Here is a 230,686-nt window from a genome sequence, read left to right as displayed (position 1 = left end):
TTATCACGAATCGAGCGGTTCCAGCCTTCACCAATCACCTTATTATCCAGCACCAATATTGCGCCCACCGGAACTTCACCCTCTGCTTGCGCACGTAGCGCTAATCCCAATGCTCGCTGCATCCAGTATTCATCACTGTATTCCGCTGGCGATGCACATTCAGAAGACAAATTATTATCAGTAGACACATTAACCTCTCTGGCACTTTTGCGGCGTGCATTATACACAGCAATCGGCTGCTGCTATACCCATTAAGTTCACTATAAAGTAGCTCAATGCATCATGTTCGGTTAATGTTCCGACAAGGTAATAGCCACTCCTGATATAAATAACTAGTAACTCGATATGGAAGCCAAAAACATGAAGCTCAACAAGAAGAGTGCGACAATTGTGCGCAAAACCCTTGATGGATGGGCCAAAGAAGGTGTTATTCCTGCAGAAGAGCATCAACGCTTGTTGGAAAATATTGATGTTCAACCTTTTGACTGGCGCAGGTTGGCAGGTTACGCCTTTCTTGCCGCACTGGCATCACTGGTCATCGCCATTGGCAGCCTAATGGCTGATACTTTCCTGCTCGCCTGGATTAGCCAATTTTTCCGTTTTGATCCCCCTGTTAGAGTCGTCGTTACGGGTATATTAGCAGCGACCTTTTACGGCTGGGGTTTTTACCGACGCCGACAAGATGCCAGCAAAGTCTATAGCAATGAGGCCGTGTTATTCCTCGGTGTCATTTTTACCGCCGCCGCTATCGGCCAACTTGGCGAATGGCTGGATAACGGCAGTGGCCGCATCTCGGTATTATTGTTGCTTGGCACGGTGATTTACGGGGTAGTCGGCTGGTTTGGCCGCTCACCACTGGTGTGGCTGTTTGCTCTGCTGTCACTGGGGAACGCATTTGGCGCAGAAACCGGTTATCTGTCCGGTTGGGGTGCATACTGGTTGGGAATGAGCTACCCCGTTCGCTTTATCGCCTTTGGCTTACTGCTTTGCGCCAGTGCATTGATACTACAACCGCAACTGGCTGCACGTCGGCTGGATCGGGTTTCGCAGGCGATGGGGCTGCTTTATCTGTTTATTGCCCTGTGGCTACTGTCTATTTTTGGGAATTACGGCGATATCGACCATTGGTATCAAGTGCGCCAAATTGAGCTAATGCACTGGAGCCTTTTGTTTGCACTTGCTGCGGCGGCAGCCATCTGGCTAGGGCTAAAACGCGATGATGCCATGCTACGCGGTTTTGGCCTGACATTTTTGGCCATCAACCTGTATACCCGTTTCTTTGAATTCTTTTGGGATGCCATGCCGAAAACAATTTTCTTCCTGTTACTTGGTATCAGTTTGTGGCTACTGGGGCAGCACGCTGAGCGGATCTGGCGGCTTGGTCACCACGAAAATGATGTGACTCACTAGTGAAATGCGGCGAATAACCTCAGTGGGCTTTGACACCCACGATGGCTTAATCCAACTGCTGTAATTCGCCGGTTTTACTGACTCGCCAGCGGTGTTCACAAAAATATAGCAGCGGATTATCTTGCTTACTGTCGCTGTAACCGCTGTGGAGTTTCAGCGGTACCCCTAAGCGCTGCTCTAATTGCACCACTTTCTCTGGCCCTAAGCAGCGCAGTGGCAACACCCAGCCGCCATTACGTCGCGCCATGCGGCTTCCCACCAGACGTAAATGATGAATAAAGTCTGAATCGTGATAAACCTGCTCGACCAGACGCTGTGGTGAGCCGGTAATAAGCCACACCTGGGCATCAGTACTCTCCAGATATTGACGTAAGCGCATCATCACCACCGGGAATTCAGTAACTTTTTGGCGAAACTCATTTACAAAACGCAATTCCAAATCCCTCAGATGTGCTTCGCTTCGACCAAAAGTGATCGCCCACAACAGCAAACTCATTGGCCAGCGTGCACAACGCCCACCCACCAACAAACCCAAGCCAATAACGGGCAATAGTGGGATAACCAATAATAGATTCAGTGGCAAATGGCGCAGCAGAAAACGCAAAAAACTGCCAAACATATCTTGCTGATGTAAAGTGCCATCTAAATCAAAGAAGACAACACGTTTGGCACTTGCCGATGGTGCCTCGGCAGTTGCGCTTGCTGGCTCTGCATTTGAAACCTTGATCATTGAAATCCCATAAATTTAATCAATTAAAATCTGCTACTACGTTTCAATACAATATCATTGTATTGGCATCTGAAGGCCAGTGATAACTAACCTTACAATGCAGCCCGCAAATAACCATGATGCTGTCGTAAGTCCGAACAAGCTTGCTCGGCGCTGACCCCTTTTAAGATCATCAATATCGCTGGCTTGACCTCAAACTCAGTTTGCGACAAGGCTTTTTCAGCCTCAGCACGGCTGGCTCCGGTGGCTTCAATCACAATGCGGCATGCACGATCGACTAATTTCACATTAGTGGCTTTCACATCCACCATCAGGTTTTGATAGACTTTACCTAACTTCACCATCGCACCGGTTGATAGCATATTCAGGACTAATTTTTGCGCCGTACCCGACTTCATCCGAGTAGAACCAGTAAGCGCTTCTGGCCCCACTACCGGCGAAATCGCGACCAGTGCTTCTCGCGCGATAGGAGAGTCAGGATTACAGGAAATAGCCGCAGTGGGGCATCCGAGTTGGCGGGCAAAACGCAGTGCACCAATAACATAGGGGGTACGGCCGGAAGCGGCTAGCCCTACCACCATATCTGTTGCGGTCAACTGTAAATCTCGCAAGTCCCGCTCCCCGAGTGATGCATCATCTTCAGCACCTTCCACCGCTTTGAGTAATGCACCGGGGCCACCGGCAATTAATCCGATCACCCTACCATGAGGCACACCGAAGGTCGGCGGGCATTCCGAGGCATCTAAAACACCAAGCCGCCCACTGGTACCTGCACCAAGATAAATCAGTCGGCCTCCGTCCCGTAAGGCTTTAGCCGCTAAATCTACCGCCTGTGCAATGTTGGGAATCACCAAACGAATCGCCTCGGGTACTTTCCTATCTTCATCATTAATACGGGTCAACATCTCCAATGTGGAGAGCGTATCCAGATCCATCGTGTCTGGATTGCGACTTTCAGAAATCAAAGCACCCAAGTTCATGATTTTTCCTCATTAGATTTTCTATTCATGATGATTTCGTTGTAACTGAAAATGTATAAAAGTGACTGTTTTCTTGTCCCATTCACCGGACTCTCACAAAAAAAGGGTGCTATGCTCCCTCACTTGGCCCTTTGATTTTATTATTTATGGGTATTATTAACCAACCTGGCAGAATAACCTCCCATATTCAGGAACTGATTTATGAGTAGTCTTCTTCGCATTCGTCAGCTCTATCCAATGCTGGCACAAAATGATCGTAAGATAGCTGATTTCTTGCTGACTAATCCTGAGCAGGCACGTCAGCTTAGTTCTCAAAAACTGGCACAGCAAACCGGCGTTAGCCAATCTGCAGTAGTGAAGTTCGCACAAAAATTAGGCTATAAAGGCTTCCCGGCACTTAAACAAGCCTTGAGTGAGATTGTGGCTGCTCCCGAGCAAGCCGTCACTCTTCATAACCAAATTGTAAGTACTGACAGTTTAAAAACAGTGGGCGAAAAGTTATTGGCGGAAAAGGCTGCCGCACTGCGAGCGACGTTGGATATCAATAGCGAGCAGCGTCTAACTGAAGCATTAGACATGTTGCGCTCAGCGCGTCGCGTTATTCTTACGGGCTTGGGTGCCTCTGGTTTAGTAGCAAAAGACCTTGCTTATAAGCTATTGAAGATAGGTGTTATGGCGGTATCCGAAACAGATATGCACGCACAATTAGCGGCAGTGCAGGCCTTGGATACACGAGATCTACTGTTGGCTATTTCCTTCAGCGGTGAGCGACGTGAGATTAATTTGGCGGCTGAAGAAGCACAACGATGTGGTGCGAAAGTATTAGCGCTGACCAGTTTTACCCCGAATAGCTTGCAGCAACGGGCTGATCATTGTTTGTATACTATCTCAGAAGAACCAGCCATACGCAGCGCAGCCATTTCATCGAGCACTGCGCAGTACGCGCTGACTGATCTGCTATTTATGGCAATGATCCAGCAAGACCTTGAAAGTGCGCAGGATCACATCAAGCACAGTGCTGCGCTAGTGAAAAAACTGGTCTAAGGATGCCAGAGGGGTATAATCCTCCGCTGTTAAGAATACCCGACCTAAGGTAAGAGGAACCATGGCCCTGTTAATCACTCGTAAATGTATTAATTGCGACATGTGCGAGCCGGAATGCCCTAACGAGGCAATTTCTATGGGTGCAGAAATCTATCAAATTGACCCCATGCGCTGCACAGAGTGCGTTGGTCATTACGAAACCCCAACCTGCCAGTTGGTCTGCCCTATTGATAATACGATTTCTATCGATCCCGCTTGGGTGGAAACTAATGAACAGCTGTGGGACAAATTTGTCCAATTGCATCACGCCGATCGTCTCTGATTTTTATGGCTGAATTATCAGTGCCTCCATTGAAGCACTGATAATAAAATCAACTCAAATCCGCTCTAAACAAACAGGCTAATCAGCAATACCATTGCCAAGCCCACCACTGAGTTAGTCAACTCAAGCAAGCCCCAGGTCTTCAGTGTGTCTTTAATGGACAAGTCGAAATACCCTTTAAACAACCAGAATGAAGCATCATTAATATGGGTAAAGGTATTGGAGCCTGCCGCCGTTGCCAGTACCAACAGTGCCGGATCGACCGAGGTAATGGTATGTGTCACTGGGTCCATGACTGCTGCACCAATAATACCCGCTGCTGTCATTGCAGACACCACGCCTTGCCCAGTTGACAGGCGAATAAGTACAGTAATTAGCCAAGCCATGATATAGGGTGATACACCGCCAGCCGACATCAACATGCCGATGGTATCGCCAATGCCAGTATCAATGATGACCTGTTTGAGCGCACCACCCGCACCAATGATCAAGATGACCATCGCAATGCCTTTGACCGCCCCCTCAAATGAGTGCATGACCCATTCCATCTTATGACCGCGCCCGGTACCAAACAGAACAAAGGCAACCAGCATGGCGATAAACATGGCAATAGGCGATGAACCGAGGAAGTTCAGGATGGTGTACGACGTCGTTCCTTTCACCAGCCAAATGTTGGCAACAGTGGTAAAAATCATAATAAAAGCAGGGATTAATGGCACCAAGATTGAAGTGCTGAACGACGGCAAGTTGTTCTCATCCAGCGGATTCTCTGCTTTCAGGAAAGTTGGCACTGGTCGTTCCAGGTTGCCAAGGAATTTGGGTAAAATCAGCCCGGCGCAAATCACTGAAGGGATGGCAACCAGAACGCCATAGATATAAACCATCCCCATATCAGCGCCATACGCGCTAACCAGTGCAACTGGCCCGGGCTGTGGTGGGAAAAGGGAGTGGGCAGTAGTCGCAGCTGCAACTGCCGGGATCGCCAGCTTAAGGAATGGGATCTTAGCTTCAACGGCAATAGCAATGATTAATGGTGCCAAAATGATAAAGGCAACTTCATAGAACATCGCCAGACCAAAGATAAGGCCGATGATAATGACAGCAAATTCAACATACTTAAGCCCAAACCGTCGCAATAGCGTCTGAGCTATCTGATGTGCAGCTCCAGAGTCGACCATGAGCTTGCCGATCACCGCACCAAACACGACGATTATCGCCAGTTCACCGAGTGTCCCGCCAAACCCCGCTTTAATAGTATGCAGAAGTTTCAGCAAGTCCATCCCGGCGAGAGTACCCACCAGCAGAGCCGCCAACAGCAATGCAATCATTGAGTTAATCTGATAGCGTATATTCAGCACTAGCATTAAGCCAATACCCAATACCACCCATAGGATATTAATCCATTCCATCTTTTACTTTCCCCAGTGGTTAAACATCAAATTTTTCTAATATCACTGTTGTTATATTGGTCAGGCCAATTTACTGATTTTGTGTGACGATAAAATCGCTTTAATACTGAACGTTTTTGTCAAAAACACGTACTTATGCGTACTTATTGTTCATCATACTCAGCAATTTGGTATTACAAGTACCACCAACTGGCCGACCAAATGAAGCATTGGTTAACCAACTTGTCGAGCAGATCGCAAAATTAAGATTTATTCTGGGGAATTTTCATACACTGGTGGGGTATAAAGTGCGCATATTTCAGATGGAAAATGAAGGGGATATGAGAGTCAGAACCTACAAGCAACTAGAATGGGGAAGAAGGAGCGCATTTTCATGCCCCCCTTAAGATCGGTTAGCCATGGCCTGGCAACCATAGGAAGTTTTTAGCTTTCAATAATCACCGTAGCACAGGCATAACGGCGCTCATCTGCCAGAGTCACATGTAACGATTTGACACCGAGTTCTGTCGCCAACTCTGCCGCTCGTTGATGTAAACGTAGCGTTGGTTTGCCTAATGCATCGTTGACCACTTCAAACTGGTTAAATGCCAAACCATTACGGATACCGGTTCCAAATGCTTTAGCCGCCGCCTCTTTAACGGCGAAGCGCTTGGCTAAAAAACGGATTGGCTGTTGGTGCTGCTGATAATGTTGCCATTCCGCAGGACTAAGGATGCGCCGAGCCAGCTTTTCACCACTGCGTTCTACCACCGCCTCTATCCGTGAAATCTCAACAATATCAGTGCCTAGCCCAATAATAGCCATTAACGACGCGCTTCCCGCATCAAGACTTTCATATCGGTCACAGCAGCAGCAAGGCCTGACATAACCGCCTGACCAATTATTGCATGACCAATATTTAGCTCATGCATTTCCGGCAAGGCGGCTATGGGTTGGACATTGTGATAGGTCAGGCCATGACCTGCGTTAACTTTTAATCCTTTGCTGGCAGCATAGGTTGCCGCTTTAGCGATCCGTACGAGTTCAGCCTGTCGTGCTAAATCTGAAGTAGCATCAGCATAAGCGCCAGTGTGGATTTCAATGTAAGGAGCCCCGACCGCAACAGCAGCATCAATTTGGCGCATATCCGCATCGATAAACAGTGAAACCAGAATACCGGCCTCAGATAGGCGGCTCACGGCGACGGTCATTTTATCAATTTGACCTGCAACATCCAGCCCGCCTTCGGTAGTCACTTCCTGACGTTTTTCTGGCACTAAACAGCAAAAATGAGGGTTTATCTCACAAGCAATACCCACCATTTCATCGGTGACGGCCATTTCCAGATTCATGCGGGTTTGGATCGTCTCACGCAGGATACGCACATCACGATCAGTAATATGGCGGCGATCTTCACGTAGATGGACAGTGATGCCGTCGGCACCCGCTTGCTCAGCGATAAAAGCGGCCTGCACAGGATCGGGGTAAATGGTCCCACGTGCATTTCGTAATGTCGCAATGTGATCAATATTAACGCCCAGCAACAAATCAGCCATGACAGCCCTCCAAATATGGATGCATCTTGAATAGATTAATGAGCATGCAAAAATGCTTGCCAATAAACGTGTAAGTGCCTGGCAGTTTACACCGAGTAGGCGGCCAGCGGATAGGCTACAGCAAGGGAAAATTGATGATGAACAGTGTAAACAAGTAAGCTGTTGGTACTAGGGTAAGGGTTCAGATGGCGGTTTAATCACAAATTGACGGAACAGTTCGCGACTTTTGAGTGGTTTCCCCCCCAGATAGGGCTTCAGAGCAATGCGAGTAAAACGCTTTGCGGCACGCAACGTATCTGCATCGGGAAATTCGCGATTAGCCAGAGCCAATAATTGGCGGCCGGTAAAACTGTAGTGATCAACAACCAAACTGGCAATAAACCCTTTTTCTTCACGATAGCGGTAGGTCATGGTGTCGGACACCGGTTGACCACTGCCAGCGCAATGGAGGAAGTCAACGCCATAGCCAAGGTGGGCCAGTATCGCCAACTCAAACTGGCGTAAAGCATATTCAGGTGAGCCATCGCTGCCCGCGAGTGATTGTAGGCAATGCAGATAGTCGAAGAATAATGCAGAGTAATTGGTTTGATGTTCGAGTACGCGCGAGAGCAGCTCGTTAACATATAGGCCGCTGTACAACATTGATCCGGTCAATGGGAGGGCTAATGAAACCGGCTCGGCACTACGTAAGGTTTTGACTTCACCACGCCCTGACCAACGAACCAGTAAGGGTGTAAAAGGCTGCAAGCAGCCCTTTAGATTGGAACGGCGACCCCGCGCACCTTTTGCCAACACCCGCATGCGGCCCTCCCCTTCAGTGAATAAATCCAGCATTAAACTGGTTTCACTGTAAGGACGCCCATGCAGGACAAATGCGCGTTGCCAACCTTCCATCGGCGTGTCTTATTTCAGATCGTCGGTATAGCCTAAGCTGCGCAATGCACGTTCGTCATCTGCCCAGCCGGATTTCACTTTCACCCACAGCTCAAGATGCACTTTCGCTTCGAACATTTGTTCCATGTCCTGACGGGCTTCAATACCGATGGTTTTAATTTTTGAACCTTTATTACCGATGACCATTTTCTTCTGGCCTTCGCGTTCCACCAAAATCAATCCATGGATGTTATAACCACCGCGTTCATTTGGTACAAACTGTTCAATTTCCACCGTCACAGAGTACGGCAATTCCTCACCCAGGAAGCGCATCAGCTTCTCACGAATAATCTCTGACGCCATAAAGCGCTGAGAACGGTCCGTGATGTAATCTTCTGGGAAATGATGATCGGCTTCCGGCATATGCTTGCGCACGATGCTGGCGATGGTGTCCACATTCATCCCTTTTTCCGCAGAGATAGGAACAACATCCAAGAAATTCATCTGCTGGCTTAAGAACTGGATATGTGGCAACAGCTTAGTTTTATCTGTTACGTTATCGACTTTGTTGATGGCTAATAAGACCGGGCATTGCAAACTGCGCAGCTTATTAACTACCATTTCATCGTCAGCAGTCCAGTTCGTCCCTTCAACCACAAAAATGACTAATTCTACATCACCGATAGAGCTGCTTGCCGCGCGATTCATTAAGCGGTTAATCGCACGTTTTTCTTCAATATGCAGCCCTGGGGTATCAACATAAATGGCCTGATAAGGCCCTTCAGTGTGGATCCCCATAATACGGTGACGTGTGGTTTGCGGTTTACGTGAAGTGATGGAGATTTTCTGCCCCAGCAATTCATTCAGCAAAGTAGATTTGCCCACATTCGGGCGACCTACAATCGCAATAAAACCACAATACGTTTTTTCTACTTCGCTCATTCAAGCTCCAACTGTTTCAGCGCTTGTTCCGCTGCCGCCTGCTCAGCTTTACGGCGACTTGAGCCTGCACCTATTACCGGTTCATTCAAGCCACTCACCTGGCAGTGGATAGTAAATTCCTGATCATGTGCTTCACCACGAACCTGCACAACCAGATAAGAAGGTAATGGCAGATGACGACCCTGTAAATATTCTTGCAGGCGCGTTTTTGGATCTTTCTGCTTATCACCAGGGCTGATTTCTTCTAATCGACTGTGATACCAGGCGAGAATCAGCCGTTCAATCGTATGAATATCGCTGTCTAAGAATATACCGCCGATTAACGCTTCGACTGTATCTGCCAAAATTGATTCACGGCGGAAACCACCACTTTTCAATTCACCCGGCCCAAGGCGTAAACATTCACCGAGGTCAAACTCACGGGCCATTTCGGCTAGCGTATTACCTCTAACCAAGGTTGCTCGCATCCGACTCATATCCCCTTCATCAACACGAGGGAAACGGCGGTACAACTCATTGGCAATAACGAAACTTAATATAGAGTCACCCAGGAACTCCAAACGCTCGTTATGTTTGCTACTGGCGCTACGATGAGTCAGTGCTTGCAGCAAGAGCTCCTGCTGTTGAAAAGTGTAGCCCAGCTTCCGCTGTAGCCTATTTATTACGATGGGGTTCATGAGTTACCAATAGATCAAGAATGCGTCAAAAACTACAGCAGACGGAACAGGTCTGATCGGCCAATAATACCAACACAAAACTGTTTCGTTTGCAGTGGCCCCCATAAAAGAGCCAACTTTTATCGCTCGAAAGGTTATTCTACAACGAGTGGAAATATAATGCTGCGTTTAAATACCCTGTGGGCTTGAAGTGACAGCGGTATTCAGTGCCGCTGTCACTCCGATGACTCAAGGTAGAGTCAGTATTAATGTATTCCACCAATACGACTTAAACGCACACCCGTTGGCCACTCACCTTCTTGCTTTTCAAAACTCATCCAAATAGCAGTGGCTTTGCCGACCAGATTACGTTCTGGTACAAACCCCCAGTAACGGCTATCTGCGCTATTATCCCGGTTATCACCCATCATAAAGTAATGACCTTCTGGAACAACCCATACCCCTAATGGCTGATTAGGTTGTTGATAATAAGCACCAAGCTGCTCCTGGCGACCAGGAACGGTCAAAATCTGGTGCGCAACCGGGCCAAGAGTTTCGGTACGCTCTCTCAAACGCACACCACCATCAGGTACAGCCTGATTTAGCGGAATTTGGAAGAAACCGGCAGAATCCTCACCATTACCGCTATAACGGAATGTTTGCACAAAATCGCTAGGCTCAGATGCACTGTAAGTAATCGGCAATGCGCTATCACAAGAAGCGCCGGTATTACATGCTGGTTGAACCGTCACTTCTTTACTGATTGGATTATAACTTACGCGATCACCCGGTAAACCTACCACTCGCTTGATATAGTCCAAACGAGGATCTAACGGATATTTAAACACGGCAATATCACCGCGTTTTGGATGCCCGGTAGGAATCAGCGTGGTTTGAGTAATCGGATCTTTAATACCGTAAGCAAATTTCTCTACCAGAATGAAATCACCAATCAATAAGGTGGGCATCATCGAACCAGAAGGAATCTGGAAGGGTTCGTAAATAAACGAACGCACGATAAATACCAGAGCTAACACCGGGAAGACTGAAGCACAAGTCTCTATCCAGCCTGGTTGTTTTGCAGCAGGAGCGAGAGTCTTGTTATCAACAGCGCTCCCAGTTTGCGCCTTGATAGCCGCAGTTTGCGCATTAACAGCCGCAATTTTTGCCTGGCGGGCCGGCCCCCATTTAAATCGCTCGAAGCACCAGATAATCCCTGTCACTAGCGTTGCTATTGCTAAAATCAAGGCAAACATGTTAGCCATTAAAACTCCTTATTTACTGTCTTTTCCGACGTGCAGAATAGCCAGGAAAGCCTCTTGCGGTAATTCAACGTTACCGACCTGCTTCATACGTTTTTTACCGTCTTTCTGTTTCTGCAGAAGTTTCTTCTTACGGCTAACGTCGCCGCCATAGCACTTCGCCAGTACGTTTTTACGTAGCTGTTTAACAGTCGAACGAGCAATGATGTGATTACCGATCGCGGCCTGAATCGCAATGTCAAATTGCTGACGTGGGATCAGTTCTTTCATTTTCTCAACCAGATCACGGCCACGATACTGTGCGTTATCACGGTGAGTGATGAGCGCTAAAGCATCAACACGTTCATTGTTGATTAATACATCAACACGCACCATGTCAGAAGTCTGGAAACGTTTAAAATTGTAATCCAATGATGCATAACCACGAGAAGTAGATTTCAAGCGATCGAAGAAGTCGAGTACCACTTCAGCCATTGGAATTTCATAGGTCAGTGCCACTTGGTTACCGTGGTAAACCATGTTGGTCTGCATACCGCGTTTTTCAATACACAATGTAATGACGTTACCCAAGTATTCCTGTGGCAACAGCATATGACATTCGGCAATAGGTTCGCGCAGTTCTTCAATATTATTCAGAGCAGGCAGCTTGGAAGGGCTATCAACGTAGACCGTTTCCTGAGCAGTAGTAATCACTTCGTACACCACCGTTGGTGCCGTCGTGATAAGTTCCAGATCGTACTCGCGCTCCAAACGCTCCTGGATAATTTCCATATGCAGCAAGCCTAGGAAGCCGCAGCGGAAACCAAAGCCCAATGCCGTTGAACTTTCTGGCTCATAGAACAAAGAGGCGTCATTTAGGCTCAACTTGCCCAATGCATCGCGGAAAGCTTCATAGTCATCAGAGCTAATCGGGAACAGGCCAGCATAAACCTGTGGTTTGACTTTCTTAAAACCAGGTAATGATTTTTCAGCCGGGTTACGAGCCAATGTCAACGTATCGCCGACTGGCGCGCCAAGAATATCTTTGATCGCGCAAACCAACCAGCCTACTTCGCCGCAATTCAGCACGTCACGGTCAACACGTTTTGGCGTAAAGATACCCAAACGGTCGGCGTTGTAGCTCTGGCCTGTACTCATGACCTTGACTTTATCGCCTTTGCGCAACGAACCATTCTTGATACGGATTAATGACACTACGCCCAGATAGTTATCAAACCAGGAGTCGATAATTAGCGCCTGTAATGGGCCGTCCGGATCGCCCTGAGGTGGCGGAATATCACGCACCAAACGTTCAAGAATATCAGGAACACCTACGCCAGTTTTTGCCGAGCAACGAACAGCATCAGTTGCATCAATACCGACAATGTCTTCAATTTCTTCGGCTACACGTTCAGGATCAGCAGCAGGTAAATCGATTTTATTCAGAACTGGAACCACTTCCAGATTCATTTCCATCGCGGTATAGCAGTTCGCCAGCGTCTGAGCTTCAACGCCCTGCCCTGCATCAACGACCAATAAAGCCCCTTCACAAGCCGCCAAAGAGCGGGAAACTTCATAAGAGAAGTCAACGTGGCCAGGGGTATCGATAAAGTTGAGTTGATATGTTTGACCATCTTTCGCGTGATAATCAAGTGTCACACTTTGTGCCTTGATGGTAATACCGCGCTCACGCTCCAGATCCATGGAATCCAGTACTTGAGCCGCCATTTCACGCTCAGATAAACCACCACAAATCTGGATAATGCGATCCGACAGCGTCGACTTACCGTGGTCAATATGGGCAATAATAGAAAAGTTTCTTATGTGTTTCATTTATATGAATTTTTCTCTAGTCGTTGTCTTTAATTAATTATTGGTGGACACAGCGATGGACTCAAACCCAAAACTACCCACATAAATATGCACGCATCTTACACTGTAAGTCAGCCTCGTGAAAGGCATCACACTTAGCTTGTTACCTGATTTATGCTGTTAAAAGACGCCCGCACCTTTCTGTTGGCCGCTATAGTCAAGATGCAATCCTGATTCAACAACTCACTACATTTCTATTTCTTCAGTATGGATATTTATTAAATCACTTTAGGAAAATGCTCATTTACCCTATAGATAGATAATCTAGAGTATTAATGTGACTATGTAGTAACCAAGTGAAATATTGTCTTGGCGGCGGGAAGATAAATACTATGATTGACGAAGGAAAAATACTTAGCCGCCATGAGTTAAAAACTAAAAACTCAAAACTAACTATTGGTATAATAATATTTCCATTAGGATTAAGCCTCGTACTAATTAGTTTATCATTTACAACTTCTATTTTTTCAACTCACTCTATTCTTTCAATTTTATGCGTTGCTATTGCCGGTATATCACTGAGTTTGCTGCTTTACTCACGCCAGTATGATCATCCGATATTTACCTATTTCCTTTATGAAAAAGGCGTACGCGTTTTTAATCATCGCAGTGGAAGTGTTTATTTCATATCATTTAATAAGATACAATATATTTATAAATATCACGCAGGAATAAATCCTAATGGAGAAGTTAACGCCATGGCATTCCGTACCTCAAAAAATCAGCCTTGGAATATTATCATTAATAATATCGCCAACGCATATCCTCTCATAAATACTATAATCCATCAGCAGGTTATGAATCTCGGATTAACAAGCTTAAATGGATTATCACTAGGTAAGACAATTGTATTTGATATCGTACGGGGAAATGATACTTGGTTAAAGTTACTAATATTTAATTTCATTAAGATAAGAAAAACACAAATAGATACCATCCCACTTTCACTGAGCGCGCACTCATTAGTGACAACAAAAGTGACTATTAATATTGAAGATATACAGCGTATAGAAACCTTGCGTGAAGCACACCATGACAAAATACGATTATTTGATGCAAAAGGTAACACACTGTTTTCAATAGACTATTCATCTCTTATAAGTGCTGATCTTTTTATTGCCCTGCTGGAACACATGATACAGAACCGAATACCAGCCTATTACGGCTAATAAAAATGAATAATTACTCTTGCTGGATACGCATAGCTGCTGGCGGTAAACCAATCTGTAAAACCATGGGTTGATAATCGCTTTGCCCCTCAATCTTACTCGCTATCATCTTAGCCAATAAAAATCCAAAACCTGCCCCCAAAATAGCACCCAGTGCGGTAAAAGCATCGGTAATAAATAAGGCTTGAAACAAAGCACCACCAGCAATTAATCCGACTAATGGGGTTAAATAAACCAAAGCAGCAGAGCGCAATAAGCCCCCCTCACTGATCCCCACTTCGACCTTTTGTCCAGGTTCAAGTGGTTGGGAAATTGTTATTCTTAATTGGTGTTGCGACTCTGGCCCCAACTCATTTAAGAGATGGCTACCACACCCAGTACGAGCATTACAGCTTCCACAACCAGAATGTGGTTCACAACGTAAGAGTGCCACCCCATTTTGCCATGAGACAACTGTTGCCCATTCCTTCATCATTTTGCAGACTCCAAAACGATACTATCGGCAATACGCTTAGCAGTTGAAGGGGGTAACTCGCCGACTACGGTAAGCTCTACATTATTACGTGCTTCTGTATGAACCGTGCGACGACCTTGGCGCAGTGATTGTTCGGAAGGCGCATCTTTACCAGCTGGATTCACATTCACTGAAAAGCTAAACAAGCCATCAGAATAGAGTCGAGATTCAGTTGGTGTATCCATATTAGGCAATGTGCGGCGACTACGCGAAACCTCAGTAACTCCCTCAGGCAACCAACGCGGAGTCCAAGCGAAATCCACCTTATTCTTTGCTGGCAAAGCAAGCAGCGGCGGCAACGGTAGCTTTAAGACTCCTCGCAGAATCTCCTGAATCGGCTCGCCGATAGCAAAAGAAATCACCCGAAATTGCTCAAGTGTTTCACCATCACGATCTAACAGGTCTACCCGCATCGGTAGTTTTGTTGTTTCATCCATCCAAATAATATAGCTATATCGCGTACTATCACGGGCAACTACGCGGATAACCTGGCATGGCCTATCGGCAATACGGGCGCGGCCTAGTGCTATATAATTATAATATTTTGATAGTTTATCAAAATCAGGGAATACAACAGAAGGTAAAGCATCAACAATATGCTCACCGCTCAACGTGAAAGAGTCAAACCCTGGCTCGAAATAACTAATCTCGTCACCACGCTGTATGATCTCAGTACGCGGGCCATCCATGCGCAGTAATTGCGCTAGCGTTTTTTTATCTAATATGGCATGGCGATAGCGAAGAGAATCGATCCCTTGCTTGTTAACGTTTATATACGATAACTCATAATTGAGCGATTGACTGGCAGCGCTCATGTCCTGCAACATTGCTATCGGCGCTGTTTCCGCCGCAGCAATTGTTGGCATGAACAGGCTGCCCGCCATTAAACAGGCGGAAAACCAAAGTTGCTTCATTACTGCTGCTGCGTTCCTAAGGACTGAGTTCCAGGGACCTGAATAGCGGCTTGTGTAGATGCTGAAGGCGCCTGCGACACATCAGTTTGTGGCAAACGACGTTGCAATTCAAAATCTTGCAATTGCGTCATCATATTAACGCGGCGACGTTGCTCTTGAACTTGATGCTGCTGAGTTGTTCCAAAAGAACCATCAGCAGGCACACCAAAGCTGACAGGTGATGCTTTACCCATCATCGGTAATGTATTAAAAGCCGGAGCTTCTGGCTGTAAGTTGCCGGATGATGTAGGTTGGTTATACTGCTGAACGCCTACAATAACAGCAAGTGAAACACACGCAGCAACCCCTACTTGAGTAATCTGACTAGCCCATGGGCGAACTTTTTGCCAGAAAGGCATTTTCTGCCAGACATGAGGTTGCGGCTGAGATTCAGGCACAGCAATAGGAACAAAACGAGCAGGCTCATTTTTGAGCGCCTCTGCGACACGGCTGGCGATATCCAGATGCAAGACTTCACCAACGTCCCCCCGCAGGGTATCACGGATTAAATGATAGCTCTGCCAGCTTTGCTGTAGCACTTTATCTTTAGATAAAGAACCTATCAGCTCACTATCAAGAGTTTCTCCGTCCATCAGAGCGGAAAGCTTTTCTTTCTGCATGCCAAATACCCTTTGTTTGTCCGCTTATCGCTGAATCAGCGGCTGAACTTTGTTATCGATAGCCTCTCTGGCACGGAAGATACGGGAACGAACAGTACCGACCGGACAGTCCATAATTACAGCTATCTCTTCATAGCTTAGACCATCTAACTCCCTGAGCGTAATCGCCATCCGGAGATCTTCAGGAAGTGACTCTATGGTTTTAAAAACTATCTGCCTCAATTCTTCTGACAACATTAAGTTCTCAGGGTTCGATATTTCTTTTAATGCACCTGCATTTTCGTAATTTTCAGCATCATTTGCATCCACATCACTGGATGGTGGACGCCGCCCCTGAGCGACTAAATAGTTTTTCGCCGTATTAACAGCAATACGGTACAACCAAGTATAAAAGGCACTGTCGCCACGAAACGATTCCAGGGCGCGATAGGCCTTAATAAAAGATTCTTGAACTACATCAGGGACATCACCCTGAGGCACGTATCGGGATACGAGGCTCGCAACCTTATGCTGGTATCGAATTACCAGTAAATTGAACGATTGCTGATCACCTTTCTGGACCCGTTCAACCAGCATCTGATCCGTTAACTGCTCGCTCATCCGAGGTGAACTCTCCCGAAATCTATCCCCACGCTAAAAGTAGTACTGCCAGCCATATCTTTATTTTCCTGAGCAAGCACACGCTTGGAGTTTATAAAATTTGCAAAGTTCCATGTTGCCAGATTATTTGTCTGAATATTCTTTAGACATCTTATAGCCATAGCTTTTGCTCTGGCAGATAGGCTAACATGAATTTCACTCTTCTTCTGCACACATCATACGATATGCAATCATCATCTGAACACGTTAGCGATGTATTGATCATCGGAAGTGGCGCTGCCGGTTTGTCATTGGCATTGCGTCTCGCGCCACATTGTAAAGTCACCGTTCTGAGCAAAGGGCCACTTAATGAAGGTGCCACTTTTTATGCTCAAGGAGGTATTGCTGCCGTTTTTGATGAAACTGACAGTATCAGTTCACATGTCGATGACACCCTGATTGCCGGGGCCGGGCTTTGCGACAAAGAAGCCGTCGAGTTTATCGCCAGCAACGCCCGCTCTTGTGTGCAATGGCTTATTGATCAAGGTGTTCTTTTTGATACCGAAACCAATTCCAGCGGCGAAGAACGTTACCACCTTACCCGAGAAGGTGGCCATAGCCATCGCCGTATACTACATACCGCGGATGCAACAGGTAAAGAAGTAGAAACTACCCTGGTGGGCAAAGCAAGGGCTCATCCGAACATTTTAGTGAAAGAGCGCTGCAATGCAGTAGATCTTATCACGTCCAATAAAATTGGTCTGCCGGGGACAAAACGTGTCGTTGGCGCTTATATCTGGAACCGCGAATTAGAGAAAGTTGAGACTTTTCGTGCCAAATCTATCGTATTAGCGACAGGCGGTGCCGCAAAAGTTTATCAATACACCACCAACCCGGATATTTCCTCCGGTGATGGTATTGCCATGGCATGGCGTGCCGGTTGTCGAGTTGCTAATCTGGAATTTAACCAGTTCCATCCTACTTGTCTGTTCCATCCGCAAGCTCGCAACTTTTTACTGACCGAAGCCTTACGTGGCGAAGGCGCCTACCTTAAACGCCCAGATGGCAGCCGTTTCATGCTCGATTTTGATGCCCGAGGCGAACTCGCACCACGAGATATCGTCGCGCGCGCCATCGACCACGAAATGAAACGCCTTGGCGCGGATTGTATGTACCTCGATATCAGCCATAAACCGACAGATTTCGTGATGCAGCACTTCCCGATGATCTACGAAAAACTGCTGTCATTGGGTATCGACCTGACTAAAGAAGTCATTCCAATTGTTCCAGCCGCACATTATACCTGCGGCGGCGTGATGGTTGATCAGCACGGGCGCACAGATCTGGACGGGCTCTATGCGATTGGCGAAGTCAGCTATACCGGTTTACATGGCGCTAACCGTATGGCATCTAACTCGTTGCTTGAATGCTTGGTCTATGGCTGGTCTGCGGCCGAAGATATTCTTTTGCGTTTACCGACGGCCAAGCTGGCTCCGCATTTGCCAGACTGGGACGAAAGCCGTGTTGATAACTCCGATGAACGCGTTGTCATCCAACATAACTGGCACGAATTGCGCTTATTTATGTGGGATTACGTCGGCATTGTACGTACGACCAAACGCTTAGAGCGGGCCTTACGCCGTATAACAACATTACAGCAGGAAATTGATGAATATTATGCCAATTTCCGTATCTCGAATAATCTGCTGGAATTGCGTAATCTGGTACAAGTTGCAGAGCTAATAGTGCGTTGTGCTATGGAGCGCAAAGAGAGCCGCGGATTGCACTACACCCTTGACTATCCAGAACAACTTGAGAATCCAAAACCGACTATTCTCCATCCATAATACCATTCAGGGCGCACACATTTTTGTGAGTACCATATTTTGTAAGCACAAAGTATCGCGCCCTACTCCCTCTTTTCCTGCGCGTTAACAACCCGCTAGTAGTTTAAGTAAAAATCGCTGATTAAAGCGCAGAACTCAGGCGAATAAACCCCTTCCGATTGACGTAAATCCAGTTGCTGGAATTCAGTCTCGCCAGCTTGGCGTGATAGCGTTAGCAACATGCGATGTAATGGCTTACTGGGACGATCTCTGATATCAATCTGGCAGCGAATAAACCAATTTTGTTGCACGGCAAGACGGGAAAGTTCTTCCCCCAAATCGTGGGGTAAAACCACACAAAAGACACCGTCCACTGTGATAAGCTTCTCCGCACAATTCAGCAAAGCATTGTGGGTTAAAGAGCCGGTGTAACGTGCAGTATCCCGAGCTTCATCGCGACATGCGACCGCCGGAGCAAAATAAGGTGGGTTACTGACAATCAGGTCATACTGATGAAGATGGTTTTCAGCAAACTGATGTACATCTTGCTGATAAATATGAACGCGATCCGCCCACGGAGATTGTGCTGCGTTACTGCTTGCTTGTTGCGCCGCCTCAGGCTCCAGCTCTACACCATCAATCATGGCCTCGGATGTCGAACGTTGGGCAATCATCAAAGCAATAAGCCCACTGCCGCAGCCAATATCCAGTACTTTGCGCGCTTTTTCTACCGGTGCCCAAGCACCCAGTAGGACACCATCTGTGCCCACTTTCATCGCGCAGCGATCATGTGCCACAAAGAATTGTTTAAAAGTGAAACCACCACCGCGTAACATCGTTTTTTTTTTCAATTGCTCGCCCACATTAGTCACCAGAATCTATAACCGGCGTAGCATAAGACAATATGATTGAAGGGAAAAGACATCATTACCGCTTAAACAGGTGAAGAATTCGGCTAACCCGTCTATAATCGGCGCCCCAAGTAGAGGAAGACCATGACTGTAACCAATTTTTCCGAACTCGATCTCGATGAACGCCTGATTGACGCATTGCGCGACAAAGGCTATGAGCGCCCGACTGCCATTCAAGCCGCGGCTATTCCACCAGCTATGGATGGGCGCGATGTATTGGGTTCGGCACCAACAGGTACCGGCAAAACTGCCGCCTTTTTGCTGCCCGCCTTGCAGCATTTGCTGGATTTCCCACGCAAAAAATCTGGCCCGCCACGGATTTTGATCCTGACGCCAACTCGTGAGTTAGCCATGCAAGTGGCAGATCAAGCCCGTGAGCTTGCCAAGCATACCCAACTGGATATCGCGACCATAACTGGTGGTGTCGCTTATATGAACCACGCGGAAGTCTTTAGTGAGAATCAGGATATTGTAGTGGCGACAACCGGCCGCTTGCTGCAATACATCAAAGAAGAAAACTTTGACTGTCGGGCGGTAGAAACCCTGATTCTGGACGAAGCTGACCGTATGCTTGATATGGGTTTCGCACAGGATATTGAAACTATCTCGGCAGAAACCCGCTGGCGTAAACAGACCTTACTTTTCTCAGCCACGCTAGAAGGTGAAGCTATCCGTGAGTTTGCGGAACGTATCCTGACTGAGCCGGTAGAGCTGGAAGCTGACCCATCACGCCGGGAACGTAAAAAAATTCAGCAATGGTATTATCGCGCAGACAATATTGAGCACAAAACTGCCTTGCTCGTGCACTTGCTGAAGCTACCAGAAGTACAGAAATCCATTATTTTTGTGCGTACTCGTGAAAAGGTACATCAACTGGTCAGTTGGCTACGCGAAGCTGGAATTAATGCCTGGTTCCTTGAGGGCGAAATGGTTCAGGCCAAACGTACCGAAGCTGTGATTCGTTTGAGCGATGGCCGGGTTAACGTTCTGGTTGCAACGGATGTGGCTTCGCGCGGTCTGGATATCGACGATATTAGCCACGTGTTTAACTTTGATTTGCCGCTGACTGCTGACGTCTACCTTCACCGTATTGGTCGTACTGGCCGTGCAGGCCGTAAAGGGGTTGCTATTTCCCTGGTTGAAGCGCATGACCATTTATTGCTGGGCAGAATAGGCCGTTATCTGAAAGAGCCATTGAAGCCACGAGTGATTGATGAGCTGCGACCAACCAGTAAAGCACCAAGCGAGAAAAGCACGGGTAAACCCTCTAAAAAGGTTTTAGCTAAGCGTAAAGAGCTAAAAGAAGCCAGTAAAGAGAAAGCGAAGGTTAAGGTTCGCCATCGCGATGCGAAGAATGTGGGTAAGCGCCGTAAGCCAAAGGACAAGCCCGATACCAAGAGTGCGAGTTAATTCTGCACCCAGACAAAAAAGCCGCTTATAAATAGCGGCTTTTTATTTGTTATCAAACGGATTCAAACTACAGATCCTGATTTTACAGCGAAGTGCTTCTTGTCAGCATTTCAGCCTAAAATAAGCGGTTCGAACACTATTGCTGGTAAACCTCTGCAAGTTTTTTACCCCGAAGCCAAATATCTAATTGCTGATATTTTTGTTGCATTTCAGCACTTTGGATATTCAGTGGCGTCATCGCTAAATACTGCCGGAATGTCGCACCCTGCTTATTACGGGCTTCGGGATCTGCACCAGCTTTGAGCAAACGCAATGCTAAATCCGGTGCATTGCTTTTACCTGCTAAATGTAACGGCGTATCGCCCATACGATCGGCAATATTTGGATCAACACCAGCGACCAACAACAGGATCACCTGGATCTCGCGTCCCGCCATGATAGCAGCAGCTAAAGGCGTTGCGAGTGTCACACTATTCCTGGCATCAGGCCGAATATTGTTTTTAAGCAGAATTTGCATGTAATGCGCATCTTGCACACTGGCAGCAGTGTGCCAGGCAGTATCGCCCTGCATTCCGGACTGAAAAGGATCTGCATTTTCTTGCAACAATGCCGCCAAACTTTCAGGTTGTTGATTGAGGATAGCCCACTGCATAAGTGTCACGGCCTGCTCACCTTGCTGTTGCAGCAATGATTTAGTCGCCAACTGATGGATCTGCTTCACATTGCCATGAACAATCGCATCTGCAATTGGCATGACCAGCGGATCGGTAAACGCGATATTAATCTCTGTCATTGCCTGCCCCTCAAAACTGATTAATGACATCAAAACACCGTAGATAGCGTAACGCAAATGGCATTTCACTCTCATTGTCAGTGTTGATTCAGGCATACTGCCGCTCCCAAGGTTGTTGTTCATTCATGGAACTGAGCACTTTATCAATACCATGTGCCGCAAGGCTACGTTCGAGATGTCTGTGTGGCAGCCAGTCATTTATCCCCGTCAGTTTATCACTATTAGCCAATATGATCTTATGACCAATAGCATCAGGAATAAGTGAGGTTGACTCCTGAGTATCCGTCAATAGGTCATGTTGCTCACTATAACGTCGTATGCCACCACTCTCCGCCGACTGCCGCGTCTGAGCTGGATTCATGCCCAAACGATTTAATGTGTGGTCAGAAACACCGGCGGCATTAAATGTTACAGCAAAAGTTCCACTGGCTAATGCAGCCGTGGCTGCCAGCCCACCACCTAATGAATGACCGGTAATGACCAGTGCATCACCAAATGCCATTTTGGCAGTTTTCCCTAGAGCAACAGCCTGATTATATTGAACATCCTCATAACCTGTTGCTTGTCGGATATTACTTAACCAATCCTGAAAATCATTGGTACCCGAGAAAGAGAGGACATACTGTTGGTGATTGCTGTAGATCCCAGCCTGAAACCCTGAAGCTGTATTAGATAGGCTCGCCGGATCGATGCCCGCCGAAAGTAACGCGGCATCACTCAACCGTGTAAATCCGCCAACGCTTCCCGTTGCGGGTGCGTAAACATCTTTCGCCAGTAATGCTAATGAATAGTCCGCTTGCTGTGATCCTTGTCCACTTGATATCGGTACATTGTCGCTGGCAGCTAAAACACGTTCATTACGTGATATTCCAAGGCTGGCCACCATGCTGTAATAAATATCATTACCTGCCTGAGAGGAGATTAGGGGAGAAGGTTCTCTTTGAAGCTGGTTCGAAGATCCGTCAGGAGTAGAGTTCTCTTTCTTGACCTGCTCTATGGTTTGCACTTGGCTCGTCAACCCCACTAATGGAACAGGTCGGGCCAAACTAACAGATATACTCATGCCAACTCCTTGTCGATAGATAATTCCATTATTGAGTCAACCTCAATATTGAAATTATCTATCGACACATCGGATGAGTTCTTAAATATAAATGGTAAGTTTTATTAATATAAATTGAATATTGTGATCTCGGTCTAACTTCTCAATGAACCAATCACAGGAACAAAAAAAGGGAGCCACAGAGGCTCCCTTCAGAATTTGAGACTTAATTATTATGACAAGAATTACAGGCTTTCAGTGAAAGTACGAGTAATCACATCACGTTGCTGTTCTGGTGTCAGTGAGTTGAAACGTACGGCGTAGCCGGATACACGAATCGTCAACTGAGGATATTTTTCTGGATGTTTAACTGCATCTTCCAGTGTTTCGCGGCGCAGAACGTTTACGTTCAAATGCTGACCACCTTCAACACGCACCGTTGGTTGTACTTCCAACGGAACTTCACGATATTCGATCTGGCCTAACTCACTTGCCGGAACGATTTGATCTTCTGCGTAGCCAGCTTTCGCACAAACACAGCGTAGTTCAGCTTTTTCAGCATCCAGCAGCCAGAAAGAGTTCAGCAAGGCTTCATTGTTAGCTTTAGTAATTTGAATACCAGTAATCATTTGGTGCCTCCGTAATACGGCTATAAATTCCAAGGGGGAGAAACTATCTTGGTTATTTGGTAAAACCATTGTTGTCTTATTGTTCTGTATACCAGTCAGACCGCTGCAATTCTTTGACTTAAATCAACCTTTCGGCCACCACGGCAATCACGCCACTGGCAAATTTATGTTTTATATCAATTTTATCAATCTGGGTCAGAGCAATTATTTTTGTAAATTTTCAACATTTTTTTACATGGAATGGTCAAATAAACACCATCACGTCACAGACTTGGGTTTAGCGGTTTCACTCACAGGTTTGAACCGGTAAGCTAGAGCACATCAATATCTTACAGAAATCCAGGAGAGTGTTTATGCCTGCCTCCCTTACCTGGCACGATGTGATCGGCCAGGAAAAAGAACAACCTTACTTTAAAGATACGCTGGCCTATGTGGCAGCAGAGCGCAATGCTGGCAAAACCATTTATCCGGCACAACACGATGTGTTTAATGCTTTTCGCTTGACCGAATTGGATCAGGTCAAAGTGGTTATTTTGGGTCAAGACCCTTACCACGGCCCTAATCAGGCGCATGGATTATCATTCTCTGTCTTGCCAGGAGTCCCAGCCCCCCCCTCTTTGGTCAATATCTACAAAGAGCTGGCTACTGATATTCCCGGCTTCCAACGCCCCAATCATGGTTTTTTACAAAGCTGGGCCGAGCAAGGTGTATTGCTACTCAATACTGTACTGACTGTCGAAGCAGGTAACGCGCACTCACATGCTAACCTTGGCTGGGAAACCTTTACCGATAAAGTCATTGCAGCATTGAATGAACATCGTGATGGTGTGATTTTTATGCTGTGGGGAGCACATGCTCAGAAAAAGGGCCGTATCATTGATACCCAGCGCCACTTTATTTTAAAAGCTCCACATCCATCACCACTCTCCGCACATCGCGGTTTTCTTGGTTGTAAGCACTTCTCACAAGCGAACCAACTCTTGCAGCAGCATGGTCAGCAACCGATTGACTGGCAACCTAAATTGTCAGCGGCTGAATAAAACGTCATTTACTGAATAAAACAAACAAAAAAGGCACCCGCAAAGGTGCCTTTCCACATCAGGACACCTTAAGCTTTCGCTTTAGATACCGCGACCATCGCCGGACGTAACAAACGGCCATTCAGCGTATAGCCTTTTTGCATCACCATCATGACGTGATTTGGCTCGTGATCCGCAGATTCAAGCATCGTCATTGCCTGATGAACTTCAGGGTTAAACGGTACGTTAGTCTCGCTGACAACTTGAATACCGTATTTACCGACTGCATCAAGCAATGATTTCAGAGTCAGTTCGACGCCTTCTATCATTGCTGTCAATTCAGCATTGGTTTTATCGGCGGTATCCAGCGCACGCTCCAAATTGTCAATCACAGGTAATAACTCGGATGAGAATTTTTCCAACGCAAATTTATGCGCTTTTTCAACATCCAGTTCGGTGCGACGACGGATATTCTCAACTTCAGCCTTGGCGCGTAGCAAGCTTTCGCGCTCACGCTGTACAGCTGCAGCCAACTGCGCTTCAAGCTCGGCAACACGCGGATCTACACCTTCACCCGTCTCTTGTGTCGCTTCCACTTGCTGCTCTGCTGCATTTTCCATTTCTTCCGAGACTTGCTCGTTTGGTGTTTTCTGTTCTTTACTACTCATGGATATCTCCGCGTTTTAGCATTAATCTCGCTACTTGGCTTATTATGGGGATCAAAACCGGGGATTCAAGGGAACCGGTCATATTGTGGGGTAAAAGACACCCCATTGAGGAAAATCACGGCAATGAATAATAAAAGATTCAATTGTATTGGTATTGTCGGTCACCCACGGCACCCGGCCGCACTTGCCACCCATGAAATGCTCTACCACTGGTTAAACGCCAGAGGCTATGACGTTATGGTGGAACAACAGATTGCAAATGATCTCAATTTAACCGGTGCCGTTACCGGTAGTTTGGCTGATATCGGCCAGCAAGCCGATTTGGCCGTCGTGGTTGGCGGTGATGGCAATATGCTGGGCGCTGCTCGGGTATTGGCCCGCTATGATATCAAAGTGATCGGTGTCAACCGAGGCAATCTGGGCTTTTTGACCGATTTAGACCCCGATAATGCTCAACAACAGCTTTCCGATGTACTGGAAGGCGAATATCTCAGCGAACAACGTTTCTTGCTGGAAGCACAAGTCACTCGAACAAATCAGCAAAGCCGCATCAGTACAGCAATCAATGAAGTGGTGTTGCACCCGGGTAAAGTAGCCCACATGATCGAATTCGAAGTGTATATTGATGATCGCTTCGCCTTCTCCCAGCGCTCTGATGGTTTAATTATCGCCACACCTACGGGTTCTACCGCTTATTCACTCTCTGCGGGTGGCCCTATATTGACACCAACACTGGATGCCATCGTTTTGGTTCCCATGTTCCCGCACACTCTGACTGCTCGCCCGCTGGTTATTAATAGTAGCAGTACCATCCGCCTTAAGTTTTCCCAAATCACCAGTGACCTGGAAATTAGTTGTGACAGCCAGATAGCACTACCGATTCAGGAGGGTGAAGAGGTTTTAATTCGGCGAAGTGATTTTCATCTCAATCTCATTCATCCTAAGGACTACAGTTATTTCAATACGTTAAGTACAAAACTGGGCTGGTCAAAAAAATTATTCTAAAAAGTGCATCAGGGACTTTACTGTATATAAAACCAGTCTATACTGTATTCAAATACAGATATGTGTTTATGTACAGGAGATTTACCATGCTGGCCCAATTAACCATCAGTAACTTTGCTATTGTGCGTGAGCTAGAAATTGATTTTCAACCTGGAATGACGGCAATCACTGGTGAGACGGGGGCGGGTAAATCCATCGCCATAGATGCATTGGGGTTATGTCTTGGCAGCCGTTCAGACGCGAGTATGGTGCGTTTGGGAGCAACCCGCGCTGATATTTGTGCTCGCTTCTCGCTAGCAGACACCCCATCAGCCCGACAATGGTTGGAAGACAATCATCTGGATGATAGCAACGAGTGTTTGCTGCGGCGTGCTATTGGCTCTGATGGCCGCTCAAGAGGGTTTATTAATGGAACAGCCGTGCCATTGTCCCAATTACGGGAACTGGGGCAGCATCTAATTCAAATCCACGGCCAACATGCCCATCAACTATTGCTAAGGCCTGATCATCAAAAGCAATTGCTGGATGCTTACGCAAACCAATCTGTCCTGCTCACTGAAATGAAAGCAGCCTATCAAATCTGGCACCAAAGCTGCCGTGCTCTGGCACGGCATCAGCAACAATCGCTGGAGCGTAATGCTCGTCATGAGCTATTGCAATATCAGTTAAAAGAGCTGAACTCATTTGCCCCACAAGCCGGGGAATATGAACAAATTGATATCGAATATAAACGTCTGGCAAACAGTGGTCAGTTGTTATCACTTAGCCAGCAAACCCTACAGTTACTGTCTGATGATGAGCAGAATAATATTCTCAGCCAACTCTACTCAGCCAAGCATCAGCTCACTGAGTTGGCAGGAATGGATGAGCAATTTAATAATTTGCTGAATATGCTGGAAGAGGCCTCGATCCAAATCAGTGAAGCTAGTGATGAATTGCGTCACTATGCCGAACAATTTGATATGGATCCGAATCGTCTGTATGAACTGGAACAACGGTTATCTCGTCAATTAAATCTGGCTCGTAAACACCATGTTACGCCGGAAGAGTTACCACAATTTCATCAACAACTACTGGATGAGCAAGAACAGCTCTCACAACAAGAAAATGATCACGAGCAGCTCAGCCATGCAGTAAATACTCACTATCAGCATGCATTAGCTATCGCCAAGCTGTTACATGAAGAACGCCAACATTATGCTAACGAATTAGCAGCGCTAATCACAGAAAGCATGTGCGAACTGTCCATGCCACATGGCAAATTCACTATTGAAACGCTGTTTGAACCTGAGCACCTGAGTGCTGAAGGGGCTACCCAAGTCGAATTCTGTGTTACCACAAACCCCGGTCAACCACTACAGCCACTGGCTAAAGTTGCCTCAGGGGGTGAGCTTTCTCGTATCGCATTAGCAATTCAGGTCATTACAGCGCGTAAAATGGACACGCCCGCACTTATCTTTGATGAAGTCGATGTGGGTATCAGTGGACCAACAGCAGCCATAGTGGGTCGCCTGTTACGCCAGTTGGGTGAATCAACTCAAGTTATGTGTGTCACTCACTTGCCGCAAGTCGCAGGTTGTGGTCATCAACATTTCTTTGTGAGTAAACAAACTGATGGCACTGAAACTGAAACTCATATGCATCGATTAGATAAAAAAGCCCGTTTACAAGAGTTGGCGCGCCTTCTGGGCGGTAGTGAAGTGACGAAAAACACCTTGGCAAATGCAAAAGAATTGCTCGCAGCATAGAAAAGATTAACTTTTTTCCTTTCCAGAGGTCCCTGTAAAGGTTTCCAACTGCTGCAAGGTCTATTATCATCGTCATCCTACGCCCTAAAGGAATGTGATTACTATGCGCTGTAAAATGCTGACTGCCGCCGCTGTGATGCTTGCAATACTTACTGCGGGTTGTTCAACGCTGGAGAAGGTGGTCTATCGGCCTGATATTAATCAGGGTAACTATTTATCACCTAATGACGCGTCCAAAATTCATAAGGGTATGACACAGCAACAAGTGGCATATACCTTAGGCACCCCAATGCTACAGGATCCGTTCGGCACTAAAACCTGGTTCTACGTATTCCGCCAGCAACCTGGTCACGAGAAAGTCACACAGCAAACATTAACGTTAACCTTCGATAGCAGTGGTGTACTGACTGATATCAAAAATGATCCAACGTTATCAGGAAATTAATTTAACCGAAGATTGCAGAACACATTGAGGAAGGGAATGCTGATTAGGGTTTAGGCTCAGAATCTACTAATGCTGATGCAGCCACATGACGGTACTCATTTTTCTTCAACGCGATCCAGGGCTACCACAAAAATAAGGCGCAAACTGTGCCTTATTTTTTTGCTTGTTCAGCGCGCTGCCGGCGTAGCTCTTTAGGGTCTGCAATTAATGGGCGATATATCTCAACTCGATCCCCATCATTAAGCTTATCGCCAAGCTTCGCCGGGCGACTATAAACCCCCACTTTATTCTTTGTCAGATCAATATCAGAGCGTAATTCAAGCAGACCGGAAGCTTTAATTGCTTCTTCAACTGTGCTTCCAGCCTCAAGGGAAAGAGTACGCAAATATTGGCGTTCAGGTAAGGCATAAACTACCTCAACGCGAATATCAGACACTGTAAACCTCTTTCGCTCGCTGGGTGAAAGCCTGCACCATATTACCGGCTAATTCTTTGAATATTTTACCAAAAGCCAACTCAATCAACTTGTTAGTAAATTCAAAATCAAGGTGCAATTCAACCTTGCAGGCATCTGCACTTAGTGGAGTAAAATGCCATCCCCCCATTAATTTACGAAACGGCCCATCAACAAGTTGCATATCAATACTCTGGTTATCAGTGAGTGTATTGCGTGTCGTGAAGGTTTTGCTTATTCCGGCCTTGGCAACATCGACTGCTGCTGTCATTTCATTTTCAGTAGTATCAAGTACCCGACTTCCAATACAACCCGGTAAAAACTCTGGATAAGAACGAACATCATTAACCAGTTGATACATCTGTTCTACGCTAAATGGCACCAACGCAGAGCGGCTAATTTGTGGCATAACATTTCCTGTGAGACATAAAACGCACTGATAATACCATTTATCCACCGCTAGACAAAAAATCTACTAGTCATTCCTGGCAACAAATGAGACAAAATGCACAGGCATCGTGCGGGAAAGGATTTCATTCGCCTCCGCATACAGTATAATGATCAATACTATGACAAAGAAAAAAGCATACAAACCCGGTTCCGCAACCATTGCGCAAAACAAACGTGCCCGACATGAATACTTCATTGAAGAAGAATTCGAGGCAGGTCTTTCATTGCAAGGTTGGGAAGTAAAATCTCTGCGTGCTGGCAAAGCCAACATTAGTGATAGCTACGTAACCTTCAGAAACGGTGAGGCATTCTTGTTTGGTGCCACCATTACGCCGTTAAACGTGGCATCGACACATGTTGTCTGCGAGCCAATGCGTACCCGTAAACTGCTACTCAACAAACGCGAACTGGATTCGTTGATTGGTAAAGTAAATCGCGACGGATTTACTGTAGTTGCCCTTTCTGTATATTGGAAAAATGCTTGGGTTAAAGTTAAAATCGGTGTCGCCAAAGGTAAAAAAGACCACGATAAACGCGATGACATTAAAGATCGTGAGTGGAAGTTAGACAAAGCGCGCATCATGAAGCACGCAAATCGTTAAGTAACTGGCTTAGCAGGACATAGTTCTGTTATACTAGCGAAGTTCTTTGGGGCTGATTCTGGATTCGACGGGATTCGCGAAACCCAAGGTGCATGCCGAGGTGCGGAGGCCTCGTAAAAAACCGCAAAAAAAATAATTGCAAACGACTCGCAATACGAATCTGCTGCTTTAGCAGCTTAATCAGCCTAAGAAACTGAAGATTCCCTCTCTCCCTAGCCTCCGCTCTTAGGACGGGGATCAAGAGAGGTCAAACCTAAAAGAGATCGCGTGGACACCTTGCCTGGGGTGAAAGCGTTAAACCCAATCAGGATAGTTTGTTAGTGGCGTGTCCGTCCGCAGCTAACCGGCGAATGTAATGACTGGACTAAGCATGTAGTGCCGACGGCGTAGTAATTTCGGACGGGGGTTCAAATCCCCCCAGCTCCACCACTTTTAGTTTTACCGAAGTATAGTAAAGTCTACTAAGCCCTCATGGAACCAGCCTTGCGGGCTTTTTTACGTCTATAGTAGTCTACCGAGAATTGCTAGAAACCACTACTTATGGCACCCTCCTTGGGACCCAACACAAAGGGTCCAAAACTTGAGGGTCCCAAAATGGCAAAACTCGCAAAAAAACTCACGGATACTGAAATCAAAAGCACTAAACCTTCAGACAAAGAAATCAACTTGTTTGACGGTGATGGCTTAATGCTAAGAATCGCCCCCCTCTCAAGGGGTGGAAAGAAAAATTGGTATTTCAGGTATGCGGTGCCAGTAACTAAAAAGCGAACAAAGGTAAGCCTCGGAACCTACCCCCACCTCACGTTAGCAAGAGCAAGAGTTTTGCGGGATGAATACCTATCCTTACTTGCCAATGGCATCGATCCACAAGTCCATAACAACGATAAAGCTAATGCATTAAAGAATGCTACTGAGCACACGCTACAAGCCGTTGCTCGAAAATGGTTAGATGAGAAGGTAAAGACATCTGGTATATCCAAAGACCATGCAGTAGACATCTGGCGTAGTCTTGAACGAAATATCTTCCCCGGATTAGGCAATGTTCCTATCAAAGAGATCCGGCCTAAGTTATTGAAGCAGCATCTTGACCCAATTGAACAACGCGGTGTATTGGAAACCCTGCGCCGAATCATTTCCCGCCTGAATGAAATCTTCCGCTGGGCAGCGACAGAAGAACTTATTGAGTTTAATCCTGCTGATAACCTCGGTCAGCGTTTTAGTAAACCTAAAAAGCAAAATATGCCCGCCCTTCCCCCCAGCGAACTACCAAGATTTATGGCTGCACTGGCGAATGCTTCCATACGGCTGGAAACACGTATGCTGATTGAATGGCAATTGCTTACTTGGGTTCGCCCCGGAGAGGCTGTTCGTGCGCGTTGGGCTGACATCGATACAGAGAACAAAATCTGGAACATACCCCCCGAATTTATGAAGATGAAACGTCCTCATAAGGTGCCGCTCAGCAAAGAAGCTCTTCGTATACTCGAAAATATGCAGCCTATCAGCAGCCATCGAGAGTGGGTATTTCCCAGCATAAAAACCCCACTGACCCATATGCATGAGCAAACAGCCAATGCAGCGTTGATCCGTATGGGGTTAGGTGGTGAATTGGTTGCTCATGGGATGCGGTCGATAGCAAGGACTGCTGCAGAAGAAAGCGGTAAATTTAGGACTGAAGTGCTTGAGTCAGCTTTAGCTCATACCAAAAGCACTGAGATTATAGCTGCTTACAATCGTGCTGAATATCTTGCAGAAAGAAAGGATTTAATGCAATGGTGGGGGGATTTCGTTCAAGCGCAGAAACATAAGGCTATTGCAGCATGAAAGTAGATTAGTTGCGGCAACATCATGGTGCTGTATTTTTATACATCACATAATTTTGTAATAGGAAGTGTTTACTGCTTTTTTCTAACCCGTTGTTATGGTTCAAGCTTCAAGCAATGATTTTAGGTCCATCACTATGTTATTGCTTGAAAATGGTATTATATGACAAGAGAAACTTATATGAAGAGCAAGATTGAGGGGCCTGATGAACGCTGGAGAGATTGGAACTGAAGCCGGACGTATTTTTGAATACAACTTACCAAGCCATTGGATTTTCCGAAGTCAAGAAGATCAAAATGATTTTGGTATTGACGGAGAAATTGAACTCAAAGATGGTAGTGGCAAAGCCCTTGGGAAAGAGAGCGTTTTCAAAGTTCAGATTAAGGGTGAAGAGAACTCAAATTTTATTCATGATAATAGCTTATTATCATTCACACTGAAAACAGAGCGTTTGAGATATTACTTTGAATTTAAAGTTCCTGTTATTTTAGTTGTAGTAGAAATCACATCTGAGAAAATATTTTGGCTACCCATAACAAACAATGAAACATTGAGAGAAAAGGCATCAAAATCTAATCAAAATGAAACAGTTCAAGTTCATATCCCAATTGAGAATACACTGGTCAGAAAAGTCATTGCATCAGCAAATAAAATATTAGATGCTGCCATAGATTGTTGGGATTACTTGAACATTAAGGGACTTAAAGATTCTGTTGTCAGATATCCAATCATTAGCCCTTCATCACTCGATAAGAAAATTGAAGATATAGGAGAAGCATTATATAAAGCATATCATCAGCAGCTGGATAATCTTTTAGCCGAAAGAAAATATGATGCTGTTTTTGAGCGTTCTACCCAAATAAGAAATTCACCAATAGTTCCGGCAAAAGATAGATTTATCGCAGTATTATATTACTTGCAAGCATTCGAAATTTCTCCTTACACTAATATCAAGAGAGAAGTTTACAGAGAAAATTTTTTTATTTGCCAGAATTTGATACTATTAGCCAGAGAGCAAAAAAGTCGGATTCACAGATTAATTGCTTTAGGAAAATCAAGGAAAGCAAAATTTAAGGCTCAGCTGGAGCAGCTTCATGCTAGTCATCATTCAGTCAATCACTTCGAAGAAAAATCTTTAGAGCGTTATATTTTCAATGATCAAACTCAAATAATGTATAGAGATTGCTGTATTTCCCTACAAAAGATCATTGAGTTATGTAATCGTATGACAAGAGATGAACAGTATCACAATCTCTCAGATTTTTTTGTTGATATCTATGCATCAATTTTAATATTCAAAGGAATCCATGAAGCAAGAGGTTCTAAGGAATCCATTGATTTTCTAGATGATTGGTATGAAAGAATGTCATTATTAGTAATGACATATTGTGTATTATCAAAAGATATTGAAAAAATTGAAAAATTATACTTCCTTACTGCCACTTTACTAAAACAAAACCCTAAAGCAACCCAACCCCATCGGAAGATGATTCTTTCAACTTTTCCTGATTTTGAGGAAGCCCTAACAGAAATAGAGAATCATGTTATCAGTCTTGACAGTCAAAAAGATTTTTATGATCTTACAACTGAAGAGCAAAAAGAATACTTCTTAAGTATGGCCAAAAATCTAGGAATGGATCCTGATGACCCACAAGGAGAACATCATGAATTCCTTAAAATTGGATTTGCTAATTATGACCCCACAAATATAATGAAAAATTGTGAGCATTTATTTGTTCATTATCGCCCCGGAGGAATATTTGCCCAATCATTAAGAATGCATTCTCTAGGTGGTATGCATCTTTTGATCTGCTTAAAACACAGACATGCACAAGGAACCGGAAATTTATTAAGTCAATTATATGATAGTACTGGCAGCTATGATTTCGGTAATAGCTTCAAACAATCAAATTGTGATAAATGCACGGATTGTAAACCCAGAGAGGATAGCTGGTCATGGAGTCTCAAATGGTATTCAAAAGAAGTCGAACGTCATAAAACTCTTCTTAAGAAGTATAGATTTTAATTACCTAAGGTTGTTTAGAGTTCAGATTAAGTGGTCGTCTAATATAGACCACTTAAAATACATTCATCTCTTTAATACTAATGGAAAGCTAATGACGTGTAATAATACTATAAATAAAAGAATTACGCCACGGCCTCCACGATCACAGTTAGTCCATACCACACATAGGCTAATACAATATATGATTGTATATCATAACGAAGACTCAACAGATGAAGAAAAACAAGTAGCCATTAGTAAAATGAAGATAATAATTAACAAATCTTATCATTTTTCTGCATTTTGTCGTTGGATGGTGAGGATTTAGATAAATTATTATCTAATTTTATGAACTAAATATCCAATAGCACATAATCCCCCTGCATAGCAGGTGGCTTTGACACTCCCCCTAAATAGATGCTAAATATGCTATAACTCAGTGTCCCACGCCGCTGTCCGTCAAGGAAAATGGCTTAATGCAGACAATTTAAATGGGCTTTGACCCTGACTATATCGACTAACTACACGCCGTTGCCGACCATGATGCAGAATAAACCATATGACATTTTTCCCAGTTTACACACGATTCGCAGGAAGGTATCGTGACTCCAGCCCAGCCGGTTTGTAAGGTGCAATAATTGCCATAGTTAGAACCTCCCGGTTGCGTCCAGTAGCGTGCTATAGGGATTTTATTAGCTGAACATACAGGATTACTACCGTAAATAACTTCGACCTTTCCACCTGAACCCCAAACACCGGATTGGCAAGACAGCATATCCCCTGCACTTGATCGCCCAATCAGCCCATTAGGTGAACAGGCTACGCCAGATACAGCAATCCCATTTATCTGAACATATTCATCTGATGTGATACGCCCCGTCGACTGGATATAACTGGAATAAACACGCTTACTGTTAATATCCGCAGTCGTATTGATATTGCCAGTAGCGTTAATCACATTATTAACCTGAACAATACCGCCATAGGTTGAAGCACCACCGACCGATAAGGTAGACCTTACTTCTACAGGGCCAGCTAAAGTCGAATTCCCTACAACGGTTAAGGCACCGCCAACATTGGTTGATCCTGTCGATTTTAATATCTCAGCCATCACAGTGCCTGCAGCAGTAATATCTTTGGCGTTATTAATATTTTTGCCGCCCATATTCAGATCTCCCGTCATTGGCAATGTGCCATCACGGCGCAGATAAACCGAATACATTGATGAGTCATAGCCTACACGATAGGCCAATAAACCTTCTGTAGTGATATTGCTGTAGTCAGATGATTTTTCATTCCATTGACCACCATAACCAGAAGCTACAGTGGGTGAACGGGTCATTCCGCTGTCTATTCCTGCCGATTGCATCGCTTTACCAAGGAGGTCATAGCGAACTTTCCCGCCTTCATTCCATATTGCCGTTGTCATCACAAGGCCATTGATCACATAGTTAGGAGCTATACCTGAACGTTTCAATAAAACTTTATATGAAGATTTATTGGCATTTATCCCGGTATAACTAACAGGCAATAGTCCTTCATTAATTAATGTCTGATAAGTGATTTCACAGCCATTGAATGAACAAACTCTTGGCCCCGGATCATTGGATTGACTGGTGCTGCTTATCAGGGTTGAAAGCTTGTCATATCGAATGTTGATATAACGGTTAACCGCTTCACCGATTTGCTTTATCTGCGCTCCCACCGCATTAGCTATAACAACTTCTTGTTCGCTTTTCATATCTTGAAATTTAATAAAAGCCATTGCAGTGCCAACCCCTAAAACCAATACTAACTCTAATAAGGAAAATCCTTTTTTATGCTGTTTAATCATTTTCTTGTCCTTTTTTATTTTCACGTAATCATTAATTAGCAAAAATAAAAAAGAGGTCAAGATGAACAAAGGATATTTTTAACATAGCGGAATAAAGAAATAGACTACCGCGCCCTTCTGGGACTTGCTCAACAGTTCACCGGCTTAAAAACAAGTTTTAAACCGGTTCACCGTTCGGACGTGAAATAAAATTATATCAGGATTTAGATTTATTAATGATAGTATCAAGATAAATTTGACCTCGTTCACGATAGTTTTCAATATCATTCTCATGAAGAGAATAAATATCCAGCAGGATACCAAACACTAATTTCTTATCTACTTGACTAATATCACACCCTAAAACTTTAGCAACTTCTGCGCCTAAAATTATTTTCTGTCGTGTATTTAATTTTTTATCGTCTTTTTTCTTTTTAGATTCCAAAAAGTAAAGCCGTTCTTGTGCTGTTGCGATTTGTTGTTTAATTGTCTTTTCTGTCATAAATCCCCCTTAGTATTTATTTTTATTTCTGTAAAGGATATTCACACTTTCATGATCAGAACTCAGTTGTTTCTTTATTGATTTTATCTTCAATCGAAACTTACTTTTCTCTTGTCTCTCTTTTGCTTTTTCCCTTATATATATTATTGTTTTTTCTGCTTCTAAATAGGCTTTTTCAAAATCAGTGAATATCCCGTCATCAAGCAGCCTTTTGGCTTCCAAATCGATAGCCTCATCGTTTTTTTTAAACATATATGCCCCTTGTATTTTACTCCTTTTTATTCATTAGCATATTTGCAATAAAAATCAATGCCATGAGTGCTATTTATTTCACTATCCATAAGCTCAATAGTCCAATATTAATTCCCCACATTATTGCATTAACGCCAAGTAAAACTAATGCCACATCGTTAAGTTCACCGAACCTCATATTATTTCCTTTTTATATCTTCTCTTTATTACCTACATCATATTTATTTAAATAACAAATTATTGATAACACTAACTGCCATTAATCCGCCATGAAACGTATTTATGCAACACGATTGTAGATAATAGTTATTTCCAAAGCCTCTTACTCACCACGTTACTTAATTTTCCCCATTCCTGATTTTATTTTCATAGTCTAATAGATAACTCGTCTTGTTCTTCGGACATTCATTGCAAGCCATCTAATAACATTAACGGATAACATCTTCCTTTAATCTATATTGCGCCGCTTAATTCGGCGTTTTGTTTTCTCTTTATTTACAATCTTTCATATTAGTTGTATTAATTAATAAGGAGAGCTTTTACATTGTTATCAAAACAATGCCCACTTATACACTCACTTCGTGAGCGTGTGGGCCCTACCGGGGGTTGCCTGCCGCAAGCTAAAAGCAAAACCAAGGTCAAGACATAGAGTTTTTCTTGCAAAAAACTAACAGCAGCATGGTTATATTTGAGGTTAATTAGTATATGGCGATATTTCATCTGGAGTTTAAAATTGTGAAACGTTCTGAGGGCATGTCTTCCTGTAGGAAGGCTGCCTACCATGCGCGTTGCAAAATAACAGATGATCGCACAGGCAACACATATGATTTCAGCCACAGATCAGATTTATTCTATCATCAGATATTAGCGCCTGCTTCCGCACCCGCCCATATTATTGAAAACTCTACCGCCCTATGGAATGAAGTAGAAAAGGTTGAGCGTCAGAAAGATGGTCAAACAGCCCGTTATTTTGATGTTGCTATTCCCTGTGAGCTTAACAATGAAGATAAAATAAAATTGGTTGTTGAATACTGCCAGAAAATTTTCGTTGATAAGGGCATGATTGCAGATATCGCCTTTCACGATCTCGATGGCACTAATCCTCATGCACATGTGATGTTGACATTAAAATCGATCACCGCCGATGGCTTCGGTAAAAAAGAAAGAAGCTGGAACGACAAGAAAAACGTGATCCTTTGGCGTGAATCGTGGTCTGTGATTGCCAATCGCTATCTGGCTGCCGTTGGCAGTAGTGAGCGTATCGACCACCGTTCTATTGATGCTCAACACAGTGAAGCACTCGAAAACGCCACTATTACATTGGATGTTGAAGAAAAAGCGCTATGGATTGCCAAGGCAACAGCAACCAGCCGTCCAGCTATGCAACGTGTTCATCGTGCCAAGTGGAACAGTAAGCACGTTCAGGAGAATCGTGCTACTGAACAGGCTGTTCGTGATGAGATGCAACAAGAAGCTCAGGCCACTTACAACACCTTCAAAGATTTAGATCTGCAGATCGTTGTTGACCTCAGAAGTTTCACGGTATCTGAACTACCTGAACCAGTAGAAATTATCCTGACTGAAACAGGTTCACAATCCGCTTCATCTACAGGGCAAAAACCTGTTCTGGTTGCTCCTACGCCACATACACGCACTAAACTGAAAACCTCATCCTCTTCAACACCCGGAGCAATTAAACGCGCTCCAGTTAAGACTAAGAGGAAACAGGTTCAACCACAGAAGGCAAGTATCTTTAAGCGCTTTACCTTACTAATAGCTGAATTCTTCAAAGAAAAATTTATCTGGGCCAAGAAGAAACCTGCACCTGTTTCCGTGGATACTGAGCATGATAAGCGTATTGCTGAAAACTATGTCTTTGACGAGGTTAAGGGTATCTATGTTTCACGCTCTGAGCATGAAAAACGACTAAGGTTGAACAGTGACACTTATAGACCAACCAAGGATGAGATAAGACGCTTCCCAAGCCGTCCAAAAGAGGAACAGCACAAGACCGATAACGATCTGGACTATACCCCTGCTCCACCACCTGTATCAGGAAGAAGCAGGAATCATCCATCATTGAAACCACAGAAAAGTTGATGAAGAATATAAATAGGATATCATCTTGGTAATCATTTCATATCAGTTAATAATGATTTTTATATATAAATGAACCGCCATTACAAAACGGTTCATTTGAAATCATTATATTGATTACTTTCTTTTATTTTTTAACTTGTTATTAATTCTATTTTTTGCTTCCCTCTTAGTAAGTTTCTTTCTGTTTTTTTTCACCTTTTTACTTTTAATGTTGATATTAGAATCTACCGTACTGTTTTCAGCCCCCGGATAATTTACCACCTCCGACAATTCAACTCCATTATAACTCGCCGCTGCATCCATGTTAAATTTTAATTTGTCATACTCAGTGAGAAGTACTTCCGGATGACAAAATCTAGCCATTATAGGTAAATTTAATGTATTCTCCTGATAAACATGCTGATAATTATTTTCATCCAGATTAAACTGGATTATTTTATCATGAAATATACCATGATTTTTTATTTTATTTTTAGCTAACGGATTATGAAAAATATAAACACCATCATAGATTGATTCAGGATGTTCTGGTGATACATTATGAATTAGATATTTTCCTTCATGATTATATCTAATATTCATGACAAATGCGGGATCATGACCATCTGACTTGCTTAAAGCAGATAACTTACCTAATGTTGTTGTCGGAGAAAATATGATTGCCGAAATATCAGAAAAACGCTCATTTTTAAATATCCCTAACGGGATCTCAACTTCCTCACCATTGCTTTTCCTTTTTACAACTGAATCCTTGATAGAATATTTGTCTTTTTCTGGAGAAAAATACAAGCCATATAGTAAAGCAAACATCGAAAAAATAGATTCTTTACCATAATTGATTTGATTATATGAAGATAATGCTATAATAAAAGGTACATCTTTTTCTATCCAATCACATTCTACATATTCATTTAGGTATTTCTTTAATTTTGTATCTATAGCACTAGAGTTCCTCACAATCGATTCATTTATAAACTTTGAAAACTCCTCATCACTATCAAAACGTTTTAAATTATTAAACACATCATTTATAGTTCTTTTATCCTCCTTATCACCATCATCTTTTATATTCGAGACAACAGCCTCAATGTACATTTTTTCCGGTGATTCCACAATAAAATCAGGTCTAGAATATTTTTCTTTAACCTTAAATCCTTGTTCTTTTAATAAAGCATGGATAAATATCTCCCAAAATGATGAATGAAATGTTGTTTGAAACTCAATCTGGAATTTTTTATCTCTGTCATAAAAGCCATCTGCTAATGATTCAAATTTTTGTCTAGCCTTGTAATAGTAAACTTCATCTTTCAGCATCAAAAATTTTTTATGCTGCGGCTTATTATTATTAATATTAAACACATCCATATTACAACCTCATCACATTTATTGAATACAAATAACACATTACTAAAGAATCATATAATACCTTAACGGAATATAGAAAACGAATAGTATTCAAGCACTTGCATTCATTTAATATAAAACCTATTTTTTCGGACTTAATCATAGAATTCATCTGCACACTAATCGTATTATCTACATGATTAAAATATATTAATAACGAATAACATACAAAAATAATTAATAAAGATTCCTATTAGAAATAGGTTCCATAGATAACGGATGCATAGCAGCCTGTATAGACGTGAATCCCCTTCTGACATTTCAGACAGAAGGGGAATCGGATAATTTTGTTTTTTACAATAACTTTTTAGTTAGCTTTCCAGCCATCATTGGTCTTAACCAGAACAATCTTAGTTTCAACAGGTTCATCCATACCCCTCACACCAGAAAAGGCACTTTTATCAACCCAACTTGGAACACCTGCCAGTTTCCATGTAAAAGTCACTTGCGTCATTTTAACGCCATTACCTTCACTTGGTTCAGTCCAGCTTTTGATCTCAGCAACAGCACGATGCCCAACACAGGCCCCCTTCTCACGGTTCCAAAAATCAACCTCTTGGCCTTTATCAGTGACCTCTAAAACAGTCACGCTGCCAAAGCCATTAGGTTGCTGTGAAACAGTCAGTAATCCCTGTTCAGCCAGACCATTTAAGATCTCATCACTGGCATTGTATCCAGAAGAACGATACCCGTTGTTAACCTTCACCGGGAAACCTTTATTAAAAGCAAAGTCATTGTCCTTCAGTGAGTAACAAAGTTCTGATGTTGAGAGCCTTGCATTGATCGCTTTTTCAAAATCGCCCTTTTCACCGCAACCGGATAACAGCACAGTAAGCCCAGCAGCAACTAATAATTTACGCATCGTTTTATCCCTTTTAATGATTGATGGTGCCATTGCTCAATACAACCAGACGAACTGGCATATCCGCGTTGTTGACGGTAGTGAATCCCCGGACTTCGAAATTGCTTACCGTTCCGGTGACGCTGACTTTCTGGCCTTTCTTATAGGTAAGAACAGCATCATCAAGGCCAGAGTAGTAATTGATCCACACCATACCGCCGCAATAGCTGGTATCTGATGTTTTGAAGAGCAGGTAATAGTTGGCATGAGCCGCTTTTGGCATACCATTGAGCATATCGCTGGCACTCCTGCCTTTAGTGACTTCAAGAACAGTGGCATTAGCAATTGAGATCCGTTTACCCGTCCAGTTCTTTTCTGCTGCCATTGCATTTTCTTCATAGTCCTTACAGACAGGACCAAGGCCAGCAACTGAGGATGCCGGGCCGGTATCTTGTTTTGCTGTGGAAAGACCTAATGCGTTATCTACTGTTCCGTTCAATGAGGATAACGAGGTATTAATCGCCCCATTGACCTTATTCACGCCTTCATTAAGTTGCTGGCACCCTGATAAAGCTATAACCGTCAGTGCCAGCGATAGCGCAATGCTTTTATTCATACACACCCTCGAAAGAAGTCAGTTTGAGAGGATAAAGGCCGTTCCGGCACCAATAAGATGGCTCTAACGAGGCATTGACTGATACGAAGGAACAAACCAACTTTTTAACCAATTGATAGGATTAAATTATTTTTGTTTTTCGTCATATCGTTTGTAACGATCAAAATCAAACTTATGATAGTTATTACCTATCGCACATTAACTATCGATCGTTTATATCAATTAAAAACCCGATCAATAAGAGCAAATCAATCGACAAAAACTATCAATATTGATTTATAGATCGTTTTAATCGATCATTTTGTTGCTATATCGAGAGTGGATGAGTAAAGTGAGATGAAACTCAGAGAGCGATTTAATGGCTGTTTGAGTAAAACAGATGAAAAAATTCATCTGACAATATGTAGTTATTCATACAATATCAGGGAAAGTTTTAACAACTTAAAGATCATGATTTATATAGTGACTTAATAACAAGAAAGGCCAGCATTAGACTGGCCTTATTAAGCCAAGAGATGTTTCAATTATTTTCTCCTCAAATCTGAGTTTTATCTAAGCATTTAATATATTTCATCAAAATAAAATATTACAAAAGCACTGCAAACCAAATGCATTGAATGATTTATATTCATTGATATTTTTATCTTTAAATTTAACACCAAGTTTTATAAAAAAGTTTCCTGATATCATTGTTCTCTTAGTTTTAGTAAAAACTTATTGAGATCTTTTTTGAAAACATTTTTATCTTATGAGCTAAAGCTTATGGTGCTGTCGCACGGCTACGCCCCACGATGATATCAAAATTGTTTTCTTCACTCGGTGAAGTAGTTTGCATCTATTTCAATGCTAAATATGAAGGTAAGTGAAACAACAGTGAAGAAACAGTATCATTATCAATGATAATATTACTCTTAATCTCATATACCATATATGATAAAAATATCAATTAATAGCAGCGCTTTGTGATTGTTATTCACAATCACTCTGCTGTGAGGAGCTTGCCTCCGATAATGATGGATTTATCCATAAAAAATCGCGGCGTAGCCGCTAATACAATGACACGGAAAAACAAATTAACAGAACGTCATTAGGTGCCATTTTATTCGGCACTCGATAAATAAAAAGAAAAGCCCGTCATCTGTTATAAAAATCTAGGGCGAACGCCCAATCCTCTTAGTTCTTATATTTCTTATACTTCTTAAGGGAAAATAACTCATTTAGTAACAATGAGTTAGAAGTCTATTTTCTTCATTATTGTAGATCTTTCTTCACGATTGTAGATTTTTCTTCGTGATTGATGGTGATTACTTCATTATTGATGGTATTTACTTCATTACTCCTATAAAAAATGAAGATAAAACTTCAAACTATATTTGACATTTATATTAAAAATATTATATAGATTAAAACATAATAATAAAAAGGAGTATTTATGGCTGGAAAAACATTTAACCAAAACCCATTTATTTTCGAAGATGATATTGAAATAGAAACCAGAGGCCGAAAAAGAACTGTGGCGCGTGGAGAGAAGTTTCAAACACCCGAAGGTGATAAATATGAAAAAGTCATCCACTCGATACAAGAAGTGGATAAAGCTAAGTTCGTAAAAATATTCATATCACGAGTCCGGGTTTTATTTGATCTAACCCTTACCGGCAACAAGCTTTTTTATATTTTTATGTTCGTGATGTCTGACGTCATTGGTAAAGATGAAGTCTATATGAACTTTGAAAAAGCAAAAGACATTGCAGCTCAATGTGACTTTAATTTATCTAACCCTGTTTACTATAGGGGCATCAAAGAACTTATTGATAAAAAGATCATCGCACCAAGTAAATCAAAATATATCTATTACATTAACCCTGCAGTTCTTTTTAATGGTGATAGAGCCAAGTTTATTGAAGAGATTAGAGTCAAGGAAGAAAAAAAGCTAAAGTAATATATACTACAGCACTAAGAGAAACCGTAGATTATCTATCCCGGCCTCGTGAGAGGCCAGATATCAATCATAATGGTTAGACTAACCCTTCACTTATTTTTTCTTTCAAGATAACACCGAGCTTCTCTATGACTTGGTCTAAATCTACCTCATCAAGGTTTTCATTATATCCATAGGTCTCAACCATATTTTCAAAGTTATTGAATATATACATAACGATATTGTTCATCAGAAGTTTCAATAAAATATCGTTGCTTAATGAATCAGTTCTATTACCATTGTAATAGCTGCTGATTTCATCAATACTTTCCTGACATGCTATTAAGGATACTGCATAGAAGAAAAATGAATCTTTATTTCTAAAATCTTTGACAGTTAATCTATTTTTCATTTAACACCTCATTATATTTAGTGCAAATTGATGACGCAGTTCTATCAGCCCCTTTCGGGGCTAAATAAGCATTACTGGTATTTTTATTAACTTACGATATACGTTAATATAGAATTATTATTCCTATTGAAAATCAGTACTCGTTTATTTCTAATGCCTCTGTGTGAGTTTCAAACAGTGCTCTTTTCACTGCTTGGAAATCAACATCTGCTAGTTTTTCATCTGCGCCATAACGTCTGACATAGTGATTAAAGTTTTTCTCTATGAGACTCATTATTTCTGAAAAGAATACATCCATAAATGGAATATTCATTGCTCGATCACAAAATACACTATAACTTTCTTCTGTATCACTGACCGCCTCTACATAAATCCTCATTGATAACACATAAAAAAACTCTGTTGCTGTATTTTCAAAAGTTTTAATCTTCATATTTATCACCTTATTTTAGTTAAAAGAATTCCATACAGTTTTCATCTGTATTTTTTATAACGATATTTTTATTTTACGATATTGAAATATCAGGCCGATTTATTTCGGGATAAATCAATCATCTGATCAATCCATTCATCTATTTCACTCTCGACAAATGCTATTGCACGCTCACCAAGCTTTATAGGTTCAGGGAAACGATCTTGACTAATAAGTTTATAGATCCAAGCTTTGCAAAGACCCGTTCTTTTCAGCACTTCAGGTAAACGGATAAATCTTTTTCTTTCTGTCATACATTTCTCCATTGTTGTTTTGATGGAGGTAGTATCTTCAGATCGCTTATGACGATCAACTCTCAAAAAGCACGAATTGATCAAGATGTGAGGGATTTTTAGGCAGATTAGAGATGGGAGTAACGAAAGCCAGTTGCCGTGGGCTTTGAAGCATTTTTGCAAAAAGTGCTATTTTTTACTCTATTTGAAGTTATTTGATATTTTGTTATTTATCATGCGGTTAATTTCTTTGAGTTTAAATTCTGAACTATCATCTGTTATTCATCTTGCTTCAGGCTAAAAAATGTTTGGGTAGGTGTAAGATTTACCACTGAGCGTTAAATATGCTATTTCTGACCCTAATAGATTTTGATGCTTGTCGTGAGTTCAACTCCTCAGCATTAGCGTTATCGATGATTTTAACGCTGAAAGACGACACAACTTTGCTCATGTTGTTTCTTTGGTCCCTTCATTGAACCCTCAATTAAATATAAAAACAAAATAATTATAAAAATCAATTTATTATACGCTTGATTACAGGGACCCCAGCCAACTTTTGATAGGACAGTGACCGGACAGTATCATATAAACCAGTGACTTATGATAAATGACCGGACGAAGCACTGACCTAGTTTAGACCAAAAAGGATACGCAAAAGATACGCGACTCCTTTGAAGATTAAAAAACCTCTGCTAACCCAGAGGTTTTTTTTCGCCTGTTGAGCGCCGTCATGGGGTGTCGGGGGTCGGAGGTTCAAATCCTCTCATGCCGACCAAATATCCCAAAGAAAACCAATCCGTTAGGGTTGGTTTTTTTGTTTGCAAGATCTGACTGGTGTGGCTGTGGTGTGAAACTGGTGTGAAACAATCGCTGGCTCACCAAGCAAGGACGGGATGGATAGTCACTGCCGCCAGTGATTCGGGATTGGTAGATATTCATGATCGGCGTCCCGTTGTTTTGCCTCCAAGTGCTGCTCGTGAATGGATGAACCCGGCTACTTCGCCAGAAAGAGCAAAAGAGATTGCGTTGGAAGCGTTGACGCCCGCTGAAGAGTTCGACTGGCATCCAGTGACAAAAAAAGTTGGCAATATTCGCAATAATGCTCCTGAGCTTATCAAGCCGTTGGATGCGGTATCTATTAATATTCATCAACAATAATAAAATCTAATTTGCCACTGATCAGTGGCTTGCAAAGGATTTTGTAACCATCGCTATCGAAATGATCGGCAACCTGACTTAACGAGTCGATATCATTTAAAGACTCAACCGTCCCAAGATAAAACCAATTATGAATAACATGGTATTGGGTTAATTGTGGACTAGCTTCTTTTATTGCAATACGCCCAGGATACTGCCAGCAACAGAGTTGCAGCAAAGACAACGCCTCAAACAAGCGTTGGTTATGCTCTTCTGTTGTTTCTCTTCCACAGCACGCACCTGCACACTTACGCAAACTGAAGCGAAAACAAGCCCTGTTTTTTTGCTGTTTCTCAATACCAGTCAATCCATAACAAAGCTGATGTTCATCTGCTATAGAACGCAGCCTTTCAAGTGCTGTTTTTTTGTTACTGAATAATCCATAAAGATTTGGTGTCGATGAAAAGTTGATATCCTTCGCATAAACAACCTCAACATTACCGTTGATAAATCGCAGAGAACAGAGTTGTTTAGACCGCCTTAGTCGTTTATTGAATAGCGGTTGAAGCTTTTTAATCATCTGAGCTTCGAGCAGTAAAGCCCCTAATTCCCCTGCAGTTTCAATACAACTAATCCTGGTCGTTTGCCGCAATAATTTAGCCTCATCTTTCGCTCGAAAGTGCGACATAACGCGCGAACGAATATTGATACTTTTACCGATATAGAGCGGCATTGTGTCACTCAATCCATGAAATACATAAACACCGGACTCTTTGGGCAATGTTTCAAGATGTTCCAATAAATGCTCTGGATACTGATAAATATCAGGTTCTAAATAAATGTCTCGTTCTCTCATCGTCAGCACGCTTTTACTTTCAATAGCTCATTAAAACGGGTCGTATATGCAGGGGATAACATCTCTCGCTTCATCTGCCAAGATTTCTCAATACCTTGCCCCGCAAACCACACTTTTCCCTTGCCTGATTTATTGATATCGTCCAAAACAGCCATCAGAGCTGCACTGTTGGCCTTTGGCTGGTTATCATCAAACAACCCTAATTGAGCCACACCCTGGCTGTAGAAATCCCCCAGCATAACCCCCCCCTTTTTGATAACGATAGCCATCCTTCCATATCGCATCAAGGCATCCCAATGCAGCAGCGATAATATCCCGTGAGTCCTGAGTGGGGATATGAAGCTTAGTGCTCACTATATTGCCATAGTAAGGCTCATTGAGCGCAAAAGGGCTGGTTTTGATAAAGGCTGATATATGCCTGCAATATTGATGCTCGCCGCGTAGTTTCTCAGCCGCACGCACGGCATAGCCGCAGATAGCTTCGTGCATATCCTGATAATTGGTGATCCGCTCACCAAAGGAGCGGCTACACGCAATCTGCTGCTTAGTCGGGGCGAACTCTTCCAACTCCAGGCATTGCTCGCCATTCAGTTCTCTGACCGTTCGCTCTAATAGCACATTGAAATTTTTACGCACAAACTGTGAATGAGTATCAGCCAGCTGTAATGCCGTGGTGATGCCCAGTTGATTCAGCTTTTTACCAATGCGGCGACCAATACCCCAGATGTCCTGTACAGGGGTTATTGCGAGTAGTTTACGTTGTCTAACAGGATCGGATAAATCCAACACACCACCCGTCTTACTCCACTGTTTGGCTGCATGATTTGTCAGCTTAGCCAGGTTTTTTGTTTGGGCTATCCCTACACCTACAGTGAGGCCAGTCCACTGCAATACCTGTAGTGGTCAAGCAAAACTGGCCACGGCTTTAGAGTTTTTCCAGAACAATCGCTCTGATTCATTTGGCGTCAAACCACCATTATATTGATGAGGTCTGAGCTGGCTGTAATATCCCGTTATGTCATTCGTTATCGCTGTCCTGACTTCGCTAAAATTAGCGTATCCATTATCCGGTACCCACTCCGTTTTCAGACTTCTAAAAAAACGTTCCATCGGGCTGTTATCCCAGTAATTCCCTCTGCGACACAGGTTTTGCTTTATCTGATATCGCCACAATAACTGTCTGAAATTCCTGCTGGTATAGTGGCTGCCTTGATCCGAGTGATACAGCAAATTAGCGGGCTTTCCTCGCGCTTCCCAAGCCATGGACAGCGCTTTACCTGTCAGTGCAGAGTCCGGGAAAAATGACATCGCCCAGCCAACTGGTTTACGGGAAAACAAATCAAGCACAACGGCTAAATAAGCCCAGCGTTTACCCGCCCAGATATAAGTCACATCACCGCACCAGACCTGATTAGGCTCTGTTACTGCAAACTGGCGTTCCAGATAATTGGGGATCTCTACGTGTTCCTTAGACGCCTTTTTATATCGATGACCAGGCTGCTGACAGCTGATGAGATTAAGTTCTTTCATTAGCTTTGTTGCCCGCCAGCGGCTCAGTTTTACGCCTTTGGTAGTGACCATCGCGGCAATATTACGTGCACCTGCGGAGCCATGACTTTCGCGATAGCTTTCACGAACAAGACTGAGTAATGCCACGCGTGCGGCATCAGGCTTCTTTGGCTGCCGCCAGTATTTATAGCTGCTGCGATGAACCCCAAACACGTTGCACACAACGGCAACAGGAAACCGCGTCCTGAGTTTCTCAACTAACGAGAACTGTTCAGGGAGTCTGGCATCAAGAGCGCGGTAGCCTTTTTTAATATATCTCTTTCCATTTCAACGCGTTGAAGTCTTTTCTTCAGTTCGCGTATTTCAATCTGCTCAGGTGTCATGGGTGGCGCTACGGGTGATTTCCCTCCTCGTTCTTCTTTCAACTGCCGAACCCACTTATCCATCGTGGATTTACCGACATTCATTGCCGTGGCAGCGGCGGCAACGGTGTAATGCTGATCGAGTACAAGCTGGGCAGCTTCGAGGCGAAACTCGGGGCTAAAATTGCGTTTGTTACGTCCGATCATAATGTCACCTGTTTTGACTATGAGGCGATGATATCACCTCTATTCAGGTGGCCAAATTAACTATGTCACTACACGTGACTCCGGCCCAGCCAGTTTGTAAGGTGCAATAATTGCCATAGTTAGAACCTCCCGGTAGCGTCCAATATCGTGCTACAGGGATTTTATTCGCTGAACATACAGAATTACTTCCATAAATAACTTCGATCTTTCCACCTGAACCCCAAACACCGGATTGACAAGACAGCATAACCGCTTCACCGACTTGCTTTATCTGCGCCCCTACCGTATTAGCGATAGCAACTTCTCGCTCATTTTTCATATCCTGAAATTTAATAAAAGCCATTGCAGTACCAACGCCTAAAACCAATACCAACTCTAATAAGGAAAATCTTTTTTTATATTGCTTAATCATTAATTAACAAAAATAAAAAAGAGATTAATGCCCTGACATATAAAAATTTTACATTAGCTTTAAATAAAACTTTAAATATTCAACTACTGATAGTTAGCATTTACTTATTATAAGTAGCCGTAGATATATCAAAAAAAACAACACAATAAAGATGTTATGAATAACGAATCATGATACTATACATTTATTTTATAAGTGATAATGATGGGCTTTTATTTATGTTTACAAAAAGAGAAAATTTAGAAGATAAAAAATTAGATCTTGAACATTTATCAAAAAAATTTCAATATGAAATAAAGTACCTATCCCAATACCTTTCGTTCACACAAGAGTTAGCTGATAGGAAGGGAGAAGAATTAATGGACGAGATGTACTCGGATACAGAATCAAATCCAGAGAATGAAAGTATAATCCAACAGATTTTTGAAAATGAAAGAAAATCTCTATTAAGTTATTATCACCACTCAGCTATTGTTCTTATCTACTCAGTTTTAGAAAGTATCTTGTCAGATATATGCTATGAGGTAAAATCTATTACATTGGCAAAATTTTCCCATAATGATCTATCTAGTGGAAATTTAATAAAAAAGTCAAAAGATTATCTTGAATATACTTCAGGTTTAAATTTTTCTTTAATTGAAGGCGAGTGGGGTAAAATTGGCCAATTCCAAAAGTTAAGAAATATGATAGTACATCAAAATTCAAGTTTTACAGGAAGTGTTGAATCAATAGACAACCAAAAAAAAACCATTAAAAATAACTTTCCTAAAATAGAAATATCCCTTGACGATAAGTTTTACATTCTCAGTAATGAATTAGTGATTGAGTTTATTAATTTAATTAATGCATTTATATTGAAGATATTTTCCCATATTAAATCTATTACATATCAGACAGAAGCTGACATAATAAAAACATTATCACCCACCGATGATATCCCATTCTAGAAGTTCATACCACAGCATTATTCTGGGTACAGTTCACCGGCTTAAAAACAAGTTTTAAACCGGTTCACCGTTCGGACGTGAAATAAAAAATATCAGAATTTGGATTTATTTATGATCGTGTCAAGATAGATCTGATCTTGCTCACGATAGTTTTCAATATCATTCTCATGAAAAGAGTAGATATCAAGCAGGATACCAAAAACTAATGTTTTATCTACTTGACTAATATCACATCCACGCACAAATCTACACGTATATGAAAATGTTTTGCCCCATTCACGACTTACCACCTCAATAGGCATCCCTGCCCTCTCATCTGATAATTATGGGGCCCTATAAAAATTAATAGTACCTTATCTACTGTTGCCATCAATGTTTCTGTTGTATTGTGTGGTTTTCTAGTGCTTGATGTATTGACCAGGTAACTAATTCGTGTAAGTAGCTCGAGGAAGGGATATGAAAGAATATGTAATTCCTGCAATCTTAGTCTTGGCTACTGTTATAGCTATTTCCGCAATAGCCGCGATCACAATAGCCTTGCTGGGCGATGGCATAAAAATTGGCGATATGACTTACTATCTGAGTTAGTAGACTGTATTTTTTGCGAAAACTAACCTACTGGCGGATATATGGAGATAAACAGCACCATAGTTGTTATCGTCCTCATACTTTTTGCTTTTGTGGCTGGATATATAGTGTCTGAGATGTTTGCAAGGTAATCCTCTGCTAGCCCATAGCTTAAGGAAGAGTAATGAAAGAGTATTTAATATCTTATGGCTAAGTGCAGCTTAGAAAATGAACAAGCCCCAAAATGGGGCTTGTTCATTTTCTAACTTTTCACGATATAAAACTTACAACGGATAACGCAATATTGCGTTTAGATCCCCCCCATAGGGTAGGTCTGCACTTCGCACTGCCAACACCTTACCACCTGTTCCCAAAGCTCGTTTCGCTATCTCATCAACGACACTGTGATTCCTCTCATCAACATCGAATGAAATTTTTCCTTCATCATCAATAGTGCCACTTACGTTACTATCAATATTGATCAGTAGTAGATCAATGGCACCAAAAGTGGCTGCACGCGCTGCATCAGATAAATCCTGTGTAACGCGCCGCTCACTTGCACGCATTTCAAAACGTTTTTTCAGATCACTCAATTGTGCTTGATAATAACGCTCCAATAGAGGACGTACTTGAGTAACTAATTCAGATATACCAAGGTGTTCTGCATTGCAGGAAAGAGTTTCATCGGTAAGATTAGGTAACGAGTTAGTCGAGCGATATATTGAGGCTAACGGTTCAGTGCTGACCAAAAAAAGTGGGTAATTATGGTTAGCAAATACTGGTCGCAATACGTGATCTATTTGACGTGTATATTGTGCCAATCGAACCTTATGATGAACCGCACCATGGTGATGATCATTTAATGCTGCATCTCCCATAGCATCACGTTTATGAGATGGCATGTTGGGAACTGCTACTTCTACCGCTGGCACATCGGCAAAGAACTCAATTAGGCGGGCCTGATTTTCAGACAGCGCTAATATATAAGCTGAATGAGGGAATGTGAGTGCTCGTAGTAAAGGTTTAAGATAGAAACGATCGCTGATTTCGAGCCGATTAGACAATTCATTCGCTAAACGATAAGTAAAAATATTGTTTGGCGTTGCCAGGATAGCTAAACTACGTGCGTGCAAATTCCAAAAGTCAGGGTCTTCTAATACTGAATAAAGTTCTTCTTCCAACAGTGCAAGGCGGCGTTTGTCTAAACCTTTATCAGCAGCCTGCAATAACGCCTCTTTAATAAAGTTACCTAACTGAATTTTACTGGCATCTAACTTTTGACGTTGTGGTGATGTTTCAAGGTAAATAGAAATGCAAACATCAGAACGGATATCAGATAAACGGGAGAATTCTTCACAGCCTGGAATATCAACGTGTAGCATAGACTACCTCGCAAATGTACAGTGAATTATGCAATATGATTTTATTCAACTCACATAACGGGAATAGCAATCTTGTATTAGCACAGAGATACTACCCACACCGTTAATGTGGTGTTTTTAGTATAGTTATTTTCCTTTTACACATAGAGAAATAAGTCCTACATTCCATTGTTAATTAGATAATTAAAGAATACTCCTCGACATAATAAACTAAGCGAAACGTATTAAGAAAAATGAAAAACTGACTAGGATAGTTTGGTGACTCAAAACTCTGTCTGTTCTTCGAATTTTAGTTGAAAATTAATTATCAAAATCGCACGAAATTTATATCTTTATCCCCATAAAGATAACGGCTATCGTTGTTGCAGCTCGTGAATGGATGGAGCAGGATACCTCACCAGAAAGAGCAAAAGAGATTGCTTTGGAAGCGTTGACGACAGCAGAGGAATTTAGCTGGCATCCAGTGATAAAAAGTTGGCAAGATTGGTCCTGAACTTATCAAGCGGTTAGATGCGGTATCTGTTGATTTTCATCGATAATAATAAATCTAATTATCCACCGTTCACTAGCTTGCAAAGGATTTTATAACCATCGCTCTCGAAATGGTGGGCAACCTGGCTCAACGCGTCGTTGTCATTTAAAAACTCAACCGTCAATAGAAAATTTTCAAGGGCAGTTAATCAATAAGGACAATAGCGCATGCAAATTCCCACGCTTCAAACAGAACATCTGCTACTGAAACCATTAGTTGCCGAAGATGCTCTGCAGATTCAGCAGCTCTATCCACGTTGGGAAATTGTTCGTTATATGGTTTCATCGGTACCTTGGCCTTATCCCGATAATGGCGCTGAAAATTACGTTAATAACGTTGCGCTGCCTGATATGGCGAAAGGAATTGCCTGGTTCTGGACTATCAGAAATCGAGAGGCGCCTGACGCACTCATGGGCTTAATCTGTCTGTACGACGTTGAAGATAACAACCGCGGATTTTGGATGGCGCCGGAATATCAGGGGCAAGGCTTTATGCGCGAGGCGAGTATTGCGGCTACGAATTACTGGTTTAATACATTGAATAAGCTAGTGTTGCGTGCGCCTAAAGCAGCCATTAATTACCGTTCTCAGCGTATCTCAGCCAGTAGCGGCATGCGGCTTATCAGGACTGAAAAGAAAGAGTATGTCAGTGGTCTGCTAGATTCAGAGCTGTGGGAAATTACTCGTGACGAGTGGAATGCCAGTCAGATCAGCTGATATTAGTCATGGAAGGTCCGCTCCTCGCAGTGAGTTCAACGGGCGGTGTGAACACTGCATGAGTCGATAGTACGCTTCTCAGCAGGGAAAAAACTTCCCTGTGGAGAGTCATCCTGATGGCTTGGCAGAAGCACATAAAAGTTTATCAAAGTTAGCTGAGGAGCTTTCGGAAAAGTGCGATTAGTGACTGTCCATTGTCGCCAAGTGGCATGAAAAACTCCTTATCTGTTTTTTCTACGACCAGAACTGCCCGTTTAGCAAGAATCTTGCCTGTTTCTGACACCACAATAACTTTGGAACGGGTATCTTCTGGATGTGGGGATCGTTGAATATATCCTGATTTTTCGAGTGCTCGAACTACCTGAGAAATCGTCATTGTATCGCTGCCCGTTAGCTGTGACAGTCGCGCTTGCGTCAGTGACTCTTTTTCCTGGAACCAACTGGCGACTGCCAGAACAACGAATTGCGTATGAGTCAGCCCCAAGGGTTGCAGGGCATTTCGTTGCTCACGTTGCCAGCTATTAGACACTCTCCACAATAAAAATCCCGGGCTGTCGTCCGGCCCTTCAAAATGGCTTGGAAGAGATTTGTGGCTTTTAAATGGCATATATATTAACCCTTTTATTAGGCAAGATATTTTGCCAATCCAGCCATAACGTCCGGAAAGTCCGAGCTAATGCCCTCTCCGAGAGCCTGGGCATCCGGCCCCTGTGTGCTGATTGCGTAGATAAGCTTACACTGACCTGTACCTAATGCTTCAATGCGGTGCTCCACTCTGACCAGGGTCTCACAAATCAGGGTCTCATCAATAAAATGTTTTTCTTCAGATACATCGATGAGCCGACTACGGATAATGTCCCCATCAGGTAACTCCATCGAAAACCATGTTCCCCCGAGAAACGGCCCCTCCAGCTTTATCGATTTAACTCCAGGATTCCATTGTTTCCACGTGGATGTGTCGATAAACGCCTGCCATATATTTTTAGACGTGCTCCGGACGTCAAGTTCATAGGACTTATTCCAATGGTTCTCTTTGCTCATAATTATCTCCAGTCACAAATACATGTGCACTTATAATATTCACACTTACAATATCATGAGCATTATCGTTGTCAAATAGAAGTAAACATCTGGGATATGTTGACCGCGACTCGATGTTCAAAACACCGTGAAACAGTAATGACTTTATCACTTCCGCTTCTCGCTTATGGCCGACACAGTCATAACTTAGCGCTGGCTTTGTGCCAAAAGAGGACGTTGCTGAATTTATAAAATATATATAACGGATGGTCTGGAAGGTGATTTTAAAAAGAGAAAATGTATAAATCTTGAATACAATATTTGAAGAAAATTTCGTTATATCTCATAAACCCAATTCTTTTCAACACATTGATACTATTGACTATAACTAATAGTCCTAAGACTTTATAAATGCAATGACTTTAATGAAACAGGACGAAAAATTCATTTTTTAAGCCCGATTTTTGGCTTTAGACAAGCGGTCAGAATGACGTTCACTAGCTACACTTCTGATTAAGTATCCAGCGTGAAATAGCATTGAGTGCTCCAGGTGAATAAGCATATTCCCCGAACAACAGAAACGCGCCCTGCTTCCAAAGAGGAAACTCAGAGGGGAGTTGATAGTCAAACCACTTGCTACGCAGCAGCCCGTGAGTAGCACTTGGTATCAACCTTAGACAATGGGGGGTATTAGCGGGTAATGTTCTTGCCCATACAGCTAGTGTTTCATTAGGATCCGCATTTCGATCATTTTCTCCCATAATTATTAACACAGGTGTATGCATCTCTGAGATATCTTTTGTCGAATCTGCAAGAGAGTTCCTACGTTCGAAGTCCTGTCGCGTACAGCGAGATAAGCATGGGCGCGAAGCCGTTTCTTCCGTGAATTGCCTGTCAAAAATCGCTGCTTCAAGTTTTTTAGCATTCTGAATATCAACAGCAGTACGCCCCTCAAGTTTAAGCCGTTGCCCCGTGTAATATACCCCCTGATTTCTCCAGTTTATTGCAGCACCGATCAATACAACAAACTCGGGTGTCGCCAGTTGGCTTACATGTGGAACTACCCAGCCAGCCTGCGAAAAACCAAGATATCCTGAACGGCTTTTTTCCAGTTCAGGTACTTGTTTTAGTTTTTGTAACGCCAGAGCTGCCTCTTCTGCACGATCGGTCATTGTCTGTTCCAGCCAGTTACCTGAACTTGCTCCCACGCCGGGTTTATCCCATGAAAATACGGCTATTCCTCGTGCAACAAGGAACTTAACCATCGGGATATATCCATCCTCTGACCAGCGATTCTGAGCACCATCACCATGAATTATAAGTACAACCGGCGGATTCAATGTGTCAGAAGGAAGAATCAACGTACCTTGCAAAATATCATTATTGTGTTGAAAGACGATATTTCGCTGTTTCCCATAGCCTGAAAGGTCAAAATCAAATAAACGAATGAAGAAAATAATAGTCAAAATTATTGCGAATATAAAAAAAGAGATAATATTTTTCATCAGTAAATCACCAACCTAAATAGACTCAAAAGCACCCTTGCTTTTATTAGTCATTCCCTTATTAGTAGGATCGCACTCTAAGCTAATAGGAACTCAAACTATCAAATTTATTGAAAATAGCCATGAATCCTCCATGCCACAAGTTAAGCACCGCTTCTCGCTCATAGTTATCAGGGCCCACCCTGTGGGCTGGTTAGTAATACAAGCGGAAATTTTTATAAGTTTCAGTATGTAAAATGCTAGGACATTCTTCTGATCGGAGATGCAGAAACTTTGTCCATCTTATAGAATTTCAACAACCTCAAACTCTTCTGCGGTCAGCTCCATATCAACAGAAAAATAACCTTCACGAGTAAAAAATCGCTGATGTTCTTTCTGCCAGTACTCAAGGCTCAAATCACCTTCACCTTCCTTTCGGGCAAACTCGTCGGTAACATCACAAAAACGCACCAGTCGCATTGAAACCAATCTGATAACGCATACTGGTACATTCTGGCCATCAAGGATGATGTTATAACTCCCAATTCTGGGTGGGTATTCTTCTTGCTGATAAGATGCAAAAGAGCCGCATGAGGCTGTTTTAATTCCTTTTTTAATAAGGCCTGCAAGTTCGTTGGCCAGTTCTGGGCTATCACCAATTTGCCAAGCATTCGCGCTGGGATACTTCACCTTTAATTCATCAACTGCACACATTAAAAACCCTTCTTAATCATATATAAAAAGAAATCTCATACATGTTTTGAGCATGAATTGCCCGAACATTTACATTGATGCTTTCATATTACTATCTTAGTCAGCTTTTCGCTCATAGCTGACACAGTTATAACTTATGTGCCAAAAGCTGACATTTATCGAAGTAGTGAGTAATAATGCAGTGAGGCCATCAATGAGTTATCAATATTAATCCTGTTAAAGCTTCTAAGGTATATTCTTCGCAGACCGGGGCGATTAAATGAAGTGGATCTCAGCCTAGAGACCGCAGCCTCAGTTTGAGACTGTTTTAGCAGAGCGTACAAAGTGATGTTAGTTTAAATAGACTTAGACCCTGACAATAAAAAAGGAGAGAACGTGCGGGCAGGAATGAAAGAAAAAATTATCAGAACTTGTGAGGCAAAAATCGTGGCAAAGGGCAGTAATGTAGGTCTTTCGTTCTATGCTTTTTTTGCCAATAAAAATGATGACCCAGAGCTTCTGATGGAGGTGGCGCATTGGTGGATCATGGAGATGAGATTGGATCATTTTGAAAAGGCTGAAAAGATAAAATCTCTCGTTTTAGCCATGTAAGAAACTAGTCAAACGTTCACAGCCGAAGGGCACTTTGTACCCGCCGCTAACAAACCAGCATTAGCGTTGATGGGGCCATCAGCGCCACATATTTTATCCGGTTACAGCAATGCGCTGAACGACTAAAATTATATTTTGTACCCTGTTTTTGCTTTCGCTTTCATTTCCTGAATCTCAAACTGTTATCTACTACAGAATTGTGGGTATTTTGTCTCTATCACCCTATCGCTTCTAGCCGCTTTGGCACATTCAAGAGTGGAATTAATAAGTACAGTATGGAGTGATCAGATATAAAAATTTTACCGAATTATGATTCTTGCTATTCATCATGTAATCTTCTGACCGGCCTTACTATCGCATGCATATCGCTTTCTTGTTCAATGCCAATATGGGCAAAAAATGTGTCGGGGTTAGCACTGATCTGACAATGATTAGAGCCTTAACTGTTTATTTCATCACCTAGCGCCCAGTAAATATTTACTCAAGCATGAATAATAAGAGACTTTATGAATAACACTCATAACCCTCCTAACCCCGCAGAATCGAATAACGAATTGCGAGTGTGGCAGGTTTTAAAATCACCAAAACTTATGACCCGCGAATGTCTCGCCGGTGTTGTGACAGCGTTAGCACTGGTACCGGAAGTTATCTCATTTTCAGTCATTGCAGGGGTCGATCCTAAAGTGAGTTTGATCGCCTCCATCGTCCTTTGTTTCACGCTTTCCATCCTTGGAGGCCGCCCAGCAATGGTATCCGCTGCGGCGGGTTCGGTTGCTTTGGTGATAGGCCCGATGGTTCACGCACACGGCGTCGAATACATATTACCAGCGGTAATTTTGGCTGGGATAGTTCAAATCTTTTTCGGCCTAACAGGCCTGTCGCGCATGATGCGCTATATCCCTCGTTCGGTCATGATAGGTTTCGTTAATGCGCTCGGTATTCTGATATTTTTTGCTCAGGTACCGCACATATGGGGCCAGTCAAGTCTGGTATGGGTTATGTTTGTCATTACCCTTATCATTGTTTTACTGCTCCCGCGTATATTCAAAAGCGTACCCTCACCACTAATAGCCATCATCGTTGTTACTGTGGTAGCTATTCTGATGGGCTATAGATTGCCCAATGTGGGCGACGAAGGAGCAATGAGTGCCGATTTGCCCGGCTTCACTCAATTACTTGTTCCACTCAACTGGCAAACCTTCCAAATAGTATGGCCCACCGCGTTAAGTGTCGCTTTCGTCGGTCTGATGGAGTCTTTGTTAACAGCGAAGTTGGTCGATGACATTACCGATACACAATCCAGTAAACGCCGGGAATCCTGGGGACTGGGTGTTGGCAACATTCTCGCAGGTTTCTATGGGGGTATCGCGGGTTGTGCAATGATTGGTCAAACTATCGTCAATGTGGAATTAGGTAAAGCACGTAGCCGAGTATCCACCGTGGCGGCTGCCGTGGTGTTACTGGTATTGGTTACTGGTCTAAGCAAATTGCTGGCACAAATCCCAATGGTCGTACTAGCAGGTATAATGATGGTTGTCGCGGTGAAAACCGTTAACTGGCACAGCCTGCAACCGGCCACACTTAAACGAATGCCGTGGTCTGAAACACTGGTGATGGTGTTAACCGTTCTGGTTACAGTTTGGACCAGCAATCTTGCGTTGGGCGTACTGGCAGGTGTTATTGTCGCCATGATCCTATTTGCTCGCCGCATCGCGCATGTGATTTATGCAGAACGAATTCTGAGTGACGATGGTAAAAGTGTACGTTATACCGTGCGCGGCCCCTTATTTTTTGCCAGCAGTAATGACTTGTTCGAGCACTTCGACTATGCGAACGATCCTAAGCGAATCGTCATCGACCTTACACATGCGCAGATTTGGGATGCCTCCACGGTAGCCGCGCTGGATGGCATCGAATATCGCTATCAAAGATATGGTGCAGAAGTCATTATTGAAGGATTAGATACACGCAGCAGTGATTTTCATAACCGCCTCAGCGGAAATTTGAGGTAACGATATTGACCACAGCAGCCCAGCTTGATGGTGGGCTGCATTTAACTACAGACAATAGTTCTCAACAATCCAAATACGACCCTAATCTATAGCCAAGCTGTTCAATAGATTGCTTTAATACTGGCGACGTTAATACTTCCAACTCAGTAAGTCGTGGATAGCAGTAACCGCTGGTCATCAGAATTTTGTCGACAAAGGCCGGGTGACACATCACCTCAATGGTATTAATTCCATGTTGATCCGCTGTTGCTAGCAACTGCAAAAATGACTGTTCTGTCAGGTTCTCGCCATAAAATCCGGCATCAAACCATTCGGTGCTACGGGGATTATTCAGTACCAGACCCTGCTGTTGCGCCTCATACCGATCGATACGCAATGGTAGTGATTTTTCGTGGGCAAAAGCTTCAATCAACGGATAAATCTGAGGCAACATATGAACATGATGATGGCTATCAATATGAGTTGGTGGGCGGCCAAACACAGCGACGAATTTGTTAAATTGCGCAGTCAATTCTTGGGCAATTTCATCCAAATCTAACTCACCCGCTTCGGCCCGCGCCCATAGCCATTTACCCAGTTCACCCTTGGCATCCATCAATGAAGGCATGGTAGTTAAGGGCCGACCGTAAGTCAGAACAAAATGCATACCGACTGGTAATGCAAGGTTTTGCTTGCTCAGTTCCGCCGCATGATAAATATCTGCACAATTCATCATTGCAGTGGTTGATGAAACAATACCATGCCGAAATGCGTCAATAATCCCGTAATTTTGGCCTTTGCATAGACCAAAATCATCAGCATTAACAATTAGTAACTTTTCCATTGAGGGTGCCTTATCGGTCTATTCCGGGAGACAATATCAAACCGGAAACTAATCGGATAATCCGTCTCTGACGCAGTTAAATTTCTTGCGGTAATTTCCCGGCGTAAAAGAGGTCAATTTCTTGAAATTTTTGATAAATAAAGTGGTATCACTGTATCCCGCTTCGAAAGCAATATCGGAAACAAAGTAATTGGTCATTTCGAGCTGAGTTTTGGCAAAATTGATTCTGATTTCATTAATAATCTGCATTGGCGTTTTCTGATAATAACGCCGAGTAGCACGAGTCAGGTATTCTTGAGTTTTTCCCGAAAGCGCAATCATGTTTACCAATGCTTTCTCACCAAACATCGATTTATCATGCATTTTGTCGATACTGTTTTTTAACCACTGCGGTATGTCATCGTTAGTTTCAGTCTCTTTATAATGGCTGATACGGTTAGTCACATAGAATGTCAGCAGTTCGATCAATTCAGTCAGCTCATCTTCCCTAAAATGTGGCGCAGAAATAGCTGATTCAATATAAGAAAGAAAATCACCTTTCAGGCGATAAGCCTGCGAAGCCACAATAGGCCGGGAGAGTAAATGGGAATAGTGCTCTTCAAAGAAAGACTTTCTGATCCCAACATTTAATATTCGCGTGGCACCAAAATCATAGAAACTTTGATGATGAGAACCCATGGGGATAAAAACAAAATCGCCACGTTCTAAAAAAACGCGCTTACCATTAATTTCCTGATAACACATGCCGGTTAATATCAGGGTATATTCATAATAATCATGTTGGTGTAAGCCTGTCGCGCTCTCCGTTTTGTTATAAATAAACAGATGGAATTCTTTTCCGTTAAAAAAGTCTTTTTCACGTACTAATCTGACTTCCATCTTATTTACCTTCACTCTCTTATTTTAAACACGAACAGCCGACTGTATCGATTAACCTATTTTCTGATGTAATTCAATGAGTTCAGAAATTAACTCTCGGGCTAACATCGCATTCATCAAGTGATCCTGGGCATGCACTAATACCAGCGTAACTCGGGTTTTCCCCTCACCTTGATCGGCTTCAATAAGCTGAGTTTGTACCAGATGCGCTTCATTCAATGCCTTGCGCGATTGTGCCATCAGCTCTTCTGCTTGGGTAAAATCACCTGTTTTGGCATGTTTCAATGCTTTATAGGCTAAACTCCGGGCTTGCCCTGCGTTGATAATCAACCCCATGACCACATCTTCCAGTTCATCAGTAGGTTGCACATCATCAACGATTTTATCTAAATCAAACATACTGTTGCTACTCCGTAAATTAAAGCCGTTAATTAAAGCCGTTTTGCCTTGCAACATCCGCAAACCAATAACCACTTTTCTTTATGACTCTCGATTGATCTGCGATATTCAATCGCACTAATCCATAACGATTTTTATAAGCATTAAGCCAAGACCAGCAATCAATAAAAGTCCACAGATGATAGCCTTTACAATTACAGCCCTCTTGCAAGGCTCTATGTAACCATTTTAGATGCTCGCGAATAAACTCAATGCGATATTCATCCTCAACTCGGCCAGATGGGGGGATAAATTGCTCTTCGCCCTCAACACCCATGCCATTCTCAGAGATATAGCAGGGAATATTGCCATAATTCTGTTTCAGGTCTGTCAGAATGTCATACAGCCCTTTTTCATAAATTTCCCAGCCACGATGCGGATTAACTTTCCGTCCCGGCATCTCATAAAAGCTGAACAAATCTTCTGGCGTTTTCACCTGCCCCTGAGGGGTTGGAATATCTTTCGCCTTGACCCTTCTTGGCTGGTAATAATTAACGCCTAATAAATCAACCACGCCATTAGCGATAAGTTGGCAATCGCCGGGTTCGATAATGGGTAGCAAGTCATGCTCACGCAATAATACAATCAGCTCGTCAGGGTAAGTGCCTTTAGTGACAGGATCGAGAAAGCTACGATTAAGTAGCAGATCGGCGCGATTTGCGGCTACATTATCGGGAATGCTATCAGAGCGAGGATACGTTGGAGTGAGGTTCAAAATGATGCCAATATCACCTCCCTGGTTAAGTTCCCGATAATTTTTAACGGCTCTAGCGTGAGCTAAGACACTATGGTAGGCCACAGTTACTGCACGGTTAAAATTTACCACACAAGGATAATGTAAGTCGTTCAGATAGCCAGCTTCGACCGGTACAACTGGCTCGTTAAAGGTAAACCAGTGTTTTACTCGGTCACCAAACAAGGTAAAGCAGATTTTGGCATAGCGAGCATAAGCATCAACCACCGCGCGGCTTTCCCAGCCTCCTTGCTCTTGCATGCACAATGGCATATCAAAATGGTAAAGGTTGATAAACGGCGTAATGCCATTTGCCAGTAAGGTGTCAATAACCGCGTTATAAAAGGTGACGGCTTTAGGATTAAGCTCGCCGTCACCGGTTGGGATCAGTCTCGACCATGAAATCGATGTCCTGAAAGTGTTATGACCTAATGCTTTTAACAGCAAAATATCCTGCTGATAATTATCGTAAAAGGTGGAGGTGTTTTCCGGGCCAACTTGGCCATGAAAACGTTCTGGTGCAATGTCATACCAATAGTCAAAGATATTCTGGCTTTTACCATCCCGCAATGACGCCCCTTCAGATTGGGTTGCAGAAGTGGCACTACCCCACCAAAAATTCTCGGGAAATTGATATTTCATTCCAGCCTCCAACCTCATACGTTAAATGGGTTTCATCATTAGAATTTCAAGCTATCAGCTATTTCTTCTTCGCTTTGAACTTCACTGTCTATCGCGTTTTGTGCTTTATTCGCAATAATCACAAAGGGTAGATAAATCATTGTGGCAATACCAAGGTTGAACAAACTTAATAGCATCGCCGCAATACTGCCGTTGGTGTTAAAGAAAGCCCCCAATCCGACAGGCATGGTCCAGGGTGCAATATTGGTGATTGGCGGAATAAACCCGGTGTAATACGCAATAGAAGTGATGATGGCTAATACCGGTTGAACCAGGATAAACGGAATAAAGAACAGCGGGTTCATAATAACCGGTAAACCAAACAGAATCGGTTCGTTAATCTGGAAAATACTGGCTGGAGCGCCCAGTTTTGCCACCTGACGATAATCTTCACGGCGAGAACCAATAAAGATAGCAATAACCAGCCCCAGTGTTGCCCCGGTTCCGCCGAGGAAGATATAGGAATCAACAAAAGGTTTGGCCCACATATGGAATTCTTTGCCAGCAGCCAAGGCCGCAGCAACAGAGCCATATTGGGTATATGTCGCCACGTTTTCCAATGCAAATGGCATCATAATGCCACTTTCCAATGCAGATAATGCCATCGCACCGTGTATCCCGAAGAACCACAACAGTGAAGAGCACATCACATACACCCAACCTACAACACTGCCCATCTTAGACAGCGGAGCTGAAATGGTGTCCATAATGATCTGGTGGAAGTTGGTGCCATGTAATCCAAGGGCATAAGCAATCACCCCCATGATGGATAGAATGATAAAACCAGGTATCAATGCAGAGAAAGAACGGGAGACTGAAGTTGGGACACTGTCTGGCAGGCGGATAACCCAGTTACGGCGCACGATGAAGGCGAAGACCTCTGCCACTACCAAGCCAATAATAATACCGGATATAATATTTGCGCCACCTAGCCAGTTAGCACCTACTGCATAGGCATCGCCAACACTGTATGGGGTCACGGTCATAAAGGCAGCAATCGCCAGCAGTGCTGAAGCCAGCGGATCGACTCTTTTCTCTTCAGCCAGAGCCATACTGATAAAGAATGGCGTCATTAACGACATGATACCGAGAGTACCGTTGTAAACGTTGCCGCCTATCGCTTTAAAACCATTGAGCGTGGTGATGGTATCGGCGTCCAGCCGGACACCCATCGAGAAAAAGAATGACCCTTCACCAAAACTCAAGAAAACATTATTGATAAGTACAAACATAGCACCCGTCAGGGTCAGCGGCATCAGCCGAATAAACCCATTCTTGATGGCATTAATATGTTGCTGTTTGCCAATTTTAATGGCGAAGGGCAATATGGCCCTTTCCAGAGAATTAATAAATGCGCTCACAGTGCTCCCCTTATTGTTTTGCTTTTTTTATTGCGGCAACAGCAGCTTTTAATACCCCTAAACCATCGACTTTGCCGTACAGGATAGAATCAATCACTTCGACGGGTTTGTTCGGGAACATTTTTGTGACTTCTGGCAACATATAAGCAATCTGTGGCCCTAAGAGGATCACATCGGCTTCAATCCCATGCTGCGCAGCCAGCGCTTCCGGGTAAGCATTAATAATCACTGGCACTTCATACTTCTCTGCTTGTACTTTCATTTTGGAAACCAGTAATGAGGTAGACATACCGGCAGAACAAAAGAGATAAATTTTTTTCTTTTCCATACCCAACACCTTTTGATGTTCAAAAGACACAAGTTATTTATATGCCAGTGCAATGGTGAATTCCCTTTACCTGTACTTTATCGTGCCCCTTGCCCAGCCCCATTGTTTCTGGTTGTCGGCAGTATACGGAGTTGACAGCCAATCCAGTAATTCAAACATAGCAATAATCGTCTTAGATTGACTTCTCACATTGATAGCCTTCACATTTCTCAGTTATTACAATGTGATGGTTATCGCAAAATGATTATTTTTTTGCTCGGCGAATTAAGTTTAATTCATTTTTATTTCATATAGTTAGTTATTATTAGCTGATTTAGGAACAGCGAGACACGACGATAAAATCGAGTGAAATCGATAAAAGAATAAATTAGGAAATCTTATTGGTTTGATAATCGTTTCATCCAAACTTTCTTACTTTTTCAGTGGGTTCAGCGCAACAGCTTTATTCGTGAAGCGAAGAGCATAGCCGCCATTCCCCTCCCTATACGAACAATATACAGTCCATGAGGGCAAAAATAGCCGATTCCAACTTAATACTCTAAAGTTAACAGGTGCTTGCCTATTTATGGAGTGACGAATGACGTTATTAGAAAATAAAATACCATCCTCTCGGCTGCATTTTCAGCGATTAAAATTACTCTTGCTGAGTATATTTTTCTCCGTATCTGCTATCGCCACTCCAACTCCCACAGTGACGGTAACTGAGCTACAGGATGGGTTGGAACACCCTTGGTCACTAGCATTTCTGCCGCATAATGGGGTGATTTTGATCACCGAACGTTCAGGGCAACTTCGGTTATGGCAACAAGGAAAACCACTGTCAGCCCCCTTAAAAGGCGTGCCTGCGGTGTATGCTAAGGGGCAAGGTGGCTTATTGGAAGTCGCCTTATCACCTAAATTTGCCCAAGACAGGCGCATCTACCTCAGTTTTGCTGAAGAGGGAAAGGATGGAAAAGCCGGTACTGCGGTGGGCTATGGTCGCCTTAATCCGCAAGGTACAGCTGTAGAAAACTTCACGGTATTCTTCCGTCAACAACCTAAATTATCAACCGGTAACCATTTTGGTGGCAAACTAGCTTTTGATAAGAAAGGAGACCTTTTTATCACTTTAGGTGAGAATAATCAGCGCCTGACCGCTCAGGATCTGAGCTTGCACCAGGGTAAAATTGTGCGTCTAACCCCAGATGGTAAGGTACCGAAAGATAATCCCTTCGCCAATCAGTCACCGGCAAGACCCGAAGTTTGGTCTTATGGCCACCGTAATCCACAAGGGTTGGCGCTTAATCCTTGGAGTGGCGTGATGTGGTCCAATGAACATGGGCCAAAAGGCGGCGATGAAATAAACATCCTAATAGCGGGAAAAAACTACGGTTGGCCACTGGCAACACATGGGATGAACTATTCGGGTTTGCCGATCCCTGAAGCGAAAGGTACTCATGTAGATGGGACTGAACAGCCCGCCTATTACTGGGAAAAATCTCCAGGTATCAGTGGGATGGCATTTTATAATGCCGATCGATTCCCTGCCTGGCAGCACTCGCTGTTTATCGGCGCATTAGCGCAAAAAGAGTTAATTCGTTTACAACTGGATGGCGATAAAGTTATTGGGGAGGAGCGCCTGTTGGGTGATCGCGGCGAAAGAATCCGCGATGTGCGCATCGGGCCTGACGGCTATATTTATCTGTTGACAGACGAGAGCGACGGTAAGCTACTCAAAGTCGGTCTTGTCGCAAACAAATAACCCACCAATAGTGAAAAATCTCCCAGGTAAAAGTGTGTCACTCAGAACCCGACGCATTGCCACGATCCGCCAGATAGTTCGGTAATCGTTGATGAAGCTATACTTCAGTCGGGCTCTCTTGCAAAGTATCGCGCTGCTTTTTTCAGTATGTCCCGCCGTTCCTCCGTGCGTTTAAGCTGTGTTTTTAGTTTTAAGATCTCAGTTCTGGCCTCGATCAGGTCGCTTACCTGTCGTTCACTGTTATCCGGCTTGATACTTCGCAGCCATTTATAAATGGCTATGCGCAGAAACGCCAGGACGCCGGAAACTTCAGCAACAGCGTAGCCACGCTCAGTGATCTGACGGGCGGCCTATTCCTTAAATTCAGGTGAGAAATCGTGGTGTGCCCATAGACTCCTCTTATGCTCAAAATATAGGGCAGAATTGTCTGCCGGCACAGAGGCATTCCAGGCCGCCTGATAAACCGCCCAACTTTATGGGAGCAGTTCAAAGATGTGGCTTAAAACCACCAATTATTCTCACTAATTTTTTAGTTGTTCCTTAAATTTTCTTTAACAAAATACTTTCCACTGTCAAATTTGATATGCCATTCCAATATGTTCTAAATTCCATTAAGTTTTTCTTCTTATTATGTATTTGAAAATTAAATTTTAGCTCCTTTTTTTTATCATTAGTCCCATATATTGGCGTTAACATAATTTGTGTTCCTGATATAATATCGAGGATATCAAACGAGCCAATTGGTACTGAAGTCATTCCAGAGCTCTGATATATTATTACAAGCTCATAATCCCCTTTATTTAGAGGAACATAAGGACCATAATTAATAAAACCAGGGCTATCTATATTTTGCGTTGCGAAACGAGTTGAATCTGATATTTTCCCAGTTTGAGACGGTAAGTCATTGGCCAAAAAAATGATTTCATTAGGATGCGATTTTTTGGATAAACCTGACAATAATATAAGGGCAAAAAAGAAAACAGTTAAAATAGATGCATAATTGTAAACATTTTTGCGCATAAACCCTATAAATAAAAAAGCACAAGTCAGAATAAACCAGGCATAGTTAGGCACACATCCAAATGCCCATTCCGAATTATATAGCATGGGTAGCCAAGAATGAATCGGATAATAGAATATTGAATAGGAATCAAACCATGCCCCACTGCCCTTATTGTACAGAACAGCACCATTAATTGCATAATGGTAAAAAAAGTATAGCTGCAATAATAGGCTTCCAGATATAATCAGATAAAATATTTTCTCTCTACTTCCCCCTAATTTAAGTAATCCATAAATTGTAGGAATAATAAATACTACTGCAGCAGTCCATCCAAAACGCCCTGAAAAACTATAACCCCCGTACCAATTTGGATGAAGGGCGTTAGGTACTATTAAAGATAAGAAAACCAGCCCCCAAACTAATGTAAATGTGCGGTTAGACTTGTACATCCAGCCAATAGCAAGAATACCGATAAAATTAACGGGGTTCTGAAATAAAAAACCTTGGTTTTGATCAAGGTAAAGACCAACCAGAACCATTAGGCTCGTTTTACTTATTTGAAGTGCGCCCGATTGGTACGGCCCTGAAATTTGCCCGAAAGCATAATAATTATAAAATGCCAATACTATGAACGATACAGCAGAAATTACAAATATACTGATAATTCTGTGAGCGTCTTTTGATTCTAAATATATTTTAGCTGAAATCACTAAAATAAGTAGTATGCTAGTTGCAGCAAATTTTATCTGGAGCCATGGTAAAAATACAATGACGCCAGATAATAAAAGCTCTTGAATTTTTGTACGTTTTTTATGTGCAGTGAAGAACCAATAAAGACCAACAAGTGCTATCAAACCAGCTAATATATCTGGATATATCTGATTCGACGCAGGAATGAAAGGAAGAGATATTGTAGTCGCAGTTATTGTCCAGAATATTTTACTTTCACTTTTTGAAAGTAAAATAGAAAACTTCCATCCAAAATATATGACCAAGGCACTGCAAAATATCATAAATATTTTGGCACCAATAATCCCTCCAAGCATAAATGGAATCGAGATCAATAATGGAAGCCCTATATTATGGACATTAAACAATCCATGTGGACCAGCGATGGCATGGGTATTAGTTGGCGATGGTTCTGCATCATTCGGTGCTAGACCAGGTTTAAATATTGCCCTTGTTTCAAACTCTTCCTTATACGGTTTGGTTTGCTCTAGTGAGGCATGTTTTATTATGCCACTAGCCATCACTAAATAATGAGGCTCATCCCCCGTAATTCCATTTATTTCTTTTTTATCCCAAACTGTAAGCGTCACTAAAGAAAATACACTGAAAATTAATAAAATTAAAGCAATGGAATATTTTTGCACTTTTAGATATCCATCTTGTTAAAGATAAAGGAGGGTAAATGCCGAATTATCATCATAATTAATCGCCATTTCCCAGGTGTATAGATAACCGTTTTCCCCGCCTTAATACCGTCAACAATCTGCTTCGCTACACTTTCTACTGCCGCAAGTTTAGCGCCTTGAACTGCCAGATGGGCTGTCATAGGTGTATCGGTTGGTCCAGGGTTCACTAACACAATATTCACTGCCGTGCCAGCAAAACGGTGTTGTAATCCTTGTGCATAACGCGCAACCAGACCTTTTGCCGCACCGTAGACATAATTTGATTTACGGCCCCGTTCGCCAGCAACTGAGCCGATTAAGGCTAATGTGCCATGATTGGCTTTGGCCATATATTTGGCAAAGGCCTCGGCATAGAGCACAGGAGAAACACCGTTAATTTCAATAGCGTCTCGGCAAGTTTGTAAATCATTCTGGCATTCGGTTTGCTCCGGCAATGAGCCATGCGCAATTAGAATAATATCTATCTCACCTTGCGAAACAATGCCATCGACTATCGCTTGGATAGCTGCAGGATCCAAGAATTCTGCCTGTACAATTCGGATGTCAGATTGTGGGCTACGAATCTTGAGATCAGTGGCTACCCGCTCAATGCGTTGCTCATCACGGCCAAGCAGTGTCAGATCCGCTGGCTGGCTCTGTATCCATAATCTAGCACAATGTTCGGCGATAGCCGAAGTAGCACCAACAATGATGATTCTTTTCTTATTATTCACTTTAGCTTCCCATCAAACGGCGTGAAAGTTCGGAGCTGATGCCCGGATCACGGAATTTCTGAAACTCTGCCAATAGCGGGTAACCCGCTTCAAAAAGGTCTCTAGGCATGCGCGCATCTTTAGCCAAATATATTCGTCCACCAGCCTCACGCACAATCGCATCCAAGCGCTCAAAAAGCTTATGAGTACGTGCCCCGTGATTAGGAAAATCTAACGCCAGGGTTACACCGGGCTGGGGAAAGCTCAGCATACCAACCGACTGGCGATGACCAAATGTTTTAAGTATAGCAAGAAAAGAACCATCACCCGAACGAGCTATTTCTTTCAACATAGCCTGAACTGCATCTTTACCTACCTCACGAGGGACTACACTTTGGTACTGGTAAAACCCCTTAGGCCCATACATCCGATTCCATTCGAGTAGATTATCCAAAGGGTAGAAGAATGGTTCGTAATGAACAATAGCTCGCCCAGCCTGCCACTTTTTGAGCGTGTAATAAGCTGTATTGAAAGAACGTAATGACAATTGATTGACCAAAGAAACTGGCGGCACAATAGGCATGGTCAATTTACGACCTTTCGGCTCTGGCCGGTGTCCTATATCTGCTGGATTACCGCGCATAAATAACCCTCGCCCACCTCCACCTGAAATACAGTCAATCCAAGATACCGTATGTTCCCACTGAGTTTCAGAGTCATCAGAAAGACGGAAAAACTCATCCAGATTAGCAAAAGGGGCAGTCTCGGTATCCAGCCATGGGCCTTGGACACGACGTAATTGGATCTCAGCTTGAATAATCACACCGGTCAACCCTATACCACCAACAGTTGCTGCAAACCATTCGGGAAAGTTCTGAGGGCCGCAACAAATAATTTCGCCATCGGTACGTGCCAGCGTAATGCTCTGGACATGATCCCCAAAGGATCCTTGTACATGATGGCTCTTGCCATGAACATCGTTGGCAATAGCCCCTCCAACAGTTACCATCTGGGTACCTGGAGTTACCGGAAGAATCCAGCCACGAGGAATGGTCAAACGTTGAATATCACGGAGTAATACACCCGCTTCACAGATAAGACGACCGCTAACTTCATCAAATGCTATCAAATGGTCCAAACCCGTTGTCATCCAAAGCACCCCCTCTGGATTCAAACAAACATCTCCGTAGCTGCGCCCCATTCCATAAGCCAACCCTGGATAAGGCCCGCTCATGATTTGGTTACTGACTTTATTTGGATCATTCAGGCTGATAATATTATGCGGGTGGGCGTTGAGACGCCCCCAAGAGGATACTGGTCTCATACGATCTCCATACGGAATACGTAGCGTTTATCGAGTTGATATTTGGTTAAATACCCGATGGCCAAGCCGATGATGCCGCCCACATAGCGCATCTCCTTGGCGTCGAAAAAGTAGTAGAAAGAGAATTCAAATCCCCAAAAAAGCAATGTAGTAACCAAACCCATAACAGTATAGAGCGCGAAAGTTTGAGTGTCATGAGCGACACTGCGAGCATTAAACCGGAAAATATAGCGCTTATCGAGAATATACTTGATAATAAGACCAACCCCAGTACCAATAATAACTGACGCTAATATACTAAATTTTCCACTATATATGCGGACAATAAGATCCTGCACACCAATGTTTACTGCCGTTGCTATTAATGCGAAGATGGCATAATTAAAGGCAAGTTTCCTAGAAGAAAACATTTTGATAATTTTACCTGAGGCTAAAAATAGTAAATGGATGATACCATGAAGGTACGCTCACCTCTAGTTCAGATACTTGGACTAATCAAGCTGATGAGACCCAAACAATGGATAAAAAATGGCTTCGTGTTGGCCCCACTGATATTCTCAGGGGATTTTCTTGATGTACATGCGATAAATCAGGCCTTATTGGCCCTGCTGCTATTTTGTGTGGCTTCTTCAGCAACATACATTCTCAATGATATACGCGATATAGAGAGTGACCGACTCCACCCAAAAAAATCCAAGTCTCGCCCATTGGCTGCGGGGATCGTTTCGATTCCAGCCGCATTGCTCCTACTGGGATGCCTTTATGTGGTATTAGTGTGGGGATGGTTTGTGGTGCCGAAAGTAGTCATGGTGATTGCAGTATATTTGTTACTCAATCTGGCTTACACCTTTGTGCTCAAACACCAGCCTGTTGTGGATATATTCACTATCGCTCTCGGCTTTGTTTTACGAGTGTATGCTGGTGCCATGGCACTTGATGTCCCCGTATCTTCTTGGATGTTCATCACTACCTTGTGCCTGGCACTGTATCTTGCCGCCGTAAAACGACGCCAAGAATTGAGTCAGAGTGGTACAGAAGGTAGAAAAGTGCTTGAAAAATATTCGGTCTCATTGGTAGATCGCTATGCCGAAATGTCTGCTACTGGCGCTTTACTATTTTACAGTATGTTTGTGATGTCGGCCAAACCGGAACTGGTTATTACCGTTCCTATGGTTCTCTTTGGCCTATTCCGCTATTGGTTTGTCGTCGAAGAATTGGATGGAGGCGAATCACCAACAGATGCGCTCTTTGCAGACTGGCAGTTATTACTTACGGTGCTGTTGTGGATTGCCGTATGTGGTTGGGCATTGTGGCCAGTACAGGGATAATTATGGACATATCTTACGCACTTACCCCTTTTATTACCTGGCTTATTGCCGGAATCATGAAATTTATAATCAATAGCATCAAGGCTAAGCAACTGGCTTTTGGCTTGATCGGTTATGGTGGGCTCCCCAGTAATCATAGTGCCATTGTTACCAGCATGGCAGCCCTTATTGCTTTCAAAGAGGGGATTCATCATCCCGCTTTTGGTGTAGCAATTACACTAGCTTTCATTGTAATACTGGATGCCAACAGCCTACGCCGTCAAATAGGAAAGCATGCAGTTTTAATTAATAAGTTAATGGTCGATACTTTAGATAACCAGCAACTTCGTGAACGTATGGGTCATACACGTGTTGAAATCGTTGCAGGTATCATAGTAGGAATCGCAGTAGCGGCGGCTATCAATGTGGTTCTTTCTTGATGGAACACAGGATCCCTCATAAACCTATACTAGCCCAACCTAACAGAAGTCAAGTTGTAATCAAGGTGATCTCACTTATCATCGTGGTAGGGATAGTACTTTATGGCGGAATTACAATACTGATTAACAGAGAAGCTTTCGCCGACGCGATTTTAGCGTTTGATAATATCTTATGGACGCAAGTTATAATGCTGTCCTTATCAAGTTATTTGTTACGATTCATCCGCTGGCATAGTTTTATCGTTGCATTAGGATATAACGTTCCCGGTATCCGTAATTTAGAAATCTACCTTGCTGCATTCGCTTTCACTCTGACACCGGGTAAAATTGGTGAAACTGTACGTTCGGTTTATCTTTACCGCTATGGCGTCAGTTATCCACATAGTATCGGTGCCTTTATTTCAGAACGGTTTCTTGATCTGATCGCTGTTGGTGTATTAGCTTCGTTGATAATTTTTATATTTCCTCAGTATCAATTTTGGTTGCTGGGCATAATCGCCTTATTTATAGCAATAGTATTCCTTTTACGCTCTAGATTATTGTCATTAATAATTAACCAATTAGTGAAAGGTTCTCTAAAAATATACGTCATCCAAAGCATATCCGCTGTTACCTTTTTATTATCAAAATATCGACTTGTGGGATGCGTAACTTTGAGCCTTATGGCTTGGACTATGCAGGGAATTTCTCTTTACCTGATTGTTAATGCACTCAACTATGACTTACCAATTGTCAATATCATCGCTATTTATTGCCTAAGTATTTTGGCTGGAGCAGCCTCTTCTATTCCCGGTGGCTTGGGGGCAACAGAAGTGGCAATGACATTACTTCTATCGGCGGTCGGCGTTGGTCAATCTGATGCAATTATTGCCTCAGTCATCAGTCGAGGGCTGACGTTATGGTTCGCAGTTGGTATAGGCGCGGTCGCGATGGCCAAAACAGTTCTGACTCAACCACAGTATTTGACGCGGAAATAGAAAAGTCAGTTCTAATGACAAAACTGACTTTCCTTTTGCAATAAACTTGCCATCAAATGACGGTGCACTTAGCGCGTCGAAGATGCCTGCCATAAATTGAGCTGCTCATCGGCAACATGCTGATCAATAGTACGTAATTCCTCTGCACTAAAGTTCAGGTTATTGAGAGCAGCACAGTTTCCCTCTAATTGTTCTGGCCGGCTGGCACCAATTAAAACCGATGTGAAGCGTCTATCTTTCAACAACCAGCTTAATGCCGTTTGCGCCAAAGACTGCCCACGTAGTTCAGCTAATTCGTTCAACAATTTGATGCTGCGCAGATTTGCTTCTGACAACATAGTTTCTTTGAGCGAACCGCCGCTTCTTTTTTCATACGGGAATCATCAGGAATACCATTGAGATATTTCGCGGTCAGCAACCCTTGTGCCTGAGGTGAAAAAGCAGAGGAATTTTCCATTGCTGCAATAATTCCACCACCTTTATTGTTCGCTCAGAAGAATAGGATGAAATTCCAACATATAATGTTTAACCACTTCGCTAAAGCTGATGCTGTTTCTTCCATTGGCGTATTTTCATCAATACGGTGCGAATAGAATATATCCACATAATCCAGTCCCATACGTTTTAGACTTTGATCCAGGCTGGCCAGCAGATATTTCCGCGAACTGCCAGTACCGTAGGGACCGGGCCACATGTTATAACCGGCTTTAGTCGAGATTATCAGTTCATCACGATAAGGCTTAAAATCATCTTGTAGCAACTTACCGAAGTTTTGTTCTGCCGAACCTGGCGATGGAGCATAATTATTGGCTAAATCGAAATGGGTTGTTCCTAGGTCAAAGGCTTTACGCAATAAAGTTCTCTGCGATTTTAATCTATTGTTAAAACTGCAATTATGCCAAAGTCCAAGTGACAATACGGGAAGCTGCAAGCCGCTTTTCCCACAAAAGCGATATTACATTTGGTTGTATCGAGAAGGATCTGCGTCGTAAGGCATGATGGCTCCATCTCCATTTATTGTATTTTTGAAACAGTATTCCTATTTTATTGCCATCCTCCACAACTGCAAGTAAACCCCTCTGATTGTAAAAATTCTTACTCTACATTTCTGATATCCGAATGATCTCATAACTTATTTGTACTACAATTATTACCACTCTAGGGAATAACTATGGAGGGTTTTGTATGACTGCAATCGATGTAATGTGGGTTGGCCTAGGTGGAGGGATCGGCTCACTATTACGATGGTGGATAGGGCTCGGAATCGGCAAAATATATAAAGGTAATTTTCCCCTCGGTACTTTTATAATTAATATTTCGGGGGCATTTGTAATCGGTTATCTAAGTATTCTTTTTAGTGTCGACTGGCGCGATCGCTATGGCGATCTCATCAATGCCGCCGTATTAACCGGTATTTTAGGCGGTTATACCACCTTCAGTAGCATGCAATTAGATGCGGCAAAACTATCTACAACCCGGGGCAGAGCCATTGCTGCTGGATATCTGATTATTTCTGTATTAGTTGGTTTAGCTGCAGCCGCATTGGGTGCATGGCTGGCTTATTAATCAGAGGGACAATTTATTAACCGGATAATGTTATTAATCGGAGAGCGTTGTTAATCGGAGATAATTGTTATGCCGAATCTTATTATTTTAGTTTTTGTTGGTGGTGCTTTTGGTGCCATGTGTCGCGAATTTATTATGTTATCAGTTCCACGACTGACAGATGGCTTCCCGATGGATATCTTTGTAGCCAATATCATCGCTGCATTTTTATTAGGGTTAGCCACCTCATTCTTTAAAAACGGTAAAATTAACCAATATGTCCACCTGATGGTGGGTACCGGTATTATGGGCGGTCTTTCAACATTTTCTAGTTTCGTATTTGGTGCCGTCGAAATGATGAAAACCCCCAGTGAGGTTTTAGTCTCAATTTGCTACCTGGTCATCAGCCTGATTGTTGGTTTTATCGCTGTTGAATTGGGTTTAATGGTGGGGCCAAAAGAAAAACCTAAAGATCAACAAACTGCCACGCAATAAGAAAAGGCAGGGATAGCTCAAGGTATAAAAAACACCCTCATAATGAGGGTGTTTTTTATGTGTACCTGCCGATAATTCAATATATTTAATCTAATTTTTGGCAATTGCCAAAGAACATCTCGGTAATAAGAGAGTTATTAATCGTATCGCCATTTAAGGTTCTAACCAGCAGTTCGCTACCTAACAATGGCAATGAGAACACCATATCAGGGTTAACTCGTTTAACTTTTTGCATATTTTGCGTTTCATTAACTAGAGCTAATGTTTTCGTACTCTCACCGGCAATCTCTTTTGCTGCCAGAATGGTAAAGGTGTTGTCGGCATCATTGTTGCATAATGCGATAATATATTTTGCCCTGGCAGCACCGGCTAACTTCAGTGTTTCGACAGAAGAGGGATCGCCCTCAATAATATCTGCATGTCGAGGAAAACCGTGTTGGCTGCCCACTGCGCAAACCACAGTAACATCATCACCCCGGTCATGCAGACCGTTATAAACATTTAGCGCCAAAGAACTGGAACCGACAATAATAAAATGATTTTTACGTTCCACGTGAGAGATCCTACCTTTAACAATGCGTTTAATATTATTACTGACTATCGGGCCGGCAATAGAAGCAATCGAAGTCGCAAAGACTGTAATACCAGCAATAATCACCGTAAGAGTGAACATTCTCGCCACAGTGGTATGCGGAATAATATCCCCGAAGCCCACTGTCGACATACAAACAATCGCGAAATAGAACGCTGTAGGTAAATCGGTTACTACAGGTGCGAACTCATCACCCATGTAAAGTGTACCCAACATACTGTAGACAATTAACGAAGAAACACTTGCTATCGCAAAGAATGTTGCACTCCCAAGACTGTAATGATCAAACTCGCGCCAATAAAATAGCAGCGCAACAAGGACAATAAGTGAATAAGTGGTCAGTTTATTCTGATCTTTCAGAATAAAGAGATTGATAACAACCAGAGCGAACAACAGTAGCACGGTCAGAAACCACGCAGTACGCGTCTTCATTGAAATTGCAAATGCCATCAATATCAATAGCAGACCGATGATAAACTTTGGAATTTCAAATAATTCAAGGAAACTTAATGCCTCCTTCCAGGTGCTGAAATTGTTTACCGCATCGGTTGAATGAGAAAACGCTCGGAAAAGCACCGGACTTAACACCAGCCCCCCATTAATAGCAACTAAAATAGCCAATAAAAGGGGTATTGATACCTTGGTTTTAATTTCCTGTAATATTTTCATCAAGAGAGTGGCTAAATTGTTATAGGTAACTCACAGTATAGATAAAAAACAATAAAAATCATGGTTAAATATGATTATTTTTGACTAAAATCAACTGATAATTCGGTTATCACTATAAAGACATATCACATGAAGAATTTTACATTTTGTAAAGCTATTCATACTCAATAATTAGTAAAACAATGGGTATATAGTTGGCAAGAATGCCATTATTGGTTAATAATATACAGGTTCTCTGGCATATAGGAAATTCCAGCGTTCGTAGCCTTGAGTGATATCTATCACTCTTAAATTAATTATCTTAAATATTTCATTATATTTAACAGATAAATAAGGAAATAAGCATGTTCTATAAATCACTTCGTAATATTGCATTGACTGGCTTATTACTTTCCGCTGCCGCAACAAGCTTTGCAGCAACCACTAGCACAACGGCGACTACCCCAAGTGATATGACCTGCAAAGAGTTCCTGGATCTGAATCCTAAATCATTTACTCCAGTTGTTTATTGGGTATTAAATGATGACACTCAATATAAGAAAGGTGATTATGTTGATTTGCATGAGACTGACACTATCGTGACACCGAAAGTTGTCGAAGTCTGCAAAAAAGCACCTGAAAGCAAACTATCTGAAATTAAAAAGGATATTTTAGGTTTTGCTAAAAAACATATGTAATCTGTAAAGCAGATAAAAAAGGCGCTTATTAAGCGCCTTTTTTATTTATTTCATTTATAATTAACGAGTTATACTTAACTTATCATATCCACGAACATAATAGTTAACCGCAGAAACTACCCAGCACAGTATAAACATACCAATAATCCAGTAACCTATCTCACCTAAGTTTTCACTGATATTATTTATTGGCGTCCAAACACCACCTGTCAAACCGAGCTTATCTGCAATTAATCCCAACGCCTCAATCCCACCGATAAAGAATGCAATAATAACTGAAGCTGCTGTGATGGTAATGTTGTAATACAATTTTCGTATTGGTTTAGAAAAAGCCCAACCATAAGCGCCAATCATGACAAAATTATCAAGCGAGTCGATAAGGGCCATCCCAGATGCAAATAAAATGGGGAAAACCATAATTGACCATAAATTCATACCATGGGTGGCACTGGCAGCAGAGATTCCTAAAACCCCAACTTCGGTTGCAGTATCAAAACCCAAACCGAATAAAAAACCAACGGGGTACATATGCCAACTTTTATTCACCATGTTAAATACACGTTTGAATATTCTGGCAAGAAGTCCACCGTTATTGGTCACTAATAGGTCAAGCTCTTCATCTTTATAGACATGTCCTGCTTTGACCTGTTTAAACTTTTTATACACTGAAATCAGAATGGTTAAATTAAGAAAACCAAACAGTAATAAAAACAGTGATGAAACCATCGTACCAATCAAACCACCGGTTTCATGAAACCATGCCATATTATCTTTAAACGCCATCGCGGTAGCGGCGATAGCCAGTGAAGCTAATATGACAATAGTTGAATGACCGAGGGAGAAGAATGTTCCCACCGCAATCGGCGTCTTCCCCTGTTGCATCAATTTACGAGTGACATTATCAATGGCTGCAATATGGTCAGCATCAACAGCATGACGCAAACCAAAGCTGTAAGCCAGAAATGCCATCCCCATCAACACCGCATTACCATTAAATTCAGTGAAAGCCCAAAGCCACGCCAGGCCATTAACTATCAATAAACCAATTAATAAGTAAATGGCATGACGTTTAGTTTGCTGATTGCCAAATGCACTACGTTTCTCTATCCCAGTCGACATATTCATACTCCAGAATAAATGACTATTGTCTATGCGCTGGCATTACATCTTTATTAGGAACCAGGAATAACCACGAAGCGAGAACAAATGGCATCGTCAACGTTGGAATACCGATAGGGGACAATAAGATATTCAGAGCGCCCTGTACTATAACCGTAAAAATAACGCCGATGATGGTATAAGCCAATACACGCCAACTGGGTTTATTAAAGGTCGAACCTAAAGCTATTGCAGTCAATACCGCACTAAATGCATAAAGCCCGGCATCAATACTGCTCGGGTTTGCGCCAAGAAATATAGCGGTAAATATCGCCAGTAACGATCCCCCCACTGCAAATATTGCCGCCCAAAGCGATTCTACCGCCAGCCCGATAATAAAAAGAATACCGCCAATCAAACTACTAAATAAGAATACTTGCGAAACACCACTGAACATATTAACAAAAATATTGCTACCAGCTGCAGCTGCACTGGCATCTAATACCAGAGGATGAGGAAGCGCAGGTGCCGGTAATCCACTACTCTGCAGACCAGTAAAGGCGTAGCTCGCCAGTAATATCATCCAGGTAGTGAGTACAAAAGGTGCGGTTAATGCCGCAACTTTCCAGGTTTTCAAAATATCGGCGATACAAGCCATAACAATAACCGACACGATGCTACCTAAAATAATGCACGCCCAGACTGTCGGTGTGGCAACCAAAAATGTCGGTAATGCCGTCCCCACTAAACACCCGTTATAACCGTATAATCCCGCGCGCCATGATTTACGATCGCGCATCGTTAATCCAGTGAGTGTTGCCACTACCGTTCCCAGCACACATCCATATGCCACTGCCGGATTACCTTCACCGTAGGCTCCGACAAATATTGCGATAAAAAAGAATAGCCCAGTCAGAGGGTTATTCTGAAACATCACTTGAGCACAGCCGCGTAGCGTTGTATCGATAAATTCAATGAAAACATTCGAAGCACTGAGTTGTGCCCAACCGGATTGATTGCCCGTTTTAGCATCCATTATTTTATCCTTGTAACTTAAAACTGCAGCTCTATTAACTGCATTCATTTTTCGTTGCAGCGATATTTTGCTGCAACGCCGATGACTTTTAGCAAAACCTTAGCGCCACAAGAATTGTTCCGGCAATGTAATACCGAGAATTTCCTCACGTGCTATTTTCCAAAACTGCCGGACTTCAGCCTTAACACCGGCGCTATCAATACCGAGGGCTTTAAATACCAATCCGCAATCATTTGGCAAACGCGTCGCGCCACTGGCAATACCGCCTTTAATATCAAAATGAGCCGGTACCCGCGCCAGAATGCGGTCATGATGCTCTTTGGGGGTTAATAAGATCACATTGCCAAACGCATCAAATGATTGCATCACCCCAATAGCATCAAGACTTTCTGACTTTGGTTCCAATATATATTTCTCAACAAATAGCTCTTTACCTGCTGGCAGTTCTTTACCCAAAAAAACGTGCGCTGCTACTCGAGAGGAATAAACATCAAAACCAAAGCGCTCATCTGCATGGTGATATTTACGCCCAGACATCAGAACTTCCGAATAAATCGCCGTCGCTGTCGGATGAATATTAATGGTGGTATCAGTAATAAAACGCGAGTTACGATGTGGAATAAGTGGGTCTGGCATAAATTCAAGATACCCCCCCTCTTCCACCGTAAAATTCTGTATTTGCGACGCGTAGTTGGCATTCATCATATGAACTTTGGTCGCCGACTGTGTAGTGACATGGGCGCAAGCCCCCGCCTCCACAATCACGTCAGTGGCTAGACGGTCACCTTGTAAAATGCATCCTGAAGTCGAGATCATGGTGACACAAGGCAGTTCGGGCATTTCTTCATCCCAGTACAGTGCTTTTTGCACCATTGAGGGCACCCGCCTTTCCATTTCGGCCAAAATACTGCGATGTTCACGTTTGGCAAATCTCAGTTTGAGATAGCCGCTTTTCCCTACCGCCCCGCTACGCATTTGCGCCGGTTCATCTTGGTACTCCGCGAGTTCCGGTGCGTTAATACCTAATGCGTGAGCGCGAACCCGTGAAGGAGTTTCCACGATATTCTGGCTCTGCGATGTCATGCATGTTCTCCTTGTGGCTGCACATGGGTAAACAAGAAGTCGCGCATAATCATATCCACCAACTCTTCAATGCCCTGCCCAGTTTTACAGTTGGTCAGAATATAAGGGCGCTCGCCACGAACCACTTTGGTGTCACTTTCCATCACATCCAGGCTGGCACCGACATAAGGGGCGAGGTCAATTTTGTTGATGACAAGAATGTCCGCCTGAACCAAACCTGGACCATTTTTACGCGGGATTTTTTCCCCTTCCGCCACATCGATGACATAGATATAGAAGTCGGCTAAAGCCGGGCTAAAGGTCAGTGTCAGGTTGTCGCCACCGCTTTCAATCATGATGAGGTCGCTGTCAGGGAAGCGCTCTTCCATCTCTTCCACCGCAGCAATATTCATACTTGGGTCTTCGCGCACCGCAGTATGTGGGCAAGCACCGGTTTCGACCCCGAGGATCTTCTCTTCATCCAGAATGCCTTTCAGGGTACGTTTCACCTGTTTGGCATCCTCGGTAGTGACGATGTCATTGGTAATGATCAGAGGCTTAATACCCCGTTTGATCAGAATAGGGGTGATCACTTCGATAATGGCGGTTTTACCTGAACCCACCGGGCCACCAATACCAATGCGGGTGATCTTTTTGCGTTTATCGGTTGAATGGCTATTCACGGGGTAATCCTCTTAGTTTTATCTGATATTGGCCAAGTAGTTGGCCAATAAGCTGTCCTCGGCGAGTCCACTCACCCAGCACTCAGAAGTCATTTTATCAATCAGTTAAATAGTCGATCAGTTGCTAAACAGACGAACATGCGCTTTCACATGCACCGCCGCCAGAACATCAACAATAGGGACATAAGAAGACATCTGTTCAATATCGCCAATTTCGGCAATATCACAGAATTTCTCAATGTCGTGATTCAATTCAAACAAGATATGCTGTGTGTCAAAATGGGTTACGCGCATCAAACGCATAGCCGCACTTAATATCGTCACCGCCACACCATATTGGTGCATCACCACCACTTCCCGCTGCCCAATGCCCTGCGCTGCCATGACCACCGCCTGAGTGACCGGATAAGTCCCAGCGGTATTGCCATTTTTTATCTGCTCCAGCCACCAGCTTATCAGCGGATGTTCCACCACATGGATTGACATCTCCGCCAGTTTTTTCCCCATACGGGTTGCCATCAGGCGACTTTCTTCATTGAGTTTGCGATTATTTACGGCCCAGTCAGCTCGGATAATGCCGTCACGATCGTCGGCCATAACTGCACGATGGGCAGCAACTACACCCATGCCATCACAACTGGCCGCCTGCTTGAGTGCCGTCAATACAAAGCCTTTTAATGTTGGTACGTCTCGTACGACGCCAGTTTGAATGGCGGACTCCACGCCATTGGAAAACGTGAAGGCCCCGACCGGCAGTACGGAATCACCAAATTGCATGATACGAATGAGATCTGATGCATTCATTGCGGTGCCTCCCTGCCAGAATCAGTGTTTATGGTCGTGATCGTGATCGCCGTGGCTATGACTGTGGTCATGGTCGTGGCTATGTGCATGCCCATCGCCGTGGGAATGAATCGCGTGAACATGTAAGCCGGAGCCATGGGGTTCATCCAAAGGGCTGGCAACATGAACATGAGTATCGGTATCTTCAGCCCCGCCGAACAGCAGACGCGCTTCGGAATTACTCAGTAACGGCAGAATTTCCGCCCCTTTAACAAAACGGAAAGGTAAATGCTGGAACCCGTGGGTTCTCATCACCGAATCCATCATGGTGGTGGCCACTGTCAGAGGCACATAAACCTCGTTATTTTTTGTAACCGCTTTCCAGTGCTGGTTACCCAGTGCATGCCCCAGTTCAAAGCAGGTTTTAATCAATTCATCTGGTGAACGACTTTTCAGTTCACTCAGATCGATAACCATCACATCACGTAAATTGATTTGTACTACTACCGCGACATTGGTTTCTTCATCCCACGCCAGCACATCCCCATCAGCCAGAACGACGTGTCGGTCGAGCGAAATACCCAGATCCAACCCCTGCGTGCTGAGTTTACGGCAACGGCTTTTTTGCGCTTCACGTTGATCCAAAACCAAGAGATCAAAAGTGGCGTTTTTGAGTTTCTCTTGCCAAACCGAATCTTTTTTCACATTGCCAAGAATGTGCTCTATCAAAATCATATATTGACTCCTTACCTGTATTTTTGGCAAAAGCCAGTTGCCCACAGTAATGAAATCCGTTTCTGTGCCACACATCCCGGCTATTGTTTTTCGCCCCATCCAACAGCCAGATGACACTTACCATGAGCAAACTGAATGCTTAATAAACTGGATTTGAGTCCAGATTTATCTATTAATCAGCCAAAGCCTTGTTAACCAAAGCTCTTGTTAACCAAAGAAATAACGTTGGTTCATCGACGCTGTATCAATAGGCTCACAGGTGGCATGTACGCCATCCACTTTCACCGCAAAGGTTTCAGGGTCTACTTCAATGTTTGGTGTTTGGTCATTACGCACCAGGTCACGTTTAGAGATGGTTCGACAGTTTTTAACCGCCATAACCTGACGCTCTAATCCGGCTTTCTCTTTCACACCATCATCCAGTGCGGCCTGAGAAACAAAGGTAACGCAAGTGTCTTGCATGGTTTTACCCATAGCGCCAAACATTGGGCGATAGAACACTGGTTGTGGCGTTGGTAATGATGCGTTCGGATCCCCCATTGCCGCCCAGTTGATCATGCCGCCTTTGATAACCATCTTAGGTTTCGCACCAAAGAAACGTGGATCCCACAGCACCAAATCGGCCATTTTACCCACTTCAACTGAACCGATGACATGGCTGACACCTTGTGCAATCGCTGGGTTAATGGTGATTTTTGCCACATAGCGCAGTACACGGAAGTTATCATTACCCGGCGCATCTTCTGGCAATTTGCCACGTGATGCTTTCATTGCGTTAGCCGTTTGCATCACTCGTAGCCAGTTTTCCCCAACACGCCCCATGGCTTGTGAGTCACTGGAGAACATGGAGATAACCCCCATATCGTGCAGAACGTTTTCTGCCGCGATAGTTTCCGGACGCACACGACTTTCGGCAAAGGAGACGTCAGCAGGCACATTCGGGTTGAGGTTGTGACACACCATGATCATGTCGAACAGTTCGGCTTGACTGTTAACCCCGTATGGCAGGGTTGGGTTAGTCGAACTTGGCAGTACGTTAGGCTGGCTGGCAACACGGATGATATCCGGTGCATGGCCCCCACCTGCACCCTCGGTATGGAAGGTATGGATGGTGCGGCCTTCGAAGGCATCAATGGTGTCTTCTACATAACCACATTCGTTTAAACTGTCGGTATGTACGGAAACCTGAATATCCATTTCATCTGCCATCCGTAATGAATGGCGCAGGGCGTTTGCTGTTGCGCCCCAGTCTTCGTGAACTTTATAGCCGACAACACCGGCAATCGCCTGTTCCAACAGTGGGCCACGGCCAAAAGAGTTACCTTTACCCAGAATACCCACGTTGACTGGCAGGCCTTCAACTGAGCGCAGCATCTGGCGAATATTCCAAGGGCCAGGTGTTACAGTCGTCCCATTAGTACCGTCGGTTGGGCCAATCCCTCCACCAAAGAAAGTTGCCACGCCATTAGAGAGCGCATGGTAAGCCTGTTGTGGGGAGATTAAATGAATGTGGCTATCAATACCGGCGGCGGTCAGAATCAAATGCTCACCGGAAATAGCATCGGTGCTTACACCAACGACCATGCCGGGAGTCACGCCATCCATCACCCCTGGGTTACCACTTTTGCCGATACCGGCAATTTTACCATCGCGAATACCGACGTCGGCTTTGATAACCCCTAAACGGGCATCAACAATGGTGACGTTGGTTATGACTAAATCCAGAACACCGTTATCGCGTGTCAGATGGTTATTCGCGCCCATTCCGTCACGTAATGACTTACCGCCACCGTAAACTGACTCTTCACCATATCCACGCAGGTCTTTTTCGATTTCGATAAATAGATTGGTATCACCCAAGCGGATTTTATCGCCGGTCGTTGGGCCAAATAGACCCGCGTATTCTTGCCGAGAAATTTGAGGCATCTGTCGCTCCTTTCTTTTTCCGGTACGCGTAACTTTCATCTTTCAAGTTGCGGATGAGTTAGCTGCTCTCGCTCACCCGGATCACTTACTTGGGTAAGCTCATCGGGACTATCACGTTTGCCGCCTTCCTGAAACTTGAAATCTATGGGTTATAGCTAATTACACGTATGCGAATTTCGATGATTTGTTATTTACATAAGGCGTTATTTAGATGATTTAAAACCACGCTCAGCCGCTCGACGGATAGCTTCTTGCTTATCCGGACGTTCACTATTAGGAACCACACCTTCACCGGTCCAACCATCTACCAGGTTATTAAAGCCATACAGTGTTTGCTTGCCACCAAAAGGAATAAGCGGAACTTCGGTTTCATCTCCGGGTTCAAAACGGATTGCGGTTGTTGAAGAGATATTCAGCCTTTTTCCGTATGCCGCTGCACGATCAAATTCCAGTGCGCGGTTAGCTTCAAAGAAGTGGAAATGTGAACCCACTTGAATTGGCCGGTCACCGGTATTACGAACTTTCACTTTGGTAACGGGCTTATTTTCGTTAAAGGTGATCGGTGTATCGGCTAAAATGCAACCACCCAATGGAGTATTTTGTTCTGCATTATCTTTAGTGCTTTTCTTTGCGCTCATGCTTTGATCCTCTGCAAAATTCAATTCAGGTTTTTACTCGCATGTTGCCGTCACTTATTTAATAGGGTCGTGTACTGTGACCAAACGGCTACCGTCAGTAAAAATTGCTTCGACCTGAACATTCGGAATCAGATCTGCTACCCCGTCCATCACATCATCTTTGGTAAGAACTTTACTGGCTTCTTTCATCACATCTTCTACAGATTTGCCATCTCTGGCCCCTTCCATTGCAGTGACGGTGATAATAGAAACAGCTTCCGGATAATTGAGTTTCAAGCCACGCGCTTTGCGCTTGAACGCCACATCTGACAGCGTGTAGATCATAAGCTTTTCAACTTCTCTTGGGGTGAGCTGCATAAGCCCTCCTGTATCTGGTTAAGAAAGTGAAAGTGAGAAAAATAGCCTACAAAAAAAGACGAGCAAACCCCGGTTATACCAGGGGTATATATTCCTGCTTAAGGGATTTTCCCGTCAGAGTTATTTGTATATCCATTTTTCGGGGTGGGTATTTTTTACCGTATTTAGTTATCTCAAGCAATAGTGAAAGTGTATTTGTTAATATTTTCTTACTAAAATAGAAAATAGCTGATGAATTTATCCACAGTGATAAATATATGGGCGAATTAATTAACCATTTGCATTCCATAGCTAATCTCATAGCTACTAATCCCCTGTATTTAATACTCTGCTCCAGGATATTTCCTCTTAGCAGAGAAACTTATAAATTGCCATAAAAAAATCATCTATAATCAGTATAGACCAAAATCTGAGAATTTCATCATTAATTAAAAATTTAGTAAAAATGACAATACACGAAACAGGAATGAGCAAATTTAACACATAAAAAACAATGACTTAAAAACAAATAGCTAAACTTTCACTTGTCAAAAATAGCGCCTTCGGCAGGCGTTATACTGATTTTTACATCAAGAGCAATAGGGTAAAAAAACAGCAGTTATTTTAGAAAAATGCAGTTTTATACAATGGCGATGAAAACACAACAGATCTCCATTTCGGATTAAATATAATTCCATTACAAACAAATATTGGCAATATACTATCTGAAACAGATTGATGAACCTGTCCAATATATAAACTATTATCCCCATCACCTCCCAAAAACCTATTTATAACAACTTAATAATAAAATGATCTGAGTCAATTTATTTATAAATTTCCATTTAATAAAATGGCTAATTTAATGTCCCACGCTTACATTAAATTACATTATTGTTCTATTTTTAATATCTCATTTATTTAAGATTAATTATTACTATGTCTAACCTGTCTTTATCATGGCTAAATCGAAATGAGATTTAACTACCGCTCTTGGATAACGCGGCTTTTCAATTTCTCTTTCAGGTATCCATATACGTGAGCACACCTTCTGCAATAAAGCTTTATTGTGACTGAAAACAATTAAGCCCAATGGCCGGCGCTCTGACTCTTCCAATAATACTTGCCAAATTTGAGCCTGAATATGAGCATCCAGTTGTGCAGTGACTTCGTCGGCAATTAAATAGCGCGTCCGTGGGTCCAGAGCGCGCAGCAAGGCAATTCGCGCGAGTTCCCCGCCAGATAATTCATCAGGCCGGCGTTTTAGCCAAACCGGGTTTACAGCCATTCGTTCAAGCCATTGTGCATCGGGTCGCCAGGCATCATGTAAACTCTCGCCGGTTGTCCGATAAGGATTGAAACTTTGTTCAGGGTGTTGTGGCACTAATTGAACTGGGCAATAACCTTTTTTAGCCAGTGGTACGCCATCGATTAAAATTTTCCCGGAGGTGGCCGACTGCCATTGTGCTAATACCCGCCCCAGAGTCGTTTTGCCAAAACCACTCGGCGCTGAAATACCCAATCGCTCTGCCTGAGTCAACGCAAATGAGACCGAATCCCACAGCCGTTTCCCGCCCTGCTCGATAGTCAGATTATCGACACTAAACATATTCCGCCACCTCCGTGGGCGACATTCGTTGACTGACAAATTGCTGTTCAGGTAAAGCCGCCCAAAGTGATTGCAACCATGGGCTGCCACCATTATTTTTTAGCTCATCGGCGCTTAATGTTTCATGCAATTCGCCTTTATGTAATACCGCAATTTTATCGGCAAACCGTGCCGCCAAGGCTAAGTCATGAGTAACCCATAAAATACCGCGTCCTTGCTGACAAAAAGCGCGTAAATGGGTCAGTAACTGGCAAGCATGCTCATCATCGAGCCATGAAGTCACTTCATCCGCCAAAATATAACGAGCATTCGTTAGGGTTGCACAACTGGTCAGCACACGTTTTGCCATGCCGCCAGAGAGTTGCCGAGGGAAGTCATGGACCAACCCCGGTGCAAGATTGTAGCTTTGCAGTTGCAGCGCGACATCTTCCAGCCGGAGTTTTACCCCGCTGAGTTGAGCTGCTCGGGTCATCTGAGACCCCACTTTTATCAGAGGATTCAGGGCGCTAACTCCTTGCGGGACATAACATAAGGTTTTCCCGCGCCGTTCAATTTTATCTTGGGTGCCCAGAACTTCGCCATCCAGAATAATCTCACCACGGCAACGCATGTTTTCCGGCAACAAGCCCAATACACTTTGCAGCAACAGGCTCTTCCCTTCGCCACTCCCCCCGACCAAGGCGACCAATTCCCCTGGGTTTACTTCCAGAGAAATATTATTCAGCAAAGGATGCCAACTTTTACGACCTAGCCAGCGATAATGGGCAACATCAATGGCAAACCTTGAAAATCTCAGCATCAGGCTATCCTCACCCATAGTTGTTGCAGTGCTCGGGCAAACTGGTCAAATATCAGCACCAACCCGACCAAAATCAGGCCAGGGAAGAAGGCCAGCCACCATGCTCCACTGCTCAGATAACGAAGGGCATCAGCCAATAAAATCCCCAATGACGGCTCATGAGGAGACAATCCAAAACCTAAAAAGCTCAGTGCCGCACTGTGTAACACCGCATGAGGGAACATCAGCAGCGTACCTACGATCCATTGTGGTAGTAATAACGGTAGCAGATGATGACGCCAACGGTAAAAATTACTGTTACCTAAGCGATGTGAGAGCATCACATAATCAGTTTCACGAATACGTAAGATCTCGGCGCGCAAAATCAAAGCAAGTTTTGGCCAGTGAGTTAATGCCACTGCCAAAATAACGCCGTGCTTCCCTCCCCCCAATGTGAAGCAGATCAGTACTAATAAGAGTAAATGCGGTAAAGCCAGCATACTGTCAATCAATCCACGGATCAGATAATCCAGTGTTTTATTTATTGAACATAAGCTGGCGGTGAGCATCGCCAACAGGCCACTGGCAAAGGCAGCAATCAAACCAATTTGCAAGCTGGTAGTCATTCCCTGAAAACAGCGCAGCCACAGGTCACGCCCTAAACTGTCCGTGCCAAACCAATAAGCCGGTGACGGTGGCTGGCGGCGGGCCATTAAATCCATCGGAATTTCAATGGGGTATATTGCCCACCCGTAAACAACCAATGTGGCTAATAGCGCGATGGAAACAAAAAGCCGGAATAAAGCTCGGTTTGGGTTATAAGTCATAATTGCCGCGCAGCCCCTCTATTCAAGCGGTGTAACAGGGCATTAGCGATACTGTTACCACAAAAGACCAAGATGGCGCAAAACATCACAATCCCCATCAATAACGGGATATCACCGTGTAACCCGGCATCAATGGTCGCCTGTCCCAACCCTGGGTAAGCAAAGACTTTTTCCGCTAATAAAGATCCACCCAATAATTCTCCCACCGATGCAAATTGCAGACACAACGCGGGGGTAATAGCATGGCGCAAAATATGGAAGTTGACCAATGACCACCCTTTATCCCCCTGCGCTTGGGCATAACGAATAAACTCACTGTTCATCACTTCAGCCACTCTGGCACGGGTATGCAGCGCAATATTACCGACACCCAGTAATCCTAGCGCTAGCATTGGCAAAATCAGATGATGCAGCTTATCACCCCAGCTGGCTGCTTCTGCATTACTCCCTGGAGTCCACGCACAGCAAATCGGCGCCCAGTTCAGTTTCACTGCAAATAATGACAACAGTAATAGACCAATCCAGAAAGTCGGCAATGAGGCTAGTAAGTAGGATAGGCTTGAGATAACACGATCCGGCCAGCGGTTAAGGTAGCGCCCCGCCGTTAGCCCTAGTAATAATCCGACAATGCCGGAGAATAGCCATGCCGAAAAAAGCAAGGCGAACGAGGTAGCAAAACGCTCTCCGATAACGTGTGAAACCGGCGCGTTATATAACATCGAATAACCGAAATCCCCTTGTAATACTTGGGTAAACCAATGCAGGAATCGCTGCCACAATGGTAGATCCAGCCCCCAACGCGCGGCAATCAGTGGATACTGCTCCGGTGGCACATGTAGCAGATCACTGCCGATATAGGCGCGTATTGGGTCAACCGGAGAGAAACTCAGTAGCGTAAAGGTACCGACTGCCGTGACCAGCAGCAGGCAAGCTAAACGCAGGGTAAATAATGAAAAACCCTTCATTACTGACAAGTCCATTTCCAGCTATCGAGGCTATTAAGCAGTGACCATGAACCGTGAATTTCCGGCGCACCTTTACCTAAATCGACACAATTATTGGCCAGATATGTGTGCTGGATATTCAGTAACCAGGCCCATGCTGCATCGCCACGAATACCGGCACCTGTTGTTCCATCCCAATCCACTTGTTGCCAAAATGGCACTGCTTGTTCCCAGGTTTTGGCATCCAGCGCTTGTTGCAGATGTTTATCCACCACCGGGTTCTGATAGTAGCCTGGATTATAATATTCAATACCCGCCGCTTTGCTGCTGTAGTGGTGATACAACTCCATCGGGTCAAGGCTACCCCAACCAAACAGAGTAGGATTGGCGTGCATATTACGCTCTACCGTTTCCCAACTGCCGGATTTTAAATCGACCTCAATGCCGATAGGTCTAAGCATGGAACGTACTGCCTGCGCTAAGTCGCGGCGAGTGGTATCGCCACTGGCATACCAAAGTGTGATTTTAGCCGGAACACCGTTTTTCTCTCTAACACCCGCACTGTTCAGCTTCCAGCCAGCCTGTTCCAATATCTGGTTGGCTTTTTTAATATCACCATCTTTGATGGTTGAGTCTGGATTATTCCATGGCAACCCCTGCACCCCAGTGTAAGCAGGGATAGCGTGGCCTTCCATGATTTGGTCTGCCAGCAATTGGCGATTAATGGCATAGTTAATCGCTCGGCGAATCGCGACATCGGCGGTGACATCATTACCAATTGGGTAACCCTGTGCATCCTTTTTACCCGCAGGCGTGGTCGGGAACACAATACCCCGGTTTTCCACACTCGGTCTGACCCATAACTTCATGTTATTAATTGGACCAACCGCCATTGATGGGGGAATACGAACGACCCCTAACTGCCCACTTTGGGCCGCGGCAAAAGCGCTATCCTCATCGAGGAATACAAAAATGAGCTTGTCGAAATCATTTTTGTTACCCGCATAATAAGGGTTTGCTTCGACAATCATTTGTTGACCCGGCTGGAAGCTCACTAAGCGGTACGGGCCAGCACCAATAGGTTTTTGCGCATAGGTTTTAGCATCGTATTTATCGGCTGAAACAATCCCAAGTGAGCCCAATACGTTCACAAAGGTGCTTTGTGGCGCTTTCAATTGAATGCGAACATTAAGAGGATCAATTACTTCTGCACTGACGAAGTTACCCATATCAACCTTGCCGCCACTAGCCGCCGCATTGTTGTAGGTAAAAGCCACATCTTTAGCGGTCAGAGGTGAGCCGTCGGAGAATTTGAGGTCTGGTTTGAGTGTCAGAGTCCAGGTTTTGCCGTCATCACTGGTTTTATAATCGCTTAGTAAAAAACCATTCCAGCTAAGATCTTCATTTTGTTTGAGTAACGGGCTGTGCAGCAGCAGATAACTGCCATGACTCCAACCGAGCATGGGATCAAAACCTTCGGTTGGTTCGTCACCAATAGCCAGTTGTAGTGTGTGATTTGGCGTTGCAGCACTGACTGGAACAGAAAAAGCACTTAATAGAGCGGCTGTCAGCAAGGTATTTCGGAGCCATAGACGTTTAGACATGAATCATCCTTTGATAAATTAGCTAGCGAATATAAGGTATTACCTGTTGGACAAAGATTCAACAAGTAATTAAGCGTAGCACTAAACATTAATATGGGTAATACGCACCTTATTCAGCATTAATGACTGATTTTCAACCCAATTATTAGATATTTAAAGCATTTATGTAACAAATTTCAGGTTTAAATGAGGAAAATCAAAAAAAACCAAGGTAGATATAAAATGCCTTATCAATAAAATTGATCTACGTCTATAAAAGCCACAAAAGATAGAGAGATTAAAATGATAGAAATAATCATTAAGGGAGCGGATTAACAACAGAATCACCTATTATTTAGAGATGAGTAATAGGTTTTACCTATTAATTAGACTACTTACTAGTTAAGGGAACTTACTCAAACTGATAAATGATATATTAATCCCTTAAGATATTATCATTTATTTAAAATAATCAGAAAGAATTGCTAATAATAAGGTAAGCCCCAATAGAGGATCAACCTCCGCTGATTGAAACTTACCATAACAGGCGGGAGAAGGGAGTGATTAGATAGACATTACTGAGTATAGAGATGTCTTTAATAACCAATCTGAAATTGACTGTTTTTTATTCACCACCCAACATTGAACGTAAAATAGCGCCTGCATCATCAGGGGGAAGTTTCAATATTTGGCTGTACATATCAATAGACATATCGCAGATCTTTTCACGATCGACATCAGGGCTGGCAGGGTTTGAGAACATCTGCAAATCATCTCCATACTGCTGCTGCATTTGCGTCACAATAACATTAAGCTTGTTCTCATAATCTTGATTTTTCGGTTTTATAACCCCACCAGAGGAGGCTCTAAACAGGCGGTTAATCGAGTCCAAATCCCGTAATTGCAGCTCTTTAGGTAGAGCTTTTGTAGCATTAACTTCCCCACTCACTTGTGGAAATAATGCCTTGAAACAAAGATGTTCGCTGCGATTATTGGCCTGATAATAACGCAATTCCTCCAAGATAATATTCATATAATCGATAACGTCTTTATCGGGCGCATGCCGGATTCGTTGTACGATTAAGCCTGAAACAGTCTGCTTCATTTCATCAATCAGTTGTTGTTCAGAATGTCCTTCTTTCTTTGATTTGAGGAAATCATCAATCAACTGAGTATAAAGGGCTGGCTCTTGCTGTTTCAGTGTTTGGAAGACAGGATATCCCTCAAATGAACGCTCTATCTGCACTCGATCATTGCCTTGGAGTCCATTCAGATTAATGTAATGGTAATAAATAACATTCCCAACAATCATGGGGATAATAACCCATAAAATAGCGCCTAGTTTGCCCAATTTATTTCTGTTACGTAACCCTGTAGTGATAATACCTAAAACCGCAGCAACACCAGCAGATATCAAGACCTCCGTCCAATTCACAACCCACTCCTTTATGTTATAAATATTAAAATAGAGAAACTATTTAATCGTGACTTATATTAAAAATCTTAATCAACTTTCAATCCGCCAGAATCAAGGCCTTTGACTGAAGTTCACTAGGGAGTTTGGTACGTCATTTCGTAAAAATAATCACTAAAAGGCAGTTCATAAATAGCACGAGTACTGTCCATTAGCGGAGGAAGAATCCTTGATTCACAGTGTGTGGAGTCTTCGGTTGGATACTCGCGCTGACAATAACCCCGAGTACTATCAATAAAACCCATTTTAGGGGTTCGTTTGAGCACCAAAACTTTGCCCTCGCGAACAGCCGCCTGCGGTTGAATGAAGAAAAAACTGAGCTGCGATACGAACGCGGTGACACAAATGGCGACCACGACCACCCACAGATAAACAGAGCGCATATAGAATTCCTGCAATGAATAAAACTGCTATACCCTAAATAATTCGAGTTGCAGGAAGGCGGCCATTGAGTCAATCCCCAGAAGCCTACACAAGTATGTGTCTGGGGTTAACGAAGGAAGCCAACGCACATGCAGCTTGAAGTATAATTGGTATATTACTCTACCAGCTAACGCGTTATAAATGCCAAGAATAATAGCGGTAATAATCCGAGGGATATAAAGCTAGACTCAAATAGAACAACCACACCGAATCACATCTGCATTTTTATTCGTGGAACCCACCAAAGGTAGCCCCTCATCTCGCCACCCTGTCACCCCTCCTATCATCTCTTTAACCGCGTAGCCAAGCTGGCTTAGATTGACTGCTGCACGATGAACACCATTACAGTGCGGCCCGGCGCAGTAAATAACAAATAGCGTGTCCATTGGATAATGAGAATACAAAGTAGCCGTCATTAATCGATGGGGAATATTGATAGCTCCTGGCACATGTGCCGACTCAAATGCAGCCTCACTACGCACATCCACCAAAACAAAGTCCACTGAACCTTGTTCCTGGCTAGAGTAAACATCCGAACAATCCGTTTCAAATGCCAAACGCTGAGAAAAGTGCTGCAAGGCCCGCTCTGGAGATGCGGGTGGAATCTGACTAACAAAACTGCTCATATGATTTCTCCATTAAATAATCCGAAACATCACTTTATGAAATGGTGCTAGCCGATTACAGTGGCAGAAATGACAATAAACCACTGAGATGCGCCAATGAATCATTCAGCCACCGATAGTGTGAGACAAGAGCCAGGTCTGGTTGCCACCTTAGCTTATGATGGTCTGTGCTTGTTTGAGTTTGGTATTGCGCAGGAAATATTCGGTCTGGCTCGCCCAGAATTTGATTTCCCTTGGTATCAGCATCAAGTGGTTGCCGTGGATGAACACATTTCTACGGCTAATGGTGGCCTACACATTCACGTGGATGCCGGAATGGCCTTACTGGAACAGGCTAAAACTATTGTTATTCCCGGCTGGCGCAGTCCAGACACCCTACCCTCGGCCGCGCTTATTGATGCATTGCTGCAAGCCATTGCACGCGGCACACGTATTATTTCTATCTGCTCCGGTGTTTTTGTGCTGGCAGCGGCTGGTTTATTGCGCGGCAAAAGCGCCACCACTCATTGGCGCTATACCGACTATTTGGCCCAACGCTATCCCGAGATTCATGTTGATGCGAATGTGCTGTATGTCGATGAGGGGCAAATTATCACCTCGGCAGGTAGCAGCGCCGGAATAGACGCCTGCTTGCACTTGATAACCCGTGATTTTGGTGCTCAAGTCGCCAATCAGGTGGCACGACGATTAGTCATGGCCCCACAACGCATTGGTGGGCAGCAGCAGTTTATTCCTACACCGGTTGCTAAAGCATCTCACCGGAATATGGCAAAACTGATGGATCGAGTGCGTGGGCAGTTAGGCCAAAATTGGACCATCAACCAGATGGCTGCAGAATTGGCGCTCAGTGAAAGAACCTTTTTGCGACATTTTTGCGCGGCAACCGGCCAAACACCTAAAACATGGCTTCAACATGAGAGAATGCATAAAGCGAAGGCGCTACTGGAAAAAGATCAAGTTAATATTGCTGGAATTGCTGAGTATTGTGGATTTCAGACGATTGAAGGTTTTAGAAATGCATTTCGCCAAATAGTGGGGGTTACACCTGCGGTATATCGGCAGCAGTTTAAATATAATTAGCTGAAAAAAATTTGGTAAATGGAGCATGATATCTGACAGCATAAAACACAAAACCCCGCCGTAGCGAGGTTTTGAGGTTGTTGGTCATTTTATTAAAGACAATTTAATAAAAATAATATTATTGGCGATTTGATTGTGTGCTCCGGCTAATGCCATCATCGCTATCGCAATTATTTCAACCCATAATTTAACCAACAATAAATCAAGCCTAAACCAGATTTATTTACAGCGAAACGCTAATTATCGCAGTGTATATTACAGTGCAACTACGTTTACAGCTGAAGGGCCTTTCTGGCCTTGTTCGATGCTGAACTCAACGTTCTGGCCTTCATCAAGAGTTTTGTAATCATTACCCTGGATTGCAGAGAAATGTACGAATACATCTTTGCTGCCGTCTGCAGGAGAAATAAAACCAAAACCTTTACCAGCATCAAACCATTTAACTAAACCAGTCATTTTATTAGACATAGGATATTTCCTTCATTATTTTGTGCCAATAGATGGCAATTGAGGTCTGCTTATCAAGAGTTACTTATGGGGGCACTAAAGAAGGAAATTCGTCGGAGAAGTGATGTCTAAAAATATCGCTTTAACTAGGAACTGCTTTACTTAAATGGCTTACATAAATAGGTCTGTGCTACAAACCGATGAAGCTATTAACGCATGCTGAGATATTTTTAGCAAGGTTTATTTATTTCGTACATTAATGAATGATGAAACCGAATTATGATAAAACTAACATTGATATGGCTTACATTGGTAATAAATGACACATTCTATCGGATGAGGTTATGCTCAGATTTCGCTATACTGCCACTGAAAATCGGAAGCCGTCATAAAAGGAAAAGCAATGATAATGCGTGAGATTGAAGTAAAGTTTCTTAATGCAATGAGCGAATTGCAGTCAACTTTTGAGAAGCAACATCAGACATGGCAAGCAAGTTATAACGCGCTGCAACATGAGCTGGAACAGTCAAAAGCGCGAGAAACTGCATTGCGGGCTAAAAATGATATGCTGCTGAGAAAGCTCAACACAGCCAATACATTGCCTGAGCAACACTCGTTGGTCAGACAGATCAAAATGCTGGGCGCACACCTTGATGCATTGGCGAAAGATGCCGCTGCGTTTAATCATCATCTGAATAATCAGCAGAAAAACAGCGATAATTTTAGTGGCGATAATCAGTAAACACTTCGTTGATTTATCGATAGCAGCGACTGAGCAGCCTGATAATTTTACGTGGTCAATTTCACCTTTTATGGCGCAAAGAAACACTACATGACGTGGATAATTATTGCTGTTTTGATCGTGGTTTTCATTGTGGGTTATCGTGTACTGACGTCAGATACCCGCAAAGCCGTGGATACACTGGCTAATTTACTGAAGATAAAACCGATTTATATTGAATCCATGCTGCAAGAGATGGGGCAGCGTCAAACACAAATGTTTATTCGCTCCACCAGCAATGGCTATGCTGAAGATGTCAGAAAGGCAGCTTATCTAGTTTTTATCTACCAAACCTTTATCAAAGATCCTTCCGATGAAAATGTGATGCAATGGCGAAATACGCTCATTCGTTCGCACATCTCCCCCATGCTAACCGCTGAACATACTGAAGCGGCTTTGTTCTATTTTGCTGAACTGGATCTGGATGCTTTTGAATTAGCGCAATTTCGCCGCAATTATAATCTGCAATTTAATCAGGAAACTGACGCCGTATTGCATTAATAATGGCATTACGGCGCGACGAAATGAATAGCGACAAAGGTGGGCAAACTTTACGGAAACATACTGTTCAGGTAGCGCAATAGCATTTCTCTTGAGCTAAATCCGTGAGCAATACCGTAGCGATCTTCTGTTTCTCCCGCGAGATAAAGCGGAAACTCCAAATACTTGTCACTGATGCGAAGTGTTGCCGTCGGGGTGGCAAACAACAAACTTTTATCTTTTTGCGCAGGGTGGATAACTAATGCAGTCCTGCCCATCCGAGCTTCCCGGTTGACGTAAATGTAATGCTCCGCTTTTCGATAACCGTAAGCCTGATCAACGGTATAATCCCGCTCAAAACCAGCATTCTCCAAGACTCTAGCCACTTCATCTGGCCGTAAATACATTTATTTCCCCTCTTTTGACTACTATTGAGCGACCTTAACGTAATAAATAAGGGAAACCACGTATTTATTGGCTCAGAGCGGCTATTTCGGAATAGTCTATACGCCATCAAAGCGAACGGCATTGTCCCGACGCTGTTGTTGCTGTAATAACCGCAAGGTGAGCAATACCCCGAAGGCCACTATCAAGGCGGCCCCCAGATAAATTGCCGGTATGCCAAATTGGCCAATAGCTACCCCCGCTAATGGGCCAGTAATCCCCAGCCCCAAATCAAGAAATGCGGAATAGGTGCCAAGTGCGGTACCCTGATTCTGAGGTTCCACTTGTTTAACAGCCTCAACGCCCAAGGCAGGAAAGACCAGCGAAAAACCGGCACCGGCCAGAAATGCACCGACTTGAACCATCCAGGGTACCCCCGCCCCCCAAATCAGCAACAAACCGACGATTTCTATCAAAAAAGAAACCGCCGTCACTTTCAAACCACCGTGGCTGCTAATACTGTTGCTGAATAGCAAGCGGATGCCGACAAATGCAACGCTAAACAAAGTCAGGGAAAATGCGGCGCCATCCCACCCTTTGTCGGCATAGAAAAGTGTAATAAAGGTGGCAATCACCCCGAACCCCACGGTACCAAAACCCAGCCCCAAACCGTAAAGCCAGATCTTCCCCAGCACCGCTCGAAAGGCAATACGCTTGCCCGTTACCACCGAAACAGCTGCTTTACGGCTGGCTAATACTAGCGCCAACAGCACGACCAGACAGATAAACCAGGCGATACCCGCTAATCCCCAATGCAGATTAAGATAAACACCAAGTGGCGCTCCTATCGCCATCGCGCCATAAGTTGCCACACCATTCCAGGAAATAACCCGCGCCGTATGGATAGATCCCACAACTCCCATGCCCCATAAGGTCGATCCGGTACTGGCAAAACTTTCGCCTACTCCCAGAAAAAAACGGCCAATCACTAACATTAACACACTGATTAGTGGCAGGTTATCCGACCAAAAAGCCAGACCGCAGAATATCCCGCTAATACCACAGCAACTCAAACCGAATAACACGACTTTTTTTGGCCCTAATAAATCAGCATATCGCCCGGCATGTGGGCGACTAATCAAAGTGGCAAAATATTGGGCGCTGATAACCAAACCAGCCAACAGTGAACTGTAACCCAAATGGTTATGTACAAAACTGGGTAATACCGCCAGCGGCAGACCAATAGTCAGGTAACAAACGAAAGTAAAAATAACAATCGAGAGGATACGTTTATTGATTTGGCGAGTGCTAAGTGGCGCACTATTCACCACCGCAGGGGCTGAATCAGCAGACATAAACTGGGCTCAAACAAAAAAGAACGTGTCCTCACAATACGCCGATCAGCTTTCAGGCTGAATCAAATATGTATAATAAAATATTATTTACTTATTATTTCGCGCCTGCTGATGCTCACGCCATAGTGACGGAGTCACTCCCTTGACCCGCATAAATTCGCGATTGAAGTTAGATTTAGTTTGAAACCCTGCCTCCAACATTATATCTATCACCGGCTGCTCGGTTATCGCCAATAACTGTGCAGCCTGTTCAATCCGCAATTGATTAACATATTGTGAGACATTTTGCCCAGTTTGCTGATTAATCGCCTGTGACACTTTTCGCGCAGGTACGCCAACCTTACGTGCCAATTTAGATAAGTTGAGTTGGCTGTCCAGATACAGATTATTGTGTTTTAAGACTGATAGGATAGTCGAGAATAATTCATCCAGCGGTTCGCTCTCCGGCTTACCATTTACTAATACCTCGGTGATAGGATCCGCACGATGAGCGCTGGTGAACAACGTGTAACACATTACCAATGTAATCAATAAATTACTGATACTGACTATCACCCCTGCTTGATTTCCGGCAAAAAAGGCATAGTCCACACTGATAATGATGTCGCCCACCCCAGATCCCATGAGCAAAAGAGCCATCAGCAACCATAAACGATAGCTAAGCCAACTTTTTTCTAACGAAACCTGTTGTAAGCGATCTTCACCGGGGCGCAAGTAAAACAGTACTGCCGCGCCATATAGCAAATAGCTAATAATCACGACAGCATCAAGCCACTGTGGTGCCAACCATACGCAAAACACGGTGCCAATAGGTGCCAGACAATGTTTCCACCATTGCCCCATCCCCACATTCCCTTTGGCAGTGCTTAATAAAGCTAAATAGGTCAGTGGGGGAATAGTCATGGCAACTATCGGTTGTAAGCCATTAAACAGAGTCAGATGATAACCATACCGCAACCCAATCAGAGCACTTTGTAATGCACAAACTAACAATAGCAGCAGCAGAAAAACGCCCTGCCGATGGGCTCTAATCAAATAAAAAAACAGACCAAAACATAATAGAGACAGTAGAAAAGAGACCGGGATCAGCGGCATACCATTGCCTTAACAAATAGATATCGTGAATAGCTGTTTTGCAGTGTAGATAGACAGGTGATTGAAAACAAGCAGGATCAGGGACTGGATCATGATCGAGGTCGCAACAGAATCCATGACTCGCTACCGTCATGGAAAACTCAATCGATCAGGATGTTACATCATGAAAACTACGCTTTTGTCTCTCTGCTTTCTGCTGTTTTTTCCACTGACGAGTTACAGCTGGCAGACAGCAGTAACCCATATTTCATTCCATGACCTCCAACGCAATCGCCAACTTGATAGCATCATTTACTACCCGACAACTGTTCAAGGGGAAACTCAATTGCTAAGTGATACTGCCGTTTTTCAGAGCATCTCTGTTTTACCCGACGCCCCCCTTGCTGAGGGTAAATTCCCATTGGTGGTACTTAGTCACGGCAGTGGCGGCAACAATACCAGCCTGGCGTGGTTGGCGGATAAACTGGTGCAACAAGGTATGGTGGTGGTCGCCGCCAATCATCCGGGCAGTACTACCGGAGATTCAATCCCCGCGCAATCAGCTCAATTATGGTTACAAACTGAAGATATCACTTTCATCATCACTGCATTACTGTCAGACCCGCGCTGGAAGCTAGCCTTGGATGAGCAAGCCGTCGGGGTGATAGGCCATTCAAAAGGAGGCTACAGTGCTATCGCGGCATTAGGAGCTACACTTTCCCGCCCACATTTTATTGCAAGCTGCCAGCAACAACCTGACCAGCCTCATTGTCAGTTTTATACCCGTGCAGGCGTGAAGTTAGATCAGTTATCTGCTGATAAATTTGAAGGAAATTATACAGATAAACGCCTGCGTTTTGCGATTGCGCTAGATCCGGGGATGGTTCCTTTTTATCAAAAAAGCAGCCTGCTTCACTTGAGCGCTCCACTGCTACTGATCAACGCTGACTATTTTATTTCACCGAATGAATCCCTGAATTTGGGCGGTGCAACATGGGTAAAACAACTGAATCAGCCAGGTATTACCGCTGTGATGTTAACCAATAGTGGGCATTTTGATTTTCTACCGCTATGTAAACCGGCGGCGGCGGCTATTTTGGCAGAAGAAGGAGAAGCCTTTATTTGTGCAACCCCGGCAGTTGAAAGAGAGAAATTACATCAGCAGACAATTCAGCAAATAATAACTTATCTTCAGAAACTGCATATTTTGCATTGAGATTAGATAACAGAATCAGTGAGAAACAGCGCACAGGCGAGTAATACACCACTCAGAGTCATCACACTGAAAATCAGTTCGAACAGATAGCGATTGATCATGATGGTTAGCCTATAAAAAAAGACACCCGGTATTAACCGGGTGTCTGGAATTGGCTAGACTGTGCGGGGTGATGTCGCCCGCATTCCGGCGTTATTATGCTGCTGGAGCAGTAGCTGATTTTTTAGCAGTTTTGTGGTGTTTTTTAGCTGCTTGTGCTTTTTGAACTGGGGCTTTTTTTACTGCTTTTTTAGCAGCCTGTGCTTTTTGCACTGGAGCTTTTTTCACTGCTTTTTTAGCGGCCTGCGCTTTTTGAGCTGGGGCTTTTTTCACAGCTTTTTTGGCAGCTTGTGCTTTTTGCTCGGTAGTTTGTTTAGTCGCTTTGTGTTTTTTATGATGAGTTGCTTTAGCTGGTGCAGCTTTTTCTACGGCTGGAGCAGCAGTAGTGCTGGTTGCAGCGGGTGCTGCTGTAGCGGCCGCAGTTGTTTCGGCAGCGAAAGCAACAGAAGACAGACCCATGGTTGCAGCAACGATCAGCGCTAATACTTTTTTCATTTTAAAATCCTCAGAGTTTGTTTCGCTAAGCCCCCGGTGGGGCCGTTGGAAGAATCATAGAGGAATGGATTTTTTCTTTCCGTGAGTGATTGGTTTCACTGAGTAACCAAATGTACAAAGCATGTTCTGGCTATTTATACTTTAAATAATTCAAGTTGCATGAAGGCGGCAAGCGAATAAGCCCCGATGAGTTGATGCCAGTCAATGATTCAGGTGCGAGAGAGCAGCCAACAGACATGCAACTTGAAGTATGACGAGTATATTACCTATTCAGATTACTCCTGAAGTTGATTAACACTTGCTGTGATGGTCTACGCTTAATGTTCATCAAGAAAAACGGAGAGTCAAATGTTCAAGAAATCAGAAAAAGTAGAAAGAGATCTCGATCAGGACGTGACCCTTCTGGCGGATACTCTCGACGATGTCTTGCGCTCATCGGGCGACAAAACAAAAGAAGAGCTGGCCAAGGTGCGACACAATGCTGAAGGTGTATTACGTGATGCTCGAGCGCGTTTTAGCGGCTCAACCAGCTTAAAACAGCATGCTCGAGATGTTGCCGGTAATGCCGATAATTATGTGCATGATAAACCTTGGCAAGGTGTTGGTATTGGGGCTGCCATAGGCCTGGTACTGGGTGTACTGCTGGCACGCCGCTGATATCTGTTCGCAGGCCGATAAACTGACAGCCCCTCATTGCTGTGTCTACTGTAGTTTTTGCTGTTTGCTTATCGGTGGCCCGGGTGATATTCACTGCGGGCCATGTTTTTATAACGCCAATCGATTTATCAACCTCAATAATTTTCATTTCTCGCTCCCGCTAAAATCACCTTTGTCAGCTTTGCCACCTGTTTATCGACCTCAGCTTCAGAAACAAAATTGGTAAACCCCATCAGCAGCGCATTATCCACTCTGCTATTTTTTTCTAACGCCCAATTTGATACCGCTTCAATCGCCAGCCCCTGGCGCTGTGCTCGCGCCGCAACAATACTGTCAGAAAAATGCTTATCCAGCCGCGCCAATAATTGAATACCCCCCGCCTGTTGTTCAACCTCTACAACTCCCGCCAGTTGGCGCATAAGGCTGGCAGCCAATATTTCACGGCGCTCAGCATATAAATGGCGCATACGTTTAAGGTGGCGATAAAAGTGCCCCTGACTAATAAATTCAGCCACACTGGCCTGTATCAGTGGCGGGCTGGCACAGCTACGCAGTTGACAGCGGTGGTTAAAAACAGCCACTTGCTCAGGCGGTACCACCAGATAAGCCAGTCGCAGTGCCGGAAACATCACTTTACTAAACGTCCCGGCATACAGCACTCGCCCGTGGCTATCCAGACTTTTTAACGGGGGAAGCGGCCGCCCCTGATAGCGAAACTCGCTATCGTAATCATCTTCAATAATCCATGACTGCTGTTGCTCAGCCCACTCCAGCAGCGCAATGCGTCGCGCTAAGCTGAGTGCCACCCCCAACGGGCTTTGATGCGCTGGCGTGATAATAGCAAAGCGGGCATTGGGACAATCATTAATAGCAGCCGTCACATCCATACCATCGCTGTCCACATTGACGGGGTACGAAATAAGCCCGGCCTCGCGGATCAGTTGCTGAGTGGCAGGATATCCTGGGTTCTCCAGCCAACCGCTATCTCCCGGCGTCAATAACGTATTAATCACCAGATCCAGTACAGACTGATAACCCGAGCAAATAAATACCTGCTCAGGTTGGCAACTGAAACCACGAGATAACTGCAAATAATAGGCAATTGCCTCACGTAACGCCGGTAATCCGGCTACAGGAGGGTGCCCGAGTGAGGTGATGGTCAGACTATGCACCTGCTTGGTGATAAGTCGCCCCCATTGCGCGCGTGGGAAAGCATCCAGCGCGGGTAGCCCCAGCTGGAAGGGGCGAGCCATCATACGATCAGCCGAGAGAGAATGATTAATCACTACGGGTTGTTCGTCTTGTTCTACCATTTTCAATGGGGAGAGAGGAGCATCGAGTAATTGAGCGGAAACATAAGTCCCCCCCTGCCCGCGGCTTTGCAAGAAACCTTCAGCAATCAGTTGGGCATAGGCATTTTCCACCGTTCCCCGCGCCACCCCCACTTCGCTGGCCAGTACCCTCACCGAAGGTAAGCGCGTATCCGGTAACAAAGTACCCTGCACAATGGCATCTTTAATACGCTGATAAATCTGGCGATATACCGGTTCGTTATGTTGGCGATCCAGCTTAAGCAGATGTGAAAACAACTTCATCATGGCCCACTAAAATAAGTCATTTATGGCCCTATAGTATAGGTCATGGTGTTGTTAGAGTAGCGGCTTATTGAAGGGCCAACATCACACAGGTACATATCATGGTTGAACAACGTCTGTATTTTTCCGAACTCTCACCGACTACCTACAAAGCGCTGGTGAGCGCCTCTATGTCTCTCGATAAAAGCTCGTTGCCAAAAACGCTGATAGAATTGATTTTTATGCGGGTATCACAGATCAACGGCTGTGCATTTTGCCTGGATATGCACGGCAAATTCTTGCGCGATCATGGTTTCGATAACGCAAAAATGGATGTCATCGCGGGCTGGAAACTCAGCAATCTTTTTAGTGAAGACGAGCGTGCCGCCTTAGATTGGGCAGAAGCAGTGACTCATATCACCATCAGCGGCACTCCTGATAGCACCTTTAATGCATTGAAAATGCATTTTACTGATGCTCAGATTTCTGATTTAACTTTCGCTATCAGCATCATGAATGCATTTAACCGATTAGCGGTCAGTCTGCGTCAGTAAGCACTTCCCCCATCGCCACCCAGCAATAAAATATTTTATCTCCCTTTATTCCCTTGGAATTTGTCGCCAGCCCTGTGCTGGCGGCTTTACCTCTCAATTGTGTATGACCCAGAGCAAAAAACTACATATAGTGTGGTTGAATTAATAAAACACTAGATATAGTATTAAATCTATCACTCGCGAGAATGAAATCGGGGTTGATAATCAGGGGCAGGTCATCGAGACACACCAACAATCTGCTAAGACTGCCTTTTATCAAACATACGCTAAATAGTTCGAGATGCAGGAAGGCGGCAAGTGAATGAGTCCCGATGAGCTTACATGAGTCAGTGATTCGGGTGATTGAACGTAGCCAACATACATGCAGCTTGAAGTATGACGGGTATAAGATGAGAATGCGAATCATGAGCATTATTATTTACAGTAAACCTGATTGTGTCCAGTGCAATGCAACCTATCGCGCTTTCGATAAACAAGGGATCGCTTATCAGGTTGTTGATTTAACTGAAGACTCACAGGCTTTAAATCACATTAAATCTCTTGGTTATCAGCAGGTTCCAGTCATTATTTCTGGTGATGACCATTGGTCTGGCTTCCGCCCAGACAAAATAAGTGCATTGGTTCAGTCGGTCAGTGCCTGATGAGGGCAAAAAAATGAATCCGTTGGTGTATTTCTCTAGTTCTTCGGAGAACACCCACCGCTTTGTCGGAAAGCTGGAGCTACCGGCAATACGTATTCCCATTGCGGGGGCGCGGGAAAAGCTACGAATGGAGCAGCCCTATATTTTGTTAGTACCCAGTTATGGTGGAGGCAGCCCGGTCGGCGCTGTGCCTATTCAGGTGATTAGGTTTCTCAATGATCCCCATAACCGTTCATTGATTCGCGGTGTGATTGCTGCGGGTAACACTAATTTTGGCGACGCCTATTGCCTGGCGGGGAAAATTATTTCCCAAAAATGTCAGGTTCCTTATCTGTATCGCTTTGAACTACTGGGTACAGCAGAAGATGTGGCAAACGTGCGCAAGGGAGTAACTGAATTTTGGCTACGACAGAACTGAGAATCACCGATTCATCCAGCAGTGAACTTGACTATCACTCACTGAATGCGATGTTGAACCTCTATGATGCCGATGGGCGTATCCAGTTTGATAAAGACCGCCTGGCTGCAAGGCAATATTTCTTGCAACACGTGAATCAAAACACGGTGTTCTTCCATAATTTACAGGAAAAACTCGATTATCTGGTGGAAGAAGGATACTACGAGAAAGAAGTGCTGGAAAAGTATGACTTCAGCTTTATCAAGAGCTTATTCCAGCAAGCTTATAGCAAAAAGTTTCGCTTCCCGACCTTCCTTGGCGCGTTTAAGTACTACACCGGCTATACCCTGAAAACCTTTGATGGTAAACGCTATCTGGAGCGCTATGAAGACCGTGTTTGTATGGTTGCTCTGACATTAGCTGCAGGCAATCAGCAAGTTGCGCGAGATTTAGTCGAAGAGATCATTACTGGCCGCTTCCAACCCGCCACGCCAACCTTCCTCAATTGCGGCAAGAAACAGCGCGGTGAGTTAGTCTCCTGCTTCCTGCTGCGCATTGAAGACAATATGGAGTCCATTGGTCGTTCCATTAACTCGGCACTGCAATTATCTAAACGTGGCGGCGGTGTCGCTTTCCTGCTGACTAATATCCGCGAAGTCGGTGCGCCGATTAAACGCATTGAAAATCAGTCATCTGGCGTCATCCCTATCATGAAAATGTTGGAAGATGCTTTTTCCTATGCTAATCAACTGGGCGCACGCCAAGGGGCCGGGGCGGTCTATCTCCATGCTCACCATCCGGATATTTTGCGTTTTCTCGACACAAAACGCGAAAATGCCGATGAAAAAATACGGATTAAAACTCTGTCACTGGGTGTGGTTATCCCCGATATTACTTTTGAGTTGGCAAAGAATAATGAAGAAATGTACCTGTTTTCGCCTTATGACGTAGAACAGGTTTACGGCGTTCCTCTGTCTGAAATCAGTGTCAGTGAAAAATACCGCGAGATGGTCGATGATAAGCGCATCCGTAAAAGCAAAATTAAAGCGCGCGAGTTTTTCCAGATACTGGCAGAGATCCAATTTGAGTCCGGTTATCCCTATATGATGTTTGAGGATACTGTGAACCGGGCCAACCCGATCAAAGGCCGGATTAATATGAGTAACCTGTGCTCGGAAATTTTGCAGGTTAATTCACCAACAGAATACAACGACGACCTTAGCTATCGCCATATCGGGAAGGATATCTCCTGTAACCTTGGCTCACTGAATATAGCCCACACCATGGATTCACCAGACTTTGGTAAATCGATAGAAACCGCCATTCGCGGGCTGACGGCAGTCTCTGATATGAGCAATATCCGCTCAGTGCCATCAATTGAAAAAGGTAATCACGAGTCTCATGCTATTGGCCTCGGGCAGATGAATCTGCACGGCTATCTGGCACGCGAACGTATTTTCTATGGATCAGAAGAAGCACTGGATTTCACCAATATCTATTTCTACACCGTGGCATATCACGCTATCCGCGCCTCCAACCAGTTGGCGATAGAACGCGGTAGTCATTTTAAAGGTTTTGACCAATCGAGTTATGCTTCTGGTCACTATTTCACCAAATATATTGAGGAAAGCTGGCAACCTAAAACAGCTAAAGTGAGTGCGCTATTTGCCCAAGCAGGTATTTCCGTTCCGGATCAACAAGATTGGGCAGCACTGCGCCAGTCCGTGATGGAGCACGGGATTTATAATCAGAACTTACAGGCGGTGCCCCCGACTGGATCTATTTCATATATCAATCACTCGACCTCCAGCATCCACCCGATTGTCTCTCCAATCGAGATCCGCAAAGAAGGCAAGATTGGCCGGGTATATTATCCAGCGCCTTACATGACCAACGATAATCTTGAATATTATCAGGATGCTTATCAAATCGGGCCGGAGAAAATCATCGATACCTATGCCGAAGCGACCCAGCATGTCGATCAGGGGCTATCACTGACCTTGTTTTTCCGCGATACCGCCACTACCCGCGATATCAATAAAGCGCAGATATATGCTTGGAAGAAAGGGATTAAAACTATTTATTACATTCGACTACGTCAGATGGCGCTTGAAGGGACGGAAGTTGAAGGCTGTGTTTCCTGCTCGCTGTAATTATTTAGGGTATGAGCTGTGCTGAATTAATCAGATCGGATCGAGGAATTAATCACATGAGTACAACAAAAACGATAAAACACGTTAGTGCCATCAATTGGAATAAAATTGAAGACGATAAAGACCTGGAAGTATGGAACCGCCTGACGGCTAACTTTTGGTTACCGGAAAAAGTCCCGCTATCAAATGATATTCCTTCTTGGGCCAAACTAACGGCTGATGAGCAGCAACTGACTATTCGGGTTTTTACCGGGCTGACATTGCTCGATACTATTCAAAATACGCTGGGTGCACCGGCGCTGATTAAAGACGCCATTACCCCCCATGAGGAAGCGGTATTTTCCAATATCAGCTTTATGGAAGCCGTGCACGCACGCTCTTATAGCTCCATATTCTCTACCCTGTGTATGACATCGGATGTGGACGAGGCTTATCGCTGGAGTGAGGAGAATGGCCCGCTGCAAAAGAAAGCCGATATTATCCTTCAGCATTATAATAATGACGACCCACTGAAGAAGAAAATTGCCAGTGTATTTTTGGAATCATTTCTATTCTATTCCGGATTCTATTTACCTATGTATTGGTCAAGCCGCGCCAGATTAACTAATACCGCAGATCTTATTCGGCTGATTATTCGCGACGAGGCAGTTCATGGCTATTATATCGGCTATAAATTCCAGAAAGGATTGGAGAAAGTAGATAATAATCGACGTCAGGAAATAAAGAATTTCGCTTTCGATTTGTTGCAGGACTTATATGACAATGAAGTGCACTATACAGAGAGCCTATATGATGGAGTTGGCTGGACAGAAGATGTGAAAAAGTTTCTCCATTACAATGCAAATAAAGCATTAATGAATTTGGGTTATGAAGCCCTATTCCCTGCCAGTCAGGCTAATGTCAACCCAGCCATTTTGGCTGCATTATCGCCCAACGCTGATGAAAATCACGATTTCTTCTCTGGATCAGGTTCGTCATATGTGATCGGTAAAGCGGTCAATACTGAGGACGAAGACTGGGATTTCTAAACCTCCCGACTCAAAAAAACTCCCCTTTTCGCTAATATAACAAAGGGGAGCCATCCCTTTCTGGCGACCCGAACAAGATGGCCGGATTGCCCCAGCCAAATCTAAAAATTCATCTTAACCCCCATTTGGCTACAGGCCAGAGTATCAGGGGGATTCAGCGTTTTCATTGCAGGAAATGCATTCTCAACAATATAGAAAATATATTGTCTATATATGTGCAATATTCACACTATTAACACTCAAATTAGCCATTAGATTCATTATCAATATTAGCCAATTTATCTAAAGTAAAAAACCACAGTATTAACGCAAGTAAATTAACAAGTTAAAAAGCTATATATTGGAACGAGGACTATTACAGAAATGATTATAGGAACATTGAGGGTTGTCTCAGATTCTCATTGTGTTAGGGTATATGGCGCTCTATTTTTTCATCAGGATAATATTGATCGAATAAACATAATTCAAAATTGACAAAGGAATACACCAGCTGCATGGCAATTAAACTCGAAGTAAAGAACTTATATAAAATATTTGGTGAGCATCCAGAACGGGCTTTTAAACTGCTTCAATCAGGTAAGAATAAAGAGCAGATATTTGCCAAAACTGGTTTGTCCGTTGGCGTTAAAGATGCCAATCTGGCCATTGAAGAAGGCGAGATATTCGTCATCATGGGGTTATCCGGTTCCGGTAAATCCACCCTGGTACGCCTTCTCAATCGTCTGATAGAACCCACTCGTGGTGAAGTGCTTATCGACGGCGAAGATATTGCCAAAATATCTGATAGTGCCCTGCGCACCGTACGCCGAAATAAGATAAGCATGGTCTTCCAATCCTTTGCATTAATGCCTCATCTGAATGTGCTCGATAACACGGCATTTGGCATGGAGTTAGCTGGCGTGCCGCAAGCGGAACGTCATGAAAAAGCCTTGGAAGCATTACGTCAGGTGAGTTTAGAAAGCTACGCTCATTCTTATCCCGACGAGCTGTCAGGTGGTATGCGTCAGCGCGTAGGTTTAGCCCGCGCTATGGCCAATAACCCCGATATCCTATTAATGGATGAAGCCTTTTCAGCACTCGACCCATTAATTCGTACGGAAATGCAGGATGAATTGGTCAAACTACAGGCCAAGCATCAACGCACTATCGTCTTTATCTCTCATGATCTGGATGAAGCCATGCGTATCGGCGATCGCATTGCCATTATGCAAGGCGGCGAAGTGGTACAAGTCGGTACACCGGATGAGATACTTAATAATCCGGCAAATGACTATGTGCGCACCTTCTTCCGTGGTGTCGACATCAGCCACGTATTTAGTGCCAAGGATATCGCACGTCGTCGCCCGGTATCCTTGATCCGCAAAACACCGGGTTTCGGCCCTCGTTCAGCGTTAAAACTGCTTCAGGATGAAGACCGCGATTACGGCTATGTGCTGGAGCGCGGGCAGAAGTTTATTGGCGTGGTATCGATAGATTCACTGAAAAAAGCATTGGCAGAGAACCAATCACTGGATAGTGCCTTATTGGCTGATCCAGCACCGGTTCCGGCGGATATGCCCCTCAGTGAACTGATTTCACTGGTTGCACAAGCTCCGTGCGCGGTTCCTGTAGTCGGTGAAGACAACAACTATATCGGTATTATTTCCAAAGCCATGCTGTTGCAGGCCTTAGATAAGGAGACGCCAAATGAGTGATCAAATCCAAAACAGCATGACCATAGACAGCAACCCATGGGCGACTGATGCCGCAACGTCAGCAGCACCGGTCGCGACCGACTCTGCGACTCAGACCTTGTCAGCCGCTGCTGACCCTTGGGGAGCGAGTATGGCCCAGGGTAGCCATGCCGCAGGCAGCGCGAGCCATGAGGTTGCTTCTCAGGCCGTACAGAGCCAAGCCGCACAAAGTACCGATTGGCTAAATAGCGCTCCGGCAGCAGCGCCTGAGCATTTTAGTCTGATGGACCCGTTCCATAACACTTGGGTGCCACTGGATTCGTGGGTTACCCAAGGTATTGATTGGGTGGTGCTACATTTCCGCCCGCTGTTCCAAGGCATTCGTGTGCCGGTTGATTTCATTCTCAGTGGCTTTCAACACTTATTGCTGGGCATGCCAGCACCGGTGGCGATTCTGGTTTTCGCATTAATCGCCTGGCAGTTCTCTACCTTGGGGATGGGGGTGGCAACCTTGGTTTCCCTGATTGCCATCGGCGCGATTGGTGCATGGTCGCAAGCTATGGTGACACTGGCACTGGTTCTGACTTCGCTGTTCTTCTGTATCCTTATCGGGCTACCGCTCGGGATATGGTTGGCGCGCAGTAATAACGCTGCACGAATTATTCGGCCTTTACTCGATGCGATGCAAACCACGCCAGCCTTCGTCTATCTGGTACCCATTGTCATGCTGTTTGGTATTGGTAATGTCCCGGGTGTCGTGGTGACCATTATCTTTGCCCTGCCGCCCATTGTTCGCCTGACTATTCTGGGTATTAAGCAAGTACCAGAAGACCTCATCGAGGCAGCGGAATCCTTCGGCGCGAATCCACGCCAGATGCTCTTTAAGGTGCAATTACCACTGGCGATGCCAACTATCATGGCCGGTGTTAATCAGACCTTAATGCTCGCATTGTCGATGGTTGTTATTGCTTCAATGATTGCCGTCGGTGGGTTGGGCCAGATGGTGCTGCGCGGTATTGGTCGCCTTGATATGGGGCTAGCCGCTGTCGGTGGTGTTGGTATCGTGATTCTGGCGATTATCCTTGACCGCCTGACCCAATCATTGGGCCGTGACCGTCGTAGCAAAGGCGTTGGCCGTTGGTATGCCACTGGTCCTATTGGGCTCATCACCAAACCATTTAGAAACACTAAATAACGTCAACTTATTACGCTCAATATCATCCCCAAAGTCATTGGCACTGCGGCAAGGCAGCAAGCGAGTAAATCCCGATGAGCTTACATCAGTAAGTGATTCGGGTGCGTGAACGCCGCTAACACAGCGGCAGTGTCAAGGACGAAGGGGATAAGGGGAAAATTATGCGAACGACTCGAATCTTGGCCCTGGCCCTCACCACACTGATAAGCACTCAGTTATCCGCCGCAGAATTGCCAGGCAAAGGTATCACTGTCCAACCGCTGCAAAGCACCATTTCGGAAGAAACCTTCCAGACCTCGCTGGTCAATAAAGCGCTAGAGAAGCTCGGTTACGACGTCCAGCCAACCAAAGAAGTTGACTATAATGTCGCTTACTCTTCTATTGCCGCAGGTGATGCGACTTACCTGGCCGTAAACTGGGAGCCGCTACATAATGATCAATACGCAGCCGCAGGTGGCGATGCCAAATTCTACCGTCAGGGTAACTTCATTGAAGGGCTGGCACAGGGCTATTTGATCGATAAAAAAACTGCTGATAAATATCATATTACGAATATTGAGCAGCTAAAAGATCCAAAAATTGCAAAATTGTTTGATGCCAATAACGACGGTAAAGCGGATCTCACCGGCTGTAATCCAGGCTGGGGTTGTGAAGCTCCGATTAACCACCAGATCCAAGCCTATGGCCTCAGCGATACGGTAACCCACAATCAGGGTAACTATGCCGCCATGATTGCCGATACCATCACGCGCTACAAAGAAGGCAAGCCAATACTGTATTACACCTGGACGCCATATTGGGTCAGTGACGTGCTGGTTCCCGGCCGCGATGTGGTGTGGTTACAAGTGCCATTCTCTTCCCTGCCGGATAAAACTATCGACACGCAGCTTTCTAACGGTGCTAACTACGGCTTCCCACCGAGTGTGATGCATATCGTTGCCAACAAAAAATGGGCTGAAGCTAACCCTGCTGCCGCCAAGCTGTTCTCCATCATGAAATTATCAATTAATGATGTGAATGCTCAGAATATGCGGATGCATGCCGGTGAATCATCAGATGCCGATATCGAACGTCATGTGAATGGTTGGATCCAAGCTCATCAGGCAACCTTTGATGGCTGGGTGAAAACAGCCTCTGAAGCGGGTAATACGAAAGCTACGCAGTAAATTCTAAATGGGTTTATTGATGGGGGAGTTCTATTATTTTGCCCCCTGCGGCTTCAAGTGCCAAGGGTATACCCAAAGTAATTGGAGTTGCAGGTAGGCAGCAAGCGAATGCATCCCAATGAACTTACTCAAGTAAGTGATTTGGGTAAGTGAGCGTAGCTAACACCCCTGCGGCTTCAAATACAAAGGGTATAGATACAACGAAGCCCTGAGTTAGCAATAACTCAGGGCTTCTGAATGTTGGCGGTGCGGACGGGACTCGAACCCGCGACCCCCGGCGTGACAGGCCGGTATTCTAACCGACTGAACTACCGCACCACGCTGCTGTTCCGGTTAAGAACGAGTGGGATATTACGTATGCAATACAATCTCGTCAACACTTTTCCCCGTAAAACAAGCCGTTTGCACAGTTTTTCATCTGGATGTCACTTTATTCAGCGTTTGTACTATTTCTCTGCGTTTATGCTGTCGTCCGTCTCTAGTGGCATACGCCATAGGCAGCTACCGCCCTTTTTCATCACCAAATCCAGACGTGACTCATGAGCGGCTAACTCATCTTCAGCGGCATAAATTATTTTCAGCCCCGATGCTGGCCGGATAATACGCTGAATATCGTCTGAGGAATTATTCTGCGACTGATCACCTTCCATTGAGAAAGAAAGTGACGTCTGCCCGCCTGTCATCGCCAGATAAACTTCTGACAGGATTTCGGCATCGAGTAACGCGCCGTGCAATGTTCGCTTGGTATTATCTATCTGATAGCGATCGCACAGGGCATCAAGGTTATTTCGCTTGCCAGGGAACAAGCGGCGCGCCAGTAACAGGCTATCCGTGATGGTACAGAAGGTTTCGGTTTTCGGAATGTCCTGCTGCAACATTCGAAATTCGTAATCCATAAAGCCGATATCAAACGCCGCGTTATGGATGACTAGCTCAGCGCCGCGGATAAACTCGATAAACTCCGGTGCAATATCCGCAAATGTGGGCTTATCAGCTAAAAACTCGTCGCTGATACCATGAACCCCGTAAGCCTCCGGATCGACCAAACGGTCAGGTTTGATATAAACATGGAAATTTCTGCCGGTCAGACGACGGTTGATCACTTCAACTGCGCCGATTTCAATAATCTTATGGCCTTCATAATGAACGCCCAGCTTATTCATACCGGTAGTTTCAGTATCCAGAACAATCTGTCTGGTCGGTGTAACTTGCATATTGCCAGTGCTCATAGCGCTCGTTTATGTCAGACTTAACTTTTAATCAGATAGGAAGAGTCTACCAGAGATGACTAAACAGGTAGAAATTTTCACCGACGGATCTTGCCTTGGCAATCCAGGCCCCGGTGGTTACGGCGCAATTTTGCGTTACAAACAGCATGAAAAAACCTTTAGCGCTGGCTATTTCCTGACAACAAACAATCGCATGGAACTAATGGCTGCTATCGTGGCACTGGAAGCGTTGACCTCACCTTGCGAAGTCACTCTTAGCACTGACAGCCAATATGTGCGCCAGGGGATTACTCAGTGGATTCATAACTGGAAAAAGCGCGACTGGAAAACCACCGACCGCAAACCGGTGCGTAATGTCGATTTATGGCAACGACTGGATCTGGCTATTCAGACGCATAAAATACAATGGGAATGGGTAAAAGGCCATGCAGGACATCCGGAAAATGAGCGTTGTGATGAACTGGCCCGTGAAGGCGCAAACTCACCGACGTTAGAAGATACCGGTTATAACCCCAATTAACCTTTCAACCATAATGTGACTGCACCATCAAGGTTGATCACGATAGCTTTTCGTTGCCCCAACAGCTCGGCTGAACCACGGTTTACGGGCGCCGAACTTCATCGGATTAAACGTTAACGGAATAGTGCGTTTGCGGGCAACAATCAAGCTGACACACCCCAACGCCGGCAGATGGGTGCTAATAAAGCGCCCACCTTCTCTATGCCACGGCAAGACATGAAAGCGCGACAAATATAAAACTTCATAATTTAATAAACTTAGCCAATCCAATAAACGCATCTGAGTAAACATGCGGCTAACATGGGGTTGCCGCTGGCGCAATAACGGCACCAACTTCCCTGCCCCTAAAAGGCTCATTGGATTAAAATTGCTAATAACCAACCAGCCGTCATCAATCAGTACCCGATCCACCTCGCGTAAAATGCGGTGCGGATCAGCAGCATAGGCTAAAGTATGGGACAGTAAGCAAGCATCCACCGATTTTTCAGCAAAAGGTAACTGATATGGGCTGGCAAGCACCTGCATATTTTTGCCCTGCTCCCCCACATTTACCTGATGGGAGATAGCGCATTTATCGCTGGCGATTTCGGCACTCAAATGGCCTATCTTCAGTAAGTGGAAACCAAAGAATTTCGGCCACCAGGGCTGCAACTGCAGTTCAATTGCCGCACGATAATACTCTCCCCAAGGTAACTCAGCCCAAGATGCGGGCGCATCGATCTTTTGGCGTGTTTGTGCTGGTTTCATGTTTTAACGTCTTCTTTCAAACTGTTGCCAATAAAAGAGGTATCTAATGAATCTTATCAGCATTCCAGCATTTCAAGACAATTACATTTGGCTATTGGCGGACACACAAAAGCACTGTGTCATTGTTGACCCCGGTGAGTCAGCCCCCGTGCTGGCCGCACTGAGTCAAGGCCAGTACCTTCCTCAGGCCATATTATTAACCCATCATCATAACGATCACGTTGGGGGTGTCGCTGATTTGCGCCGCCATTTCCCCGAAATTCCAGTCTATGGGCCACAAGAAACTGCAAATAAAGGCGCGACAATTATTGTCAATGGGGGAGATAACCTGAGCATTGGCGGCAGAAACTACCAGGTTATTGCCGTTCCCGGTCACACCCTTGGACATATCGCATACTACAGCAAACCTTATCTTTTCTGTGGTGATACGCTGTTTTCCGCCGGCTGCGGTAGGCTATTTGAGGCCACTCCGGCGCAAATGTACGCGTCGATTCAACAGCTCGCACAACTCCCTGACGAAACCTTAATTTGCAGCGCGCATGAATATACTCTCGCAAATCTTAAGTTTGCCCGTTTTATTCTGCCCTCAGATCAAGACATTGCTACATATCAGCAGAAAATCATGCAATTACGAGCAAAAAACCAACCTAGCTTACCCGTAAAATTGCAAACTGAGCGGAAAATTAATGTTTTCTTACGTTGCAATGACATTGATTTACAAAGAAAAATAGGTGTAATGTCTCCACCAGACTCACTTGTCTCAGTTTTTTTCGAATTACGTGCACAGAAAGACCGCTTCTGAGCTTTTAGTTGTGTTTTTTATCGAAGCAAAGTATGATTGGTCGTCTTTTAAGCAACTACATTGACACACACATGAAGACCAAAGCGATATTTCTCGCCTCAGTCTTGCTTGTCGGGTGCCAGACGTCCAAGGTGGGCGTTCAGGCTCCTGTACAACATGCACAGAGTTTGTCTTCGGCAGGTCAAGAGAGTGAAGCAGGAGAGTACACAAATAGCGCCCGAGTGGGCAGCGCGCGATGGCTAGATAGTGATAGTGGCCTCGCGCAGCAAGATTTGTGGAACTTCATTAGCGACGAGCTGAAGATGAAGGTTCCGGAAAATTCTCGGATCCGTGAACAGAAGCAAAAATACTTAAAAAATAAGAGCTATCTCCACGATGTAACATTACGGGCAGAGCCGTACATGTACCTGATAGTCGAGCAGATTAAGAAACGTAAGATGCCGATGGAATTGGTACTGCTACCCATAGTGGAGAGCGCTTTTGATCCACACGCGACATCATCCGCCAACGCCGCAGGGCTGTGGCAGATAGTGCCAAGTACCGGTCGAAATTATGGCTTGAAACAAAACCAATGGTATGACGGCCGCAGAGATGTGGTGGCTTCTACCAAAGCAGCGCTTGATATGATGGAGCGCCTGAACAAGATGTTTGACGGTGACTGGTTGTTAACAGTCGCGGCTTATAACAGCGGTGAAGGCAGAGTCATGCAAGCGGTGAAAGCAAATAAGGCAAAGGGTAAACCGACGAACTTTTGGGCGTTGTCGCTTCCTCGTGAAACGTCAATTTATGTCCCAAAAATGCTGGCCTTGGGGGATTTAATCAAGAACAGCAAAAAGTACGGTATAAACTTGCCTGATACTGACAAAGACCGTGCACTAGCGCGAGTTGATGTTGGTCAGCAGATAGAGCTAACTCAGGCGGCTGAGATGGCGGGGATGTCACTAACAAAGTTGAAATCCTTTAACTCTGGGTATAAGCGCAATGTAACGGCACCCACTGGACACGGTCCTCGTTATATTATGTTGCCGAAAGCCCATGCTGAGCAGCTTAAAGATTCATTGGCAGATACTGATATTGCCGCCGTTCAACCAACCAAGTTGGCACTGAACAGCACAAAATCAGCATCAAGTTCGCAGTATAAAGTTCGCCCGGGCGATACCTTATCTACGATTGCCAAGCGGTTGAATATCAAGACCAGCGATTTGCAGAGTTGGAACAACTTAAGTACCAAGAGTACCTTAAAAGTTGGGCAAACCCTGCAACTGGCAAGCAATACAACCAGTAGCAACAGCATCACCTATCAGGTTCGTAAAGGTGATTCATTTGCCAGTATTGCCAAGCGTCACGGTGTAAACACCGACGATGTGATGCGATGGAATTCGGTAGTCAGCAAAGCTAATAAATTGCTGCCAGGTTTGAAATTGACGCTGTTCGTTAACGGCAAATCAACCCCGGACGCATAAAGTCAGAATCGCTATTAACGCTGTTAAAAAGCACCCTTCGGGGTGCTTTTTTTATGGCTGGAACTCAACCAAAAGTGGATTGTGATCCGAGGCTCGTGTCACTAATACTGAAGCATCTGCCAGAGTAAGACCGCAATAAAATACAAAATCGAGAGGTCTGCCAAAAGCACGGCTGCGATTATCGGTACTAAACTCAACTTCTTTCAGACCCAAACCTTGGGCAAAACGCTGTAAAGCATTAACCCGCTGTCGACTCCAAGCATTGAAGTCTCCTGCTAAAATAACCGGGCCACGGTGCATCGCAATTTGTTCACCAATCGGCTCTAACTGTTTACTATAAACATCAACACCCAAACTAAAATTCACTGCGTGAATGTTCACAACCATCAACAAGCGGCCATCATGAATAGGATATACAGTAATTAAGGCAGACTTAGACAAACGCAGCAGTGGCTCCCGTTCTCTCAGTGGACAACAGTAGACTGGGTGAGTAGCCGCTAATGTCATCACCCCTGAGGGGTGTTGAGGCAATGCAAACGCAGGAACCTGATCAGCCGCCTGATAATGAGACGTAGCAAACCTCACCAACTCGGGTGTTGTTTGTGCTTCTTGCAGTAGCATCAGTTGAGCATCGCGCCCGAACTCTTTAAGCACAGATAACCATTGCGACCGCTGCTGCTTAAAGATATTCCACACCATTACACGCAGAAATTCAGTTGTCGGCAATGGTGCGCCTGGCGGTAACCCTTGCCCCAATTGTTTAGCTGAGCCAGGGAAAATCTGTTCAACCGGTTGACCTGCAACATACCGCATTGCATATGTTCGTTTCGGCACTTTAATGGCCTATTCCTTATTCGAAATCACTCTGGTTTATAAGATAACCGCAGCGTGTAGTTCACTGATTATACGCTCAGATGTTTCGGTCAGTAATGTCTTTTGCCCATGTTATCTTTTTGATATTGGGATACTCAGGGATAGATTCAATCTATGTTGTTCATAATTCACTAATAAGGTCTCTATGAACAAAAAAACCGAGGATAATGATAAAGTGCCCGTATCAGTAAAAATAGCCAGATCATAAAAACACCGTACTTCTTTTGTTAAAACAAGCGTCCCTGATGGCCCGGACGTTTTACTTTTCTACCTGCCCTCACCTTGGAAAATCGAGGTATGAGCCCACAATCTATATGCGAGCTGAAAATGAAAAGCTGAAAGTAGAGTTAGCTGATAGCCACCTGATTTGAGTGTTTTTTATCTAGCTTACCGCTTAACCTCATCAAGAGTAATGCAGCAACAACGATTATCCCACCAAATCCATGCGAGTCACGGCCTGCCCCCAAGAATTGATCCTAACGCAATTCCTATGCTAAATGCTGCACGATTCAAACCAGAGGCGACATCAACAGTATGTGGTGTAGATTCCTCTGCCTCTTGCATCACATAAACCTATAAACTTGGGACATGACCAAAGGCAAAAGCCCTTATAATCAGTAATATGATCAGCGCCGCCTGTACCTTGAAGGTAATGGTATTACCTGCCTGTCAGATTTTATGATCCAGCTAGATCTGTAATGTGGGGATTGGGTACCGAGACTACGAGAACAGACTTTGCCACTCGCAATGCCGATTAATGCTGTGTATTACAGTGACCCGGTAGCCAGCAATCGGCTGAGCTGTTTCATTGATTTTATCCATCAATGTCTAATATCGACGAATCCGACAAAATAGAAACCACCTCAGACGAAGTAGCTTCGTCAGTACTTAATCTAAAGTTAATCCCACTTTGGTGCTAAACCATCAGGGCTTACCAGCCGTTCGCCACGATCTAACGTAGCGATCAGCGCCATATCTTCTGCGCTCAGCTGTATATCCCGAGCCAACAGATTGCTGGCTAAATTAGCCACTTTGGTTGATGAAGGAATAACACTGTAACCCAATTGCATCGCCCAGCTTAAAATGACTTGTGCAGGTGTCGCACCGTGCTGCTCAGCAATTTTCTTAATAACCGGCTCTTCTAATGCCTTGCTATAAGCCAGCGTCATATAAGAAGTGATTGCAATACCATTTTGCTGAGCAAACTCAACAACCTTGCGGTTTTGCAGCAATGGAGATAACTCAATTTGGTTAGTCGCTATAGCTTGAGCGCTGACCGCAGCTATAGCCTGCTTCATTAAATCAATAGTGAAGTTAGAGATACCAATCTGACGGGTTAATCCCAACTCTTTGGCTTTCATCAACTCAGCCATAAATTCAGCAACAGGCACTTCATCATTTGGCGATGGCCAGTGAATTAATGTCAGATCCACATAATCGGTTTTCAGCTTCTGCAAACTCTCTTGCAGGCTGGGAATTAATTTCCCTTGTGCTAAGTTTGCAATCCAGATCTTAGTGGTGATGAATAGTTCGTCACGTTTAACACCGCTTTCTGCGATAGCCTGACCAACTGCGGCCTCATTTTCATATATCTGTGCTGTATCGATTGCCCGATAGCCCAATGTTAATGCCTGGCTCACCGAATCAATAACAACTTGATCTTGTAGGCGAAAAGTTCCTAAACCGAATGCAGGTACGCTCATTGTAATTCCTCATTTTGAAGGGAGTTGATTTGTATCGAGGTTAATATGCTGTCGGGCAAAAAAACCATTGGTGTAAAAAGCTGGCAGCCACCGGGAAGCAAGTAACTCCGCTTCCCGGTAAAAATCTGAAGTGATTATGCCAAGAGTTTTATTGCCAAAAAATGCCACATTCAACACAATACTTTTGATAAAAAATCAACAATAAGGAAATTAATGATGACTATGGCCAGCGACGGATCACCAAAGACGTATTGATGCCACCAAAGGCAAAGTTATTGGTCTGGAAGAATTCAGTATCAATATAGCGCCCCTCCCCCATCAGATAATCCAGATCACCGCAGGCAGGATCTGGATCTGTTAGGTTAATGGTAGGTGCGAAGCGCCCAGCCCTCATCATTTCCAGACTCATCCAGGCTTCAAGAGCCCCGCAAGCTCCCAAGGTATGACCGAAATAACTTTTCAGAGATGAAATTGGCGTCCGATTACCAAAAACAGTAGCCGTAGCCTGACTTTCTGCAATATCCCCACGCTCTGTCGCTGTACCATGAGCACTGATATATCCGATATCAGCCGCCGCCAATCCCGCACTTAGCAAGGCTTTTTCAATGCAAATTTGCATGGTCTCTTTTTGCGGCTGAGTAATATGACTGGCATCGCAGTTAGTGTAAAAACCCATGATTTCACCATAAATTGTGGCACCACGTGCTTGCGCATGCTCCAATTCTTCCAGGATCAGCGTGCCGGCGCCTTCACCTATAACTAAACCATCGCGCTGACGATCAAAAGGTCTTGGTGATAACTTTGGCGAATCATTTAGCTGGCTGGTCGCAAACAATGTATCAAATACTGCCGCTTCAGAAGGGCACAGTTCCTCAGCCCCGCCCGCTACCATCACCTTTTGGTAACCATGACGAATAGCCTCATAGGCATACCCGATTGCCTGACTACCGGAAGTACAAGCACTTGAGGTAGGGATAACTCGCCCACGCAAGCCAAAAAACAACCCGGTATTGACCGCCGCGGTATGTGGCATCATTTGTACATAGGTCGTACCGGTAATATTATTGGTATGCTTTTCAGTCAGCATGGTGGCAAATTCACTGACCGGCTTGGTGCTGCCCGTTGAAGATCCATAGGCAATTCCCGTATTACCATTGGTTAGCACATCTTCCCCGATCAGCCCCGCTTGCTCCAACGCCAGCTCAGTCGCACGAGTCGCCAACAGCGATACCCGCCCCATTGAGCGAATCCTCTTGCGGGTGTAGTGCTCGGGTATTATGAAATCATTAATCGGCGCGCCTAAATGCGTATTCAGCCCCTGATACTCTTCCCACTGCGGCATATACTGCACCGCGTTTTCGCCCGCATAAATACGTGCCGAGATATCAGCCCAACTGTTACCAAAGGCGGTAACGCCACTCATGCCAGTAATCACAACTCGATTGGTGGCAACCATTCTGCTGCTCATACCATTCCTCCATTGATTGAAATCACCTGACGAGTAACGTACCCAGCAATATCTGACATCAGATAGCTGGCTAATCCAGCCACTTCTTCAGCCTCTCCCATCCGTTTAAGGGGGATCATGCGCATCGCTTCTTCCAGAGCTATTGGCTCCATATTGATCATTCCGGTATCAATCAATCCAGGGGCAATACAATTCACGGTAATTTTGCGTTTCGCCAACTCTAGAGCCAGAGCTTTGCAAGCTCCGATAACTCCAGCTTTAGCCGCACTGTAATTCACCTGGCCGCGATTCCCCACCACCCCCGAAACGGAGGAAAGCGCAATAATTCGCCCGCCTTTACGCAAACCGATCATGGGCATCACACAGGGATGTAAGACGTTGTAGAAACTGTCCAGATTGGTATGAATAACACCATCCCAATCCTCTTCCGTTAGTGCAGGGAAAGCGCCATCGCGGGTAATACCGGCATTGTTTACTACGCCGTAGTAGCCACCATAAGTCGCGATATCCTGCTCCAGAACATCTTTGCACTGTTGCCTGGCACTAATATCAAAACAAATTAAGCGCCCTTCACCACCAGCATCAATAACCTGCCCCAAAGTCGCCTCAGCGCCAGCAACATCTCGGTGATAATGCACAACAACTAAAAAACCATCTGCTGCCAGACGAAGAGCGATAGCTCGCCCTATCCCTTTACTGGCCCCAGTGACTAAAACAGAACGCTTCATGCACTATTCCCCAATGTAAGTTTTTTTATTTCTTCGGCATCAGGCTGATAAGTATTTAACCTACCGCAAGCGACCTGCTTTCCTGCAATGCTGATACTGCACTCAAAACTGCCAATTTTTTCATCTTGTAAGATTAAATGAATACAGACCTGAAGCTCACTGCCAGCCGGGAATACGGCAAGCTCACAACTGATGGCCCGCCCCCCCAACAACATTCCGATAGTCGGTGGCACTGCTTGTTGCAAACCGTGCCAGCCACGCCAGACACCAATAGTTTGTGCCATTAATTCGATAGCAAACCAGTTGGGTAGACAACCATAAGCATCAAGGAAGGGGCCGAGAACGCTATCTTTAGAGACAGTAACTCGACACTCTGCATTGCTCTCCCCTACAGCATGAACTTCATCTAACATCACCATAGGTGATTGGTGTGGTAAGTAGTACTCAGCAGAATGCATCATCTGCCAGCCCCTAATATCAAACACGCGTTGTTACCACCAAAAGCGAATGAGTTAGACAAAATAACCGGTGTCTTGAGCATTGCTGGCCCAGTGACCAAATTAATCTCGGCCAAAGTTATATCTCGAGATCCTTGAGAAAAATCTTGTCTTGGTAGCGGTAAGGAATGACTTAGCATCAGCCAACTTAGTGCGGCCTCAGTTGCCCCTGCGGCACCTAAAGTATGTCCGGTAAGATGCTTAGTTGAACTACAGAGGGTCTGATGACCAAATACCCGATTTACGACCAGTGCTTCAACCTGATCATTTAAACGAGTCGCCGTACCATGCAGATTAATATACCCCACATCAGTGGGCTGCAATCCGGCCTGACTTAATGCCATTTTGATGGCCTGTTCCGCACCGCGTCCTTCGGGATGAGGAGCAGACATATGCCAGGCATCCGAGGACTCTCCCACCCCTAATAGGGCTACAGGGGAAGGTTCGCGTGATAATAAAATTAATGCTGCCGCCTCACCAACGTTGATCCCTTTACGTTCTGCTGCAAAAGGAATACAGCGATCAGCCGACAATGATTCAAGACTGTGAAAACCGTTGATGGGCATACGGCACAAGCTATCTGCACCGCCAACTATCGCTGCATCAACCATCCCGGATTCTATCAAGCGCTTGCCACTAATAATTGCCCTCACGCTCGAAGAACAAGCCGTGGATACGGTATAACTCGGGCCGGTTAAACCTAGATAGCGAGTGAGGAAGATGCTGGGATCACCTAACTCTTGCTGTTGGTAATGATATCCCGCAGGAAACTCACCTGAGCCGGATTGATATTCCCTGACCGCCCGTTCCCCTTCGAAAATACCGGAAGTGCTGGTTCCCATAATCACGGCAACTCGTGATGCACCATAGCGGGCGATACATGCGGTAATTTCAGGTTGAATTTGCAACAAGGCAGCCATCAATAGTCGGTTGTTACGGCTATTGTGTAGCGCGAGTTGTTCCGGTAATAGAGGTAACTCAGAATCAACCGCGCCCAACCAAATAGGTGAATCATCCAAGAGCCAACCCGACCGGGGAGCCATTCCAGGGGCCAGTCCGGCACAGAGGTTATCCTTCACTTCAGATAACGAAGCCCCCAGGGCATTGACCATCCCAACGGCGGAAAAATAGACCATCGTCGCTAGCCCTCCACATTTTGGATAGTAATACGATAGTGAAACACAAACTGCTCGATAGCTATTGGCTTACGGATACCGCCTGACATTTGGTAGCTAATCTCTGTCACTACCTGCCCCTTATCATCGTATAACCTGCGTTTATCTCCCTCATCCACCAGCCGCCAATTTGTCGGTAATAACGCAAGCCATGATGCAACAGGCCAATAGCTCAACATAATATCGGCAAGAACCTGATTAGCAGGGGGTAATCCAACAATTTTTATTGTTTGTTCTAAATGAATCCCCTGCTTGTCATAGGCTACTTTAAACAAGCGGATACCCAGAGGAGATAGCCCAACCAAGGTTAAGCGCTGCCCATCAGCGTGGAGGAGAACTAATAATGACTGCTGTTTTCCCTGTGCTGTTGCAGTCAATAGCTGCTGCTGATCAATGGGCTCAACTATGATCGGTTGTGGTAAATCTACCCTCACTCCCGGTTTAAGCCAGGCTTTAGGCTGTGTTTGGTCCGGTGAGCTTACACACCCCACAATCAACAACGCTAAAACGACTAATATCCCACTCCGTTTATCGATCACGGATGCTCTCCTTTTGGCTTGGGTAGCGCTAAAGGCGCTAATAAAAAGGCGGTAAATACACCACTGCTCAGCACAATGCCAAAGCTGCTGATGGCTTGGGTATGACTGAATACCAACATGCCAAAGGTCAATTGAGTCGTGAATACGGCCATAAAGATGGCAAACATTGATGTGCTTGGCGTTCCACGGGGGTTGGTGAAGAACAAGGTGTAATTGATGCCAATCCCCAGCACCAATATCAATGCCAATAGAGAGAAGAGATTCAATGAATGTCCAGTGAGAGAAAGCACGGCCAGCCCCATTCCCAATGACAGTATCGTGGGAGTGACACAATACAAGCCTCGACTGAGGCCGAATCGCCAACAATAGACCACAGCGATAACAACCACCGCAATCAATAACAGCCATGATAAATAAGCACGATAAAGAGAGAATAGCGCGTTGAATTCCGTTTTCCTGTCAACCCAGGTTATCCCCTGTACTGATTTGGCCAACTGCTGTAACGCGACAGGATTAGTGACACCACTTACAGGGAGCAGCATCGCTGTTCGCCCATCAGGTAATGAGAGCCAAAGCAATCGCCACCCTTCACTCACCACAGAGTCAAGCCATTGAGGTGGAGTGACCCACATTGTCGAGCTACCCTCTGTAGGCAATTCAGGCAAAGAAACACTCATACCAGCCTGTTGTAGTTTTTCGATAATTGTTGGGGTTGCTTGCTTAAGTAGTGCTAGATTTTGTTGTTGTCTAAGTAGTGAAGGTAATGGCAATACTCGATAACTTTCAATCCATCCTGCTTTTTTAGCCTGTGATAGATAAGGAGAGAATTGTTCTAAGCGTTGTAATGCTTGTTCAGGATTATCACCATAAACAACAAACCATTTTTGGTCACTGTGTTGCCCCGTAAGTGCAGCAATACGCTGTTCCTGCTGTTGGAACTCAGGCGGCATTGCCTGCAATTCACTGATATCATCATTCACTTGCAATGTAGCTAACCCAATGATAATAAAAATAATAATCAAAATAGGAAAGCCCAGTCGCAATACTCGATTACATTGCCAACTCTTTAACCACAGATGAATCAGTTTTAAGCTCGGTACCGGACGAACCGGTAAACGCTTAGCTAATATCGGATACCAGCACATCACTGTGATACAAGCAGCAGTCAGTCCTGCGGAAGCAAAAACAGCCAACTGCTGTAATCCGGGGAAAGGTGCGATGAGCAAAATCAGATAAGCTATCACGGTAGTCAATAGTGCCATTGACAGTGCCGGGAACAGTTTCCTCAAACTCGCAAGCGGTGTCGTCTGGCCGCCATGCGCCATACGGTCAGTCAAATAGTAAAGGGTATAATCCGCTGAAATACCGATGATACTGGCACTCAATACCAGAGTCATAACATGGACTTCACCAAAAATAAGTAGCGTGGCAACCGTCCCTGCTAATGCCCCGATGGTTACAGAGAGAAGGCATAAACCCAGTGGCAATAATGATTTGAACATGAGAAGGATCAGCAGGAATACTCCAGCGACAGATATCAAACCAATGGTCGAAATATCACTTTCAGCCTGCTGACTGGCGTAATTACTGTAAAAAATAGTGCCTCGTTCCAACACTTCAGTGCCAGGCCAACGTTGGTGAAGTTGTTGCTTTAATTCAGCCAATGAATCCACAGTGCTGCGCGCACTAGTCATATCATAAGATGAAGCGCGTAATTCTCCGTGAATCAAATACCATTGGCGGCCATGACTGTCTTTAGCCACCAACCAACCCTTATTTAGGCTTAATGTGCCGCTATTTTGTTGTTGTGCAAGTTGTGAGCCGCGTATCAGCAGCAAGGGGTCATTCTTTAATTCTTTACCGCTCACCCCGGCAAATGCCGAATAAGTTTGCCCAAGTATCCATTGTGCTTGAGCATCGCCGCCGTGGCTTAAACGCAGGCGTGTCGCATCATCCAGCAATACATTACGATGCTGAAAGAAAAAAACACCCCATTCCTGTTGCCGCTGAGCAGTCATTTCACCACTGACTTGCTGTAGCGCTGGCATTTTTTGTAACTGCTTTAACCACCAGTTCACCGGCGCTAATGTGTCATTCTCCGGGCTGACCAACCATACTAATTGGCGATCAAGGCGTTGGTTAAACCCCGCAGTCAGCTCAGCGGGAACACCTGCCAGCTCTTGTTTCGGCAACAACGCCAGAACACTGCTATTCATCTGACTACGGGGGATTAACCAGAGCAATGTTGCCAGCAATAGCAGGCAGATAAGTAACCAGCCGATAGCCAGTTTTCGATGGCAATCAGTGCGCAAAAAGCTGCTGTTCGGCATGGCTCAGTGTCTTAGGCTCAGTTAATTGGTTGAAAAAACGGATATGAGTTCCATCTCCCTGCATATCTTCTATATCAATCGTTTCCAGAAAATATTGACCATGCAAAGTGATGGATTTAAATAACTTATCCAATGGTGTCGTTTTCGGAGTCAGTACCAATACCCAACGGTCTTGGCCACTATCGGTAAAGGTTAACGTAAAATTTTGCTCCAGAACTGATGTATCAGCATGGAACAATGCAGTTAATAAATGATTAAACTGGAACATTTGAGGATTACTGTCCGCAGTAATCACTTGTGAAGGCTGGCCATCCATGGTTTGTACCATCCGCTTGTCATCTAACAACAGCGTCAGAACAAAAGGTTTCTGCTGTGACCACCAAAGCCCTTTCTCACGAGAAATAAGTAGGCTACCGCTTGATTTTAAAGGTTTATCCATACCACTTATGCTACGTTGCTGTTCAAAATCGGCACGCAGTACCGGTTGCTCCCCAAATCGCTGTTGCAGTGATGTCAGTGTCACTGCATGGGTAGTGACACTGAGGCAAAGTAGTATGGTTGCCAGAATAGATTTCATAGAGTGATACCCATTTTCTCTAACAGCACCGCTGGCGAAACAAAATTCATTTCTTTTGTCGACGCCTTAACAGCAACCTGAATGGTATATCCCGTTGTCATGCGCTTGCCGCTGGCGGCATCATAAATCTGGTATCCAATACGTAAGCGATTTTCATATTCTTCGATGGAAGCACAAATATGAATGCGCTGCTCAAATTCCAGCGGAGCAATGTATTTCACTCGCGTGTCAACTATCGGCCATACATAGCCTGAGGCCTGCATCTCCCGATAGCCATAGTCGATTTGATTCAGTAATGCCTCTCGGGCAATTTCAAAATAACGGAAATAATTGCCGTGCCAAACTACCCCCATAGGATCGATATCATGGAAAGGGATGTTATGGACTATCCGGGTAGCAAAACGCGGGTCATCGGGTAAATTCATTTCACAAATTTCCTTGGTTTGGCTTCCCATCATTTAGATGCCAGAAGTCATAAAAATTAAACCAATCAAGTGGGGCTAATAGAGAGTAATACTCCAAACGGGCGGCGTAGCTATCTACGGCGTTTTGCAAAGCAGATTGCCGGGTCGCTCGCGGTAATATCAGCGGATCAGCGAAAGGCTCAAAATAAACATGTAATCTTGCCGAACGCTCCGTGCCAATAACACCCGACGCCACCATCGATTTCGCTTGTCTAGACAGTTTTAAACCAAACATTAGAAACACAGGGCAACGCAGTGCAGCAGCCAAAGCAAAAGGCCCAACAGGAAAAGGAGCGGGGTACCCTAAAAACGAGCTCCAAATGACTCTTGGTTGGTTGTCTCGCTGATAAGGACTAACAGAGGTACGGTCCCCGACAATAGCCACCCATTCCCCTTCATCCAGCTTTTGACGCAATAAAATGGCTGTATCTGGCCCAATAGATGTAACCTGAATCAGGTTAATCAGAGCATGTGGATTAATTTCCTTCATAACCTGATTAAAACGAGCCGCATGGTGAGTGAAAACTAATGCATTGACCTTTACACCAATAGATAACTCAGCCAAAGCACGACAAGACTCTATATCCCCTAAATGGGATGCCAAAATGAGTGATCCTTGACGAGTAGCTATTTGTGCCTCACAGCGCTCACGCCCTACCAAGACCACATCTTTGCCAATCACTAAATCCCCTTGCCAACTAGCCAATTTATCAAGCATGGATTCACCAAATCGCATGAAATGCCGAAAGCTATTTAAGGATGTCGGTAAGGGATGATTTTGCTGTTTGGCGTAACTCAGTAGCCGCTGTAAGTACAGAATTGAAGCTTTGCGTTGACGATGCCCAGTGAGCCAAAAATAACTGATAACGGGGTATAGCATCAGATTGAAAGCAGTACGACCCAGAATCTTGTAACTGCGTAGCATCAACCGCATGCCCCATAAGCCACTACGCTCTTTAGTTTGAGACCAATGGCTTTCGGGCTTTTGCAGATAACGCTTAAGTAATATAGGTATGCGTGGCAACATGCCAAAGAATAAGCGAGTGTGCATCCAGGAAATACGCAGATTGTCATGTAACGCATCAAAATGCGAAATACCATTTTCAGGATACGTAACCTTTGTTGGTAAGAAACGGCTTTCTGTACCCTGCCAATATAATTTGACCATCACTTCGGTATCAAAATCCATCCGTACACCCAATGAATTTTGGGCAGCTACAGCCAATGTTTCAGCGACAGGATAGACACGAAAACCGCACATGCTGTCTTTTAGCGACAGAGATAATGTCTCAATCCATACCCAGAAGTGAGTGATATAGCGGCCATAAAGTCGCGCTTTCGGTACCGATTTATCGTAAATCGGTCGACCTGAAATGAGGCAATGAGGATATTTTTCCGCTTCAGCTAACATGATCGGAATATCCGACAAATGATGCTGTCCGTCAGCATCGACTTGTAAGCCATGGCTATAGCCATATTTTTGTGCCACGGCCAATCCATTCAGTACCGCATTCCCTTTCCCCCTATTTTCAGGGTGTGTTACCAGCACAACCCAAGGATATTCCGCCGCCAAGCGCACTAGTTCGTTTGCAGTATCAGTATCACTACCATCATCAATTATCAGGCAAGGGAGTTGATATATAGCCAACTGCGATAATACTCCCGCCATGGTTCCACCATGATTGAAACAGGGTATCACCAGGCACGGTGTAAACGGGGTTACTGACATAGGGAGATCTTTCCGCTGCTTGCAGTTATTTCCCCATGGACGAGGTATTTGAATATCAACTTATGTTCCGTTCGCGCCCAATTAAGCACTAAGATCACTTGATCCTCTGGCATCAGTGGGCGCTGAAATTTTACGACATCAATACTCTTCACCGCAGGTAACTCACCTAGTAACTGATTTGCGTAGTGCATAACCCAATTAATTTGGGCCACACCAGGCAGTATCGGACAATCGGGAAAATGGCCACTAAACCACTGTAATTTAGCAGGCAATAAAAGACTGATATTTGCGCAGTGATTACCTGTTATTGTTTGAGTGATAACAATAGGGAACATCATAAAAACAGCTCCTGTAGCAGCGCATAATCGCGCTTTCCTTGCAAATTAACAGGCATAATATCAATCACACGCAAACGACGTGGCAGAGAGACAGGTTCAAGCCAATTCCGTAAACTACGTCGCAAGTTTTGAGTAAAAGAACCCACTGTTGCAGTTGAAAGCTGCTCCTTGCCATAGTCTGTCAACACTACAACAGCAGCAATACTCACTCTTTCGTTTTGGGTTAAAACCAATACCGTTGCTTCTGCAATATCAGGAAGTGATATTAGACGCTGTTCTATTTCCGTCAGCGAAACACGCTTCTCTTCTATTTTTACGATTCGATCTTTACGCCCTGCCAGGTAAAAACTCTGCCGATTATCTGATAGCTCAATAATATCGCTCATCGGCATACCCGTTGATTCATGTATCAAGGCAGAGTAAACAGTAAAAGTATTATCACTATTAATCGCTAGTGTTACCCCTGAGAAAAACTGCCAGGGTTGCCGTTGCTCTAACTGTTGGCGATAAGCAATCAGACCTGTTTCCGTCGCGCCATAAATCTCTGTCGGCAACATACCCAAGGTTTTCAGAGTAGCTTGGGCGTCATCGAAATTGAGCGGCCCGCCAGCAGAAAAGATCTGCTGACACTGTATCGGGGGTAATTTCGTATCTATGCGCTTTAAAAACGCGGGGCTACTAATGAATATTGGTGAGAATAATTCAGGTAGTTGCTGCAGTTGTTCATGGTAACCAATCAACTCGGCCTGAAAGGGTATGCCTAACGAGAGTGGTAAAAAGAGTCGAAACGTCAGTCCGTACAAATGTTGATGAGAAACCGAAGCAATAATTAATGGGTTGCCCTTTTTATCAAAATACTGCCCCCATTTTGCAGCCAACCAATGGCTTTCAGTATCCAGACTAGCAATAGATTTGACCACGGCCTTAGGTGCACCAGTAGAACCTGAGGTGAAAAGAATTAAAGACGGATCGGAAGGCCAATCAGGAAGTGGATGGCAAATAGTATTAACTGGGGCATGGTCTATCACCATTACAGTCGGGCAATTAAGATTCAGCGATTGGTCAGTCAACATGCCATCAAACTGATGCGATTGTTCCTTAAGCACTGCCTCGCGCGCGTGACCGAAAATAATTGGTGTTTTTTTACAATAGAGCGTGGCAAGTAATGCAACAGTAAACCAATAGCTATTTTCAAAACACAACGCCCAACGGCTTGTAGAGAAAATAACCATTCTCTCCACAAGATAAGTAACATCACACCTTAGTTGGCGTAAAGTTACCTTCTTCGCGCCGCATAGAGCGATAATCAGGGCATCATCTCGAGAATGATCCAACCAATTAGCCATAGGCAGATTTACTGCTGTTGAACCCTTTTCCTGATTATCCATTCCATACCCATCAACGAACCAATAAATAAATAGCTCAAGCCACCGTTATATAAGGCCCATAAATGCATATCCCCGTACAAACAAGTTGCCAAAGCAATCGTGCCATTTACTGCAAAAAACACGCACCATATCTGAGTCACTTTTCGGGTATAAACCACACCCTCTGGTGACAATTCAGGCTCAGTCAATCTTGCCAATCTTTCAATTATGGGAGGAGGGCGAAATAAAGAGCAGGTAAAGAGCATCAGTAAAAAGATATTTACTACTACAGGATAAAACAGCAACCACTGGGCTTTTCCTAAGCCCCAACTTGCCAAAGATAGGGCAATACCAGCAAGTGCAAACACTTTACCTAACCAGAGTTGTTGTTTAATTTTGCTGCGTACAACAAAGAAGCGCAATATAAACATCAAGAGCAGTATCGGGGCTAATACATGTAATCCCCAGCGCTCCAAGCCAAACCAGACCGCCAGTGGGTAGGCTATAAATGCGATAACCGTAAAGACTTTGAGCAAAACAGTCAGGTGACCAATAAATAAATTACTCTGATTATCTGTCACCTGATTTCACCACTTATGGTTTGGTATTCAATAAATTATCGACTGCATCAACAATATCTTGAACAGTTCGAACTGATTTGAACATTTCCGGTATTATTTTTTTACCGGTAGCTTTCTGTAAATGCACAACCAGATCAACTGCGTCAATACTGTCTAACTCTAACTCTTCATATAACTTTGATTCTGGCTTAATATCAGACTCATTAATATCAAAAAGCTTCACCAAGAGCGATGTAACCTGCTGATAGATTTCTTTTTTTTCCATTATTACAATATCCTGTCAGTTACGCTGTTCAGAAATAAATTTCGCAAGCGTTTCTACCGAATAAAAGTGCTGGCGCATATCGTCGCTCTCCGCAGAGAGCACGACGCTATATTTATTTTTGAGTGCTAATCCAAGTTCTAGAGCATCAATCGAATCTAAACCTAAACCATCACCAAATAATGCAGCCTGTGAATCAATATCATCCACCGACATCCCTTCCAGATTTAGCGCATCAATAATTAGTAATTTGATCTCACTACTTAATAATTCCATTAACTCTTTCTCTTAGATTCAGGCATTAAGGCACAGGTTAGATGCTTAGTCAGTCGCCTTGCAGCAAGCGCTAGCGATAAATCACTATCATGGATAAATTCATTACTATTGATTTTATTTTGAACAATAATATTAAATTGAGGCTTTACCGGCGGGATATTATACCATTTAAGTTCTTTAGTCAGCATCGGAGGATTACAATCAATATAAACAATTCGGATATCACACCCGCTATGCAATGCAATATTCGCGGCTCCTCGTTGTAAACTCAGTTCGCAGCCAGCAGTTGTTCTTGTCCCTTCAGGGAATATAAGGATACTTCCGCCCCTGGCTAAGCGAGCTTTACAGTGTATTAATAACCTATCGGACTCAGCATTAACCAAATAACCCGCAGACTTGATAACACCGGCAACAAATATATTATTTAACAATGCTTCCTTGACAATACAATCACACCTTGGCATATGTGCGGCCAGCAACACATAATCTAATAAGCTTGGATGGTTAGCAACAATCAAACAACCTGAGTCCTCAGAGAACAGCTTATTATTTTCTATTTGATAATCGAAAACACCGAGAAATCTGGCTATACGTAGAAATAGCTGAAAACTATAACGAATACTTTGCTGAGTGATCTGACTTCTGGTTGCTTCTGAGCGAATAATCAAGCGTAAAGAGGAAAACCATAAAAGGGATAATAACAATCCTCCTAAGCCAAAAAGCATGAAACAAAAAGCTGTTGCAACAACTCGCCATGAACGATTTAGCAAAGACGAATGCTGGGGCGCAGTTTGAACTACAAAAGAACTATCCATCACTGGCTCCATTGCCAATTATTTTGCTGACCCGGTATTACGAAAGAAGACTTTTCATTCAACCAATTACGCAAGAAATTAAGCCCCTGCGGTAATTCAGAATTAGTACTATCGATGCTAGAAATACCCTCACACTGCAAATCATTACCAGTAGTTAACAATAATGCTAATGCATAGGGTAACCCTATCGGAGACGTCTGAGAATGATAAAAGTCAGGCATAATTCCATCGAAATCGACTAATAGCACCCGTTCAGCGCCACAAGCGAGCATTCCTATGGCTTCGAGGATACCTTGTTGAAAACTATCTATTCCTGCTGCAAGTGACGTTACAGGCAATGTATCGCTTGCAGTGATAGTTAACCATCCAGATGCGGTATTATGAACTGACATGGCAAAATCGGTTGGAGAAATGCTCCGCTGCTGATGGAGGCATTGTAGTATCTTGTAAGTACGCTCCAATTCTCCATGGCGGCTGGTAAATATTGCCATATCGGCAGTTTCTGCCTCTAACAATGAAAGCCCTGCTTCAACTGCTAGTCGGCTACCTATACTCATCCTTCTGGCAGACATCATAGGTATATGCAATGACTTAGGTAAGTCCCCTTGCCAGGCAGCATGACTTGAACAATCCTTCGCCCAAGTAAACCACTGCTCACGAACTCCCATACCTGGAGCTAAAGCACACCAATTCAGTATATTCAGCGAATGAGCCACGATCTCCAGACTTCCCAAGTAGCAAGCAGTAAAGCGAGACAATTTATTCTATTTCCAAGTAAAAAGCATTTAAAAATTTGATTATTCTCTTTTTATTAGTAATTAGTTATATTCATATCTTGAATGAAAGAAAAAAAATCAAAATAAAATATTTTGTTTATCGGCATATTTTTAATAATCTTTAGAACAATTCTAACTTTATTCGTATTTCTGTGAAGAAAATCAATAAATATAAATAACAACATCTATATTACATTTATGTAAAATAAAATCAATATAAGAATATTTGTGTATTTGAATGAGTCAGAGTATTTTACCTTGGCTATACAGCATGCTGCGTTACTCCTCTAATGGACTAACATGAAAATTATTAATTAATTGGATCATCATGAAATTATTAAAGACGCTTTTAATCGGGCTTATATCTCTAGCATTTATCACTGGATGCTCTAGTACCACGCCAATACAAAACGTGAGCCAAACAGTAATTGGTAATCATACGACTGCCGAAGTACAAAAAGCAATTATAGCCGGAGGGATAAAACGAGGCTGGATAATGACACCTGCCTCTGACGGTGTGATTAACGGAAAACTAATAAATCGCGACCATACGGTTGAAATCCAGATCAATTACAGTGCTAATAATTATCAAGTCAAATACATTGGCAGTACTAATATGGATGCAAAAAACGGGAAGATACATTCAAAATACAATCGCTGGATAGCTAATTTGAACAAAGACATTCAGATTCAGCTCAGTCAGCCATCGTTATAACATCATAAATAACAATAAGTTATTATAAAAACTCACCATTCAAAAATAATCATACTGGGTGGTGAGCTATTACTTGGATTACGAGGACGTAAGCTTGCGCTACGGATATGACAAGGATCAAATCAGTGCTTTGGCGGCAATAACTGAAGCTCAAAAAATAGCTTTTGCTCCGATGCTATTTCAAGCTGCACTTAACCTGAGGGAATCAGGAATTCTAGCCGCATTAGATAACTTAGGTAAGAACGGAATAACCTTGGATGAGATTGAAGGTCATTGTTCGCTAAGTAGATACGCCATCAATATCTTATTGGATATGGGGCTGAGTGGTCACATTCTCTACCAGCAGGGAAAAAGATTTTATCTGGGTAAGATTGGCCATTACTTGTTACATGATCAAATGACCCGCGTAAATATGGATTTCACTCGAGACGTTTGTTACCAAGGATTATTCAGTTTAAAAGAATCCCTGGAAACAGGCAAACCAGCGGGATTATCTGTGTTTGGTGAATGGCCGACAATTTATCCAGCACTGAATGAATTGCCCAGCGCAGCCCGCGAGAGTTGGTTCGCCTTTGATCACTTCTATTCAGATAATGCCTTTCAACTTGCTCTAAAGACAATTTTTGATCTTGAACCTAAACATATATATGACATTGGTGCTAATACCGGTAAGTGGGCTCTACAATGTGCAGCCCATGATCCTAATGTAAAAATAACGCTATTGGATTTGCCTCAACAGATAGCTTTAGCCAATGAGAATGTCAAAAGTAAAGGTTATAGCGATCGTATTAGTTCGTATCCGGTAGATCTGTTACTGGCAGATGAATTACCAGGGGAAGCAGATGTTTGGTGGATGAGCCAATTTCTAGACTGTTTCAGCGAAGAAAGAATTATACATATTCTAAAACTTATTCACTACGCAATGAAACCAGGTAGCTATGTATGCATTATGGAGATATTTTGGGATAGACAGCAATTCGAAGCCGGTGCATTTAGCTTAAATGCATCATCTCTTTATTTTACATGTATGGCTAACGGTAATAGCCGTTTTTATCACTCAGATACATTCTATCAGTGCTTATCTGCTGCAGGGTTCTATGTCGAGAAAGATATTGATGGTCTTGGCATTGGTCATACGTTATTAGTCTGCCGCAAAGAATCAGCTTAGTACGAAGCCCTCAGACTGAGGGCTTATACACTTCCCCACTACTATGCCCTGCTTTATTCATGCTTAGCCACCAAGGTTTTTCATTCGCTGCACTCTGTTACATTATGACCATAATTAACTAAGAGATATCCGCGTACGAGTATTAGCGCATGGCTCGATTAAGAGAGAGGTCATCGGGGGAGAGATTTAGCAGACTAAAATAGATAGAAGTTAAAATGCAAAAAAACCCCTGAATCATTGATTCAGGGGTTTTGCAATAAGTGGCGGAACGGACGGGGCTCGAACCCGCGACCCCCTGCGTGACAGGCAGGTATTCTAACCAACTGAACTACCGCTCCACCGATTCTTTTACGTGTATCTTCCTGATACCTATCCTTTACAGGACCAGCGCTCCTCGCTGTGCAAAACCGCTCATGGCGATTTTGTCAGTTACCAGATGTCATTCTGATAACTCGTGTTTGATGCCTGGCAGTGTCCTACTCTCGCATGGGGAGACCCCACACTACCATCGGCGCTACGGCGTTTCACTTCTGAGTTCGGCATGGGTTCAGGTGGTCCCACCGCGCTATGGCCGCCAGGCAAATTCTGTTTTAATTAACCCGCTACACAGTTTCCCGCACAGCCAGCCAATCCAATCTCGGAACTTCGCTGAAAATCAATCTCACTCTCTCAAATCCAAAACACCTTCGGTGTTGTAAGGTTAAGCCTCACGGATCATTAGTACTGGTTAGCTCAATGCATCGCTGCACTTACACACCCAGCCTATCAACGTCATAGTCTTTAACGTTCCTTCAGGGGGCTTAAAGCCCCAGGGAAGACTCATCTCGAGGCAAGTTTCCCGCTTAGATGCTTTCAGCGGTTATCTCTTCCGAATTTAGCTACCGGGCAATGCCATTGGCATGACAACCCGAACACCAGTGATTCGTCCACTCCGGTCCTCTCGTACTAGGAGCAGCCCCTCTCAATCTTCCAACGCCCACGGCAGATAGGGACCGAACTGTCTCACGACGTTCTAAACCCAGCTCGCGTACCACTTTAAATGGCGAACAGCCATACCCTTGGGACCTACTTCAGCCCCAGGATGTGATGAGCCGACATCGAGGTGCCAAACACCGCCGTCGATATGAACTCTTGGGCGGTATCAGCCTGTTATCCCCGGAGTACCTTTTATCCGTTGAGCGATGGCCCTTCCATTCAGAACCACCGGATCACTAAGACCTACTTTCGTACCTGCTCGAGCCGTCACTCTCGCAGTCAAGCTAGCTTATGCCTTTGCACTAACCTCACGATGTCCGACCGTGATTAGCTAACCTTCGTGCTCCTCCGTTACTCTTTGGGAGGAGACCGCCCCAGTCAAACTACCCACCAGACACTGTCCTCACCCCGGATTACGGGGCCGAGTTAGAACATCAAACATTAAAGGGTGGTATTTCAAGGTTGGCTCCATGCAGACTGGCGTCCACACTTCGTTGCCTCCCACCTATCCTACACATCAAGGCTCAATGTTCAGTGTCAAGCTATAGTAAAGGTTCACGGGGTCTTTCCGTCTTGCCGCGGGTACACTGCATCTTCACAGCGAGTTCAATTTCACTGAGTCTCGGGTGGAGACAGCCTGGCCATCATTACGCCATTCGTGCAGGTCGGAACTTACCCGACAAGGAATTTCGCTACCTTAGGACCGTTATAGTTACGGCCGCCGTTTACTGGGGCTTCGATCAAGAGCTTCGCCTTGCGGCTGACCCCATCAATTAACCTTCCAGCACCGGGCAGGCGTCACACCGTATACGTCCACTTTCGTGTTTGCACAGTGCTGTGTTTTTATTAAACAGTTGCAGCCAGCTGGTATCTGCGACTGGCTTCGGCGCCGAGAGCAAGTCTCTTTACCTAATGCCAGCGTGCCTTCTCCCGAAGTTACGGCACCATTTTGCCTAGTTCCTTCACCCGAGTTCTCTCAAGCGCCTGAGTATTCTCTACCTGACCACCTGTGTCGGTTTGGGGTACGATTTAATGTTACCTGATGCTTAGAGGCTTTTCCTGGAAGCTTGGCATCAACTACTTCACCACCGTAGTGGCTCGTCATCACACCTCAGCGTTGATAAGCAACCGGATTTACCAAGTCGCTCCGCCTACATGCTTAAACCGGGACAACCGTCGCCCGGCTAGCCTAGCCTTCTCCGTCCCCCCTTCGCAGTAACACCAAGTACAGGAATATTAACCTGTTTCCCATCGACTACGCTTTTCAGCCTCGCCTTAGGGGTCGACTCACCCTGCCCCGATTAACGTTGGACAGGAACCCTTGGTCTTCCGGCGTGCGGGTTTTTCACCCGCATTATCGTTACTTATGTCAGCATTCGCACTTCTGATACCTCCAGCAACCCTCACAGGTCACCTTCAACGGCTTACAGAACGCTCCCCTACCCAACAACGCCTAAGCGTCGCTGCCGCAGCTTCGGTGCATGGTTTAGCCCCGTTACATCTTCCGCGCAGGCCGACTCGACCAGTGAGCTATTACGCTTTCTTTAAATGATGGCTGCTTCTAAGCCAACATCCTGGCTGTCTATGCCTTCCCACATCGTTTCCCACTTAACCATGACTTTGGGACCTTAGCTGGCGGTCTGGGTTGTTTCCCTCTTCACGACGGACGTTAGCACCCGCCGTGTGTCTCCCGTGATAACATTCTTCGGTATTCGGAGTTTGCATCGGTTTGGTAAGCCGGGGTGGCCCCCTAGCCGAAACAGTGCTCTACCCCCGAAGATGAGTTCACGAGGCGCTACCTAAATAGCTTTCGGGGAGAACCAGCTATCTCCCGGTTTGATTGGCCTTTCACCCCCAGCCACAAGTCATCCGCTAATTTTTCAACATTAGTCGGTTCGGTCCTCCAGTTAGTGTTACCCAACCTTCAACCTGCCCATGGCTAGATCACCGGGTTTCGGGTCTATACCTTGCAACTAGACGCCCAGTTAAGACTCGGTTTCCCTACGGCTCCCCTATTCGGTTAACCTTGCTACAAAATATAAGTCGCTGACCCATTATACAAAAGGTACGCAGTCACACCACGAAGGTGCTCCCACTGCTTGTACGTACACGGTTTCAGGTTCTATTTCACTCCCCTCGCCGGGGTTCTTTTCGCCTTTCCCTCACGGTACTGGTTCACTATCGGTCAGTCAGGAGTATTTAGCCTTGGAGGATGGTCCCCCCATATTCAGACAGGATGTCACGTGTCCCGCCCTACTCATCGAACTCACACCATATGCATTTTTGTGTACGGGACTATCACCCTGTACCGTGCGACTTTCCAGACGCTTCCACTAACACATACGCTGATTCAGGTTCTGTGCTCCTCCCCGTTCGCTCGCCGCTACTGGGGGAATCTCGGTTGATTTCTTTTCCTCGGGGTACTTAGATGTTTCAGTTCCCCCGGTTCGCCTTGCATGGCTATGTATTCACCATGCAATAGTGCAACGAATTGCACTGGGTTTCCCCATTCGGGTATCGTCGGTTGTAACGGTTCATATCACCTTACCGACGCTTATCGCAGATTAGCACGCCCTTCATCGCCTCTGACTGCCTAGGCATCCACCGTGTACGCTTAGTCGCTTAACCTCACAACCCGAAGGTGTCTTTACAGACAACTTGCGTTGTAATTATTTGAGAGACTCTAATACAGGTTAATCCTTATCTCAGTACCTCTACGGAGAGATAAGTTTCAGCTGTATTGTTTCAATTTTCAGCTTGTTCCAGATTGTTAAAGAGCAATATCTTAAACACGACTTGTTAAAGTCATCTTTAAGATATTCAGTTGATAATGTCTTTCACACATTATCGGATTGGCGTCCCCAAGGGGATTCGAACCCCTGTTACAGCCGTGAAAGGGCAGTGTCCTAGGCCTCTAGACGATGGGGACACGGAGTTCCGATTAAACCGAAATCTAACCGTTTCGTGTCAGCATGAGTCGAAACTCACAACATCAACAGGTGCTCTTGCTCGTTTACATTCATCAGACAATCTGTGTGGACACTGCGCAATGCGTATCGTTAGGTAAGGAGGTGATCCAACCGCAGGTTCCCCTACGGTTACCTTGTTACGACTTCACCCCAGTCATGAATCACAAAGTGGTAAGCGCCCTCCCGAAGGTTAAGCTACCTACTTCTTTTGCAACCCACTCCCATGGTGTGACGGGCGGTGTGTACAAGGCCCGGGAACGTATTCACCGTAGCATTCTGATCTACGATTACTAGCGATTCCGACTTCATGGAGTCGAGTTGCAGACTCCAATCCGGACTACGACAGACTTTATGTGGTCCGCTTGCTCTCGCGAGTTCGCTTCACTTTGTATCTGCCATTGTAGCACGTGTGTAGCCCTACTCGTAAGGGCCATGATGACTTGACGTCATCCCCACCTTCCTCCGGTTTATCACCGGCAGTCTCCTTTGAGTTCCCACCATGACGTGCTGGCAACAAAGGATAAGGGTTGCGCTCGTTGCGGGACTTAACCCAACATTTCACAACACGAGCTGACGACAGCCATGCAGCACCTGTCTCACGGTTCCCGAAGGCACTAAAGCATCTCTGCTAAATTCCGTGGATGTCAAGAGTAGGTAAGGTTCTTCGCGTTGCATCGAATTAAACCACATGCTCCACCGCTTGTGCGGGCCCCCGTCAATTCATTTGAGTTTTAACCTTGCGGCCGTACTCCCCAGGCGGTCGACTTAACGCGTTAGCTCCGGAAGCCACGCCTCAAGGGCACAACCTCCAAGTCGACATCGTTTACAGCGTGGACTACCAGGGTATCTAATCCTGTTTGCTCCCCACGCTTTCGCACCTGAGCGTCAGTCTTTGTCCAGGGGGCCGCCTTCGCCACCGGTATTCCTCCAGATCTCTACGCATTTCACCGCTACACCTGGAATTCTACCCCCCTCTACAAGACTCTAGCTTGCCAGTTTCAAATGCAGTTCCCACGTTAAGCGCGGGGATTTCACATCTGACTTAACAAACCGCCTGCGTGCGCTTTACGCCCAGTAATTCCGATTAACGCTTGCACCCTCCGTATTACCGCGGCTGCTGGCACGGAGTTAGCCGGTGCTTCTTCTGCGAGTAACGTCAATCACAAAGGTTATTAACCTTTATGCCTTCCTCCTCGCTGAAAGTGCTTTACAACCCGAAGGCCTTCTTCACACACGCGGCATGGCTGCATCAGGCTTGCGCCCATTGTGCAATATTCCCCACTGCTGCCTCCCGTAGGAGTCTGGACCGTGTCTCAGTTCCAGTGTGGCTGGTCATCCTCTCAGACCAGCTAGGGATCGTCGCCTAGGTGAGCCATTACCCCACCTACTAGCTAATCCCATCTGGGCACATCCGATGGCGTGAGGCCCGAAGGTCCCCCACTTTGGTCCGTAGACGTTATGCGGTATTAGCTACCGTTTCCAGTAGTTACCCCCCTCCATCAGGCAGTTTCCCAGACATTACTCACCCGTCCGCCGCTCGCCGGCAAAGTAGTAAACTACTTCCCGCTGCCGCTCGACTTGCATGTGTTAGGCCTGCCGCCAGCGTTCAATCTGAGCCATGATCAAACTCTTCAATTTAAGATTTGTTTGATTTGCTATGAGTTAACATAGCGATGCTCAAAGATTACTTTCTGCAAATATGCATTCGAACCGAAGTTCAAATGTGTACTGCTTTGGTCACTCTTCAAGACTTTGATATTTCTTCTGCCTGCCGAAACAGGCTTCGATATCGTCTTGCGAGTGCCCACACAGATTGTCTGATAAATTGTTAAAGAGCGTTCGTTACCCGTTTGCCTTGCGGCGAATCTTACGGTAACGCGGGAGGCAGATAATACGCTTTCCCGCTACAGAGTCAACAACTTAATTAGTTAATTCCCTCTGTTCTTCCCGGCCACTCTGTGAAGTTGCTCACAGCACCGTGTCGATGGATGCGCATTATAGGGAGCCGCTTCAGAATGGCAAGGTTTTATCTTAAAGTTTTTTCTGACTGATGATTATTTGAACGTTACGACTACTTATGATGCATTTTTATGGCTTTCGGCAGGTCAGCCAGACTATTTAGTACCAAATCCGCGGCTGCCTCACCTTCCGCTGTCACAGGTTTGCCAGTGCGAACCAATACTTTAGTACCGATATTTGCGGCTGATGCTGCCTGCATATCTTCAATTTTGTCGCCAACCATATAAGAAGCAGCCATATCGATATTCAATTCACTTTGTGCTTGCAGTAACATGCCTGGCAATGGTTTACGGCATTCACATGTTTCACGGAAGTCCGCTACACTGCCATCAGGGTGATGCGGGCAGAAATAGATACCATCCAAATCAACACCGCGATCAGCCAGCGACCAATCCATCCACTCGGTGAGGCTCAGGAATTGCTCTTCAGTAAAGATACCGCGTGCAATACCCGATTGGTTGGTGACCAAAACCAGAGCAAAGCCCATTTCTTTCAATTCACGGCAAGCATCAATAACACCGTCTATAAACTGAAAATTATCAATTTCGTGGACATAACCGTGGTCGACATTAATTGTACCATCACGATCTAAAAATATTGCGGGGACGGGCTGAGTCACTTATATGCTCCTGAGGGCTGTTAACACCACTAGTATCGCATGTTTTATTGCCGATTGAGAATGGAAGAGAATCAGTGTTGCCAGTTGACTTAGCCATCTAGACGCCTTAACATCCAACCCATACTTTGGTTTTGCCAAAGCTGACTTTTTATCTAGCCACGGAAATAACGATAAAATAAGAATAATATGATTAAACTTTCTCACATCAGCAAAGAGTTTCAGCAGGGTTCGCGCACGATTACCGCGCTTTCAGACGTGAGTCTACACGTCCCCGCTGGGCAAATTTATGGCGTCATTGGTGCCTCAGGTGCCGGTAAAAGTACATTGATTCGATGCGCCAATATGTTAGAACGCCCTACCAGTGGACAAGTTCTGGTAGATGGACAAGATCTCACGACCTTATCTGAAGGGCAGTTGACTCGCGCACGCCGCCAGATTGGCATGATTTTCCAGCACTTTAATCTACTCTCTTCCCGCACGGTGTATGGCAATATCGCACTGCCGCTTGAGCTGGACAGCACACCACGCGCAGATATAAAGAAGAGAGTCACCGAGTTGTTAGATTTAGTCGGGCTTGCCGATAAGCAAGATGCGTATCCAGCGAATTTGTCCGGTGGGCAGAAACAACGCGTCGCAATCGCCCGTGCTTTGGCGAGTAATCCTAAGGTTCTGCTATGTGATGAAGCCACCAGCGCATTAGACCCAGCGACCACCCGCTCAATTCTGGAACTGCTTAAAGATATTAATCGTCGTTTGGGTCTGACCATTCTACTTATCACCCATGAGATGGACGTGGTGAAACGTATATGTGATCAGGTTGCGGTTATCAGCGAAGGTAAATTGATTGAAAAAGACAGCGTCAGCGAAGTGTTCTCTCATCCGAAAACCCCGCTAGCTCAGCAATTCATTCAATCAACGCTGCATTTAGATATTCCAGAGGATTACGCACTGCGTATGACTCAAGAACCCACCAAAGACCAAGTGCCACTGCTGAAACTGGAATTTACCGGTCAGTCGGTTGATGCCCCGTTAATATCACAGGCTGTACGTCGCTTTAATATTGATATCGGTATCCTTAGCTCGCAAATGGACTATGCCGGTGGCGTTAAATTTGGTGTCATGCTGGCAGAGTTGCATGGCGACAATCAGGATGGCCTCGCTGCCATCAAGTTCTTGCAAGATCATCATGTAAAAGTAGAGGTTCTGGGTTATGTCTGAGGCAATGATGTGGTTAATGGGCCGAGGCGTCTGGGAAACTCTAATGATGACGTTTGTCTCTGGCTTCTTTGGTTTTGTTTTGGGGCTACCGGTTGGTGTTCTGTTATATGTCACCCGCCCAGGGCAAATTATTGCGAACAATAAAATTTATCGCATCCTATCTGGGGTTGTGAACATCTTCCGTTCCATACCTTTCATTATCTTATTGGTATGGATGATCCCATTCACTCGGATGATCGTCGGTACCTCCATTGGTTTACAAGCGGCAATCGTTCCATTAACGGTCGGTGCAGCTCCGTTTATTGCCCGCATGGTGGAAAATGCCTTGCTGGAAATACCATCAGGTTTGGTTGAAGCAGCCCGCGCAATGGGTGCTACGCCAATGCAAATCATCAAGAAAGTGTTGTTGCCTGAAGCCCTGCCAGGCTTGGTGAATGCAGCAACTATTACCCTAATTACCCTGGTGGGCTATTCCGCTATGGGGGGTGCAGTAGGTGCCGGTGGCCTAGGCCAAATCGGCTATCAGTATGGCTACATTGGCTATAACGCCACAGTGATGAATACGGTATTAGTATTGTTAGTTATTTTGGTTTACCTGATTCAAATCAGTGGTGATCGGATCGTAAAAGCGGTTACTCACAAATAGTTATTAATACATAAATTACCCAGCGACGGCCTCACACAGCGGCGCATACTTATAGAGGAAAGGATATGTCTTTAAAATTCAAAACTATCGCGGCAGTCAGTGCATTGATTGGTACTCTGGCCTTGGTAGGTTGCGGCCCAGCAGAAAAAGATCCAAACCACATTAAAGTCGGCGTGATTGTGGGTGCTGAACAGCAAGTTGCTGAAGTTGCACAGAAAGTTGCAAAAGACAAGTACGGTCTGGATGTTGAATTAGTCACTTTCAACGACTATGTATTGCCAAATGAAGCTCTGAGTAAAGGTGATATTGATCTGAATGCTTTCCAGCATAAACCTTATTTGGATCAGCAAATTAAAGATCGTGGCTACAAACTGGTTTCTGTTGGTAACTCATTCGTTTACCCAATTGCTGGTTACTCTAAGAAAATCAAATCATTAGAAGAACTGCAACCTGGCTCTCAGGTAGCACTGCCAAATGATCCGACTAACTTGGGCCGTTCTCTGTTACTGCTGGAAAAAGTCGGTCTGATTAAACTGAAAGACGGTGTTGGTCTGCTGCCAACCGTACTGGATGTTGTTGAGAATCCTAAAAACCTGAAATTGGTCGAGCTGGAAGCCCCTCAGTTACCACGTTCTTTGGATGACCAACAAATCGCTCTGGCGGTTATCAACACCACTTATGCTAGCCAAATCGGCCTGACACCTGCCAAAGATGGTCTGTTTGTCGAAGACAAAGAGTCACCTTACGTTAACCTGATCGTTGCTCGCGAAGATAATAAAGATGCGGAAAACGTGAAGAAATTCGTTCAGGCTTATCAGTCTGATGAAGTTAATGATGCAGCAAACAAAGCATTCAACGGTGGCGCAGTTAAAGGCTGGTAATGACCAGTGGGCCATTTTGCTGAATATTAGGTTTCCTAAACTCAGTGTTTGCTAAATATATTGCAAGACGGGCAACAGCCCGTCTTGTTATTTGCATAATAGATTGCTTCAATAGCGCCTCTTAAATAAAAAGGCTGAGGAATTTCTATGCGTGCGTTACCTCTGTGTCTGTTAGCCCTCTCGCTAACTGGATGTTCCATGCTTCAATCAAAGCCATCCACCACAGAAAATCCGGTTAAGCAACCGCCTCCGGTTATCAAACCCAGCCCTACGGCAGCCCCGCGCCCGGCACCGGTCAAACTTTATAAAAGTGCAGAAGAATTGGTTGGTAAACCTTTCCGTGACTTAGGCGAAGTGTCCGGTGAGTCGTGCCAATCCACCGTTCAGGATTCCCCACCAAGTATTGCAACCGCTCGTAAGAGAATGCAGACTCGTGCATCGTATATGAAAGCCAATGCGGTCTTGCTGCATCAATGTGAAATACTTAGCGGTGTCCCCGGCTGTTATCAGCAAGCCGTGTGTCAGGGTTCTGCACTGAATGTTTCATCAAAATGAGTGTGTTTTCATTTAATCAGATTGGCGTTATCCGTTCGCCCTATAAAGAAAAGTTTGCCGTACCGCGGCAGCCTGGTCTGATTGAAGATGGTGGGGGTGAGTTACAGCTTTTAGCGCCCTATAATCAAGCAGAAGCGGTTCGAGGCTTATCTGATTTTAGCCATTTATGGGTGATGTTCGTTTTTCATCAAACAATGAATGGGGGTTGGCGGCCTACAGTTCGTCCACCGCGCTTAGGTGGTAATGCCCGAATGGGGGTATTTGCCACCCGCTCTACCTTTCGTCCCAACCCGATTGGCATGTCCCTTATTGAACTGAAAGAGGTGCGATGCCAAGGAGGTGAGGTAACTTTGGTGTTAGGCAGTCTGGATTTGGTTGATGGTACGCCCGTAATTGATATCAAACCCTATTTGCCTTTCGCGGAGAGCCACCCACATGCCCGAGCAGGTTTTGCACAAGCAGCACCTGACGCAGACATGCAAGTTTGCTTTTCCAGCATCGCTGAACAACAGTTAGTACAGCAACAACAGCGTTACCCGCACTTACGGCGTTTTATTACCCAAGTCTTAGCACAAGATCCGCGCCCTGCCTACCGCAAAGGCGATAGTGAAAGCCGTGAATATGCTGTTTTACTACTGGAATTTAATGTGCGCTGGCGGGTTATTGGAGACCAAACGGAAGTGTTATCAATCGACCCATGCTAAATTTCACCCTGCTGTCTTTTGACAACCGGTACTCGCTGGTAAACTAAACCACTTTTTACTTTTTGGCTGCCTCTATTTGTCGCAGCGCTAATGGAATCAAAACATCATGCGTACTAGCCAATATTTGCTCTCCACTTTGAAGGAGACACCTGCTGATGCTGAAGTGATCAGTCACCAGCTGATGCTCCGCGCCGGGATGATACGTAAACTGGCCTCAGGTCTTTATACCTGGTTGCCGACCGGGGTTCGGGTATTGAAGAAAGTCGAAAACATCGTGCGTGAAGAAATGAATAACGCCGGTGCAATCGAAGTCTCAATGCCTGTAGTGCAACCGGCTGATTTATGGCAAGAAAGTGGCCGTTGGGAACAATATGGCCCTGAGCTGTTACGCTTTGTTGATCGTGGCGAACGCCCTTTTGTGCTTGGCCCAACTCATGAAGAAGTCATTACAGACCTGATTCGCGGTGAGATTAACTCTTACAAACAGTTGCCGTTGAATTTCTTCCAAATCCAAACCAAATTCCGTGATGAGGTGCGCCCACGTTTTGGCGTGATGCGTGCTCGTGAATTCCTGATGAAAGATGCTTACTCTTTCCACACTACTCAGGAATCATTGCAGGAAACTTATGATGCGATGTATGCCGCATACAGTAAGATCTTCGAGCGTATGGATCTAAACTTCCGTGCTGTGCTGGCAGATACCGGCTCGATTGGCGGCAGTGCATCTCACGAATTCCAGGTGCTAGCGGACAGTGGTGAAGACGATATCGTGTTCTCAACCGAGTCAGACTATGCCGCTAACATTGAGTTTGCTGAAGCGCTGATACCATCTGCACCTCGGACTGCCGCCACAGAAGAGCTGCGTATCATTGATACTCCGAATGCAAAAACCATCGCTGAATTAGTTGAGCAGTTCAACCTGCCGATTGAGAAAACAGTGAAAACCTTAATGGTTCATGCTCACGAAGAGAGTGGACATAAGTTGGTTGCTTTGCTGGTTCGTGGTGATCATGAATTGAATGAAATCAAAGCCGAGAAATTGCCACAAGTGGCCAAGCCACTCACTTTCGCCACCGAAGAAGAGATTCGTGCAATTATCGGTGCAGGCCCTGGCTCATTAGGCCCGATTAATCTGCCGCTACCCGTTGTAGTTGATCGCAGTGTGGCGGTGATGAGTGATTTCGGTGCCGGTGCCAATATCGATGGCAAACATTACTTTGGCATTAACTGGGAGCGCGACTTGCCGCTGCCACAGGTTGCTGATTTGCGTAATGTGGTTGAAGGCGATATCAGCCCAGACGGCAAAGGCACTCTGCAAATTAAACGCGGCATTGAAGTCGGTCATATCTTCCAGTTAGGCACTAAATACTCGGAAGCGATGAAAGCCACGGTTCAGGGTGAAGATGGCCGCAATCAAGTGATGACCATGGGTTGTTATGGTATTGGGGTGTCCCGTGTGGTTGCTGCAGCAATTGAGCAGAATCATGATGAGCGCGGTATTATTTGGCCAGATGCGATTGCCCCATTCCAGGTCGCTATTTTACCAATGAATATGCACAAATCTTTCCGCGTCCAGGCGCTGGCAGAAGAGTTGTATGCCACACTGCGTTCACACGGTATTGACGTTATTCTCGACGATCGTAAAGAGCGTCCTGGTGTTATGTTTGCTGATATGGAATTGATTGGCGTGCCACACAATATCGTGATTGGGGATCGCAACCTCGACAGCGAAGAAGTGGAATACAAAAATCGCCGTGCCGGTGAAAAGCAAATGATTAAGACCAGCGAAATTATTGATTTCTTGCTGAGCCAAATTAAACGCTAATTGATTGCGTATAAAAAAAACCGCTGGATAGTGAATAACTACCAGCGGTTTTTTATTATCTCACCAAAACCCGTTATCGATTCTCACAGCTCTTATTAGCATTAAACTGGATATCATCTGCTGGGATCAGCATTTTATCGGACTGCCCTTCCTCCATTGACGGTCGAATATCAAAATAACCCTTGAGAGTCAGGAAGACCGGCTCACCGACATTTTTGCGAGCTTTTAGATATCCCTTCTCCAACGCGATATTATTTTCCACTGGGAAAGTTTTGCCCGTGACACAATCAGTGAATACCGCAGCATCAGCGAAATATTTATACATACCGCTTAGTGGCATTGGGGTTTTAGGTAAAGACTGGTCGGTCGGTACTAACTGATAATTCAAATTAGATTCAATCGATAAACCTTGTTGATCAAGCATCACCAAATTTTTACCGACAGGCCGGAAATAACGTTTCTCTCCCTGGCCGGTGGTTAACACTAATTTATCTGCCGTCCGTGCCCACTTACCATATTCGGCGAAAGCCTGATCGCCTTCTCTACTCCCCCGATAAATCTCTTTCAAGACAAATGTTCCATCGCTGTCGAGGAATAACGAGGTATCCAAACCACTACAATCAGCACAGGGTAAACCCCCTTGATAACTTTGCTGCATCGGTTGTAAAGCCGGTTCAACTGGCTGATACCGATTATTACAACCTAATAGTGACAGTGCGCCTACTGCCAAAAATAGCGTTATTGTTAATTTACTCACAGTCATTCTCCCATACTGTGTCCGATATAAAAGGATGAAGCCGCCTTATTCGCCATAGGGGCTGATATCAGCATCAATCCTGATGTATTTTGCCGCGCAGTGCTTTTGTCGCCCCTTTGCGGACTTTACTTTCAACCCGCCTAATTTTTGAACCTTTAGTGGGTTTCGTCGCTCGGCGTGTTTTTTCTACCACCATCGACTGGCGGATTAATGCCACCAGCCGCGCTAATGCAGCCTCGCGATTCATATCCTGGCTACGGTATTCCTGTGCTTTGATAATGATGACCCCTTCGGCAGTCATCAAATGGCTGTTGAGCGATAATAATCTTTCTTTATAGTACACTGGCAGGCTTGAAGCCTTAATGTCAAAGCGCAAATGAATGGCTGTAGAAGTTTTATTAACGTGCTGCCCCCCCGCCCCCTGAGCGCGGATCGCCGTCAATTCAATCTCGCTGTCGGGTAAGCTGACATTGTTAGATAGAATCAACACGCTTATTGCCCATCGCCTTGCCATTCATCAAAACTAATTTCCAGATTATTCTGATCATCAGATAACCAAATAGTTCCCTCTTGCAACGTGGCCTGCAATGACATATTGCGATTAGACAGCGCCGCCAATTTTGCCATTTGTTCATCATCCAGGAAGCGTACCCGAAGATTACGGTGCCCAGATAACTTTTCCTTAACTTGTGGCCACCATACTTTAGCGGCCCTTTCACTGTAGGCATAGAGCACAACTTGCTGTGACTGGTTACAAGCTTTACGCAACCGTTTTTCCTCGGGTAACCCCAATTCGACCCACAGTTCGATACCATTGTGATCATTGTGACGCCAAATTTCTGGCTCATCATCAGCGCTCAAACCTTTGGTAAACTGCAAACGTTCATCAGCATGACAAATCCACGCCAATAAACGCAGCATCATACGCTGGTCAGTTTCGGATGGGTGTTGAGCGATGGTCAGGTTAACATCTTGAAAGAAATTCCGGTTCATATCGGCGATGTTAACTGCGGCTTTATAGATGGTTGCTTTTAGTGCCATGAGTGACCTCTTAATTAACTGGCTGATAGTGTACTTGATTAGGTCTGTTTGCAGCCAGCCCGGTATAAAGAGAGTTATTAGTGGTATCAATACTAAAAAGAAAGCTTCATTCTGACTCTAATATCTCTACTACTCCTGTGCTATAGTCCTTATAAGTTCAGAGTTTATCTTCGTAGGTTGACAGCGCGACGTTTCCGCAGAGAATCTACTGGGTTAAACTTTTCCGGGAGGATTACTGTGCAGCAATACTGTGAATTAGTGCGCCGTTTTTATGCACAAATTGCTAGTGGTGACCAGGGCTACGTGTCAGATGCACTGGGTTGTGTATTGAAAGCATTGGACGAAGTTGCGGCTAATGACGCACTCCCGTCCTCCGTTAGGGAACAGGCGGCCTTTGCCGCCGCTAACTTATTGGTGAGCGATTATGTCGATGAGTGAAGAGTATCAACCCATCAATTGTGATGACTACGATAATCTAGAACTCGCCTGCCAACATCACCTGATACTGACGTTGAAGTTGAGAGGCGGTGAGATCGTAGAAGGAAAAGCTAGCGATCTGCTGCTGAGAAAAAAGGTCGAATACCTGATTGTCGAGCAGGAAGGAACAATGCGTGAATTACGTCTTGACCACATAGCCAGCTTCAGCCATCCCGAAATCGGGACTGTAGTAGTAAGTGCATCATAGTTTCTACACATTTACAGACGGGCCGCTGAAAAGTGGCCCGTTTTGCTTTTAAGGCTGGCCAATCTGCTTTAAGGCTTTAAACTCGCATAATAGGCTGCCAGATCAGAGATATCATCATCGGTTAAAGGTGTAACATAAGCTTGCATCACTCCAGCTTGTCCTCCAGTCCGCTCTCCTTTTTTATACGCTTTTAATGATTGCTCTAAATACATAGCATTTTGCCCAGCCAAATTAGGATACATAGGGACTGAAACCTTGCCCTGAGCACCGTGACAAGCCACACAGCTGGCTGACTTTGCACGACCCGCTTCTATATCACTTTTTGCCAGTGCCGAAAAACTACATAAACTGAAGATCACTACGCTAACAACTAGTTTCATCATTGCTCCTCAAAATAAATGCTCTTACTTATTCTTATTATTCAATTCCGGTTTGGCCCAATGAAGGTGCCAGCACGGTTCATTTTCTTTAGCCTGCCCAGCTTGAGTGACAAAGACACCCGCCGCCGCAATCAACTGCTCACCAAAATACAGTAACGGAATACGTTCTCGCTGCCATGGCGGGATACCTAACTCTTGCCATAGTTTCTTGCTTTGGCGTGAATGCTGCCGCCCGACAATTTTAATATTGCCTTGCAAGCCAAAGCGTATGCTTATTTCATCGCCAATGGCTGGGGCTTTAAGGGCTTGCCCGCCCTCAGTTGTAAAGCTCAATGTCCCAAGGCCCACAGGCAGAATCAAAGGGGCTGGCACAACTGGCACCGAGCTAGAGCCAGCCTGAACTTTAGCCCAAGGTAGATGCGGTATTCGTATTTCTGTCACTGGCGATAACAGGTACAAATATTGCCGAAAACGGCGAACCCGGTGTGCCCCGAGAGTTAATTGAGGCTCTGCATCTTGTCTGGCCATAGCCACTTCCAACCACAAACGTTGCAGTTGGCTCTGCGATGGCATTGCGGCTCCCCATTGTGCTAACCAACGGCGTAATATCGCTGCGCGTTTAGCCTCTGAAGCCACTAATAACCCCTCGACAGACAGCGCTCCCTCTGCATTTTGTAGCTTTTGTAGACTATCCGCCAACAACTCATCCAATAGTTGCTCCTGCCCAGCACACAAACCGGCACTGCGTGCCGTGGCTTGAGCAAAGTGCGGCCAACGCTGAGTCAGCAAAGGTAAGACTCTTAATCGTAGGAAATTGCGATCAAAACGATCATCCTGATTACTATCATCTTCAATCCACTGCAATCGCTGCACTTGAGCATAGTTCTCAAGTGTCTCACGGGAAAATGCCAATAATGGCCGCCATAATTGACTATGCGCAAAAGGCATTTTAGCCGCCATGGCGGATAGGCCAGCCGGGCCACTGCCGCGTTTGAGTGCCAGTAAGAAAGTTTCACATTGGTCATCTAAATGCTGGGCGGTAACTAACACTTCATTCGCGGCTAAATGTGAGGTAAATGCTTGATAACGTGCCGTTCTCGCCGCAGCCTCAATACCAGCATGACGTGCATCAATAGTGACTCGCACCACTTCGAGCGGGATTCTCCATTGCTCACATTTCTGCTGGCAATGTTTTACCCAACTGTCTGCCAATGGGTTCAAACCGTGGTGAATATGAATAGCGCGAATCATCAAGTCAGGGATAAGTTGATCACGCAGGCAAACCAATAAATGCAGCAGTACACTGGAGTCCAAACCACCACTGAACCCGACCAGCACATGGCGCTGCTCGCCTAAGTGTGCGAACAGTGGGTTAAGCAAAACATTTGATGTAGCAGGAGTGGCGTTCATCTTATTCCGCTGTCAGTGCATAGAGCTCCAGAGGTAAACCATCTGGGTCACTAAAGAAAGTAAAACGTGCTTGTGTGTAGGGATCAATGCGGATTGCTTCGCAAATTACACCTGCGACTTCAAGTTCCCGCACTGCCAGTACAATATCATCGACCTGAAAGGCCAAATGCCGTAAGCCACATGCTTCCGGGCGACTGGGCCTTGCGGCAGGGGACGGAAAGGAAAAAAGCTCAATCGTATACTGCCCGTTTAGTGCCAGATCAGCTTTCCAGGAATCCCGCGTTTCGCGATACACTTCACTCATGAGACTAAAACCTAAAACCTCACAATAGAATCTTTTACTCGCCTGATAATCTGAGCCAATTATCGCAATATGATGAATCTGACGTATTGCCAGCATATATCACTCCAACTTAGTCTTTTGTATCGAGTATATTGACCCAGTAACGCCCCTCATCATCGCGCTTGGCACCATGTATATCCGTTTCAAACCCAGGATAACGAGCACCAATAGCACAAAGCATCAGAAGGAAATCCAATACTGCGCGGCTCTCTTCGGTAATCATTTCACCCGGCATAACTAATGGAACCCCAGGTGGATAAGGTAAGATCATGTTGGCGACCACTTTGCCAATCAAATCAGCCATATCACAAGCAACTATATTACCGCGTATCTGCTGTTGGAACATGCTATAAGGCGTGAGTTTCATCTCTGGCAATACATCAAATGACTTGCGCATCAGGCGAGGTAAATCATGTTGGCGGATCATGTTATGAATACCTGCAGCTAGATCCTGAATACGCATATGACGATAAAAATCAGGATCTTCCGCAAACAGATCTGGCAGCATATTTTTAATCCGCAAATTAAGATCAAAAGCGCGCTTAAAATCGGTCAGGCCGCGCAATAAACTCATCGCCTTAGTTTTATCAATGCCGATACTAAATAAGAATAGCAAATTATAGGGGCCGGTTTTTTCTACCACGATCCCACGTTCATCCAGAAACTTTGCTACCAATGCGGCGGGGATTCCTTCCTCTTCAAGTGCTCCTTCGTGACTCATTCCCGGCGTCAGAATGGTCACTTTGATCGGATCAAGATACATATGATCAGCATCTGCAGAGCTAAAACCATGCCACGCTTGTCCCGGTTGGAGTGGCCAGCAGGCTATTTCGTCAATATCTTCCGGCTGCCAAACATCAAAGAACCAGTTATCACTTTCTGAGCGTAAGCGGCGCACTTCCTTGCGAAAATGCATAGCCCGTTCGATGGAGCGCAAAATCATGCGTCGGCCAGGATTGCCACGCATCATTGCCGCCGCTGTCTCCATTGAGGCGACAATTCCGTAATTAGGGGAGGTCGTGGTGTGCATCATGTAAGCTTCATTAAAGGTACTCTCATTGTAATCACCTTTAATATGAATCATTGATGCCTGAGAGAATGCGGCCAGTAATTTATGGGTTGATTGCGTTTCATAAAATACTTTTCCCGCCATCCGCTCACCACTCATACCACTTTTACCCTCATAAATTTCATGAAAGTTGGTATAAGGAACCCAAGCCGAATCAAAGTGAATGGAAGGAACATCCAATGTCTGCTTAATATAATCCGTATTATAGAGCAAGCCGTCGTAGGTCGAGTTGGTTATTACTGCATGTACCGGCCAGCTGGCATTCTTAGTCTGCGCAACTTTTGCCTCAATGGAGGTTTTAGTAAATTCACGCTGTGGGATCCCTCCTAAAATGCCATAAGCATTACGTGCAGGGCATAAATAGAGAGGAATAATATCTCTCATCATTAATAGATGTGTCAGAGATTTATGGCAATTTCGGTCAATCAGTACCGTACTGCCTGCAGGTGATGAGTACATACCAATGATTTTATTCGCCGTCGATGTGCCATTAGTTACCATATAACTCTGTTCGGCATTAAATGTGCGGGCAATATATTCCTCGGCCTCCAAATGTGGCCCGGTATGATCTAATAGTGATCCCAATTCAGTAACAGAGATTGAAATATCCGCTTTAAGGGTATTCGCACCAAAGAAATCATAGAATAAACTCCCCACGGGACTTTTTTGAAAAGCAGTTCCCGCCATGTGTCCAGGTGTACAAAAAGTATACTTACCCTCTTTGACATAATTAAACAGTGCTTTGGTTAAAGGTGGGGTAATACTATCCATATACTCTGTCGTATATTGTTCAATATGTTGAGCAATATCTTCAGCAGCATTCAGAGTATATTCAAAGAAATAAAGTGCCATACGCATTTCATTCAAACTGACGTCAAGTGACGATGTAGTATTGATAAATGCATAAAGTGGGAGATATTCGTTTAGATCATTAATCTCAGTGCAAAGCTCATTACTGTGTTGGTCCCAATCAAAAATCACACCAATAATGCGTGCATTATGCTCAATAAGCTTGAGCAAATCACCACGACTCTTAGGATAGATGAGCTGAAAACCTCTGGCGAGCAGGGCATCGTTCAACTCTCGAATAGGCTCATCTTTATAATAAACTCCCATCGGCCCCATGATTGCGATGATATTCATTGGTGAATCCTCAAATTGTTCACTAATCATCTATAACAACATGAAAATTCAACACAGGATATCTTTTAGCCGAAAATTATGAGGTTAAACATTATTTTGAGATAAATACTCAGTCTGCATCTACGATGTTTAAACAATATTATTTATCTGTTTATAAATGATCAGTTACAAACTGAGCGGATATAACATGGCAGGGTGGCTTGCCAGCGTGAGCTGGGGGCTAATAAATAAAAAATCCGGTACATAATATATGCACCGGATTTCAATATCTAACTTAAATGACCTGCAATGTGGACGCAGTTACTCAGCAATAACCATAGTTCATCAGACGCTGGTAACGACGATTTAATAATTCTTCGTCATTCAGCACATCCAGATCGCTGAGATCAGCCAGAAGCTGTGCTTTCAGTGAAGCGGCAATCGCCAGATAATCACGATGCGCACCGCCCAAAGGCTCAGGAATGACGGAGTCGATCATTTTTAGTTCTTTCAAACGATGAGCAGTAATACCCATGGCTTCTGCGGCTAGAGGCGCTTTATCAGCACTTTTCCACAAAATAGAGGCACAGCCTTCTGGTGAGATAACGGAATAAGTGCTGTATTGCAGCATATTCACTTTATCGCCGACCCCGATTGCCAAAGCACCGCCCGAGCCGCCTTCGCCAATAACAGTACAAATGATAGGTACATTCAGGCGAGACATCTCACGCAAGTTACGCGCAATGGCCTCAGATTGACCACGTTCTTCAGCACCAACACCAGGATAAGCCCCGGGGGTATCAATGAAAGTAATGATTGGCAGCTTAAAGCGCTCAGCCATTTCCATCAGACGCAATGCCTTACGATAACCTTCGGGAGCTGGCATACCAAAGTTACGGCGAATCTTCTCTTTGGTTTCACGACCTTTTTGATGACCAATGATCATCACCGGGCGACCATCCAGGCGAGCGATACCACCGACGATAGCTTTATCGTCAGCATAGGCGCGATCACCTGCCAGCTCTTCGAAATCAGTAAAGATATTAGCGATATAATCCAGGGTGTAAGGGCGACGAGGATGACGTGCCAATTGGGCAATCTGCCATGCACCGAGATCCGAGAATATCTTCCGCGTCAGCTCGACACTTTTCTCACGTAGACGCTGAACCTCTTCGTCCAGATTAATATCTAATTTTTCGTCTTGACGGCTGACTGCGGTCAGCGAGTCAATTTTCGCTTCCAGCTCTGCAATCGGCTGTTCAAAATCAAGAAAATTCAGACTCATAGCATTCCTATTTTAGTCAAATTCCAGTTCCACCTGCTCATTACCTACCAGCGTTCGCAAATCTATCAATAAGCGATCGGTGGGCGTCACGCGCCATGTAGCTCCAAACCGCAGCCTGGCGCGTGCATCTTCCCGTTGGTAATAAAGATGCACTGGGATCGTCCCCGCTCGATGGGGTTCCAACGACTGACGGAGACGGTTCAAAAGCTGGTCATCAATTTGCCTGTCGGTCAGCGATATAGCAAGCCCACGGGCATATTTTTCACGAGCTTCACTGATGTCCATTAACTCACGGGCGGTCATTTTAAGTCCACCACTAAAGTCATCAAAGCTGACCTGTCCGGTGGCTATCAGGATACGGTCTTTTTCCAACAAATGCTGATATTTTTCCAACGCATCGGTGAATAACATGACCTCAAGACGCCCGGAACGGTCATCCAAAGTACAAATGCCAATACGATTTCCGCGTTTTGTCACCATAACTCTGGCTGCGATAACCAGCCCCGCAGCCATGGTCATTTTGCCCCGATCCGTCGGATGCATATCTTTCAAACGCAGCCCGCCGGCATAACGTTCTATTTCCTTCAGATACTGGGTGATCGGGTGGCCGGTCAGGTATAGCCCCAGCGTTTCCCGCTCACCGTCTAAAACAATTTGCTCTTGCCACGGCGGCACATTAGCATAAGATTGCTCAACCTGCTCTGGCGCATCTGCCAATACACCAAACATATCAACCTGACCAATAGCTTCTGCCTTGGCATGTTGGTCTGCTGCCTTTAATGCCTCACCCAGCGAGCTCATTAATGCTGCCCGGTGTGGCCCCAAACGGTCAAAGGCACCAGACATAATAAGCTTTTCTAAAATTCGGCGATTGAGTTTTTTAGTGTCAACTCTGGCACATAAATCAAATAACTCTTTGAAATAGCCACCCTCTTTACGGGCTTCCAACATGGCCTCAATAGGCCCCTCGCCCACACCTTTGATTGCGCCGATGCCATAAACAATTTCGCCCTCATCATTTACATGGAAATGATACAGGCCGCTGTTGATATCCGGAGGCAAAATTTTCAGCCCCATCCGCCAGCACTCATCAACCAGACCAACCACTTTATCAGTGTTATCCATATCGGCTGTCATTACCGCAGCCATAAACTCAGCCGGATAATGAGCTTTCAGCCATAGCGTTTGATAAGAAACCAATGCATAAGCTGCGGAGTGTGACTTGTTAAACCCATAGCCGGCAAATTTCTCTACCAGGTCAAAGATTTTAATTGCCAGCTCGCCATCAACGCCTTGGCTTTTGGCTCCATCTTCAAATACAGAACGCTGTTTTGCCATCTCTGCCGGGTTTTTCTTACCCATCGCGCGCCGCAACATATCTGCGCCGCCGAGTGAGTAACCAGACAGAACCTGCGCAATCTGCATAACCTGTTCTTGGTACAAAATGATGCCGTAGGTTGGCTCAAGCACTGGTTTTAGGGATTCATGCTGCCATTCAATGTCAGGATAGGATATTGCTTCGCGGCCGTGTTTACGGTCAATAAAGTTATCAACCATCCCTGATTGCAACGGGCCGGGACGGAATAACGCCACCAGTGCGATCATATCTTCGAAGCAGTCAGGTTTTAGACGCTTGATAAGATCCTTCATTCCCCTGGATTCGAGCTGGAATACCGCTGTCGTTTCAGAACGTTGCAGCATATCGAAGCTTTTTTTGTCATCCAGCGGAATAGACGCAATATCAATCGGCTCTAATCCGGTTTTCGCGCGGCGGGCGTTGATCATCTCCAACGCCCAGTTAATGATAGTGAGCGTTCGCACACCAAGGAAGTCGAACTTCACCAATCCGGCATATTCCACATCATTCTTATCGAACTGTGTAACCGGGTTGTTCCCTTCCGCATCACAGTATAGCGGGGCGAAATCGGTAATTTTTGTTGGTGCGATAACCACTCCACCGGCATGCTTACCGGCGTTACGCGTTACCCCTTCCAATTTTCGCGCCATATCAATCAGCGCTCTAACTTCTTCATCCGCCTCATAGATTTCAGGCAGTTGTGGCTCAGCAGCGAAAGCTTTCTCCAGCGTCATGCCCGGATCAGGCGGGACCAATTTGGAGATACGATCAACAAAACCATAAGGATGGCCCAGTACACGGCCCACATCGCGGATCACCGCTTTTGCTGCCATAGTACCAAAGGTAATTATCTGAGAAACAGCATCACGGCCATACATATCCGCAACGTGCTCAATCACCAGGTCACGTTTCTCCATGCAGAAGTCGACGTCGAAGTCAGGCATTGATACACGTTCGGGGTTTAAGAAACGTTCGAACAGTAGGTCAAATTCCAGTGGATCAAGGTCGGTAATCTTCAACGCGTAAGCAACCAGGGAACCAGCACCAGAACCACGCCCCGGCCCTACCGGCACTCCGTTATCTTTCGACCACTGGATAAATTCCATTACTATCAAGAAGTAACCGGGAAAGCCCATCTGGTTAATAACTTTTAGTTCGATTTCCAGACGTTCATCATATGCAGGACGCTTTTGTGCCCTAACTTCAGGATCAGGGAACAAAAACTCCAGTCGTTCTTCTAAACCTTGTTTAGACTTTTCAACCAGGAAGTCTTCTGTGCTCATATCACCCGTTGGGAACTGGGGTAAAAAATATTCCCCAAGCCGGATCGTCACATTACAACGTTTAGCGATTTCAACACTGTTAATCAGCGCCTCAGGAATATCCGCGAACAGCTCACACATCTGCTCTTCGTCGCGCATAAACTGCTGCGGGCTATAGTTTTTAGGTCGCTTAGGATCAACCAGAGTAAAGCCGTCGTGGATAGCCACGCGGATCTCGTGGGCATCAAAATCTGATTCATCGATAAAACGTACATCATTGGTCGCCACCACGGGCAAACCACGTTCGGTTGCTAACGCCACTGCGGCATGAAGGTAGTTTTCTTCATCCGGGCGGCCAGTACGGATTAATTCCAGATAGTAACTGTCAGGGAAATGCTCTTGATAAAACTCAAGGCACTGATCAACCTGAGCATGATTACCCCGCAGGATAAACTTACCCACATCCCCCATCCGACCACCTGACAGCAGAATCAGACCTTCTTTATGCTTAATCAGCCAGTCACGGTCAATAATAGGGCCAGCGGCGCCATAGCCGCGTTGATAAGCTTCAGATATCAGTAAAGTAAGATTTTGATAACCTTCATTATTGCGTGCCAGCACAGTCAAGTGAGCTAATTCATCACCTAAGATTTCACTTTGCACATAGAAGTCTGCGCCGATGATAGGTTTGACTCCGGCACTATGCGCGCTACCGTAGAATTTTACCAAGCCGCACAGGTTGGTAAAATCGGTAATGGCCAGAGCGGGCATGCCTAATGCAGCAGCTCTCTTCACCAAGGGTCCAATCTTGGCTAATCCATCGATCATGGAGTAATCGCTGTGAACACGCAGGTGGACAAAACGAGGTTCGGCCATATCCAGACACCAGAAATTAGTGGATTGAATCACATCCCAAGCAACTCATTGCCAAGGAATTATACCCATACGTTATGGATGTTGTTTTGTGGTTTACCCTAAACCCAGCACGCGTTTAACCGGCCCAAAACTGCGCCGATGGTGCTCTGTTGCCCCAAAAGTTGTCAACTTTTCTAAATGGACAGCGGTTGGATAGCCTTTATGCTGCGCGAAACCATATTCAGGGAATTGGAGATCCAACTCAGTCATTTCACGATCGCGCGTCACTTTAGCCAGAATTGAAGCGGCACTTATCTCAGCCACTCGACTATCACCTTTCACAACAGCCAATGATGGCATAGCCAGTTTTGGGCAGCGGTTACCGTCAATCAAGACATAATCGGGCGCAATATGCAGCCCTGCGACTGCTCTTTGCATTGCCAGCATAGTGGCGTGCAAAATATTAAGCTGGTCAATCTCTTCAGGCTCAGCGCGCCCAAGGCTCCATGATAAAGCTTTGTCTGTGATTTCATCGTAAAGTGACAATCGGCGCTTCTCACTCAGTTTTTTCGAGTCAGCTAGCCCCACTATTGGCCGTTTAGGATCGAGAATGACCGCAGCAGTGACAACTGCTCCCACTAGAGGGCCGCGACCAACTTCATCCACCCCCGCAATCAGATTTGCCTGCGGGTAAATAAAGATATCAGTCATCGCCCTGCTAGCTCCAATACAGCCTGTGCTGCCTGTTCATCTGCACCACAGCGGATGCTCTGATGTAATATCAGGAAACGCTCTTTCAAGGCCTCTACTGCCGAGCCACCTTGTAGTAAAGGTAGCAGCGCATCAGCTAACTTTTGCGGCTGGCACTCTTGCTGCAACAGCTCAGTCACCAGCTCTTCACCAGCCAACAGATTAGGCAACGAGACATAAGGTGTCTTGACCAGTCGCTCAGCCAACCAGAATGTGAAAGGCTTCATGCGATAACCGACAACCATAGGGCACTTGGCTAACATACATTCCAGTGCAGCAGTACCGGAAGCCAGCAAGGTCGCATCAGCAGCAATCATTGCCAGACGAGCATTACCATCAAGTAAGTGCACTGCTAGGTCAGGTGCCGTTTCGGCTTTAATTCGCTCAAACTGCTCACGCCGCTTGCTGTTCACCAGAGGAACCAACACTTCCAGATTAGGCAATTGTTGCTGCAAAATGGCAGCAGTGCGCAGAAAATCACCACTGAGCATTTCTACTTCAGAATGGCGACTACCCGGCAATAAGGCCAAACAAGGTGTATTTGCTGCAATACCAAGCTCTGCTTTTGCCGCGTTCTTATTAGGAGTTAGCGGCATGGCATCAGCCATGGTATGGCCGATGAAACGGCAGGGAACATTGAAACGATCGTAAAACGCTTTTTCAAAAGGAAGGAAGGCGAGCATCATATCGGTGGCTTTGCCAATTTTGAAAACACGTTTTTGCCGCCAGGCCCATACAGATGGGCTGACATAATGAACGGTGCGTATGCCACGCTGTTTCAAGCGCCCTTCAAGGGTAATATTGAAATCAGGGGCGTCAATACCGACAAAAACATCCGGCGAGAGCTCACTAAAACGCTGAGTTAGCTCTTTTCGGATTTTTAGTAGTCGTGGCAGACGTTCTAATACTTCAACTACGCCCATCACTGCCAATTCTTCCATCTCAAACCAAGCTTCGCATCCTTCAGCTTGCATCAGTGGCCCAGCCACACCAACAAAGCGGGCATCAGGAACCTGAGCTTTCAATGCACGAATCAATCCAGCACCTAAGATATCGCCAGATGTTTCTCCGGCGACTAAACCTATAGTTAAAGGACGCCCGCTGCTTGACGGTCGATCAACAGATAATGGGGTATTTTGCATAAGTCAGCGAATAATGCCGCGAGTCGAACGAGCAAAGAAATCAATGAATGCTTGAACTGACGGATGTTGCTCTGCCAATTCGGCAATTTCGGGCTTCACTTCATCCAACGTCCGGCCACTGCGATACAATAATTTGTAGGCATTGCGGATAGCATGGAGTGATTCTTTGTCGAAACCACGGCGCTTCAGCCCTTCGATATTGATACCGAATGGTGTCGCATGGTTGCCTTGAGCGATGACAAAAGGAGGCACGTCTTGAGCAACACCAGAACAACCGCCCACCATCACATGCGCACCAATCACGCAGAATTGATGGATAGCAGTCATTCCGCCAATAATGGCAAAATCGTCGATTTCTACATGACCACCCAATGTTGCATTATTCGCAAGAATGCAGCGATTGCCAATGATGCAGTCATGGGCTATATGGGCATTGATCATCAGTAAATTATCGCTGCCTACTTTCGTTAATCCACCGCCTTGCACGGTGCCACGGTGGATAGAAACACTTTCGCGGATACGGTTACGGTCACCAATCTCAACACGAGTAGGCTCGCCTGCATACTTCAGATCCTGATTTGCTTCGCCAATAGAAGCAAATTGGTAAATCTGATTATCACAGCCGATTTTTGTTATTCCATTAACGACGACATGGGATTTCAGTTCCGTGCCAGCGCCGATTTCCACCTGGGATCCGACAAAGCAGAAGGGGCCGATATGAACACCAGCACCAATAACTGCACCTTCTTCGACGATAGAACTTGGATGGATAACGGCGGTTTTGTCAATCACGTATCAGGACTCCTTAACGTCAGGCTTGGCAACTTCAGACCTTGTAGCTTCAGACTTTGTAACTACAGGTGTTGCTGGTTTGCTGCGAGCACACATCATGGTTGCCGTACAAACAATTTCACCATCAACTTTCGCAACACCAGTAAAGCGGGTCAGACCACGGCGTTCTTTAACAAACTCAACTTCCATGATCATTTGATCGCCAGGGACTACTGGACGTTTAAAGCGGGCTTCATCGATACCAGCAAAATAATAAAGCTCACCGGGTTCAAGCTTACCGCGGCTCTTAAACGCCAAAATCCCGGTAGCCTGAGCCATTGCTTCTAATATCAGCACACCAGGGAAGATTGGCTTACCTGGGAAATGGCCTTGGAAAAATGGCTCGTTGAAAGAGACGTTCTTCACCGCACGCAGAAATTTTCCTTCCTCAAAATCAAGGACGCGATCTACCAGCAAAAACGGAAAACGGTGCGGCAGTAGATCCAAAATCTCTTCAATGTGCAGAGTATGAGTGTCAGTAGTCAAAATACTCTTCCTGTCTAAAAAACTGATGCTATCAACAACACGGCCTGCACTGCCCCAAAAGGGAGGCATTAGGCAGGCCGCAAATTAGGAACTCTTTACTCCCTTCGGATTTGAAATTGCAACGGTGTCAGCTGCGTTTATTCACCTGAATCACTTACCTATGTAAGTTCATCAGGACTCATTCGCTGGCTTCCTATTTGCAACTCCAATCTCTTTGGGTATCTACTTTTGACATCAATGCCAATAAGTTTGATTATTTGCTCAGAGCTTCGGGCTTAAGTGATTATTATTTATCGATTTTTCGCTCAATAGCTTTTAAGCGTTTATTAATCCCATCAATATTCATCACTAGAGCTGCTGTTTTGCGCCACACTTTATTGGGTTGTAGCGGAATACCGGAGGAGTATAACCCAGGTTCAGTGATTGGACGCATCACCATTCCCATTCCGGTGATTGTGACTTTGTCACAGATCTCCATATGACCATTGATCACACTGGCGCCGCCAATCATACAGTAGCGCCCAATTTTGAGGCTACCTGCCATGATAACACCACCTGCAACTGCGGTATTGTCGCCAATCACAACGTTATGTGCAATCTGACATTGGTTATCAATGATGACGCCATTGCCAATAATCGTATTATCCAGTGCCCCACGGTCAATCGTTGTACAAGCACCAATCTCAACCCGGTCGCCAATATGTACAGAACCGAGCTGTGGTATTTTTACCCAATTGCCACGATCATTTGCATAGCCAAAACCATCTGCACCAATGACCGCACCGGATTGAATCAGACAGCTTTGCCCGATTACCACTTCATGATAAACGGAAACATTGGCCCACAAACGGCTACCCGCACCAATGTGAGTATTCTTACCAATAAAACAGCCCGCACCGATAACCACGTTATCACCCAGCACGGCACCGGACTCTATCACTGCATTCGCACCGATAGAAACATTCACACCCAGCGTTGCCTGTGGAGAAATCACCGCACTTGGGGCGATCTCTTGCGCGGGTTGAGGTGTGGTATCCATTACCTGAGCCATGCGTGCATAGGTTAAATAAGGGTTTTTAACCACCAGGGCCGCAGATTTACAGAACGGTAAGTCAGCCTCAGTCAACACCACAGCACCAGCATTGCAAGTTGCGAGTTGTTCCTGATAACGGCTATTTGACAAAAACGTGATTTGCGATGGCTCGGCAGAATGCATAGAAGCGATGCCGGTGATGACGATATCGCCATCACCGTGCACCTGTGCATCCAACTGCTGGGCTAAATCAGCCAGTCGAATTGAAGGCATGTTTTATTTAACCTGTTTCAGCACGTCAGCAGTGATATCTTTAGAAGGATCTGCATATGCAACAGCATTTGCATCAATCACCACGTCATAACCGCCTTTGCTAGCAACAGATTTAACAGCATCCTGAATACGGCTCAGGATTTTATTACGCTCTTCCATCTGACGACGGCGATTATCTTGCTCGAAAGCCTGGGCTTTAGTAGAGAAAGTTTCACGCTGTTTCATTACGTCGTTTTCCAGTTTAGTACGATCACTGGCTTTCATGGTGGAACCATCACGTTGCAATTTCTGCATTTTAGTCTGCAGATCGCGCTCCATTCCTTGCAGTTCGGTTGCACGGCCTTTGAATTCATTTTCCAGCTGTTTAGCTACGGTTTCACGCGCAGGTAATTGTTGGAAAATGCTGGAAACGTTGACAATAGCAATTTTGTCTGCGGCTTGAACGCTGGCAGAAGCTGCCAATGCTAAACCAAGACCTGCGGCACACAACCACTTTTTCACTATAAACTCCTTACCATTACCTGTTTGTGTCAGAGACACCTTGAAGTGCACTTAATACTGAATTATACCAAAGAGCGCGCCAGCCTGAGCCGACGCAACTTTAGGTTATTCCAACTACCAGTGCTGTCTTTAAAATTCAGTCGTACTTCGCCAATCAATTACCACGTTTTACCAATGTTAAACTGGAATTGTTCTGACTTGTCGCCTTCGTAATCTTTAACCGGTTTAGCATATGAGAACACTAAAGGCCCCAATGGCGACATCCATTGTAGTGCCACACCAGCCGAGACACGAATATTACTGGCTTTACTGTAATCAGGAATACCCGCTGCTCGTGTTTGAGCAGTATTTTCCCAATTGGTATCCCATACGGTACCTGAATCAATGAAGACTGAGGTGCGTACAGAGTTCGAATATTTCTCACTAATGAACGGTGTTGGTGTAATCAGCTCTAAACTGGCCACCGCCATCGCGTTCCCCCCTACCGCATCGGTAGAGTTATTAACTGTAGTTCCATTATTGGCATAATACGCCGCTTTTGGACCAATGTTATTAGAGCGGAAACCACGGACAGAGCTGGCACCACCGGCATAGAAGTTCTCGTAGAATGGCATTTCTTTCGAGCCGATACCGCCACCGTAACCCAAGCGACCACGGCCCAACAGCACCCATGAACGATCTTCATCTAATGGCTGGTATGCCGATGTATCGAATGTGACTTTGTAGAACTCATTATCTGAGCCAGGTACAGTCACTTTCGTATTCACCGAGGATTTAACACCCGAAGTTGGGAAGAAGCCACGGTCAAGGTTGTTGTATGTCCAACCCAGATTCAGCGTAAAGTCATCAGTAGTAAAGCCCGCACGCCCAGTATAGTCAGGACGTTGACCTACTGACTCTAGATAGCGCCACATCGCAACTTGCGGTTCCATATCAGACAGATCATTGTGAACATAACCTAAACCAACACGCAATGAGTTATTCTCATTGATTGGGAAGCCTAAGGTACCGTCAACACCATAACTGCTATTGGTATAACCGGATAAATCTGCGTTATCTGCTTTAAAGTCATTATAGAAGATACGCCCGCCCAAACTGACACCATCAACGGTGAAGTATGGATCGGTTAAGGTAAACTCAGCATAGGTCTGGTAGTCGTTTTTCGTGCCGTTAATACCGACAGTATTACCCGTACCCAACCAGTTATCTTGCTGCACGCCAACCTGGAAGCTCACACCACTCTCAGTACCGTAACCGATACCAAAGTTCAGGCTACCAGTGTTTCGCTCTTTAACTTTATAAGTAACATCGACCTGATCAGCCGTTCCCGGGACTCGTTGAGTTTCAACATCAACAGTCTCGAAATAGCCTAAACGGTTCAGACGTTCTTTACCGGCTTCAACTTGGTCATTACCCAGCCATGCGCCTTCCATTTGACGCATTTCGCGGCGCAACACGGAGTCTTTACTGGTGTCATTACCTTCGAAACGGACATTACGGACATAGAAACGGTTACCCGCATCTACATTGATATGCAGTTTGACGGTTTTATCAGCATCGTTAATTTCAGGCTGAGATACGACACGCGGATAGGCATACCCATAGCGGCCTAACATCTTCTTGATGTCTTCTTCCATGCGCGTAACTTTACTGCCGTTAAACAGTTCACCGGGCTCAATCTTGGTCAGTTTATCCGCTTCAGATTGATGGCCCGCAAGATTACCACTCACAACCACGCTGTTAAGCTTGTATTGGTCGCCTTCAGTAATATTGATAGTGATGTAGATGCCTTTTTTATCTGGTGTCAAACTCACTTGGGTTGAATCAATGTTAAATCGGGCATAACCACGATCCAGATAGAAACTGCGTAAGGTTTCAAGATCACCAGCCAGTTTCTGCTTCTGATATTTACGATCACCCACCACGTTCCACCACGGCACTTCATCACGTAATTGGAAACGTGAGATAAGTTCATCCGTTGTGAAACTATGGTTACCTACAATGTTGATCTGCTGAATTTTCGCAGATACACCTTCGGTAAAGACTAGTTTTAGATCGACACGATTACGTGGTAATGGCGTAACGACAGCCTTCACTGAAGCACTGTATTTACCCACACTGTAGTAGAAGTCTTCGAGTCCTTTTTCAATGTTAGATATAGTGGTACGGTCCAAGGCTTCACCAACCCGGACGCCAGAGGCTTCCAGGTTCTGCTTAAGCATGTCATCTTTCACCGCTTTATTACCGGAGAAAGTGATGCTGGCAATCGTTGGGCGTTCTTTGACTTGAACAATCAGCGTATCACCATCGCGCAGGACGCGGACGTCCTCGAAGTTGCCTGTAGCAAACAACGCGCGAATAGTTTGACCGATGTCATCATCACTGACGGTATCGCCTACGCGAACCGGCATATTAAGTAACGCCGCACCGACGGCGACCCGTTGCAGGCCTTCGAAATGAATATCTTTCACTACGAACCCGTCTGCACCGTATACGGTGGCGCTGCCAAACAGCAGCGACGCTATGAGCAACTTTTTCATCGCCATCGTTGTTATGCGTTCTTCCTAACCTATCCCCTGTCGTTAAAGACGGGAGAAATCATTGAAAAGTGCAAGTCCCATTAATAACACCAGCAAAATCGAGCCGATGCGATAACTGAAGTCTTGTACTCGCTCAGAAACCGGCCCACCCTTCAGCTTTTCTATCGCCAGGAAGAGCAGATGTCCACCATCTAATACCGGTAACGGGAACAAATTGATAATCCCTAAGTTGACACTGATCAGCGCCAAAAACATCAGGTAATACACCAATCCGTACTCAGCTGAAACCCCAGCACCTTGCGCAATAGATATCGGGCCACTCAAGTTATTCAGCTTAACATCACCAGTAATCAGTTTACCCAACATGTTTACCGTCAACCGCATCAACTGCCAGGTTTTATCCCCAGCTTGGTAGAGTGCAGTAAACGGGCCATATTGGCGAATTGTTTTATATTCATCCGGAAGCGGTATAACTTTCGGCACTACACCCGCAAAACCTTCACTGCGGTTTTCTCCAACCGATTTTGTATCTGGTATCAAGGTTAAAGACAAGGGGGTACCGCCCCTTTCAATATCTAACACCAGCGCTTTACCGGGGTTATCTCGAACTTGTAAAACAAATGTTTGCCAACGATCCAGCAACTGCCCATTAACTTTAACTACCCTATCCCCTGCTTGTAAACCCGCCTTTTCTGCCGCTGACCCTGACTGGACTTCTGCCAAGACGGATTCAATCTGCGGGCCACGTGGGATAATGCCTAATGCAACCACAGGATCTTGTTTATCAGGCTCAAATTGCCACTGACGCAAATCGAGTGTCTTTTGCACCACATTGGCAGAGCCAAATGGAGCAACACCAACTTGCGTTTGCTTGTCACCAATTTTGCTGACTAAAGCCAAACGAACAGAATCCCAATCAGGCGTTTCGATACCGTCGACAGACTTAAGTTCCATTCCCGGAGAAATATTGGCTTGCGCAGCAATGGATTGTGGCGAAATATCACCCACAACCGGACGCACGCTTGGGACGCCAATGATAAACACCAGCCAGTAAGCAATAATAGCAAAAATGAAGTTGGCAATAGGGCCCGCACTGACGATTGCAGCACGTTGTAAGACTGTTTTATTGTTAAAAGATTGATGGCGAAACTCTGGTGCAACCGCCTCTACGCGTTCATCCAACATTTTAACATAGCCGCCCAACGGGATAAGGGCGATAACATACTCGGTTCCCTGACGATCGGTCCGACGCCATAGCGCTTTACCAAAACCAATCGAAAAGCGTTCAACACGAACACCACAGCGCCGTGCCACCCAAAAGTGGCCGAACTCATGCACTGTAATTAAGATTCCCAGTGCGATAATAAACGCGGCAAGGCTCCAGAGTATGCTCATCATATTCCCTAAACTCCCCGTCAGTGACGGATTAAAACACTAACAGCATTAAGCAGGCAAATACCGGCACAGCTGCGGTCAGGCTATCGATACGATCCAGTATCCCACCATGACCAGGAATCAAATGACCACTGTCCTTGATTCCCGCTTCACGTTTAAACATACTTTCGGTCAAATCGCCGAGTACCGAGGCCAATGCAGCGACCACGGAACAGATTAACAGTTTTTCGGGGATGATATCCAATGGAGCATATCGACCAAACAACCATGATATCAGAGCTGATGTCAGTAAACCGCCAATTAATCCTTCCCACGTTTTACCCGGTGAGACTTTAGGCGCTAATTTATGTTTACCGAATAATTTACCGAACATGTAAGCGCCAGAATCGGCGCCCCACACCAAGAGCATCACATACAGCAGCCACCAGGCGCCGATATTGTGATCCTGTTCATAACCATACTGGCGCAGTGCCACCATACCCCAGAAGAACGGGACGATGGTCAGAATGCCGAAAATCACACGTAACAGACGTGAGCCGCGCCAGACTGCCGCAGAACGTGGATAGGTTAGTACCAACAGTAATGCCGCAATCCACCACCCCATAGAGAGCCAGAGAGGGACACTCACCTGTGGAAGATGAGCTGAATGCTGGTACACGGGTAGGCTAAGCAGCATTGATATCAGTAAAAAACCACAAAGTATGGCCAACCAAATACGCTGAGAACGACTGGCAAACCCGGCTAATTGCCCCCACTCCCATGCTGCAAGCATGCAGACGACGAGAGTGACAATAGCAAAACCAACCGGCGGAAGCAGGAATAGTGCACCAATGACAACCGGAATCAAAATCAAAGCAGTTATGAGACGATACTTCAGCAAAAGTTCCCCCTAGGATGCAGTGGCATCGATAGGTGTAGTTCCCCCGAAGCGACGCTCGCGTTGTGCAAATGCATTCAGCGCACCTTCAAAGACATGTTCATCAAAATCAGGCCAGAGTACATCAGTAAAGTAAAGCTCAGCATAGGCGATTTGCCATAACAAAAAATTACTGATGCGATGTTCACCACCGGTTCTGATCACTAAATCTACCTCAGATTGTTCATGTAGGCAGATATATGAGTTTAGCGACTCTTCACAGATATCTTTAGGTTGCAATTCTCCTCGCTGTACCTGCTCAGCTAAGTGGCGCACGCCCTCAATAATATCCCAACGACCACCATAATTGGCAGCAATGTTAAGTTTCAGACCGTCATTATTTGCCGTTAACTCTTCTGAGCGACGGATCCGTTGCTGCAAACGTTCACTAAATCGACTGATATCACCAATGACCGATAAACGAACATTATGTTTATGCAGACTTTTTACTTCGCTGTCCAGCGCACGAACAAAAAGTTCCATCAGTGCGGTGACTTCTTGTGCAGGGCGATTCCAGTTTTCACTGCTAAAAGCATAAAGCGTGAGCGCATCTAACTGATGAGTGGCAGCAAAACTGACAGCCCGACGAACTGATTTCACTCCCGCTTTATGACCGAAGACCCTTAATTTACCCTGTTTTTTAGCCCAACGCCCATTACCATCCATGATGATAGCAACATGGCGTGGAGTCAGGGGTGACAAGTTAGCCCTATCTTCATTTACAGACGACATAATGCGAACTCATTTCCTCAATAAATCAATTGTTCGTCCCGAACATTAGGCAGCAAGCGCACAAAAAAAGCCGTGTACCAAGTCACGGCTTCTTAAGTGACAGCCAAAATAGACGGTTTAAATACCTATTGGGCCACTAATCAACAGTCTATCTGTCCATTGACGATGCAGACTATATCATCTCAGCCTTGCCCTAACAAATTCCCACATCAGCCTACAAGGCTTTTAATTGTTCAATTTTGCTATTGCTTGGACGGCTGTATCACGGGCTTTACGATCAATCGCCAATACCTCATCTACACTGGCTGGCTCTGATAATGTTAACTGCTCGACTACAATACGATTAATGACTGCAATGTCGGTGAAACGAATTCTCGAATCTAAAAATGCCATGACGGAAATTTCATTAGCGGCATTCAGTGCTGTTGTTGCGGCCTGACCTGCATTAGAGGCATCGATAGCCAGCTTCAAGCAGGGATAACGTTGATAATCCGGCTCAGCAAAAGTCAGCTCGCGTATCTTACAGAAATCCAGCGGGGCAACGCCTGAATTTACTCGCATGGGGTACGCCATCGCATGCGCAATAGGTGTCCGCATATCTGGGGTACCCATCTGTGCCAATACGCTGCCATCATGGTAGCGCACCATCGAATGAATGACAGATTGAGGATGTAAAATAACCTCTACCTGTTCTGCGCTAGCATTAAATAACCAGCGTGCCTCAATATACTCTAGCCCTTTGTTCATCATTGTCGCAGAGTCGACCGAAATCTTACGCCCCATAGACCAGTTTGGATGTGCACAAGCCTGGTCTGGAGTGACATCTGCAAATTGCGCTAATGGCGTTTCACGCAGTGGGCCACCAGAGCCTGTTAAAATAATGCGGGAAACACCATTATCACTCAGTGAAGAATAGCCTAATTGAGACTGAATCTTTTCAGGTAAACTCTGAAAAATAGCATTATGTTCGCTATCGATGGGTAGCAATTGTGCACGACTGTGCTTCACTTCATCCATAAAAAGCTTGCCGCAGGTAATCAGCGACTCTTTGTTAGCCAGTAATACTTGTTTACCTGCACGGATAGCTGCCAGCGTGGAAGGCAACCCTGCGACGCCGACAATAGCAGCCATCACCTGATCGACATCGCCTATCGCCGCCAGTTCACACGCTGCTTTCTCGCCGGAATAAACCTCAGTTCGTGAACCCTTTTCAGCCAATAAAAGGCGTAACGCTTTAGCCGAGGTCTCATCGGACATAGCTGCATAGCGGGGGGCAAATTCGAGACATTGTTGCGCCATCTGGTGGACATTGCGACCAGCAACCAATGCGGTGATTTTGAATAATTCGGGATTAGTACGCACAACACCCAGAGTGCTGTTGCCGATGGAGCCTGTAGAACCAAGAATAGTCAGTTGCTTCATGAGAGTACTCTGAATAACTGTGTTTATACCCGCCATACTTCAAGCTGCATGTGAGTTGGCTGTTTTCGTTCACGCCAGTCACTTACCTATGTAAGATCTTGGGGGATTAATGAGCCTCTGTGAGGCTCACACGATAGGCTAGCATGAATGCCGTTCAAATCGGTTAACACCGATTTGTCGCTCAATTACCGCCTTCCTGCAACTCGAATTATTTAGGGTACTATGATAGGCGCGGCATCAATCTAATAAAATATTGAACCTGCTAAAACAAAGCGCCGCCTAAGCGACGCTATGTTGTTGTCGGCAAAGATTAGAAATCCATCAACTCGGTTTCTTTGGCCGCCAATGCTGCATCAACTTTCTTGATGAAAGCATCGGTCAGCTTTTGTATATCATCTTGAGAGCGACGATCTTCATCTTCACTGATCTCTTTGTCTTTCAACAAAGCTTTCACTTTTTCGTTTGCATCGCGACGCACGTTACGGATAGAGACACGGCCTTGCTCTGCTTCTGCGCGAACAACTTTAATCAAGTCCTTACGACGCTCTTCAGTCAATGCTGGCAGTGGAACACGAATAACAGTACCCGCAGAAGAAGGATTCAGACCTAAATCAGAGGTCATGATCGCTTTCTCAACAGCGGCGCTCAGGCTGCGGTCAAAGACGGTCAACGCCAGAGTACGGGAGTCTTCAACAACGATGTTAGCCAACTGGCGCAATGGCGTAGCGGTGCCATAATACTCAACCTGAATGCCATCAAGAATGCTTGGAGAAGCGCGACCAGTACGAATCTTACTAATATGGTTCTGGAAGACTTCTAAGCATTTCTCCATGCGTACTTCGGTATCTTTTCTAATTTCGTTAATCACGTTGTGAACCCTTGAAAACTGGTTACTTGTCAGGCCATAACTTAAGTATAGCCGGTGAATATACAAACCAACAGTTGCTGGCTAGAGGGGCGAGCGTTCAATCCAGATGCCCCTGATAGTACGGGAAGTCACTTATTTAGTCACAGCTGCCGCTTCTTTGGTGATCAGCGTCCCTTCATTCTCACCCATTACCACGCGACGTAAAGCGCCAGGTTTATTCATGTTAAAAACACGAATGGGTAAGTTGTGGTCACGGGCCAAAGTAAACGCTGCCAGGTCCATAACTTTCAACTCACGTTCTAAAACGTCCTGATAGGTTAACTGTTCGTACAGTGTTGCGTCAGGATTTTTCACTGGATCTGCGGAGTAAACCCCATCGACTTTTGTTGCTTTCAACACAACATCAGCTTCAATTTCGATACCACGCAAACAAGCCGCTGAATCTGTTGTGAAGAATGGGTTACCCGTACCCGCAGCAAAAATAACCACACGGTTGTGACGTAGCAGGCTGATTGCTTCGGCCCAGCTGTAATTATCACACACACCATTAAGTGGAATAGCAGACATCAGGCGGGCGTTCACATAGGCACGGTGCAGTGCATCTCGCATTGCCAGGCCGTTCATTACGGTAGCCAGCATTCCCATGTGGTCGCCCACTACACGGTTCATCCCAGCTTGTGCCAGACCGGCACCGCGGAATAAGTTACCACCACCAATCACCACACCGACCTGAATGCCCAATTCGACTAGCTCTTTCACTTCTTGAGCCATGCGATCCAAAACGCTTGCGTCGATACCAAAACCTTCTGCACCTTGCAGGGCTTCGCCACTAAGCTTAAGCAGGATACGCTGATATACGGGTTTTGCATTGGTTGCCATGGTGTTCTGTCCTAAGCAGCAGTAATAATATTGGAGACTTGATCGCCAGGGTTCAAAGCAATTTGGGGCGTTGAAAACTGATCTGACCAAGTTTATACCCTAGATAATTCGAGTTGCTGGGAGACGATAACTGAGCCAGTTCTCAGTCGCTTACATCAGTAAGTGACCAAGGTGAACGACAGCAGTCAACGCACCTGTAGCTTGAAGTATAACGGGTATCGAATGGATAAAATGGAACCGCCTGATGGCGGCCCCATTTTTAGCATTAAGACTGTTTGCTCATTGCTGCAACTTCAGCAGCAAAGTCAGTCTCAACTTTCTCAATGCCTTCGCCCACTTCGAAGCGGATGAAGTTTACAACGTCAGCGTTGTGCTCTTTCAACAGATCGCCAACCGTTTTGCTTGGGTCCATAACGAAGTTCTGACCAGTCAGAGAAACTTCACCGGTGAACTTACGCATACGGCCTTCAACCATCTTCTCAGCAATTTCACGTGGCTTGCCGGATTCGATAGCGATGTCCAACTGGATTTGGTGCTCGCGAGCAACAACTTCAGCAGGTACATCTTCTGGCTTAACGTATTCAGGCTTGCTTGCAGCGATGTGCATAGCAATGTGCTTAACCAGCTCTTCATCAGCGCCAGTTGCCGCAACCATAACACCGATACGTGCGCCGTGCAGATAAGTACCCAGAACATCGCCTTCCAGAGCAGCAACACGACGAATGTTGATGTTCTCACCGATTTTAGCAACCAGGTTAGCGCGTTGTTCTTCAAACTTAGCTTTCAGAACGTCGATATCAGTGATTTTGTCAGCCAGAGCTGCATTGATAACTTCTTCGCCGAATGCTTTGAAGCCAGCATCTTTAGCAACGAAGTCAGTTTCGCAGTTCAGCTCCAGAATCACACCGAATTTACCGTCGGCTGATACTTTAGCCAGGATGATACCTTCAGCAGCGATACGGCCTGCTTTCTTGGCAGCTTTAGCCTGACCAGACTTACGCATATTGTCGATGGCAAGCTCGATGTCGCCGTTAGCTTCAACCAGCGCCTTTTTACATTCCATCATGCCTGCGGCAGTACGCTCACGCAGTTCTTTTACCAAAGCAGCGGTAATAGCAACCATTTCAATTTCCTCGGTTCTCTTGTGAAAACAAGATCTCACATTAGATACGCAAAGGGGGCCTATAAAAGGCCCCCTAACCAACATATTTCAATACCTGGTTAATAAGGGCTCACAACGAGCCTGACTTATTATTCAGCTTCTACGAAGCTTTCTTCCGCTTGAACGGCCAGATCTTGAGAACGACCTTCCTTGACGGCATCAGCAACAGCATTCAGGTACAGTTTAACTGCACGGATTGCGTCATCGTTACCTGGGATGATGAAGTCAACGCCATCGGGATCGGAGTTAGTATCAACGATAGAGAATACCGGGATACCCAGGTTGTTAGCTTCTTTGATAGCGATGTGTTCGTGATCAGCATCAACAACGAACAGTGCGTCTGGTAAGCCGCCCATGTCTTTGATACCGCCCAGGCTGTTTTCCAGCTTGTTCAGTTCACGAGTACGCATCAGCGCTTCTTTTTTGGTCAGCTTATCAAAGGTGCCGTCTTGAGACTGGATTTCCAAATCTTTCAAACGTTTGATGGACTGACGAACAGTTTTCCAGTTAGTCAGCATCCCGCCCAACCAGCGATGGTTCACGAAGAACTGGTCGCAGTTGTTGGCAGCTTCTTTTACCGCTTCGCTTGCTGCACGTTTAGTACCAACGAACAAGATCTTACCTTTACGGGAAGAGATCTTTTTCAATTCAGCCAGAGCTTCATTGAACAATGGTACGGTCTTTTCCAGGTTGATGATGTGAACTTTGTTACGTGCGCCGAAGATGAAAGGCTTCATTTTCGGGTTCCAGTAACGGGTCTGGTGACCGAAGTGAACACCGGCCTGGAGCATGTCGCGCATGGAAACAGTTGCCATGATTAAAACCTCTATAGTATCAGTTGGGGTTATGCCTCCACGTGTCCCATAACGCCGACCCCATAAGCGATTGATGATAATCAAAAACTTTAGGGCACCCCGGCGTATGTGTCGACACGTGTGTGTTATTTACACAATGAGTGCGATTGGTATTACTCGACTAAACAACGCCTTCTAGCCAGAACATGTCCAGGAAGAGAGTGCGGTTCGCCGGCGCGCTTTATACCATAAACAGCCACAACACACCAACTTTTGTTGTATTTAATGTTGTCACTGCAAACGAAAGTTTGGCAGCAAATTGCTGGGCTGGTACCATTAGCAACAGATTTTTTATTAATCGATATTCACCTGCTTATTCATATCTATATTTACTAACGGCGGCTGGTCATTCATAGCCCCTACGGACACTTTTGCATGGCAATCTCAATCAAAACACCTGAAGATATTCAAAAAATGCGCGTTGCTGGCCGCTTGGCTGCTGAAGTGCTGGAAATCATTGAGCCTCACGTAAAACCAGGCGTCACTACCGGTGAGCTTGATCGTATTTGTCACGACCATATCACCAACCACCAGCAAGCCATTTCAGCTTGTCTCGGTTATCACGGCTTTCCAAAATCAGTTTGTATTTCAGTGAATGAAGTCATTTGCCACGGTATTCCAAGTGACGAAAAAGTTCTGAAAGATGGCGATATCGTCAATATCGACGTTACCGTGATTAAAGATGGTTTTCATGGCGACACATCAAAAATGTTTATTGTCGGTAAGCCGACCATTCTTGGTGAACGCTTGTGCCGTGTGACACAAGAGAGCCTCTATCTGGCTATCAAAATGGTTAAGCCGGGTATCCGTCTGCGCACTTTGGGTAAAGAGATCCAGAAGTTTGTAGAAGCAGAAAACTTCTCAGTAGTACGTGAATATTGTGGTCACGGCATTGGTGAGGGTTTCCATGAGGAGCCACAGGTTCTGCACTATGATGCTGATGACGGTGGTGTCGTGCTGCAAACGGGTATGGCTTTTACCATTGAACCAATGGTCAATGCTGGCGATTACCGGATTCGTACCATGAAAGACGGTTGGACAGTAAAAACTAAAGATCGCAGCTTGTCGGCACAGTATGAGCATACTATTGTGGTAACTGATAACGGCTGCGAAATAATGACGTTGCGCAAGGATGACACCATCCCCAACATCATAACGCACGAGTAATAATGATAAGCCGGCAGCAGCCGGCTTTTTTATGGGCTGCGTCTTTTACCAGGTAAACATATGTCTGACAATCACACCGAGCACTCTGTACCACCCGCGGTAACGAAGGTCATTCCTGAGCAGCCCGCATCACCGACTACCTATCTTGATAGCCAGCTTAATTGTCCAGAACTCAAGCATCGGCTAGAGGATTTCCAGTCCTGGTTGGCTGATGCATTTAATGGCGGAATCAGCGCGGAGACATTAATTGCTGCACGCAGTGATTACATTGATCGCCTGTTAAGCCGACTGTGGACATTCTATGGCTTCGATGACGTGCCAGAAACCGCGCTGGTCGCCGTCGGTGGCTACGGCCGTGGCGAGCTGCACCCGCTATCAGATATTGATGTGCTGATTCTGTCCAAACAGCGCCTCAATGACGAGCATGCACAGCGCGTCGGCCAGTTGATCACCTTACTCTGGGATCTGAAACTGGAAGTCGGCCACAGTGTGCGCACTCTGGAAGAGTGTTTGCTGGAAGGCTTGGCTGACCTCACCGTTGCTACCAATATGATTGAATCGCGCCTCATTTGTGGCGACGTTGCTCTATTCCTACAGATGCAAAAACATATTTTCAGCGACAACTTCTGGCCCTCGCCAAAATTTTTTCATGCCAAAGTGGTGGAGCAACAAGAGCGGCATAAACGTTATCACGGCACCAGTTATAATCTGGAGCCGGATATTAAAAGCAGCCCCGGTGGATTGAGGGATATTCATACTCTTCAGTGGGTTGCCCGTCGCCATTTTGGTGCGACATCGTTGAGTGAGATGGTTGATTTTGGTTTTCTCACTAAAGCTGAGCGCAACGAACTGATTGAAAGCCAAAGTTTTTTGTGGCGAATCCGCTTTGCCTTGCATTTGGTACTAACCCGCTACGATAACCGCCTGCTGTTTGACCGCCAACTGAGTGTTGCCCAACTTTTGCAATATCAAGGTGAAGGGAATGAGCCGGTCGAACGCATGATGAAAGATTTTTATCGTATGACTCGTCGGGTCAGTGAGCTGAACAACATGCTGTTGCAGCTATTTGATGAAGCCATATTAGCGCTAGATGCCAATGAGAAACCACGGCCGCTGGATGATGAATTTCAGTTACGTGGCGATTTAATCGATTTGCGTGATGAAAATCTCTTTGTTGAGAAACCTGAAGCCATTATGCGTATGTTTTATCTTATGGTGCGCAATCAGGAAATTAAAGGTATTTACTCCACCACGGTACGCCGTTTACGCCATGCCCGTCGTCACCTGAAGCAGCCATTATGTAATATCCCTGAAGCACGCAAACTGTTTATGGCTATTTTACGCCATCCGGGTGCGGTTTCCCGAGCGCTATTACCTATGCATCGCCACAGCGTGCTGTGGGCTTATATGCCGCAGTGGGGCAGTATTGTCGGGCAGATGCAGTTTGACCTGTTTCATGCTTATACCGTTGATGAACACACAATTCGAGTGTTACTTAAACTCGAAAGTTTCGCGGATGAAACCACCCGCCCACGCCACCCTCTTTGTGTCGAGCTTTATCCGCGCTTACCTCAGCCTGAACTATTGCTGCTCGCGGCGCTGTTCCATGATATTGCCAAAGGGCGTGGGGGTGACCATTCAATATTGGGCGCGCACGATGTACTGGAATTTGCCGAACAGCATGGGCTGAACTCACGCGAGGCCCAGCTCGTTGCCTGGCTAGTCCGTTGCCATTTATTGATGTCAGTCACCGCTCAACGTCGTGATATTCAAGATCCAGCGGTGATACAGCAATTTTCGGCAGAAGTACAAAGTGAAACTCGCTTGCGCTATTTAGTCAGCCTGACAGTAGCTGATATTTGTGCCACCAATGAAAACCTGTGGAATAGCTGGAAACAAAGCCTGTTGCGCGAACTTTATTTCGCCACAGAGAAACAGCTGCGTCGCGGTATGCAAAACAGCCCAGACTTACGCGAACGCGTCCGTCATCATCGGCTTCAGGCGTTGGCACTGCTGCGCATGGATAATATTGATGAAGAAGCGCTGCACCATATCTGGAGCCGCTGTCGAGCGGATTATTTCCTGCGCCATTCACCCAATCAATTGGCCTGGCATGCTCGCCATTTACTGGAACATGACTCAACCAAACCATTGGTACTGGTAAGCCGCCAGGCTACTCGTGGTGGGACCGAAATCTTTATCTGGTGCCCTGATCGCCCGTCATTGTTTGCCGCTGTGGTGGGTGAGTTGGATCGCCGCAACCTGAGTGTCCATGACGCACAGATTTTTACCAACCGAGATGGCATGGCGATGGATACCTTCATTGTATTGGAACCTGATGGCAGCCCATTAGCGCAAGATAGGCACCCTATTATCATCCATGCCATGCAGCAAGCGATGACTCGACAAAACTATCAACACCCACGGGTGAGACGTTTATCGCCCAAATTACGCCATTTCAGTGTCCCGACTGAAACCAATTTCTTACCAACACATAACGAACGCCGGACTTATCTGGAGCTTATTGCTCTAGACCAGCCGGGCTTACTGGCACGCGTCGGTGACATTTTCGCTGATTTAGGGTTATCACTGCATAGTGCGCGTATCACCACAATCGGCGAGCGTGTTGAGGATTTATTTGTGTTAGCTGATAAGGATCGCCGTGCTTTAAGCATTGAAACGCGTCGAGAATTAGCACAACGGTTGACAGATACCCTCAATCCAAACGATAAACTGTGATACAAATAACTTTTTAGTCATTAATTTTCTTACAATCGACCACCCAAGATCATTGACGTTATTGCTCACATTGCAATGGCTTCAAGCAAAGGGTAAAAACATCAGGAAAGAGAACAGGATGCAGCAACTACAGAACGTTATTGAAACCGCTTTCGAACGCCGTGCAGATATCACTCCCGCAAATGTTGATACCGTCACGCGCGAAGCGATTAACCATGTAATTGATTTACTGGATACCGGTGCCCTGCGGGTTGCAGAAAAGATTGACGGTCAGTGGGTTACCCATCAGTGGCTGAAAAAAGCCGTGCTGCTATCTTTCCGCATCAATGACAATCAAGTCATGGAAGGTGCAGAAACGCGTTACTACGATAAAGTCCCAATGAAGTTTGCTGGCTACGATGAAGCCCGTTTTCAACGTGAAGGTTTCCGTGTCGTACCACCGGCAACCGTGCGTAAGGGTGCATTCATTGCGCGCAATACTGTACTAATGCCTTCCTACGTTAATATCGGCGCCTTTGTTGATGAAGGCACCATGGTCGACACATGGGCAACTGTGGGTTCTTGCGCACAAATCGGTAAGAATGTTCACTTGTCTGGCGGTGTTGGCATTGGTGGCGTGTTGGAGCCACTGCAAGCTAACCCGACCATTATCGAAGACAACTGCTTTGTCGGCGCACGTTCAGAGGTGGTCGAAGGGGTTATCGTTGAAGAAGGCTCGGTTATTTCCATGGGCGTATTTATCGGTCAAAGCACCCGTATTTATGATCGTGAAACGGGCGAAATTCATTATGGTCGCGTTCCGGCAGGCTCTGTCGTCGTTTCAGGTAATCTGCCATCAAAAGACGGTAGCTACAGCCTGTACTGTGCGGTTATCGTGAAGAAAGTGGATGCGAAAACCCGTGGAAAAGTCGGTATCAATGAGTTATTACGCACCATCGACTAAGATTGAAGATAGCGGGCTAATCCCCCGCTATTTTTTTGCCTTGTGAGTTAATCACATTTTTTGGCGAAAATTACCGTCATAATCATAAACTGTGGAATATATACCTATAAGGATGGCGCTATGTATGACAATCTGAAAAGCTTAGGAATCACACAACCAGAAGATGTCGATCGCTATAGCCTGCGTCAGGAGGCCAATAACGACATTCTGAAAATTTACTTCCGCAAAGATAAAGGTGAATTTTTTGCTAAGAGTGTGAAGTTCAAATACCCACGCCAACGCAAAACTGTGGTTGCTGATAATGCAGGCCATGGCTATAAAGAAATCAATGAAATCAACCCAAATCTACGCTATGTCATTGATGAACTTGATCAACTGTGCAAACGCGATCAAGTTGAAGTTGATTTGAAACGTAAGATTCTGGATGACTTGCGTCATTTAGAAAGTGTAGTGACCAATAAGATTGCTGAAATTGAAGCTGACCTGGAAAAACTGACCAACGGCCGCTAAGCAGGTTGTATCACTAAAGTCATTGGTGTTGCAGGTGAATAAACATCGCTCTCACCTGCAACTTCATGAGTAAAGGATTAATACCCTAAATAAGTAGACGGCCCCACTGCTCCACCCACGAAGCCGAAACCACCTCTGGCTCAGGATGTTCAATGGCATCAATCTCTAGCCTTTCGCCAATTCTCGTCGCACCCTGCTCTTGTAATAATTCATCAAATGCGCGCCCGGCTCCACAAAAATTATCATAACTGCTGTCACCTAACGCAATGATGCCATAGCGCAATTCAGGTTGGAATCCAACCTGATCACGCACGGCAATGAAGAGCGAAGCAATGCTGTCTGGGAAATCACCCTGCCCGGTTGTCGATGTCACCACCAGAGCATAATGTTGACGATAATACTGCCAGGCCTCTAAAGTGCCCTCATCAAACACTTTGACCTCATGCCCTTGTTCTTTCAGTATACTCTCGGCCTCTTCTGCAACTAAGAGTGAGTTACCGTACACAGTGCCGACAAAAATTCCGACCTGAGCCATAAAAAGTTGTCCTTTTAACGAGAAAAATTACGCACTATCCTGACTCGCCGTTGCTGCAAACTCAACCCTTTCAAGATGAGGGACAATACCCAGCCAACCAAAATGTGACATCAGTTGTTGCCAGGATTCATCCCAACGCGCCGTCAAACTGAGCGGTTCTCCGGTCACGGGATGATTCAGATGTAAATGGCTGGCATGAAGCATGAGCCGCGAGCAATCAAAATGCTCTGCGATCCCACGATTCTGACGCAGATCGCCGTGGGCACTGTCACCAATGATTGGATGGCGAATATGCGCCATATGCCGACGAAGTTGATGTTTGCGGCCCGTTTCTGGTTTTAGCTCCATTAAACTAAAGCGCGAAGTATCATAGCGCCCGATGGCAATGGGCACTTCCACTTGAGCCAAAGCCTGATAATGGGTAACTGAAGGCTGTGGTGCTTTATCGGGGCGAGCAAATTTATCCGCAATCTTGTCTAGTTCTTCAGTCATCTCATAATCAATAGTGCCATCTTCTAGCACATATCCACGAACGACCGCATGATAGGTTTTCTGAATCTGATGTTGTTCAAATTGCAACGAAAGGGTACGAGCTACATCGCTAGACAGCGCCATCAGCAGTACACCCGATGTCGGACGGTCCAGACGATGAACGGTATAAACATGCTGACCAATTTGATCACGTACCGTTTGCATGACAAATACGGTTTCATTGCTATCCAGCCAACTACGGTGAACTAACCAGCCAGCAGGTTTATTTACCGCAACTATATGTTCGTCTTGATAGAGTATTTCCAGCATTAGTGATTTTCTTTATTCAGCAGGTCATCGAGACGCTGTAATTCTACCAGCAGCAAAGTGCAATCCGGGCTATCCTCGCCAGTCAGCGCTTCTTCAAAATAAGGTGTAATAGCAAAACGCGTGGGAAGTGGCCCTTTCGATTCCAACAATGCATACATCCGAGGGATAAGTACCCATTGTAACCACTGCTCAGCATCCATAGTATCAATGCTAAAAGGCTCATTACTTTCAAAAGCCTCTGCTTGTGGCGGAACTGTTTGCCAAAGATCAATTGCCCGCATGGCAAGCTCGATATTTTGTAGGCTCTGGCGCACCTGATTTTCTGTATTCATGATTATGCTCTCAACCAAAAAATAACCATTCACCGGGCTGGTTCAACGGCGGCCAAGCATACCATTGAAGAACAAGATGCCCAAACTCACACCCTAGACGACTGGAGTAGATTGAGCAAAATATGGATAAAAAAAGGGGTACTGTTTTACCAGTACCCCTCTATTCGTTTCATAGCAATCCAGCTAAAAGTGATGCTCCCTGCTCAATCCTTGAAAACTTTTCCGTGTGGTTATCCTAACCAGCAATCCGTCGCGTTGTCCTACACCATCACAGTGCCAATCCTGAAGTTATCCTAACCCGCCAATCATCCTGAACTGGCTCTCAATCTCCATCCTGGAGGTGTCCTTTGTTTCTTCCTGAAACATCCCTTCACTCATCCTAAGCAGTCCCTGAGTCCTTCATCCTGAAGTGGCACCATCCTGATACCGTCCTTTCCGCCAGATCCTATCGGGCGAGTAAAGGATCGCTTAATCGACAAAGAGAGGCAAGATACTGTAAGAAGAATTAGGAGGATGCTTTTATATATAAAAAAATGAATGTTTATAACAAAGTGATTTTATTGAAGATAAATCTAATACAATAATTTCACATAAAAAGAATAGAAGTGATCTCTCACAGCCCGTGTGAGACATCTCTCACACGGGCTGTGCTGGAATGGGCAATAATTTTATCTTTATTCAGGAAATACAGGACGTAATGCATCCAGAAAATGAGCAAGAGTCGATGCTAGTAATGTTCGTTTGCCGCGACCAAACTCCTCTAACACCACATTGCCACTCACATTACACAGAGAGGCCATGGTCATTTCCGATTCCGTTGTTGCTAAAAACAGCGTTGGCGAGAGTTTCAGTCTTTTCTGTGTCACCAAATGACCAATGAGATTTTCCTGCAAACGAATGAAATCGTCTTCGCTCCAGACCTGAAGCAAGGTGAAACGGTGATCACCTAAATCAGCTTTCATATCCCCGGCATATTGCTGGGTATAAAACTCATGGATATCTGGATGAAGCTGAATCTCCAATGCCCGTTCAACATTGGCAAGATTAGCTTCACCAACAAAAGGCTGCGGCAACCAGAACACCTGATTATCTTTAGTTTCTATATTACAGGGAGAAGGAACCCCATAGAGCTCCTCACTGGCAGGTGGCCGCCCGGTTTGCTGTTGCCATAAGTCAATATAGCGCTGAGTAAAGCTCTTGAGTGCCGTTGAAACGTTCTGATCCATTCTTATTCTCTGTATCGCGGCGGCTTGCACTGCACCAAGGTAAAGACGTTACCCTACTTAGAAATGCAGTTAAACGCGGCATTAATTGATAAACTACAGCTATTGTACCTTTCTCTCATCATGGGAACAGCATGTCTTCATATCAAGACCACAAGGCTCTGGCGGAACTGACGCTGGGCAAACCCACCGCATATTGCGATCACTATGACGTGACCTTATTGCAAGCCGTGCCACGCAGTATGAACCGCGAACCTCTCGGTTTATATCCAGATAGTCTACCCTTTCATGGCGCTGATATCTGGACGTTATATGAGCTATCCTGGCTAAACAGTAAGGGCTTACCACAAGTTGCTGTAGGTGAAATTAGCCTAAATGCTGATAGCGTTAATCTCATTGAGTCAAAAAGCTTTAAACTTTATCTCAACAGTTTCAACCAAACAGCGTTTACTGACTGGGAAAGTGTACGCACTACTTTGCAACAGGATTTATGCGCCTGTGCCCAAGGAGAAGTGAGTGTCACCCTATACCGTCTGTATGAAATGACACATCAACCGATAGCCAACTTCTCGGGAGAATGTCTGGATGAGCAAGATATCTGTATCGACAGTTATGAATTCAGTGCCGATTATCTACAAGGTGCAGCAGGAAAAAACCGCGTAACAGAGAGCCTGGTCAGCCACTTGCTAAAATCCAACTGTCTGATAACCCACCAGCCAGATTGGGGTTCTGTCCAAATAAGCTACAGTGGCCCACAGATTAACCGAGAAGCCTTGCTGCGCTATCTGGTCTCTTTCCGCCATCATAATGAGTTTCATGAACAATGCGTCGAACGCATTTTTAATGACATTATGCGTTTCTGTCAGCCTGAGAGACTATCCGTTTATGCGCGCTATACCCGTCGCGGAGGACTGGATATCAATCCATGGCGTTCCAATACTGATTTTGTGCCATTGACCAGCCGCCTGGCGCGACAATAAATGCGTACACCTGCGCAACTTTATCAACAACAGCACGTTAGTATTGGCAAAACGTGAGCGACGACGTTAAGGTGAATTATAGGTTCCTCATGCTATTTTCAGTATGAAAATCAGTAATAGATACTTAGTGGTCTCTCTGATATTCCACGGAAAACAGAAAGCAGCGCTCTGATACATAGGCATTACCACCCTTAGGGGTGTAAAGGAGTAACTTTGATTACACATGTCAGCCCACTCGGCTCAATGGATCTGTTATCACAGTTCGAAGTGGATATGCTCAAACGTACAGCCAGTAGTGATCTGTACCGTTTATTCCGTAATTGCTCATTGGCTGTTCTTAACTCAGGTAGTCTGACGGATAACAGCAAAGAGCTTTTATCTCGCTATGAAACCTTTGATATTAATGTGCTGCGCCGCGAACGCGGTGTAAAACTCGAACTGGTTAACCCACCAGAGCATGCTTTTGTTGATGGTAAAATTATTCGCTCTTTGCAGGCAAACTTGTTTGCGGTCTTACGTGACATTCTGTTTGTTAATGGTCAAATCGTAAACGCCGAGCGTTTCCAACACCTGAACATGGAAAGCTCTAACCATTTGACCAATTTGGTTTTTTCAATTTTGCGTAATGCCCGCGCCCTACATCTTGATGAAGATCCGAATATGATTGTGTGCTGGGGCGGCCATTCAATCAATGAAACCGAATATTTGTATGCCCGTAAAGTCGGCAGCCAGTTGGGGTTGCGTGAATTGAATATCTGCACCGGCTGTGGGCCTGGAGCCATGGAAGCACCGATGAAAGGTGCCGCGGTGGGTCATGCCCAACAACGTTACAAACAAGGCCGCTTTATTGGTATGACCGAACCATCAATTATTGCTGCAGAGCCACCAAACCCGTTAGTCAATGAACTGATTATCATGCCAGACATTGAAAAACGGCTAGAAGCCTTTGTGCGTATTGCTCATGGCATCATTATTTTCCCTGGTGGCGTGGGAACCGCAGAAGAGTTGCTCTATTTGTTAGGTATTCTGATGAATCCGAATAATAAGGAGCAGGTTTTACCCCTGATCCTGACAGGGCCAAAAGAGAGTGCAGATTACTTCAGAGTTGTGGATGAATTCATAATGAACACTCTGGGCGATGAAGCACGCAAATACTACCAGATAATTATTGATGACCCGGATGAAGTCGCTCGTCAGATGAAAAAAGCGATGCCATTGGTGAAAGAAAATCGCCGTAATACCGGTGACGCTTATAGTTTCAACTGGTCTATGCGTATCGAGCAGGATTTGCAACATCCCTTTGAGCCGACTCATGAGAACATGGCCAACCTGGACTTGTCCCACAATCAACCCCCAGAGAAGCTGGCTGCTGCATTGCGTCGCGCTTTCTCCGGCATTGTTGCGGGTAACGTCAAAGAAGTAGGTATCCATGCCATTGAAGCTCACGGGCCATTCAAGTTGCATGGTGATCCTCAACTAATGAAACATATGGACCAGCTGTTACAAGGTTTTATTATCCAGCAACGGATGAAGTTACCCGGCAGTGCTTATACACCTTGCTATGAAATCTGTAGTTAAAGAATAAATAACTCTCAGTGATAGCGCTGGTACGGGCTTCCGACTGGCGCTACCTGAAGGTTGTTTGAGCACCGTCAGCCTCGCTCGTTATAGCAAAGCAGGGCCAATAAAATAGCCCTTATGGGATAGGTTTTAAGACCGTTCATGCAAATCCACCTTCTTATTGTTGATGCCCTTAATCTGATTCGTCGCATTCATGCAGTACAAGGTTCACCTTGTATTAATGCTTGTCAGCATGCGTTACAACAGCTTATTTCACATAGCCAGCCAACCCATGCAGTCGCCGTTTTTGATGAAGATGACCGCTCGGACAGCTGGCGTCATCAATCTCTGCCTGATTACAAAGCGGGCCGCTCGCCAATGCCAGAGAATCTGCAACAAGAAATGCCGCTGATCCGTGAAGCATTTCACTCATTAGGGGTTAATTGCTGGAGTTCGCCGGGCAATGAAGCTGATGACCTTGCTGCCACATTGGCAATAAAAATTGGTGGGGCCGGGCATCAGGTCACGATTGTGTCAACCGACAAAGGCTATTGCCAACTGTTGACACCTAATGTTCAGATTCGCGATTACTTCCAAAAACGCTGGTTGGATATGCCATTCGTCAAGCAGGAGTTTGGCGTTTTACCACACCAATTGCCTGACTACTGGGGGCTCGCGGGGATCAGTAGCAGTAAAATTCCGGGAGTCGCCGGTATTGGAGCAAAAACTGCCGCGCTGTTATTGCAACAAGCCAGTAGCCTGGAGGGACTCTATCAGGAGCTAGACTCGGTGCCAGAGAAATGGCGTAAAAAGTTGCAACAGCATCAGGAAATGGCCTTTATTTGCAAACAAATAGCGACACTGAAAACTGATTTGCCATTAAGTGGCAACTTGCAGCAACTACGTTTAAATCGATGATATCAATATAAAATACTAAGGGGCCAACCGGCCCCTTACGTGTATACCCGTCATACTTCAAGCTGCGTGTGCGTTAGCTACGCTCAATAAGTCGAATCACTTACGACAGTAAGCTCATCGGAGTTCTCTCCCTTGTGGCCTTCCTACAACTCGAATTATTTAGGGTATATATCAATCACCAAATTTTAAAAACGCTCATCACGACGGCCCGGCACACCAGACCAAATACGCCGCACATGCACCGTAACTTCTTCGCGATCATGGTAGAGCTGCTTAGCCTGAATATGGGCATTAATGCCATTTTCTTTTAGCTGTTCATCAATCATTTCCAGGTTTTCCGAAACAACTTCAAAACGCTTTTTCATCGGTAACTTCAGGTTAAAAATCGCCTCACGACACCAACCATTGACCAGCCATTTAATAATAAGTTGGGTGACTTTAGCCGGTTTTTCCACCATATCGCACACTAACCAGTAAATATTGCTACGTGTAGGCTCATATTTAAAACCGTCTACGCGATGGTGTGTCACCTGCCCGGTATCCATCAAGCTTTGTGCCATCAAGCCATTATCAATGGCCTGAACCATCATGCTGCGTTGCACTAACTGATAAGTCCAACCACCGGGGCAAGCTCCTAAATCGACAGCATGCATACCACTGGCTAAACGCTCTTCCCATTCGTCTGCGGGGATAAACACATGAAAAGCTTCTTCGAGTTTAAGGGTTGAACGGCTTGGTGCATCAGATGGGAACTTAAGGCGCGGGATCCCCATATAGAACGGAGAGTTATTGTTGCTATAAGAATAACCAACATAACAACAACCCGATGCAATAAAGAATACATGCACCACTGGCCGATGAGGATTCTCACGAGCAGAAAGAATTTTTTGCTCACGCATAGCATTACGCAACGGCACCGTCAACTTACGGCAAAACTTAAGTAATTCTTTGCTTTCATTGGTATCAGCAACTTCAACCCGCAGTTCACCGGCTTTCTCGACAACACCGGTTAACATACCAACAATTGGCGATACGCGATCTTCTGGCGGTAGATCTTTCAGTAGCTCACCCACAACCATCATTTGGCGGGCGAAAATCAATTCGCGGAATGGCACTTCACGAATCAAACGATCCGCATCTTCCAACTGATAACATTCAAACAGCACATAACCGCTATTTTCTTTTACCCGAGCGAAACCAAAGATTTCGAGCTGTGCTGCTTTGGCGGTAATTTCCGCCGCACACTCTTTCTCAAAACCTGAGCGGCAATATAAAGCAATTTTATTATTCATGGCGTTCTGCCCTTCTTCTTAGACGCAGCGCGCCAATCAACATCAAAATCCATCCCGCCAGAAGACATACTCCACCCACTGGCGTGATATATACCCACAATTTCAGGTGCGATAGAGCCAGGCAGTATAAACTGCCACTAAAGAGTAATATTCCGAGTGCTAATAAGGCACCACTCCAGTAAAACCAGATACTTATCTGCCGTTGCATGGCAACAGCGAGTGCCAGGATAGCCAGCGTATGGAATCCCTGATACTCCAGCCCGGTATGAATCCAAGCCATTTCATTCGCACCCAAAGAGGCGCTCAATACATGCGCGCCAAAGGCACCGAAAGCAACATAAAAAAAACCGCTCAGGGCAGCAAATATCAGCATTAAACGACCATTCATCGCCATTAACCTTAAATTAATATCGCCTAATAATTAAAATTAGTTCTCGTAGCGAAAGCGCAGCTTTTCCTGCTCGCTAGCCGCTCTTGCCAGTATCCACTGACGAAAGGCGGCTATTTTACCCAGTTCTGCCTGACTGTCATGACAAACCAGATAAAAAGCATTTTTACTCACTAGCACATCACTAAATGGGCACACCAATCGACCCGCTTCAATCTCAGATTGCGCCATAACGTTATTCACCAACGCAATACCTTGACCATGAACAGCAGCCTGAACCACCATCGCACTGTGGCTGAATATTGGGCCTTGCTGCACATTAATCTGCGGTACACCCAATTGACGGGTATACGCCATCCAATCTCGGCGGGAAGTATCATGCAATAGAGTGTGATTAGCCAGATCTGCCGGTACTTTTAATCCATTCTCGCCCATTAGTAAGCTGGGAGCACAAACTGGAAGCAAGAATTCGGCATACAGGCGCTCAGTACGCAAACCGGTCCAATTTCCCCGACCATAAAATATTGCCACATCAACATCATCAGCGAGCTTGTCCTCTTCTCGGTCTACCGCCTGAATTCTGACATCAATGCCCGGATAAGCCGCATTAAACCCAGAAAGGCGAGGAACCAACCATTGGATAGCAAAACTGGGGGGAAGACTGACGGTCAGAGCACCTTTAGCACTACGTGCCTGCAATTTGCGAGTGGCTTCATTGATGGAGGTAAAAATCTCTTTGATATCGAGGTAATAACTCTGCCCTTCTTCCGTCAGCAGCAAAGAACGGTTACGCCGACGGAACAGTTTTAGTCCGAGAAAGTCCTCCAGTGACTTTATCTGGTGGCTAACAGCAGCTTGCGTGACAAATAATTCATCAGCCGCTTTAGTAAAACTCAGGTGACGTGCGGCCGCATCAAAGACCCGCAGGGCGTTCAGGGGTGGTAATCGTTTTGACATGAATTGGATACTTTTTTATAACGGCTCATCTTCAGATGAAACCCTTTGTTTACTTATTAGTTTTTGTAATCCGAGACATTATAAATTGTCCGTTGAGGATGCGCCAGCAAATACCTATAGTGGCGGTACTTCCCAAGCCGGAACGAAAAGTAGGTTTAGTATCCAGGTACTGAATTGCTTTTGGCTTTGTGGTTGTGATGTTGTGTTTGCAAATGGTCTGGTGTGCCAGACATAGTAGCTAAGCTACTGTTTTTTTTCACTTCCTGTACATTTACCCTGTCTGTCCATAGTGATTTTATGCAGCACCGCTATTTTCGCGGTGCTTTTTTTTGGCCTTATTTTCAGAGCCTGCTTATTTTTTTTCAAAAACTAAATGTAAGCGCCACTTTGATTTGCACAAAGTTATGCTTAAATTTAAGTTGTTGTAGCGGGTATCTAAACCAGATCAGGCTTCTTTTTGGGAACAACTTCGCAGTTTAACTACTTGCCCTCAGCCATTTCTTTTACTTCTGAACGATTAATTTGCTGTTCGGTGCCATTGGCATCGGTATAGCTTATCATCCCAGTGTCATCATCTACTTTAGGTTTACCATCAGCAACGATAGTGCGACCATCATTAGTATGCATGACGTAGTTGCTTGAACACGCTGCTAAGGTAAAAGTGAGCATAAGTGCAGAGATTACGGCAGCTGTCTTTTTCATGGGTGACTCCTTGCAGATTAAAATGCTAAAAAAATCGTTTCTATTACCAGACAAATGGTTATGTCCGTTACTATTTAGCATAACCCGCTTGAGACATATTGCCAGCCACCAAAGCCATTAGTGTGCTAATTGTGGCTAAAATGAGACAGTTCCGAAGTGAACCAAAGGATGTGAACAACAGAATGAAGTCTTTTAATCCAACGGATTTTCGCCAGGAATTTCCGGCAATTAACGATGAAATAATCTATCTGGACAGCGCAGCGACGGCCCTGAAACCGCGCGCCATGATTGAAGCGACACAGTTATTTTATCAGCAAGACGCCGCAACAGTACATCGTAGTCAACATCAATCTGCGCTGTCATTGACTGCTCGTTTTGAAGAAACCCGCCAGCAGGTAGCTGACTTTATTAATGCGCCAGACGCAGAAGATATCATTTGGACGCGCGGTACCACTGAAGCCATTAATCTGGTAGCGCAAAGTTATGCTCGCCCTCGCCTACGAGCTGGGGATGAAATTATTGTTAGCGAAGCAGAACACCATGCCAACTTAATACCCTGGCTAATGGTTGCCGAACAAACGGGTGCCCGAATCATTAAGTTGCCGATCGATCTGGATCATCTGCCCAACCTATCGTTATTGCTGCAGTTATTTAGCAATAAAACCCGCATATTAGCGCTAGGTCAGATGTCTAATGTGACTGGCGGTAGTCCACCATTAGCAGAAGCCATTGAACTCGCCCATCAACATGGCTGCATCGTTATGGTCGATGGAGCGCAAGGCATTGTTCATAGTCCAGCAGATGTCCAAGCGCTTGATATTGATTTTTATGCTTTTTCCGCCCACAAGTTGTATGGGCCAACCGGTATTGGCGTACTGTATGGCAAATCTGAACTGCTAAAAGAAATGCCCGCCTGGCAAGGTGGCGGTAAAATGCTAACCCATGCCTCATTCGGCGGTTTTACTCCCCACGAAGTGCCCTATCGCTTTGAAGCTGGGACTCCTAATATTGCTGGCGTGATGGGTTTATCGGCCGTGCTCAGTTGGCTCGAACACATAGACCTGGACGAAGCCGAAACTTATAGCCAAAACCTGGCGACATTAGCGGAGAATAAACTTGCTCAATTGCCCGGTTTTCGTAGCTTCCGTTGCCAGCAATCAAGCTTGTTAGCATTCACTTTTGATGGTGTTCATCACAGCGATTTAGTGACGTTATTGGCAGAACAAGGGATCGCGCTACGCGCTGGACAACATTGTGCTCAACCATTAATGGCAGCATTGGGGATAAGCGGTAGCCTGCGCGCTTCATTTGCGCCTTATAATACAGAAAACGACGTGGAAACTTTGTGTACGGCGATCGCTAAGGCCCTGGAATTATTACAAGATTAATCGCTAATAAGAGAAAAAATGATGATTGCCCCACACCCATTTGGTCACGATATCACTGCTGCTAATCTACTTGAGACATTCAGTGCTCATAAACAGTGGGAAGACCGCTACCGCCAGTTAATCCTGCTGGCCAAAGAACTTCCGCCCTTGCCCGAAGCATTAAAACAAAATGAACTGGAGCTAACGGGGTGTGAAAACCGAGTGTGGCTGGGTCATGAGCGCTTACCAGATGGTCGTTTACATTTCTACGGTGATAGTGAAGGCCGCATTGTTCGTGGGTTGCTGGCCGTTATTCTGACCGCCGTGGAAGGCAGAACCCCGCAGCAGGTACTGACAGAAGATCCCTTGGCATTGTTTGACCAATTGGGCTTACGGCAGCAATTAAGTACCTCGCGCGCCAGCGGTTTACACGCGCTGGCGCAGGGTGTGCGGGAGATTGCGGCTAAATATGTGCAATGATGGTTACTATCCTTGACGGGCGGCTTTCGCCATCATTTTCTTCAATGCATGGGATACCGCAACAAAGCCAAACGTGGCGGTGACCATCGTGGCCGAGCCAAAACCGGAGGTACAATCCATCTTTTTCGGCCCTTCAGCAGTGCTGCGCGATGCACACACAGAACCATCACTTTGCGGGTAAACTAATGGCTCACTGGAGAACACACAGTCGATTCCCAATTTGCCTTTGCTGTTTTTCACTACGTTAAAATCACTTTTTAGCCTTTCACGTAACTTCGCCGCTAACGGATCCTGAATGGTTTTCGCCAGATCCACCACCTCAATGCGAGTCGGATCAATTTGCCCTCCGGCACCACCGGTGGTCACTACCGGGATTTTATATCGACGACAATAAGACAGCAGTGCTGCTTTGGGGCGAACACTATCAATAGCATCAATAACATAGCTAAAGTTTTTATCTAAAAGCTCGGCAACATTATCCGCAGTAATAAAATCATCAATACAAGTCACTTGGCATTCAGGATTGATAGCTAAAATACGTTCTGCCATCACTTCTGTCTTAGCCTGCCCGACATTGCTGCGTAAAGCATGGATCTGACGATTAGTATTTGTGACGCAAACATCATCCATATCAATCAAGGTAATCGCACCAATACCTGTACGCGCCAGTGCTTCTGCCGCCCATGAACCCACGCCACCGATACCGATAACACAAATATGCGCCTGCGAAAAAAGTGTCAGCGCTTGCTGCCCATAAAGGCGTGCAATACCACCAAATCGCTGTTGATAAGCTTCGGAATAGGCAGTGTTCATAGACTTGTTACCTTCATAACTTATTACCTTTATAGCCTGTAGAAATAATACGAATACAAAAGCGGCCAATTGGCCGCCTGAGAAAAAGTAGAATCAATCACATCAGCTGCAACCTACTGGCCTTGATTCCTGACTAATAGTGAAGAACCATCGCCTGATTGAGCTGTTGCTTTGCCACTTTGATAAGCGGTAAACAGCGGCCCATTACTTTGCGCATTTTTTAACACCCAAACGCGGCCATAATGGTTGTAGAAGCCAGCAGCTTGCCCTGCTTCGTGGCCAATCCCCTGATAAATATCAAAATGTTGGCCTTTAATTGCGCCACCGACATCCAGTGCCACCATCAAGCGCATCTGATATTGGCCGGTGAATTTACCCTGATTATCCAATAAAGGAACTTCGGCCAGCAGTGTTGTGCCCGGTGGAATCAGTGAACGATCAGAAGCAACTGAGGCTTTGGCTATCAATGGTACAGCACTGGCTCCCTTCACCGGCGCATACATTTCCGGTTTGAAGAAAACAAAGGATGGGTTCTGCTCTAATAACTCTCTGACCTCAGCTTCACTGTGAGTTTCAGCCCAATGACGGATAGCTTGCATCGACATATCCGCTTTGGCCACTTCCCCACGGTCAATCAGCACTTTGCCAATGCTGCGATAAGCATGACCATTTTTCCCCGCATAGCCGAAGAAAGTCAGTGGTCGCCCATCACCATAATCAACATATCCACTTCCCTGTACCTCCATCATGAAGTTATCTACCAGCGAATTGGTGTAGGCGATAACTAAATTTTTACTATCCAATGCGCCTGCATATATAGCGGCACGATCAGGTAGACGCCCTTTTCGTTTAGCAGGCATGCGATAAAGTGGATGGCGGAATTCGCCTTGTGGGGTATAGCGAGCCTGAAGCACCGGCGTGTAGTAACCGGTAAATTGTACATTACCGAAATTATCCACGCCCTCCATCTGATAAGCATTCAAACCAAACAGGCTTAACTTACTGGTATCTGCTCCGGCTAACATCCAATTTTCCACCGCATTGAATGTATTGCTGTTGCGGTTATACAGACCCGGTGAAGATTGGTTAATCACTTTCACCTGATCAGAGAAATCTTTGGCGTTGACTGGCTTACCTGTTGCGTGTGGTTCATTCACTAACTCCAGTGGATGCTCCAAACGCCCATCTTTATATTGCTGCCCACGATCGGTTGGCCGAGATTGGCAACCGGCCAGAACGGCAATCATTACTCCACTCAGTAGGTATTTGCCCCAACGACTTGTCATTTCGCGCCTTCTCTTCTCTTACTTATTTTATCTACTGGATTTTATCTATCGGCGAACGATAACAAACGCCTATAGATAAAGGAATCAGCATGCAGAAAAAAATCCCCTGACGCTGCTGTGGGGAAAAAGGAAACAGATAGTTGATAAATTAATCGAAAAACCATTTTTACCATAATTAAGTGGCAAAACTACTTGCAACAGATCTCATCCAGAGTATAGTGCGCTCAATCGGACGCGGGGTGGAGCAGCCTGGTAGCTCGTCGGGCTCATAACCCGAAGGTCGTCGGTTCAAATCCGGCCCCCGCAACCAACCGATACTGGCTACCAGCAGTATCAAATGTTGTCCGATAGTCTTGAAAGCTAAGACGAATTAGGTAAAATAGCAGTTCAGCAGTAAAAATGTAATGACGGACGCGGGGTGGAGCAGCCTGGTAGCTCGTCGGGCTCATAACCCGAAGGTCGTCGGTTCAAATCCGGCCCCCGCAACCAATTACATGATTAAGTCATAAAGCAGTAAGATAGATATTGTATTAAGACGGACGCGGGGTGGAGCAGCCTGGTAGCTCGTCGGGCTCATAACCCGAAGGTCGTCGGTTCAAATCCGGCCCCCGCAACCAATTCTTAATCATTTCATATCGCCATCAGACACCCTCAAGGGTGTTTTTTTGTTTCTGGCATTATACCCGTCATACTTCAAGCCGCATGTGCGTTGGCTGCTTTCGTTCACCCGAATCATTGACTGGCGTCAACTCATCGGGACTCTCTCGTTTGCCGCCTTCCTGCAACTCGAATTATTTAGGGTATATTTCGATTAATAGCAACATTCATTAAAGTCGGGCCATCGCTCCACCATTAGCAAAATAAGCTTTGATACCGGCAAATATGGATTCGGCCACTTGCTGCTGAAAATGACTGGTTCGTAACTTTCGTTCTTCTTCCAAATTGCTGATAAACGCCGTCTCAACCAAAATTGATGGAATGTCAGGTGCTTTCAATACAGCAAAGCCCGCTTGATCAACACGGTTCTTGTGAAGTTTATTAATTTTCCCCATACGGTTGAGCACTTCTTTACCAAATTTCAGGCTGTCATTAATCGTCGCGGTTTGCAGCAAATCAATCATGGTATGGTCAAGATAGCGATCACCACTCTTACTGACACCGCCAATCTGGTCTGACTCATTCTGTGTTTGCGCTAAAAAACGCGCAGCAGTACTGGTTGCCCCTTTAGTCGATAACGCAAAGACAGAGGAACCTCTGGCTGCCTGACTGGTGAAGGCATCGGCATGAATCGAAATGAATAAATCCGCACGCAGCTTGCGGGCTTTCGCCACCCGCACTTTTAATGGGATAAAGACATCTTCATTACGCGTCATAAATACCCGCATATTCGATTCTTTCTTAATCAGTGCCTGTAACCGACGAGCAATTTGCAGCACAATGTCTTTCTCACGGGTTTTATTTCGCCCGATCGCTCCCGGATCTTCCCCACCGTGTCCTGGGTCAAGCATGATGACAATCGGCCTATCGCGCCCTGCTTTACCCGCTTTTGGTGCCTCAGCAGGTAAAGTGCGTTCCACATTGCCTTTATTATAATCTTCCAATAATGCTAGTAGCGGATCATCTTCAGCCGAAGTTTTACCTTCTTGTGGATAGAGATCCACTACCAGGCGATTCTTGAACTCAGCAAAGGGTTTAAGGGTAAAGAGCTGTGGGCTAATACTTTGTTTCAACTCCAAAACCAGCCGAACAGTGCTTTTATCAAATTGCCCAACCCGCGCCTGCTTAAGGTAAGGGTCACCGGACTGAACTTGCTTAGTCATCTCTTTCAATGCGCTATTGAGATGCACGCCTTCAATATCAACCACGATCCGATCCGGATTAGTCAGCGCAAATTGACGATACTTGAGCGGTGTATTGGATTCCAAGGTGACGCGGGTATAAGTTGAAGAGGGCCAAATCCTGACGGCAATAATATGGGAAGAAGCAGCAAATCCAACCCGGCTGACACTCAGTAGCCAGGTCGCGGCAGCACCTTGTAGTAGACGCCGACGCCCAGAATTATGATTTGAATCTGCCATGTAACTCCAAAGTAACTACCAAAATATGAATAAAAACCGAATAAAAAAATTCATGAGGAAAAACTTTAACGAATCGATCCCACGCTGTCATCAGAAAAACATTTTTATGTTATTCAATTTATTAATACACATAAGCCATACATATGCATTTAATAGCAATTTCGTGCTTGCCATCTTGGTCAAAAAAGAATAAAAATACAAAAATATCGAATAAAAATTCAAAGAGGGTCTGCCGTGAAGGAACGTAGTACTGAACTGGTCCAGGGATTTCGCCACTCAGTTCCCTATATCAATGCGCATCGCGGCAAGACATTTGTTGTCATGCTAGGTGGCGAGGCAATTGAGCATGAAAACTTTTCTAGTATTGTTAACGATATAGGATTGTTGCATAGCCTTGGGATCAGGCTGGTTGTGGTCTATGGCGCTCGTCCACAAATTGACAGCAATCTGGCACAGCATCACTACGAACCTGTTTATCACAAGCACACCCGAGTCACTGATGCCCGAACGTTAGAAATGGTCAAACAGGCAGCGGGTTTATTGCAGTTGGATATCACTGCAAGATTATCGATGAGTTTGAATAATACTCCGCTCCAGGGTGCGCATATCAATGTGGTCAGCGGTAACTTTATTATTGCTCAGCCATTAGGTGTGGATGATGGTGTTGATTATTGCCATAGCGGCCGTATTCGTCGGATCGATGAAGAAGCGATTCATCGCCAGTTGGACAATGGCGCTATTGTGTTGCTGGGGCCAGTTGCAGTATCAGTGACCGGCGAGAGCTTTAATTTGACCTCTGAAGAAGTTGCAACTCAATTAGCTATCAAACTGAAAGCTGAGAAAATGATCGGCTTCTGTTCATCGCAAGGGGTGACAGACAGCGAAGGTAATATTATTTCAGAACTGTTCCCGAATGATGCTCAAAAACGCATTGAAGACCTGGAGCAAGAGGGTGATTACAACTCAGGAACAGTACGTTTTCTGCGCGGGGCCGTTAAAGCGTGCCGCAGCGGTGTACGCCGGAGCCATTTGCTGAGTTATCAGGAAGATGGCGCTCTAGTACAAGAACTGTTCTCTCGTGATGGTATCGGTACCCAGATTGTCATGGAGAGTGCAGAACAAGTTCGTCGCGCGACCATTAATGATATTGGCGGCATATTAGAGTTGATTCGCCCACTGGAACAACAAGGTATTTTAGTACGCCGTTCACGCGAACAGCTTGAGATGGAAATAGACAAATTCACCATTATCGAACGAGATAATCTGACTATTGCCTGCGCCGCACTTTATCCTTTCCCCGAAGAGCAAATCGGTGAAATGGCCTGTGTCGCGGTGCATCCGGATTATCGCAGTTCCTCCCGTGGTGAAATGCTGTTAAAACGGGTAGCAAATCAGGCGCGGCAGATGGGGCTAAAAAAACTGTTTGTGTTAACCACCCGCAGTATTCACTGGTTCCAGGAGCGCGGTTTTACTCCCGCAGAGGTTGAAGTGTTACCTATTCAGAAACAGGAGTTGTATAACTATCAGCGCCGCTCAAAGATTTTACTGGCAGATTTGTAATCTGAAGGGGTATTCGCCCCTTCGATATTTTCACTTCAATTGATTCAAACGATCCACCAATCCGCTCACGCGAAGGGTAGGGGTACGTATCGCATGACCCAATACTGTATCACTGCAATATAATGTCAAACGCTGTCGTGCGCGGGTAATCGCGGTATAAACCAACTCTCGAGTTAACACTGGCATAAATGTATTGGGTAGAACTAATGCTGTATGCTCAAACTCCGACCCTTGAGATTTATGCACGGTCATAGCATAAGCAGTTTCATGGCTAGGAAGACGACTCGGCTGCACCGATTTGATATTACCGTCAGGTAATTGGAAATGTACCCGCAGCTCGCCTTCAGAATCAGGCAAAGCAATACCAATGTCACCGTTGAATAAACCGAGTGCACTGTCATTAAGCCCTATCATCACCGGCCTACCAACATACCAACGGCCCGATGGCCCTGGCGTTCGCTCTATTAACCGCTTGCGATGCAATAGTTGTTCGATCCGCTCATTTAAGCCACTGACACCAAATAGCCCTGTGCGTAATGCGCACAACAGTTGATAGCGGCCAAATGCAGCAAGTACATCTACCGCATGAGCACCTGCGGCTGCCAGTTCAAGATAGTGCTGATAACCAGCAACACAGTCCTCGAGCAATACCTGATAATCATCGGAATCTGTTAAAGAAAAGCGCTCGATATCCGAATATGTACCGTTAAAAACGGCTAACGCATCACGATATCTCCCGGCATTAACCGCTAAAGCAAGTTGCCCAATACCGGACTTTTCATCGAAACGGTAGCTTTTGCGCAGCAAACACAAGCTATCGCGGACATTGACGGTATCTGACTCCACTTCACCAATCGGGATATTTCCCACTAATGTGCATCCCGTTAAGCGAGCTAACTGTTTAGCTCTAGGCTCGCTGTAACCCAATTCAGCAAAGCGGCATATATCACCCAATACCGCACCCGCCTCTACCGAAGCCAATTGGTCACGGTCGCCGAGAAAAATCACCTGAGCTTTGGTGGGTAATGCTGCAATGAGCCGCGCCATCATGGGCAAATCCACCATTGATGCTTCATCGACCACCAGTACATCAAGGTTTAGCGGATTACCACGGTGATACCGTAAGCGCTGGCTGTTAGGTTGTACGCCCAATAAACGGTGCAACGTGGATGCTTGATCTGGGAATAACTTGCGCTCATCATCAGTCAGTGAGAGTTGGCGAATGGCGTTCCCCAGTGATTCAGTCAACCGAGCAGCAGCTTTACCGGTTGGAGCCGCAAGTTGGATACGTAAACGTTGCCCTTGACTCAGTTGTATCAGTGCCGTTAATAGCTTGGCTACCGTCGTCGTTTTCCCCGTTCCTGGGCCACCGGAAATCACGGAAATACGGCGGGTAGCCGCTACCGCAGCGGCCACTTTTTGCCAGTCAACCTCACTTTCTGCCGGCCCAAATAGGCGATCAAGCGTATCTCTTAATAATGTTTCGTTGACGTCTCTGGTTTCGTTACCATCGCTGCCTTCGTTGATAAGCGACGCCATATTGTCACTGGCAATAAAGCGCACTACATCACCTTCGTATTGCCACATCCGTTGTAAATACAAACGGTCATTTTGCAACACTAAAGGGGTGGGTTGTGAACCATCACTGACTGCCGGGGAGCTATTGAGTTTTTGTATCCAATGCTGTTGATCTGGCGCACCTACAGCCTGCCACAGTGCTTGTGATAGCGCTGGCTGTCGGCCACCAAACAGCTGATCTGGCTGCAAATAACTCAATGGTAGACACACGTGCCCAGCTCCAGCTTCAGCACTGAGAACAGCGGCTGCCAGTTGCAACATGGGATCATCATCACCGGCTATCATCCGCGAGAACTGAACATCCAGTGGCCGTAGTAAGTGGTCACGAACCGCTTGCTCCAGTAACATCATCATATTGATGTGCCCTCACCGGTTATCGCCATACCACTGTTGTCACTAATATACGATCCTACTTCACGACCACTGAATAAACCGTCCATTCTCTCAATAAGTTCTCGTTCAGGGCGGCAGCTAAAAATGCCGTTCCCAGGATGTTGTTTATCAGCACCACGTAGGAAGAGATAAATGACACCACCAAAGTCGCGCTGATAGTCATAATTAGCCAGCCGATGACGCAAATAGCGGTGTAATGCCAGAGTATAAAGCTGATATTGCAAGTCATAACGATGCTCAGCCATAGCTTCAGCCATAGCATCATGGGTATAGGCACTGCTGTCATCACCCAACCAGTTGGATTTATAATCCAGTAAGTAATATTTCCCCTGCCAGCAGAAAACCAGGTCAATAAACCCTTTCAGCATTCCTCTGACTTGTTGAAAATCTAACACCGGGCACTGGCGAGAGAGTGGATCATAGTGCTTGATTAAGGTATCTAGCTCACGGGCTTGCAATAACGTGTCTATCGGCAAATAAAATTGCAGCTCAGCTTGCTTGCTCTGTGGCGTCAATTGCGCCAATGTCACACCGGTTTCATTTAGAGGGGTTTGTACAATGTCATTTAGCCACTGATACAGCATCGGTGACCACTGTTCGCCAAAACCTTGTTGCCGTAATTGCTCTGCCAGCCAGTCTTGTTCAATTGGTTGGCTGAAATCCAAAGGCTCAAGTAAATCATGCAAGAAAGTGCCGGGGGCCGCACCTCGGGGGAAAGTATGAGGGGTTAACTGAGGCTCAGTTATTAATTCTTGCTCTCCAACAGCATCAGTATCCAACCGAGGTAATAACTCTTGTAACGGCACACTCAACGCCTGTAAAGCTCCGCTTTTGCTCGAACCATGCTGTTGTAGGCCCGAATAGCTGGTCACTCGCCAAAAATCGTGTATTTGGCGACTAAACTGACGAGCGGCAAGGGCTGGCAACTCATCCTGCTGTGGCTGCCAAGGTGTCTCATCCAGTTGTCCGGCTTTTGAAACAGAAATTTCTCCATCTGCTAGTGCCGCCAACTCTGCCAGTTTATCAGCAAGATATTGTGCATCTCCCGCCTGACTTTGTTGTACCAGATAGCCTAATGCGCTGAGATGCATATCACTTTCACCCTGTTTTTTTCGCCCCCCTTTAATCAGGGGAGCAATACCTATGCTGCAATGATAAACCGCACGGGTGAGTGCAACGTATAATAGCCGTAAGTCTTCAGCCAGACGTTCTTCCTCCGCCAAAGCCTGACTTTCTTCATCAGCATTCAGATCAAGTAATGCTTCAAGGCTGTGGCGATCATGGTAAAGCACATCTTGCTGCTGGCGGAAATTGCCCACAAAAGGTAACCAAACTAGCGGGTATTCCAATCCTTTGGATTTATGGATAGTAATGACTTGTACCAAATGGCGATCACTTTCCAAACGAAGTTGTTGGTTATCAGACTGATGATTCGGTTGTGCTATTTGTTGCGCCAGCCAACGGATAAGTGCGTGCTCACTATCAAGCTGTGATGCTGCTTCTTGCAATAATTCGCCCAGATGCAGCAAGTCGGTTAGCCGCCGTTCACCGCCCTGAGTTGCCAGCAGATTCTCAGCTAAATGGCGCTGAGCCATAATCTCCCGCAGCATCGGGAGCACTCCACGGCGCTGCCAGTGTTGGCGATAACCATCGAACTCATCAACCAAAGCATCCCAAGCCCGTTCATCGTGATTCAACTCATCCAACATTCGTGCATCCAACCCTAATATACCGGTCGCCATAGCACTGCGTAATGCCCGCTCCTGCTCGGGAGCCAAAACAGCCTGCAATAGCCACAGCAGATCTTTGGCCTCCGCAGTATCAAATACGCTGTCACGGTTGGAGAGATACACCGATGGGATTGCCAATGCACTCAGGGCATCGCGAACCAATGCCGCTTCAGACCGGCTACGCACCAATATGGTGATATCTGACGCCTGAACTGGCCTTGAACTTGTGGCTGTCACTAATTGTGCCAAACCTTTTTGCCCAGCAGTAAGCCAGTCTCGGATTTGGACGGCACATTGTCGTGCCATCAATTGTTGGTACTCACTAACCCCAACACCGTCCCCAGACTGCAACCAGAAAGACATAGCTGGCTGTTTTTTCCCTTTTATTTCAAATGATAATTGCTTATTTTTTTGCGCAGGTGCCACTTTTATAAAGGGAATTTGTTTAAACAAAAAAGGAACATCGACCAGACTAAAAAGCCGATTAACTGATTGCACCATTGGGAAGGATGAGCGCCAGTTAGTCTCTAATGTGTAGTGGGTACTTACTTCTGAGCGAGCGCGTATATAAGTAAAAATGTCGGCGCCACGGAAAGCATAAATAGCCTGTTTAGGGTCACCAATCAGTAATAGGCCACACTCCTCTTGCCCACCATAAAGTGTGTGAAAAATTCGGTATTGTTGCGGGTCGGTATCTTGAAACTCATCAATCATTGCTACGGGATAACGAGTGCGAATGGATTGAGCTAACAATTGTCCGCCAGGTTGCTGCAATGCCGCATCAAGTTTACTGAGCAGATCATCAAACCCCAGCTCTGCCCTCTGGCGTTTTTCTTGCTGCACAGAAGTTCGTATCTCGCTGATAGCCCGGGCTAAAATCAGATCTCTGAGTGTCAGAGGTTGTTCGAATATACGGTCTATAGCATGGAAAACATCATGCTGGGGAGCCTCACCCTTTTTGGTTTTTGCAAATAATACGGATTGGCGGAATTTCTCTAACTCTTTGGGCAACTGATAATCGCCGGTTTCTTGCTCAGCCCAGCTACCGACTTTTTCCAACCAGTTAGGTAAGTATCGAGCACTGTAGCTGCGTTTATCAACACCAGACCCACTAATCAGTGCCTCTAACTCTGGAGCAACTGCGCGCCATTGCGCCTTAACTGCATCAATTTGTACTACTATCTGCTGATGTCGACTGAGTATCGTTTCATCATCACCAGGCGCTTGTCGAAATTTTGGCGTTTCACCTTGTAAGTAAGCAGAAAGATCTTTAAGTAATGCCTCTGGCCCGCTCCACTCCTGACTAACCGCTCTGGCAATAGTTAACGGGAGCGGATAGCAATGACGCCGCCAGAAATCAGCGCAAGCTTGCTTGCGTAATGGCAGCTCATCTTGCACCAAGGTTTGTTCGAATAAGATGCCCGATTCAAAGGCATTGTTAGCCAGCATTCGCTGACAAAAGCCGTGAATAGTATAAATTGCCGCTTCATCCATCTGGCGCTCAGCTGCCAGTAATTGTGCTGCGGCCTCACTCAAATCAATGATTTCAGCTAACAAAGCCTGATGCATTGGATCATCACTGACTCCCCGTACGCAGGCGATACGCAACTCATGAATATTGTCACGAATTCGCCCTCTCAACTCCTCAGTTGCTGCTTCGGTAAAGGTCACAACCAGGATTTCCTCGACCATTAAGGGACGACGAAACGCCGCCTCCCCGCCTAAGCCAAGCAACAGTCTGAGATAAAGAACCCCGATAGTAAATGTCTTACCAGTACCCGCGGAAGCTTCAATTAGCCTCTCGCCATACAAGGGGAGCGTTAGCGGCTCCAGCCGCTGGGGAGTCATTGATGTCATGGAGCCAATACCTTCTGCGGCAATGTTGCTTGCAAGGCTGACGTTGATGGGTAGGTCGTCCATCCTTTAAGCACCGCATACCCGCCCTCGGTTTGCCCCTGGCCTTTAACCTGAGAAAGCAGTGCCAAACCTTGTGGTTTAATAACAGCTTGCTGGAAGAAATCTGCCAATACTGTGTTCGTCAGCAACTTCACCTGAGTAATCATTTTCTCACGGCTATCAAAGGCAAAATTATTGCGATTAAAATCATTGCTGTATCGGCTAGCTTCTTCATCCAGCGTTTGTGGGCGTTGCAGTAATTGGTTGATTAACGCTTGTTTATATTGTTCAAAATCAGCCGGTTTCATTTCTCGCAGCCGCTTCTCAGCTTGTGGGTAGAACGCAAGATAGCGCTGATAAAGATAATCAGGCTGCTTGCTATTACTTTGCAGTAAGAAACCTAAACCCCATTGACGTCCAACTGACATTGGGAAGGCAAATACTGCGTAGCCGAGTTGTTCTGCTGTGCGCAGTTGATCATAGAACCACGGCTGCACAATTTGCCCCAACAAAGCACTGTAAGCCATGCCCTCAATTTCGGTATAACCCGTCGGCACATAGACTGCGGCCAACGCAGCGTCAGAGCTGCTACCAAGCCGTTCCATATTGGCAAGCTGGGCTTTATCAACCACGATATCCTCACCAGTCCACCAGGTTTTTCCAGTCAAACTGAGTTGTTTTTTCAATGACTCGGCCAGAGATGTCACCTGCTCGGCAGTCATATTGCCTACCGCTAAGACTTCTACCGCAGACTGCTTGAGAAGGTCATCGCGATAAGTCACAACATCCTGCACGCTGATGCTGTCGAGCAATTTACGTCGCTCGCTGCGTTCTGAATAGGGAACATGAGACAGTAACTTCGCTGGCTGAATAGCCAATTCATAAGCCTTACCCTTCTCAGCGACTTCCAATTGCTCACGATACCAAGACTTAGCTTGTGCCAATCTCTCTTTTGTTGGCGTGAAACTGGAATAACCTTCAACCAAAGAAGTCAGCAACTGCGGCATCCGCTGAGTGAAGCCATTTGCACTGACATACAAGCCATTATTCGGTGCGGTTGAGAAGCTGATCCCACCGATTGAGGCCTGATAACTCAGCTCATCCAGTGACAGCCCAGCCAGATAGTCAGTCAAAGCAAAAAGAACCTGATGACGGGCGGTGTCCAGAGCATGCGGATTACGGAAAGCAACGGAGATATCGGCTTTCGGTTCGTCAGCAAAATACTGACTTGGCATATAGAATACCCGCAGCCCTGATTGTTCAGCTACTTTCTGTGGTCGGGTGATATTTTTATCAGCTTTGATTAAAGAGAAGTTATCCGGAATATAGGGGTTAAGTGCCGGTAAACTCAGCGTGATATCTTTCCCCAATTTCTGCCATTCTTGCATCTCTTGCGGGATGATTTTGTTGACCTGATAAGGAGCATCAACAAAATAAGCGACTTTGTTATGAGGTTCTTCTGGGCTGACAAACCAGATACGGGCATTTTCCGGTGTCATCTCAGCCAGTCGTGCAGCAATGGCTTTCGGATCATACTTATCAGCCAGATAAGGAGCATCAAGCACATGCTCGACAGGCACCCGCAGCATCATATCCACCAGCCACTCAATATAATCCATATCTCGCGTGATTGAGGGATAGCGGTAATCCAGATTTAACACATGGGCGATTTCATCAAAATAACTCTTTTTAATGCCATCTTTGTGCAGCATGTTGATGTAATCGAAAATGGCCGCTACTACGATATCTCGATTGGCCAGGCCCTTATCGGTAAGGGATACTGAAATGGAGAATACGCCGCCATTTCTGTCTACCATCGGGTCAGCACCTGCATTGATTGCATCAGCTAACCCTTGTTTTTGTAACCAGTCAGACAAAGTATCTTTACTGCGATTACCTATCAAATAACTGATATAGGTATCTGTTTTACTCCGAAATTCGGCACTATTGTTCTCAATGCGAAATTCGACTTTCAACTGTTTACGCGGTTGAGCCGGAACATAGTGAATAATAATACCGGTTTGGTCAGCGGTGACCGGAGGTACTGTAATCGGTGGTACTTTTGCATCCCGATTCGGAATTCGACCAAAAGTATCAGCGGCTAATTGTGCTAATTGCTCCAATGATTGATTGCTATACAGTACCCCCACCATCAGATTGGCCGAATAATAGCGATGATAGAAGCTCAGAAGCTCATCATGCAATTTACCATCTGGCTTGTCTTTAAGTGTGTCCAGATTGCCACCGGAGAAGCGTGCGCTGGGGTGAGCTGGATTAAGTGTTTCCGCATTCACCTGCGCCATGCGCATGCCATCGCGTGAGCGAGCCATCGTCAATTCTGCATTCACAGCATTGCGTTCACGGTCGGCATTAATTGGATCTAACAGCGGTTCTGCAATAGCATCAGCCAAGCGGTCAACCGCCGGGGCCAATGCATCATTTTCAATTTCAAGATAATAAGCAGTTCGATACGAAGCCGTACTCGCATTATGGCTCCCACCATGCTTTTTCAAGAATTCAGAGAAACTACCAGGCTCAGGAAAACGCTTAGAGCCCATCAGTAACATATGTTCTAAATAGTGGGCTAATCCCAGTTGGTTATTAGGATCTTCCAGTGATCCAACAGGCAATGCCAAAGCAGCTAAAGACTTAGGTGCTTGTTCATCAGAGACCAACAACACTGTCATACCATTAGGCAATTTTATTGCCTGATATTTACGCAGATCATGTTCACTTTTGTGAATAACTTCTGCCAGTGGTTGCCATGCAGGAGTGTCAGCCCAACTGAATGGGGCTAGCAAACCTAATAAGAAAAATATGCCAATGATGCGGGCAAACTGTTTATGCATTCCGTTTCTCCCCTAACCCCTTTAAAATTGCCGCTAAAACATATATCCGGCTTCTGGTATTCAATATGCACTAAAATCTGGTTTGGTCATGCATAACTATCACGCCTTATTATGGCGAGCTATTGGTAATAAATAACGTTCGGTTTCATTTAATATCGTGTCGAGATGTTGGTTATCCATCAGGCGAAATACCCTTTGTATATAGTTATCCTCGCCCTCTCCAGCAATCCGTTGGTCACCTTGCCAAACCTGTAAAAGTTTCATTCGGGCTTTGGTTTGTGTTTCTTCATCCCACAAAATTTGCCCCGAATCGCGATCAAAACACTGACTCAACCATGCCCAGCCGCTTTTACTCAATAGTAGTAAAGGTTCGCACATACCTTGTTGATAGCCACTGATTAACTGCTGTAAATATTGCCGTGCTTCATCGCAACCCAGTGGGGCATAACGCCATGCTGTTCCTTTACGCCCATACATGCGGCTTTCACCCTCACCGCCAGCCACGCAATACACCAAATGTTCAATCCACAATAAAAGACCATCGACCGCGGTCAGTGCCGCAGGGCGCCAGCGAACTAAGCCATCTTCCTGAATTTGATGCATCCATCCAGTCAGGGTGGTACCCCCAAACTCAATATTTAGCTCAATACTGTGGCTCTCTTTACGTTCAATACGAATTTGTTCAGCTAATGGCAGCATTTCTTGTTGCTGATTTTCCCAGTAAAGCTCGCCGAAAGAACCATAAGGAAGGTTGCCCGCCGCACGGGCACGGGTGAAGACAGTATTGATATCACTCTCTTCAATCAATGCATTCAATAGTTGAGTATTAAATTGATAACGGTTGAGGTTATCCAAAGTAAAGGGTTCTTCATCGGGTAACTCCGTTTCTTCAATAACGAAATTCACCCCCAACCGGAGTTGGAAAAATGCCCTCACAGGGTGGCGATAGAAGCGGATTAAGTCATCAAGAGTGATTTCAGGTAAGGGTTCTGGAGGCAGAGGCTGATTAAATTCTGGGTGCGCCGCTCCTCTGGACTCAGCAGAAGGTAACCATTCAGCGGCATAGCTTTGTAACTCACTATTTTGGTTAAAATTCTCTGCTGCAAACGGCATACGCGCATGCCAGCAGAGTAAATGTTGAATGACTCGTTTGGCACTGTCATCTGCACTGAGTTCTTCATCGCCTGGCAAGTGATAACTTTGTGAAATGTATTCAATCAACTCACTAACCAGAACTGAAGGATAGCGCTTACTGTTGTCTTGAATCGAGCGCCCGATATAACTGATATAGAGCTGCTGCTGGGCGGAGAGTAATGCTTCGAGGAACAGGTAGCGGTCGTCATCACGACGGCTACGGTCACCGCGCCGAACCTGTTTAGCCATCAAATCAAAACCTAATGGCGGTAGTGTTCGTGGATAAATACCGTCATTCATCCCCAATAAGCACACCACTTTAAACGGAATAGAACGCATCGGCATCAGCGTACAGAAATTGATTGGCCCCGCGAGGAAACGCTGGCTAATACGTTCATTGTCCAGACGTGAAGCCAGTTCATCCCGTAACAGATTCAGTGGCACGATATCCGGATATTGGGCAGCAATACCATAGCTGATAACCTTCTGCCATTGCTGCTCAATCAGAACCAGCACCGCTTCAGTATCATTATCGGGCTCAAAGAAGGTATCTAATAATTGACGACATAATGGTAGCCATTCACTGAGTGAGCGAGACTCGCTCAATTGCTGTCGCCACCGGCTCAATTGCATCAACATATCCGCTAATTGCCCAGCAAGCTCAGCCGCTAAACCGCTGGATTCGTCATAGGGCAAAACCCCTTGCCAGTCACCGGCATTGCTGTCCATAGCATAACCCAGCAGCATGCGGGTTAGGCCAAAATGCCAGGTATGCTGGCCGGTTGCGGGCAGAGATAACTCACGCACATTGTCATCATCTAATCCCCAGCGGATACCTGACTCGCCAACCCATTGCCGTAAACGGCGCAATCCATCTTCGCTAATACTAAATTTATTGGCTAAAACGGGCACTTCCAGTAGGGCTAATATCTGCTCAGAAGTAAAACGGCTCTGGGGCAAATCAAGTAGAGAGATAAAAGCCTGAAGTGCGGGATGTGCCTGGCTAGCCTTGCGGTCTGAAATCGCAAATGGCAAATAGCGATCTCCTGTGGCATTACCAAATGTGGCCTGAATATAGGGGGTATAGCTATCAATGTCGGCGACCATGACAATAATGTCACGCGGAGTCAGTTCAGGATCGGCCTCCAATAATCGCAGCAGATTATCTTGTAAGACTTCAACTTCGCGCTGAGGGCTGTGGCAGACGTGTATGCTTAGGGAACGATCCTTGAGATCTAATACTCGCTTTTGGTGGCTATGCGCCAATGTCTCTGGCGTAGTACCAATAATGGCGTGGTCTTCGAGCTCCAGCATATCGTGTTGAATACCATGTAATAGGTTATCGGGTTCGATATCAACAAAAGCATGCACCTCTTGGATCTCATCAATCTGAGATAACAGATACATGTGGTCACGACCAAGCCGCCCCCATGAGGCTAATAACGGATTACTCAGGTCTTGTTCACCATCAGCATTAAACAGTTGCTCCGCCTGCTCAGGCTCACGGAACAGTTTTACTTCCACCGACTCACGATAATGTCTGCGTTTACGGCTTTGCAGTTTGGCCAGAAAAGCATAATCCTGAATATCTCCCCAGAAATAACGGCACGGGTTAGTAAACATCAAATGGATATCGATGTGTTTACCCAGTGCCTGTAAGGCCTGTAAATAGATTGGGGGTAATGCGGATATACCACAGATGAATACTCGTTTGGGTAGCCCTACCGGACAAACATCTGATTCGAGAAGTGTGCGAATAAATCGCTGATAGAGATTGGCGCGGTGCCATTCCGGTTGTTCTAATTGGCAGGTATAGCGCGTTAATTCAACCCACAGTAAAGCTTGCCACTGCTGAGCATCATCTAAATTATCAATGAGTTGACCGCGTTCCCAACTCTCAAGCCATTCTGGGCGGTACACCAGATATTGGTCAAAAAGGTCAGCGACTCGTGCCGCAAGCTGGTGAATTTTACGTTTATCGCTATCATCACTTAAATAGCGTTTCATCGCAGAAAATACCGGATTCTCCAATAGGTCAGGCAATAACCACATGAGTTTCCATGTCATGGCATCTTTGCTAAATGCGCTTTCTTTTGGGATGCCGGGTAACACACGGGTAAACATTTCCCAGATAAAGGTCGCAGGCAATGGAAACTCAATATTAGCCGCAATGCTAAATTGTTGAGCCAATTGCATTTGTAGCCATTGGGCCATACCTGGGCTTTGCACCAGTACCACTTCTTGCTGAAAAGGGTTATCCAACGGTTCTCGCTCTATCAGCGCAGTCGTCAGCGCTTTGAGTAAATCCAATTGATTAGAATGATAAACCGTGAACATGATGACTCCCTTAAGGCACTGTGGAAGATATCCATAAATGATTAAACCAGCTGATTATCACTTGTGGATAAATCCTGAGGTTTAATACTCTAACTTGATAATGAATGAGCGCAATAGGTTATCGTCATTATCCTATTTATAGCTATACCCAAAATAATTCGAGTGCGGGAAGGCGGCAATTGCATGAATCCCGATGAGCATACTCAGGTAAGTGATTCGGGTGAACGAGAGCAGTCAACGCACATGCAGCTTGAAGTATGACGTGTATATACGGCTAACTCCCCTTACTCGTATGACAAAACCAACGACTTAATTCTGCCTGTTGCTTCGGTTGTATTCTCAGGATAAATGTAAACTCCGTGCACTCCCCATCAATTCGCTTTATAAACTGATGATATTGCCAGTGAGGTTTGAGTCCGGAGATACGTGCCTTAGCCGGCTTGTCGCCACCGCTGTCAATATGTTGGTTAAGCAAAGACCACACTTGACGTTGCTGCCATAAAGAAGAAAAACCCTGTAAAAGTGCCTGATGATATTGCAGCAATCCCAGCAGCGAGACTGAGAAAAAAAGTGCTGCGATTAAGGCCTCAGGCAGGCTAAACCCCTGTTGGGTATGATTTTTAGCATACCGTCGCCAGATACTATATTTTACTAAAGGCAAAATTTAGCATCCTTGTCCGGGCAAAAATCCAGCCAACCATGAGCAGCTTTCACCAATCTATACTGTCCTTTATTTACTTGTTCTGTATTCAGTTTAGTTCGTTGGTAAAGCATCAAAGACGGCTGAGCTCCGAAAGATTGGCTCTCTCCCCTAAGAATAAAAAAACCAGCCAGCGAGGATGGTCTAATGCAGGCTTTTAAGCCATATTGTGGCTGCTCATGACAATGCCATATTTCCCTCCTCTGCCACGGCAAGCTGAATGACCAATTCTGGGTTACGCCCCAATTCAATGAGGATGTCGCCTGATTAAAAGCACGCAATTGGCGCTGTTCCTCCGCAGTAATTTTATGAATATTATCCAATTGTCGATGTAAGGCTGACAGCCAAAATAAACCAAGCGTAAAAATAGTAGCGATGGCAGCCAAAGTACTCGCCCCCCGCTGTTGCTCCAGGCTCATAAATTATCCCCACGAATGGTATAAGTCAGTTGACGATGTATTGCTGGATTACCTCTTTTTTGTCCCGCTAATTGCACGCGATAAACCTGATCGGAGGTTTGCAGTGACAATCGGCTAACAGAAAAATGCGTTATAGTGATTTCTTTCGGATCAAGCAGCTTTTCCCAACCACCGCCAAAACAGTTCAATTCTCCGCGTTGGCCTTCTAATGTTTTTTTACGTAGGCGATAACCAAAGTATTCGGACTCCTGATGTTTTGCCCCTTCCCACCGACCATTAAGGTTGAGGTCATAAGCAACAATCAGGCAAGAGTTTGCTGCCTCCCCTTGATATTGTTGGATGGTAATTGCCTCTCCCTGACACTCGCCGTGACAAAATCCCGCCCGCCGAAGATCCTTTTCCAATACCGCCATAACCTGGCTGAGAGCTAACTCCAGATGATAATGTTGCTGCAATATTGATATTTGCTTGTGTAGTTGGGGAAAAACTTGTGTGGCGGCCATAATAATCATGCTACCAACACTCAGTGCCAGCATCATTTCTGGCAGGGTGAAGCCAGCCCTGTATTTCTGTGAAAAGTGACTTGGTACGGAGACATCCAGCCTCTTTGCTATTTCTGGCATAAATGAATCCCTCCTATTGATTGCTCCTCACTACATAGCCGAATCCTCCCACGGCTAGAGATAATTAACCGGATACGCCCGGCCGGGTTACTGAGCATAATATTTCCTGCCTGCGCCGTATTTCTTATGCCATAAAAACCGATTTCTTTATTTAAAGAAATCGTAATAAAAACATCAGAATAAGGTGGAATAAATATTTCCCCCTTTAATAGAGAACAGGCTATTGTTGGCTTATCACTACTGCCTAAACACCCCTGTTCGTCTTGCCGTATCCACAATAATGTTGTGCTATTGCTGCGATTAGCTTTGGCCTGTAAATGTGTTAAAAAAGCAAGTAACTGGCGAGCACTGTCCGCGAGCCTCTCCCTTTGCCGGTAATGGTGCCAACTCTGTGCCCCCCATACCGTCATAATACCAGCCAAGGCAATGACTAATAACAGCTCAATAAGGCTAATACCTTTTTGTTTTTTAATAAAATTCCCGCTGACTAAACGCAGTTTATGAAGTCGTAGATTGGTTTTCATGGCGTGAGTTTACGCCGTGAAAAATGGAGATCCAGTAGCAGTTAATTAAGGCTGGAAGTGGTACGCAAAATTTTATTTATAGCAACAGAAAAACCAATAGAGGTGCGACACGCCGCGCAATTTATTGCCAATAGACGTAGCAGATAAAATGAAAGGAATGGCTATTAAAGGAGGTTCTTCAGTCTAAGAAATAGTGGGTATGAACCCTAAATAATTCAAGTAGCAGGAAAGCGGCAAGCTAGATAAAAATCACTCGGGAACTAATTTGAACAGCAGTTATGCTGCCCACAGGGTGCACCTCAGAGATGAGGCTTATGTATCCCGATGAGCTTATACAAGTAAGTGGTTCGCTGCCGGTAGTAGATTTGAACGCAGTTAGTAGAGGCGAGGCCTATCGATGGGGCGAGTAACGAACGTATCCAACGCACATGCAACTTACAGTATGACGGGTATAAACCGGAGCCAAATGGCTCCGGTTTAACATCAAATAGCAATCGGGGCTTTGATTCCTGGGTGAGGGTCATATCCTTCAATTTCAAAATCTTCGAAACGATAGTCAAATAATGAAGCAGGTTTACGTTTGATAATCAGTTTCGGCAGCGCCCGTGGTTCACGGCTTAATTGCAGATGAGTTTGCTCAATATGGTTGCTGTATAAATGCGTATCGCCCCCAGTCCAAACAAAATCACCCACTGCCAAATCACATTGCTGCGCCATCATATGTACCAGTAATGCGTAGCTGGCAATGTTAAATGGTAAGCCGAGGAACACATCGCAAGAGCGTTGATATAGCTGACAAGATAGCTTGCCATCAGCAACATAAAACTGGAAGAAAGCATGGCACGGTGCCAAAGCCATTTGATCCAACTCACCCACATTCCATGCAGAAACGATGATACGACGGGAGTTTGGGTCTTGCTTAAGCTGTTGCACTACCTTACTCAGTTGGTCAATTTGGCGGCCATCAGCCGCGCCCCAAGCGCGCCACTGCTTACCATAAACCGGGCCAAGATCACCGTTTTTATCTGCCCACTCATCCCAGATTGAGACGTTATTTTCCTTCAGATAACCAATATTGGTATCGCCGTTGAGGAACCATAACAACTCATGAATGATGGAACGCAAATGGCAGCGCTTGGTGGTTACCAGCGGGAAACCATCTTGTAAATTGAAACGCATCTGATGCCCAAAAATCGACAGCGTCCCAGTACCGGTGCGGTCATCTTTAGCAGTGCCTTCTTCCAGCACTTTTTTCATCAAATCCAGATACTGTTTCATGTTACCTCACGAAAGTTGTTGCGCAGGACGGCGATACGCCCAAATCATCATAATAATACCGGCCAGAATCATAGGTACAGAGAGGATCTGCCCCATGCTGATCACGCCGTCGAACAAGCCAAGCTGGGCATCAGGCTGGCGGAAACACTCCACAATAATCCGGAACGCACCATAACCAATCAGGAACAGGCCTGAAACACTGCCCATAGGGCGCGGCTTGCGGATAAACAGGTTCAGGATGATAAACAGCACCACCCCTTCCAGAATCATTTCATATAGTTGCGAAGGATGACGTGGCAATACTCCGTATTGATTGAAGATTGCCTGCCACTTAGCAGGGTCGGCGGCAACAATCGCAATATCTTCGCCCCGAGAGGTCGGAAACAGCATTGCCCATGGAGTATCCGTTGTGACCCGGCCCCACAGTTCGCCATTGATAAAGTTACCCAGACGGCCAGCACCTAAGCCAAATGGGATAAGGGGGGCAATAAAATCAGCAACCTGAAAGAAATGGCGCTTGGTGCGGCGTGCAAACCACAGCATCACACAGATAACACCAATCAAACCGCCGTGGAATGACATGCCACCATCCCACACCTTAAACAGGTACAGGGGATTATCGAGGAACAGCGGCAGGTTATAGAACAGAACATAACCAACACGACCACCGACAAACACCCCGAGGAACCCGGCGTAAAGGAGATTTTCGACTTCTTCTTTGGTCCAGCCACTGCCCGGCTTATTGGCCCGACGAACCGCCAGCCACATAGCGAAGACAAAGCCCACCAAATACATCAGGCCATACCAATGCAGAGAAACTGGGCCAATGGAGAAAATGACCGGATCGAATTTAGGAAACGCCAGATAGCTATTGCTCATCTATCACCACGGAATGTCTCATATTTTGAGAAAATTAATGTTCTTGCCCGGTTAGGGCTACAGGTTGCGCATAATAGCATAGCCTGGGGGCACTCAGGGGAGCTGTAGTAGGTAAAGTTCTGTAACATTACTTTCCACCGCGAATCAAGCCACCTAACCCTCTACGCTCCATAAATGCCGCCGTGAGATGGCGTACATCCGTGGTCATTTGGGCGTTTAATACCCGCTCAGCCAAGGCTTGAGCATCCACTAAGTCGATATTGCGCAGCAGATATTTAATGCGCGCCACACTGCGGCCATTCATACTGAGGTTGCGATAACCCAGCCCGACCAGCAGTAAAGCCCCCATCGGGTCACCCGCCATCTCACCACATAAACTCACTTGCAGGCCAGACTGTGTCGCCTGAGCTAAAATGTGGCTCAGCACTTGTAGCATCGCCGGATGTAAACTGTCATACAGTGAAGCAACTCGGGTGTTATTACGGTCTACCGCCAGTAAATATTGCGTCAGATCGTTGGTGCCGACTGAGATAGAATCGACTCGCGATTTCAGATACGGCAGCATAAATATCATCGCTGGCACTTCAACCATCACACCCAATTTGGGCTGTGGCAATTCATACCCCAGAACTTCCTGGACTTCACGGCCAGCACGATCAATCAGACGTTTTGCCTCATCGACCTCTTCCAAACTGGTGATCATCGGCAATAAAATACCCAGATTACCGGTTCCGGCATTGGCCCTCAGCATCGCTCTGACCTGGATCAAAAAGATCTCCGGCTGATCCAGCGTGACACGGATACCGCGCCAGCCCAAGCAGGGGTTCTCTTCACTGATTGGCATATAAGGAAGCTGTTTATCCGCACCGATGTCCAATGTTCTGAGTGTGACCGGTTTGTTTGGGTAAAGCTGTAACATGCCTTGATACTGTGCCACCTGCTCTTCCTCTGAGGGAAAGCCACTTTGCAGCATAAAGGGAATCTCGGTGCGATAGAGGCCTACGCCATCCACTCGCCCACCCAGCAGTTGTTCATGTTCCGGGCTAAGGCCCGCATTGAGCATCACCTGGATCCGCTCACCACTTTTCAGCGCGGCGGGTTGCTCAACATCATCTTCAGCCAGCTTACTAAGTTCAATCTCTTCCGTGACCAGCCGTTGATACTCTTTGACCAGTACCGGCTCGGGATCAACCAGTACCTCGCCGCGATAACCATCAACAATCAGTAACCGCTGGTTCAGCAACGCAGGTTGAATATCTGCGCCCATTACCGTCGGGATCCCCATGGCGCGCACCAGAATAGCAGCATGGGAGTTAGCTGCACCATCCCGCACCACCACACCAGCGAGGCGATCTTGTGGTACTTCAGCCAATAATGTGGCGGTTAGCTCATCGGCAACCAGAATAAAACGCTCAGGCCACTGGCTGGCACCAGAAGTGCTGTCGTCGAGATGAAACAGCAAGCGCTGACCCAATGCCCGCAAATCACTGGCGCGTTCGCGCATGTAAGTATCTTGCAAGCTGGCAAACTGCGCGGCAAATTGTTCGACGACTTGCTTAACCGCCCATTCCGCCACTGATCCGGCATCAATTTGAGCGAAAAGTTCGCGCTTTAGGCGAGCATCATTGAGCAAGTGGGAATAGAGATCGAAAATCGCCGCGCTCTCTTTTTGTGAGCTGGCGGCGAAGCGCTTACTGAAGCGACGGAATTCGGCTGCGGCCTCTTCAAGCGCTTGTGTCAGACGTTCACGCTCTTGGGCAGTATCGAGTGTCGAGGCCTCGTAAACCAAATCGAGGGAAGGCTGCGAAGTATCCTGCCAGCCCTCCGCAACCGCGACCCCAGGTGCCGCAGCGAGTGCACGGATCCGAGTTTGTCGGTATTGGCCAAAAATAGCATTGAGTTGAGATTGAGAAAGAATACCCGCCAGTTGTGTTGCCAGCGTGACCATGAACGACTCTTCGCTCTCATCAAACTGACGATGTTCACGTTGCTGAACCACCAGCACACCAAGTAATTGGCGGCGATAAATAATAGGCACCCCGAGAAACGCCCGGAAGCGATCCTCTTTAACTTGGGGAACATATTTAAAACTGGGGTGACTTTGTGCATCAGCCAGGTTAATGGGCTCGGCCAAGCGCCCTACCAACCCGACAATTCCTTCGTCAAAGGCCAGCGTAATGGTGCGACCACGGGGCTTTTTCAAACCCCGTGTTGCCATTAGGTAGTAACAACGGCGGTCATTATCTGCCAGATAAATCGAGCAAACTTCCGTGTCCATCGCCAGACAGGTTTCATTGACCAACAGCTCTAACGCATCCGTTAGGCTAGTTGCCATCGCCACTTTCTCAACTATTTCTCGCAAACGCGTGAGCATGATCGGCTTAACTTAACCTCTTTTACGGCGATAAGCGGGTGGTACCCGTGGCGGAGCAGCCTCCTGCACAGGCATTACGGTTGGAGCAAATTCTTTCATCACGCGACGATAAACATCCCGTTTAAAAGACACCACCTGACGCACCGGATACCAATAACTGACCCATCGCCAGCCATCAAACTCCGGAGTACTGCTACGTTGCATGTTGATATCGGCTTCATTACACATTAACTGTAGTAGAAACCATCGCTGTTTTTGGCCGATGCATACCGGCTTTGTATCCCAACGCACCAAACGTTTTGGTAATTTGTAGCGTAACCAGTTACGGGTTGAAGCCAGAATTCGGACATCCTTTTTGTTAAGTCCGACTTCTTCAAAAAGTTCGCGATACATTGCCTGCTCTGGTGTTTCACCGGGGTTTATCCCCCCTTGAGGAAACTGCCAGGAGTGCTGACCGTAACGCCTGGCCCACAACACCTCACCCTGCCGATTACAAATTACAATACCCACGTTCGGGCGGTAGCCATCATCATCGATCACCGGACTACCTCGATAAGCTTAAAACTCAAAGATGCTCTGATTGTTTCACACTAGCAACAGGCGGTAAACCACTGCTTATCCGCCAACGAAACCTGATAACTCTGGGATAACTCACAGAAATTAGCAAAGTTATAAACATCCTAAGGGCTACGCCCCCTATTTTATTCACTTTTTCTGTGGATATAGGTGTGCAGAACTCTAGGGAAAAGCGGGTACAACTCATTTTAACGTAATTATACGCCAAAAATATCTAAAAAAATAAATGTTTAATTTCAACAAAATAACAGGTTTTACACAGGTATTTACGCTACGAAAATGTGATCTACATTCGTTTTGGATCTGAGGCTGGCTAAAGATCCATCAATGTGGTTTTTATCCACAGATAATGAAGCAAAGTTATGCAAAAAACAGCAAAACGCGCAAAAAAACCCGCCGTCAAGGCTGTAAATTGAACCAGTGATCGTGATTTCTTGGGGTTATCCAATAAATCTGTGGATAAATAGGTGTAAGATCCTGTTCATTATTCCTGTCAGCAGGTGCACAAGATAGCCAGAGTAAATGTATTTTCCGGGCGGAAGACAAGAAAACTTCCGTTAAATCATGCTATTATTTGTTTCTGCTGGACTGGATAACAATACATCTACGGTCACTTTTATTTCAGCTCACTTTTTAATCGACTTTAGCAGGTTTCCACCCTATGTCTGTTTATTCACTGCCCCCGGCCCCCCCCACTGATGAGCATCAACTTTTTCAACGTGCTGAAGCACTCTCAGGTTTTACTCTCGGCGAATTGGCAAGCAGAGCGGGTTTGCACATTCCAGCGGATTTAAAGCGGATAAAGGGCTGGGTTGGTATGTTGCTGGAATTCTATCTGGGGGCCAGCGCGGGCAGTAAACCTGAACAGGATTTTGCCGATATTGGTATCGAGCTGAAAACCATACCTATCAGCGCCCAAGGCAAGCCGCTGGAGACTACCTTTGTCTGTGTTGCCCCCCTGACCGGCAATAGCGGCATCACTTGGGAAAGTAGCCATGTACGACATAAATTGGCCCGCGTGTTGTGGGTGCCCGTCGAAGGTGAACGCCAAATTCCGTTAGCACAGCGCCGGGTTGGTGCTCCTTTATTGTGGAGCCCGAATGAGGAAGAGGAAGAATTACTGCGCTGCGATTGGGAAGAGTTAATGGATCTTATCGTTTTGGGTAAAGTTGAAACTATTACGGCTCGTCATGGCGAAGTCTTACAGCTGCGCCCGAAAGCGGCCAATAGCCGTGCATTAACTGAAGCTATCGGCGAACACGGGCAGCCCATCATGACCTTACCGCGCGGTTTTTATCTGAAAAAAACCTTTACCGGCCCGATGCTGGCCCGACACTTTTTGCTTTAACAGATGAATCCTATTATTCCGCTTAACCAATAAACGCGTATAATTGTATCTTTGTGTTTCCGTAATTTCCGTAAGGTGTAAGGCACAATGTTTGAATGGATTGCCGATCCAAATGCCTGGTTGGCGCTAGGCACACTGACTATCCTCGAGATTGTTCTCGGCATAGACAATATTATTTTCCTTTCTTTAGTGGTCGCTAAATTATCTAAAGCGCAGCAAAACAAAGCCCGTCGTCTTGGCTTGGCCGGTGCGATGCTTATGCGTTTGGCATTACTGGCTTCTATCGCCTGGGTCATCCGCCTGACTGAGCCGCTATTTACGCTGGCTGGTCATGGCATCTCGATGCGGGATATCATCTTGCTGTTGGGTGGCTTGTTCCTGATTTGGAAGGCTAGCAAAGAAATTCATGAAACCATTGAGGGCAGTGATACCGATCACAGCAGTAATGTGAGTTCTTTCTTTGCGGCTATCGTGCAAATCATGCTGTTGGATATCATTTTTAGTTTGGACTCGGTAATAACTGCGGTAGGGCTGTCAGACCATCTGTTCATTATGATGGCCGCCGTCGTCATTGCCGTGGGTGTAATGATGTTTGCTGCCCGGCCGATTGGAGAGTTTGTTAACCGCCATCCCTCCGTCAAAATGCTGGCCTTATCTTTCCTGATTTTGGTCGGATTTACCTTGATGTTGGAAAGTTTCCAGATTCATATTCCGAAAGGCTACATCTACTTCGCCATGTTCTTCTCAATGGGTGTTGAAACCCTCAACCTCATGCGCGGAAAGAAAAATAAGCCCGTAAAATAAAAATATCGTGGGTGCGATTCGTCGCACCCCTTTCCCACTATTTTCTGCACTTTTTCTTTGTACTCTTCCCCCTGCCGCAGTGCTTAGTTATAGTCGGATAAGGCGGGTTTGACTTAGCCTGATAACTTCAGACACAAAGGAAGGTCGGCAATGCAATATCATCGTATCCCCCACAGTTCATTAGAAGTAAGCCTGCTGGGTCTGGGCACCATGACTTTTGGTGAACAAAACAGTGAAGCCGATGCCCATGCTCAACTGGATTATGCCGTTGCAGCCGGTATTAACTTAATTGATACCGCAGAAATGTATCCGGTTCCCCCCAAACCTGAAACCCAAGGGTTAACCGAGCAATATATTGGTAGCTGGATAAAAGCCCGCGGTAGTCGAGACAAAATTATTTTAGCCAGCAAAGTCTCCGGGCCGTCACGCGGAAACGATAAGCCTATTCGCCCTAATATGGCACTGGATCGGAAAAACATCCGTGTCGCGCTGGAAGATAGCCTCCGACGCCTCAATACTGATTATCTTGATATTTATCAGTTACATTGGCCGCAGCGAGAAACCAACTGTTTTGGTAAACTGAATTATCGTTACAGTGAACAAACCGCTGTTGTTACCTTACTTGAGACACTGGAAGCGCTGAACGAGCAGGTGCGCGCCGGTAAAATCCGCTATATCGGCGTCTCGAATGAAACACCTTGGGGTGTAATGCGTTATCTGCAACTGGCAGAAAAGCATGATTTGCCGCGTATTGTGTCGATTCAAAACCCCTACAGTTTACTTAACCGCAGTTTTGAAGTCGGTTTGGCCGAGATAAGTCAACACGAAGGTGTGGAACTACTGGCTTACTCCAGCCTGGCGTTTGGTACCCTGAGCGGTAAATACCTCAATGGTGCGCAACCTGCCGGGGCGCGTAATACCTTATATAGCCGATTCACCCGTTATACCGGGCCACAAGCTCAATTAGCGATAGCTGAATATGTAGCGTTAGCAAAACGTCATGGGCTGGAACCCGCGCAGATGGCACTGGCTTTCGTACGCCAGCAACCTTTTGTTGCCAGCACATTGCTGGGTGCAACCACATTGGAACAACTGAAAAGCAATATTGATAGCCAGGATGTGGTGTTGAGTCAGGAAGTATTGAATGCATTGGAAGAGATTCACACCCGCTTTACCTTCCCTGCGCCTTAATCCTGTCTCTCTTCAAATAGCCAAAAGGCCGCTTAATGTGGCCTTTCGTTTTTATCATCGAATCATTCAGCGGCTTTACGTCGCTGTTGACGCCACTGCCAGCCCCAAAGTAACGCGATTGCCAGTGCGAATATCACGCCGAAGCCAACCCCCACCGCTATCACCGGCACGCCAAGTTTCACCACCACTGAGAATAAGCCCAGCATCAGCAACATCGCGGTGTTTTCACCGAGATTTTGTACCGCAATAGCATTACCGGCACCGACGCTATTCTTGCCGCGCTCCTGCAATAAAGCATTAAGCGGAACCACAAAGAATCCGCCCAAAATCCCGATGATAATCAGCAGCAGATAGGCCATCGACATACTGTGTTGCAAAGCAAAAATCGCCACCGCCACACCAATGAGTACCCCCGCTGGTAAGCAACGTTTCACGGTTTTCAATGTAACAAAACGGGCCGCAGCTCCCGCCCCCACAACAATACCAATTGCCACCATCGCATTGAGCAGTGTGGGAGTGGCATTATCCGTAATCCCTAGCGCAATGGGCACCCAGAGCACCAACAGGAAACGCAGAGTAACTCCCGCGCCCCAAAATAGACTGGTTCCCGCCAGTGAAAAGCGAGTTTCACCATCGCGCCATAAAACCCGACAAGCGGTAAAGAAGCTGCCGGTCATTGCCCGAGGTCGCCATGAACTGCCTGAACGAGCAGCAGCTAGCTTTGGGATAAACATATTAGCGACCACCGCAATGGCATACACCAGTGCACACACACCCAATGCCGCGCCCAAGTGCCAGTCTGCCAACACGCCTCCCGTGACCGAGCCGAGTAAAATAGCGGCTATGGTTGAAGCTTCCATCATACCGTTGGCTTTAACCAACTGTTCGCCAGAGGTAATTTCACCCAAAATGCCATATTTAGCGGGTGAATAAGCCGCAGCCCCCACGCCTACCAGGCTATACCCCAAAAACGGATTAAAACCAAAACAGATCACCAGCGCACCGGCTAGCTTCAAGCCGTTCGCCACCATCATCACCCGCCCTTTGGCAAAGCTATCGGCAAATTGCCCGACAAACGGAGCCAAAACGATATAGGTCGCGACGAATGCCATTTGTAAAATAGGCTGACTCCAGTCGGGATATAACTGCTGCTTAATTAATGCCAGGGTGGCAAAAAGCAGTGCGTTATCACCAAAAGCCGAGAAAAACTGCGCACATAGAACCGCGATCATCCCTCTGGATAACAACGGCTTATCTGCTAATGCTTGCTGACTCATGCGCTCATCTCCGGATCTTCCGCCATTTTACTTAATGTCACAAAATCAGGTTTGCCGCTCCCCAACAGAGGCAAGGCTTTCACCACCCGAATGTCGCGCGGTACAGCCAGTTCAGGCACACCGCTTTCCCGCGCTGCTTTAACTAATTTCTCGCGGGTTATCTCACTGTCGGTAGTAAACAACACCAAGGCTTCCCCTTTGGCGCTATCTGTTTTCGCGGCTGCCGCATGCTGCCCTTCTGGTGAAATTCGCAGTACAAGCTGCTCGACACTTTCCAGTGATACCATTTCTCCGGCTAATTTAGCAAAGCGCTTCATACGGCCACGAATGGCGCAGAATCCTTGTTCATCGATAGCCACAATATCACCGGTGTCATACCAGCCCGCCTCCTGCTCACCCTGTATATTTTCAGCGGAAGGTCGTTCCAGTACGCCCGGTTTCTCTACCCGCAGGTAGCCGCGCATAATATTCGGGCCGCGCAACTGTAAGCGCCCGCCGTGTTCGATTCCCGGTACAGGAATCACCCGAGATTCCATCCCCGGCAAAATGCGGCCCACCGTATTCACTTTTGCCGCCATCGGCACGTTAATTGCCACGACTGGCGCGCATTCCGTCACACCATAACCTTCCAAAATACGAATACCAAACTTGTCCTGCCAAATCTGTTTGGTGCTATCAGCCAGCTTCTCAGCGCCAGCCACCACATAACGTAAGCGGGCAAAATCGTATGGATGGGCAAAGCGAGCATAATTACCCAAGAAAGTGGACGTGCCAAATAACACGGTACAGTTACAGTCATACACCAATTCAGGTACCACTCGATAATGCAGTGGGCTTGGATAAAGGAATACACGGCTGCCGGTCATTAACGGTGTGAATAAACCGACAGTCAGACCAAAGGCATGAAACAGTGGCAGCGACGACATAAAACGATCACGCGGCGTAAAGTCTGCAATGGTGCGGATCTGCTCAACGTTTGCCAATAAGCTGGCATGTGAATGCACCACGCCTTTAGGGTTGCCTTCTGAACCGGAGGTAAACAAAATCAAGGCACTATCATCGGCTTTTTGTGGCACTATCGCCCGACGCGGGCAGCATAAATGGAATAAAATCCATAACTTATCAGCCAGCGTAACCGTCTCTTTTAAATCTTCCAGATAGACCCAATTGGCCTCTGTGACCTGTTCAGGTAAATGTGTCAGCTTGCCTTTTTCCAGAAACTGGCGCGAGGTGATGATAGTCTTCAGGGACGCAGCAGTGATGGCACTTTTCAGGCCTTTGGCACCGGAGGTGTAGTTAAGTAGCGCCGGGATACGGCCACGGAGAGTCGCACCGAAAATCGCCGCTGCCGTGATAGTCGCATTGGGTAATAGCATCCCCACATGCTCTCCCTGCGCAGTAAAACGTTGCAGGATACGGCTGACACCTAAGATTTTCTTTAGCAACGTTTGATAGCTATCTTCTTTAAAGGAAATGTCTTCGATGCACGGTTTAAAACGCCCATAACGCGTTTGTGCGGATAGCAACGCTTCAAAAAGTGTTTCACGTGGCACGATAGCCATCCGCGCCGCCATCATAATGGCGTGTAAGCGCTCACCCGCCAACACCCGGCGGTCGCGAGCACGCGGCGCTTGTGGCATAGGTAAAGTGGTCGCGGGCAGTACATGAATACTGATTTTCGGGAACCAACGGACTTTTAGGACATTTCCCAGTCGCCCGAAGCGGGTAAATTCAGGACCTTCCAAACGGATGGGAACCACTGCTGCACCTGATTTCGCAGCAACAAATGCTGCACCATCATAGATTTTCATTAATGAGCCGGTCACCGTGATGCGCCCTTCGGGGAATATCACCACCGGCCTGCCCCGTTCGACCATTCTAACCAAGTGTTTGATTGCCATTGGCTTGGTCGGGTCAAGCGCGACAAAGTCCACATAGGGTCTCAACCAACGCATATACCAGCTTTCAGTAATGTTGGAATAGACCGCAAACACCGGTTTTATCGGGAGAAACAGCGCTAATAAAGCCCCATCAAGGAAAGAAACGTGATTTGGCGTAATGATCAGTTTTTGGTGCGAAAACTGGTCAGTAATGCCATCAATGGTGACGCGAAATAACCCACGAAAAAGAGCGCGCAGCAAACGATAAGCCATGTCTGTTTCTCTATAAGTCGATGAATATACAAAGGAGAGAATACTATAGAATGAGAGAGAATAGCGCGAAGAGGGTGCGGCAGAGAGAACAAATAAAAAAAAACCTACGCATCTGCGTAGGTCGGTGCAAATAAAAAACTGGCTTTAACACACAGCGTATGTTGATTACTCACCAATTAATACCTCTGGGATCACTACTGTATCCGTTTAAGTGAAACCTCAGCCAGCAAGCAATCGCAACATTTACGTGCAAAGTGTAACCAGGAGTGAACATTGTCAGAAAGCCGAAAAGGTTTGTAATTCATTGCGGTACATCCTATGCATCAGTATCGCCGAATAAGTTCAACTGTATTAATACAGTGCCACCTCAACCAAACAACTCATCGCGTTCGGGCCTTGGGTCAAACGAGAAGTACCAATATCTAATGTCAGGACATTAGGATTACCGGATTGCTCAACTTGATGTTGTTTACCACCAAAGCCGGGATCAAACCACGCCCCCGTTGCCATCAGCACCACACCACGCGTCACACCGTCAGTAATACGGACTCCTGCCAGACAACTTCCGCGTAAATTACTCACTTTCACTTGGCTACCTTCCGTAATTTCACGATGAGCGGCATCCTGTGGGTGCATATAGAGGGTTTCGCGACCGGCGGTTTTATTCCCCTGCGCCAAGGGAGCAGGATCAAGCTGGCTGTGTAGGCGATCACTCGGCTGGATAGAGATCAAATGCAGCGGCCATTGCTCAGCCTGCGGTGCACCCAGCCATTCAATAGGTGGCTTCCATTGGGCATGCGGGGCAAAATCCTCATATTGGTAACTGGCAATTTTTTCACTGAATAATTCAATTTTACCGCTCGGCGTCTGAAGAGGATTAACCTGCGGATCGGCGCGGAAAGCATCGAAGAAAACGAACTCTTTCTGCGGAGCCGGTAAATCCACATGTCCCCGTTGCCAGAAAGTCTCAAAATCAGGCCATTCCACCTCATGGGGCTGTTGTGCAACACCGCACTCCTGATAAATATGTTTGACCCACGCCATTTCATCGCGTCCTTCGGTAAAGGTGTCGCGATAACCTAACCGCTCAGCTAAATCAGCGAAAATATCAAAATCGTTCCGAGCCTGATGTTGCGGGGCAATGGCCTGATGCATTGCCAATACATAGCGATCCCGAGACGATCCACCAATATCATTGCGCTCCAGCGAACTGGTGACCGGCAATACGATGTCTGCCATTTTCGCTGCCGGTGTCCACCAGATATCCTGTACAATCACGGTATCCGGCTTTTGCCAGCCCTCCACCAGCCGATTCAATTGCTGATGATGGTGGAAAGGATTGCCGCCCGCCCAGTGCACCAAATGAATGTCCGGATAGTTATGGGTTTCCCCCTGAAACTGATAAGGCTGCCCCGCTTGCAGCAACATGTCACAAATCCGTGCCACCGGAATCGCCAGTCCCGCTGGATTTTTCCCCACCGGCATACTTGGCCCCGGGGTATCAATTCTGGGATTACCCACGCCATTCATTGAGCCGTGGCCAAATGAGAAACCGCCGCCGGGTAAGCCCACTTGCCCTAACATGGCCGATAACGCAATGACCATCCAATAAGGTTGTTCGCCGCGATGCGCGCGCTGGACAGAATAGGAGCAAGTCATAAAGCTGCGCACACCAATAAGTTGCTGTGCCAACTGACTAATTCTCGCCGCCGGAATACCGGTAATATCGCTGGCCCAGTCTGGGGTTTTCGCTATGCCATCATTCACTCCACGAATGTAATCAGCTAATTGCTCATAGCCCACACAATGAGAAGCCAGGAAAGCCTTATCCTCGCCCTCAAGGCGCTGAATTTCATGCGCCAGTGCCAACATCAGTGCCACATCGGTGTTCGGACGAATGGGAATCCATTCTGCATTCACAAAATCCGGGCAATCATCACGCATCGGGCTGATGTTGATCACCGGCGTGCCCTTTTGTGCCAATTTCTCTAGCCAGGGTTTTAATGAATGTTCCGCCGAACCGCCAGAGGACACCTGAGCATTTTTCAGCGCCAATCCACCGAACGCGATAAACAGTTCGCAGTGTTCCACCACACTGGGCCAAGAGGTCACCCTGCCCGTCAATGGGCTAAAAGTCCCGATGACATAAGGTAAGAAAAACTGTGCCGACCCCCAGCTGTAGTTACCCAGTTGATCAACACCGCCGCCGCCACTGAAATAGAAACGCCTGACTAATGAGCGAGCGTGATGTAAACGCCCAGCAGAAGACCAGCCGTAGGAGCCGGTAAACAGCCCTGATGGGCCATACTGGTCTCTCACACGGCGATTCTCTTCTGCAACTAAACCCAGCGCGACATCCCAGTCCACCTCAACAAAGTCTTCCCGCCCACGCAAAGTGCGATCACTTTTTTCACGTTGCTGCAGCCACGAGCGACGCACTGCGGGTTTGCGGATACGTTTGTCGGAATACACCATCGGGGTAATGGAATCCAATAATGGCGAAGGATTAGGATCATCAGCAAAGGGCTCACAGCGGATCAGTTTGCCATCTTCGACAACTGCGGTATAAGCGCCCCAGTGGGCAAGCTGGGGGTAACGGGTGATGGACATGGCTATCTCAGGCGATTGAATAGATCATAAAAGTAACATTCACATGGTGGTAAGCCCAAAGCATAATTTTGACTAAACATAATCGTTTTGGACTAATCTGCCGCTGGCTATTTTATTGGTAGGCATCTGACAGGGTGACTTCGTTTTTTGCTAATCTCGAGCCATATTCCTAATTTCCTTTTCTTTGGTTTTTCTCACCAAGTTGCGATCATCCCCCCTTGCGGACAGCTTCATTTTCCGCAAAACTGAGTGATGTAAGCGATTACCCTGAAAATATCTGGAAGAAAAATGGCCACTATTAAGGATGTTGCCAAGTTGGCGGGCGTTTCCGTCGCTACGGTATCTCGCGTTATCAATAATTCGCCCAAGGCCAGTGAAACATCAAGAAAAGCAGTCTGCAGCGCCATGGAGCAGTTGCAATATCACCCGAATGCCAATGCACGGGCGCTAGCGCAGCAATCCACAGAAACCGTCGGGATGATTGTCTCTGATGTATCAGACCCCTTCTTTGGCTCTATGGTCAAAGCGGTAGAGCAAGTGGCTTATGCCACCGGTAATTTTCTATTGATTGGAAACGGTTACCATGATGCAGAGAAAGAGCGTCAGGCTATCGAACAATTGATTCGTCATCGCTGTGCCGCACTGGTGGTTCATGCCAAAAAATTATCTGATGAAGAATTGACGTCATTAATGCAGCAAATACCTGGCATGGTATTGATTAACCGCACCCTCCCCGGTTTTGAAACCCGTTGTGTGGCGCTGGATGACCGTTATGGTGCCTGGCTGGCAACCCGACATCTGATTCAGCAAGGGCATAAACGAATAGCGATTATTTGCTCCAATCATCAAATTTCTGATGCCACTGATCGTCTGCAAGGTTATCTGGATGCTCTGGAAGAGTTTGGTATTGCGGTTGACGACCGTTTAATTTCCTACGGTACGCCGGATGAAATCGGTGGTGAACAAGCCATGACTGACTTACTTGGCCGAGGCCGAAACTTCACTGCGGTCACTTGTTATAACGACTCGATGGCAGCAGGGGCATTGTCCGTGCTCAGCGATAACAGTATCGAGGTGCCACAAGAGATCTCACTGATCGGTTTTGACGATGTGTTGATCTCTCGTTATCTGCGCCCGCGGCTGACCACCATTCGCTATCCCGTTGTGGCAATGGCGACACAGGCCGCAGAATTAGCACTGGCGCTAGCCAATAACACGCCACTGCCTGAAACCACCAATATGTTCAGCCCAACACTGGTGCGTCGCCATTCGGTCGCCAGTCCACAAACTATGACTCATCTACAAACTATGACTCACCCACAAACACCCGTAGATGACTGAGGCATCTGGTGGTCATTATTAAATCAACTCTAATGCGATAAGTTCTTCAATGGTTTGGCGGCGGCGGATTAAACGCGGCTGCCCCTGTTCAAACAAGACTTCTGGCAATAATGGCCGACTATTGTAGTTTGAAGACATTGAAGCACCATAGGCACCAGTGTCATGGAATACCAGATAATCGCCAATATTGGCGGCGGGTAATTTACGAGTCTCTAGCCCGCCCCCCGCTTCCTGAGTAAACACATCTCCTGACTCGCAAAGCGGGCCAGCAACCACAGTATCAATCAGCGGTTCGTTAGCAAGTGAGCGCCCGTCAGCTGGCAACACTGAAATATGGTGGTAACTGCCATACATGGCTGGTCGCATCAAATCATTGAAGCCCGCATCCACCAATACATAATGCCGACGCCCCATATTTTTCACCGCCCGAACCTGTGCGATTAACACTCCGGCTTCAGCAACCAGGAAGCGACCGGGTTCAATCTCAAGACTGACTGGATGGCCTAAATGCGCGGCAATCCGCTCGCGAGCGCTGTTCCATAAGCCGTAATAATGCTCGGTATCAATCTCATCATCGCCAGATTGATAAGGGATTGATAAACCACCACCGGCAGAAATAGCACTGATATCCTGCCCCAGCGCAATCACCTGTTGCACCATGGCATCACACACTTGTTCCAAATGCTGATAATCAACACCAGAACCAATATGCATATGTATCCCCACCAGCGTTAATCCATATTGCTGAATTTTCTCAATGGCTTGCGGCAAGTCCTCATGCCAAATACCGTGTTTGCTGTTTTCACCGCCAGTATTAGTTTTCTGACTGTGCCCGTGGCCAAAACCTGGATTAACCCGCAACCAAACCGAGTGACCGGGCGCATGCTGCCCCAGTTGATCAAGCATATCAATGGAACCCGCATTAACCGGAATGCTTAATTCTGTCACGCGCAGTAAGGTAGCCTGATCCAGTAAATCTGCGGTAAAGACAATCTCAGCAGGTTCCTGCCCCGGCTGAAAACCAGCCTGCAAAGCGCGCTCAATTTCGCCCAGTGATACCGAATCAACTTTCACGCCTTGCTGATGCATCAATCGCAAAATATGAATATTTGAGCAGGCTTTCTGTGCAAAGCGAATCACATCAAAATGCCGCAATTGATTGATTTTTTTAGTGATAATTTCGCCATCATAGGCCCAGGCCGGGCAACCAAAACGTTCTGGTAAAGCAATCAGATTTTGGGCCGTCAGTGCCGAAGAGGTATCGTTAAGTGCGCGCGGCATAGGTCTTTCCTAATAGTGGGGTCAATATATGGAGCGAAATAAGGATTTCGCTGATGGGTTATTATTAACAACATCGTAGGTGTGAAGAAAATATCTATTTACCCTTAGTCTATTCATTTATGATATGGGTTAGATTAAACAATCGCCACCACAGGAGAGCTGTGATGCCCGCCATTTCCCTACGACAAATAGAAATCTTTCATGGTGTTATGACCACCGGTAATCTGACTGAAGCCGCGTTATTACTCCAAACGTCACAACCGACTGTCAGCCGCGAATTGGCTCGTTTTGAGCAATTAGTCCAATTAAAACTGTTTGATCGCGTACGCGGGCGGCTATATCCCACAGTGCAAGGCTTGCGCTTATTTGAAGAGGTTCAGCGCTCCTATTATGGGCTTGATCGTATTAAACAGGCCGCCGAAGGGATACGCCAATTCCAACATGCGCAGCTTTCTATTGCCTGCCTGCCAGTATTTTCTCAGTCATTGCTTCCTGCGGTGTGTAAACCTTTTATTGACCGCTATCCGGAAGTTAGCCTGAGCGTTATCCCGCAAGAATCACCTTTATTAGAAGAATGGCTTTCGGCCCAGCGGCACGACCTCGGCTTAACAGAGAATACACAAACCCCGGCGGGCACGGTGCGCCATGCACTGATGACCGTAAATGAAGTTTGCGTATTACCCTGCGGCCATCCCTTGCAGGAAAAAGCCGTACTGACTCCGCAAGATTTTCAGGGCGAGAACTTTATCAGCCTGTCAGTCACCGACAGTTATCGCCAGTTATTAGATAATCTCTTTACCGAACAAGGTATTAATCGAAGATTAGTTTTGGAAACTCATAGCGCAGCTTCAGTTTGTGCCATGGTGCGGGAAGGTGTGGGGGTCTCTATTGTTAATCCATTAACCGCTCTGGATTATATTGGTACAGGAGTCAATGAAGGTGTTTACATTCGGCCATTCAGTGTTGATATTCCTTTTACTATCAGCCTGATACAACCCATACATCGCCCATCATCCAGCCTGGTCGATACCTTCATTGAGCATTTAAAACAGCAGGCAATCACCTTCCAACAACGTCTGGCAGCGGTGATTGCCCAACAATACTCATCTCTTAATTAAAGCGCAGTGGCCTTGCCGGCGCGCGCCCGGGAAAACGTAAACAGACATAACAGCAAACCAACAACCGCCAGTGCAGCGGCGGCCAGTGGGACGACGGTCAATCCCAATCCTTTGGCAATCACCATACCTCCGCCCCACGCACCTAAAGCATTGCCAACGTTAAAGGCCGCAATATTAAGTGTTGATACCAGATTCGGGGCTTTTTTGCCGTAAGCGACCACGTTAATTTGCAAGGCAGGCACGGCTGAAAATGCCGCAGCAGACCACAAAAAGAGTGTCACTTCCGCGGCCAGTAATGAGTAACTTGTCCAACTGAATAGAGCGGAAAATACTGCGATGAGAAGGAAAGTCGTCGTCAGGCTCACGGATAAACGCCAATCCGCCAACCGCCCCCCCACAATATTGCCCAATGTCAGGCCCACGCCCATCAACAACAAGGTCCAACTGATGCCATGCTCAGAAACCTGAGTCACTTCAGTCAGAATTGGGGCGATATAAGTAAACAGGGCAAACATAGCAGCAGCAAAAAAGACCGTCATCAGCAAAGATAACCAGATCCCCCCTCCGCGCAGAGCAGCAATCTCCTTGCGTAACTCGGTTGGGGCTTCCTCCTGAGAAGAAGGCAACTTGCGGTAGAGTGCTGCCAATGATAATAAACCGATGACCGAAACAACCCAGAATGTTGAGCGCCAGCCGAAAGCTTGCCCCAACGCAGTTCCTAAAGGCACTCCCAGCACATTGGCGAGTGTCAGGCCGGTGAACATCAGAGCCACTGCGGATGCCCGTCTATTAGGGGCTACCAAATTAGAAGCAACCACGGCGCCAATACCAAAAAAGGCCCCATGACTCAGTGCGGTAATAACCCTGGCTAACATCAGGAAATCATAACTGTATGCCAGTGCGCACATTAGGTTACCA

General features: G+C 45.5%; 215 protein-coding genes, 6 tRNA genes, 3 rRNA genes, 1 other RNA gene and 5 pseudogenes (2 of these 230 cut by a window edge). 74 read left to right on the top strand and 156 right to left on the bottom strand.

From position 1 onward, the window contains the following. A protein-coding gene (gene tadA / locus ACF3VQ_RS05380) for a tRNA adenosine(34) deaminase TadA (RefSeq protein ID WP_392433710.1) crosses the window boundary here: on the bottom strand, nt 1-227 show its 5' end (the start). 364 nt of this gene lie to the left of the window's left edge; only the first 227 of its 591 coding nucleotides appear in the window; the start codon lies at nt 225-227; its stop codon lies beyond the left edge, outside the window. A gap of 133 nt (nt 228-360) precedes the next feature. Between tadA and ACF3VQ_RS05375 the strand changes: the two genes are divergently transcribed. Then, nucleotides 361-1,410: a DUF2157 domain-containing protein gene (locus tag ACF3VQ_RS05375; RefSeq protein ID WP_392433709.1), complete on the top strand. Its 1,050-nt coding sequence runs from the start codon at nt 361-363 to the stop codon at nt 1,408-1,410. A 46-nt stretch (nt 1,411-1,456) separates the two neighbouring features. On the opposite strand, the gene yfhb is transcribed toward ACF3VQ_RS05375, so the two are convergent. Both yfhb and murQ read right to left on the bottom strand, forming a co-directional pair. Continuing rightward, nucleotides 1,457-2,140 carry a phosphatidylglycerophosphatase C gene (gene yfhb, locus ACF3VQ_RS05370; protein ID WP_392433708.1) on the bottom strand — a complete coding sequence of 228 codons (684 nt, stop codon included), beginning with the start codon at nt 2,138-2,140 and terminating at the stop codon, nt 1,457-1,459. A gap of 92 nt (nt 2,141-2,232) precedes the next feature. Beyond that, the gene (gene murQ, locus ACF3VQ_RS05365; protein ID WP_392433707.1) at nt 2,233-3,120 is read right to left on the bottom strand and encodes an N-acetylmuramic acid 6-phosphate etherase; all 888 of its coding nucleotides are present in this window, start codon (nt 3,118-3,120) and stop codon (nt 2,233-2,235) included. A gap of 201 nt (nt 3,121-3,321) precedes the next feature. Here murQ and ACF3VQ_RS05360 point away from each other — a divergent pair, with 201 nt between their 5' ends. Continuing rightward, nucleotides 3,322-4,164: a MurR/RpiR family transcriptional regulator gene (locus tag ACF3VQ_RS05360; RefSeq protein ID WP_392433706.1), complete on the top strand. Its 843-nt coding sequence runs from the start codon at nt 3,322-3,324 to the stop codon at nt 4,162-4,164. Between the two features lie 61 nt (nt 4,165-4,225). Further along, nucleotides 4,226-4,486 carry a YfhL family 4Fe-4S dicluster ferredoxin gene (locus tag ACF3VQ_RS05355; RefSeq protein ID WP_025379234.1) on the top strand — a complete coding sequence of 87 codons (261 nt, stop codon included), beginning with the start codon at nt 4,226-4,228 and terminating at the stop codon, nt 4,484-4,486. Nucleotides 4,487-4,551: 65 nt separating this feature from the next. Here the strand turns inward: ACF3VQ_RS05355 and gntP are convergent, their stop codons facing one another. The 8 genes from gntP to lepA form a co-directional block, all read right to left on the bottom strand. Next, nucleotides 4,552-5,895, bottom strand: a complete 1,344-nt coding sequence (gene gntP / locus ACF3VQ_RS05350) for a gluconate permease GntP (protein ID WP_392433705.1) — start codon at nt 5,893-5,895, stop codon at nt 4,552-4,554. A gap of 423 nt (nt 5,896-6,318) precedes the next feature. After that, on the bottom strand, nt 6,319-6,699 hold the full coding sequence (gene acpS / locus ACF3VQ_RS05345; RefSeq protein ID WP_392433704.1) for a holo-ACP synthase: 381 nt from the start codon (nt 6,697-6,699) through the stop codon (nt 6,319-6,321). Continuing rightward, complete coding sequence (gene pdxJ, locus ACF3VQ_RS05340; RefSeq protein WP_050076431.1) at nt 6,699-7,430, bottom strand: pyridoxine 5'-phosphate synthase; 732 nt, start codon at nt 7,428-7,430, stop codon at nt 6,699-6,701. Before pdxJ ends, acpS begins: the two co-directional genes overlap by 1 nt. A gap of 168 nt (nt 7,431-7,598) precedes the next feature. Further along, entirely contained in the window at nt 7,599-8,324 is a 726-nt protein-coding gene (gene recO / locus ACF3VQ_RS05335) for a DNA repair protein RecO (protein WP_392433703.1), read from the bottom strand. Nucleotides 8,325-8,333: 9 nt separating this feature from the next. Next, entirely contained in the window at nt 8,334-9,245 is a 912-nt protein-coding gene (gene era, locus ACF3VQ_RS05330; protein WP_005159414.1) for a GTPase Era, read from the bottom strand. After that, nucleotides 9,242-9,922 carry a ribonuclease III gene (gene rnc / locus ACF3VQ_RS05325; protein ID WP_392433702.1) on the bottom strand — a complete coding sequence of 227 codons (681 nt, stop codon included), beginning with the start codon at nt 9,920-9,922 and terminating at the stop codon, nt 9,242-9,244. Before rnc ends, era begins: the two co-directional genes overlap by 4 nt. A 245-nt stretch (nt 9,923-10,167) precedes the next feature. Then, nucleotides 10,168-11,166 (bottom strand): signal peptidase I, encoded by a 999-nt coding sequence (gene lepB / locus ACF3VQ_RS05320; protein ID WP_392433701.1) that lies wholly within the window; start codon nt 11,164-11,166, stop codon nt 10,168-10,170. A gap of 9 nt (nt 11,167-11,175) precedes the next feature. Then, the gene (gene lepA, locus ACF3VQ_RS05315) at nt 11,176-12,975 is read right to left on the bottom strand and encodes a translation elongation factor 4 (protein ID WP_004390512.1); all 1,800 of its coding nucleotides are present in this window, start codon (nt 12,973-12,975) and stop codon (nt 11,176-11,178) included. A 371-nt stretch (nt 12,976-13,346) separates the two neighbouring features. On the opposite strand from lepA, the gene ACF3VQ_RS05310 reads away from it, so the two are divergent. Then, on the top strand, nt 13,347-14,183 hold the full coding sequence (locus ACF3VQ_RS05310; RefSeq protein WP_392433700.1) for a hypothetical protein: 837 nt from the start codon (nt 13,347-13,349) through the stop codon (nt 14,181-14,183). A gap of 13 nt (nt 14,184-14,196) precedes the next feature. Here ACF3VQ_RS05310 and rseC read toward each other — a convergent pair whose 3' ends face one another. Genes rseC through rpoE form a run of 4 tightly spaced genes read right to left on the bottom strand, consistent with a single transcriptional unit; the run spans nt 14,197 to nt 16,870 of the window. Continuing rightward, nucleotides 14,197-14,658, bottom strand: a complete 462-nt coding sequence (gene rseC / locus ACF3VQ_RS05305; protein WP_392433699.1) for a SoxR-reducing system protein RseC — start codon at nt 14,656-14,658, stop codon at nt 14,197-14,199. Further along, a complete protein-coding gene (gene rseB, locus ACF3VQ_RS05300) occupies nt 14,655-15,611 on the bottom strand; it encodes a sigma-E factor regulatory protein RseB (RefSeq protein WP_392433698.1) in 957 nt (318 codons plus the stop codon). Before rseB ends, rseC begins: the two co-directional genes overlap by 4 nt. Further along, nucleotides 15,611-16,270 carry an anti-sigma-E factor RseA gene (gene rseA / locus ACF3VQ_RS05295; protein WP_392433697.1) on the bottom strand — a complete coding sequence of 220 codons (660 nt, stop codon included), beginning with the start codon at nt 16,268-16,270 and terminating at the stop codon, nt 15,611-15,613. Before rseA ends, rseB begins: the two co-directional genes overlap by 1 nt. 24 nt (nt 16,271-16,294) lie before the next feature. Next, a complete protein-coding gene (gene rpoE / locus ACF3VQ_RS05290; RefSeq protein ID WP_005159396.1) occupies nt 16,295-16,870 on the bottom strand; it encodes an RNA polymerase sigma factor RpoE in 576 nt (191 codons plus the stop codon). A 224-nt stretch (nt 16,871-17,094) separates the two neighbouring features. Here rpoE and nadB point away from each other — a divergent pair, with 224 nt between their 5' ends. Further along, on the top strand, nt 17,095-18,696 hold the full coding sequence (gene nadB / locus ACF3VQ_RS05285; protein WP_392433696.1) for an L-aspartate oxidase: 1,602 nt from the start codon (nt 17,095-17,097) through the stop codon (nt 18,694-18,696). 95 nt (nt 18,697-18,791) lie between these two features. On the opposite strand, the gene ACF3VQ_RS05280 is transcribed toward nadB, so the two are convergent. Then, nucleotides 18,792-19,538 carry a tRNA1(Val) (adenine(37)-N6)-methyltransferase gene (locus ACF3VQ_RS05280; RefSeq protein ID WP_392433695.1) on the bottom strand — a complete coding sequence of 249 codons (747 nt, stop codon included), beginning with the start codon at nt 19,536-19,538 and terminating at the stop codon, nt 18,792-18,794. Nucleotides 19,539-19,670: 132 nt separating this feature from the next. On the opposite strand from ACF3VQ_RS05280, the gene srmB reads away from it, so the two are divergent. Continuing rightward, nucleotides 19,671-20,996 (top strand): ATP-dependent RNA helicase SrmB, encoded by a 1,326-nt coding sequence (gene srmB / locus ACF3VQ_RS05275; protein WP_392433694.1) that lies wholly within the window; start codon nt 19,671-19,673, stop codon nt 20,994-20,996. Nucleotides 20,997-21,132: 136 nt separating this feature from the next. Here srmB and ACF3VQ_RS05270 read toward each other — a convergent pair whose 3' ends face one another. From ACF3VQ_RS05270 to grcA, 3 genes are all read right to left on the bottom strand, one after another. Next, a complete protein-coding gene (locus tag ACF3VQ_RS05270; protein ID WP_392435450.1) occupies nt 21,133-21,789 on the bottom strand; it encodes an ankyrin repeat domain-containing protein in 657 nt (218 codons plus the stop codon). A gap of 88 nt (nt 21,790-21,877) precedes the next feature. Beyond that, the gene (locus ACF3VQ_RS05265; protein ID WP_392433693.1) at nt 21,878-22,852 is read right to left on the bottom strand and encodes a phospholipase; all 975 of its coding nucleotides are present in this window, start codon (nt 22,850-22,852) and stop codon (nt 21,878-21,880) included. A gap of 224 nt (nt 22,853-23,076) precedes the next feature. Beyond that, nucleotides 23,077-23,460: an autonomous glycyl radical cofactor GrcA gene (grcA, locus tag ACF3VQ_RS05260; protein ID WP_392433692.1), complete on the bottom strand. Its 384-nt coding sequence runs from the start codon at nt 23,458-23,460 to the stop codon at nt 23,077-23,079. 353 nt (nt 23,461-23,813) lie between these two features. Between grcA and ung the strand changes: the two genes are divergently transcribed. Next, nucleotides 23,814-24,500, top strand: coding sequence for a uracil-DNA glycosylase (ung, locus tag ACF3VQ_RS05255; protein WP_392433691.1), 687 nt, complete (start codon nt 23,814-23,816; stop codon nt 24,498-24,500). 68 nt (nt 24,501-24,568) lie between these two features. On the opposite strand, the gene grpE is transcribed toward ung, so the two are convergent. Then, nucleotides 24,569-25,147: a nucleotide exchange factor GrpE gene (grpE, locus tag ACF3VQ_RS05250; protein WP_392433690.1), complete on the bottom strand. Its 579-nt coding sequence runs from the start codon at nt 25,145-25,147 to the stop codon at nt 24,569-24,571. A gap of 123 nt (nt 25,148-25,270) precedes the next feature. Here grpE and nadK point away from each other — a divergent pair, with 123 nt between their 5' ends. The 3 genes from nadK to bamE all read left to right on the top strand — a co-directional run bounded on the left by nadK (nt 25,271) and on the right by bamE (nt 28,345). Next, nucleotides 25,271-26,152 (top strand): NAD(+) kinase, encoded by an 882-nt coding sequence (gene nadK / locus ACF3VQ_RS05245; RefSeq protein WP_392433689.1) that lies wholly within the window; start codon nt 25,271-25,273, stop codon nt 26,150-26,152. A gap of 86 nt (nt 26,153-26,238) precedes the next feature. Then, nucleotides 26,239-27,900, top strand: a complete 1,662-nt coding sequence (gene recN / locus ACF3VQ_RS05240; RefSeq protein ID WP_392433688.1) for a DNA repair protein RecN — start codon at nt 26,239-26,241, stop codon at nt 27,898-27,900. 103 nt (nt 27,901-28,003) lie between these two features. Beyond that, nucleotides 28,004-28,345 (top strand): outer membrane protein assembly factor BamE, encoded by a 342-nt coding sequence (gene bamE, locus ACF3VQ_RS05235; protein ID WP_392433687.1) that lies wholly within the window; start codon nt 28,004-28,006, stop codon nt 28,343-28,345. A 151-nt stretch (nt 28,346-28,496) separates the two neighbouring features. Here bamE and ACF3VQ_RS05230 read toward each other — a convergent pair whose 3' ends face one another. After that, on the bottom strand, nt 28,497-28,781 hold the full coding sequence (locus ACF3VQ_RS05230) for an RnfH family protein (protein WP_392433686.1): 285 nt from the start codon (nt 28,779-28,781) through the stop codon (nt 28,497-28,499). After that, nucleotides 28,774-29,208, bottom strand: coding sequence for a type II toxin-antitoxin system RatA family toxin (locus ACF3VQ_RS05225; protein WP_392433685.1), 435 nt, complete (start codon nt 29,206-29,208; stop codon nt 28,774-28,776). Before ACF3VQ_RS05225 ends, ACF3VQ_RS05230 begins: the two co-directional genes overlap by 8 nt. Before the next feature lie 160 nt (nt 29,209-29,368). Between ACF3VQ_RS05225 and smpB the strand changes: the two genes are divergently transcribed. From smpB to ACF3VQ_RS05205, 4 genes are all read left to right on the top strand, one after another. Next, nucleotides 29,369-29,851 (top strand): SsrA-binding protein SmpB, encoded by a 483-nt coding sequence (gene smpB, locus ACF3VQ_RS05220; RefSeq protein ID WP_005166313.1) that lies wholly within the window; start codon nt 29,369-29,371, stop codon nt 29,849-29,851. 48 nt (nt 29,852-29,899) lie between these two features. Further along, nucleotides 29,900-30,280, top strand: a transfer-messenger RNA (tmRNA) gene (gene ssrA, locus ACF3VQ_RS05215). A 165-nt stretch (nt 30,281-30,445) separates the two neighbouring features. Next, nucleotides 30,446-31,675: an integrase domain-containing protein gene (locus ACF3VQ_RS05210; protein ID WP_392433684.1), complete on the top strand. Its 1,230-nt coding sequence runs from the start codon at nt 30,446-30,448 to the stop codon at nt 31,673-31,675. 205 nt (nt 31,676-31,880) lie between these two features. Beyond that, nucleotides 31,881-33,701, top strand: coding sequence for a DUF4365 domain-containing protein (locus tag ACF3VQ_RS05205; protein WP_392433683.1), 1,821 nt, complete (start codon nt 31,881-31,883; stop codon nt 33,699-33,701). A 496-nt stretch (nt 33,702-34,197) separates the two neighbouring features. Here ACF3VQ_RS05205 and pilV read toward each other — a convergent pair whose 3' ends face one another. The 3 genes from pilV to ACF3VQ_RS05190 form a co-directional block, all read right to left on the bottom strand. Beyond that, nucleotides 34,198-35,514, bottom strand: coding sequence for a shufflon system plasmid conjugative transfer pilus tip adhesin PilV (gene pilV / locus ACF3VQ_RS05200; RefSeq protein WP_392435448.1), 1,317 nt, complete (start codon nt 35,512-35,514; stop codon nt 34,198-34,200). Between the two features lie 196 nt (nt 35,515-35,710). Next, nucleotides 35,711-35,995 carry a conjugal transfer protein TraD gene (locus ACF3VQ_RS05195; protein WP_050119468.1) on the bottom strand — a complete coding sequence of 95 codons (285 nt, stop codon included), beginning with the start codon at nt 35,993-35,995 and terminating at the stop codon, nt 35,711-35,713. A gap of 9 nt (nt 35,996-36,004) precedes the next feature. Further along, nucleotides 36,005-36,247: a hypothetical protein gene (locus ACF3VQ_RS05190; protein WP_050928435.1), complete on the bottom strand. Its 243-nt coding sequence runs from the start codon at nt 36,245-36,247 to the stop codon at nt 36,005-36,007. Between the two features lie 705 nt (nt 36,248-36,952). Here ACF3VQ_RS05190 and mobQ point away from each other — a divergent pair. Further along, complete coding sequence (gene mobQ, locus ACF3VQ_RS05185; protein ID WP_392433682.1) at nt 36,953-38,347, top strand: MobQ family relaxase; 1,395 nt, start codon at nt 36,953-36,955, stop codon at nt 38,345-38,347. A gap of 114 nt (nt 38,348-38,461) precedes the next feature. Here the strand turns inward: mobQ and ACF3VQ_RS05180 are convergent, their stop codons facing one another. The 3 genes from ACF3VQ_RS05180 to ACF3VQ_RS05170 all read right to left on the bottom strand — a co-directional run bounded on the left by ACF3VQ_RS05180 (nt 38,462) and on the right by ACF3VQ_RS05170 (nt 41,208). After that, nucleotides 38,462-39,712, bottom strand: a complete 1,251-nt coding sequence (locus tag ACF3VQ_RS05180) for a hypothetical protein (protein ID WP_392433681.1) — start codon at nt 39,710-39,712, stop codon at nt 38,462-38,464. Nucleotides 39,713-40,058: 346 nt separating this feature from the next. Beyond that, complete coding sequence (locus ACF3VQ_RS05175; protein ID WP_342079072.1) at nt 40,059-40,613, bottom strand: DNA-directed RNA polymerase subunit beta; 555 nt, start codon at nt 40,611-40,613, stop codon at nt 40,059-40,061. Between the two features lie 13 nt (nt 40,614-40,626). Then, a complete protein-coding gene (locus tag ACF3VQ_RS05170) occupies nt 40,627-41,208 on the bottom strand; it encodes a hypothetical protein (protein WP_392433680.1) in 582 nt (193 codons plus the stop codon). 1,432 nt (nt 41,209-42,640) lie between these two features. On the opposite strand from ACF3VQ_RS05170, the gene ACF3VQ_RS05165 reads away from it, so the two are divergent. Beyond that, the gene (locus tag ACF3VQ_RS05165) at nt 42,641-43,147 is read left to right on the top strand and encodes a replication/maintenance protein RepL (RefSeq protein ID WP_050144290.1); all 507 of its coding nucleotides are present in this window, start codon (nt 42,641-42,643) and stop codon (nt 43,145-43,147) included. A gap of 76 nt (nt 43,148-43,223) precedes the next feature. Here the strand turns inward: ACF3VQ_RS05165 and ACF3VQ_RS05160 are convergent, their stop codons facing one another. The 3 genes from ACF3VQ_RS05160 to ACF3VQ_RS05150 all read right to left on the bottom strand — a co-directional run bounded on the left by ACF3VQ_RS05160 (nt 43,224) and on the right by ACF3VQ_RS05150 (nt 44,264). Next, complete coding sequence (locus ACF3VQ_RS05160; RefSeq protein ID WP_392433679.1) at nt 43,224-43,538, bottom strand: hypothetical protein; 315 nt, start codon at nt 43,536-43,538, stop codon at nt 43,224-43,226. Between the two features lie 133 nt (nt 43,539-43,671). Then, complete coding sequence (locus tag ACF3VQ_RS05155; RefSeq protein ID WP_392433678.1) at nt 43,672-43,971, bottom strand: hypothetical protein; 300 nt, start codon at nt 43,969-43,971, stop codon at nt 43,672-43,674. A gap of 89 nt (nt 43,972-44,060) precedes the next feature. Continuing rightward, complete coding sequence (locus ACF3VQ_RS05150; RefSeq protein ID WP_005172867.1) at nt 44,061-44,264, bottom strand: AlpA family transcriptional regulator; 204 nt, start codon at nt 44,262-44,264, stop codon at nt 44,061-44,063. A gap of 837 nt (nt 44,265-45,101) precedes the next feature. Here ACF3VQ_RS05150 and ACF3VQ_RS05145 point away from each other — a divergent pair. Next, nucleotides 45,102-45,401 (top strand): SOS response-associated peptidase family protein, encoded by a 300-nt coding sequence (locus tag ACF3VQ_RS05145; protein ID WP_392433677.1) that lies wholly within the window; start codon nt 45,102-45,104, stop codon nt 45,399-45,401. On the opposite strand, the gene cho is transcribed toward ACF3VQ_RS05145, so the two are convergent. The 4 genes and pseudogenes from cho to ACF3VQ_RS05125 all read right to left on the bottom strand — a co-directional run bounded on the left by cho (nt 45,382) and on the right by ACF3VQ_RS05125 (nt 48,726). After that, entirely contained in the window at nt 45,382-46,236 is an 855-nt protein-coding gene (cho, locus tag ACF3VQ_RS05140) for an excinuclease Cho (RefSeq protein ID WP_392433676.1), read from the bottom strand. The two genes, ACF3VQ_RS05145 and cho, sit on opposite strands and share 20 nt — an antisense overlap. A 2-nt stretch (nt 46,237-46,238) precedes the next feature. Continuing rightward, nucleotides 46,239-47,130 (bottom strand): annotated as a pseudogene (gene umuC / locus ACF3VQ_RS05135) (translesion error-prone DNA polymerase V subunit UmuC); the annotation flags it as partial. A gap of 9 nt (nt 47,131-47,139) precedes the next feature. Beyond that, nucleotides 47,140-48,314, bottom strand: a protein-coding gene (locus ACF3VQ_RS05130) for an IS3 family transposase (protein ID WP_392433675.1) whose coding sequence is annotated in 2 segments (ribosomal slippage) — nt 47,140-48,047 and nt 48,047-48,314 — 1,176 coding nt in all. Because the reading frame shifts where the segments join, the coding sequence is not laid out codon by codon here. Between the two features lie 43 nt (nt 48,315-48,357). Next, nucleotides 48,358-48,726, bottom strand: coding sequence for a hypothetical protein (locus tag ACF3VQ_RS05125; protein ID WP_392433674.1), 369 nt, complete (start codon nt 48,724-48,726; stop codon nt 48,358-48,360). A 218-nt stretch (nt 48,727-48,944) separates the two neighbouring features. Here ACF3VQ_RS05125 and ACF3VQ_RS05120 point away from each other — a divergent pair, with 218 nt between their 5' ends. Beyond that, nucleotides 48,945-49,673: a hypothetical protein gene (locus tag ACF3VQ_RS05120; RefSeq protein ID WP_392433673.1), complete on the top strand. Its 729-nt coding sequence runs from the start codon at nt 48,945-48,947 to the stop codon at nt 49,671-49,673. Between the two features lie 456 nt (nt 49,674-50,129). Further along, the gene (locus ACF3VQ_RS05115; protein ID WP_392433672.1) at nt 50,130-50,261 is read left to right on the top strand and encodes a hypothetical protein; all 132 of its coding nucleotides are present in this window, start codon (nt 50,130-50,132) and stop codon (nt 50,259-50,261) included. Between the two features lie 263 nt (nt 50,262-50,524). Here the strand turns inward: ACF3VQ_RS05115 and ACF3VQ_RS05110 are convergent, their stop codons facing one another. Beyond that, on the bottom strand, nt 50,525-51,622 hold the full coding sequence (locus tag ACF3VQ_RS05110) for a hypothetical protein (protein WP_392433671.1): 1,098 nt from the start codon (nt 51,620-51,622) through the stop codon (nt 50,525-50,527). A gap of 699 nt (nt 51,623-52,321) precedes the next feature. Here ACF3VQ_RS05110 and ACF3VQ_RS05105 point away from each other — a divergent pair. Further along, entirely contained in the window at nt 52,322-52,870 is a 549-nt protein-coding gene (locus ACF3VQ_RS05105) for a GNAT family N-acetyltransferase (RefSeq protein WP_392433670.1), read from the top strand. A 151-nt stretch (nt 52,871-53,021) separates the two neighbouring features. On the opposite strand, the gene ACF3VQ_RS05100 is transcribed toward ACF3VQ_RS05105, so the two are convergent. The 4 genes from ACF3VQ_RS05100 to ACF3VQ_RS05085 form a co-directional block, all read right to left on the bottom strand. Beyond that, nucleotides 53,022-53,477, bottom strand: coding sequence for a MarR family winged helix-turn-helix transcriptional regulator (locus tag ACF3VQ_RS05100; RefSeq protein WP_392433669.1), 456 nt, complete (start codon nt 53,475-53,477; stop codon nt 53,022-53,024). Between the two features lie 17 nt (nt 53,478-53,494). After that, nucleotides 53,495-53,911: a polyketide cyclase gene (locus tag ACF3VQ_RS05095; protein WP_392433668.1), complete on the bottom strand. Its 417-nt coding sequence runs from the start codon at nt 53,909-53,911 to the stop codon at nt 53,495-53,497. Between the two features lie 476 nt (nt 53,912-54,387). Next, the gene (locus tag ACF3VQ_RS05090) at nt 54,388-55,395 is read right to left on the bottom strand and encodes an alpha/beta hydrolase family protein (RefSeq protein ID WP_392433667.1); all 1,008 of its coding nucleotides are present in this window, start codon (nt 55,393-55,395) and stop codon (nt 54,388-54,390) included. Between the two features lie 282 nt (nt 55,396-55,677). Continuing rightward, entirely contained in the window at nt 55,678-56,088 is a 411-nt protein-coding gene (locus ACF3VQ_RS05085) for an ASCH domain-containing protein (RefSeq protein WP_392433666.1), read from the bottom strand. 375 nt (nt 56,089-56,463) lie between these two features. Here ACF3VQ_RS05085 and ACF3VQ_RS05080 point away from each other — a divergent pair, with 375 nt between their 5' ends. Both ACF3VQ_RS05080 and ACF3VQ_RS05075 read left to right on the top strand, forming a co-directional pair. Then, nucleotides 56,464-56,679 carry a DUF6500 family protein gene (locus ACF3VQ_RS05080; RefSeq protein ID WP_392433665.1) on the top strand — a complete coding sequence of 72 codons (216 nt, stop codon included), beginning with the start codon at nt 56,464-56,466 and terminating at the stop codon, nt 56,677-56,679. 506 nt (nt 56,680-57,185) lie between these two features. After that, the gene (locus ACF3VQ_RS05075; RefSeq protein WP_392433664.1) at nt 57,186-58,691 is read left to right on the top strand and encodes a SulP family inorganic anion transporter; all 1,506 of its coding nucleotides are present in this window, start codon (nt 57,186-57,188) and stop codon (nt 58,689-58,691) included. Nucleotides 58,692-58,752: 61 nt separating this feature from the next. Here the strand turns inward: ACF3VQ_RS05075 and chbG are convergent, their stop codons facing one another. The 6 genes from chbG to ACF3VQ_RS05045 are packed head-to-tail and all read right to left on the bottom strand — an operon-like array spanning nt 58,753 to nt 63,934. After that, nucleotides 58,753-59,514 carry a chitin disaccharide deacetylase gene (gene chbG, locus ACF3VQ_RS05070; RefSeq protein ID WP_392433663.1) on the bottom strand — a complete coding sequence of 254 codons (762 nt, stop codon included), beginning with the start codon at nt 59,512-59,514 and terminating at the stop codon, nt 58,753-58,755. Between the two features lie 48 nt (nt 59,515-59,562). Further along, nucleotides 59,563-60,393, bottom strand: coding sequence for a transcriptional regulator ChbR (chbR, locus tag ACF3VQ_RS05065; protein WP_392433662.1), 831 nt, complete (start codon nt 60,391-60,393; stop codon nt 59,563-59,565). Between the two features lie 51 nt (nt 60,394-60,444). Further along, nucleotides 60,445-60,792, bottom strand: coding sequence for a PTS N,N'-diacetylchitobiose transporter subunit IIA (gene chbA / locus ACF3VQ_RS05060; RefSeq protein ID WP_392433661.1), 348 nt, complete (start codon nt 60,790-60,792; stop codon nt 60,445-60,447). A gap of 28 nt (nt 60,793-60,820) precedes the next feature. Next, nucleotides 60,821-62,206 (bottom strand): glycoside hydrolase family 1 protein, encoded by a 1,386-nt coding sequence (locus ACF3VQ_RS05055; RefSeq protein ID WP_392433660.1) that lies wholly within the window; start codon nt 62,204-62,206, stop codon nt 60,821-60,823. Nucleotides 62,207-62,244: 38 nt separating this feature from the next. Beyond that, the gene (gene chbC, locus ACF3VQ_RS05050; protein WP_005172943.1) at nt 62,245-63,606 is read right to left on the bottom strand and encodes a PTS N,N'-diacetylchitobiose transporter subunit IIC; all 1,362 of its coding nucleotides are present in this window, start codon (nt 63,604-63,606) and stop codon (nt 62,245-62,247) included. A gap of 10 nt (nt 63,607-63,616) precedes the next feature. Next, entirely contained in the window at nt 63,617-63,934 is a 318-nt protein-coding gene (locus ACF3VQ_RS05045; protein WP_005166429.1) for a PTS sugar transporter subunit IIB, read from the bottom strand. A gap of 577 nt (nt 63,935-64,511) precedes the next feature. Between ACF3VQ_RS05045 and ACF3VQ_RS05040 the strand changes: the two genes are divergently transcribed. Next, a complete protein-coding gene (locus ACF3VQ_RS05040; RefSeq protein WP_392433659.1) occupies nt 64,512-65,675 on the top strand; it encodes a PQQ-dependent sugar dehydrogenase in 1,164 nt (387 codons plus the stop codon). A 42-nt stretch (nt 65,676-65,717) separates the two neighbouring features. Here ACF3VQ_RS05040 and ACF3VQ_RS05035 read toward each other — a convergent pair. The 5 genes and pseudogenes from ACF3VQ_RS05035 to ACF3VQ_RS05015 all read right to left on the bottom strand — a co-directional run. After that, nucleotides 65,718-66,065 (bottom strand): annotated as a pseudogene (locus tag ACF3VQ_RS05035) (transposase); the annotation flags it as partial. 150 nt (nt 66,066-66,215) lie between these two features. Continuing rightward, on the bottom strand, nt 66,216-68,051 hold the full coding sequence (locus ACF3VQ_RS05030; RefSeq protein WP_392433658.1) for a hypothetical protein: 1,836 nt from the start codon (nt 68,049-68,051) through the stop codon (nt 66,216-66,218). Between the two features lie 2 nt (nt 68,052-68,053). Further along, on the bottom strand, nt 68,054-68,806 hold the full coding sequence (locus tag ACF3VQ_RS05025; protein WP_392433657.1) for an SDR family NAD(P)-dependent oxidoreductase: 753 nt from the start codon (nt 68,804-68,806) through the stop codon (nt 68,054-68,056). A 1-nt stretch (nt 68,807) separates the two neighbouring features. Then, nucleotides 68,808-70,109, bottom strand: a complete 1,302-nt coding sequence (locus tag ACF3VQ_RS05020; RefSeq protein WP_392433656.1) for an FAD-dependent oxidoreductase — start codon at nt 70,107-70,109, stop codon at nt 68,808-68,810. Further along, nucleotides 70,106-70,519 carry a GtrA family protein gene (locus ACF3VQ_RS05015; RefSeq protein ID WP_392433655.1) on the bottom strand — a complete coding sequence of 138 codons (414 nt, stop codon included), beginning with the start codon at nt 70,517-70,519 and terminating at the stop codon, nt 70,106-70,108. Before ACF3VQ_RS05015 ends, ACF3VQ_RS05020 begins: the two co-directional genes overlap by 4 nt. A gap of 93 nt (nt 70,520-70,612) precedes the next feature. Here ACF3VQ_RS05015 and ACF3VQ_RS05010 point away from each other — a divergent pair, with 93 nt between their 5' ends. The 3 genes from ACF3VQ_RS05010 to ACF3VQ_RS05000 are packed head-to-tail and all read left to right on the top strand — an operon-like array spanning nt 70,613 to nt 72,833. After that, the gene (locus ACF3VQ_RS05010; RefSeq protein ID WP_392433654.1) at nt 70,613-71,437 is read left to right on the top strand and encodes a decaprenyl-phosphate phosphoribosyltransferase; all 825 of its coding nucleotides are present in this window, start codon (nt 70,613-70,615) and stop codon (nt 71,435-71,437) included. Between the two features lie 2 nt (nt 71,438-71,439). Next, on the top strand, nt 71,440-71,856 hold the full coding sequence (locus tag ACF3VQ_RS05005) for a divergent PAP2 family protein (protein ID WP_392433653.1): 417 nt from the start codon (nt 71,440-71,442) through the stop codon (nt 71,854-71,856). Beyond that, complete coding sequence (locus ACF3VQ_RS05000; protein WP_392433652.1) at nt 71,856-72,833, top strand: YbhN family protein; 978 nt, start codon at nt 71,856-71,858, stop codon at nt 72,831-72,833. Before ACF3VQ_RS05005 ends, ACF3VQ_RS05000 begins: the two co-directional genes overlap by 1 nt. Before the next feature lie 68 nt (nt 72,834-72,901). On the opposite strand, the pseudogene ACF3VQ_RS04995 reads toward ACF3VQ_RS05000, so the two are convergent. Continuing rightward, nucleotides 72,902-73,764: pseudogene (locus tag ACF3VQ_RS04995) on the bottom strand (aldo/keto reductase). Between the two features lie 254 nt (nt 73,765-74,018). Here ACF3VQ_RS04995 and ACF3VQ_RS04990 point away from each other — a divergent pair. Together ACF3VQ_RS04990 and crcB are read left to right on the top strand one after the other, a co-directional pair. Continuing rightward, entirely contained in the window at nt 74,019-74,399 is a 381-nt protein-coding gene (locus ACF3VQ_RS04990) for a fluoride efflux transporter FluC (RefSeq protein ID WP_392433651.1), read from the top strand. 69 nt (nt 74,400-74,468) lie between these two features. After that, nucleotides 74,469-74,873, top strand: a complete 405-nt coding sequence (gene crcB / locus ACF3VQ_RS04985) for a fluoride efflux transporter CrcB (RefSeq protein ID WP_392433650.1) — start codon at nt 74,469-74,471, stop codon at nt 74,871-74,873. A gap of 85 nt (nt 74,874-74,958) precedes the next feature. Here crcB and kch read toward each other — a convergent pair whose 3' ends face one another. Beyond that, complete coding sequence (gene kch / locus ACF3VQ_RS04980) at nt 74,959-76,134, bottom strand: voltage-gated potassium channel protein (protein ID WP_392433649.1); 1,176 nt, start codon at nt 76,132-76,134, stop codon at nt 74,959-74,961. Nucleotides 76,135-76,478: 344 nt separating this feature from the next. Here kch and hdeB point away from each other — a divergent pair, with 344 nt between their 5' ends. Beyond that, on the top strand, nt 76,479-76,811 hold the full coding sequence (hdeB, locus tag ACF3VQ_RS04975) for an acid-activated periplasmic chaperone HdeB (protein WP_392433648.1): 333 nt from the start codon (nt 76,479-76,481) through the stop codon (nt 76,809-76,811). A 60-nt stretch (nt 76,812-76,871) separates the two neighbouring features. Here hdeB and ACF3VQ_RS04970 read toward each other — a convergent pair whose 3' ends face one another. The 17 genes from ACF3VQ_RS04970 to ACF3VQ_RS04890 all read right to left on the bottom strand — a co-directional run bounded on the left by ACF3VQ_RS04970 (nt 76,872) and on the right by ACF3VQ_RS04890 (nt 93,372). Further along, nucleotides 76,872-77,930, bottom strand: coding sequence for a HoxN/HupN/NixA family nickel/cobalt transporter (locus ACF3VQ_RS04970; protein ID WP_392433647.1), 1,059 nt, complete (start codon nt 77,928-77,930; stop codon nt 76,872-76,874). 22 nt (nt 77,931-77,952) lie between these two features. After that, nucleotides 77,953-78,945 carry an urea transporter gene (gene yut, locus ACF3VQ_RS04965; RefSeq protein WP_392433646.1) on the bottom strand — a complete coding sequence of 331 codons (993 nt, stop codon included), beginning with the start codon at nt 78,943-78,945 and terminating at the stop codon, nt 77,953-77,955. 99 nt (nt 78,946-79,044) lie between these two features. After that, nucleotides 79,045-80,028, bottom strand: coding sequence for an urease accessory protein UreD (locus ACF3VQ_RS04960; RefSeq protein WP_392433645.1), 984 nt, complete (start codon nt 80,026-80,028; stop codon nt 79,045-79,047). Beyond that, a complete protein-coding gene (ureG, locus tag ACF3VQ_RS04955) occupies nt 80,025-80,690 on the bottom strand; it encodes an urease accessory protein UreG (protein WP_004390399.1) in 666 nt (221 codons plus the stop codon). The genes ACF3VQ_RS04960 and ureG overlap by 4 nt, the downstream gene beginning before the upstream one ends. A gap of 117 nt (nt 80,691-80,807) precedes the next feature. After that, complete coding sequence (locus ACF3VQ_RS04950; RefSeq protein WP_392433644.1) at nt 80,808-81,494, bottom strand: urease accessory protein UreF; 687 nt, start codon at nt 81,492-81,494, stop codon at nt 80,808-80,810. A 21-nt stretch (nt 81,495-81,515) separates the two neighbouring features. Next, the gene (ureE, locus tag ACF3VQ_RS04945; protein ID WP_392433643.1) at nt 81,516-82,208 is read right to left on the bottom strand and encodes an urease accessory protein UreE; all 693 of its coding nucleotides are present in this window, start codon (nt 82,206-82,208) and stop codon (nt 81,516-81,518) included. A gap of 207 nt (nt 82,209-82,415) precedes the next feature. Further along, the gene (locus ACF3VQ_RS04940) at nt 82,416-84,134 is read right to left on the bottom strand and encodes an urease subunit alpha (protein ID WP_392433642.1); all 1,719 of its coding nucleotides are present in this window, start codon (nt 84,132-84,134) and stop codon (nt 82,416-82,418) included. 203 nt (nt 84,135-84,337) lie between these two features. Then, entirely contained in the window at nt 84,338-84,772 is a 435-nt protein-coding gene (locus ACF3VQ_RS04935) for an urease subunit beta (protein WP_392433641.1), read from the bottom strand. Nucleotides 84,773-84,826: 54 nt separating this feature from the next. After that, nucleotides 84,827-85,129, bottom strand: coding sequence for an urease subunit gamma (locus tag ACF3VQ_RS04930; RefSeq protein WP_002215288.1), 303 nt, complete (start codon nt 85,127-85,129; stop codon nt 84,827-84,829). 922 nt (nt 85,130-86,051) lie between these two features. Continuing rightward, nucleotides 86,052-86,717: an ATP-binding cassette domain-containing protein gene (locus tag ACF3VQ_RS04925; protein ID WP_392433640.1), complete on the bottom strand. Its 666-nt coding sequence runs from the start codon at nt 86,715-86,717 to the stop codon at nt 86,052-86,054. Then, nucleotides 86,710-87,516 (bottom strand): ATP-binding cassette domain-containing protein, encoded by an 807-nt coding sequence (locus tag ACF3VQ_RS04920; RefSeq protein ID WP_392433639.1) that lies wholly within the window; start codon nt 87,514-87,516, stop codon nt 86,710-86,712. The genes ACF3VQ_RS04925 and ACF3VQ_RS04920 overlap by 8 nt, the downstream gene beginning before the upstream one ends. Beyond that, the gene (locus ACF3VQ_RS04915; protein ID WP_392433638.1) at nt 87,516-88,322 is read right to left on the bottom strand and encodes an ABC transporter permease; all 807 of its coding nucleotides are present in this window, start codon (nt 88,320-88,322) and stop codon (nt 87,516-87,518) included. The genes ACF3VQ_RS04920 and ACF3VQ_RS04915 overlap by 1 nt, the downstream gene beginning before the upstream one ends. Continuing rightward, nucleotides 88,319-89,287 (bottom strand): ABC transporter permease, encoded by a 969-nt coding sequence (locus ACF3VQ_RS04910; protein WP_392435447.1) that lies wholly within the window; start codon nt 89,285-89,287, stop codon nt 88,319-88,321. The genes ACF3VQ_RS04915 and ACF3VQ_RS04910 overlap by 4 nt, the downstream gene beginning before the upstream one ends. Continuing rightward, nucleotides 89,287-90,870 carry an ABC transporter substrate-binding protein gene (locus ACF3VQ_RS04905; RefSeq protein WP_392433637.1) on the bottom strand — a complete coding sequence of 528 codons (1,584 nt, stop codon included), beginning with the start codon at nt 90,868-90,870 and terminating at the stop codon, nt 89,287-89,289. Before ACF3VQ_RS04905 ends, ACF3VQ_RS04910 begins: the two co-directional genes overlap by 1 nt. A gap of 604 nt (nt 90,871-91,474) precedes the next feature. After that, nucleotides 91,475-92,284 carry a DNA gyrase gene (locus tag ACF3VQ_RS04900; protein WP_392433636.1) on the bottom strand — a complete coding sequence of 270 codons (810 nt, stop codon included), beginning with the start codon at nt 92,282-92,284 and terminating at the stop codon, nt 91,475-91,477. 116 nt (nt 92,285-92,400) lie between these two features. Continuing rightward, complete coding sequence (locus tag ACF3VQ_RS04895; protein WP_392433635.1) at nt 92,401-92,706, bottom strand: DNA-directed RNA polymerase subunit beta; 306 nt, start codon at nt 92,704-92,706, stop codon at nt 92,401-92,403. 228 nt (nt 92,707-92,934) lie between these two features. Next, on the bottom strand, nt 92,935-93,372 hold the full coding sequence (locus ACF3VQ_RS04890; protein ID WP_392433634.1) for a rhodanese-like domain-containing protein: 438 nt from the start codon (nt 93,370-93,372) through the stop codon (nt 92,935-92,937). A 96-nt stretch (nt 93,373-93,468) separates the two neighbouring features. On the opposite strand from ACF3VQ_RS04890, the gene ftrA reads away from it, so the two are divergent. Beyond that, nucleotides 93,469-94,452, top strand: coding sequence for a transcriptional regulator FtrA (gene ftrA / locus ACF3VQ_RS04885; RefSeq protein ID WP_392433633.1), 984 nt, complete (start codon nt 93,469-93,471; stop codon nt 94,450-94,452). Between the two features lie 255 nt (nt 94,453-94,707). Here the strand turns inward: ftrA and cspA are convergent, their stop codons facing one another. Beyond that, nucleotides 94,708-94,920, bottom strand: a complete 213-nt coding sequence (cspA, locus tag ACF3VQ_RS04880) for an RNA chaperone/antiterminator CspA (RefSeq protein ID WP_002212220.1) — start codon at nt 94,918-94,920, stop codon at nt 94,708-94,710. A 382-nt stretch (nt 94,921-95,302) separates the two neighbouring features. Between cspA and ACF3VQ_RS04875 the strand changes: the two genes are divergently transcribed. Both ACF3VQ_RS04875 and ACF3VQ_RS04870 read left to right on the top strand, forming a co-directional pair. Beyond that, on the top strand, nt 95,303-95,641 hold the full coding sequence (locus ACF3VQ_RS04875; protein ID WP_392433632.1) for an MbeD/MobD family mobilization/exclusion protein: 339 nt from the start codon (nt 95,303-95,305) through the stop codon (nt 95,639-95,641). A 90-nt stretch (nt 95,642-95,731) separates the two neighbouring features. Further along, nucleotides 95,732-96,181, top strand: a complete 450-nt coding sequence (locus tag ACF3VQ_RS04870) for a DUF1198 domain-containing protein (RefSeq protein ID WP_392433631.1) — start codon at nt 95,732-95,734, stop codon at nt 96,179-96,181. 50 nt (nt 96,182-96,231) lie between these two features. Here the strand turns inward: ACF3VQ_RS04870 and ACF3VQ_RS04865 are convergent, their stop codons facing one another. The 3 genes from ACF3VQ_RS04865 to ACF3VQ_RS04855 form a co-directional block, all read right to left on the bottom strand. Then, on the bottom strand, nt 96,232-96,567 hold the full coding sequence (locus ACF3VQ_RS04865; protein ID WP_392433630.1) for a DUF2002 family protein: 336 nt from the start codon (nt 96,565-96,567) through the stop codon (nt 96,232-96,234). 96 nt (nt 96,568-96,663) lie between these two features. Next, the gene (locus tag ACF3VQ_RS04860; protein WP_392433629.1) at nt 96,664-97,899 is read right to left on the bottom strand and encodes an MFS transporter; all 1,236 of its coding nucleotides are present in this window, start codon (nt 97,897-97,899) and stop codon (nt 96,664-96,666) included. Between the two features lie 87 nt (nt 97,900-97,986). Next, on the bottom strand, nt 97,987-98,994 hold the full coding sequence (locus tag ACF3VQ_RS04855; RefSeq protein ID WP_392433628.1) for a helix-turn-helix domain-containing protein: 1,008 nt from the start codon (nt 98,992-98,994) through the stop codon (nt 97,987-97,989). Nucleotides 98,995-99,085: 91 nt separating this feature from the next. On the opposite strand from ACF3VQ_RS04855, the gene ACF3VQ_RS04850 reads away from it, so the two are divergent. Further along, the gene (locus ACF3VQ_RS04850) at nt 99,086-100,189 is read left to right on the top strand and encodes an alpha/beta hydrolase family protein (protein WP_392433627.1); all 1,104 of its coding nucleotides are present in this window, start codon (nt 99,086-99,088) and stop codon (nt 100,187-100,189) included. A gap of 195 nt (nt 100,190-100,384) precedes the next feature. On the opposite strand, the gene asr is transcribed toward ACF3VQ_RS04850, so the two are convergent. Next, nucleotides 100,385-100,783, bottom strand: coding sequence for an acid resistance repetitive basic protein Asr (asr, locus tag ACF3VQ_RS04845; RefSeq protein WP_392433626.1), 399 nt, complete (start codon nt 100,781-100,783; stop codon nt 100,385-100,387). Nucleotides 100,784-101,131: 348 nt separating this feature from the next. On the opposite strand from asr, the gene ACF3VQ_RS04840 reads away from it, so the two are divergent. After that, nucleotides 101,132-101,440 (top strand): YqjD family protein, encoded by a 309-nt coding sequence (locus tag ACF3VQ_RS04840; protein ID WP_159677370.1) that lies wholly within the window; start codon nt 101,132-101,134, stop codon nt 101,438-101,440. 134 nt (nt 101,441-101,574) lie between these two features. Here ACF3VQ_RS04840 and ACF3VQ_RS04835 read toward each other — a convergent pair whose 3' ends face one another. Next, nucleotides 101,575-103,038, bottom strand: a complete 1,464-nt coding sequence (locus ACF3VQ_RS04835; protein ID WP_392433625.1) for a PLP-dependent aminotransferase family protein — start codon at nt 103,036-103,038, stop codon at nt 101,575-101,577. A 98-nt stretch (nt 103,039-103,136) separates the two neighbouring features. Here ACF3VQ_RS04835 and ACF3VQ_RS04830 point away from each other — a divergent pair, with 98 nt between their 5' ends. The 8 genes from ACF3VQ_RS04830 (at nt 103,137) to proX (ending at nt 111,821) form a co-directional block, all read left to right on the top strand. Further along, nucleotides 103,137-103,568 carry a carboxymuconolactone decarboxylase family protein gene (locus tag ACF3VQ_RS04830; protein ID WP_392433624.1) on the top strand — a complete coding sequence of 144 codons (432 nt, stop codon included), beginning with the start codon at nt 103,137-103,139 and terminating at the stop codon, nt 103,566-103,568. Between the two features lie 404 nt (nt 103,569-103,972). Next, entirely contained in the window at nt 103,973-104,209 is a 237-nt protein-coding gene (gene nrdH, locus ACF3VQ_RS04825) for a glutaredoxin-like protein NrdH (RefSeq protein WP_392433623.1), read from the top strand. A 13-nt stretch (nt 104,210-104,222) separates the two neighbouring features. Then, nucleotides 104,223-104,627, top strand: a complete 405-nt coding sequence (nrdI, locus tag ACF3VQ_RS04820) for a class Ib ribonucleoside-diphosphate reductase assembly flavoprotein NrdI (protein WP_392433622.1) — start codon at nt 104,223-104,225, stop codon at nt 104,625-104,627. Continuing rightward, complete coding sequence (nrdE, locus tag ACF3VQ_RS04815; protein WP_392433621.1) at nt 104,609-106,759, top strand: class 1b ribonucleoside-diphosphate reductase subunit alpha; 2,151 nt, start codon at nt 104,609-104,611, stop codon at nt 106,757-106,759. Before nrdI ends, nrdE begins: the two co-directional genes overlap by 19 nt. A 56-nt stretch (nt 106,760-106,815) precedes the next feature. Continuing rightward, nucleotides 106,816-107,787, top strand: a complete 972-nt coding sequence (nrdF, locus tag ACF3VQ_RS04810) for a class 1b ribonucleoside-diphosphate reductase subunit beta (protein ID WP_392433620.1) — start codon at nt 106,816-106,818, stop codon at nt 107,785-107,787. Between the two features lie 494 nt (nt 107,788-108,281). Continuing rightward, a complete protein-coding gene (gene proV / locus ACF3VQ_RS04805; protein ID WP_392433619.1) occupies nt 108,282-109,481 on the top strand; it encodes a glycine betaine/L-proline ABC transporter ATP-binding protein ProV in 1,200 nt (399 codons plus the stop codon). Next, nucleotides 109,474-110,655, top strand: a complete 1,182-nt coding sequence (gene proW / locus ACF3VQ_RS04800; RefSeq protein ID WP_392433618.1) for a glycine betaine/L-proline ABC transporter permease ProW — start codon at nt 109,474-109,476, stop codon at nt 110,653-110,655. Before proV ends, proW begins: the two co-directional genes overlap by 8 nt. Nucleotides 110,656-110,816: 161 nt before the next feature. Then, the gene (gene proX, locus ACF3VQ_RS04795) at nt 110,817-111,821 is read left to right on the top strand and encodes a glycine betaine/L-proline ABC transporter substrate-binding protein ProX (RefSeq protein ID WP_392433617.1); all 1,005 of its coding nucleotides are present in this window, start codon (nt 110,817-110,819) and stop codon (nt 111,819-111,821) included. Between the two features lie 241 nt (nt 111,822-112,062). Here proX and ACF3VQ_RS04790 read toward each other — a convergent pair. Further along, nucleotides 112,063-112,139: transfer RNA gene (locus tag ACF3VQ_RS04790), tRNA-Asp, on the bottom strand. Nucleotides 112,140-112,267: 128 nt separating this feature from the next. Further along, nucleotides 112,268-113,035 carry a DNA polymerase III subunit epsilon gene (gene dnaQ / locus ACF3VQ_RS04785; RefSeq protein ID WP_392435445.1) on the bottom strand — a complete coding sequence of 256 codons (768 nt, stop codon included), beginning with the start codon at nt 113,033-113,035 and terminating at the stop codon, nt 112,268-112,270. A 70-nt stretch (nt 113,036-113,105) separates the two neighbouring features. On the opposite strand from dnaQ, the gene rnhA reads away from it, so the two are divergent. Then, the gene (rnhA, locus tag ACF3VQ_RS04780) at nt 113,106-113,570 is read left to right on the top strand and encodes a ribonuclease HI (RefSeq protein ID WP_392433616.1); all 465 of its coding nucleotides are present in this window, start codon (nt 113,106-113,108) and stop codon (nt 113,568-113,570) included. Nucleotides 113,571-113,597: 27 nt separating this feature from the next. Here rnhA and ACF3VQ_RS04775 read toward each other — a convergent pair whose 3' ends face one another. Beyond that, nucleotides 113,598-114,317, bottom strand: a complete 720-nt coding sequence (locus ACF3VQ_RS04775; RefSeq protein ID WP_392433615.1) for a class I SAM-dependent methyltransferase — start codon at nt 114,315-114,317, stop codon at nt 113,598-113,600. A 46-nt stretch (nt 114,318-114,363) separates the two neighbouring features. Here ACF3VQ_RS04775 and gloB point away from each other — a divergent pair, with 46 nt between their 5' ends. Further along, on the top strand, nt 114,364-115,119 hold the full coding sequence (gene gloB / locus ACF3VQ_RS04770; RefSeq protein WP_392433614.1) for a hydroxyacylglutathione hydrolase: 756 nt from the start codon (nt 114,364-114,366) through the stop codon (nt 115,117-115,119). Between the two features lie 71 nt (nt 115,120-115,190). Continuing rightward, nucleotides 115,191-116,582 carry a murein transglycosylase D gene (gene mltD / locus ACF3VQ_RS04765; protein WP_392433613.1) on the top strand — a complete coding sequence of 464 codons (1,392 nt, stop codon included), beginning with the start codon at nt 115,191-115,193 and terminating at the stop codon, nt 116,580-116,582. Between the two features lie 51 nt (nt 116,583-116,633). Here the strand turns inward: mltD and ACF3VQ_RS04760 are convergent, their stop codons facing one another. After that, a complete protein-coding gene (locus ACF3VQ_RS04760; RefSeq protein ID WP_392433612.1) occupies nt 116,634-117,416 on the bottom strand; it encodes an endonuclease/exonuclease/phosphatase family protein in 783 nt (260 codons plus the stop codon). A 386-nt stretch (nt 117,417-117,802) separates the two neighbouring features. Continuing rightward, a pseudogene (locus ACF3VQ_RS04755) lies at nt 117,803-118,091 on the bottom strand (MFS sugar transporter); the annotation flags it as partial. Here ACF3VQ_RS04755 and ACF3VQ_RS04750 point away from each other — a divergent pair. Next, nucleotides 118,083-118,310: pseudogene (locus tag ACF3VQ_RS04750) on the top strand (LysR family transcriptional regulator); the annotation flags it as partial. The pseudogenes ACF3VQ_RS04755 and ACF3VQ_RS04750 sit on opposite strands and share 9 nt — an antisense overlap. A gap of 44 nt (nt 118,311-118,354) precedes the next feature. Here ACF3VQ_RS04750 and dkgB read toward each other — a convergent pair. The 17 genes from dkgB to ACF3VQ_RS04665 all read right to left on the bottom strand — a co-directional run bounded on the left by dkgB (nt 118,355) and on the right by ACF3VQ_RS04665 (nt 133,020). Further along, on the bottom strand, nt 118,355-119,158 hold the full coding sequence (gene dkgB / locus ACF3VQ_RS04745) for a 2,5-didehydrogluconate reductase DkgB (protein ID WP_392433611.1): 804 nt from the start codon (nt 119,156-119,158) through the stop codon (nt 118,355-118,357). A 220-nt stretch (nt 119,159-119,378) separates the two neighbouring features. Beyond that, entirely contained in the window at nt 119,379-120,614 is a 1,236-nt protein-coding gene (locus ACF3VQ_RS04740; protein WP_392435444.1) for a beta-ketoacyl-ACP synthase, read from the bottom strand. 8 nt (nt 120,615-120,622) lie between these two features. Continuing rightward, on the bottom strand, nt 120,623-121,354 hold the full coding sequence (locus tag ACF3VQ_RS04735; RefSeq protein ID WP_392433610.1) for a 3-ketoacyl-ACP reductase FabG2: 732 nt from the start codon (nt 121,352-121,354) through the stop codon (nt 120,623-120,625). Further along, on the bottom strand, nt 121,351-121,815 hold the full coding sequence (locus ACF3VQ_RS04730; protein WP_392433609.1) for a 3-hydroxy-fatty acyl-ACP dehydratase: 465 nt from the start codon (nt 121,813-121,815) through the stop codon (nt 121,351-121,353). Before ACF3VQ_RS04730 ends, ACF3VQ_RS04735 begins: the two co-directional genes overlap by 4 nt. Further along, complete coding sequence (locus tag ACF3VQ_RS04725; RefSeq protein WP_392433608.1) at nt 121,812-122,987, bottom strand: beta-ketoacyl-[acyl-carrier-protein] synthase family protein; 1,176 nt, start codon at nt 122,985-122,987, stop codon at nt 121,812-121,814. Before ACF3VQ_RS04725 ends, ACF3VQ_RS04730 begins: the two co-directional genes overlap by 4 nt. A gap of 5 nt (nt 122,988-122,992) precedes the next feature. Continuing rightward, the gene (locus tag ACF3VQ_RS04720) at nt 122,993-123,565 is read right to left on the bottom strand and encodes a DUF3261 domain-containing protein (protein ID WP_392433607.1); all 573 of its coding nucleotides are present in this window, start codon (nt 123,563-123,565) and stop codon (nt 122,993-122,995) included. Next, nucleotides 123,562-125,895, bottom strand: coding sequence for an MMPL family transporter (locus tag ACF3VQ_RS04715; protein ID WP_392433606.1), 2,334 nt, complete (start codon nt 125,893-125,895; stop codon nt 123,562-123,564). Before ACF3VQ_RS04715 ends, ACF3VQ_RS04720 begins: the two co-directional genes overlap by 4 nt. Then, nucleotides 125,867-126,472, bottom strand: a complete 606-nt coding sequence (locus ACF3VQ_RS04710) for an outer membrane lipoprotein carrier protein LolA (protein ID WP_392433605.1) — start codon at nt 126,470-126,472, stop codon at nt 125,867-125,869. The genes ACF3VQ_RS04715 and ACF3VQ_RS04710 overlap by 29 nt, the downstream gene beginning before the upstream one ends. Beyond that, the gene (locus ACF3VQ_RS04705; protein WP_005173101.1) at nt 126,469-126,897 is read right to left on the bottom strand and encodes a thioesterase family protein; all 429 of its coding nucleotides are present in this window, start codon (nt 126,895-126,897) and stop codon (nt 126,469-126,471) included. Before ACF3VQ_RS04705 ends, ACF3VQ_RS04710 begins: the two co-directional genes overlap by 4 nt. Nucleotide 126,898: 1 nt before the next feature. Further along, nucleotides 126,899-128,665 carry a glycosyltransferase gene (locus tag ACF3VQ_RS04700; protein ID WP_392433604.1) on the bottom strand — a complete coding sequence of 589 codons (1,767 nt, stop codon included), beginning with the start codon at nt 128,663-128,665 and terminating at the stop codon, nt 126,899-126,901. Then, entirely contained in the window at nt 128,656-129,003 is a 348-nt protein-coding gene (locus ACF3VQ_RS04695) for a hydroxymyristoyl-ACP dehydratase (RefSeq protein ID WP_392433603.1), read from the bottom strand. Before ACF3VQ_RS04695 ends, ACF3VQ_RS04700 begins: the two co-directional genes overlap by 10 nt. Then, the gene (locus tag ACF3VQ_RS04690) at nt 129,000-130,391 is read right to left on the bottom strand and encodes an AMP-binding protein (protein WP_392433602.1); all 1,392 of its coding nucleotides are present in this window, start codon (nt 130,389-130,391) and stop codon (nt 129,000-129,002) included. Before ACF3VQ_RS04690 ends, ACF3VQ_RS04695 begins: the two co-directional genes overlap by 4 nt. Further along, complete coding sequence (locus ACF3VQ_RS04685) at nt 130,358-130,951, bottom strand: hypothetical protein (protein ID WP_392433601.1); 594 nt, start codon at nt 130,949-130,951, stop codon at nt 130,358-130,360. Before ACF3VQ_RS04685 ends, ACF3VQ_RS04690 begins: the two co-directional genes overlap by 34 nt. Before the next feature lie 13 nt (nt 130,952-130,964). After that, complete coding sequence (locus tag ACF3VQ_RS04680; protein ID WP_392433600.1) at nt 130,965-131,216, bottom strand: acyl carrier protein; 252 nt, start codon at nt 131,214-131,216, stop codon at nt 130,965-130,967. Nucleotides 131,217-131,231: 15 nt separating this feature from the next. Then, nucleotides 131,232-131,489 carry a phosphopantetheine-binding protein gene (locus tag ACF3VQ_RS04675; protein ID WP_392433599.1) on the bottom strand — a complete coding sequence of 86 codons (258 nt, stop codon included), beginning with the start codon at nt 131,487-131,489 and terminating at the stop codon, nt 131,232-131,234. Beyond that, nucleotides 131,489-132,304 (bottom strand): lysophospholipid acyltransferase family protein, encoded by an 816-nt coding sequence (locus ACF3VQ_RS04670; protein ID WP_392433598.1) that lies wholly within the window; start codon nt 132,302-132,304, stop codon nt 131,489-131,491. The genes ACF3VQ_RS04675 and ACF3VQ_RS04670 overlap by 1 nt, the downstream gene beginning before the upstream one ends. Beyond that, entirely contained in the window at nt 132,304-133,020 is a 717-nt protein-coding gene (locus ACF3VQ_RS04665) for a beta-ketoacyl synthase chain length factor (protein ID WP_392433597.1), read from the bottom strand. The genes ACF3VQ_RS04670 and ACF3VQ_RS04665 overlap by 1 nt, the downstream gene beginning before the upstream one ends. 388 nt (nt 133,021-133,408) lie before the next feature. Here ACF3VQ_RS04665 and ACF3VQ_RS04660 point away from each other — a divergent pair, with 388 nt between their 5' ends. Both ACF3VQ_RS04660 and ACF3VQ_RS04655 read left to right on the top strand, forming a co-directional pair. Continuing rightward, nucleotides 133,409-133,795, top strand: coding sequence for a hypothetical protein (locus ACF3VQ_RS04660; protein ID WP_392433596.1), 387 nt, complete (start codon nt 133,409-133,411; stop codon nt 133,793-133,795). Nucleotides 133,796-133,889: 94 nt separating this feature from the next. Next, on the top strand, nt 133,890-134,963 hold the full coding sequence (locus tag ACF3VQ_RS04655; RefSeq protein ID WP_392433595.1) for a methyltransferase: 1,074 nt from the start codon (nt 133,890-133,892) through the stop codon (nt 134,961-134,963). Nucleotides 134,964-135,224: 261 nt separating this feature from the next. On the opposite strand, the gene ACF3VQ_RS04650 is transcribed toward ACF3VQ_RS04655, so the two are convergent. The 6 genes from ACF3VQ_RS04650 to gmhB form a co-directional block, all read right to left on the bottom strand. After that, nucleotides 135,225-135,301, bottom strand: a tRNA-Asp gene (locus ACF3VQ_RS04650). A 125-nt stretch (nt 135,302-135,426) separates the two neighbouring features. Beyond that, nucleotides 135,427-135,542 (bottom strand): 5S ribosomal RNA (rrf, locus tag ACF3VQ_RS04645). A 117-nt stretch (nt 135,543-135,659) separates the two neighbouring features. After that, a 23S ribosomal RNA gene (locus tag ACF3VQ_RS04640) occupies nt 135,660-138,566 on the bottom strand. A gap of 225 nt (nt 138,567-138,791) precedes the next feature. Then, nucleotides 138,792-138,867: transfer RNA gene (locus tag ACF3VQ_RS04635), tRNA-Glu, on the bottom strand. 135 nt (nt 138,868-139,002) lie between these two features. Beyond that, nucleotides 139,003-140,545, bottom strand: a 16S ribosomal RNA gene (locus tag ACF3VQ_RS04630). The 16S, 23S and 5S rRNA genes sit together here with 2 tRNA genes alongside, the layout of an rRNA operon. Nucleotides 140,546-140,978: 433 nt before the next feature. After that, complete coding sequence (gene gmhB / locus ACF3VQ_RS04625; RefSeq protein ID WP_392433594.1) at nt 140,979-141,545, bottom strand: D-glycero-beta-D-manno-heptose 1,7-bisphosphate 7-phosphatase; 567 nt, start codon at nt 141,543-141,545, stop codon at nt 140,979-140,981. Between the two features lie 186 nt (nt 141,546-141,731). Here gmhB and metN point away from each other — a divergent pair, with 186 nt between their 5' ends. The 6 genes from metN (at nt 141,732) to proS (ending at nt 147,374) form a co-directional block, all read left to right on the top strand. After that, the gene (metN, locus tag ACF3VQ_RS04620; RefSeq protein ID WP_392433593.1) at nt 141,732-142,763 is read left to right on the top strand and encodes a methionine ABC transporter ATP-binding protein MetN; all 1,032 of its coding nucleotides are present in this window, start codon (nt 141,732-141,734) and stop codon (nt 142,761-142,763) included. After that, complete coding sequence (locus ACF3VQ_RS04615; RefSeq protein WP_392433592.1) at nt 142,756-143,409, top strand: methionine ABC transporter permease MetI; 654 nt, start codon at nt 142,756-142,758, stop codon at nt 143,407-143,409. Before metN ends, ACF3VQ_RS04615 begins: the two co-directional genes overlap by 8 nt. 65 nt (nt 143,410-143,474) lie before the next feature. Next, on the top strand, nt 143,475-144,290 hold the full coding sequence (locus tag ACF3VQ_RS04610; RefSeq protein WP_392433591.1) for a MetQ/NlpA family lipoprotein: 816 nt from the start codon (nt 143,475-143,477) through the stop codon (nt 144,288-144,290). Between the two features lie 147 nt (nt 144,291-144,437). After that, the gene (rcsF, locus tag ACF3VQ_RS04605) at nt 144,438-144,845 is read left to right on the top strand and encodes an Rcs stress response system protein RcsF (RefSeq protein WP_392433590.1); all 408 of its coding nucleotides are present in this window, start codon (nt 144,438-144,440) and stop codon (nt 144,843-144,845) included. Beyond that, entirely contained in the window at nt 144,842-145,549 is a 708-nt protein-coding gene (gene tsaA / locus ACF3VQ_RS04600; protein WP_392433589.1) for a tRNA (N6-threonylcarbamoyladenosine(37)-N6)-methyltransferase TrmO, read from the top strand. Before rcsF ends, tsaA begins: the two co-directional genes overlap by 4 nt. A gap of 106 nt (nt 145,550-145,655) precedes the next feature. Continuing rightward, nucleotides 145,656-147,374, top strand: a complete 1,719-nt coding sequence (gene proS / locus ACF3VQ_RS04595; protein WP_392433588.1) for a proline--tRNA ligase — start codon at nt 145,656-145,658, stop codon at nt 147,372-147,374. A 73-nt stretch (nt 147,375-147,447) separates the two neighbouring features. On the opposite strand, the gene nlpE is transcribed toward proS, so the two are convergent. The 3 genes from nlpE to ACF3VQ_RS04580 form a co-directional block, all read right to left on the bottom strand. Beyond that, on the bottom strand, nt 147,448-148,131 hold the full coding sequence (gene nlpE / locus ACF3VQ_RS04590; RefSeq protein WP_392433587.1) for an envelope stress response activation lipoprotein NlpE: 684 nt from the start codon (nt 148,129-148,131) through the stop codon (nt 147,448-147,450). A gap of 73 nt (nt 148,132-148,204) precedes the next feature. Next, nucleotides 148,205-148,621 (bottom strand): alternative ribosome rescue aminoacyl-tRNA hydrolase ArfB, encoded by a 417-nt coding sequence (gene arfB, locus ACF3VQ_RS04585; RefSeq protein ID WP_392433586.1) that lies wholly within the window; start codon nt 148,619-148,621, stop codon nt 148,205-148,207. Nucleotides 148,622-148,623: 2 nt separating this feature from the next. After that, a complete protein-coding gene (locus ACF3VQ_RS04580) occupies nt 148,624-149,172 on the bottom strand; it encodes a YaeQ family protein (protein WP_392433585.1) in 549 nt (182 codons plus the stop codon). 237 nt (nt 149,173-149,409) lie between these two features. Between ACF3VQ_RS04580 and ACF3VQ_RS04575 the strand changes: the two genes are divergently transcribed. Both ACF3VQ_RS04575 and rof read left to right on the top strand, forming a co-directional pair. Next, the gene (locus ACF3VQ_RS04575; protein ID WP_004391680.1) at nt 149,410-149,610 is read left to right on the top strand and encodes a YaeP family protein; all 201 of its coding nucleotides are present in this window, start codon (nt 149,410-149,412) and stop codon (nt 149,608-149,610) included. Continuing rightward, the gene (rof, locus tag ACF3VQ_RS04570) at nt 149,597-149,857 is read left to right on the top strand and encodes a Rho-binding antiterminator (RefSeq protein ID WP_002218374.1); all 261 of its coding nucleotides are present in this window, start codon (nt 149,597-149,599) and stop codon (nt 149,855-149,857) included. The genes ACF3VQ_RS04575 and rof overlap by 14 nt, the downstream gene beginning before the upstream one ends. Before the next feature lie 68 nt (nt 149,858-149,925). Here the strand turns inward: rof and ACF3VQ_RS04565 are convergent, their stop codons facing one another. The 21 genes from ACF3VQ_RS04565 to rpsB all read right to left on the bottom strand — a co-directional run bounded on the left by ACF3VQ_RS04565 (nt 149,926) and on the right by rpsB (nt 174,685). Next, nucleotides 149,926-150,240 carry a c-type cytochrome gene (locus ACF3VQ_RS04565; protein WP_392433584.1) on the bottom strand — a complete coding sequence of 105 codons (315 nt, stop codon included), beginning with the start codon at nt 150,238-150,240 and terminating at the stop codon, nt 149,926-149,928. A gap of 21 nt (nt 150,241-150,261) precedes the next feature. Then, nucleotides 150,262-151,647, bottom strand: coding sequence for a tRNA lysidine(34) synthetase TilS (tilS, locus tag ACF3VQ_RS04560; protein WP_392433583.1), 1,386 nt, complete (start codon nt 151,645-151,647; stop codon nt 150,262-150,264). A gap of 1 nt (nt 151,648) precedes the next feature. Then, nucleotides 151,649-152,047 (bottom strand): VOC family protein, encoded by a 399-nt coding sequence (locus tag ACF3VQ_RS04555; RefSeq protein ID WP_392433582.1) that lies wholly within the window; start codon nt 152,045-152,047, stop codon nt 151,649-151,651. 13 nt (nt 152,048-152,060) lie between these two features. After that, on the bottom strand, nt 152,061-154,202 hold the full coding sequence (locus ACF3VQ_RS04550) for a lysine decarboxylase LdcC (RefSeq protein ID WP_392433581.1): 2,142 nt from the start codon (nt 154,200-154,202) through the stop codon (nt 152,061-152,063). A 304-nt stretch (nt 154,203-154,506) separates the two neighbouring features. Beyond that, a complete protein-coding gene (accA, locus tag ACF3VQ_RS04545) occupies nt 154,507-155,466 on the bottom strand; it encodes an acetyl-CoA carboxylase carboxyl transferase subunit alpha (RefSeq protein WP_392433580.1) in 960 nt (319 codons plus the stop codon). 12 nt (nt 155,467-155,478) lie between these two features. Next, nucleotides 155,479-158,961 carry a DNA polymerase III subunit alpha gene (gene dnaE, locus ACF3VQ_RS04540; protein ID WP_392433579.1) on the bottom strand — a complete coding sequence of 1,161 codons (3,483 nt, stop codon included), beginning with the start codon at nt 158,959-158,961 and terminating at the stop codon, nt 155,479-155,481. A gap of 93 nt (nt 158,962-159,054) precedes the next feature. After that, nucleotides 159,055-159,651 carry a ribonuclease HII gene (gene rnhB / locus ACF3VQ_RS04535; protein ID WP_392433578.1) on the bottom strand — a complete coding sequence of 199 codons (597 nt, stop codon included), beginning with the start codon at nt 159,649-159,651 and terminating at the stop codon, nt 159,055-159,057. After that, nucleotides 159,648-160,832, bottom strand: coding sequence for a lipid-A-disaccharide synthase (gene lpxB, locus ACF3VQ_RS04530; RefSeq protein ID WP_392433577.1), 1,185 nt, complete (start codon nt 160,830-160,832; stop codon nt 159,648-159,650). Before lpxB ends, rnhB begins: the two co-directional genes overlap by 4 nt. A 3-nt stretch (nt 160,833-160,835) precedes the next feature. After that, nucleotides 160,836-161,624 carry an acyl-ACP--UDP-N-acetylglucosamine O-acyltransferase gene (gene lpxA, locus ACF3VQ_RS04525; RefSeq protein WP_392433576.1) on the bottom strand — a complete coding sequence of 263 codons (789 nt, stop codon included), beginning with the start codon at nt 161,622-161,624 and terminating at the stop codon, nt 160,836-160,838. A 3-nt stretch (nt 161,625-161,627) separates the two neighbouring features. Next, nucleotides 161,628-162,149 carry a 3-hydroxyacyl-ACP dehydratase FabZ gene (gene fabZ, locus ACF3VQ_RS04520; protein ID WP_392433575.1) on the bottom strand — a complete coding sequence of 174 codons (522 nt, stop codon included), beginning with the start codon at nt 162,147-162,149 and terminating at the stop codon, nt 161,628-161,630. Nucleotides 162,150-162,435: 286 nt separating this feature from the next. Next, a complete protein-coding gene (gene lpxD / locus ACF3VQ_RS04515; protein WP_392433574.1) occupies nt 162,436-163,455 on the bottom strand; it encodes a UDP-3-O-(3-hydroxymyristoyl)glucosamine N-acyltransferase in 1,020 nt (339 codons plus the stop codon). Between the two features lie 3 nt (nt 163,456-163,458). Then, nucleotides 163,459-163,956: a molecular chaperone Skp gene (skp, locus tag ACF3VQ_RS04510; RefSeq protein ID WP_011816966.1), complete on the bottom strand. Its 498-nt coding sequence runs from the start codon at nt 163,954-163,956 to the stop codon at nt 163,459-163,461. A gap of 158 nt (nt 163,957-164,114) precedes the next feature. Continuing rightward, entirely contained in the window at nt 164,115-166,502 is a 2,388-nt protein-coding gene (bamA, locus tag ACF3VQ_RS04505; RefSeq protein WP_392433573.1) for an outer membrane protein assembly factor BamA, read from the bottom strand. A 36-nt stretch (nt 166,503-166,538) separates the two neighbouring features. After that, complete coding sequence (gene rseP, locus ACF3VQ_RS04500; RefSeq protein ID WP_392433572.1) at nt 166,539-167,894, bottom strand: sigma E protease regulator RseP; 1,356 nt, start codon at nt 167,892-167,894, stop codon at nt 166,539-166,541. A gap of 28 nt (nt 167,895-167,922) precedes the next feature. Further along, the gene (gene cdsA / locus ACF3VQ_RS04495; protein WP_392433571.1) at nt 167,923-168,771 is read right to left on the bottom strand and encodes a phosphatidate cytidylyltransferase; all 849 of its coding nucleotides are present in this window, start codon (nt 168,769-168,771) and stop codon (nt 167,923-167,925) included. A 9-nt stretch (nt 168,772-168,780) separates the two neighbouring features. Next, complete coding sequence (gene ispU, locus ACF3VQ_RS04490) at nt 168,781-169,539, bottom strand: (2E,6E)-farnesyl-diphosphate-specific ditrans,polycis-undecaprenyl-diphosphate synthase (RefSeq protein ID WP_392433570.1); 759 nt, start codon at nt 169,537-169,539, stop codon at nt 168,781-168,783. A gap of 225 nt (nt 169,540-169,764) precedes the next feature. After that, on the bottom strand, nt 169,765-170,961 hold the full coding sequence (gene ispC / locus ACF3VQ_RS04485; RefSeq protein ID WP_392433569.1) for a 1-deoxy-D-xylulose-5-phosphate reductoisomerase: 1,197 nt from the start codon (nt 170,959-170,961) through the stop codon (nt 169,765-169,767). Between the two features lie 310 nt (nt 170,962-171,271). Beyond that, nucleotides 171,272-171,829, bottom strand: coding sequence for a ribosome recycling factor (gene frr / locus ACF3VQ_RS04480; protein WP_005164052.1), 558 nt, complete (start codon nt 171,827-171,829; stop codon nt 171,272-171,274). A gap of 132 nt (nt 171,830-171,961) precedes the next feature. Then, entirely contained in the window at nt 171,962-172,708 is a 747-nt protein-coding gene (gene pyrH, locus ACF3VQ_RS04475; RefSeq protein WP_392433568.1) for a UMP kinase, read from the bottom strand. 265 nt (nt 172,709-172,973) lie between these two features. Beyond that, entirely contained in the window at nt 172,974-173,831 is an 858-nt protein-coding gene (gene tsf / locus ACF3VQ_RS04470) for a translation elongation factor Ts (RefSeq protein ID WP_392433567.1), read from the bottom strand. 128 nt (nt 173,832-173,959) lie between these two features. Further along, nucleotides 173,960-174,685 (bottom strand): 30S ribosomal protein S2, encoded by a 726-nt coding sequence (gene rpsB, locus ACF3VQ_RS04465; RefSeq protein WP_005164055.1) that lies wholly within the window; start codon nt 174,683-174,685, stop codon nt 173,960-173,962. A gap of 414 nt (nt 174,686-175,099) precedes the next feature. Here rpsB and map point away from each other — a divergent pair, with 414 nt between their 5' ends. The 4 genes from map to ACF3VQ_RS04445 all read left to right on the top strand — a co-directional run bounded on the left by map (nt 175,100) and on the right by ACF3VQ_RS04445 (nt 180,083). Then, nucleotides 175,100-175,891, top strand: a complete 792-nt coding sequence (map, locus tag ACF3VQ_RS04460) for a type I methionyl aminopeptidase (RefSeq protein ID WP_016266399.1) — start codon at nt 175,100-175,102, stop codon at nt 175,889-175,891. A 60-nt stretch (nt 175,892-175,951) separates the two neighbouring features. Then, nucleotides 175,952-178,630 carry a bifunctional uridylyltransferase/uridylyl-removing protein GlnD gene (gene glnD / locus ACF3VQ_RS04455; RefSeq protein ID WP_392433566.1) on the top strand — a complete coding sequence of 893 codons (2,679 nt, stop codon included), beginning with the start codon at nt 175,952-175,954 and terminating at the stop codon, nt 178,628-178,630. 118 nt (nt 178,631-178,748) lie between these two features. Continuing rightward, nucleotides 178,749-179,573, top strand: coding sequence for a 2,3,4,5-tetrahydropyridine-2,6-dicarboxylate N-succinyltransferase (gene dapD, locus ACF3VQ_RS04450; protein WP_004391708.1), 825 nt, complete (start codon nt 178,749-178,751; stop codon nt 179,571-179,573). Nucleotides 179,574-179,693: 120 nt separating this feature from the next. Further along, nucleotides 179,694-180,083, top strand: a complete 390-nt coding sequence (locus ACF3VQ_RS04445; protein WP_004391709.1) for a DUF3461 family protein — start codon at nt 179,694-179,696, stop codon at nt 180,081-180,083. Nucleotides 180,084-180,168: 85 nt separating this feature from the next. Here the strand turns inward: ACF3VQ_RS04445 and ACF3VQ_RS04440 are convergent, their stop codons facing one another. The 4 genes from ACF3VQ_RS04440 to syd form a co-directional block, all read right to left on the bottom strand. Next, entirely contained in the window at nt 180,169-180,618 is a 450-nt protein-coding gene (locus ACF3VQ_RS04440) for a flavodoxin (RefSeq protein ID WP_392433565.1), read from the bottom strand. A 27-nt stretch (nt 180,619-180,645) separates the two neighbouring features. Then, complete coding sequence (gene truC / locus ACF3VQ_RS04435) at nt 180,646-181,419, bottom strand: tRNA pseudouridine(65) synthase TruC (protein WP_392433564.1); 774 nt, start codon at nt 181,417-181,419, stop codon at nt 180,646-180,648. Further along, complete coding sequence (locus tag ACF3VQ_RS04430) at nt 181,419-181,751, bottom strand: YqcC family protein (protein WP_392433563.1); 333 nt, start codon at nt 181,749-181,751, stop codon at nt 181,419-181,421. Before ACF3VQ_RS04430 ends, truC begins: the two co-directional genes overlap by 1 nt. A gap of 674 nt (nt 181,752-182,425) precedes the next feature. After that, nucleotides 182,426-182,977, bottom strand: coding sequence for a SecY-interacting protein (syd, locus tag ACF3VQ_RS04425; protein ID WP_392433562.1), 552 nt, complete (start codon nt 182,975-182,977; stop codon nt 182,426-182,428). A gap of 131 nt (nt 182,978-183,108) precedes the next feature. Between syd and queF the strand changes: the two genes are divergently transcribed. The 3 genes from queF to xni all read left to right on the top strand — a co-directional run bounded on the left by queF (nt 183,109) and on the right by xni (nt 186,432). After that, entirely contained in the window at nt 183,109-183,954 is an 846-nt protein-coding gene (queF, locus tag ACF3VQ_RS04420; RefSeq protein WP_392433561.1) for an NADPH-dependent 7-cyano-7-deazaguanine reductase QueF, read from the top strand. A gap of 213 nt (nt 183,955-184,167) precedes the next feature. Continuing rightward, a complete protein-coding gene (gene ppnN, locus ACF3VQ_RS04415) occupies nt 184,168-185,532 on the top strand; it encodes a nucleotide 5'-monophosphate nucleosidase PpnN (RefSeq protein ID WP_392433560.1) in 1,365 nt (454 codons plus the stop codon). Nucleotides 185,533-185,676: 144 nt separating this feature from the next. Beyond that, nucleotides 185,677-186,432: a flap endonuclease Xni gene (gene xni, locus ACF3VQ_RS04410; RefSeq protein WP_392433559.1), complete on the top strand. Its 756-nt coding sequence runs from the start codon at nt 185,677-185,679 to the stop codon at nt 186,430-186,432. 185 nt (nt 186,433-186,617) lie between these two features. Here the strand turns inward: xni and rlmM are convergent, their stop codons facing one another. From rlmM to ACF3VQ_RS04390, 4 genes are all read right to left on the bottom strand, one after another. After that, nucleotides 186,618-187,724, bottom strand: coding sequence for a 23S rRNA (cytidine(2498)-2'-O)-methyltransferase RlmM (gene rlmM / locus ACF3VQ_RS04405; protein ID WP_005173248.1), 1,107 nt, complete (start codon nt 187,722-187,724; stop codon nt 186,618-186,620). Continuing rightward, nucleotides 187,717-188,112: a DUF423 domain-containing protein gene (locus tag ACF3VQ_RS04400; RefSeq protein ID WP_392433558.1), complete on the bottom strand. Its 396-nt coding sequence runs from the start codon at nt 188,110-188,112 to the stop codon at nt 187,717-187,719. Before ACF3VQ_RS04400 ends, rlmM begins: the two co-directional genes overlap by 8 nt. Nucleotides 188,113-188,151: 39 nt before the next feature. Next, nucleotides 188,152-189,069 carry a transcriptional regulator GcvA gene (locus tag ACF3VQ_RS04395; protein ID WP_005166353.1) on the bottom strand — a complete coding sequence of 306 codons (918 nt, stop codon included), beginning with the start codon at nt 189,067-189,069 and terminating at the stop codon, nt 188,152-188,154. 480 nt (nt 189,070-189,549) lie between these two features. Continuing rightward, a complete protein-coding gene (locus ACF3VQ_RS04390; protein WP_032820367.1) occupies nt 189,550-189,771 on the bottom strand; it encodes a YgdI/YgdR family lipoprotein in 222 nt (73 codons plus the stop codon). Nucleotides 189,772-189,953: 182 nt separating this feature from the next. Here ACF3VQ_RS04390 and csdA point away from each other — a divergent pair, with 182 nt between their 5' ends. Both csdA and csdE read left to right on the top strand, forming a co-directional pair. Next, nucleotides 189,954-191,159, top strand: coding sequence for a cysteine desulfurase CsdA (gene csdA / locus ACF3VQ_RS04385; RefSeq protein WP_392433557.1), 1,206 nt, complete (start codon nt 189,954-189,956; stop codon nt 191,157-191,159). A gap of 18 nt (nt 191,160-191,177) precedes the next feature. Then, nucleotides 191,178-191,618 (top strand): cysteine desulfurase sulfur acceptor subunit CsdE, encoded by a 441-nt coding sequence (gene csdE, locus ACF3VQ_RS04380; protein WP_392433556.1) that lies wholly within the window; start codon nt 191,178-191,180, stop codon nt 191,616-191,618. A gap of 6 nt (nt 191,619-191,624) precedes the next feature. On the opposite strand, the gene tcdA is transcribed toward csdE, so the two are convergent. Next, nucleotides 191,625-192,431, bottom strand: a complete 807-nt coding sequence (gene tcdA, locus ACF3VQ_RS04375) for a tRNA cyclic N6-threonylcarbamoyladenosine(37) synthase TcdA (protein ID WP_392433555.1) — start codon at nt 192,429-192,431, stop codon at nt 191,625-191,627. Between the two features lie 113 nt (nt 192,432-192,544). After that, entirely contained in the window at nt 192,545-193,717 is a 1,173-nt protein-coding gene (mltA, locus tag ACF3VQ_RS04370; protein ID WP_392433554.1) for a murein transglycosylase A, read from the bottom strand. A gap of 233 nt (nt 193,718-193,950) precedes the next feature. Between mltA and ACF3VQ_RS04365 the strand changes: the two genes are divergently transcribed. The 3 genes from ACF3VQ_RS04365 (at nt 193,951) to ACF3VQ_RS04355 (ending at nt 194,334) form a co-directional block, all read left to right on the top strand. Continuing rightward, nucleotides 193,951-194,027, top strand: a tRNA-Met gene (locus ACF3VQ_RS04365). Between the two features lie 102 nt (nt 194,028-194,129). Next, nucleotides 194,130-194,206, top strand: a tRNA-Met gene (locus ACF3VQ_RS04360). Nucleotides 194,207-194,257: 51 nt separating this feature from the next. Further along, nucleotides 194,258-194,334: transfer RNA gene (locus tag ACF3VQ_RS04355), tRNA-Met, on the top strand. A 210-nt stretch (nt 194,335-194,544) separates the two neighbouring features. Here the strand turns inward: ACF3VQ_RS04355 and amiC are convergent. Continuing rightward, entirely contained in the window at nt 194,545-195,795 is a 1,251-nt protein-coding gene (gene amiC / locus ACF3VQ_RS04350) for an N-acetylmuramoyl-L-alanine amidase AmiC (RefSeq protein WP_392433553.1), read from the bottom strand. A gap of 234 nt (nt 195,796-196,029) precedes the next feature. Between amiC and argA the strand changes: the two genes are divergently transcribed. After that, nucleotides 196,030-197,355, top strand: a complete 1,326-nt coding sequence (gene argA / locus ACF3VQ_RS04345) for an amino-acid N-acetyltransferase (RefSeq protein WP_019078920.1) — start codon at nt 196,030-196,032, stop codon at nt 197,353-197,355. A gap of 30 nt (nt 197,356-197,385) precedes the next feature. Here argA and recD read toward each other — a convergent pair whose 3' ends face one another. The 12 genes from recD to rppH all read right to left on the bottom strand — a co-directional run bounded on the left by recD (nt 197,386) and on the right by rppH (nt 216,609). Continuing rightward, a complete protein-coding gene (gene recD, locus ACF3VQ_RS04340; RefSeq protein ID WP_392433552.1) occupies nt 197,386-199,287 on the bottom strand; it encodes an exodeoxyribonuclease V subunit alpha in 1,902 nt (633 codons plus the stop codon). Further along, nucleotides 199,284-202,913: an exodeoxyribonuclease V subunit beta gene (gene recB, locus ACF3VQ_RS04335; protein WP_392435442.1), complete on the bottom strand. Its 3,630-nt coding sequence runs from the start codon at nt 202,911-202,913 to the stop codon at nt 199,284-199,286. The genes recD and recB overlap by 4 nt, the downstream gene beginning before the upstream one ends. Then, nucleotides 202,910-205,801, bottom strand: a complete 2,892-nt coding sequence (ptrA, locus tag ACF3VQ_RS04330) for a pitrilysin (protein ID WP_392433551.1) — start codon at nt 205,799-205,801, stop codon at nt 202,910-202,912. The genes recB and ptrA overlap by 4 nt, the downstream gene beginning before the upstream one ends. Before the next feature lie 99 nt (nt 205,802-205,900). Then, nucleotides 205,901-209,272, bottom strand: a complete 3,372-nt coding sequence (gene recC / locus ACF3VQ_RS04325; protein ID WP_392433550.1) for an exodeoxyribonuclease V subunit gamma — start codon at nt 209,270-209,272, stop codon at nt 205,901-205,903. A gap of 274 nt (nt 209,273-209,546) precedes the next feature. Continuing rightward, nucleotides 209,547-209,933, bottom strand: coding sequence for a prepilin-type N-terminal cleavage/methylation domain-containing protein (locus tag ACF3VQ_RS04320; RefSeq protein ID WP_392433549.1), 387 nt, complete (start codon nt 209,931-209,933; stop codon nt 209,547-209,549). Next, a complete protein-coding gene (locus ACF3VQ_RS04315) occupies nt 209,924-210,391 on the bottom strand; it encodes a YgdB family protein (protein WP_392433548.1) in 468 nt (155 codons plus the stop codon). The genes ACF3VQ_RS04320 and ACF3VQ_RS04315 overlap by 10 nt, the downstream gene beginning before the upstream one ends. Then, on the bottom strand, nt 210,388-211,014 hold the full coding sequence (locus tag ACF3VQ_RS04310) for a prepilin peptidase-dependent protein (RefSeq protein WP_392433547.1): 627 nt from the start codon (nt 211,012-211,014) through the stop codon (nt 210,388-210,390). Before ACF3VQ_RS04310 ends, ACF3VQ_RS04315 begins: the two co-directional genes overlap by 4 nt. Then, nucleotides 211,002-211,538: a prepilin peptidase-dependent protein gene (locus ACF3VQ_RS04305; protein WP_392433546.1), complete on the bottom strand. Its 537-nt coding sequence runs from the start codon at nt 211,536-211,538 to the stop codon at nt 211,002-211,004. Before ACF3VQ_RS04305 ends, ACF3VQ_RS04310 begins: the two co-directional genes overlap by 13 nt. Before the next feature lie 483 nt (nt 211,539-212,021). After that, complete coding sequence (thyA, locus tag ACF3VQ_RS04300) at nt 212,022-212,816, bottom strand: thymidylate synthase (RefSeq protein ID WP_392433545.1); 795 nt, start codon at nt 212,814-212,816, stop codon at nt 212,022-212,024. A 6-nt stretch (nt 212,817-212,822) separates the two neighbouring features. Then, a complete protein-coding gene (gene lgt, locus ACF3VQ_RS04295) occupies nt 212,823-213,695 on the bottom strand; it encodes a prolipoprotein diacylglyceryl transferase (RefSeq protein ID WP_011816984.1) in 873 nt (290 codons plus the stop codon). Nucleotides 213,696-213,822: 127 nt separating this feature from the next. Continuing rightward, nucleotides 213,823-216,069: a phosphoenolpyruvate--protein phosphotransferase gene (gene ptsP, locus ACF3VQ_RS04290; protein ID WP_392433544.1), complete on the bottom strand. Its 2,247-nt coding sequence runs from the start codon at nt 216,067-216,069 to the stop codon at nt 213,823-213,825. Nucleotides 216,070-216,081: 12 nt separating this feature from the next. Continuing rightward, a complete protein-coding gene (rppH, locus tag ACF3VQ_RS04285) occupies nt 216,082-216,609 on the bottom strand; it encodes an RNA pyrophosphohydrolase (RefSeq protein ID WP_005165374.1) in 528 nt (175 codons plus the stop codon). Between the two features lie 697 nt (nt 216,610-217,306). On the opposite strand from rppH, the gene mutH reads away from it, so the two are divergent. The 3 genes from mutH to ACF3VQ_RS04270 all read left to right on the top strand — a co-directional run bounded on the left by mutH (nt 217,307) and on the right by ACF3VQ_RS04270 (nt 219,988). Next, nucleotides 217,307-217,993: a DNA mismatch repair endonuclease MutH gene (mutH, locus tag ACF3VQ_RS04280; protein ID WP_392433543.1), complete on the top strand. Its 687-nt coding sequence runs from the start codon at nt 217,307-217,309 to the stop codon at nt 217,991-217,993. Nucleotides 217,994-218,080: 87 nt separating this feature from the next. Then, nucleotides 218,081-218,797, top strand: coding sequence for a TerC family protein (locus ACF3VQ_RS04275; protein WP_392433542.1), 717 nt, complete (start codon nt 218,081-218,083; stop codon nt 218,795-218,797). Between the two features lie 150 nt (nt 218,798-218,947). Next, nucleotides 218,948-219,988 (top strand): NADP(H)-dependent aldo-keto reductase, encoded by a 1,041-nt coding sequence (locus tag ACF3VQ_RS04270; protein ID WP_392433541.1) that lies wholly within the window; start codon nt 218,948-218,950, stop codon nt 219,986-219,988. 62 nt (nt 219,989-220,050) lie between these two features. Here ACF3VQ_RS04270 and lplT read toward each other — a convergent pair whose 3' ends face one another. From lplT to ACF3VQ_RS04255, 3 genes are all read right to left on the bottom strand, one after another. Then, nucleotides 220,051-221,265 carry a lysophospholipid transporter LplT gene (lplT, locus tag ACF3VQ_RS04265; RefSeq protein WP_392433540.1) on the bottom strand — a complete coding sequence of 405 codons (1,215 nt, stop codon included), beginning with the start codon at nt 221,263-221,265 and terminating at the stop codon, nt 220,051-220,053. Continuing rightward, on the bottom strand, nt 221,262-223,418 hold the full coding sequence (gene aas / locus ACF3VQ_RS04260) for a bifunctional acyl-ACP--phospholipid O-acyltransferase/long-chain-fatty-acid--ACP ligase (protein ID WP_392433539.1): 2,157 nt from the start codon (nt 223,416-223,418) through the stop codon (nt 221,262-221,264). The genes lplT and aas overlap by 4 nt, the downstream gene beginning before the upstream one ends. A gap of 351 nt (nt 223,419-223,769) precedes the next feature. Then, nucleotides 223,770-226,028 (bottom strand): molybdopterin guanine dinucleotide-containing S/N-oxide reductase, encoded by a 2,259-nt coding sequence (locus tag ACF3VQ_RS04255; RefSeq protein ID WP_392433538.1) that lies wholly within the window; start codon nt 226,026-226,028, stop codon nt 223,770-223,772. A 288-nt stretch (nt 226,029-226,316) separates the two neighbouring features. On the opposite strand from ACF3VQ_RS04255, the gene galR reads away from it, so the two are divergent. Continuing rightward, the gene (gene galR, locus ACF3VQ_RS04250; RefSeq protein ID WP_392433537.1) at nt 226,317-227,369 is read left to right on the top strand and encodes an HTH-type transcriptional regulator GalR; all 1,053 of its coding nucleotides are present in this window, start codon (nt 226,317-226,319) and stop codon (nt 227,367-227,369) included. An 18-nt stretch (nt 227,370-227,387) separates the two neighbouring features. Here galR and lysA read toward each other — a convergent pair whose 3' ends face one another. Further along, entirely contained in the window at nt 227,388-228,650 is a 1,263-nt protein-coding gene (gene lysA / locus ACF3VQ_RS04245) for a diaminopimelate decarboxylase (RefSeq protein WP_392433536.1), read from the bottom strand. Nucleotides 228,651-228,814: 164 nt separating this feature from the next. Between lysA and ACF3VQ_RS04240 the strand changes: the two genes are divergently transcribed. Beyond that, nucleotides 228,815-229,768, top strand: a complete 954-nt coding sequence (locus tag ACF3VQ_RS04240) for a LysR family transcriptional regulator (RefSeq protein WP_392433535.1) — start codon at nt 228,815-228,817, stop codon at nt 229,766-229,768. Here ACF3VQ_RS04240 and ACF3VQ_RS04235 read toward each other — a convergent pair. Then, on the bottom strand, nt 229,765-230,686 hold the 3' portion of the coding sequence (locus ACF3VQ_RS04235) for an MFS transporter (RefSeq protein WP_392433534.1). It continues 239 nt past the right edge of the window; 922 of the gene's 1,161 nt are visible here — the last part of the coding sequence; the start codon falls outside the window, past its right edge — the gene reads right to left on this strand; its stop codon occupies nt 229,765-229,767. The genes ACF3VQ_RS04240 and ACF3VQ_RS04235 overlap by 4 nt on opposite strands.

Source organism: Yersinia fenwicki, from assembly GCF_043099325.1.
In the GTDB taxonomy this organism is placed as follows: Bacteria; Pseudomonadota; Gammaproteobacteria; order Enterobacterales; family Enterobacteriaceae; genus Yersinia.
This window is presented reverse-complemented; position numbering and strand designations above follow the sequence as displayed.

Excerpts from the sequence above, each read along its gene's own strand:
- ACF3VQ_RS05375 (WP_392433709.1), top strand. The coding sequence starts at position 361 with ATGAAGCTCAACAAGAAGAGTGCGACAATTGTGCGCAAAACCCTTGAT.
- yfhb (WP_392433708.1), bottom strand. The coding sequence starts at position 2,140 with ATGATCAAGGTTTCAAATGCAGAGCCAGCAAGCGCAACTGCCGAGGCA.
- murQ (WP_392433707.1), bottom strand. The coding sequence starts at position 3,120 with ATGAACTTGGGTGCTTTGATTTCTGAAAGTCGCAATCCAGACACGATG.
- ACF3VQ_RS05360 (WP_392433706.1), top strand. The coding sequence starts at position 3,322 with ATGAGTAGTCTTCTTCGCATTCGTCAGCTCTATCCAATGCTGGCACAA.
- ACF3VQ_RS05355 (WP_025379234.1), top strand. The coding sequence starts at position 4,226 with ATGGCCCTGTTAATCACTCGTAAATGTATTAATTGCGACATGTGCGAG.
- gntP (WP_392433705.1), bottom strand. The coding sequence starts at position 5,895 with ATGGAATGGATTAATATCCTATGGGTGGTATTGGGTATTGGCTTAATG.
- acpS (WP_392433704.1), bottom strand. The coding sequence starts at position 6,699 with ATGGCTATTATTGGGCTAGGCACTGATATTGTTGAGATTTCACGGATA.
- pdxJ (WP_050076431.1), bottom strand. The coding sequence starts at position 7,430 with ATGGCTGATTTGTTGCTGGGCGTTAATATTGATCACATTGCGACATTA.
- recO (WP_392433703.1), bottom strand. The coding sequence starts at position 8,324 with ATGGAAGGTTGGCAACGCGCATTTGTCCTGCATGGGCGTCCTTACAGT.
- era (WP_005159414.1), bottom strand. The coding sequence starts at position 9,245 with ATGAGCGAAGTAGAAAAAACGTATTGTGGTTTTATTGCGATTGTAGGT.
- rnc (WP_392433702.1), bottom strand. The coding sequence starts at position 9,922 with ATGAACCCCATCGTAATAAATAGGCTACAGCGGAAGCTGGGCTACACT.
- lepB (WP_392433701.1), bottom strand. The coding sequence starts at position 11,166 with ATGGCTAACATGTTTGCCTTGATTTTAGCAATAGCAACGCTAGTGACA.
- lepA (WP_004390512.1), bottom strand. The coding sequence starts at position 12,975 with ATGAAACACATAAGAAACTTTTCTATTATTGCCCATATTGACCACGGT.
- ACF3VQ_RS05310 (WP_392433700.1), top strand. The coding sequence starts at position 13,347 with ATGATTGACGAAGGAAAAATACTTAGCCGCCATGAGTTAAAAACTAAA.
- rseC (WP_392433699.1), bottom strand. The coding sequence starts at position 14,658 with ATGATGAAGGAATGGGCAACAGTTGTCTCATGGCAAAATGGGGTGGCA.
- rseB (WP_392433698.1), bottom strand. The coding sequence starts at position 15,611 with ATGAAGCAACTTTGGTTTTCCGCCTGTTTAATGGCGGGCAGCCTGTTC.
- rseA (WP_392433697.1), bottom strand. The coding sequence starts at position 16,270 with ATGCAGAAAGAAAAGCTTTCCGCTCTGATGGACGGAGAAACTCTTGAT.
- rpoE (WP_005159396.1), bottom strand. The coding sequence starts at position 16,870 with ATGAGCGAGCAGTTAACGGATCAGATGCTGGTTGAACGGGTCCAGAAA.
- nadB (WP_392433696.1), top strand. The coding sequence starts at position 17,095 with ATGCAATCATCATCTGAACACGTTAGCGATGTATTGATCATCGGAAGT.
- srmB (WP_392433694.1), top strand. The coding sequence starts at position 19,671 with ATGACTGTAACCAATTTTTCCGAACTCGATCTCGATGAACGCCTGATT.
- ACF3VQ_RS05270 (WP_392435450.1), bottom strand. The coding sequence starts at position 21,789 with ATGACAGAGATTAATATCGCGTTTACCGATCCGCTGGTCATGCCAATT.
- ACF3VQ_RS05265 (WP_392433693.1), bottom strand. The coding sequence starts at position 22,852 with ATGAGTATATCTGTTAGTTTGGCCCGACCTGTTCCATTAGTGGGGTTG.
- grcA (WP_392433692.1), bottom strand. The coding sequence starts at position 23,460 with ATGATTACTGGTATTCAAATTACTAAAGCTAACAATGAAGCCTTGCTG.
- ung (WP_392433691.1), top strand. The coding sequence starts at position 23,814 with ATGCCTGCCTCCCTTACCTGGCACGATGTGATCGGCCAGGAAAAAGAA.
- grpE (WP_392433690.1), bottom strand. The coding sequence starts at position 25,147 with ATGAGTAGTAAAGAACAGAAAACACCAAACGAGCAAGTCTCGGAAGAA.
- nadK (WP_392433689.1), top strand. The coding sequence starts at position 25,271 with ATGAATAATAAAAGATTCAATTGTATTGGTATTGTCGGTCACCCACGG.
- recN (WP_392433688.1), top strand. The coding sequence starts at position 26,239 with ATGCTGGCCCAATTAACCATCAGTAACTTTGCTATTGTGCGTGAGCTA.
- bamE (WP_392433687.1), top strand. The coding sequence starts at position 28,004 with ATGCGCTGTAAAATGCTGACTGCCGCCGCTGTGATGCTTGCAATACTT.
- ACF3VQ_RS05225 (WP_392433685.1), bottom strand. The coding sequence starts at position 29,208 with ATGCCACAAATTAGCCGCTCTGCGTTGGTGCCATTTAGCGTAGAACAG.
- smpB (WP_005166313.1), top strand. The coding sequence starts at position 29,369 with ATGACAAAGAAAAAAGCATACAAACCCGGTTCCGCAACCATTGCGCAA.
- ACF3VQ_RS05210 (WP_392433684.1), top strand. The coding sequence starts at position 30,446 with ATGGCAAAACTCGCAAAAAAACTCACGGATACTGAAATCAAAAGCACT.
- ACF3VQ_RS05205 (WP_392433683.1), top strand. The coding sequence starts at position 31,881 with ATGAACGCTGGAGAGATTGGAACTGAAGCCGGACGTATTTTTGAATAC.
- pilV (WP_392435448.1), bottom strand. The coding sequence starts at position 35,514 with ATGATTAAACAGCATAAAAAAGGATTTTCCTTATTAGAGTTAGTATTG.
- ACF3VQ_RS05195 (WP_050119468.1), bottom strand. The coding sequence starts at position 35,995 with ATGACAGAAAAGACAATTAAACAACAAATCGCAACAGCACAAGAACGG.
- ACF3VQ_RS05190 (WP_050928435.1), bottom strand. The coding sequence starts at position 36,247 with ATGTTTAAAAAAAACGATGAGGCTATCGATTTGGAAGCCAAAAGGCTG.
- mobQ (WP_392433682.1), top strand. The coding sequence starts at position 36,953 with ATGGCGATATTTCATCTGGAGTTTAAAATTGTGAAACGTTCTGAGGGC.
- ACF3VQ_RS05180 (WP_392433681.1), bottom strand. The coding sequence starts at position 39,712 with ATGGATGTGTTTAATATTAATAATAATAAGCCGCAGCATAAAAAATTT.
- ACF3VQ_RS05175 (WP_342079072.1), bottom strand. The coding sequence starts at position 40,613 with ATGCGTAAATTATTAGTTGCTGCTGGGCTTACTGTGCTGTTATCCGGT.
- ACF3VQ_RS05170 (WP_392433680.1), bottom strand. The coding sequence starts at position 41,208 with ATGAATAAAAGCATTGCGCTATCGCTGGCACTGACGGTTATAGCTTTA.
- ACF3VQ_RS05165 (WP_050144290.1), top strand. The coding sequence starts at position 42,641 with ATGGCTGGAAAAACATTTAACCAAAACCCATTTATTTTCGAAGATGAT.
- ACF3VQ_RS05160 (WP_392433679.1), bottom strand. The coding sequence starts at position 43,538 with ATGAAAAATAGATTAACTGTCAAAGATTTTAGAAATAAAGATTCATTT.
- ACF3VQ_RS05155 (WP_392433678.1), bottom strand. The coding sequence starts at position 43,971 with ATGAAGATTAAAACTTTTGAAAATACAGCAACAGAGTTTTTTTATGTG.
- ACF3VQ_RS05150 (WP_005172867.1), bottom strand. The coding sequence starts at position 44,264 with ATGACAGAAAGAAAAAGATTTATCCGTTTACCTGAAGTGCTGAAAAGA.
- cho (WP_392433676.1), bottom strand. The coding sequence starts at position 46,236 with ATGAGAGAACGAGACATTTATTTAGAACCTGATATTTATCAGTATCCA.
- ACF3VQ_RS05125 (WP_392433674.1), bottom strand. The coding sequence starts at position 48,726 with ATGATTAAGCAATATAAAAAAAGATTTTCCTTATTAGAGTTGGTATTG.
- ACF3VQ_RS05120 (WP_392433673.1), top strand. The coding sequence starts at position 48,945 with ATGTTTACAAAAAGAGAAAATTTAGAAGATAAAAAATTAGATCTTGAA.
- ACF3VQ_RS05115 (WP_392433672.1), top strand. The coding sequence starts at position 50,130 with ATGAAAGAATATGTAATTCCTGCAATCTTAGTCTTGGCTACTGTTATA.
- ACF3VQ_RS05110 (WP_392433671.1), bottom strand. The coding sequence starts at position 51,622 with ATGCTACACGTTGATATTCCAGGCTGTGAAGAATTCTCCCGTTTATCT.
- ACF3VQ_RS05105 (WP_392433670.1), top strand. The coding sequence starts at position 52,322 with ATGCAAATTCCCACGCTTCAAACAGAACATCTGCTACTGAAACCATTA.
- ACF3VQ_RS05100 (WP_392433669.1), bottom strand. The coding sequence starts at position 53,477 with ATGCCATTTAAAAGCCACAAATCTCTTCCAAGCCATTTTGAAGGGCCG.
- ACF3VQ_RS05095 (WP_392433668.1), bottom strand. The coding sequence starts at position 53,911 with ATGAGCAAAGAGAACCATTGGAATAAGTCCTATGAACTTGACGTCCGG.
- ACF3VQ_RS05090 (WP_392433667.1), bottom strand. The coding sequence starts at position 55,395 with ATGAAAAATATTATCTCTTTTTTTATATTCGCAATAATTTTGACTATT.
- ACF3VQ_RS05085 (WP_392433666.1), bottom strand. The coding sequence starts at position 56,088 with ATGTGTGCAGTTGATGAATTAAAGGTGAAGTATCCCAGCGCGAATGCT.
- ACF3VQ_RS05075 (WP_392433664.1), top strand. The coding sequence starts at position 57,186 with ATGAATAACACTCATAACCCTCCTAACCCCGCAGAATCGAATAACGAA.
- chbG (WP_392433663.1), bottom strand. The coding sequence starts at position 59,514 with ATGGAAAAGTTACTAATTGTTAATGCTGATGATTTTGGTCTATGCAAA.
- chbR (WP_392433662.1), bottom strand. The coding sequence starts at position 60,393 with ATGGAAGTCAGATTAGTACGTGAAAAAGACTTTTTTAACGGAAAAGAA.
- chbA (WP_392433661.1), bottom strand. The coding sequence starts at position 60,792 with ATGTTTGATTTAGATAAAATCGTTGATGATGTGCAACCTACTGATGAA.
- ACF3VQ_RS05055 (WP_392433660.1), bottom strand. The coding sequence starts at position 62,206 with ATGAAATATCAATTTCCCGAGAATTTTTGGTGGGGTAGTGCCACTTCT.
- ACF3VQ_RS05045 (WP_005166429.1), bottom strand. The coding sequence starts at position 63,934 with ATGGAAAAGAAAAAAATTTATCTCTTTTGTTCTGCCGGTATGTCTACC.
- ACF3VQ_RS05040 (WP_392433659.1), top strand. The coding sequence starts at position 64,512 with ATGACGTTATTAGAAAATAAAATACCATCCTCTCGGCTGCATTTTCAG.
- ACF3VQ_RS05020 (WP_392433656.1), bottom strand. The coding sequence starts at position 70,109 with ATGAGACCAGTATCCTCTTGGGGGCGTCTCAACGCCCACCCGCATAAT.
- ACF3VQ_RS05015 (WP_392433655.1), bottom strand. The coding sequence starts at position 70,519 with ATGTTTTCTTCTAGGAAACTTGCCTTTAATTATGCCATCTTCGCATTA.
- ACF3VQ_RS05010 (WP_392433654.1), top strand. The coding sequence starts at position 70,613 with ATGAGACCCAAACAATGGATAAAAAATGGCTTCGTGTTGGCCCCACTG.
- ACF3VQ_RS05005 (WP_392433653.1), top strand. The coding sequence starts at position 71,440 with ATGGACATATCTTACGCACTTACCCCTTTTATTACCTGGCTTATTGCC.
- ACF3VQ_RS05000 (WP_392433652.1), top strand. The coding sequence starts at position 71,856 with ATGGAACACAGGATCCCTCATAAACCTATACTAGCCCAACCTAACAGA.
- ACF3VQ_RS04990 (WP_392433651.1), top strand. The coding sequence starts at position 74,019 with ATGACTGCAATCGATGTAATGTGGGTTGGCCTAGGTGGAGGGATCGGC.
- crcB (WP_392433650.1), top strand. The coding sequence starts at position 74,469 with ATGCCGAATCTTATTATTTTAGTTTTTGTTGGTGGTGCTTTTGGTGCC.
- kch (WP_392433649.1), bottom strand. The coding sequence starts at position 76,134 with ATGAAAATATTACAGGAAATTAAAACCAAGGTATCAATACCCCTTTTA.
- hdeB (WP_392433648.1), top strand. The coding sequence starts at position 76,479 with ATGTTCTATAAATCACTTCGTAATATTGCATTGACTGGCTTATTACTT.
- ACF3VQ_RS04970 (WP_392433647.1), bottom strand. The coding sequence starts at position 77,930 with ATGTCGACTGGGATAGAGAAACGTAGTGCATTTGGCAATCAGCAAACT.
- yut (WP_392433646.1), bottom strand. The coding sequence starts at position 78,945 with ATGGATGCTAAAACGGGCAATCAATCCGGTTGGGCACAACTCAGTGCT.
- ACF3VQ_RS04960 (WP_392433645.1), bottom strand. The coding sequence starts at position 80,028 with ATGACATCGCAGAGCCAGAATATCGTGGAAACTCCTTCACGGGTTCGC.
- ACF3VQ_RS04950 (WP_392433644.1), bottom strand. The coding sequence starts at position 81,494 with ATGAATGCATCAGATCTCATTCGTATCATGCAATTTGGTGATTCCGTA.
- ureE (WP_392433643.1), bottom strand. The coding sequence starts at position 82,208 with ATGATTTTGATAGAGCACATTCTTGGCAATGTGAAAAAAGATTCGGTT.
- ACF3VQ_RS04940 (WP_392433642.1), bottom strand. The coding sequence starts at position 84,134 with ATGCCTCAAATTTCTCGGCAAGAATACGCGGGTCTATTTGGCCCAACG.
- ACF3VQ_RS04935 (WP_392433641.1), bottom strand. The coding sequence starts at position 84,772 with ATGAGCGCAAAGAAAAGCACTAAAGATAATGCAGAACAAAATACTCCA.
- ACF3VQ_RS04930 (WP_002215288.1), bottom strand. The coding sequence starts at position 85,129 with ATGCAGCTCACCCCAAGAGAAGTTGAAAAGCTTATGATCTACACGCTG.
- ACF3VQ_RS04925 (WP_392433640.1), bottom strand. The coding sequence starts at position 86,717 with ATGTTTAGTGTCGATAATCTGACTATCGAGCAGGGCGGGAAACGGCTG.
- ACF3VQ_RS04920 (WP_392433639.1), bottom strand. The coding sequence starts at position 87,516 with ATGCTGAGATTTTCAAGGTTTGCCATTGATGTTGCCCATTATCGCTGG.
- ACF3VQ_RS04915 (WP_392433638.1), bottom strand. The coding sequence starts at position 88,322 with ATGACTTATAACCCAAACCGAGCTTTATTCCGGCTTTTTGTTTCCATC.
- ACF3VQ_RS04910 (WP_392435447.1), bottom strand. The coding sequence starts at position 89,287 with ATGAAGGGTTTTTCATTATTTACCCTGCGTTTAGCTTGCCTGCTGCTG.
- ACF3VQ_RS04905 (WP_392433637.1), bottom strand. The coding sequence starts at position 90,870 with ATGTCTAAACGTCTATGGCTCCGAAATACCTTGCTGACAGCCGCTCTA.
- ACF3VQ_RS04895 (WP_392433635.1), bottom strand. The coding sequence starts at position 92,706 with ATGCGCTCTGTTTATCTGTGGGTGGTCGTGGTCGCCATTTGTGTCACC.
- ACF3VQ_RS04890 (WP_392433634.1), bottom strand. The coding sequence starts at position 93,372 with ATGAGCAGTTTTGTTAGTCAGATTCCACCCGCATCTCCAGAGCGGGCC.
- ftrA (WP_392433633.1), top strand. The coding sequence starts at position 93,469 with ATGAATCATTCAGCCACCGATAGTGTGAGACAAGAGCCAGGTCTGGTT.
- cspA (WP_002212220.1), bottom strand. The coding sequence starts at position 94,920 with ATGTCTAATAAAATGACTGGTTTAGTTAAATGGTTTGATGCTGGTAAA.
- ACF3VQ_RS04875 (WP_392433632.1), top strand. The coding sequence starts at position 95,303 with ATGATAATGCGTGAGATTGAAGTAAAGTTTCTTAATGCAATGAGCGAA.
- ACF3VQ_RS04870 (WP_392433631.1), top strand. The coding sequence starts at position 95,732 with ATGACGTGGATAATTATTGCTGTTTTGATCGTGGTTTTCATTGTGGGT.
- ACF3VQ_RS04865 (WP_392433630.1), bottom strand. The coding sequence starts at position 96,567 with ATGTATTTACGGCCAGATGAAGTGGCTAGAGTCTTGGAGAATGCTGGT.
- ACF3VQ_RS04860 (WP_392433629.1), bottom strand. The coding sequence starts at position 97,899 with ATGTCTGCTGATTCAGCCCCTGCGGTGGTGAATAGTGCGCCACTTAGC.
- ACF3VQ_RS04855 (WP_392433628.1), bottom strand. The coding sequence starts at position 98,994 with ATGCCGCTGATCCCGGTCTCTTTTCTACTGTCTCTATTATGTTTTGGT.
- ACF3VQ_RS04850 (WP_392433627.1), top strand. The coding sequence starts at position 99,086 with ATGATCGAGGTCGCAACAGAATCCATGACTCGCTACCGTCATGGAAAA.
- asr (WP_392433626.1), bottom strand. The coding sequence starts at position 100,783 with ATGAAAAAAGTATTAGCGCTGATCGTTGCTGCAACCATGGGTCTGTCT.
- ACF3VQ_RS04840 (WP_159677370.1), top strand. The coding sequence starts at position 101,132 with ATGTTCAAGAAATCAGAAAAAGTAGAAAGAGATCTCGATCAGGACGTG.
- ACF3VQ_RS04835 (WP_392433625.1), bottom strand. The coding sequence starts at position 103,038 with ATGATGAAGTTGTTTTCACATCTGCTTAAGCTGGATCGCCAACATAAC.
- ACF3VQ_RS04830 (WP_392433624.1), top strand. The coding sequence starts at position 103,137 with ATGGTTGAACAACGTCTGTATTTTTCCGAACTCTCACCGACTACCTAC.
- nrdH (WP_392433623.1), top strand. The coding sequence starts at position 103,973 with ATGAGCATTATTATTTACAGTAAACCTGATTGTGTCCAGTGCAATGCA.
- nrdI (WP_392433622.1), top strand. The coding sequence starts at position 104,223 with ATGAATCCGTTGGTGTATTTCTCTAGTTCTTCGGAGAACACCCACCGC.
- nrdF (WP_392433620.1), top strand. The coding sequence starts at position 106,816 with ATGAGTACAACAAAAACGATAAAACACGTTAGTGCCATCAATTGGAAT.
- proV (WP_392433619.1), top strand. The coding sequence starts at position 108,282 with ATGGCAATTAAACTCGAAGTAAAGAACTTATATAAAATATTTGGTGAG.
- proW (WP_392433618.1), top strand. The coding sequence starts at position 109,474 with ATGAGTGATCAAATCCAAAACAGCATGACCATAGACAGCAACCCATGG.
- proX (WP_392433617.1), top strand. The coding sequence starts at position 110,817 with ATGCGAACGACTCGAATCTTGGCCCTGGCCCTCACCACACTGATAAGC.
- dnaQ (WP_392435445.1), bottom strand. The coding sequence starts at position 113,035 with ATGCAAGTTACACCGACCAGACAGATTGTTCTGGATACTGAAACTACC.
- rnhA (WP_392433616.1), top strand. The coding sequence starts at position 113,106 with ATGACTAAACAGGTAGAAATTTTCACCGACGGATCTTGCCTTGGCAAT.
- ACF3VQ_RS04775 (WP_392433615.1), bottom strand. The coding sequence starts at position 114,317 with ATGAAACCAGCACAAACACGCCAAAAGATCGATGCGCCCGCATCTTGG.
- gloB (WP_392433614.1), top strand. The coding sequence starts at position 114,364 with ATGAATCTTATCAGCATTCCAGCATTTCAAGACAATTACATTTGGCTA.
- mltD (WP_392433613.1), top strand. The coding sequence starts at position 115,191 with ATGAAGACCAAAGCGATATTTCTCGCCTCAGTCTTGCTTGTCGGGTGC.
- dkgB (WP_392433611.1), bottom strand. The coding sequence starts at position 119,158 with ATGAGCGTACCTGCATTCGGTTTAGGAACTTTTCGCCTACAAGATCAA.
- ACF3VQ_RS04740 (WP_392435444.1), bottom strand. The coding sequence starts at position 120,614 with ATGGTTGCCACCAATCGAGTTGTGATTACTGGCATGAGTGGCGTTACC.
- ACF3VQ_RS04735 (WP_392433610.1), bottom strand. The coding sequence starts at position 121,354 with ATGAAGCGTTCTGTTTTAGTCACTGGGGCCAGTAAAGGGATAGGGCGA.
- ACF3VQ_RS04730 (WP_392433609.1), bottom strand. The coding sequence starts at position 121,815 with ATGATGCATTCTGCTGAGTACTACTTACCACACCAATCACCTATGGTG.
- ACF3VQ_RS04725 (WP_392433608.1), bottom strand. The coding sequence starts at position 122,987 with ATGGTCTATTTTTCCGCCGTTGGGATGGTCAATGCCCTGGGGGCTTCG.
- ACF3VQ_RS04715 (WP_392433606.1), bottom strand. The coding sequence starts at position 125,895 with ATGCCGAACAGCAGCTTTTTGCGCACTGATTGCCATCGAAAACTGGCT.
- ACF3VQ_RS04710 (WP_392433605.1), bottom strand. The coding sequence starts at position 126,472 with ATGAAATCTATTCTGGCAACCATACTACTTTGCCTCAGTGTCACTACC.
- ACF3VQ_RS04705 (WP_005173101.1), bottom strand. The coding sequence starts at position 126,897 with ATGAATTTACCCGATGACCCGCGTTTTGCTACCCGGATAGTCCATAAC.
- ACF3VQ_RS04700 (WP_392433604.1), bottom strand. The coding sequence starts at position 128,665 with ATGTCAGTAACCCCGTTTACACCGTGCCTGGTGATACCCTGTTTCAAT.
- ACF3VQ_RS04695 (WP_392433603.1), bottom strand. The coding sequence starts at position 129,003 with ATGATGTTCCCTATTGTTATCACTCAAACAATAACAGGTAATCACTGC.
- ACF3VQ_RS04690 (WP_392433602.1), bottom strand. The coding sequence starts at position 130,391 with ATGGATAATCAGGAAAAGGGTTCAACAGCAGTAAATCTGCCTATGGCT.
- ACF3VQ_RS04680 (WP_392433600.1), bottom strand. The coding sequence starts at position 131,216 with ATGGAAAAAAAAGAAATCTATCAGCAGGTTACATCGCTCTTGGTGAAG.
- ACF3VQ_RS04675 (WP_392433599.1), bottom strand. The coding sequence starts at position 131,489 with ATGGAATTATTAAGTAGTGAGATCAAATTACTAATTATTGATGCGCTA.
- ACF3VQ_RS04670 (WP_392433598.1), bottom strand. The coding sequence starts at position 132,304 with ATGGATAGTTCTTTTGTAGTTCAAACTGCGCCCCAGCATTCGTCTTTG.
- ACF3VQ_RS04660 (WP_392433596.1), top strand. The coding sequence starts at position 133,409 with ATGAAATTATTAAAGACGCTTTTAATCGGGCTTATATCTCTAGCATTT.
- metN (WP_392433593.1), top strand. The coding sequence starts at position 141,732 with ATGATTAAACTTTCTCACATCAGCAAAGAGTTTCAGCAGGGTTCGCGC.
- ACF3VQ_RS04615 (WP_392433592.1), top strand. The coding sequence starts at position 142,756 with ATGTCTGAGGCAATGATGTGGTTAATGGGCCGAGGCGTCTGGGAAACT.
- ACF3VQ_RS04610 (WP_392433591.1), top strand. The coding sequence starts at position 143,475 with ATGTCTTTAAAATTCAAAACTATCGCGGCAGTCAGTGCATTGATTGGT.
- rcsF (WP_392433590.1), top strand. The coding sequence starts at position 144,438 with ATGCGTGCGTTACCTCTGTGTCTGTTAGCCCTCTCGCTAACTGGATGT.
- tsaA (WP_392433589.1), top strand. The coding sequence starts at position 144,842 with ATGAGTGTGTTTTCATTTAATCAGATTGGCGTTATCCGTTCGCCCTAT.
- proS (WP_392433588.1), top strand. The coding sequence starts at position 145,656 with ATGCGTACTAGCCAATATTTGCTCTCCACTTTGAAGGAGACACCTGCT.
- ACF3VQ_RS04580 (WP_392433585.1), bottom strand. The coding sequence starts at position 149,172 with ATGGCACTAAAAGCAACCATCTATAAAGCCGCAGTTAACATCGCCGAT.
- rof (WP_002218374.1), top strand. The coding sequence starts at position 149,597 with ATGTCGATGAGTGAAGAGTATCAACCCATCAATTGTGATGACTACGAT.
- ACF3VQ_RS04565 (WP_392433584.1), bottom strand. The coding sequence starts at position 150,240 with ATGATGAAACTAGTTGTTAGCGTAGTGATCTTCAGTTTATGTAGTTTT.
- tilS (WP_392433583.1), bottom strand. The coding sequence starts at position 151,647 with ATGAACGCCACTCCTGCTACATCAAATGTTTTGCTTAACCCACTGTTC.
- ACF3VQ_RS04555 (WP_392433582.1), bottom strand. The coding sequence starts at position 152,047 with ATGCTGGCAATACGTCAGATTCATCATATTGCGATAATTGGCTCAGAT.
- ACF3VQ_RS04550 (WP_392433581.1), bottom strand. The coding sequence starts at position 154,202 with ATGAATATCATCGCAATCATGGGGCCGATGGGAGTTTATTATAAAGAT.
- accA (WP_392433580.1), bottom strand. The coding sequence starts at position 155,466 with ATGAGTCTGAATTTTCTTGATTTTGAACAGCCGATTGCAGAGCTGGAA.
- dnaE (WP_392433579.1), bottom strand. The coding sequence starts at position 158,961 with ATGGCCGAACCTCGTTTTGTCCACCTGCGTGTTCACAGCGATTACTCC.
- rnhB (WP_392433578.1), bottom strand. The coding sequence starts at position 159,651 with ATGACTGATATCTTTATTTACCCGCAGGCAAATCTGATTGCGGGGGTG.
- lpxB (WP_392433577.1), bottom strand. The coding sequence starts at position 160,832 with ATGCAAAATACCCCATTATCTGTTGATCGACCGTCAAGCAGCGGGCGT.
- lpxD (WP_392433574.1), bottom strand. The coding sequence starts at position 163,455 with ATGCCTTCAATTCGACTGGCTGATTTAGCCCAGCAGTTGGATGCACAG.
- bamA (WP_392433573.1), bottom strand. The coding sequence starts at position 166,502 with ATGGCGATGAAAAAGTTGCTCATAGCGTCGCTGCTGTTTGGCAGCGCC.
- rseP (WP_392433572.1), bottom strand. The coding sequence starts at position 167,894 with ATGATGAGCATACTCTGGAGCCTTGCCGCGTTTATTATCGCACTGGGA.
- ispU (WP_392433570.1), bottom strand. The coding sequence starts at position 169,539 with ATGTCGTCTGTAAATGAAGATAGGGCTAACTTGTCACCCCTGACTCCA.
- ispC (WP_392433569.1), bottom strand. The coding sequence starts at position 170,961 with ATGAAGCAACTGACTATTCTTGGTTCTACAGGCTCCATCGGCAACAGC.
- pyrH (WP_392433568.1), bottom strand. The coding sequence starts at position 172,708 with ATGGCAACCAATGCAAAACCCGTATATCAGCGTATCCTGCTTAAGCTT.
- tsf (WP_392433567.1), bottom strand. The coding sequence starts at position 173,831 with ATGGTTGCTATTACCGCTGCTTTGGTAAAAGAACTGCGTGAGCGTACT.
- rpsB (WP_005164055.1), bottom strand. The coding sequence starts at position 174,685 with ATGGCAACTGTTTCCATGCGCGACATGCTCCAGGCCGGTGTTCACTTC.
- map (WP_016266399.1), top strand. The coding sequence starts at position 175,100 with ATGGCAATCTCAATCAAAACACCTGAAGATATTCAAAAAATGCGCGTT.
- glnD (WP_392433566.1), top strand. The coding sequence starts at position 175,952 with ATGTCTGACAATCACACCGAGCACTCTGTACCACCCGCGGTAACGAAG.
- dapD (WP_004391708.1), top strand. The coding sequence starts at position 178,749 with ATGCAGCAACTACAGAACGTTATTGAAACCGCTTTCGAACGCCGTGCA.
- ACF3VQ_RS04445 (WP_004391709.1), top strand. The coding sequence starts at position 179,694 with ATGTATGACAATCTGAAAAGCTTAGGAATCACACAACCAGAAGATGTC.
- ACF3VQ_RS04440 (WP_392433565.1), bottom strand. The coding sequence starts at position 180,618 with ATGGCTCAGGTCGGAATTTTTGTCGGCACTGTGTACGGTAACTCACTC.
- truC (WP_392433564.1), bottom strand. The coding sequence starts at position 181,419 with ATGCTGGAAATACTCTATCAAGACGAACATATAGTTGCGGTAAATAAA.
- ACF3VQ_RS04430 (WP_392433563.1), bottom strand. The coding sequence starts at position 181,751 with ATGAATACAGAAAATCAGGTGCGCCAGAGCCTACAAAATATCGAGCTT.
- syd (WP_392433562.1), bottom strand. The coding sequence starts at position 182,977 with ATGGATCAGAACGTTTCAACGGCACTCAAGAGCTTTACTCAGCGCTAT.
- queF (WP_392433561.1), top strand. The coding sequence starts at position 183,109 with ATGTCTTCATATCAAGACCACAAGGCTCTGGCGGAACTGACGCTGGGC.
- xni (WP_392433559.1), top strand. The coding sequence starts at position 185,677 with ATGCAAATCCACCTTCTTATTGTTGATGCCCTTAATCTGATTCGTCGC.
- rlmM (WP_005173248.1), bottom strand. The coding sequence starts at position 187,724 with ATGAATAATAAAATTGCTTTATATTGCCGCTCAGGTTTTGAGAAAGAG.
- ACF3VQ_RS04400 (WP_392433558.1), bottom strand. The coding sequence starts at position 188,112 with ATGAATGGTCGTTTAATGCTGATATTTGCTGCCCTGAGCGGTTTTTTT.
- ACF3VQ_RS04395 (WP_005166353.1), bottom strand. The coding sequence starts at position 189,069 with ATGTCAAAACGATTACCACCCCTGAACGCCCTGCGGGTCTTTGATGCG.
- ACF3VQ_RS04390 (WP_032820367.1), bottom strand. The coding sequence starts at position 189,771 with ATGAAAAAGACAGCTGCCGTAATCTCTGCACTTATGCTCACTTTTACC.
- csdA (WP_392433557.1), top strand. The coding sequence starts at position 189,954 with ATGAAGTCTTTTAATCCAACGGATTTTCGCCAGGAATTTCCGGCAATT.
- csdE (WP_392433556.1), top strand. The coding sequence starts at position 191,178 with ATGATGATTGCCCCACACCCATTTGGTCACGATATCACTGCTGCTAAT.
- tcdA (WP_392433555.1), bottom strand. The coding sequence starts at position 192,431 with ATGAACACTGCCTATTCCGAAGCTTATCAACAGCGATTTGGTGGTATT.
- mltA (WP_392433554.1), bottom strand. The coding sequence starts at position 193,717 with ATGACAAGTCGTTGGGGCAAATACCTACTGAGTGGAGTAATGATTGCC.
- amiC (WP_392433553.1), bottom strand. The coding sequence starts at position 195,795 with ATGGCAGATTCAAATCATAATTCTGGGCGTCGGCGTCTACTACAAGGT.
- recD (WP_392433552.1), bottom strand. The coding sequence starts at position 199,287 with ATGATGATGTTACTGGAGCAAGCGGTTCGTGACCACTTACTACGGCCA.
- recB (WP_392435442.1), bottom strand. The coding sequence starts at position 202,913 with ATGACATCAATGACTCCCCAGCGGCTGGAGCCGCTAACGCTCCCCTTG.
- ptrA (WP_392433551.1), bottom strand. The coding sequence starts at position 205,801 with ATGCATAAACAGTTTGCCCGCATCATTGGCATATTTTTCTTATTAGGT.
- recC (WP_392433550.1), bottom strand. The coding sequence starts at position 209,272 with ATGTTCACGGTTTATCATTCTAATCAATTGGATTTACTCAAAGCGCTG.
- ACF3VQ_RS04315 (WP_392433548.1), bottom strand. The coding sequence starts at position 210,391 with ATGAGCCTGGAGCAACAGCGGGGGGCGAGTACTTTGGCTGCCATCGCT.
- ACF3VQ_RS04310 (WP_392433547.1), bottom strand. The coding sequence starts at position 211,014 with ATGCCAGAAATAGCAAAGAGGCTGGATGTCTCCGTACCAAGTCACTTT.
- ACF3VQ_RS04305 (WP_392433546.1), bottom strand. The coding sequence starts at position 211,538 with ATGAAAACCAATCTACGACTTCATAAACTGCGTTTAGTCAGCGGGAAT.
- thyA (WP_392433545.1), bottom strand. The coding sequence starts at position 212,816 with ATGAAACAGTATCTGGATTTGATGAAAAAAGTGCTGGAAGAAGGCACT.
- lgt (WP_011816984.1), bottom strand. The coding sequence starts at position 213,695 with ATGAGCAATAGCTATCTGGCGTTTCCTAAATTCGATCCGGTCATTTTC.
- ptsP (WP_392433544.1), bottom strand. The coding sequence starts at position 216,069 with ATGCTCACGCGTTTGCGAGAAATAGTTGAGAAAGTGGCGATGGCAACT.
- mutH (WP_392433543.1), top strand. The coding sequence starts at position 217,307 with ATGTCTGTTTATTCACTGCCCCCGGCCCCCCCCACTGATGAGCATCAA.
- ACF3VQ_RS04275 (WP_392433542.1), top strand. The coding sequence starts at position 218,081 with ATGTTTGAATGGATTGCCGATCCAAATGCCTGGTTGGCGCTAGGCACA.
- ACF3VQ_RS04270 (WP_392433541.1), top strand. The coding sequence starts at position 218,948 with ATGCAATATCATCGTATCCCCCACAGTTCATTAGAAGTAAGCCTGCTG.
- lplT (WP_392433540.1), bottom strand. The coding sequence starts at position 221,265 with ATGAGTCAGCAAGCATTAGCAGATAAGCCGTTGTTATCCAGAGGGATG.
- aas (WP_392433539.1), bottom strand. The coding sequence starts at position 223,418 with ATGGCTTATCGTTTGCTGCGCGCTCTTTTTCGTGGGTTATTTCGCGTC.
- ACF3VQ_RS04255 (WP_392433538.1), bottom strand. The coding sequence starts at position 226,028 with ATGTCCATCACCCGTTACCCCCAGCTTGCCCACTGGGGCGCTTATACC.
- galR (WP_392433537.1), top strand. The coding sequence starts at position 226,317 with ATGGCCACTATTAAGGATGTTGCCAAGTTGGCGGGCGTTTCCGTCGCT.
- lysA (WP_392433536.1), bottom strand. The coding sequence starts at position 228,650 with ATGCCGCGCGCACTTAACGATACCTCTTCGGCACTGACGGCCCAAAAT.
- ACF3VQ_RS04240 (WP_392433535.1), top strand. The coding sequence starts at position 228,815 with ATGCCCGCCATTTCCCTACGACAAATAGAAATCTTTCATGGTGTTATG.